At 65.7% G+C, this 229,319-nt stretch carries 210 protein-coding genes, 2 tRNA genes, 1 other RNA gene and 2 pseudogenes (2 of these 215 running past the window's edge); 112 read left to right on the top strand and 103 right to left on the bottom strand.

All coding sequences use genetic code 11. The features are described from left to right. On the bottom strand, positions 1 to 9 hold the start of the coding sequence (locus G7Y85_RS11675) for a DNA-3-methyladenine glycosylase family protein (protein WP_166256885.1). Its footprint begins 630 nt before the window's first position; 9 of the gene's 639 nt are visible here — the first part of the coding sequence; the start codon lies at positions 7 to 9; its stop codon lies off the left edge, out of view. Between the two features lie 108 nt (positions 10 to 117). On the opposite strand from G7Y85_RS11675, the gene G7Y85_RS20285 reads away from it, so the two are divergent. The 3 genes from G7Y85_RS20285 to G7Y85_RS11660 all read left to right on the top strand — a co-directional run bounded on the left by G7Y85_RS20285 (position 118) and on the right by G7Y85_RS11660 (position 2,460). After that, complete coding sequence (locus tag G7Y85_RS20285; protein ID WP_166256882.1) at positions 118 to 1,296, top strand: vWA domain-containing protein; 1,179 nt, start codon at positions 118 to 120, stop codon at positions 1,294 to 1,296. 88 nt (positions 1,297 to 1,384) lie between these two features. After that, positions 1,385 to 1,786, top strand: a complete 402-nt coding sequence (locus tag G7Y85_RS11665; RefSeq protein WP_166256878.1) for an MAPEG family protein — start codon at positions 1,385 to 1,387, stop codon at positions 1,784 to 1,786. After that, positions 1,783 to 2,460 (top strand): SanA/YdcF family protein, encoded by a 678-nt coding sequence (locus G7Y85_RS11660; protein WP_166256875.1) that lies wholly within the window; start codon positions 1,783 to 1,785, stop codon positions 2,458 to 2,460. The genes G7Y85_RS11665 and G7Y85_RS11660 overlap by 4 nt, the downstream gene beginning before the upstream one ends. A 23-nt stretch (positions 2,461 to 2,483) precedes the next feature. Here the strand turns inward: G7Y85_RS11660 and G7Y85_RS11655 are convergent, their stop codons facing one another. The 16 genes and pseudogenes from G7Y85_RS11655 to G7Y85_RS11580 form a co-directional block, all read right to left on the bottom strand. Continuing rightward, positions 2,484 to 3,512: a helix-turn-helix transcriptional regulator gene (locus G7Y85_RS11655; RefSeq protein ID WP_166256872.1), complete on the bottom strand. Its 1,029-nt coding sequence runs from the start codon at positions 3,510 to 3,512 to the stop codon at positions 2,484 to 2,486. Between the two features lie 171 nt (positions 3,513 to 3,683). After that, positions 3,684 to 4,898, bottom strand: coding sequence for a 2-oxoglutarate dehydrogenase complex dihydrolipoyllysine-residue succinyltransferase (odhB, locus tag G7Y85_RS11650; RefSeq protein WP_166256869.1), 1,215 nt, complete (start codon positions 4,896 to 4,898; stop codon positions 3,684 to 3,686). A gap of 72 nt (positions 4,899 to 4,970) precedes the next feature. Beyond that, complete coding sequence (locus G7Y85_RS11645) at positions 4,971 to 7,823, bottom strand: 2-oxoglutarate dehydrogenase E1 component (RefSeq protein WP_166256866.1); 2,853 nt, start codon at positions 7,821 to 7,823, stop codon at positions 4,971 to 4,973. 74 nt (positions 7,824 to 7,897) lie between these two features. Continuing rightward, entirely contained in the window at positions 7,898 to 8,800 is a 903-nt protein-coding gene (gene galU / locus G7Y85_RS11640) for a UTP--glucose-1-phosphate uridylyltransferase GalU (protein WP_166256861.1), read from the bottom strand. Positions 8,801 to 8,825: 25 nt separating this feature from the next. After that, positions 8,826 to 9,695, bottom strand: coding sequence for a MaoC family dehydratase (locus tag G7Y85_RS11635; protein WP_166256858.1), 870 nt, complete (start codon positions 9,693 to 9,695; stop codon positions 8,826 to 8,828). A 67-nt stretch (positions 9,696 to 9,762) separates the two neighbouring features. Next, positions 9,763 to 11,010 (bottom strand): c-type cytochrome biogenesis protein CcmI, encoded by a 1,248-nt coding sequence (gene ccmI / locus G7Y85_RS11630; protein WP_166256855.1) that lies wholly within the window; start codon positions 11,008 to 11,010, stop codon positions 9,763 to 9,765. Continuing rightward, positions 11,007 to 11,483, bottom strand: a complete 477-nt coding sequence (locus G7Y85_RS11625; RefSeq protein WP_166257079.1) for a cytochrome c-type biogenesis protein — start codon at positions 11,481 to 11,483, stop codon at positions 11,007 to 11,009. Before G7Y85_RS11625 ends, ccmI begins: the two co-directional genes overlap by 4 nt. Positions 11,484 to 11,521: 38 nt before the next feature. Then, complete coding sequence (locus G7Y85_RS11620) at positions 11,522 to 12,043, bottom strand: DsbE family thiol:disulfide interchange protein (RefSeq protein WP_166256852.1); 522 nt, start codon at positions 12,041 to 12,043, stop codon at positions 11,522 to 11,524. Beyond that, positions 12,043 to 14,025 (bottom strand): heme lyase CcmF/NrfE family subunit, encoded by a 1,983-nt coding sequence (locus G7Y85_RS11615; RefSeq protein WP_166256849.1) that lies wholly within the window; start codon positions 14,023 to 14,025, stop codon positions 12,043 to 12,045. Before G7Y85_RS11615 ends, G7Y85_RS11620 begins: the two co-directional genes overlap by 1 nt. Positions 14,026 to 14,204: 179 nt before the next feature. Further along, positions 14,205 to 14,624, bottom strand: a pseudogene (ccmE, locus tag G7Y85_RS11610) (cytochrome c maturation protein CcmE); the annotation flags it as partial. 58 nt (positions 14,625 to 14,682) lie between these two features. Further along, positions 14,683 to 14,832 (bottom strand): heme exporter protein CcmD, encoded by a 150-nt coding sequence (ccmD, locus tag G7Y85_RS11605; protein WP_241696127.1) that lies wholly within the window; start codon positions 14,830 to 14,832, stop codon positions 14,683 to 14,685. Next, positions 14,822 to 15,583 (bottom strand): heme ABC transporter permease, encoded by a 762-nt coding sequence (locus G7Y85_RS11600; protein WP_166256843.1) that lies wholly within the window; start codon positions 15,581 to 15,583, stop codon positions 14,822 to 14,824. Before G7Y85_RS11600 ends, ccmD begins: the two co-directional genes overlap by 11 nt. 24 nt (positions 15,584 to 15,607) lie before the next feature. After that, positions 15,608 to 16,273, bottom strand: coding sequence for a heme exporter protein CcmB (gene ccmB, locus G7Y85_RS11595; RefSeq protein WP_166256840.1), 666 nt, complete (start codon positions 16,271 to 16,273; stop codon positions 15,608 to 15,610). Next, positions 16,270 to 16,854: a heme ABC exporter ATP-binding protein CcmA gene (gene ccmA / locus G7Y85_RS11590; protein WP_166256837.1), complete on the bottom strand. Its 585-nt coding sequence runs from the start codon at positions 16,852 to 16,854 to the stop codon at positions 16,270 to 16,272. The genes ccmB and ccmA overlap by 4 nt, the downstream gene beginning before the upstream one ends. Before the next feature lie 49 nt (positions 16,855 to 16,903). Continuing rightward, the gene (locus G7Y85_RS11585) at positions 16,904 to 17,740 is read right to left on the bottom strand and encodes an HDOD domain-containing protein (RefSeq protein ID WP_166256834.1); all 837 of its coding nucleotides are present in this window, start codon (positions 17,738 to 17,740) and stop codon (positions 16,904 to 16,906) included. Positions 17,741 to 17,804: 64 nt separating this feature from the next. Next, positions 17,805 to 18,134 carry a winged helix-turn-helix transcriptional regulator gene (locus tag G7Y85_RS11580; protein WP_166256830.1) on the bottom strand — a complete coding sequence of 110 codons (330 nt, stop codon included), beginning with the start codon at positions 18,132 to 18,134 and terminating at the stop codon, positions 17,805 to 17,807. A gap of 60 nt (positions 18,135 to 18,194) precedes the next feature. Between G7Y85_RS11580 and G7Y85_RS11575 the strand changes: the two genes are divergently transcribed. Then, positions 18,195 to 18,740 (top strand): carboxymuconolactone decarboxylase family protein, encoded by a 546-nt coding sequence (locus tag G7Y85_RS11575; RefSeq protein ID WP_166256827.1) that lies wholly within the window; start codon positions 18,195 to 18,197, stop codon positions 18,738 to 18,740. On the opposite strand, the gene hldE is transcribed toward G7Y85_RS11575, so the two are convergent. Further along, positions 18,737 to 20,107 (bottom strand): bifunctional D-glycero-beta-D-manno-heptose-7-phosphate kinase/D-glycero-beta-D-manno-heptose 1-phosphate adenylyltransferase HldE, encoded by a 1,371-nt coding sequence (gene hldE / locus G7Y85_RS11570; protein ID WP_241696146.1) that lies wholly within the window; start codon positions 20,105 to 20,107, stop codon positions 18,737 to 18,739. The genes G7Y85_RS11575 and hldE overlap by 4 nt on opposite strands. Before the next feature lie 67 nt (positions 20,108 to 20,174). Further along, the gene (locus G7Y85_RS11565; protein WP_166256821.1) at positions 20,175 to 21,098 is read right to left on the bottom strand and encodes a branched-chain amino acid transaminase; all 924 of its coding nucleotides are present in this window, start codon (positions 21,096 to 21,098) and stop codon (positions 20,175 to 20,177) included. 180 nt (positions 21,099 to 21,278) lie between these two features. Here G7Y85_RS11565 and G7Y85_RS11560 point away from each other — a divergent pair, with 180 nt between their 5' ends. Then, a complete protein-coding gene (locus tag G7Y85_RS11560) occupies positions 21,279 to 22,319 on the top strand; it encodes a glycosyltransferase family 9 protein (protein WP_366514952.1) in 1,041 nt (346 codons plus the stop codon). 53 nt (positions 22,320 to 22,372) lie between these two features. After that, positions 22,373 to 23,857 (top strand): alanine/glycine:cation symporter family protein, encoded by a 1,485-nt coding sequence (locus tag G7Y85_RS11555; RefSeq protein WP_494546248.1) that lies wholly within the window; start codon positions 22,373 to 22,375, stop codon positions 23,855 to 23,857. Between the two features lie 50 nt (positions 23,858 to 23,907). On the opposite strand, the gene kdoO is transcribed toward G7Y85_RS11555, so the two are convergent. Continuing rightward, the gene (gene kdoO, locus G7Y85_RS11550; protein WP_166256815.1) at positions 23,908 to 24,786 is read right to left on the bottom strand and encodes a Kdo hydroxylase KdoO; all 879 of its coding nucleotides are present in this window, start codon (positions 24,784 to 24,786) and stop codon (positions 23,908 to 23,910) included. Positions 24,787 to 24,855: 69 nt separating this feature from the next. Here kdoO and G7Y85_RS11545 point away from each other — a divergent pair, with 69 nt between their 5' ends. From G7Y85_RS11545 to G7Y85_RS11525, 5 genes are all read left to right on the top strand, one after another. Further along, a complete protein-coding gene (locus G7Y85_RS11545) occupies positions 24,856 to 25,947 on the top strand; it encodes a glycosyltransferase (protein WP_166256812.1) in 1,092 nt (363 codons plus the stop codon). 18 nt (positions 25,948 to 25,965) lie between these two features. Continuing rightward, a complete protein-coding gene (locus G7Y85_RS11540) occupies positions 25,966 to 26,727 on the top strand; it encodes a polysaccharide deacetylase family protein (protein WP_166256809.1) in 762 nt (253 codons plus the stop codon). A 49-nt stretch (positions 26,728 to 26,776) separates the two neighbouring features. Then, positions 26,777 to 28,066: a nucleotide sugar dehydrogenase gene (locus G7Y85_RS11535; protein WP_166256806.1), complete on the top strand. Its 1,290-nt coding sequence runs from the start codon at positions 26,777 to 26,779 to the stop codon at positions 28,064 to 28,066. A gap of 10 nt (positions 28,067 to 28,076) precedes the next feature. Then, positions 28,077 to 29,084, top strand: coding sequence for an NAD-dependent epimerase (locus G7Y85_RS11530; protein WP_166256803.1), 1,008 nt, complete (start codon positions 28,077 to 28,079; stop codon positions 29,082 to 29,084). Between the two features lie 81 nt (positions 29,085 to 29,165). Beyond that, on the top strand, positions 29,166 to 30,245 hold the full coding sequence (locus G7Y85_RS11525; protein WP_166256800.1) for a glycosyltransferase: 1,080 nt from the start codon (positions 29,166 to 29,168) through the stop codon (positions 30,243 to 30,245). On the opposite strand, the gene G7Y85_RS11520 is transcribed toward G7Y85_RS11525, so the two are convergent. The 4 genes from G7Y85_RS11520 to G7Y85_RS11505 form a co-directional block, all read right to left on the bottom strand. After that, on the bottom strand, positions 30,203 to 31,306 hold the full coding sequence (locus G7Y85_RS11520) for a glycosyltransferase (protein WP_166256797.1): 1,104 nt from the start codon (positions 31,304 to 31,306) through the stop codon (positions 30,203 to 30,205). The two genes, G7Y85_RS11525 and G7Y85_RS11520, sit on opposite strands and share 43 nt — an antisense overlap. 86 nt (positions 31,307 to 31,392) lie before the next feature. Then, positions 31,393 to 32,055 (bottom strand): sulfotransferase family 2 domain-containing protein, encoded by a 663-nt coding sequence (locus tag G7Y85_RS11515; RefSeq protein ID WP_166256794.1) that lies wholly within the window; start codon positions 32,053 to 32,055, stop codon positions 31,393 to 31,395. Positions 32,056 to 32,153: 98 nt separating this feature from the next. After that, on the bottom strand, positions 32,154 to 34,994 hold the full coding sequence (glnE, locus tag G7Y85_RS11510; protein WP_241696125.1) for a bifunctional [glutamate--ammonia ligase]-adenylyl-L-tyrosine phosphorylase/[glutamate--ammonia-ligase] adenylyltransferase: 2,841 nt from the start codon (positions 34,992 to 34,994) through the stop codon (positions 32,154 to 32,156). 23 nt (positions 34,995 to 35,017) lie between these two features. Then, positions 35,018 to 36,523 carry an amidase gene (locus tag G7Y85_RS11505; protein WP_194241160.1) on the bottom strand — a complete coding sequence of 502 codons (1,506 nt, stop codon included), beginning with the start codon at positions 36,521 to 36,523 and terminating at the stop codon, positions 35,018 to 35,020. 64 nt (positions 36,524 to 36,587) lie between these two features. On the opposite strand from G7Y85_RS11505, the gene G7Y85_RS11500 reads away from it, so the two are divergent. Both G7Y85_RS11500 and G7Y85_RS11495 read left to right on the top strand, forming a co-directional pair. Continuing rightward, positions 36,588 to 37,022 carry a hypothetical protein gene (locus G7Y85_RS11500; protein ID WP_166256788.1) on the top strand — a complete coding sequence of 145 codons (435 nt, stop codon included), beginning with the start codon at positions 36,588 to 36,590 and terminating at the stop codon, positions 37,020 to 37,022. A 6-nt stretch (positions 37,023 to 37,028) separates the two neighbouring features. Next, positions 37,029 to 37,352 carry a methyltransferase family protein gene (locus G7Y85_RS11495; protein WP_366514959.1) on the top strand — a complete coding sequence of 108 codons (324 nt, stop codon included), beginning with the start codon at positions 37,029 to 37,031 and terminating at the stop codon, positions 37,350 to 37,352. A gap of 20 nt (positions 37,353 to 37,372) precedes the next feature. On the opposite strand, the gene G7Y85_RS11490 is transcribed toward G7Y85_RS11495, so the two are convergent. From G7Y85_RS11490 to G7Y85_RS11470, 5 genes are all read right to left on the bottom strand, one after another. Next, positions 37,373 to 37,726, bottom strand: coding sequence for a DMT family protein (locus G7Y85_RS11490; protein WP_166256783.1), 354 nt, complete (start codon positions 37,724 to 37,726; stop codon positions 37,373 to 37,375). 81 nt (positions 37,727 to 37,807) lie between these two features. Then, positions 37,808 to 38,452: a DUF1134 domain-containing protein gene (locus G7Y85_RS11485; RefSeq protein ID WP_166256780.1), complete on the bottom strand. Its 645-nt coding sequence runs from the start codon at positions 38,450 to 38,452 to the stop codon at positions 37,808 to 37,810. 75 nt (positions 38,453 to 38,527) lie between these two features. Next, positions 38,528 to 38,962: a tellurite resistance TerB family protein gene (locus G7Y85_RS11480; RefSeq protein WP_166256777.1), complete on the bottom strand. Its 435-nt coding sequence runs from the start codon at positions 38,960 to 38,962 to the stop codon at positions 38,528 to 38,530. A 15-nt stretch (positions 38,963 to 38,977) separates the two neighbouring features. Further along, positions 38,978 to 39,715 (bottom strand): DUF6588 family protein, encoded by a 738-nt coding sequence (locus G7Y85_RS11475; RefSeq protein WP_166256774.1) that lies wholly within the window; start codon positions 39,713 to 39,715, stop codon positions 38,978 to 38,980. A gap of 61 nt (positions 39,716 to 39,776) precedes the next feature. Next, the gene (locus G7Y85_RS11470) at positions 39,777 to 40,442 is read right to left on the bottom strand and encodes an alpha/beta hydrolase (RefSeq protein WP_166256771.1); all 666 of its coding nucleotides are present in this window, start codon (positions 40,440 to 40,442) and stop codon (positions 39,777 to 39,779) included. A 92-nt stretch (positions 40,443 to 40,534) separates the two neighbouring features. On the opposite strand from G7Y85_RS11470, the gene G7Y85_RS11465 reads away from it, so the two are divergent. The 4 genes from G7Y85_RS11465 (at position 40,535) to G7Y85_RS11450 (ending at position 44,854) form a co-directional block, all read left to right on the top strand. Then, complete coding sequence (locus G7Y85_RS11465) at positions 40,535 to 42,382, top strand: DCC1-like thiol-disulfide oxidoreductase family protein (RefSeq protein ID WP_166256768.1); 1,848 nt, start codon at positions 40,535 to 40,537, stop codon at positions 42,380 to 42,382. Then, positions 42,379 to 43,209, top strand: coding sequence for a TatD family hydrolase (locus G7Y85_RS20280; protein ID WP_366514951.1), 831 nt, complete (start codon positions 42,379 to 42,381; stop codon positions 43,207 to 43,209). Before G7Y85_RS11465 ends, G7Y85_RS20280 begins: the two co-directional genes overlap by 4 nt. 181 nt (positions 43,210 to 43,390) lie before the next feature. Further along, entirely contained in the window at positions 43,391 to 43,795 is a 405-nt protein-coding gene (locus G7Y85_RS11455) for a DUF2946 family protein (protein WP_166256764.1), read from the top strand. A gap of 78 nt (positions 43,796 to 43,873) precedes the next feature. Continuing rightward, a complete protein-coding gene (locus tag G7Y85_RS11450; RefSeq protein WP_166256761.1) occupies positions 43,874 to 44,854 on the top strand; it encodes a transporter in 981 nt (326 codons plus the stop codon). A gap of 48 nt (positions 44,855 to 44,902) precedes the next feature. Here the strand turns inward: G7Y85_RS11450 and G7Y85_RS11445 are convergent, their stop codons facing one another. The 4 genes from G7Y85_RS11445 to G7Y85_RS11430 form a co-directional block, all read right to left on the bottom strand. Further along, a complete protein-coding gene (locus G7Y85_RS11445; protein WP_166256758.1) occupies positions 44,903 to 45,370 on the bottom strand; it encodes a peroxiredoxin family protein in 468 nt (155 codons plus the stop codon). Positions 45,371 to 45,522: 152 nt separating this feature from the next. Continuing rightward, positions 45,523 to 46,041 carry a hypothetical protein gene (locus G7Y85_RS11440; RefSeq protein WP_166256755.1) on the bottom strand — a complete coding sequence of 173 codons (519 nt, stop codon included), beginning with the start codon at positions 46,039 to 46,041 and terminating at the stop codon, positions 45,523 to 45,525. Beyond that, complete coding sequence (locus tag G7Y85_RS11435; protein ID WP_166256752.1) at positions 46,038 to 46,670, bottom strand: peroxiredoxin; 633 nt, start codon at positions 46,668 to 46,670, stop codon at positions 46,038 to 46,040. The genes G7Y85_RS11440 and G7Y85_RS11435 overlap by 4 nt, the downstream gene beginning before the upstream one ends. 99 nt (positions 46,671 to 46,769) lie before the next feature. Further along, positions 46,770 to 48,131, bottom strand: a complete 1,362-nt coding sequence (locus G7Y85_RS11430; RefSeq protein WP_166256749.1) for an MATE family efflux transporter — start codon at positions 48,129 to 48,131, stop codon at positions 46,770 to 46,772. Between the two features lie 205 nt (positions 48,132 to 48,336). Between G7Y85_RS11430 and cutA the strand changes: the two genes are divergently transcribed. From cutA to hemH, 9 genes are all read left to right on the top strand, one after another. Further along, entirely contained in the window at positions 48,337 to 48,642 is a 306-nt protein-coding gene (cutA, locus tag G7Y85_RS11425; RefSeq protein WP_166256746.1) for a divalent-cation tolerance protein CutA, read from the top strand. Next, positions 48,633 to 49,076: a protein-disulfide reductase DsbD N-terminal domain-containing protein gene (locus G7Y85_RS11420; protein ID WP_166256743.1), complete on the top strand. Its 444-nt coding sequence runs from the start codon at positions 48,633 to 48,635 to the stop codon at positions 49,074 to 49,076. The genes cutA and G7Y85_RS11420 overlap by 10 nt, the downstream gene beginning before the upstream one ends. After that, positions 49,073 to 49,609: a TlpA family protein disulfide reductase gene (locus tag G7Y85_RS11415; RefSeq protein ID WP_166256740.1), complete on the top strand. Its 537-nt coding sequence runs from the start codon at positions 49,073 to 49,075 to the stop codon at positions 49,607 to 49,609. The genes G7Y85_RS11420 and G7Y85_RS11415 overlap by 4 nt, the downstream gene beginning before the upstream one ends. Positions 49,610 to 49,739: 130 nt before the next feature. Continuing rightward, a complete protein-coding gene (gene aroQ / locus G7Y85_RS11410) occupies positions 49,740 to 50,183 on the top strand; it encodes a type II 3-dehydroquinate dehydratase (protein ID WP_166256737.1) in 444 nt (147 codons plus the stop codon). A gap of 24 nt (positions 50,184 to 50,207) precedes the next feature. Then, positions 50,208 to 50,672 carry an acetyl-CoA carboxylase biotin carboxyl carrier protein gene (accB, locus tag G7Y85_RS11405; protein ID WP_166256734.1) on the top strand — a complete coding sequence of 155 codons (465 nt, stop codon included), beginning with the start codon at positions 50,208 to 50,210 and terminating at the stop codon, positions 50,670 to 50,672. 46 nt (positions 50,673 to 50,718) lie between these two features. Next, positions 50,719 to 52,080: an acetyl-CoA carboxylase biotin carboxylase subunit gene (gene accC, locus G7Y85_RS11400; protein ID WP_166256731.1), complete on the top strand. Its 1,362-nt coding sequence runs from the start codon at positions 50,719 to 50,721 to the stop codon at positions 52,078 to 52,080. 174 nt (positions 52,081 to 52,254) lie between these two features. Then, positions 52,255 to 53,544: an acetyl-CoA C-acetyltransferase gene (locus G7Y85_RS11395; RefSeq protein WP_166256728.1), complete on the top strand. Its 1,290-nt coding sequence runs from the start codon at positions 52,255 to 52,257 to the stop codon at positions 53,542 to 53,544. A 127-nt stretch (positions 53,545 to 53,671) separates the two neighbouring features. After that, the gene (locus G7Y85_RS11390) at positions 53,672 to 55,162 is read left to right on the top strand and encodes an APC family permease (RefSeq protein WP_166256725.1); all 1,491 of its coding nucleotides are present in this window, start codon (positions 53,672 to 53,674) and stop codon (positions 55,160 to 55,162) included. 58 nt (positions 55,163 to 55,220) lie between these two features. Continuing rightward, entirely contained in the window at positions 55,221 to 56,300 is a 1,080-nt protein-coding gene (gene hemH, locus G7Y85_RS11385) for a ferrochelatase (RefSeq protein WP_166256722.1), read from the top strand. A gap of 121 nt (positions 56,301 to 56,421) precedes the next feature. Here hemH and G7Y85_RS11380 read toward each other — a convergent pair whose 3' ends face one another. Further along, positions 56,422 to 57,582, bottom strand: coding sequence for an OmpA family protein (locus G7Y85_RS11380; protein WP_166256719.1), 1,161 nt, complete (start codon positions 57,580 to 57,582; stop codon positions 56,422 to 56,424). A gap of 202 nt (positions 57,583 to 57,784) precedes the next feature. Between G7Y85_RS11380 and sohB the strand changes: the two genes are divergently transcribed. The 8 genes from sohB to G7Y85_RS11340 all read left to right on the top strand — a co-directional run bounded on the left by sohB (position 57,785) and on the right by G7Y85_RS11340 (position 62,866). Continuing rightward, complete coding sequence (gene sohB / locus G7Y85_RS11375; protein ID WP_166256716.1) at positions 57,785 to 58,828, top strand: protease SohB; 1,044 nt, start codon at positions 57,785 to 57,787, stop codon at positions 58,826 to 58,828. Between the two features lie 28 nt (positions 58,829 to 58,856). Further along, positions 58,857 to 59,489, top strand: a complete 633-nt coding sequence (locus G7Y85_RS11370; protein WP_166256713.1) for a YbhB/YbcL family Raf kinase inhibitor-like protein — start codon at positions 58,857 to 58,859, stop codon at positions 59,487 to 59,489. 82 nt (positions 59,490 to 59,571) lie between these two features. After that, entirely contained in the window at positions 59,572 to 60,996 is a 1,425-nt protein-coding gene (locus G7Y85_RS11365; RefSeq protein WP_166256710.1) for a DegQ family serine endoprotease, read from the top strand. A gap of 86 nt (positions 60,997 to 61,082) precedes the next feature. Further along, complete coding sequence (locus G7Y85_RS11360) at positions 61,083 to 61,277, top strand: hypothetical protein (RefSeq protein ID WP_166256707.1); 195 nt, start codon at positions 61,083 to 61,085, stop codon at positions 61,275 to 61,277. Further along, on the top strand, positions 61,274 to 61,594 hold the full coding sequence (locus tag G7Y85_RS11355; RefSeq protein WP_166256704.1) for a cell division protein ZapA: 321 nt from the start codon (positions 61,274 to 61,276) through the stop codon (positions 61,592 to 61,594). Before G7Y85_RS11360 ends, G7Y85_RS11355 begins: the two co-directional genes overlap by 4 nt. Positions 61,595 to 61,639: 45 nt before the next feature. Continuing rightward, a non-coding RNA gene (gene ssrS, locus G7Y85_RS11350) (6S RNA) lies at positions 61,640 to 61,822 on the top strand. A 55-nt stretch (positions 61,823 to 61,877) separates the two neighbouring features. Beyond that, positions 61,878 to 62,411, top strand: a complete 534-nt coding sequence (locus G7Y85_RS11345) for a 5-formyltetrahydrofolate cyclo-ligase (protein WP_436286635.1) — start codon at positions 61,878 to 61,880, stop codon at positions 62,409 to 62,411. Further along, positions 62,396 to 62,866, top strand: coding sequence for an EVE domain-containing protein (locus G7Y85_RS11340; RefSeq protein ID WP_166256700.1), 471 nt, complete (start codon positions 62,396 to 62,398; stop codon positions 62,864 to 62,866). The genes G7Y85_RS11345 and G7Y85_RS11340 overlap by 16 nt, the downstream gene beginning before the upstream one ends. A gap of 55 nt (positions 62,867 to 62,921) precedes the next feature. Here the strand turns inward: G7Y85_RS11340 and ilvA are convergent, their stop codons facing one another. Then, a complete protein-coding gene (gene ilvA / locus G7Y85_RS11335; protein WP_166257061.1) occupies positions 62,922 to 64,439 on the bottom strand; it encodes a threonine ammonia-lyase, biosynthetic in 1,518 nt (505 codons plus the stop codon). Positions 64,440 to 64,556: 117 nt separating this feature from the next. Between ilvA and proC the strand changes: the two genes are divergently transcribed. The 4 genes from proC to metW are packed head-to-tail and all read left to right on the top strand — an operon-like array spanning position 64,557 to position 67,730. Next, positions 64,557 to 65,387 carry a pyrroline-5-carboxylate reductase gene (gene proC / locus G7Y85_RS11330; protein WP_366514958.1) on the top strand — a complete coding sequence of 277 codons (831 nt, stop codon included), beginning with the start codon at positions 64,557 to 64,559 and terminating at the stop codon, positions 65,385 to 65,387. Further along, entirely contained in the window at positions 65,387 to 65,944 is a 558-nt protein-coding gene (locus G7Y85_RS11325; RefSeq protein WP_166256694.1) for a YggT family protein, read from the top strand. The genes proC and G7Y85_RS11325 overlap by 1 nt, the downstream gene beginning before the upstream one ends. Before the next feature lie 8 nt (positions 65,945 to 65,952). Next, positions 65,953 to 67,116: a homoserine O-succinyltransferase MetX gene (metX, locus tag G7Y85_RS11320; protein ID WP_166256691.1), complete on the top strand. Its 1,164-nt coding sequence runs from the start codon at positions 65,953 to 65,955 to the stop codon at positions 67,114 to 67,116. Between the two features lie 2 nt (positions 67,117 to 67,118). Continuing rightward, positions 67,119 to 67,730, top strand: coding sequence for a methionine biosynthesis protein MetW (gene metW, locus G7Y85_RS11315; protein ID WP_206675565.1), 612 nt, complete (start codon positions 67,119 to 67,121; stop codon positions 67,728 to 67,730). 2 nt (positions 67,731 to 67,732) lie between these two features. Here metW and yihG read toward each other — a convergent pair whose 3' ends face one another. From yihG to G7Y85_RS11300, 3 genes are read right to left on the bottom strand one after another with little or no spacing between them, the layout of a single operon-like run. Beyond that, positions 67,733 to 68,638, bottom strand: a complete 906-nt coding sequence (gene yihG, locus G7Y85_RS11310; protein WP_166256685.1) for a 1-acylglycerol-3-phosphate O-acyltransferase, YihG family — start codon at positions 68,636 to 68,638, stop codon at positions 67,733 to 67,735. A 58-nt stretch (positions 68,639 to 68,696) separates the two neighbouring features. Further along, a complete protein-coding gene (locus G7Y85_RS11305) occupies positions 68,697 to 69,242 on the bottom strand; it encodes a YybH family protein (protein WP_166256682.1) in 546 nt (181 codons plus the stop codon). Beyond that, positions 69,242 to 69,889, bottom strand: a complete 648-nt coding sequence (locus tag G7Y85_RS11300; protein WP_166256679.1) for a protease complex subunit PrcB family protein — start codon at positions 69,887 to 69,889, stop codon at positions 69,242 to 69,244. The genes G7Y85_RS11305 and G7Y85_RS11300 overlap by 1 nt, the downstream gene beginning before the upstream one ends. A 47-nt stretch (positions 69,890 to 69,936) precedes the next feature. Between G7Y85_RS11300 and G7Y85_RS11295 the strand changes: the two genes are divergently transcribed. Continuing rightward, a complete protein-coding gene (locus G7Y85_RS11295) occupies positions 69,937 to 70,818 on the top strand; it encodes a DnaJ C-terminal domain-containing protein (protein ID WP_166256676.1) in 882 nt (293 codons plus the stop codon). Positions 70,819 to 70,877: 59 nt separating this feature from the next. Here G7Y85_RS11295 and G7Y85_RS11290 read toward each other — a convergent pair whose 3' ends face one another. Next, complete coding sequence (locus G7Y85_RS11290; RefSeq protein ID WP_166256673.1) at positions 70,878 to 71,897, bottom strand: class 1 fructose-bisphosphatase; 1,020 nt, start codon at positions 71,895 to 71,897, stop codon at positions 70,878 to 70,880. A gap of 497 nt (positions 71,898 to 72,394) precedes the next feature. On the opposite strand from G7Y85_RS11290, the gene G7Y85_RS11285 reads away from it, so the two are divergent. From G7Y85_RS11285 to G7Y85_RS11270, 4 genes and pseudogenes are all read left to right on the top strand, one after another. Next, a complete protein-coding gene (locus G7Y85_RS11285) occupies positions 72,395 to 72,754 on the top strand; it encodes a hypothetical protein (RefSeq protein ID WP_166256670.1) in 360 nt (119 codons plus the stop codon). A 384-nt stretch (positions 72,755 to 73,138) separates the two neighbouring features. After that, on the top strand, positions 73,139 to 74,191 hold the full coding sequence (locus tag G7Y85_RS11280; RefSeq protein WP_166256667.1) for a replication initiation factor domain-containing protein: 1,053 nt from the start codon (positions 73,139 to 73,141) through the stop codon (positions 74,189 to 74,191). Beyond that, positions 74,188 to 74,328, top strand: a pseudogene (locus tag G7Y85_RS20650) (helix-turn-helix domain-containing protein); the annotation flags it as partial. The gene G7Y85_RS11280 and the pseudogene G7Y85_RS20650, both read left to right, overlap by 4 nt. 59 nt (positions 74,329 to 74,387) lie before the next feature. Further along, entirely contained in the window at positions 74,388 to 75,449 is a 1,062-nt protein-coding gene (locus G7Y85_RS11270; RefSeq protein ID WP_166256661.1) for a tyrosine-type recombinase/integrase, read from the top strand. A 6-nt stretch (positions 75,450 to 75,455) separates the two neighbouring features. On the opposite strand, the gene G7Y85_RS11265 is transcribed toward G7Y85_RS11270, so the two are convergent. From G7Y85_RS11265 to alaS, 5 genes are all read right to left on the bottom strand, one after another. Beyond that, positions 75,456 to 75,532: transfer RNA gene (locus G7Y85_RS11265), tRNA-Arg, on the bottom strand. A 52-nt stretch (positions 75,533 to 75,584) separates the two neighbouring features. Then, positions 75,585 to 75,676, bottom strand: a tRNA-Ser gene (locus G7Y85_RS11260). Between the two features lie 149 nt (positions 75,677 to 75,825). Next, positions 75,826 to 76,020 carry a carbon storage regulator CsrA gene (csrA, locus tag G7Y85_RS11255; RefSeq protein ID WP_166256658.1) on the bottom strand — a complete coding sequence of 65 codons (195 nt, stop codon included), beginning with the start codon at positions 76,018 to 76,020 and terminating at the stop codon, positions 75,826 to 75,828. Between the two features lie 87 nt (positions 76,021 to 76,107). Continuing rightward, positions 76,108 to 77,340 carry an aspartate kinase gene (locus tag G7Y85_RS11250; RefSeq protein ID WP_166256655.1) on the bottom strand — a complete coding sequence of 411 codons (1,233 nt, stop codon included), beginning with the start codon at positions 77,338 to 77,340 and terminating at the stop codon, positions 76,108 to 76,110. Between the two features lie 81 nt (positions 77,341 to 77,421). After that, on the bottom strand, positions 77,422 to 80,043 hold the full coding sequence (alaS, locus tag G7Y85_RS11245; protein WP_166256652.1) for an alanine--tRNA ligase: 2,622 nt from the start codon (positions 80,041 to 80,043) through the stop codon (positions 77,422 to 77,424). A gap of 132 nt (positions 80,044 to 80,175) precedes the next feature. On the opposite strand from alaS, the gene G7Y85_RS11240 reads away from it, so the two are divergent. After that, positions 80,176 to 81,147, top strand: coding sequence for a patatin-like phospholipase family protein (locus G7Y85_RS11240; protein ID WP_166257058.1), 972 nt, complete (start codon positions 80,176 to 80,178; stop codon positions 81,145 to 81,147). On the opposite strand, the gene G7Y85_RS11235 is transcribed toward G7Y85_RS11240, so the two are convergent. Both G7Y85_RS11235 and recA read right to left on the bottom strand, forming a co-directional pair. Beyond that, entirely contained in the window at positions 81,101 to 81,625 is a 525-nt protein-coding gene (locus G7Y85_RS11235) for a regulatory protein RecX (protein ID WP_166256649.1), read from the bottom strand. The genes G7Y85_RS11240 and G7Y85_RS11235 overlap by 47 nt on opposite strands. Then, complete coding sequence (recA, locus tag G7Y85_RS11230) at positions 81,600 to 82,637, bottom strand: recombinase RecA (RefSeq protein ID WP_166256645.1); 1,038 nt, start codon at positions 82,635 to 82,637, stop codon at positions 81,600 to 81,602. The genes G7Y85_RS11235 and recA overlap by 26 nt, the downstream gene beginning before the upstream one ends. 223 nt (positions 82,638 to 82,860) lie before the next feature. Here recA and G7Y85_RS11225 point away from each other — a divergent pair, with 223 nt between their 5' ends. Beyond that, a complete protein-coding gene (locus G7Y85_RS11225) occupies positions 82,861 to 83,874 on the top strand; it encodes a CE1 family esterase (RefSeq protein ID WP_166256642.1) in 1,014 nt (337 codons plus the stop codon). A 24-nt stretch (positions 83,875 to 83,898) separates the two neighbouring features. Here the strand turns inward: G7Y85_RS11225 and thpR are convergent, their stop codons facing one another. The 3 genes from thpR to G7Y85_RS11210 form a co-directional block, all read right to left on the bottom strand. Further along, entirely contained in the window at positions 83,899 to 84,486 is a 588-nt protein-coding gene (thpR, locus tag G7Y85_RS11220; RefSeq protein WP_166256639.1) for an RNA 2',3'-cyclic phosphodiesterase, read from the bottom strand. A gap of 82 nt (positions 84,487 to 84,568) precedes the next feature. Beyond that, positions 84,569 to 85,054, bottom strand: coding sequence for a CinA family protein (locus G7Y85_RS11215; protein ID WP_166256636.1), 486 nt, complete (start codon positions 85,052 to 85,054; stop codon positions 84,569 to 84,571). Between the two features lie 45 nt (positions 85,055 to 85,099). After that, the gene (locus G7Y85_RS11210) at positions 85,100 to 86,155 is read right to left on the bottom strand and encodes a Glu/Leu/Phe/Val dehydrogenase (protein WP_166256633.1); all 1,056 of its coding nucleotides are present in this window, start codon (positions 86,153 to 86,155) and stop codon (positions 85,100 to 85,102) included. A gap of 162 nt (positions 86,156 to 86,317) precedes the next feature. On the opposite strand from G7Y85_RS11210, the gene G7Y85_RS11205 reads away from it, so the two are divergent. After that, the gene (locus G7Y85_RS11205) at positions 86,318 to 87,502 is read left to right on the top strand and encodes an acetyl-CoA C-acyltransferase (protein WP_166256630.1); all 1,185 of its coding nucleotides are present in this window, start codon (positions 86,318 to 86,320) and stop codon (positions 87,500 to 87,502) included. 49 nt (positions 87,503 to 87,551) lie between these two features. Further along, positions 87,552 to 88,547 carry an SMP-30/gluconolactonase/LRE family protein gene (locus tag G7Y85_RS11200; protein WP_166256627.1) on the top strand — a complete coding sequence of 332 codons (996 nt, stop codon included), beginning with the start codon at positions 87,552 to 87,554 and terminating at the stop codon, positions 88,545 to 88,547. A gap of 16 nt (positions 88,548 to 88,563) precedes the next feature. Here G7Y85_RS11200 and G7Y85_RS11195 read toward each other — a convergent pair whose 3' ends face one another. After that, the gene (locus tag G7Y85_RS11195) at positions 88,564 to 89,406 is read right to left on the bottom strand and encodes an SDR family NAD(P)-dependent oxidoreductase (protein ID WP_166256624.1); all 843 of its coding nucleotides are present in this window, start codon (positions 89,404 to 89,406) and stop codon (positions 88,564 to 88,566) included. Between the two features lie 113 nt (positions 89,407 to 89,519). Here G7Y85_RS11195 and G7Y85_RS11190 point away from each other — a divergent pair, with 113 nt between their 5' ends. Further along, positions 89,520 to 89,963, top strand: coding sequence for an acyl-CoA thioesterase (locus G7Y85_RS11190; protein WP_166256621.1), 444 nt, complete (start codon positions 89,520 to 89,522; stop codon positions 89,961 to 89,963). Positions 89,964 to 89,981: 18 nt separating this feature from the next. On the opposite strand, the gene G7Y85_RS11185 is transcribed toward G7Y85_RS11190, so the two are convergent. Further along, positions 89,982 to 91,232, bottom strand: a complete 1,251-nt coding sequence (locus G7Y85_RS11185) for a TCR/Tet family MFS transporter (protein ID WP_166256618.1) — start codon at positions 91,230 to 91,232, stop codon at positions 89,982 to 89,984. 134 nt (positions 91,233 to 91,366) lie between these two features. Between G7Y85_RS11185 and G7Y85_RS11180 the strand changes: the two genes are divergently transcribed. The 3 genes from G7Y85_RS11180 to G7Y85_RS11170 all read left to right on the top strand — a co-directional run bounded on the left by G7Y85_RS11180 (position 91,367) and on the right by G7Y85_RS11170 (position 95,426). Next, positions 91,367 to 91,915: a thioesterase family protein gene (locus G7Y85_RS11180; RefSeq protein WP_166256615.1), complete on the top strand. Its 549-nt coding sequence runs from the start codon at positions 91,367 to 91,369 to the stop codon at positions 91,913 to 91,915. A gap of 39 nt (positions 91,916 to 91,954) precedes the next feature. Continuing rightward, positions 91,955 to 94,006, top strand: coding sequence for an NADPH-dependent 2,4-dienoyl-CoA reductase (locus G7Y85_RS11175; RefSeq protein ID WP_166256612.1), 2,052 nt, complete (start codon positions 91,955 to 91,957; stop codon positions 94,004 to 94,006). A gap of 82 nt (positions 94,007 to 94,088) precedes the next feature. After that, complete coding sequence (locus tag G7Y85_RS11170; protein ID WP_166256568.1) at positions 94,089 to 95,426, top strand: hypothetical protein; 1,338 nt, start codon at positions 94,089 to 94,091, stop codon at positions 95,424 to 95,426. A gap of 138 nt (positions 95,427 to 95,564) precedes the next feature. Here G7Y85_RS11170 and G7Y85_RS11165 read toward each other — a convergent pair whose 3' ends face one another. After that, positions 95,565 to 97,382 carry an acyl-CoA dehydrogenase C-terminal domain-containing protein gene (locus G7Y85_RS11165; RefSeq protein ID WP_166256565.1) on the bottom strand — a complete coding sequence of 606 codons (1,818 nt, stop codon included), beginning with the start codon at positions 97,380 to 97,382 and terminating at the stop codon, positions 95,565 to 95,567. A gap of 167 nt (positions 97,383 to 97,549) precedes the next feature. Here G7Y85_RS11165 and G7Y85_RS11160 point away from each other — a divergent pair, with 167 nt between their 5' ends. Then, entirely contained in the window at positions 97,550 to 98,377 is an 828-nt protein-coding gene (locus tag G7Y85_RS11160; RefSeq protein WP_166256562.1) for a D-hexose-6-phosphate mutarotase, read from the top strand. Further along, positions 98,374 to 98,964, top strand: a complete 591-nt coding sequence (locus G7Y85_RS11155) for a 2-hydroxychromene-2-carboxylate isomerase (protein ID WP_166256559.1) — start codon at positions 98,374 to 98,376, stop codon at positions 98,962 to 98,964. Before G7Y85_RS11160 ends, G7Y85_RS11155 begins: the two co-directional genes overlap by 4 nt. 69 nt (positions 98,965 to 99,033) lie before the next feature. On the opposite strand, the gene G7Y85_RS11150 is transcribed toward G7Y85_RS11155, so the two are convergent. After that, positions 99,034 to 99,507, bottom strand: a complete 474-nt coding sequence (locus G7Y85_RS11150) for an Mpo1 family 2-hydroxy fatty acid dioxygenase (protein ID WP_166256556.1) — start codon at positions 99,505 to 99,507, stop codon at positions 99,034 to 99,036. A gap of 126 nt (positions 99,508 to 99,633) precedes the next feature. On the opposite strand from G7Y85_RS11150, the gene G7Y85_RS11145 reads away from it, so the two are divergent. The 11 genes from G7Y85_RS11145 (at position 99,634) to G7Y85_RS11095 (ending at position 109,733) form a co-directional block, all read left to right on the top strand. Continuing rightward, on the top strand, positions 99,634 to 100,620 hold the full coding sequence (locus G7Y85_RS11145) for a helix-turn-helix transcriptional regulator (protein ID WP_166256553.1): 987 nt from the start codon (positions 99,634 to 99,636) through the stop codon (positions 100,618 to 100,620). Continuing rightward, positions 100,613 to 101,623 (top strand): DUF5924 family protein, encoded by a 1,011-nt coding sequence (locus G7Y85_RS11140; RefSeq protein ID WP_166256550.1) that lies wholly within the window; start codon positions 100,613 to 100,615, stop codon positions 101,621 to 101,623. Before G7Y85_RS11145 ends, G7Y85_RS11140 begins: the two co-directional genes overlap by 8 nt. A 164-nt stretch (positions 101,624 to 101,787) precedes the next feature. Then, the gene (locus G7Y85_RS11135) at positions 101,788 to 103,128 is read left to right on the top strand and encodes an OprO/OprP family phosphate-selective porin (RefSeq protein WP_166256547.1); all 1,341 of its coding nucleotides are present in this window, start codon (positions 101,788 to 101,790) and stop codon (positions 103,126 to 103,128) included. A 34-nt stretch (positions 103,129 to 103,162) separates the two neighbouring features. Next, positions 103,163 to 104,158, top strand: coding sequence for a sulfate ABC transporter substrate-binding protein (locus G7Y85_RS11130; protein WP_166256544.1), 996 nt, complete (start codon positions 103,163 to 103,165; stop codon positions 104,156 to 104,158). A gap of 100 nt (positions 104,159 to 104,258) precedes the next feature. After that, complete coding sequence (locus G7Y85_RS11125; protein ID WP_166256541.1) at positions 104,259 to 104,477, top strand: TOBE domain-containing protein; 219 nt, start codon at positions 104,259 to 104,261, stop codon at positions 104,475 to 104,477. Positions 104,478 to 104,487: 10 nt separating this feature from the next. After that, on the top strand, positions 104,488 to 105,111 hold the full coding sequence (locus tag G7Y85_RS11120; protein WP_166256538.1) for a class II glutamine amidotransferase: 624 nt from the start codon (positions 104,488 to 104,490) through the stop codon (positions 105,109 to 105,111). Between the two features lie 34 nt (positions 105,112 to 105,145). Next, the gene (gene cysT / locus G7Y85_RS11115; RefSeq protein WP_166256535.1) at positions 105,146 to 105,994 is read left to right on the top strand and encodes a sulfate ABC transporter permease subunit CysT; all 849 of its coding nucleotides are present in this window, start codon (positions 105,146 to 105,148) and stop codon (positions 105,992 to 105,994) included. 132 nt (positions 105,995 to 106,126) lie between these two features. Beyond that, positions 106,127 to 107,047, top strand: a complete 921-nt coding sequence (gene cysW / locus G7Y85_RS11110) for a sulfate ABC transporter permease subunit CysW (RefSeq protein ID WP_166256532.1) — start codon at positions 106,127 to 106,129, stop codon at positions 107,045 to 107,047. Positions 107,048 to 107,108: 61 nt separating this feature from the next. Next, positions 107,109 to 108,239 (top strand): sulfate/molybdate ABC transporter ATP-binding protein, encoded by a 1,131-nt coding sequence (locus tag G7Y85_RS11105; RefSeq protein ID WP_166256529.1) that lies wholly within the window; start codon positions 107,109 to 107,111, stop codon positions 108,237 to 108,239. Positions 108,240 to 108,308: 69 nt separating this feature from the next. Next, positions 108,309 to 108,623, top strand: a complete 315-nt coding sequence (locus tag G7Y85_RS11100; protein ID WP_166256526.1) for a rhodanese-like domain-containing protein — start codon at positions 108,309 to 108,311, stop codon at positions 108,621 to 108,623. Between the two features lie 168 nt (positions 108,624 to 108,791). Then, complete coding sequence (locus G7Y85_RS11095; protein WP_166256523.1) at positions 108,792 to 109,733, top strand: lysophospholipid acyltransferase family protein; 942 nt, start codon at positions 108,792 to 108,794, stop codon at positions 109,731 to 109,733. 324 nt (positions 109,734 to 110,057) lie between these two features. Here G7Y85_RS11095 and lysS read toward each other — a convergent pair whose 3' ends face one another. The 3 genes from lysS to G7Y85_RS20065 all read right to left on the bottom strand — a co-directional run bounded on the left by lysS (position 110,058) and on the right by G7Y85_RS20065 (position 112,950). After that, a complete protein-coding gene (gene lysS, locus G7Y85_RS11090) occupies positions 110,058 to 111,575 on the bottom strand; it encodes a lysine--tRNA ligase (protein WP_166256520.1) in 1,518 nt (505 codons plus the stop codon). A 3-nt stretch (positions 111,576 to 111,578) separates the two neighbouring features. Further along, positions 111,579 to 112,674, bottom strand: a protein-coding gene (gene prfB, locus G7Y85_RS11085) for a peptide chain release factor 2 (protein WP_166256517.1) whose coding sequence is annotated in 2 segments (ribosomal slippage) — positions 111,579 to 112,601 and positions 112,603 to 112,674 — 1,095 coding nt in all. Because the reading frame shifts where the segments join, the coding sequence is not laid out codon by codon here. Further along, positions 112,600 to 112,950, bottom strand: a complete 351-nt coding sequence (locus G7Y85_RS20065) for a hypothetical protein (RefSeq protein WP_174839761.1) — start codon at positions 112,948 to 112,950, stop codon at positions 112,600 to 112,602. The genes prfB and G7Y85_RS20065 overlap by 75 nt, the downstream gene beginning before the upstream one ends. A 39-nt stretch (positions 112,951 to 112,989) precedes the next feature. Here G7Y85_RS20065 and G7Y85_RS11080 point away from each other — a divergent pair, with 39 nt between their 5' ends. After that, entirely contained in the window at positions 112,990 to 113,916 is a 927-nt protein-coding gene (locus G7Y85_RS11080) for a hypothetical protein (RefSeq protein WP_166256032.1), read from the top strand. Between the two features lie 62 nt (positions 113,917 to 113,978). Here the strand turns inward: G7Y85_RS11080 and G7Y85_RS11075 are convergent, their stop codons facing one another. Then, on the bottom strand, positions 113,979 to 115,601 hold the full coding sequence (locus G7Y85_RS11075; RefSeq protein WP_166256514.1) for a 3-(methylthio)propionyl-CoA ligase: 1,623 nt from the start codon (positions 115,599 to 115,601) through the stop codon (positions 113,979 to 113,981). A gap of 142 nt (positions 115,602 to 115,743) precedes the next feature. Between G7Y85_RS11075 and G7Y85_RS11070 the strand changes: the two genes are divergently transcribed. From G7Y85_RS11070 to G7Y85_RS11055, 4 genes are all read left to right on the top strand, one after another. Further along, a complete protein-coding gene (locus tag G7Y85_RS11070; RefSeq protein ID WP_166256511.1) occupies positions 115,744 to 116,202 on the top strand; it encodes an acyl-CoA thioesterase in 459 nt (152 codons plus the stop codon). Continuing rightward, the gene (locus G7Y85_RS11065) at positions 116,199 to 117,341 is read left to right on the top strand and encodes a zinc-dependent alcohol dehydrogenase family protein (protein ID WP_166256508.1); all 1,143 of its coding nucleotides are present in this window, start codon (positions 116,199 to 116,201) and stop codon (positions 117,339 to 117,341) included. The genes G7Y85_RS11070 and G7Y85_RS11065 overlap by 4 nt, the downstream gene beginning before the upstream one ends. Positions 117,342 to 117,649: 308 nt before the next feature. Further along, positions 117,650 to 118,153, top strand: coding sequence for a nuclear transport factor 2 family protein (locus G7Y85_RS11060; protein ID WP_241696124.1), 504 nt, complete (start codon positions 117,650 to 117,652; stop codon positions 118,151 to 118,153). 63 nt (positions 118,154 to 118,216) lie between these two features. Further along, the gene (locus G7Y85_RS11055) at positions 118,217 to 119,080 is read left to right on the top strand and encodes an alpha/beta fold hydrolase (protein WP_366514949.1); all 864 of its coding nucleotides are present in this window, start codon (positions 118,217 to 118,219) and stop codon (positions 119,078 to 119,080) included. Here G7Y85_RS11055 and G7Y85_RS11050 read toward each other — a convergent pair. Further along, the gene (locus G7Y85_RS11050) at positions 119,058 to 119,618 is read right to left on the bottom strand and encodes a phosphoadenosine phosphosulfate reductase domain-containing protein (protein WP_366514948.1); all 561 of its coding nucleotides are present in this window, start codon (positions 119,616 to 119,618) and stop codon (positions 119,058 to 119,060) included. The two genes, G7Y85_RS11055 and G7Y85_RS11050, sit on opposite strands and share 23 nt — an antisense overlap. Positions 119,619 to 119,934: 316 nt before the next feature. Here G7Y85_RS11050 and G7Y85_RS11045 point away from each other — a divergent pair, with 316 nt between their 5' ends. The 6 genes from G7Y85_RS11045 to G7Y85_RS11020 all read left to right on the top strand — a co-directional run bounded on the left by G7Y85_RS11045 (position 119,935) and on the right by G7Y85_RS11020 (position 127,952). Further along, complete coding sequence (locus G7Y85_RS11045) at positions 119,935 to 120,822, top strand: alpha/beta fold hydrolase (RefSeq protein ID WP_166256505.1); 888 nt, start codon at positions 119,935 to 119,937, stop codon at positions 120,820 to 120,822. A gap of 147 nt (positions 120,823 to 120,969) precedes the next feature. Then, positions 120,970 to 123,534 (top strand): DUF1302 domain-containing protein, encoded by a 2,565-nt coding sequence (locus tag G7Y85_RS11040; protein WP_166256501.1) that lies wholly within the window; start codon positions 120,970 to 120,972, stop codon positions 123,532 to 123,534. Between the two features lie 346 nt (positions 123,535 to 123,880). Continuing rightward, complete coding sequence (locus tag G7Y85_RS11035) at positions 123,881 to 125,188, top strand: OmpA family protein (RefSeq protein ID WP_166256498.1); 1,308 nt, start codon at positions 123,881 to 123,883, stop codon at positions 125,186 to 125,188. Positions 125,189 to 125,197: 9 nt separating this feature from the next. After that, positions 125,198 to 126,022, top strand: coding sequence for a hypothetical protein (locus G7Y85_RS11030; RefSeq protein WP_166256495.1), 825 nt, complete (start codon positions 125,198 to 125,200; stop codon positions 126,020 to 126,022). 126 nt (positions 126,023 to 126,148) lie between these two features. Then, a complete protein-coding gene (locus G7Y85_RS11025; RefSeq protein WP_166256492.1) occupies positions 126,149 to 126,997 on the top strand; it encodes a UDP-2,3-diacylglucosamine diphosphatase in 849 nt (282 codons plus the stop codon). A gap of 127 nt (positions 126,998 to 127,124) precedes the next feature. Beyond that, on the top strand, positions 127,125 to 127,952 hold the full coding sequence (locus tag G7Y85_RS11020) for a UDP-2,3-diacylglucosamine diphosphatase (RefSeq protein WP_166256489.1): 828 nt from the start codon (positions 127,125 to 127,127) through the stop codon (positions 127,950 to 127,952). A gap of 12 nt (positions 127,953 to 127,964) precedes the next feature. On the opposite strand, the gene pmbA is transcribed toward G7Y85_RS11020, so the two are convergent. From pmbA to G7Y85_RS20110, 3 genes are read right to left on the bottom strand one after another with little or no spacing between them, the layout of a single operon-like run. After that, entirely contained in the window at positions 127,965 to 129,326 is a 1,362-nt protein-coding gene (gene pmbA / locus G7Y85_RS11015; protein WP_166256486.1) for a metalloprotease PmbA, read from the bottom strand. Continuing rightward, positions 129,323 to 130,033: an N-acetylmuramate alpha-1-phosphate uridylyltransferase MurU gene (gene murU / locus G7Y85_RS11010; RefSeq protein WP_366514947.1), complete on the bottom strand. Its 711-nt coding sequence runs from the start codon at positions 130,031 to 130,033 to the stop codon at positions 129,323 to 129,325. The genes pmbA and murU overlap by 4 nt, the downstream gene beginning before the upstream one ends. Next, positions 130,030 to 131,019 carry an aminoglycoside phosphotransferase family protein gene (locus G7Y85_RS20110; protein WP_194241158.1) on the bottom strand — a complete coding sequence of 330 codons (990 nt, stop codon included), beginning with the start codon at positions 131,017 to 131,019 and terminating at the stop codon, positions 130,030 to 130,032. The genes murU and G7Y85_RS20110 overlap by 4 nt, the downstream gene beginning before the upstream one ends. A 125-nt stretch (positions 131,020 to 131,144) precedes the next feature. Here G7Y85_RS20110 and G7Y85_RS11000 point away from each other — a divergent pair, with 125 nt between their 5' ends. The 5 genes from G7Y85_RS11000 to G7Y85_RS10980 all read left to right on the top strand — a co-directional run bounded on the left by G7Y85_RS11000 (position 131,145) and on the right by G7Y85_RS10980 (position 137,079). Next, the gene (locus tag G7Y85_RS11000; protein WP_241696123.1) at positions 131,145 to 133,367 is read left to right on the top strand and encodes an LPS-assembly protein LptD; all 2,223 of its coding nucleotides are present in this window, start codon (positions 131,145 to 131,147) and stop codon (positions 133,365 to 133,367) included. A gap of 87 nt (positions 133,368 to 133,454) precedes the next feature. Then, positions 133,455 to 134,792 (top strand): peptidylprolyl isomerase, encoded by a 1,338-nt coding sequence (locus G7Y85_RS10995; protein ID WP_166256480.1) that lies wholly within the window; start codon positions 133,455 to 133,457, stop codon positions 134,790 to 134,792. Between the two features lie 30 nt (positions 134,793 to 134,822). Next, positions 134,823 to 135,806 carry a 4-hydroxythreonine-4-phosphate dehydrogenase PdxA gene (gene pdxA, locus G7Y85_RS10990; RefSeq protein WP_166256477.1) on the top strand — a complete coding sequence of 328 codons (984 nt, stop codon included), beginning with the start codon at positions 134,823 to 134,825 and terminating at the stop codon, positions 135,804 to 135,806. Next, positions 135,803 to 136,594: a 16S rRNA (adenine(1518)-N(6)/adenine(1519)-N(6))-dimethyltransferase RsmA gene (gene rsmA, locus G7Y85_RS10985; RefSeq protein ID WP_166256474.1), complete on the top strand. Its 792-nt coding sequence runs from the start codon at positions 135,803 to 135,805 to the stop codon at positions 136,592 to 136,594. The genes pdxA and rsmA overlap by 4 nt, the downstream gene beginning before the upstream one ends. Before the next feature lie 53 nt (positions 136,595 to 136,647). After that, positions 136,648 to 137,079: a universal stress protein gene (locus tag G7Y85_RS10980; RefSeq protein ID WP_166256471.1), complete on the top strand. Its 432-nt coding sequence runs from the start codon at positions 136,648 to 136,650 to the stop codon at positions 137,077 to 137,079. 69 nt (positions 137,080 to 137,148) lie between these two features. Here the strand turns inward: G7Y85_RS10980 and G7Y85_RS10975 are convergent, their stop codons facing one another. The 14 genes from G7Y85_RS10975 to G7Y85_RS10910 form a co-directional block, all read right to left on the bottom strand. Next, entirely contained in the window at positions 137,149 to 138,099 is a 951-nt protein-coding gene (locus G7Y85_RS10975) for a fatty acid desaturase family protein (RefSeq protein ID WP_166256468.1), read from the bottom strand. A gap of 248 nt (positions 138,100 to 138,347) precedes the next feature. Further along, the gene (locus G7Y85_RS10970; protein WP_166256466.1) at positions 138,348 to 141,398 is read right to left on the bottom strand and encodes a sensor domain-containing protein; all 3,051 of its coding nucleotides are present in this window, start codon (positions 141,396 to 141,398) and stop codon (positions 138,348 to 138,350) included. A gap of 46 nt (positions 141,399 to 141,444) precedes the next feature. Beyond that, entirely contained in the window at positions 141,445 to 141,741 is a 297-nt protein-coding gene (locus G7Y85_RS10965; protein ID WP_166256441.1) for a DUF3613 domain-containing protein, read from the bottom strand. After that, positions 141,738 to 142,439: a tetratricopeptide repeat protein gene (locus G7Y85_RS10960; protein WP_166256438.1), complete on the bottom strand. Its 702-nt coding sequence runs from the start codon at positions 142,437 to 142,439 to the stop codon at positions 141,738 to 141,740. The genes G7Y85_RS10965 and G7Y85_RS10960 overlap by 4 nt, the downstream gene beginning before the upstream one ends. Continuing rightward, positions 142,432 to 143,370: a type II secretion system F family protein gene (locus G7Y85_RS10955; RefSeq protein WP_166256435.1), complete on the bottom strand. Its 939-nt coding sequence runs from the start codon at positions 143,368 to 143,370 to the stop codon at positions 142,432 to 142,434. The genes G7Y85_RS10960 and G7Y85_RS10955 overlap by 8 nt, the downstream gene beginning before the upstream one ends. Further along, on the bottom strand, positions 143,370 to 144,302 hold the full coding sequence (locus G7Y85_RS10950) for a type II secretion system F family protein (protein ID WP_166256432.1): 933 nt from the start codon (positions 144,300 to 144,302) through the stop codon (positions 143,370 to 143,372). Before G7Y85_RS10950 ends, G7Y85_RS10955 begins: the two co-directional genes overlap by 1 nt. Continuing rightward, the gene (locus G7Y85_RS10945) at positions 144,299 to 145,525 is read right to left on the bottom strand and encodes a TadA family conjugal transfer-associated ATPase (RefSeq protein ID WP_166256430.1); all 1,227 of its coding nucleotides are present in this window, start codon (positions 145,523 to 145,525) and stop codon (positions 144,299 to 144,301) included. The genes G7Y85_RS10950 and G7Y85_RS10945 overlap by 4 nt, the downstream gene beginning before the upstream one ends. Positions 145,526 to 145,561: 36 nt before the next feature. After that, positions 145,562 to 146,749: a CpaE/TadZ family protein gene (locus tag G7Y85_RS10940; RefSeq protein WP_166256427.1), complete on the bottom strand. Its 1,188-nt coding sequence runs from the start codon at positions 146,747 to 146,749 to the stop codon at positions 145,562 to 145,564. A 52-nt stretch (positions 146,750 to 146,801) separates the two neighbouring features. Continuing rightward, positions 146,802 to 148,157, bottom strand: coding sequence for a type II and III secretion system protein family protein (locus G7Y85_RS10935; RefSeq protein WP_166256424.1), 1,356 nt, complete (start codon positions 148,155 to 148,157; stop codon positions 146,802 to 146,804). A gap of 13 nt (positions 148,158 to 148,170) precedes the next feature. Next, positions 148,171 to 149,067, bottom strand: coding sequence for a Flp pilus assembly protein CpaB (gene cpaB / locus G7Y85_RS10930; RefSeq protein ID WP_166256421.1), 897 nt, complete (start codon positions 149,065 to 149,067; stop codon positions 148,171 to 148,173). Between the two features lie 90 nt (positions 149,068 to 149,157). Continuing rightward, entirely contained in the window at positions 149,158 to 149,634 is a 477-nt protein-coding gene (locus G7Y85_RS10925; RefSeq protein ID WP_166256418.1) for a TadE/TadG family type IV pilus assembly protein, read from the bottom strand. A 23-nt stretch (positions 149,635 to 149,657) separates the two neighbouring features. Further along, a complete protein-coding gene (locus tag G7Y85_RS10920; RefSeq protein ID WP_166256415.1) occupies positions 149,658 to 150,107 on the bottom strand; it encodes a prepilin peptidase in 450 nt (149 codons plus the stop codon). A 21-nt stretch (positions 150,108 to 150,128) separates the two neighbouring features. After that, positions 150,129 to 150,305: a Flp family type IVb pilin gene (locus G7Y85_RS20460; RefSeq protein ID WP_166256412.1), complete on the bottom strand. Its 177-nt coding sequence runs from the start codon at positions 150,303 to 150,305 to the stop codon at positions 150,129 to 150,131. Positions 150,306 to 150,629: 324 nt separating this feature from the next. Then, a complete protein-coding gene (locus tag G7Y85_RS10910; protein WP_166256409.1) occupies positions 150,630 to 152,423 on the bottom strand; it encodes a phosphoethanolamine transferase in 1,794 nt (597 codons plus the stop codon). A gap of 110 nt (positions 152,424 to 152,533) precedes the next feature. Between G7Y85_RS10910 and G7Y85_RS10905 the strand changes: the two genes are divergently transcribed. The 10 genes from G7Y85_RS10905 (at position 152,534) to G7Y85_RS10860 (ending at position 175,915) form a co-directional block, all read left to right on the top strand. Then, positions 152,534 to 153,382, top strand: coding sequence for a symmetrical bis(5'-nucleosyl)-tetraphosphatase (locus G7Y85_RS10905; RefSeq protein ID WP_166256406.1), 849 nt, complete (start codon positions 152,534 to 152,536; stop codon positions 153,380 to 153,382). A gap of 504 nt (positions 153,383 to 153,886) precedes the next feature. Continuing rightward, on the top strand, positions 153,887 to 154,702 hold the full coding sequence (locus G7Y85_RS10900; protein WP_166256403.1) for an alkaline phosphatase family protein: 816 nt from the start codon (positions 153,887 to 153,889) through the stop codon (positions 154,700 to 154,702). A 41-nt stretch (positions 154,703 to 154,743) separates the two neighbouring features. Next, positions 154,744 to 164,007, top strand: a complete 9,264-nt coding sequence (locus tag G7Y85_RS10895) for a type I polyketide synthase (protein WP_166256400.1) — start codon at positions 154,744 to 154,746, stop codon at positions 164,005 to 164,007. 55 nt (positions 164,008 to 164,062) lie between these two features. Continuing rightward, positions 164,063 to 168,964 carry a type I polyketide synthase gene (locus G7Y85_RS10890; RefSeq protein ID WP_166256397.1) on the top strand — a complete coding sequence of 1,634 codons (4,902 nt, stop codon included), beginning with the start codon at positions 164,063 to 164,065 and terminating at the stop codon, positions 168,962 to 168,964. A 7-nt stretch (positions 168,965 to 168,971) separates the two neighbouring features. After that, a complete protein-coding gene (locus G7Y85_RS10885) occupies positions 168,972 to 170,573 on the top strand; it encodes an alkaline phosphatase family protein (protein WP_166256394.1) in 1,602 nt (533 codons plus the stop codon). A gap of 7 nt (positions 170,574 to 170,580) precedes the next feature. Beyond that, complete coding sequence (locus tag G7Y85_RS20455; RefSeq protein ID WP_166256391.1) at positions 170,581 to 171,405, top strand: CatB-related O-acetyltransferase; 825 nt, start codon at positions 170,581 to 170,583, stop codon at positions 171,403 to 171,405. Between the two features lie 6 nt (positions 171,406 to 171,411). Then, entirely contained in the window at positions 171,412 to 171,702 is a 291-nt protein-coding gene (locus G7Y85_RS10875; protein WP_166256388.1) for an acyl carrier protein, read from the top strand. Positions 171,703 to 171,775: 73 nt separating this feature from the next. Then, complete coding sequence (locus G7Y85_RS10870) at positions 171,776 to 172,600, top strand: alpha/beta fold hydrolase (protein ID WP_166256385.1); 825 nt, start codon at positions 171,776 to 171,778, stop codon at positions 172,598 to 172,600. 66 nt (positions 172,601 to 172,666) lie between these two features. Then, complete coding sequence (locus G7Y85_RS10865; RefSeq protein ID WP_166256382.1) at positions 172,667 to 174,949, top strand: CaiB/BaiF CoA transferase family protein; 2,283 nt, start codon at positions 172,667 to 172,669, stop codon at positions 174,947 to 174,949. 69 nt (positions 174,950 to 175,018) lie between these two features. Next, positions 175,019 to 175,915 (top strand): extracellular catalytic domain type 1 short-chain-length polyhydroxyalkanoate depolymerase, encoded by an 897-nt coding sequence (locus G7Y85_RS10860; RefSeq protein WP_166256379.1) that lies wholly within the window; start codon positions 175,019 to 175,021, stop codon positions 175,913 to 175,915. 138 nt (positions 175,916 to 176,053) lie between these two features. Here G7Y85_RS10860 and G7Y85_RS10855 read toward each other — a convergent pair whose 3' ends face one another. The 9 genes from G7Y85_RS10855 to rluD form a co-directional block, all read right to left on the bottom strand. Then, positions 176,054 to 176,959: a sulfotransferase gene (locus G7Y85_RS10855; protein ID WP_166256376.1), complete on the bottom strand. Its 906-nt coding sequence runs from the start codon at positions 176,957 to 176,959 to the stop codon at positions 176,054 to 176,056. Beyond that, positions 176,956 to 178,434, bottom strand: a complete 1,479-nt coding sequence (locus G7Y85_RS10850; RefSeq protein WP_166256373.1) for a hypothetical protein — start codon at positions 178,432 to 178,434, stop codon at positions 176,956 to 176,958. The genes G7Y85_RS10855 and G7Y85_RS10850 overlap by 4 nt, the downstream gene beginning before the upstream one ends. Then, positions 178,431 to 180,758, bottom strand: a complete 2,328-nt coding sequence (locus tag G7Y85_RS10845) for an HlyD family secretion protein (RefSeq protein ID WP_166256370.1) — start codon at positions 180,756 to 180,758, stop codon at positions 178,431 to 178,433. Before G7Y85_RS10845 ends, G7Y85_RS10850 begins: the two co-directional genes overlap by 4 nt. Before the next feature lie 21 nt (positions 180,759 to 180,779). Continuing rightward, positions 180,780 to 182,207, bottom strand: coding sequence for a TolC family outer membrane protein (locus G7Y85_RS10840; protein WP_166256367.1), 1,428 nt, complete (start codon positions 182,205 to 182,207; stop codon positions 180,780 to 180,782). A gap of 194 nt (positions 182,208 to 182,401) precedes the next feature. After that, positions 182,402 to 185,227, bottom strand: coding sequence for an efflux RND transporter permease subunit (locus G7Y85_RS10835; protein WP_166256330.1), 2,826 nt, complete (start codon positions 185,225 to 185,227; stop codon positions 182,402 to 182,404). Between the two features lie 12 nt (positions 185,228 to 185,239). Continuing rightward, entirely contained in the window at positions 185,240 to 186,244 is a 1,005-nt protein-coding gene (locus tag G7Y85_RS10830) for a WD40/YVTN/BNR-like repeat-containing protein (RefSeq protein ID WP_166256327.1), read from the bottom strand. Positions 186,245 to 186,316: 72 nt separating this feature from the next. Further along, complete coding sequence (locus G7Y85_RS10825; protein ID WP_166256324.1) at positions 186,317 to 187,756, bottom strand: DUF1329 domain-containing protein; 1,440 nt, start codon at positions 187,754 to 187,756, stop codon at positions 186,317 to 186,319. Positions 187,757 to 187,815: 59 nt separating this feature from the next. Further along, positions 187,816 to 188,562 (bottom strand): peptidoglycan editing factor PgeF, encoded by a 747-nt coding sequence (gene pgeF / locus G7Y85_RS10820; RefSeq protein WP_166256321.1) that lies wholly within the window; start codon positions 188,560 to 188,562, stop codon positions 187,816 to 187,818. Further along, positions 188,559 to 189,539: a 23S rRNA pseudouridine(1911/1915/1917) synthase RluD gene (gene rluD, locus G7Y85_RS10815; RefSeq protein WP_166256318.1), complete on the bottom strand. Its 981-nt coding sequence runs from the start codon at positions 189,537 to 189,539 to the stop codon at positions 188,559 to 188,561. The genes pgeF and rluD overlap by 4 nt, the downstream gene beginning before the upstream one ends. A 38-nt stretch (positions 189,540 to 189,577) precedes the next feature. Here rluD and G7Y85_RS10810 point away from each other — a divergent pair, with 38 nt between their 5' ends. Next, positions 189,578 to 190,507: an outer membrane protein assembly factor BamD gene (locus tag G7Y85_RS10810; RefSeq protein ID WP_166256315.1), complete on the top strand. Its 930-nt coding sequence runs from the start codon at positions 189,578 to 189,580 to the stop codon at positions 190,505 to 190,507. A gap of 106 nt (positions 190,508 to 190,613) precedes the next feature. On the opposite strand, the gene G7Y85_RS10805 is transcribed toward G7Y85_RS10810, so the two are convergent. The 3 genes from G7Y85_RS10805 to sucC all read right to left on the bottom strand — a co-directional run bounded on the left by G7Y85_RS10805 (position 190,614) and on the right by sucC (position 194,482). Beyond that, positions 190,614 to 192,266, bottom strand: a complete 1,653-nt coding sequence (locus G7Y85_RS10805; RefSeq protein ID WP_166256312.1) for an NAD+ synthase — start codon at positions 192,264 to 192,266, stop codon at positions 190,614 to 190,616. Positions 192,267 to 192,436: 170 nt separating this feature from the next. Next, a complete protein-coding gene (gene sucD, locus G7Y85_RS10800) occupies positions 192,437 to 193,312 on the bottom strand; it encodes a succinate--CoA ligase subunit alpha (protein WP_166256309.1) in 876 nt (291 codons plus the stop codon). Between the two features lie 3 nt (positions 193,313 to 193,315). Then, positions 193,316 to 194,482: an ADP-forming succinate--CoA ligase subunit beta gene (gene sucC / locus G7Y85_RS10795; protein ID WP_166256306.1), complete on the bottom strand. Its 1,167-nt coding sequence runs from the start codon at positions 194,480 to 194,482 to the stop codon at positions 193,316 to 193,318. 153 nt (positions 194,483 to 194,635) lie between these two features. On the opposite strand from sucC, the gene G7Y85_RS10790 reads away from it, so the two are divergent. The 11 genes from G7Y85_RS10790 to G7Y85_RS10740 all read left to right on the top strand — a co-directional run bounded on the left by G7Y85_RS10790 (position 194,636) and on the right by G7Y85_RS10740 (position 204,076). Then, positions 194,636 to 194,839, top strand: coding sequence for a hypothetical protein (locus G7Y85_RS10790; protein ID WP_166256303.1), 204 nt, complete (start codon positions 194,636 to 194,638; stop codon positions 194,837 to 194,839). A gap of 11 nt (positions 194,840 to 194,850) precedes the next feature. Further along, positions 194,851 to 196,458 (top strand): two-component system sensor histidine kinase NtrB, encoded by a 1,608-nt coding sequence (locus G7Y85_RS10785; RefSeq protein WP_166256300.1) that lies wholly within the window; start codon positions 194,851 to 194,853, stop codon positions 196,456 to 196,458. Beyond that, positions 196,455 to 197,783, top strand: coding sequence for a sigma-54-dependent transcriptional regulator (locus tag G7Y85_RS10780; RefSeq protein WP_166256297.1), 1,329 nt, complete (start codon positions 196,455 to 196,457; stop codon positions 197,781 to 197,783). The genes G7Y85_RS10785 and G7Y85_RS10780 overlap by 4 nt, the downstream gene beginning before the upstream one ends. Positions 197,784 to 197,997: 214 nt before the next feature. Continuing rightward, entirely contained in the window at positions 197,998 to 198,609 is a 612-nt protein-coding gene (locus tag G7Y85_RS10775; RefSeq protein ID WP_166256293.1) for a GAF domain-containing protein, read from the top strand. 8 nt (positions 198,610 to 198,617) lie between these two features. Further along, positions 198,618 to 199,463: a sensor histidine kinase gene (locus G7Y85_RS10770; RefSeq protein WP_366514946.1), complete on the top strand. Its 846-nt coding sequence runs from the start codon at positions 198,618 to 198,620 to the stop codon at positions 199,461 to 199,463. Continuing rightward, on the top strand, positions 199,460 to 200,104 hold the full coding sequence (locus tag G7Y85_RS10765) for a response regulator (RefSeq protein WP_166256290.1): 645 nt from the start codon (positions 199,460 to 199,462) through the stop codon (positions 200,102 to 200,104). Before G7Y85_RS10770 ends, G7Y85_RS10765 begins: the two co-directional genes overlap by 4 nt. A 166-nt stretch (positions 200,105 to 200,270) precedes the next feature. After that, positions 200,271 to 200,867, top strand: coding sequence for a ubiquinol-cytochrome c reductase iron-sulfur subunit (petA, locus tag G7Y85_RS10760; protein ID WP_166256286.1), 597 nt, complete (start codon positions 200,271 to 200,273; stop codon positions 200,865 to 200,867). Next, the gene (locus tag G7Y85_RS10755) at positions 200,867 to 202,129 is read left to right on the top strand and encodes a cytochrome b (protein ID WP_166256283.1); all 1,263 of its coding nucleotides are present in this window, start codon (positions 200,867 to 200,869) and stop codon (positions 202,127 to 202,129) included. Before petA ends, G7Y85_RS10755 begins: the two co-directional genes overlap by 1 nt. Next, positions 202,116 to 202,874 carry a cytochrome c1 gene (locus G7Y85_RS10750; protein ID WP_166256280.1) on the top strand — a complete coding sequence of 253 codons (759 nt, stop codon included), beginning with the start codon at positions 202,116 to 202,118 and terminating at the stop codon, positions 202,872 to 202,874. Before G7Y85_RS10755 ends, G7Y85_RS10750 begins: the two co-directional genes overlap by 14 nt. A gap of 126 nt (positions 202,875 to 203,000) precedes the next feature. Next, complete coding sequence (locus tag G7Y85_RS10745) at positions 203,001 to 203,636, top strand: glutathione S-transferase N-terminal domain-containing protein (RefSeq protein ID WP_166256277.1); 636 nt, start codon at positions 203,001 to 203,003, stop codon at positions 203,634 to 203,636. 14 nt (positions 203,637 to 203,650) lie between these two features. Continuing rightward, positions 203,651 to 204,076 (top strand): ClpXP protease specificity-enhancing factor, encoded by a 426-nt coding sequence (locus G7Y85_RS10740; RefSeq protein WP_166256274.1) that lies wholly within the window; start codon positions 203,651 to 203,653, stop codon positions 204,074 to 204,076. Positions 204,077 to 204,090: 14 nt separating this feature from the next. Here the strand turns inward: G7Y85_RS10740 and G7Y85_RS10735 are convergent, their stop codons facing one another. The 4 genes from G7Y85_RS10735 to G7Y85_RS10720 all read right to left on the bottom strand — a co-directional run bounded on the left by G7Y85_RS10735 (position 204,091) and on the right by G7Y85_RS10720 (position 207,707). After that, positions 204,091 to 205,482, bottom strand: a complete 1,392-nt coding sequence (locus tag G7Y85_RS10735) for an FAD-binding oxidoreductase (protein ID WP_166256271.1) — start codon at positions 205,480 to 205,482, stop codon at positions 204,091 to 204,093. Then, positions 205,479 to 206,063 (bottom strand): phosphoheptose isomerase, encoded by a 585-nt coding sequence (locus G7Y85_RS10730; protein ID WP_436286636.1) that lies wholly within the window; start codon positions 206,061 to 206,063, stop codon positions 205,479 to 205,481. The genes G7Y85_RS10735 and G7Y85_RS10730 overlap by 4 nt, the downstream gene beginning before the upstream one ends. An 85-nt stretch (positions 206,064 to 206,148) precedes the next feature. Continuing rightward, positions 206,149 to 206,487 (bottom strand): YraN family protein, encoded by a 339-nt coding sequence (locus G7Y85_RS10725; RefSeq protein WP_166256265.1) that lies wholly within the window; start codon positions 206,485 to 206,487, stop codon positions 206,149 to 206,151. Further along, positions 206,484 to 207,707 carry a penicillin-binding protein activator gene (locus G7Y85_RS10720; protein WP_166256262.1) on the bottom strand — a complete coding sequence of 408 codons (1,224 nt, stop codon included), beginning with the start codon at positions 207,705 to 207,707 and terminating at the stop codon, positions 206,484 to 206,486. The genes G7Y85_RS10725 and G7Y85_RS10720 overlap by 4 nt, the downstream gene beginning before the upstream one ends. Positions 207,708 to 207,743: 36 nt before the next feature. On the opposite strand from G7Y85_RS10720, the gene rsmI reads away from it, so the two are divergent. Further along, entirely contained in the window at positions 207,744 to 208,607 is an 864-nt protein-coding gene (gene rsmI, locus G7Y85_RS10715; protein ID WP_206675563.1) for a 16S rRNA (cytidine(1402)-2'-O)-methyltransferase, read from the top strand. A 67-nt stretch (positions 208,608 to 208,674) separates the two neighbouring features. On the opposite strand, the gene G7Y85_RS10710 is transcribed toward rsmI, so the two are convergent. From G7Y85_RS10710 to G7Y85_RS10700, 3 genes are read right to left on the bottom strand one after another with little or no spacing between them, the layout of a single operon-like run. Then, positions 208,675 to 209,244, bottom strand: coding sequence for a GDYXXLXY domain-containing protein (locus G7Y85_RS10710; protein ID WP_166256256.1), 570 nt, complete (start codon positions 209,242 to 209,244; stop codon positions 208,675 to 208,677). After that, complete coding sequence (locus G7Y85_RS10705; RefSeq protein WP_166256253.1) at positions 209,241 to 210,515, bottom strand: DUF2157 domain-containing protein; 1,275 nt, start codon at positions 210,513 to 210,515, stop codon at positions 209,241 to 209,243. Before G7Y85_RS10705 ends, G7Y85_RS10710 begins: the two co-directional genes overlap by 4 nt. 56 nt (positions 210,516 to 210,571) lie before the next feature. Then, a complete protein-coding gene (locus G7Y85_RS10700) occupies positions 210,572 to 213,574 on the bottom strand; it encodes a tetratricopeptide repeat protein (protein ID WP_166256250.1) in 3,003 nt (1,000 codons plus the stop codon). Between the two features lie 373 nt (positions 213,575 to 213,947). On the opposite strand from G7Y85_RS10700, the gene G7Y85_RS10695 reads away from it, so the two are divergent. The 7 genes from G7Y85_RS10695 to G7Y85_RS10665 all read left to right on the top strand — a co-directional run bounded on the left by G7Y85_RS10695 (position 213,948) and on the right by G7Y85_RS10665 (position 221,200). After that, complete coding sequence (locus tag G7Y85_RS10695) at positions 213,948 to 214,550, top strand: Yip1 family protein (protein ID WP_166256247.1); 603 nt, start codon at positions 213,948 to 213,950, stop codon at positions 214,548 to 214,550. A gap of 21 nt (positions 214,551 to 214,571) precedes the next feature. Next, a complete protein-coding gene (locus G7Y85_RS10690; protein ID WP_166256244.1) occupies positions 214,572 to 216,065 on the top strand; it encodes a hypothetical protein in 1,494 nt (497 codons plus the stop codon). 43 nt (positions 216,066 to 216,108) lie between these two features. Further along, positions 216,109 to 217,317: an OmpA family protein gene (locus G7Y85_RS10685; protein WP_166256241.1), complete on the top strand. Its 1,209-nt coding sequence runs from the start codon at positions 216,109 to 216,111 to the stop codon at positions 217,315 to 217,317. A 26-nt stretch (positions 217,318 to 217,343) separates the two neighbouring features. Next, positions 217,344 to 217,730, top strand: coding sequence for a DUF805 domain-containing protein (locus G7Y85_RS10680; RefSeq protein WP_166256238.1), 387 nt, complete (start codon positions 217,344 to 217,346; stop codon positions 217,728 to 217,730). A 265-nt stretch (positions 217,731 to 217,995) separates the two neighbouring features. Next, complete coding sequence (locus tag G7Y85_RS10675) at positions 217,996 to 218,817, top strand: D-alanyl-D-alanine carboxypeptidase family protein (RefSeq protein ID WP_166256235.1); 822 nt, start codon at positions 217,996 to 217,998, stop codon at positions 218,815 to 218,817. Continuing rightward, positions 218,814 to 220,259, top strand: coding sequence for an ArnT family glycosyltransferase (locus G7Y85_RS10670; protein WP_166256232.1), 1,446 nt, complete (start codon positions 218,814 to 218,816; stop codon positions 220,257 to 220,259). The genes G7Y85_RS10675 and G7Y85_RS10670 overlap by 4 nt, the downstream gene beginning before the upstream one ends. Further along, complete coding sequence (locus tag G7Y85_RS10665; protein WP_166256229.1) at positions 220,256 to 221,200, top strand: hypothetical protein; 945 nt, start codon at positions 220,256 to 220,258, stop codon at positions 221,198 to 221,200. Before G7Y85_RS10670 ends, G7Y85_RS10665 begins: the two co-directional genes overlap by 4 nt. 65 nt (positions 221,201 to 221,265) lie before the next feature. Here G7Y85_RS10665 and rlmH read toward each other — a convergent pair whose 3' ends face one another. The 5 genes from rlmH to holA are packed head-to-tail and all read right to left on the bottom strand — an operon-like array spanning position 221,266 to position 225,351. Next, positions 221,266 to 221,736, bottom strand: a complete 471-nt coding sequence (rlmH, locus tag G7Y85_RS10660; RefSeq protein WP_166256225.1) for a 23S rRNA (pseudouridine(1915)-N(3))-methyltransferase RlmH — start codon at positions 221,734 to 221,736, stop codon at positions 221,266 to 221,268. 24 nt (positions 221,737 to 221,760) lie between these two features. Then, on the bottom strand, positions 221,761 to 222,342 hold the full coding sequence (gene rsfS, locus G7Y85_RS20265) for a ribosome silencing factor (protein WP_166256222.1): 582 nt from the start codon (positions 222,340 to 222,342) through the stop codon (positions 221,761 to 221,763). Beyond that, the gene (nadD, locus tag G7Y85_RS10650) at positions 222,326 to 222,988 is read right to left on the bottom strand and encodes a nicotinate-nucleotide adenylyltransferase (protein WP_166256219.1); all 663 of its coding nucleotides are present in this window, start codon (positions 222,986 to 222,988) and stop codon (positions 222,326 to 222,328) included. Before nadD ends, rsfS begins: the two co-directional genes overlap by 17 nt. Positions 222,989 to 223,012: 24 nt before the next feature. Then, entirely contained in the window at positions 223,013 to 224,302 is a 1,290-nt protein-coding gene (locus G7Y85_RS10645; RefSeq protein WP_166256216.1) for a glutamate-5-semialdehyde dehydrogenase, read from the bottom strand. Further along, complete coding sequence (gene holA, locus G7Y85_RS10640) at positions 224,299 to 225,351, bottom strand: DNA polymerase III subunit delta (RefSeq protein ID WP_194241156.1); 1,053 nt, start codon at positions 225,349 to 225,351, stop codon at positions 224,299 to 224,301. Before holA ends, G7Y85_RS10645 begins: the two co-directional genes overlap by 4 nt. A gap of 33 nt (positions 225,352 to 225,384) precedes the next feature. Here holA and coq7 point away from each other — a divergent pair, with 33 nt between their 5' ends. Then, entirely contained in the window at positions 225,385 to 226,065 is a 681-nt protein-coding gene (coq7, locus tag G7Y85_RS10635) for a 2-polyprenyl-3-methyl-6-methoxy-1,4-benzoquinone monooxygenase (RefSeq protein ID WP_166256213.1), read from the top strand. A gap of 89 nt (positions 226,066 to 226,154) precedes the next feature. Here coq7 and speD read toward each other — a convergent pair whose 3' ends face one another. After that, entirely contained in the window at positions 226,155 to 226,973 is an 819-nt protein-coding gene (gene speD, locus G7Y85_RS10630; RefSeq protein ID WP_166256210.1) for an adenosylmethionine decarboxylase, read from the bottom strand. Positions 226,974 to 227,134: 161 nt separating this feature from the next. Then, positions 227,135 to 227,557, bottom strand: coding sequence for an OsmC family protein (locus G7Y85_RS10625; protein ID WP_166256207.1), 423 nt, complete (start codon positions 227,555 to 227,557; stop codon positions 227,135 to 227,137). Between the two features lie 82 nt (positions 227,558 to 227,639). On the opposite strand from G7Y85_RS10625, the gene G7Y85_RS10620 reads away from it, so the two are divergent. Further along, complete coding sequence (locus tag G7Y85_RS10620; protein WP_166256204.1) at positions 227,640 to 228,278, top strand: cyclic nucleotide-binding domain-containing protein; 639 nt, start codon at positions 227,640 to 227,642, stop codon at positions 228,276 to 228,278. A gap of 24 nt (positions 228,279 to 228,302) precedes the next feature. On the opposite strand, the gene trpC is transcribed toward G7Y85_RS10620, so the two are convergent. Both trpC and trpD read right to left on the bottom strand, forming a co-directional pair. Next, positions 228,303 to 229,103, bottom strand: coding sequence for an indole-3-glycerol phosphate synthase TrpC (gene trpC / locus G7Y85_RS10615; protein WP_166256201.1), 801 nt, complete (start codon positions 229,101 to 229,103; stop codon positions 228,303 to 228,305). A 17-nt stretch (positions 229,104 to 229,120) separates the two neighbouring features. Continuing rightward, a protein-coding gene (gene trpD / locus G7Y85_RS10610) for an anthranilate phosphoribosyltransferase (protein ID WP_166256198.1) crosses the window boundary here: on the bottom strand, positions 229,121 to 229,319 show its 3' portion. It continues 839 nt past the right edge of the window; the window shows 199 of its 1,038 coding nt (coding positions 840–1,038); the start codon falls outside the window, past its right edge; it ends in the stop codon at positions 229,121 to 229,123.

Below are 229,319 nucleotides of genomic sequence, written 5' to 3'. Positions count from 1 at the left end.
GCGCGGCATGGCGGGCGGGCCTGTCCTGGATGTCGGGGCCGGCAGCGCGCCGGGCCTGCGCGGGATGCGCGTGGTACGGCGTTACAATGCCATAAATCCAGCCGGACCCGAGACGCCGTGCTCTTCACCTTCTTCTTCACTGTCCGCGCCGCCGGCGTGAAAGCCAGCCTCAGCGAATTCCTGATGCTGCTCGAAGCGCTGTCGAAGCACGTCGCAATCTTCTCGCTCGACGACTTCTACCATCTGTCACGCGCGGCGATGGTCAAGGACGAGTCGCAATACGACCGCTTCGATCGCGCCTTTGCCGCCTACTTCAAGGGTGTCGAGGCGATCACCGGCGAGCTGTTCGGCTCGATCCCCGAAGACTGGCTGCGCCTGCAGGCACAGAAGCACCTGAGCCCAGAGGAAATGGAAAAAATCCAGGCACTCGGCGGCCTCGACAAGCTGATGGAAACGCTCAAGCAAAGGCTGGAAGAACAGAAGGAACGCCACGAAGGCGGCAGTAAATGGGTCGGCACCGGCGGCACCAGTCCGTTCGGCCACGGCGGCTACAACCCGGAAGGCGTGCGCATCGGCGGACCGGGCGGCCAGAAGAAGGCGGTGAAAGTCTGGGAGAAACGCGAGTTCCGCAATCTCGACGACACCATCGAACTCGGCACCCGCAACATCAAGATCGCCCTGCGCCGCCTGCGCCGCTTCGCACGCGAAGGCGCGCCCGACGTGCTCGACATCGACGACACCATCAGCTCGACCGCGCGCAACGCCGGATATCTCGATCTGAAGATGGTGCCGGAACGTCGCAATGCGGTGAAAGTCCTGCTGTTCCTCGATGTCGGCGGCTCGATGGACCCCTACGTGAAGGTCTGCGAGGAGCTGTTCAGCGCCGCCAAGACCGAGTTCAAGCACCTCGAGTACTTCTACTTCCACAACTTCATCTACGAAACCGTGTGGAAAGACAATGCGCGTCGTCACGGCGAGCGCATCCCGGTGTTCGATGTGCTGCACAAGTACACGGCCGACTACAAGGTGTTGTTCGTCGGCGATGCGACGATGAGTCCCTACGAGATCGTCCACGCCGGCGGCAGCGTCGAGCACTGGAACGAGGAGGCCGGCGCGGTCTGGTTCAAACGCCTGCAGGCGCAGTTCCCGCATCTGGTCTGGCTCAATCCGGAAGCCGAGGACCGCTGGGACTACACGCCGTCGATCCAGGTCACCAATGAGTTGCTGGGTGTCGGACGCATGTTTCCGATGACGCTGTCCGGTCTCGAACAGGCGATGAAGCGGCTGACGCATTGAACCCGCCATCGCGACGCCGGGCGCCCCGATGCGGCGCGATTGCCGCAGAGGCTAGAATCGGACTCCTACAACAAAGGGGGAGCGCGACATGAATGCAATGACGGCCTTGATCGGTTTCACCGCCTGGACGCTGGCGCTGGTGATGTTCATCGTGTTGTGGCGCGGCATCGAAATCCTGCGCGGCAAGCCCGCCAACAGCTGGGGACGCGACACGGCGATCCCGGTACCGGGCCTGGTCCGGCGCGCCGAGCATGCACACCTCAATGCGCTCGAGAACCTGCCGATTTTCGCGGTGATCGTGCTGGCGGCCGCGGCCCTCGGCAAGACCGCGGCCGTGGAGGCGACCGCCTGCTGGGTGCTGTACACCCGCATCGCGCAAAGCCTGATCCACCTGATCGGTGTCAGTCCGCTGCTGGTGCTCGGCCGCGCGACTTTCTACTTCGTGCAGCTCGGCCTGTTCATCTACATGCTCTGGAGCCTGCTCGCTTGAAGCCCTGGACGCGTCGTTTCCTGCAGCGCTGGCTGATCACCGGATTCTTCGCGCTTGCGCTGATCATCCTGCTCGGCAATCGCTGGGTCATCAACAGCACCGACGCGTACATCTACAAGGATTGGGCGCTGATGCCGGACAACGACGTCGGCGTCGTGCTCGGCACCAGCAAGTATCTGGAAAACGGCAAACCCAGTCCGGAATTCCGCGGCCGCATCGAAGCGGCCGCGGAGCTGTACCAGAACGGCAAGATCAAGCACATCATCGTCAGTGGCGCGAACCCGGATGAAACCTACAACGAGCCGCGGGCGATGCGTCGCGAACTCGTCAAACTCAACGTGCCGGACAGTGCGATCACCATGGATTTCGCGGGCTTTCGCACGCTCGACTCTATCGTCCGCGCGCAGGCGGTGTTCGGTCTCCGGCAGTTCACCGTCATCACGCAGCGCTATCACAGCTACCGCGCCGTGTTCCTCGGCCGCAAGCTCGGCCTCAAGGTCGTCGTCTACATCGCCAGGGCCACGGCCGACGGCGGCTACGGATCACGCAATCCGCCGCGCGAAATCCTCGCGCGCGTCAAGGCGATCCTCGATATCTTCCTGCTCAATACCGAACCGAAGTTTCTCGGCGAGCCGGAAAAGATCCAGCTGACACCGGACGCAACCGACACCTGAAACCATCGTGTCGCCGCGCCGCACTATCCCCGGCCGCTGCGATACTGGCTCGGGCTGACACCGGACCAGCGCGCGAACGCGCGCGTGAAGCTGCGACGATCGGAAAATCCGAGGCGTTCGCTGATCGTTTCCAGATCCAGCTGGCGATTGTCGAGGTCGCGCAGTGCCAGACGATAACGGACGCGCGCCTGCAGCTCGGCATAGGCCTCGCCTTCGTCGCGCAGGCGCCGCTGCAGGGTGCGCGCGTGCAGGCCGAGGCGCTTGGCCATTTGCGCGATGCCGAGCCCGAGCAGCAGCGGCTCCCGTTCGAACTGGCTTTCGACCGCGGCGATCAGGCCGCTCTTGCGTGACAGGCGGGCAAGGCGCTGCTCGACGCGCTGTACGGCCTGAAGATGCAGCGCCGGAAAGTCACCACCCAAAGGGGCGTCGAGCTGTGCACTCGGCAGCTCGACGGCGTTGACCGGCTGGCGGAACGCGGCCGGAATCCGGAAATAGCTTTCGTAGCGCGCCGCGTGCGGCGGCGCCGGATAGCGGAACAGCAGGCGGCTGAAGCGCTCGATGTCGCCGCTCAGCATGCGCCCGAACTTCACGATCGCCGCGAAGATCGATTCGATGAAGTAGATATCGACCTCACCACCGCTCGCCGAACCGGTGCCGTGCAGCGTCAGTCGCGCCTGCGCGCCATTCTCTTCGAGATGCACGTCGATCAGCGGGTTGATCAACGTTCGCACCCATTCGAATACGCGCGCGGCATCGCGCAAGGTCGGACTCGTCGCCAGGAAGGTGCCGATATCCGGCAGATAGTCGAACGCGAAGGTTTCGCCGAGCACGAACGGAAAATGCGGCCCCGGCGAGCGTTCGACGCAGGCCACCATCACCTGCTCGAGCAGCGGTCGCTGGATCGTCGCCTCTTCGAGGTGGATCAGGTCGGTTTCGATGCCGAGTTCATCGAAGATCGGCTGGATGTTGAAGCCGCACAGCGCCGCTGCCTTCACCCAGTTCGGCAAGGTGATGAACGGAATCGGATCTTCGTGCAAGGGCGTCCGCGGCATGCGGCCGAGTATGCCGGAGCGTCGGCATCTCGCGTATGGGCCGCGGCGTCAGCCGGCTGCGACAGAAACGAATCGGGCCCGCAGAGCGGGCCCGATGGCGTTACGGCAAGCCTTGCGAAAAGCGCCGCGAGTACCGACCGCGGCGGTGATCCGGAACGCAGCCGCCCCGCATCACAGCTGCAGCAGCAGCTTGGCCGGATCTTCCAGGCATTCCTTGATCGTGCGCAGCGCCAGCACCGCTTCGCGGCCGTCGATGATGCGGTGATCGTAGGACATCGCCAGATACATCATCGGCCGGATCACGATCTGGCCGTCGACGACGACCGGACGCTCGGTGATGCCGTGCATGCCGAGAATCGCCGACTGCGGCGGATTGAGGATCGGCGTCGACATCATCGAGCCGAAGATGCCGCCATTGGTGATCGAGAACGTGCCGCCGGTGAGATCTTCCATCGTCAGCTTGTTGGCCTTGGCACGCGTACCGAAGTCGACGATCGCCTTCTCGATGCCGGCCAGCGACTGCTGGTCGGCATCGCGCAGGATCGGCACGACCAGACCGCGCTCGGACGACACGGCGATGCCGATGTCGTAGTAGCCGTGATAGATGATGTCGTTGCCGTCGATCGACGCATTGACGGCCGGGAACTTCTTCAGCGCCTCGACCGCTGCCCGCACGAAGAAGCTCATGAAGCCGAGCTTGACGCCGTGCGCCTTCTCGAACTCGGTCTTGTACTTGGCGCGCAGTTCCATCACCGCCTTGAGATCGACCTCGTTGAAGGTCGTCAGCATCGCCGTGGTGTTCTTGGCCTCGAGCAGACGCTCGGCGATGCGCGCGCGAATGCGCGTCATCGGCACGCGCTGCTCTTCGCGGGCACCCAGCGCCCGCGGCGCGGCCGGTGCCGGCGCAGCCGCTTTCGGTGCGGCAGCCTTCGGCTTGTCGGCAAAGGCCTTTACGTCCTCGACCGTGAGTCGCCCCCCCTTGCCGCTGCCGCTGATCTGGCTGGCCGACAGGCCGAGCTCCGAGAGCAGCTTGCGCACGGCCGGGCTCTGGCCGTCTTCCGACGACATCACCGGGCTCGCACTCGCCGTCGCCGGCTTCACGGCTTCGTTGGTGGCCGCTTCGCTCTTGCTCGCCGCCTTCGGCGCGGCGCCTTCTTCGAGGATGCCGAGAATGTCACCGGCCTGCACGGTGGCACCGGCCTGGACGCGGATTTCCTTGAGCACGCCATCGGCGGTGGCCGGCACTTCGAGCATGACCTTGTCGGTCTCGAGGTCCATCAGATTCTGCTCGCGAGACACCGCGTCGCCAGCCTTGACGTGCCAGGTGGCAACGGTCGCCGACGACACCGACTCCGGCAGGTTGGGGACTTTGATTTCGATGGCCATCTTCGGGGATTCCTTTTCTTGTCTCGTTTTTCTTGCTGTCGATTGAAACGGGGCCGCTGCGCAGTCCCGACGCTACATGCGCTTGCCGCCGGTCAGCGCTTCCTGCACAACGTCGGCCTGTTCCTTCTGGTGCACCTTGAGATAGCCGACCGCCGTGGTCGGCGCGCCCTTGCGCGTCGAATACATCATCACGTGCTGCGGCTGCAGGTAGACGGCGAGGCGATGCTTGATCTGGTACCAGGCGCCCTGGTTCTCCGGCTCCTCCTGACACCAGAGCACTTCCTTGGCATTCGGATACCTGGCCAGCTCCGCTTCGTAGCCTTCACGCGGGAACGGATACAGCTGCTCGATGCGCACCAGCGCCACGTTTTCGAGTTTGTCCTTCTGCCGTGCCTGGACGAGATCGAAGTAGACCTTGCCGGAGCAGAACACGATGCGCGTGACTTTCTTTGCGTCCAGCTTTTCGACTTCCGGAATCACCGGCTGGAAGCCGCCCTTGGTGAGATCCTTGAGCGACGACACCGACAGCGGATGCCGCAGCAGCGACTTCGGCGTCATCACGATCAGCGGCAGACGCGTCGAGCGCTTCATCTGGCGACGCAGCATGTGGAACATCTGCGCCGGCGTCGACGGCACGCAGACCTGCTGGTTGTTCTCGGCGCACAGTTGCAGGAAACGCTCGATGCGCGCCGACGAATGCTCCGGCCCCTGCCCTTCGTAGCCGTGCGGCAGAAACACCGTCAGACCGCAGAGCCGACCCCATTTGGCCTGACCGGCGGCGATGAACTGGTCGAACAGCACCTGCGCGCCGTTGGCGAAGTCACCGAACTGCGCCTCCCAGATCACCAGCGAATCCGGATCGGTCGTCGAATAGCCGTACTCGAAGCCGAGGACACCTTCCTCGGACAGCAGCGTATCGTTGACGACGAAGCCGTACTTGTCCTTCACCAGATGACGCAACGGCGTGTAGCGCGCGCCGTTCTTGTAATCATGAATCGTCGCATGACGATGGAAAAAGGTACCGCGACGCGCGTCCTGGCCGGACAGGCGCACATGGAAACCTTCCTTGGCCAGTGAGCCGTAGGCCATGGTCTCGGCAAAACCCCAGTCCATCGGCAGCTCGCCGGCGCCCATCTTCGCGCGGTCTTCCCAGATCTTCTGCACGCGCGGATGCAGCGTGAAGCCGTCCGGCAGCTGCAGCAGCTGTTCGCTGATCGTCTTCAGTGCGCCTGCCGACACCGTCGTGTCGACCGGCGTGTCCCAGCTTCCGTCACGGTACTTTGACCAGTTGACCGTGTGCTTGTTGCCGACCAGACCGAGCGTGATGCGCGCGGTGTTCTCGCCCTTGTCGAGACCGTCGCGGTATTCCTTGACCAGCGTGTCGGCGGCGCCCCTGGCCAGGGTACCTTCCTCTTCGAGCTTCTTGGCGTACAGCGTCAGCGTCGTCGGCTGCTTCTTGATGACGTCGTACATCACCGGGCTGGTCACGCTCGGCTCGTCGGCCTCGTTGTGGCCGTGGCGGCGATAGCAGCAGATGTCGACGATCACGTCCTTGTGGAATTCGTTGCGGAAATCCATCGCCAGGCGCGTGACGAAGGTCACCGCTTCCGGATCGTCGCCGTTGACATGAAACACCGGCGCTTCGAGCATCTTCGCGAGGTCGGTGCAGTAGCGCGAGGTCCGCGCTTCCTTGCCGGTTTCGATCTCGATCGGATTCGGCGTCGTGAAGCCGATCTGGTTGTTGACGATGATGTGCAGCGTGCCGCCGGTCGCATAACCCTTCGAGTGCGAGAGCTGCAGCGTCTCCATCACCACGCCCTGGCCGGCGAACGCGGCGTCGCCGTGGATCAGGATCGGCACGATCTTCTGCCCGGCTTCATCCTCGCGACGAACCTGACGCGCCTTGACCGAGCCCTCGACGACCGGGTTGACGATTTCCAGATGCGAAGGATTGAACGCGAGCACCAGATGCAGGCGCTTGCCGTCGACTTCGACGTCGGTCGAGAAGCCGAGGTGGTATTTGACGTCGCCGTGCCGCGACAGCGCATCGACGCTGTACTTGCCCTCGAACTCGGCGAACAGCTCCTTCGGCGACTTGCCGAGCACGTTGACGAGCACGTTGAGACGGCCACGATGCGCCATGCCGACGACGATCTCGTCGACATCGCGCGCCGCACAGCCGCGCAGGATCTCGTCCATCGCCGGAATCAGCGAATCACCGCCTTCCAGCGAGAAGCGCTTCTGGCCAACGTACTTGTTGTGCAGATAACGCTCGAGCCCTTCGGCGGCGACCAGCTGGGTCAGCACGGCGTGCTTGCGCTCGACCGTCAGCTTGGGCTGGAACACGACCGATTCGAGGCGCTGCTGGACCCAGCGCTTCTCGCGGGTCTCGGTCAGGTACATGTACTCGGCGCCGATGGTGTCGGTGTACACGCTCTTGAGGATGCGGATGATCTCGCGCAGCGGCAGTCGGTCGGCGCCGGCTGCCAGCGTACCGGTGTTGAATACCGTTTCGAAATCTTCCGGCCCGAGGCCGTGATGTGCCGGATCGAGATCGTCGAGATTTTCGATCGGCGCGAGTCCGAGCGGATCAAGCTTGGCGGCCTGGTGGCCGCGCATGCGGTAGTAGTTGATCAGGCGCAGCACGCCGGCCTGCTTCTCGGCCGCCTTGGCATCGAAACCGGCTTCGGCGGCAACGACCCGGCGCGGCTCGCGCGCGAGCCGCTCGAAACGCGCGATCACTTCGCTGTGCGGCGTTTCGCGCGGCGCACTCTGATCCTGGATCAGGCGGAAATAGGCTCGCCAGCTCGGATCAACGGATTCCGGGTCTTCGAGAAACTGCTCGTAGTACGCCTCGATGTACGGCGCATTGGCACCGTTGATCGAAGACGATTCGATGAAGCTCTGATACTTGCTGGTCGCCATGTCTGTCGTGCTGCACTCTTTCCGTGTTGTACCTGCGATCCCGGCGTCCCCAGCGTCGTTGATGGCGGGCGGGTTTAGGCTTTGCGTTTCTTGTCCTGATCGTGCCAGCCGGCCGTCATCTCGTGCAGATACGCGCGGAAGTCGTCCGCGAGTTCCGGATGTTTGAGACCGAACTCGACGTTCGCGCGCAGATAGCCGAGCTTCGAACCGCAGTCGTGGCGCACGCCTTCGAATTCGTAGGCCAGCACGGTCTGCTCGTTGAGCATCAGGCTGATTGCGTCGGTCAGCTGGATTTCACCGCCGGCACCGCGCTGCGTGCGCTCCAGCAGCTTGAAGATGCGCGGCGTCAGAATGTAGCGGCCGACCACCGCGAGATTGCTCGGCGCATTCTCCGGCTTCGGCTTTTCGACCATCTTCTTGATTTCCGACAGGCCCGGACCGATCGGCTGTGCATCGACGATGCCGTAGCTGCCGGTTTCTTCCTGCGGCACGCGCTGCGTGGCGAGCACGCTGGTACCGTACTGCTGGTAGACGCGATGCATCTGGGAGAGGCAGGGCTGCAGGCGGCCGTCGATGAGGTCGTCGGCGAGGATCACGTAGAAATCCTCGTCGCCGACCGCCGGCCAGGCCTGCAGCACGGCATGCCCGAGGCCGAGCGCTTCGGCCTGGCGGATGAAGATGCAGGTGACGCCCGGCGGCACGATGTCCTGCACGGTTTCGAGCAGCTTGCTCTTGCCGCGCGCGGCGAGCTCGGCTTCCAGCTCATAGGCCTTGTCGAAGTGATCCATGATGGAATTCTTCGACCGGCCGGTAATGAAGATCAGTTCCTGGGCGCCGGCGCTGATCGCCTCCTGCACGGCGTACTGGATCAGGGGCTTGTCGACGACCGGCAGCATTTCCTTGGCGCTCGCCTTGGTGGCCGGCAAAAAGCGCGTGCCGAGACCGGCAACCGGGAAGACCGCTTTGCGAATACGCATGAAATCTCCTTTCAGGGCGGCGATTTTAGCGCAGCACGCCGGTCAAATGGACCTTGTCGCTGCGGCTCGCCAGCAAGGCGAAATCGATGCCCCTGCCTTTGGTTCCGGCACCGGCACCGTGATCGAACTTCAGCGCCGCCCTGCCCGGCAGGAACAGCGGCTGGCGGAACTGCACGTCGAGCACGGCCGGTTCGCCTTCGATACGATCCGCCAGCAGCGCCGCGCAGTACGCCGCCGACCACATGCCATGCGCGATGTGGCGCTTGAAGCCGAACAGCCGGGCGGTGAACGGCGCAAGGTGGATGGGGTTGAAATCCTTGCCGACCTTCGCGTAACGCCGGCCGGTATCGGCGGACGCGCTGACCGCGATGTAGTCGGACAGGCTCGCAACTGCCGCCTGCGGCGCCGGCCGCGCGCCCTGCTTCGGCGCCGGCATGCGGAACAGGGTCGTCATCACCTCGCTCCAGACTTCCTCGCCGTCGACGGTGACGCTGGTGTTGATGTCGAATTCCAGACCCTGCCGGACCTCGCGTGCGTCGCCGAGCCGCACATCGAAGTCATAGCTCTCGCCACTGCCCAGGCCACGCTGCTGACGGATGTGGTTGCGCACATGCACGAGGCCGAGCAGCGGCAGCGGAAATTTCGGATCGGTCATCAGCTGCAGGTGCAGCGCCGCCGCCATCACGTGCGGGAAGGTGATCGGCAGATGATGGCTGTCGGCGAAACCGCAGACCTTGCGGTACTCGGCCAGCTGCTCGCCGGAGACGCGCACATTTTTCACCTCGATGCCGAGCTGCGGCAGCTTCGGCTTGCCTTTCGGCTTGCGCAGGATCGTGGTCGCGGCTTTCAGGTACAGGCCTTCGGCGGAAGGCATGCGGGCGAGCGTGGTGTTCATCAGGGTCCCTGGTTCAGATGGAGTCGATGGTCGCGCACATGCGGTGAACTGCGGCTGACGTATCGGATCAGGGCAGCTGCCGATCGATCACCAGATCGAGCGGCTGGCCGGCATCGGCGCGGGCGACAGGATGGCTGCCTTCGAGGTCGCCCGACAGCGCCTGCGCGCCACCGCTGGCCGTCAAACGGGCCGTGATCACCCAATTCGCGAAGCCGGACATCTTCATCGCCGGCATCATCGCTTCGCTGTCATCGAGCGTCACCGTCAACGGCAGCGTCGGCGTGTCGATGCGCTGCACGGCCAGCGGCATCGGCGGGCCAGTCGCGGCCTTGGCAAACACCAGCAGGGTCATGCCTGGCTTGATCTGCGCCTTCAGCGCATCACTGATGCGGACATGGACGATCAGGCTGACGCCGTTGGCCGCGGCGGCCGGCGCAGCGGCAGCCAATGCCGTCGCCGGCGGCAGGGTCTGGCCAGCCTTGGCGGCCAATTCCGGCAGATGCTGCTCCAGCACCTCGCGAATGTCGTCCGGCAGATCCTGGCCGCGCAGCTTCAGCCACTCGGCATAGGCAGCGCCGTAGTCGCCACTCTGCAGGGCGGCGAGGCCGCCGTACCAAAGCGCCTCGGCATTGCCCGGCTCCAGTGTCAGCGCCTGTTCGAACAGCGCTCGTCCCGGCTTCAGATCGTGCCCGTCGCTGGCCATGCCCAGCGAGGCACCGGCGGCGACCAGCCAGTCGGCATGCGGTTGCTCGACGGTCAGGGCATTGGCGCGCGCATAAGCCTTGGCCGCGTCAGCAAAGCGCTGCAGCACGACATACGAACGGCCCAGCATGGCCCAGCCCTCGGCGTCGGCCGGTTCGGCGTGCAGATGCGTTTCCAGTTTGGCGACCATGCCGTCGATCATCTGCCGCTGCGCGGCTGCCGGATCGCTCTGCGCGAGCGCGATCAGATCCCGCGTGCGCCAGGAATCGCTGCGCCAGTAGAACAGTCCGCTGGCAAGTGCCAGCAGCACGATCACCGCCAGCGTCCAGCGCAGATGACGCGGTGGCGCAGCGGCGGCGGCATCGACGGCGGCGACGGTGTCGGCGTCATGCAGCAGGCGCGCGCCCGCTTCGTCGCGCAGCTGCCTGGCCGATTCGACATCGAGCACCGCAGCCGCCAGATCGGCCTCGATCTCGGCGACCCGCGTCTGGTAGGCCACGACGTTGGCGCGCTTGCGCGCCTGCGTGCGCGGCGCCGCACGGCGCCACAAGGGACGCGTCAGCCAGAGTCCGGCGAGCACGAGCACCAGTGCCATCCACAGCCCCAGGATCATGCCGGCGGTCCTTGCGGTCGGTCTTCGGATTCGCTTTGCCGTTCGCTGCCAATCAGGCGCAGCAAGGCTTCGTTGTCGACCAGCACCGGCGTCTCGTGGTGCCGCCGGGCGCGGGCATAGCGCAGCGCCACGACCAACGCGATCAGCAGGACCAGGAACGGACCGGCCCACAGCAGCCAAGTCTTGGCCTTGAACGGCGGTCGGTACAGCACGAAATCACCGTAGCGATCGGTCAGATAACGCTTGATCTCGACATCGCTCCTGCCGGCGGCAAGCTGTGCATGCACCTGATTGCGCAAGTCGGCGGCTAGTGGCGCCTGCGAGTCGCCGATGGTCTCGTTCTGGCAGACCAGACAGCGCAACTCGTGGATCAGGCTGTCGTAGCGCTGCTGTTCGTCCGCCGTCAGATGTGCCGGGTCCGGCGGCGGCGCGCGATCCTGCGCACGCACGACGGCCGGCGCCAGCAGCAGCATCGCCAGCAGCAGCCGCAAACCCCGCCGCAGGCCGACGCTCACGAACCGCGCTCCATCAGCGGCGCGATGCGGGTGCGCCAGACGGCGTCGTCGAGCGGCCCGATCTGCTTGTAGACGATGGTGCCGGCCGCATTCAGCACGAAGGTTTCCGGCGCCCCGTAGACGCCCCAGTCCAGCCCGGCCGCACCCTGCGGATCGGTGATCACGCTGCGATAGGGATTGCCGTGCCGTGCCAGCCAGCGGCTGGCATCCTCGTCGCTGTCCTTGTAGTCGACGCCGACGATCTCGACACCCTGCGCGGCGAGCTGCATCAGGTAGTCCTGCTCGACCTCGCAGGCCGCGCACCAGCTGGCAAAGAAATTGACGAGCACCGGCCGACCCTTCAGGTCGTCGGCGGTGTAGCGCTTTGCCGGCTCACCGAGCAGGCCGAGCGAGAACGCCGGTGCCGGCTTGCCGATCAGCGGACTCGGCACCTCGTGCGGATCGTGATGCAGGCCGGCCGCGAACAGCACGACCAGCCCGACCAGCGCTGCCGCCGGCAGCAGATAGCGCAGACGCATCAGGCCGCGACCTCGCTGCTCAGCGCCGCTCGCTCGGCGGCGCGCGCGAGCCGGTAACGACGATCGGTCGCGGCCAGCAGGCCGCCGAGCGCCATCAGCACGCCGCCACCCCAGACCAGCCGCATCATCGGCTTGTAGTACAGACGCACGGCCCAGTCGCCGTTGGCGTTGTTGCGGTCGATCGGCTCGCCGAGCGCGACATACAGATCGCGCAGCGGCGTATGGTCGACGGCCGACTCGGTCATGATCTGGCCGCTGGCATCGTACAGACGCTTTTCCGGCGCCAGTTGTGCGATCACACGCCCCTGATACTCGACTTCGACATCGCCGTGATCGGCGCGATAGTTCGGACCCTGTCGCGGTTCGACGCCTTTCAGCGCGAAGGTATAGCCGGCCAGCGTCGCCGATTCGCCCGGACCGAGGCGGACATTCTGCTCGATGCTGTACAGGCTCGTGAAGGTAATGCCGAGCACCCAGACGCCGAGCCCGCAATGCGCCAGCGTCATGCCCCAGACCGCACGCGGAATCTGCGTGATGCCGGCCAGGCGGTCGCGCTTGGCACGCACGCGGCGGACGATTTCATGCAGAGAGCTGACGATGACCCAGACCGCCAATGCACCGCCGCCGATCGCCGCCAGCAGCGTCCTGTGTCCGAGCAGCCACGGCAGCGTGCAGCCGGCCAGCACCGCGATCGCCGCCGGTACACGCAGCCGCTTGAACACGTCGGCCGCGCGTGCGCGCTTCCAGCCGACCGCCGACGCGAAGCCGATCAGCACGGCGAGCGGAATCGTCAGCGGCAGGAAGATCGAATTGAAGTACGGCGGACCGACCGAGACCTTGCCCAGATCAAGCGCTTCGATCACCAGCGGGTAGAGCGTGCCCAGCAGCACCGCGGCCGCCGCCGACACCAGGAAGACATTGTTGAGCAGCAGCAGGCCTTCGCGCGAGAACAGTTCGAAATCGGCTTCCGAGACGAACTTCGGCGCGCGCCAGGCATACAGCGTGAACGCGATGCCAAGCACGATCGCGAGGAACGTCAGGATGAAAATGCCGCGCGCCGGATCGGTGGCGAACGCATGCACCGACACCAGGATGCCGGAGCGCACGAGGAATGTGCCGAGCAGCGACAGCGCGAACGCGAGGATGGCCAGCAGCACGGTCCAGGCCTTGAGCTGGCCGCGCTTTTCGGTGACCGCCAGCGAGTGGATCAGTGCAGTACCGACCAGCCAGGGCATGAACGAGGCGTTCTCGACCGGATCCCAGAACCACCAGCCGCCCCAGCCGAGTTCGTTGTAGGCCCACCACGAACCGAGCGTGATGCCGATCGTCAGGAACAGCCAGGCGGTTGTCGTCCACGGTCGCGTCCAGCGCGCCCAGGCGGCGTCGAGCCGTCCCGAGATCAGCGCCGCGATCGCGAACGCGAATGCCACCGAGAAGCCGACATAGCCCATGTAGAGCATGGGTGGATGGATCACGAAGCCCGGGTCCTGCAGCAAGGGATTGAGATCGCGACCGTTGTCGGGCACCGGGAAGTTCAGCGTGAACGGGTTCGAGGTCAGCAGGATGAACAACAGGAAGCCGACCGCCAGCGCCCCGAGCACGGCCAGCGCGGTCGCCGTCAGATCGACCGGCAGACGCCGATTGAATACCGACACCGCCGCGCTCCAGCCGGTCAGCATCAGCATCCACAGCAGCATCGAGCCTTCATGCGCACCCCACACCGCGGTCAGCCGATACATCAGCGGCAGGCTCGCTTCGCTGTTGGCGGCGACGTAGGCGACCGACCAGTCGCGGGTGACGAAGGCCCAGGTCAGGCAGCCGTACGCGAACAGAATCAGCAGGAACTGGGTCTGCGCCGAGGAACTGGCGACCGCCATCAGGCGCCGGTCCCGCCGCCAGACGCCGTAAGCCGGCACCAGCGCCTGCAGGACCGCGACGAACAGCGCCGCGATCAGCGCGAAGTGTCCAAGCTCCGGAATCATGACGGCACGACCGCGTCGCGGCCCACGATCACGCCACCCTTCACATCGCCGTCGGCGCGACCAACGGTTCCCTCCCGTGCCCGCAGCGCGGAGCGAGGGGCCGAAGACGAAGACACGGCCTGCGACCGTGGCGCCGGGCTCACGCCCGTCGCGGATTTGAAGGGCGCGCAGGAATGCTTGCCGTCGGCGGTCTTCAGCGATTTCGCGAGTTCCGGCGGCATGTAGTTCTCGTCGTGCTTGGCAAGCACCTCGTCGGCGACGAACACCCCGTTCTGCATCGTCCCGGTGGCGACGATGCCCTGCCCTTCCTTGAACAGGTCGGGCAGGATGCCGTCATAGCGCACCGGCAGCGATTTTTCGCAGTCGGAGAGCGTGAAGTCGACCTGCAGGCCATCACCGCGCTTGACGCTGCCGACCATCACCAGTCCGCCGAGACGCAGGCGCGCGTCGTCGGCAACCTGATGATCGAGGATGTCGGTCGGCGTGTAGAAATACATCATGTTCTTGCGGAACGCGGTGAAGCCGAACACCGCGGTCAGCGCAAGGCCGACCACCAGTGCCGCGACCGCGGCCATGCGTTTCTGTCGTTTCGACATCATTTCAGGACCTGCTGCACCCGGCAGCTTGCGCACGCGTCATTGCCGCAGGGATCGCCGCTCATTCGTCGGTCTCGAGCAGGCTGCCGAGAATGGCGCGACGACGCCGTCGCGGTGCGACGACGTTCCACACGTAGATGATCAGGGCGGCAGCGAAACTGCCCCAGACATAAACCGCGTAGCCGCCCATTTCCCAGAACTCAGCAGACATCGGCTGTCCCCGCGAGTTCCGTGCCCATTTCACGAACCCAGCGCGTACCGCGTTCGCGCAGCAGCAGTTCGTTCTGGGCGCGGCGCAGTACCGCGTAGCCGCACCACAGATAAGTGCCGAGCAGCCCCGCATACAGCGGCCAGGCCATGCTCGCGCTGATGTTGGGCTTGCCGAACTTCAGGATCGTCGAACCCTGGTGCAGGCTGTTCCACCAGACTACCGAGTAGTGCACGATCGGCACGTTGACGGCGCCGACGATCGCCAGCAGCCCGCAGGCACGTGCCGCCGTGCGCGGATCGTCGAATGCACCGTTCAGGCCGACCACGCCGAGATACAGGAACAGCAGCACCAGTTCGGCCGTCAGCCGCGCATCCCAGACCCAGTAAGCGCCCCACATCGGCTTGCCCCAGAGCATGCCGGTCAGCAGGGCCAGCGCCGTGAAGCTGGCACCGACCGGCGCGATCGCAACCAGCACGCACTCGGCGAGTTTCATGCGCCAGATCAGGGTGATCGCACCGCAGACCGCCATGGCGATGTACAGCGACAGCGACACCGCCGCGGCCGGCACATGCACGTAGATGATGCGGAAGGCGTCCTTCTGCTGGTAATCGGCCGGCGCCAGCACCAGCCCGCCGTACCAGGCGACCAGCAACAGCAACAGACCCAGCCCACCGAACCAGGGCGCGAAGCGCTCGGCGAATCGGAAAAAGCTGGGCGGCGAGGCCAGGCGATGGAACCAGGTCCAGTTCATCGGACGAAGAGGCAAATCCAGGGGCTATTCGAAGGCGTTGCGCAATGCGGCGGCGGCAAGCCACGGCAGAACGGTCAGCGTGAACATCAAAATGGCGGCGAGAAAGTATAGCGGAGCACTGGCGTCGAGGCCCTGCCCCGAGGCACGCACCGCACCGGCCCCGAAGATCACGACCGGCACGATCAGCGGCAACACCAGCACCGGCAGCAAGGCCCCGCCACGCGGCAGACCGACGGTCAGCGCGGCAACGAAGCCGCCGATGAAGCTCAGGCACGGCGTGCCGAGCGCCAGCCCGACCACCAGCGGCGTCAGCAGCGCGGACGGAAAGCCGAGCATGGCCGCCAGCGGCGCGGCCAGCAGCACCAGCGGCAGGCCGCTGAGCAGCCAGTGCGCAAGGCTCTTGATGAAGACCGCGAACGTCAACGAGGTCGGACTGACCAGCAGCTGCTCCAGCGTGCCGTCTTCCTGGTCGCTGCGATACAGGCGCTCCAGACTCAGCAATGCGGCGAGCAGGGCCCCCACCCAGAGGATCGCCGGCGCGAAGGCCGCGAGTTGCGGATCGTTCGGCCGCACGCCGAACCCGAACAGGGTAACGACGATGACGAAGAACAGCGGCGGCATCAGCCACTCGGTGCGCGCACGCGCGGCCAGCTTCAGCTCGCGCGCGAACAGGGCGACGAGCGCACTCACAACAGCCGCTCGCTGGCGAACAGCGGTGCCGGCAGCGGCTGGTGGCTGGTCATCAGCACCGCCCCGCCGGCTTGCAGGTGCTCGCCGACCAGTTCGGCAAACAGCGCGAGACCGTCGACATCGAGCCCATCCAGCGGTTCATCGAGCAGCCAGACAGCACGCGGCTGCAACAGCAGGCGCGCCAACGCCGTGCGCCGCTTCTGCCCCGCCGACAGCAGCCGGCAGCTGCGCAGGCGCGCCCGCGGTGGCAGTTTCATGCGCGCCAGCGCGGCATCGATGCCCGCCGCCGGCACGCCGTTGATGCCGCACCAGAAGCGCAGGTTCTCGACGGCGCTGAGCTGCAGGTTCAGGCCGTTGCGATGCCCGAGCCAGTGCGGCAGTGCGTCGTCCGATGCCCAGCGCAGCCGGCCGCCGCCGGCGCGGCGCAAACCCGCCAGGGTTTCCAGCAGCGAGGTCTTGCCGACACCGTTGGCGCCGCGCAGGTGCAGCAGCTCACCGGGCGCCAGCTGCAGATCGAAATCACGCAGCAGCGCGCGGTCACCGCGCAGCACGGTCAATTGTTCGGCAATCAGTAGCGGCACGCGCGCAACCCGGAAATTCGGCGGCGCACAGTGTAAGGGACAGCGACGCTCAGGCGGCGGCGGAGTGCCCGGCGTCGAACAGGGAGGCGTAGCCCTTCATCTGCAGGACATCGATGTCCGGGCTGACGTCGAGCTTGCGATAGGCCGGCACCGCGGCACGATCGACCTTGTCGTAAGGCGCCTGCCGGCCCGCCGAACTCTGCAGCACGGCAACCCGGACGACGTCGGCATAGGTCGGCGCGCCGTCGTGCTGTTCGCCGAACACGCGCCATTGCCGCGGCACCTCGACCAGTTCCGCCGGGAAGTGCCAGGCCTGCAGCACCATGCAGCCGATCCGCGGCGCCAGTACCTCGAGCACGTTGTCGAGTTCGGCCGGATCATCGAGCACGGCCTGGTGCGATTCGGCGAGCCGCAGGATCGCCAGCACGCCGATGTCATGAACCAGACCGGCGAGCATCGCCATCTCCGGATTGAGCAGGGTGCAATGTGCCGCCAGGACCTGGGCGGCTGCCGCGACATCGACGCTCTGCTGCCAGCTCTTGCGCAGACGCGATTCGATCTGCGGCGCGCCGCGCGCGAACATCTGTTCGATCGCAAGGCCGGAAACCAGCAGCCGGGTGTAGTCGAAGCCCAATCGGGTCACGGCCTGGCGGACGTTGTCGACGCGGTGCCCGCCGCGCTGCGCGGCACTGTTGGCGACCCGGATCAGGCGGACCGACAAGGCTGCGTCTTTCTGCAACTCGACGGCGAGCGCCCCGGCCGAAACGTCTTCGCGCTGCGCGAGCTGACGCACGTGCAGGGCGATCTCCGGCAGCGTCGGCAGCACCAGTTTGTCCCTGGCAAGGGCATCGATGACAACGCGGTGGAAGCGATCTTCAAGGACCATGGCAATAACCGGCGGACTCCATGGCTGTTAGCGGCCGCGGCGCGGCGGACTTGAGCGGGTGCCCCTACGACGCCACGCGCTGTGCCTGCGCCCAGCTTTCGGCCCAGCGATCGAGCGGCGCGAACTGTTCGAGCAGCGATCGGCCCAGCGCGCTCAGCCCGTAACCCTGCTCGCCGGCTTCGATCAGCAGCGCCTCGCGCAGCTCGGCCAGCCGCTGGTTCAGCACCGACGGCGACATGTCGGCGCAGGCCGACTGCAGGGCGCGAAACGACAGCGGCCCGTCGCGCAATTCCCAGATCACGCGCAGCGTCCAGCGCCGCCCCAGCAGATCGAGCAGGGCCATGATCGGCCGGCCGGATCGGGACCCCCGTACAGGCTTGTCGACCATGGTCATCGTTTCGCTACTTTTTCCGAAGCGATATGCTTCGGTAATCGTAGCACCCGGAGTCCCGCCATGTCCGCCAGCCGCATAGCCCCGCTCGATCCTCCCTACAGCACCGACCTGCAAACCGCTTTCGACACCGTCATGCGCGGCGCGCCACCGCTGACGCTGTTTCGCTGCGTCGCACGCAATCCGCGCATGCTGCAGCGGATGATGGCCGGCGGCCTGCTTGATCGCGGCACGCTCGACGTCCGTCAGCGCGAGCTGATGATCCTGCGCACCACCGCACGCTGCGGCGCCGAATACGAATGGGGCGTGCACGTCGCGGTCTACGCTGACAAGGCCGGCTGGCAGGCGGACGAGATCGCCGCGAGCGTGCATAGCGATGCGGCCGCGGCTTGCTGGTCGCCGCAGGAACAGCTGCTGCTGGCGCTGGCCGACGCCCTGCACGAACGCAGCACGGTGGACGACGAACTCTGGCAGGCCCTGAGTGCGCACTTCGACGATGCGCAGCTGATCGAACTGATCATGCTCGCCGGCCTGTATCACGCAGTGTCGTTCATGGCCAACGCCCTGCGCCTGCTGCGGGAGGGCTTCGCGCCGGCGTTTCCGGTCTAGCGCTGCGCCTTGTCGATCAGCGAGGTCGTCGAGTAGCCGTCGTGGAACGGCAGCACCAGCACGCGGCCGCCGTGCGCCGTGACCGCGTCGTGGCCGGCGATCTGCTCCGGCCGGTAGTCGCCGCCCTTGACCAGCAGATCGGGCAGCACGTGACCGATCAGGCGTGCCGGCGTGTCTTCGGAAAACGAAACGACATGGTCGACGCAACGCAGCGAAGCCAGCAGCGCCATGCGATCGGCGCAGGGATTCAGCGGCCGGCTCGGCCCTTTCAGGCGGCGCACCGAATCATCGTCGTTGACGGCGACGATCAGCAGATCGCCGAGACGGCGCGCGTCTTCTAGATAGCGCGCATGGCCGACATGCAGCACGTCGAACACGCCATTGGTCATGACGATGCGCCGGCCGGCAGCGCGGGCGGCGGCGACGGCCGCCAGCAGCGCGGGTTCGTCGACCACACCGCCGGTCGCGGACTGGCCGCTGATGGCCTGCCGCAATTCAGCGAGCGAGACGGTCGCGGTGCCAAGCTTGCCGACGACGACGCCGGCCGCGGCGTTCGCCAGCAGGCAGGCACGGGCGAGCGGCACGCCGGCCGCAAGCGCCGCTGCCAGCGTCGCGATCACGGTATCGCCGGCGCCGGTCACGTCGAACACTTCGCGGGCAGCGGTCGGCACGTGCAGCGGCGGCCGCTCCGGCGTCACCAGCGTCATGCCGTGTTCGCTGCGCGTGATCAGCAAGGCTTCGAGTTCGAGTTCGGCGCGCAGGGCCTCGGCGCGCGCCACCAGTTCGTCCTCGTCGCGGCAGACGCCGACGATCGCCTCGAATTCGGACAGATTCGGCGTCAACAGGCTCGCACCACGATAGCGCTGCCAGTCGCTGCCCTTGGGATCGACCAGCACGGCCTTGCCCTGTGCACGCGCGGCACGAATCAGTGCCGCGACATCGCGCAAGGTACCCTTGCCGTAGTCCGACAGCACCACGACGCTGCAGCGGCTCAGCGCCTGCGCATAATGCGAGGCCAGCGCTTCGCCGTCGAAACTGCCGACCTCGTCGAGCGCTTCCTCGAAGTCGAGACGGATCAGCTGCTGGTTGCGCGAGAGCACGCGCAGTTTGCTGATGGTCGGCGCGCTCGCGGCGATGATGAAATCGGCCGCGATGTGACGCGCCTGCAGCTGTTCGCCGAGCATGCGCGCCGCTTCGTCGGCACCGACCACACCGAGCACCGCCGCCGACGCGCCGAGGCTGGCGACATTGAGCGCCACGTTGGCGGCGCCGCCGGGTCGGGTCTCGTCCCTGCGGATACGAACCACCGGCACCGGCGCTTCCGGTGAAATCCGCGAGGTCGGCCCGATCCAGTAGCGATCGAGCATCAGATCGCCGACGACCAGGACACGCGCCGGCGCGAAGTCCGGGAGGTCGGCGTTCGTCACCGGATGCTCAGATGTGCGAGAGCCACTCGGGGTAGCTGCCGCTCTCGCCGTTGACGAGCGCGAGATACGCAGCCTGCAGCTTCTCGGTGATCGGCCCGCGGCGGCCTTCGCCGATCGGGCGATTGTCGATCTCGCGGATCGGCGTGACTTCGGCGGCGGTGCCGGTGAAGAACGCTTCGTCGGCGATATAAACCTCGTCGCGCGTGATGCGCCGTTCGACGACCTTGTAGCCGAAGTCATGAGCAAGCTGCATGACCGTGCGGCGGGTGATGCCGTCGAGCGCGCTGGTCACGTCCGGCGTGCTGATCACGCCGTTGCTGATGACGAAGATGTTTTCGGCGCTGCCTTCGGCGACGAAACCTTCGGGATCGAGCATCAGAGCCTCGTCGTAACCGTCGCGCAGCACTTCGTTGAGCGCCATCGACGAGCCCAGATAGTTGGCATTGGCCTTGGCCCGGCACAGCGACGCGTTGACATACTGGCGCTGGAACGAGCTGGTCTTGATGCGGATGCCGCGCTCCATGTTGTCGGCGCCCAGATACGCACCCCAGGTCCAGGCACCGACGATCACGTGCGTCTTCAGACCGGAAGCGCGCAGGCCCATGCCTTCCGAACCGTAGAAGACCATCGGCCGCAGGTAGGCGGATTCGAGCTTGTTGACGCGCAGCACTTCCTTCTGCGCCTCGTTGAGTTGCTCCTGCGACCACGGCATGTTCATGCCGAGAATCTTGGCCGAGTTGAACAGGCGCCGGGTGTGTTCTTCGAGGCGGAAGATCGCGGTGCCCTTCGGCGTCTTGTACGCGCGCACACCTTCGAAGCAGCCGACACCGTAATGCAGCGTGTAGGTCAGCACATGCGTGGTGCACTCGCGCCAGGGCTTGAGCTCACCGTCGTACCAGATAAAACCGTCGCGTTCGGCAAAAGAAGTCATTGCAGCATTCCGCCCTTGGACTGTGGGAATGACGACGCGCCGCGCGCATCGCCGATCAGGAGGGCGCAATTATAGGGAATCGCCCGGCCATGCCTATCACGGCAAACCCCTGCGGCCGAGACTTGCGCGGGTGGCATGCAGACCGCAGCATTGTCCGCTCGACTCGTTCGCCACGCACCCGTGTCCCAGACCCCTTTCGCCCTGCCGGCCCCGGCCGATGCCGATGCGCCAAGCATCCTGATCGTGCGCCTGTCGGCGCTCGGCGACATCGTCTTCGCCAGCTCAATGCTCGACGCCTTGCGCAAGCGCTGGCCAGGTGCGCGAATCAGCTGGCTGGCACTGGCCGGCTTCGCCGGCATCCTCGATGGCGATCCGCGCATCGACGAGGTGATCCGCGTGCCGGCCACACTGTTCAAGTCGCCGGCCGCCCTGCTGCGCCTGCGTCGCGAGCTGCGTCTGCGGTATTTCGACTGGGTCTTCGAAGTGCAGGGCCTGTTCAAGTCGCGCCTGCTCGCACGGCTGGCCGGCGGTTTTCGTGTCGGTTTCCGATCGAAGGAGCCGGCACAGTTCTGGATGCATCGCCTGCTCGACAAGGGCGGCATGGCGGACGACATCGCATCCGAATACCGCCATTTCGCCGAAACCGTCAGCGGCGAGCACGCCGGTCCGCCCCGGCTGCCGATCGACGACGCGATGCGGGCCACGATCGCCGGCAAACGCGCGGCGCTGGGTCTGGATCGCTTCATCGCGATCTGCCCGTTCACGACACGGCCGCAGAAACACTGGCCCGAAGCGTATTGGCCGGAACTGGTCCGGCGCCTAGCCGAACTCGGCCTCGGACCTTGCGTCATGTTCGGCGGTCCGGGCGATCGCGAAGCCGCCGCACGCATCGCCGCGGCCACAGCGGCGCCGCTGGTCAATCTGGTCGGTGAAACCAGACTGACGGAACTGCCGGCCTGGCTGGCCGCCGCCGACCTCGGCATCGGCGTCGATACCGGCCTCACGCATATCGGCATCGCCGTGCGCACGCCGATGATTGCGCTGTTCGGCTCGACCTGCCCCTACCGTCAGGGCGCCGACTCGCCCTTGCGCGTCATGTACGACGCGCTGCCCTGCGCACCCTGCCGTCGTCACCCGACTTGCGACGGCCGTTTCGACTGCATGCGGGGCCTTGTGCCGGCGCGCGTCGCGACGGCCGCGAAACAGCTGCTGGGCCGCTGAGATCGGGATCGGGCGGGACGACTGCCACGAATCTTGCTACACCACAGCGGACCATCAGCCGCAGCGCGCCATACAAGGGGAGTTTTCTGGACACCTTCATCAATTCGATCGACAACCTGATCTGGAGCCGCGCGCTGGTCGCTCTGTGCCTCGGCGCCGGCTTGTACTTCTCGATCCGCACCCGCTTCATGCAGGTGCGCGGCCTTGCGGAAATGATCCGCCTGATGCGCGACGGCAGGAAATCGGACGCCGGCGTCTCGGCATTCCAGGCCCTGACCATGTCGCTGTCCGGCCGCGTCGGCACCGGCAACATCGCCGGCGTCGCCACCGCGATCGCCTTCGGCGGACCGGGTGCGGTGTTCTGGATGTGGATGGTCGCGTTTCTCGGTGCCTCCACCGCGTACGTGGAATCGACGCTCGCACAGATCTACAAGGAAAGGGACGATCAGGGCCAGTATCGCGGCGGCCCGGCGTACTACATCGAGAAGGCCATGGGCCAGCGCTGGTACGCCTGGCTGTTCGCCGGCGCCACCGTGCTCGCGACCGGCTTCCTGCTGCCGGGCGTGCAGGCCAACAGCATCGCTACCTCGATGCAGACCGCCTGGGGACTGACACCGATGGTCACCGCCATCGCCATCAGCCTGGCACTGGCGTTCATCATTTTCGGCGGCGTACGCCGCATCGCACAGTTCGCCGAATTCGTCGTGCCATTCATGGCAGCCGCCTACGTGCTGGTCGCGCTGCTGATCATGTTCATGAACATCGGGCGGCTGCCGGGCATGATCGCGCTGATCTTCGGCAGCGCGTTCGGCGCCAAGGCCGCATTCGGTGCGGTGCTCGGTCTGGCGGTCGAATGGGGCGTCAAGCGCGGCATCTACTCCAACGAAGCCGGTCAGGGTACCGGCCCGCACCCCGCGGCGGCGGCCGAGGTTTCGCACCCGGCCAAGCAGGGTTACGTGCAGGCGTTCTCGGTCTACGTCGATACGCTGCTGGTCTGTTCGGCGACCGCGTTCATGATCCTGTCGACCGGCATGTACAACGTCGTCAACCCGGCCGGCGGCACGCTCGTCGAACAGCTGCCGGGTGTCGAGGCCGGACCCGGCTTCGCGCAGCACGCCGTCGAATCGGTGCTGCCGGGTTATGGCGCCGGCTTCGTCGCCATCGCGCTGCTGTTCTTCGCGTTCACGACCATCGTCGCGTACTACTACATGGCGGAAACCAACATCGCGTATCTGAATCGCGGCGGCCATCGTCCGTGGACCATTCTCGTGCTGCGCATCGGCATCGTCGCCGCGGTGGTCTACGGCTGCGTGCGCAGCGCCAGCGTCGCCTGGGCACTGGGCGACATCGGTGTCGGTCTGATGGCCTGGCTCAACGTCATCGCGATCCTGATCCTGCAGAAGCCGGCGCTGCTCGCACTCAAGGACTACGAAGCGCAGAAGAAAGCCGGCAAGGACCCACAATTCGATCCCGATGCGCTCGGCATCACACACGCCGAGCTGTGGCGCGAACGCGCGGCGCACCAAACCCGGCCCTGACTGCATTTGCGGAAATGGCGCCGGCACCAGCAACGCGGCTCGCGCCGCGCCTACAACAGCGCCCGCCCCGTCAATTTCTCGAGCACGCGCAACGGCGAGCGCTCGGGATATTGCAGCGCCGCGACCGGCACGTAGAACGTCTGCTCGAGCATGTAACGGCCGGCCAGCACCGCATGCGACACCTGATCGGAATAGACGATCCAGGTCTCGCCCGGTGCAAATTCGGCCGCGGTCTTGTGCACCTGGGCTTGATAGCCGAGGTCGGCCTTCATGCCGTCGTGCAGTTGCAGCATGTAGTGATCGTAGGGGCTGCGCAGCGACTTCGTGATGCGCGTGGCCGCCATCAGCTGCGCCTGCAGCGCGTTCGGCTTCGGTGCGCGCGGCACGAAGCGCGCCGCCACTGCCGCGAACGGCTCGCCGACCTGCCAGCGCCGCGGCTCGCCATGCGGATTGATGTTGTTGAACACGCGCAGCAGCCGCCGGCCATGTACCGGCGTCGCCGGAAAGGCATCGACATGCACACGCGTGTCGTCGTGGCGCCAGGACTTCGGCACACGGCCGGCGATCTCGGCCGGGCGATAACTGGCGCGACCATCGATCAGCGCATCGCGGTAGGGCGCGAACAGATGTTCGACGAGCGCGCGCGCCGATGCGTGATAGCGCGCCAGGAATCCGCGGAGCCTCGTTTCGAGCACGGCGTCACCGTCGGCCCCCTGCAGGCGGCCGCTGGCCGGGTTGTAGCTGATGTTCTTGCGCGTACCGCTGAGCAGCTGCGGCGACAGCAGCGTGCGCTCCTCCGCCCGCAGGGTGAACGGCAGCGGCAGGCGCAGCACGCTGCCGGCCTCCAGCGCATCGAGCGCCTGTGCCGCCAGTTGCGCCGCGATCGGTGCTTGCCAGTCGTGAACGGCGATGGATTCGATCGGCTTCATGTAAGGGCCGTGATTGCCGGGGCCGCCAGTATAATGGCCGCCATCCCCCGCTCTGCCCGCGACCCCGCCATGCTCAAAGTGATGCACGTCGAAGCCGGCGAGAACTTCTACGGCGGCGCCCGTCAGGTCGCGTTCCTGATCGACGGTCTCGCGCGACGTGGCGTCGACAATGTGGTGGTCTGCCCGCGACAGTCGCTGACAGCGCGACGCATGGCCGAACTGCCGGCGAAGCTGCATGCGATCACCATGGCCGGTGATCTCGACCTGCCGCTGATCCCGCGCCTGCGGCGCCTGCTGCGCGTCGAGCAGCCCGACCTGCTGCACCTGCACAGTCGCCGCGGACCGGAAATCCTCGGCGCGATCGCCGGCCGCCTGCATGGCCTGCCGATCGTCTATTCACGGCGCAACGACCATCGCGAATCGCCGCTGGTCACGCGCTTCAAATACCGGCTCTACGATCGCGTCGTTGCGATTTCGGCCGCGATCGGCAAGGTGCTGGAAGACAGCGGTGTGCCGCCAGCCAAGGTCCGCATCGTGCGCAGCGCCTTCACGCCAGAGCCGGTGACGCCGCTGTCGCGCGACGCCTTGCGTGCCGAGTTCGGCCTGCCCGCCGACGCGTTCGTGATCGCGATCGTCGCGCAGCTGATCCGCCGCAAGGGCCACGCCGTGCTGCTCGATGCGATGCCGCGACTGCTCGCGGAAATTCCGACGCTGCAGCTGCTGTTCTTCGGCAAGGGCAGCCTGCACGACGAGCTGCAGGCCCGTGCATCGAGTACTGCCTTGGCGGGTCGCGTGCATCTGGCCGGCTATCGCGAAGACCTGCCGAAGCTGCTCGAAGGCCTGGACCTGCTGGTGCATCCGGCGTTTGCCGAAGGTCTGGGCGTGTCCCTGCTGCAGGCGTCGGCGAACGGCGTGGCGATTGTCGCCTCCGATGCCGGCGGCATTCCCGAAGCCGTGCGCGATGGAGTCAACGGCGTGCTGGTGCCGCCGCACGAGGTCGCGCCGCTGGCCGACGCCATCATCGCCCTCGCACGCGACGACACGCGACGCCATGCACTAGGCGCCGCCGGCCGCCGCCTGATCGCCGACGAGTTTTCGGTTGACGCGATGGTCGATGGCAATCTCGCGGTCTACCGCGAACTGCTCGGCGCCGACCGGTAGAGCCGCTACAATTTGCGCATGGCCGGCATCAGCATCTTGATGTATCACCAAGTCGGTCGCTTCGCACCGATGACGAAGCACCGCGCCAACTACTGCGATGTCGATCGCTTCCGTGCGCAGATGCGCTATCTGAAACAGATCGGCGCCAGCGTGCTGTCGATGAGCGATGCGCTCGACGCACTGGCCGGGCACAGGCCTTTGCCGGCGCGCGCCGTGGTGCTGACGTTCGACGACGGCTGCGACAATTTCTACGAAAACGCGCTGCCGATTCTCGAGGACTTCGCCTACCCGGCGATCGTCTACGTGATCGCCGGCATGGCCGGCGGCACGGCGGCGTGGATGGGCGACGTGCCGGGGCACGGGACGCCACCGCTGATGAGCTTTGCCCGCATTCGCGAACTGCCGGCGCGCGGCATTGAAGTCGGCAGCCACGGCTACCAGCACATCCGCCTCGCCGGCACACCGGCCGCTACGTTGCTGCACGAAGTCACTGACAGCAAACGCCGCATCGAAGACGAAACCGGCCGCGCGGTGCCGCACTTCTGCTATCCCTATGGCTCGCACGATCTCGCCACCGTCGAGGCGGTGGCCGCGGCCGGCTACCGCACCGGCGTCACCTGCCAGCGCGGCGCGGCCACCGCCGCGTTCGATCCGCTGGCACTGCCGCGCAAAGGCATCTCGTTCGGCGACAACGTGCTGGGCTATGCCTGGAAACTGCACATGAAGGACAAGCCGAAAGGCGAAGCCGTGCGTCGCGCAGAGCCGGCGACAGCCTCCTGAACCGGGCCTGCAAAGCACGGTTCAACGCCGTACGGACATCACGATATCCATGAACAGCGAGAAGATCGTCGTCGTCGGCCTGGGTTATGTCGGTCTGCCCGTCGCATTGGCATTTGCGGATGCATTTGCCGGCACGCTCGGTTTCGACATTTCGGCACAGCGGGTTCATGGCCTGCAATCCGGCCGCGACACCACCGGCGAGGTCGACGCACAGACCCTGCGTGCCAGTCCGCTGCGCTGCACGCTGGACGAAGCCGATCTCGTCGGCGCCAGTCTGTATGTCGTCACGGTGCCGACGCCGATCGACGCCGCTCGCCAGCCGGATCTCGGCCCCTTGCGACGCGCCTGCGAGACCGTCGGCCGCGCGCTGCGCGCCGGCAGCGATGCGATCGTCTGCTTCGAAAGCACCGTCTACCCGGGCGTCACCGAAGACGTCTGCGGCCCCCTGCTGGAACAGGTATCCGGACTCAGGCGCGGCACCGACTTCCGGCTGGCCTATTCACCGGAGCGCATCAATCCGGGTGATCGCCAACGCACGCTGGGCAAGATCGTCAAGGTGGTGTCCGGCGAAGACGAGGCGACGCTGACACGCGTTGCCTCGGCCTACGGCGCGATCATCGAGGCGGGCATCCATCGCGCGCCGTCGATCAAGGTCGCCGAGGCGGCGAAGGTAATCGAGAACACCCAGCGCGACCTCAACATCGCGCTGATGAACGAACTGGCACTGATCTTCGAGCGCATCGGCATCCGCACCAGCGATGTGCTCGCCGCGGCTGGCACCAAGTGGAACTTCCTGCGTTTCACGCCGGGTCTGGTCGGTGGCCACTGCATCGGCGTCGATCCCTACTATCTGACGCACAAGGCCGAAGCGCTTGGCCTGCACCCGCAGGTGATCCTTGCCGGCCGCCACATCAACGACGGCATGGGCGCCTACTGTGCGCAGCGGCTGGTGAAGACCATGATCGCGCAGGGCATGCCGATCAAGGGCGCGCGCGTCGGCGTCCTCGGCCTGACGTTCAAGGAAAACGTGCCGGACCTGCGCAATTCGCGCGTGCCGGACATCGTCAACGAGCTGCGCAGTTTCGGCATCGAGCCACTGATTCACGATCCGCTCGCCGACTCCGTCGAAGCGCAGCACGAATATGGTTTGACGCTGTCGTCGCTCGACACGTTCAGCGGCCTGCACGGCCTGGTACTGGCGGTGCCGCACGCCGACTACCTGCGTTGCCCGGTCGCCGAGTGGGAAGCGCGCCTGCTCGAAGGCGGCGTATTCGCCGATCTGAAGTCGGCCTGCGATCGGCTGGCGCTTTCGCCTTCACGCCCGTACTGGAGCCTGTGAGAGTCCCGACATGAAAATTCTGGTCACCGGCTGCGCCGGCTTCATCGGCTTCCATACGGCACAGCGGCTGCTCGCGCGCGGCGACGAGGTGGTTGGTCTCGACATCGTCAACGACTACTACGACGTGCGTCTCAAGGAAGCGCGCCTCGCACAGTTCGAAGGCAAGCCCGGCTTCCGTTTCGTCAAGCTCGACCTCGCCGATCGCGAAGGCATGGCGGCACTGTTCGCGCGTGAGCGCTTCGAGCGGGTCGTGCATCTCGCGGCGCAGGCCGGCGTACGCTATTCGCTGCTCAACCCGCACGCGTACGTCGACAGCAATCTGGTCGGCTTCACCAATATCCTCGAAGGCTGTCGCCATCACGGCGTCGAACATCTGACCTACGCTTCTTCGAGTTCGGTCTACGGCCTGAACTCGGAAATGCCGTTCTCGGTGCATCACAACGTCGACCACCCGATCAGCCTGTACGCAGCCAGCAAGAAAGCCAACGAGCTGATGGCACACACCTACAGCCATCTCTATCGGCTGCCGACCACCGGCCTGCGCTTCTTCACCGTCTACGGCCCCTGGGGCCGGCCGGACATGGCGATGTTCATCTTCGCCAAGGCGATCCTCGAAGGCCGCCCGATTCCGATCTTCAACAACGGCCGGATGGAACGCGATTTCACCTACATCGACGATATCGTCGAGGGTGTCGTGCGCGTCAGCGACCGGATCGCGCAGCCGAATCCGGACTGGTCAGCGGCCAGGCCCGATCCCGGCACCTCGTCGGCACCGTTCCGGCTCTACAACATCGGCAACAACAATCCGGTGCAGCTGCTGCGCATGATCGAGATCCTCGAACAGGCACTCGGCCGCACGGCGATCCGCGAACTGCAGCCGATGCAGCCTGGCGACGTGGCGCGCACCTTCGCCGACATCGACGCGCTCAGCGCCGCGGTCGGCTTCGCACCCAGTACCCCGCTGGCGACCGGCATCGGGCGTTTCGTCGAGTGGTACCGCGGACATTACGGTGTCTGACAAGCGGGCACGACATCGGGACCGGGGCCGACCCGGTCGCCGGCGCTTCGCCGATCGGCGTCCGCTGTCCTGGCTGTCGCCGTGAAGATCATCCTCGTCGAACACAGCCACGTCCTCGGCGGCGTCGAACGCCATGTCCTGCAGCTGTTGCGCGGTCTGAATGCCGCCGGGCATGTGGCCTGCTTCGCCGGCCCGGGCGACAGCTGGCTCGGCGAACAGTGCCGGTCGCAGGGCATCGAGTTGATGCATCTGCCGATGCGCGGCATGTTCGATCCGTATTCAGCCTGGCGTCTGGCACGCTTCGCCCGGCGGTGGCGTGCCGATCTGCTGCACGGGCACACGCAGCGCGGCGCGCGCTATGCGGGCTGGAGCGCTCGCCGGAGCGAACGACCGGCCGTGGCGACCGCCCATTCGACGCACTCCTATCGCTACTTCGACGGCGTGCAGCGGCTGCTTTGCGTATCGGACGCCGTGCGCCAGGCGCTGATCGCCCACGGTTATCCAGGCGAACGCACGCGCCTGGCCTACCCGGGCTTCGACGACCCGGCCACGAGCGCGCCGCCACGCCCCGAGGCGCGTCGCCGCCTGGGGCTCGACGACCGAGATGTGGTGCTGCTGATGGTCGCGCGCCTGATTCACGACAAGGGTCACGATGTCGCGATCGAGGCCGTCAAACGCCTGGCGCGACCGGACATCAAGCTGCTGCTGGCCGGCGATGACGGCAATGCCTGCGGCGAACAGTTGCGCCGGCAGATCGAATCATCCGGGCTCGCGGCACAGGTGCGTTTTCTCGGGCAGCGTGATGATGTCGGAGCATTGCTGTCGGCGGCCGATATCGTGCTCGGCCCGTCGCGGCGGGAGGCGCTGTCGCTGTCGCTGGTCGAAGCCGCGGCGATGCAGGTGCCGGTGATCGCCAGCCGCATCGGCGGCATTCCGGAAGCGGTCGCCGAAAACGGCAGCGGCCTGCTCGTTCCCGCAGAGGACAGCCATGCGCTCGCCGACGCCATCGCGACGCTGGCCGACGATCCACCGCGACGAGCGGCGATGGGCGGCGTCGGCCGCGCACTCTATCTGGAACGTTTCAGCACCCGGGCGATGCTCGAGTCCGTGCTGGCGGTCTACGCCGAAGTGCTCGATGCCAGGCCGAGCAGTGCCAGATAGCGCGCTGCACTGACCTCGACACGGAAGTCGCTCGCCGCGCTTCGCAATCGTTCGGCGTCGACAGGCCGCGTGAGGGTTTCCTGCATCGCGATTGCCAGCCGCTCGACATCGGCGACCGGAACAAGCTCACCGAATCGGCCGCCGTCGAGAATTTCGCTCGGGCCACTCGGGCAGTCGGTCGACACGCAGGGGACGCCGAGCGCGAGCGCTTCGGCCAGCACGTTGCCGAAGCCTTCCCAGCGAGACGACAGCACGAACAGGCGCGCACGCGCCAGCCATGCGTAAGGGTTTTTCCGGAACCCGGCAAACAGCACCCGCTCGGCGACGCCGAGTTCATCGGCCAGCCGCTGCAAGGCGGCGCGCTGCTCACCGTCTCCGAGGAGAATCAGGCGCACCGGCGACGGCAGGCGCGCAAAGCCCGCGAGCAGGGTCCGGAAATCCTTCTGTTCGGTCAGGCGCCCCATGCCGATGATCACCGGCCGCTCCGGATCGGCAAGCCAGGGATGGGGAACGGGCGCTTGCGCCAACTGCTCGATATCGCGCGGAATCGCCGGATTGTGAATGACGTGGACACGTTCCGGCTGCAAGCGGCACTCCCGGATCAGGTCGTCGCGCACGCCGCGCGAGACGGCAACGATGCCATCCGCGAGCGGATAGATGCGGCGCATCGCCGCCAGCCGCCACGCTCGCGAAATCCGGCCCGAACCCGCCAGTGACTGCGTCATGTTGGTATGGATCTGCAACCACAGCCGGCTGGGCGAATCGACGCGTCGCTGCGCGCGCAGCGCGGCTCTGCCGGCGCGATCCTTGGCGACCAGCAACACATCGGGTCGCTCGCTCGACAGATAGGCGGCTATTTCACTGCTCGCCGTCCAGGCGTGCCGTGCCGTCAGCGGGATCAGTCGCACATTGCGCGGAATGCCGTCGACATGAGGGCCCTGCTGCTTGATCGTCAGCAGATCGACCCTGACTTTCTGCGCCAGCTCGCCTGCGAGCAGATTGATCACGCGTTCGACGCCGCCGGCACCGGAGTATGAAACCAGAATGGCAAGATGCGGCATGCGGGCGCTCACCTATTCGCGGACCATCGCCGAAGGACGGCGGGCCTTGGCGGGCGCGGCGATGTCGCGGATCGCCGGCATGGTCTTCACTGCGGATCGAAGCGGTAGCCCAGCAGTTCGATGTCGCGGGCGAAGTGCCGGGCCACCAGCTCGGCAAGGTCATCCCGGTAGTAGCTGCGATAGTCCTTGCTGCGATCGGTCGCCTGACGCTTGTGCGGCAGCTCGGGGGTCGGCACGCCGATGCGCCGGCAGATCGCGGAAAAATCGTCGTGCAGGTTTTCATAGCGGCCGAGAACATCGGTCAGCATCCTGCCGTGCAGGTCGATCAGGTAGTCCGACTGCGGCGTGATCGAAGTATCGAGGTGGTACTGATACGGCCGTGCCGGATCGAGCTTGAAGCGCGTGAAGGCCTCGAAGGATTCATGTCCTTCGAGCAGATGCGGACGCTCGCGCTTGAGGTGATGGTAGGAACTCACCTGCAGATCCCAGGGATTGCGCACGAACGCGAACTTGAACAGACCGTCGAAGAATTCCTGCGGCAGCATCTCCTGCGCGGCGATGATCTTGGCGTGACGCGGCAGCTTGGCGGCGATGCGATGGCCGCTCAGGTGCGACAGGCGCGAGCAGATGAACTGGGCGAGATAGTACGGGTCCTTCCATTGCAGCGACTTGAGCGCCGCGCGCACGCTCGTGCCGCCGGTCTTGGCAATGTGCACGTACAGGAAGTTGTAGCGGTTCGAGAGAATCATCGCGGCAGTTGCGGTCGGCGCTGTGGATTATGCCTGAGGCTGCCCGGACGTCGGCGCCGTGCTTGCCGGTCTTGCAAGGCAGTCGACCCGGTGAATCTTCAGCGAAGCCGCGCGGCGAACAGTCGCTCGAACAGTCCGCTGACGAATCGACGCTCGTCGGCGAACTGGTCGGCGGCGATCCGCACCTGCTCCTCCTGCAGCGAACGCTCGTGCGCCCAGGCACGGTAGCGTCGATAACAGCAGATCAGGGCATCGCGATCCTCGCCGTCGATGCTGCCGGCGGCCGCGAGCGCGTCCAGCTGACGCCAGTTGTCGCTGTAGTTCACCAGCGCCGGCGCACGCTGCGCGTCGCGCAGCACGAGGTATTGCGTGATGAATTCGATGTCGATCAAGCCGCCACGCCCCTGCTTGATGTCCCACAAGGCGTCGGTCGAGCGATCGAGTTCGGCGCGCATCTTTGCCCGCATGTCGGCGATGTCGGCGCGCAGCTGTCCCGCATCGCGGGCGCGCGTCAGCACTTCGCGGCGGACACACTCGAACGCGTCGCGGATCGCCGGGTCGCCCGCGACCGCGCGGGCGCGCGTCAGTGCCTGATGCTCCCAGGTCCATGCCGACTCGCGCTGATAGCCTGCAAAGCTCTGCAGGCTGCTGACCAGCAGTCCGGACTTTCCGTTCGGCCGCAACTCCATGTCGATTTCGTACACGCGCCCGGCCGGAGTCTGCGTTGCCAGCCAGTTGATCAACCGCTGCGCGAGCCGCGCGTAGAACACGCCGTTGTTGATCGCGCGTGCGCCGCCCACGGTATCGGCGTCGAGCTGATCGCAGTCATGCAGGAACACCAGGTCGAGATCCGAGCCGTAGCCGAGTTCGATGCCGCCGAACTTGCCGTAGGCGACGACCGCGAACCCCGCGCGTTCGCCGTCGCCGCGCAGGGGCTCGCCGTACGAACTGCGCATCTCGTCCCAGGCGCGCGCCAGCGCCGCATCGACCAGCGACTCGGCGAGCCAGGTCAGGCGATCGCTGACCTGCACCAGCGGCAGGGCACCCGACAGATCGGCAGCAGCGATGCGCAGCGTCACTTCCTTCTGATAGCGACGCAGCAGATCCATGCCGGCTTCGGTGTCACCCGGAGCGAGCTCGCCAAGCCGCTGCAGCAATTCGTCGCGCAGCTCGTCGCGGCCGGGCAGTGCATACAGCGTGCGCGTATCGAACAGCGCGTCGAGCAACACCGGCGACTGCGCGATCAAGGCGCTCAGCCACGGACTGGCCGCACACAGGCGTACGAGCTGCGCACGCGGCTCGGCGTTGTCATGCAGCAGGCTCAGATACGTCGAGCGGCCGGCTATCGCCTGCACCACCCGCAGCGTCCGGCACAAGGCGGTCTCGGGTCGGGTCTGCTCTCGCGCCGCCTCGAACAGCGTCGCCAGCAGGGCGATCATTTTCTGCACGTCGCCGTCCGGCATCGCACGCACCAGCCGTGCATTGCGCAGATCTTCGAGCGCGGCGACGATCTTCTGCGGCTCCTGCGCAAAACCGGCAGCGCGCAGATCGGCGAGCGCGGTGTCGCCACTGCTCATCGCGAACCACAACGCGCGCACCAGCTTGCGTTCGGCACTTGACGCGTCGGCGTCGGCGGCACCGCGCTCGTTGAAGATGGCGTCGAACTGCTGCTGGACGAATCCGCGCACGAACTCGACCTGCGCCGACAGCGCCGTCCAGTCGGCGGCACCGAGCGCCGCGCACAGTGCCCGCCGGGCGTCGTCCTGAACGGGCAGCGTGTGGGTCTGCTGATCGCCGTACATCTGGATCGCGTTCTCGAGCCGGCGCAGGAACACGTAGCAGGTGTCGAGCTGCCTGGCGACGGCGCTGTCGAGATGACCGGCACCGCCGAGATAACGCAACACCGGCCGCAGCCGCGCATCGCGCAAGGCGCTCTCGGCGCCGCCGCGCACCAGCTGGAAGGACTGCACGATGAATTCGAGTTCGCGGATGCCGCCGCGCCCGAGCTTGACGTTGTCCTCTTCGCCGCGCCGCGCGACATCCTCGGCGATCAGCACTTTGAGGTTGCGCAGATTGCCTATCGCGTTGTAGTCGAGATAGCGTCGATAGACGAACGGCCGCAACACCTTGAGCAGGACGCGGCCGGCGTCGATGTCGCCGGCGACCGGTCGCGCCTTGATCAGTGCGTAGCGCTCCCACTCGCGGCCGTGTGCCTGGTAGTACTCTTCGAGCGCGGCATACGACACCGACAGCGTGCCGGCCGACCCGAACGGCCGCAGCATCAGGTCGACACGAAACACGAAACCGTCCTCGGTCTGGCTGGCCAGCAGACGCTGCACGTCCTGTGCAAGCCGCACGAAATATTCCTCGTTGCTGAGCCCGCGCGCACCGTCGCCCCCTCGACCGGGCTCTGGACAGGTTTCGCCGGAATCGCCGTGGCAGAAGATCAGGTCGATGTCGGACGAAAAATTGAGCTCGCGTCCACCGAGCTTGCCCATGCCGAGCACCAGCGGCCCGACTTCGTCGCCGGCCGCGTCGCGCGGCACGCCATGCCGCTGACGCAGGCGCTTGCCGGCGTTGCGCAAAGCGGCCTCGATGCAGGCATCGGCGAGTGCGGACAGATCGCCCAGGGTCTCGTCGAGTTCCGCGATGCCGGCAATGTCGCGCACCGCAATACGCGCCATTTCGGCACGCCGCAAACGGCGCAGACGACGCATCAACGCCGGCTCGTCATCGTCGGCACAGGCGGCAAGCAGCGCGACGGCAAGTTCGCCGTCGGCGCGCGAACGCATCAGCGCATCGAACTCCGCGCTGTCGTCATCGAAAAGACGCGCAAACGCGTCGGCAACGAACGGACTGGCCGCAAACAGGCGCGGCGCGACCGCCGCGAGCGCCGGCGCGCGCGCGACGAAGCGCTGCCGCCACTGCTCCTCGGTCAAGGCGCCATACATCGCCGGCGGGACTAGGAATTCGCGAGATGAATGGCGGGTCGACGCTGCGCCCAGGGCTGCGCCTGTTCGATCTGCGCCGCGAGACGCAACAGCAGGCCCTCGCCGCCCGGCGCGGCAACGAACTGCACGCCGAGCGGCAAGCCGGCGGCGGTCCAGTGCGTCGGCACCGACATGGCCGGTACGCCGGTGAGATTTGCGAGCTGCGTGAACGGCACCCACTTGAGATTTTCGTGCACCATCTGATCGACGATGTCGGACTTCAGCAGCAGGCCTTCGAGACCGAGCGCCAGCAGGATGCGAAGCGCGCGCTGCTGCCAGTCCGGTGTGCGGATCTCGCCGATGCGGGCCGGCGGCAGCGCCAGCGACGGTGTCAGGAACAGATCATGGCGGCGATGGAAATCGCCGAGCTGGCGCGCGTATTCATTCCAGCGCAGATAGCCTTCCACGTACAGATTCGCGCGCAGCGCGCGGCCGAAGCCTGCCATCGCCCTCGTGTCGAGTTCGAAGTCGCTTTCCCGGCAGCCGGTGCCGCGACGCACGTCGTCCATGTTCGCGGCGCAGGTCGCGAACCACATCGTGATGAAGTCCTTGCCGAGTTGCGGACCATCGATCTGCGGCTCCGCTTCCTCGACATGATGCCCAAGCGATTCGAGCAGCTTCGCGGCATCGCGCACCGCCTGCACCGCTTCCGGATCGACCGCGGTACCGATCGGCGAGCGCGCGGTGAACCCGATCTTCAGCCGTCCGGGATCGCGACCGACTTCGTCGATGTAAGGCCGCTCCGGCGGGGCGACATGAAACAGCGCGCCGTGTTCGGGGCCGTGGGTCGCGTCGAGCATCGCCGCGCTGTCGCGCACGCTGCGCGTCAGCACATGATCGATCACCGCGCCGTGCATGCGCTCGACATAGCGCGGCCCCTGCGGGGTACGACCGCGTCCGGGCTTGAGCCCGAACAGTCCGCAATGCGCCGCCGGCAGGCGGATGGAACCACCACCGTCGTTGGCGCCCGCAACCGGCACGATGCCGGCCGCCACCGCCGCTGCCGAGCCGCCGCTGGAGCCGCCCGGCGTGTGCGCCGGATTCCATGGATTGCGACACGGCCCCCAGGCTTCCGGTTCGGTGATGCCCTTGGCCCCGAACTCCGGCGTGTTGGTCCGTCCGAACACGACCAGTCCGGCACGCAGCCAGCGCTGCACCATCTCGGCGTGCTCGCTCGCAGCGTAGCGCTCGTCCTTGAGCACGCGGGTACCGTACGACGTCGGCACGCCGGCGTATTCCTGACAGAGATCCTTGACCAGGAACGGCACACCGGCGAATGGTCCGGACAGCGGCGCCGCGGCGCGCGCGCGCGCGATCTCGTGCATCGGCCGCACGATCGCATTGAGCTGCGGATTGAGTTTCTGCGCCGCGGCGATCGCGGTCTCCAGCAGCTCCTGCGGCGCCAGCTCGCCGCGTTGCAACAGTTCAGCCAGACCGAGCGCGTCGTGGCGCGCGTATTCGGCTGCGGAAATCGTCATTTCTGTCCCCAGGCGTCGTCGTTCGCCATAGAGTAGCGTCCAAACAGCGTCACCGGAGTCCGTCATGAATCACTCGACCGCTGCACCATTGACCGCAACGCCAGGCTCGGCACCGGCCTGGGCGCGAACCCTGCGCCGCTTCAACGACTGGTGGCTGACCGACATCGGCGGCGGCCCGCGCGTGCTCAAGTTCGCGTGGATCATCAACACCCAGAAGGCCGGCACGTTCTTCTTTCTCGGCGCGCTGATGCTGTACTACGCCGACCGCACGGCGGCGGCCACCTCCACTGCCGCGTGGATCTATCTCGCCCTGCACGGCAGCTACGGACTGGTGTGGCTGACCAAGGATCTCGCGTTCCCCGATCCGGGCTGGCAGAAGCGCGTGACCTGGGGCGCCGCACTGTGCGGCATGTTCGGTCTGGCGATGTACTGGAGCTTCGGCTGGCTGCTGATCTCCGGCACGGCACAGCCGCACTATCCGCTGCCGGATGCAGCGTGATTCTGCCTGTGCATCAGCCTGTGCATGCTCGGCAGCGTGATCATGATCGCCGCCGACGCACAGAAATACTTCACGCTGCGCATGCAGCGCGGCCTGATCACAGACGGCATGCACCGCTACATACGCCATCCGAATTATCTCGGCGAGATGATGATCTACGGCGGCTTCGCGCTGATGGTGGGCCACTGGCTGCCGTGGGTCTGGCTGGCCATCATCTGGAGCACGCTGTTCGCCACCAACATGGCGATGAAGGAGGCCAGCATGTCGCGCTATCCGCAATGGGCTGCCTATCGCAAGCACAGCTGGTGGCTGCTGCCGGGCGTGTTCTGAACGCCGTGCCGATGCCGGCTTCAGGATCGGAAGATGAAGTAGACCGCGCCGCACATGCACAGCGCCGCCCAGAGATAGTCGAGCTTGATCGGCTGCTTCATGTAGATCACGACGAACGGCACGAACACCGTCAGCGTGATCACCTCCTGCATGATCTTCAGTTGCGGCAGCGTCAGCGTCGTGTAGCCGATGCGGTTGGCCGGCACCTGGAACAGGTATTCGAAGAACGCGATCGACCAGGAAATCGCCGCCGCCACATACCAGGCGCGATTCTCCAGATTCTTCAGGTGGGCGTACCACGCGAACGTCATGAACACGTTCGACAGCACCAGCAGTCCAGCGGTCTGGGCAATCACCGGCAAGGCAAAGGGCATGGTCGTGAATCCGTCGGAGACGATGCAGTCTGCCGCGCATGAAAAAGGCCGGCAATCATGCCGGCCTTTGCGATCCTCGCGTCAGAGCGGAATGACGGACGCTTCGCGCGTGTAGTGCACGTAGCCGAGGCTGGCACCGGCGCGCAGGCCGACGCCGGCGCGGATCGGCGCGAGCACGATATCGCCACTCTTCTGGTAGTTGATGCCGACACCGGCGACGACATACAGGCTGCCGTCGACCGCCGGGAACCGCTGGAACAGCTGGCTCGAGGAGCGCAGGTTGTAGACCAGCGTGAACACCTTCGATGCGTTGCCGCCGAAATCCCAGCCGATCGATGGGCCCTGCCAGTAGACCTTCTGGCTGTCGCCGCCCTTGTATTGCAGGACGCCCTTGCCGTAGCGCAGGCCGACGACGATCGCGCCGCCGCCTTCGGTGCCGGCAATGTAGGCATTGGGCCGGCCGTGATCGGCGAACGCCTTCTCGATCGCCTTGGCCAGACCTTCGCTCGACGAACCGAAGAACTTGGTCGCCGCATCGCGGACTTCGTCGGCACTGTAGGTATCGGTGTTCGCCGGTGCACCGTTGTCCGCAGTGTGCGGAGCCTGGATATCACCGTTGGCCGGCTGGTCGCCTTCGGCGAAGCTGGTCGACGTCGATGCCATGCCCATCAACAGGGCGAGCCCGACACCAAGTCCCACCTGACGGATTTTGCGGAAAGCATTCATGGCTGGTTCCTCGGGAGCGTTGACGGGAAATCGTGAACGACGGCTCTTAATCGAGCCTGAACTGTACGCCAATTGCTAGCCACCGGCCGCGATGCGCGTGCGCACGAAGTCGGCGTGCGGCACGAACAGCAGGTCGGCAAGCTGACGGATCAACGCTTCTTCACGCGGCTCGATGTGACCGTCCGCCAGGGCGACCTGCCACAACCAGACCAGCAGCTCGCGCTTGCCGTCGGCGTCGAGTTCGTGATTGAGCGCGGCCACGAATTCATGCAGCGATACGGCGGTGCCGGCACTGTCGGCCGCGCGCTCGATCAGCGCATCAGTCTGCACGGCATCGAGTTGCAGGCCACGCGCCAGCTGCTGGCGAATCAGCTCCAGCTCTTCCGGGCTGCGCTCGAAATCGGCACGCGCCGTTTCCAGCAGCAGCACCGCCATCGCCAGATGCCGATCAACGGCCGCCTTGGGCGGGGGCGTTGCAAAAGCAGCCGACAATTTGCGAAGAAAACTCATGACAAGACATGCGTATCAGAACGAAAGCCCGAGTCGGACGTTATAGACATTGTTGCTGCCGAAACGTTCGTATTCGGGCGTCAGCTCGAGGAAACCCAGTGCGATGCGCGAACCGATGAAGAGGCGGCTCTGCTTGACGTTCTCCTTCATCAAACCGTAGGTCTGCGAGACATCCTTGTGCGGATCGACGCTCGCCGAGACATAGCCAATGCCGAGATACGGGGTCAGGAACGCAAAGCCTTTCGACAAGATCGCGTCGCCCCCCCAGGCGTCGTAATCGAAATCATCGATGCCGGTGCCTTTGGTGTAGTTCGCTTCTACGGCGAGCGCGGGCTCGGCCACGCCGCCTTCGAGAATTGCATAACGCAGCTGGAAACCGTAGGCACCGGCCCCGCCGGCAGTCGGCACGCTCGCGTAGAAGGCGCCGGCATCGAACCCGAACGGCAGCCCCTTGTTGACCACCGCCCCGACCATGCCCAGCTGATCGACGCTGTCGCCGGTCAGCGTGCGCCAGTCGCTGCGATGCTCGGTCGGCGCGTAGCTGGCGATCGCCGCGATGCCGAAGCCGAGCACGCCGGTCGCTTCGGCCGGCGCTACGATTTTGTAGTTGAAGGCCGCAGCGATGTCCTTGGCGGCACCTTGGAAAGCCGTGTTGCACTCGAGCAAGGACCCGCAGCTGATCTGAAGGTCGTTGGCAAACGCGCTCGGCGCGGCACCGAGCAAAAGTACGACGGAAAGAAGACGGCGGATCATGGGCTCTCCCGGTGGAACGTTTGCGATGGCAGTCAGTCAGCGCCTGCAGGATACCAGCGGCTCAGCTCGCAAGCTGGGTTTGCAGGAACGGCAACACGGTGTCGCTCAGATCGTTGAGGCGCCCGTGGAAGAAATGCCCCGCGCCTTCGAAGCTCACCAGCTGCGGCGGTGGATCGTAGCTGTCCAGCATGGTCCGCGTCGCCTCGTATTCGACGACATCGTCGTCCGTGCTGTGCACGACCAGCCACGGGCACGGCGGTCGCGCCGGCTTCGGCAGATGGTCGAAATATTTCGCGAACGGCGGGGCGATGCTGACCTGCGCGTGCGGCGCGAGACGCACCGCGGCGTTGGTGCTGACCCAGGCACCGAACGAAAAGCCCATCAGCACCAGAGGTCCGGCCGGCAGACGCTCGCGCAGCCATTCGGCGAGAAACACCACGTCGTCGGTTTCACCCCGCCCTTCGTCGTGGACACCTTCGCTGCGGCCGACACCGCGGAAGTTGAAGCGCAGGGCGTACAGCCCGGCTTTCTGTGCGCAGGACGCCAGCGTGTAGACGACCTTGTTGCTGAGCGCGCCGCCGAGCAACGGATGCGGGTGACAGATCAGCGCGTAGCCTGGGTTGGCGAGCGGCAGGCGCGGACCGGCAATGCTGGCCTCGATCAGGCCGGCAGGGCCGCGGATCAATTCGGTGCGGCTTTCGCCGGCGGCGGGCAGCGAATCGGACATGAGGTCTCGAACGAACAAATGGAACGGGCATTTTGCCCGATCGGCAGAATCTGCTTGCCAGCCGCCACGCGGAAAGGTCAGCATCCGCGCTCATGAACGCCGCGCCACGCTCCTCGCCCGCTCCGCTGACCCAGCGCTACCCGCGGCTCGCCGAAATGATCGGCATCGACCTGCGCACGCTGGCCTTGTTCCGCGTCGTGCTCGGCCTCGTGCTGCTGTGGTGCGTGCTGAGCTGCTTCCGCGATCTGAACGCGTTCTGGACCGACGCCGGCGTGATGCCGCGGATCTGGATGATCGAAAGCGACAGCCATTGGCGCCTGTCGCTGTATCTGGTCAACGGCCAGGCCTGGTTCGTCGCCAGCCTGCTGATCGTGCAGGCCGGCTTCGCGCTGATGTTCGCGCTCGGCTGGCGCATGCGTTTTGCCGCGATCGCGTCGTTCGTGCTGTGGGCCTCGCTGATCAATCGCGATCCCATGGTGCTGATCGGCGGCGATCTGCTGCTCTGCTGCCTGCTGTTCTGGGCGATGTTCCTGCCGCTGGCGGCGCGCTATTCGGTTGATGCCGCGCTCAGCACCACACCGCCGCCGCAGGACAATCTGCACGTGTCCTGGGCTTCGCTGGGCCTGCTGCTGCAGGCGATGTCGGTGTACTTCTTCAGCGCCATGCTGAAGACCGGGCACGAGTGGTATCCGGATTTCACGGCGGTGTACTACGCGCTGATGCTCGACCGCCATGCGCTGCCGTTCGGCCACTGGCTGCTGAATTTTCCCCATCTGCTGAAGCTGCTGTCGGCCTACGTCTATTTCCTGGAAATGCTGGCGCCGATCCTGATCTTCACGCCGTATTTCCTGCGTCCGGTGCGGCTGCTGCTGATGCTGTGCCTGATGGCGATGCACTTCGGCTTCCTGCTGTGCCTGCAGCTCGGTCACTTTCCGTTCGTCAGCTTCGCGTCGTTGACCATCTTCACCGGCGGCTGGTTGTGGGACGCCGCGGCACGGCGACGCAGCACCAGGCTGGCGGCCGCGCCGCGACTCTATTACGACCGCGACTGCGGCTTTTGCGTGAAGTCCTGCCTTCTGCTGCGCCAGCTGCTGATCATCCCGGAGCTGCAGATCGCCCCGGCGCAGGACACGCCGCGCGCGAAGACCCTCCTGGAGGCGAACTACTCCTGGGTGCTGATCGACAGCGACGAACAGGCCTATCTGAAGTGGTCCGTGTTCACGGTGCTGCTGCGACACTCGCCGCTGTTCGGCTGGCTGTCGCCACTGCTGCGGATCGGTGCGCTGACCGCACCCGGGAACGCCGCCTACGACTTCGTCGGACGCCGACGCGAATGGCTCGGGCGCCTCAGTGCCGCGCTGCTGCCCTTGCGCGACACGCGCTTCGAGGTCTCGCGCAACTGGTACCGGATCGCCGGCGTGTTCGTGGTGCTGGTGTTCGTCTGGAACCTGCACACGATCCGCGTACTGCCGGCGCGCAGCTATCACGCCATGACGCCGCTGTTCCGCGTGCTGCGCATCGATCAGCTGTGGAACATGTTTGCGCCGTATCCGCTCAAGGAAGACGGCTGGTGGGTCTTCCCGGCGCGGCTCGCGGACGGCTCGGAGATCGACCTGCTGCACCCGCAGCGTGCTGCGCCGGACTACAGCAAGCCGGAGAACTACGCTACCGAGCAGGAAAACATCCGCTGGCTGACCTATCGCGGCCGGCTCTGGGAGAAGCAGTACGCGGCGCACCGCGGCTGGTACGGACGCTATCTGTGCCGGCAGTGGAATGCCGACAAGAACGGCAGTCCCGCCGCGCAGAGCAAGCGCCTGATGAGCTTCCAGATGATCTACATGCTGGAACGCACGCCCCCACCCGGCGAGGCCGCGCACGTCGAGCAGGTCATCACCTGGCGCCAGGACTGCTATCCGGACACGGCGCGCAGCACGCCGTGAGCCGGGAAGCCGCGGACCCGCCGCTCGATCTGATCGACATCGGCGCCAATCTCGCACACGACAGTTTCGATGCCGACCTCGACGCGGTGCTCGGTCGTGCGCGCGACGCCGGCGTCGCGCAGATCGTCGTCACCGGCAGCTCGCTCGACAGCAGCGCCCGCGCCATCGAGCTGGCAAACCGACATCGCGGCCAGCTGTTCGCGACCGCCGGCCTGCATCCGCATCACGCATCGGAATGGAACGAAGCGCTCGCGGCACGGATTCGCGAACTGGCGATGGCACCGGAAGTGGTTGCGCTCGGCGAATGCGGACTCGATTACAACCGCAACTACTCGCCGCACGCCGACCAGCGCCGGGCTTTTGCCGCGCAACTGCGCATGGCGATCGAACTGCGCAAGCCGCTGTTCCTGCACCAGCGCGATGCGCACGACGATTTCCTGGCGATACTGCGCGAGCATCGTCCGCAACTCGGCGCCGTCGTCGTGCACTGCTTCACCGACACACGCGACGCGCTCGCCGACTACCTCGCGCTCGACTGCCACATTGGCATCACCGGCTGGATCTGCGATGAGCGCCGCGGCCGGCATCTGCTCGACGCCGTTGCCGACATCGGCGATCAACGCCTGTTGCTGGAGACCGATGCGCCCTATCTGCTGCCGCGCACGGCGCCCAAGGCTGTCGTCGGCGCCAATCGCCGCAACGAGCCGGCGCTGTTGCCCTGGGTGCTGCGCGCCGTTGCGACCGCGCGCGGGCAGCATGCAGCCGAACTGGCGCGGCTGACCAGCAACAACGCGCGGCGCTTTTTTGCTCTGCCCCTGCCCCGCTGACCTGCGCCGCACTGTCGGCAACGGCTGCGGTTGTTGACGGCTGACCGACTCGGCCGGAACGGCGATCGCCCTGCCGTGATGCACGCCGGAAGCCGACCGTCGACAAGGCGCCCGTCTACCCGCGGTCGGGGACCGGCGCGCGGTAACGGCGCCGCCTTCTCCGCTGCTATGATCGCGGCCGATGTCGAGCGTCCGCCGCCACCGTCACACCATCCTGCTCTGGCTTGCACTGCTGGGCGTGCTGTATCGCGCGCTGATTCCGCCGGGCTTCATGCCGGTCATGACGCACACCGCTCGGGGCACGGTGCTCGGCCTCGCGATGTGCTACGGCCAGGGCCCGGTCACGATCGGTCAGAACCCGGCAAGATCGGGCGACGCCGGCCACACCGGGCACGGCGCCGATCGACAGGAGCCGCAATGCCCGTTTGCGGCGGCTGCGACTCCGGCTCTGCCATACGTTGCCAGCCTGTCGCCGGCGCCGGCAGCCGCGCCGGCACGGCAACAGGAACCCGTCGTCGAGAGCGCGGCGAACGACACGGCGAATTACCTGCGGCCGCCAAGCCGGGCGCCACCCGAGCAGTCCTGAATTCCGACGCTGGTTTGCGGTTCCGCGACGCGCGGAACCTTTGCGTGCACCCGCACGCCCGTCAATTCCGGACACCTCATGATTCACTCACACTCCAACGCCCCCCTGCGCGCGCTTGTTCTGTCGCTGATTGCCGCCGGCACGTCGTCGCTGCCGTTGCGGGCCTCGGCCTGCTCCAGTTGCGGCTGCAACATCGGCGTCGAATGGGCCGACTCCGGCTATTCCACTGCCGCCGGCCTGCGCCTCGATCTGCGCTATGACTTCATCAACCAGGACCAGTTGCGCTACGGCGCGCATGCGGTACGACGCCGCGACGTCGAAATTCCCAACGAGGAGGAAATCCAGCAAGGCACGCTGACGCGCTTCTACACGCTGGGTCTCGACTACAGCATCGATCACGACTGGGGGCTCAGCGTGCAACTGCCGACGCTGCAGCGCGAGCACCAGACCATCGACGAAGGCGATACCGGGATCACAGGCTCGTCGACCAGCGGCATCGGCGACTTGCGCGTCATCGGCCGCTACCAGGGCTTCTTCGCCGATCACAGCTGGGGCTTGCAGTTCGGCCTGCAACTGCCGACCGGCAAAATCGATGATCGCTTCGATCGCGGCGCGGAGGCGGGCGAGACCCTCGATCGCGGACTGCAGAATGGCACCGGCACGACCGACCTCATCGTCGGCGTGTACCACTACGCCGCGTTGAGCCGCGACTGGGATCGCTTCGAGCAGCTGCAGCTGAAGCAGGCGCTCGATACGCGGGACGGTTTCCGGCCGGGAACGCAGATCAGCCTCAATGCCGGACTGCGCTACGTGGGCTTCACGGGCTTCATCCCGCAATTGCAGATCAACAGCCGGATCGAAGGCCACGAGACCGGAGCAGAGGCGGATTACCAGAACAGCGGCAGCCAGGTGATCGCGCTGAGTCCGGGCGTCAGCGCCGGCATCGGCGGGCAGGTTTCGTTGTCCGGCTTCCTGCAGCTGCCGGTGTACCAGCACTACACGGGCTACCAACTGGCGCCGCACTACATCGCCAGCGTCAACCTCGGCTATCGCTTCTGAGACCGCCGCAAGTCTCCTGAAGCGACAGCCGGAGCCGGCCGGACTGCTTCAGCGTTCGCGCAGCAGCGGTCCGACCTGCTTTTCCAGCGACGACAGGTCCCAGGTGACGCGCGCACCGACACCACCGTCGATGCGCAGCACACCGGCGCGATCGATCACGAAGGTGATCGGCAGACGCCAGATGCGCCCGTAGCCACCGGCCTGCACGTCGGCGCCGAGCGCGACCGGAAAATCGAAATCCTGAGCGAGCGCACGTACACGCGCTGTCTGGTCGGCATCGTCGACGCTGATGGCCAGTACACTCAGGCCGTCGTCGTGGTGCGCCTGATAGAACGCTTCGAATGCCGGCAGCTCGACGCGACAGGGACCACACCAGGTCGCCCAGAAATTGACGATCACGACTTCGCCGCGATGCTGCTGCAAGCTGTACTTCAGGCCGTCGAGTGTGGTCGCGGTCAGCGGCGGCGCCGGCTTGCCGGCAAGGCTGGCCGCCCAGCCCGGTGACGCCAGCAGCATGGCGGCAAACAGAAAGGCCCGGCCGCCGACCGCGACGCCGCGACGGCAAGCCGATCGCTTCGCGCGCTCAGCGGCGCGGACGCTACCGGCAACCGTCGCCGGCCGGATTGCAGAGGAAGCAGGGTCGAGCACCCCCGCTTCCGGCGCATGGCTCACGGACTCGCACCGGAGGTTTCCGCCCGGCGCCGGTAGTAGCCATCGAAGCTGATCGTCGCAGGCTTTCCGGCCGGAATCGTTTCCCAGCGCTGGTTGACGCGACCGTCCGGCAGCGGCGTCCAGGTGATGCGTTCGGTGACGCGCGCAGCCGCCGGGCCATGCACGTTTTCGAGCACCATCGCCTTGCCGACCAGACCGCCATCGAGTTGCAACAGGGCGCCACTGTTGTCGACCCAGGTCTGGTGCCAGTGCCCGCTGGCAGCATCGTAGATGTTGAGACTCTCGCCTTCCGCGCCCTTGCTGCCGTGCCAGTGCTCGTGCAGCGCACAACCGCCTGCAACCGCTTCGACTTCGCTGGCACCGAGTGTGGTCCTGCCATCCGCGCTGCTGACCTGCCAGCGCCCGGCCCAGAAGTCGAACTGGTGCATTTCGGCAGCGGCGCACGGCGCCGGAGACGCCGGGCCGCCGTGGGCGGCGCCGGTGACGAGCAGCAAGGCCGCGGCGACCCGCTTCACGGCGACGGCTTGACGATGCGCAGATAAGGCTTGAGCGTCTTCCAGCCCTGCGGAAACAGCTTCTTCGCCTCTTCGTCCTTGAGCGCAGGAACGATGATCGCGTCATCGCCCGGCTTCCAGTTCACCGGCGTCGCGAGCTTCTGCCGGTCGGTCAGTTGCAGCGAATCGATCACGCGCAGGATCTCCTCGAAATTGCGGCCGGTCGAGGCCGGATAGGTCAGCGTCAGGCGGATCTTCTTGTTCGGATCGATGATGAACACGCTGCGCACGGTGAAGGTGTCGCTGGCGTTCGGATGGATCATATCGTAGAGATCAGCGACCTTGCGGTCGGGGTCGGCGATCAGCGGAAAATTCAGCGCAGCGCCCTGCGTCTCCTCGATGTCCTTGCTCCAGCCATGATGGTCTTCGAGCTTGTCAACCGACAGGCCGATCGCCTTGACGTGGCGCTTGTCGAATTCCGGCTTGAGCCTGGCGGTGTAGCCCAGTTCGGTCGTGCACACCGGCGTGTAGTTCTTCGGGTGCGAAAACAGTACACCCCAGGAATCGCCGAGCCAGTCGTGGAAGCGGATGCGCCCTTCGGTCGTTTCGGTCTCGAAATCTGGTGCGGTATCGCCGAGTCTGAGGCTCATGTCTGGTTCTCCGTCCGGGGGAAGGCGCCTATTAAGGACCTTCAGCCGAGCGAGTTCAAGGCATAAGCAAAGACAGCTTTGGCGGTCTTTGCTTGGCTGTCACGCGGCGCGCCAGGCTGCGCGCGTCTGGCGCAGAAAGCGCGTCGACAGACCGACTGCGGCGATGCTGAGGCCGCCGATGAATCCGCACCAGACACCGGATGGACCGAGCGCCGTCCTGAACGTCAGCGTCGTCGCGAGCGGCAGGCCGACCACCCAGTACGCGGCGACGGTGATCATCATCGGCACGCGTGTGTCCTTGATGCCGCGCAGCGCACCGCCCGACGTCGCCTGGATGCAGTCGACGATCTGGAACAGCGCGGCATAGGCGAGGAAGCCGACGGCGATATGCGCGACCGCATCGACGTTGGTGTACAGCGCAACGATCGCGCGCGGCGCCAGCAGCATCAGGCTCGCCGAGAACAGCGCGAAGCAGACGCCGATCAACATGCCGGCGCGACCGCGCAGTGCGATCGCCGCTGCATTGCCGGCACCGACCGCGTGACCGACACGCACGGTCGCCGCCATGCCGATCGACAGCGGAATCATGAACATCAGCGACGCCCAGTTGATCGCGATCTGGTGCGCCGCCATGGTCTCGGCACCGAAACGCGCGATCAGCAGCGCGCCGATCTGGAACAGGCTGGCCTCGGCCGTCAGGATCGCGGCGATCGGCAGACCGAGGCGCAAGACCTGCGCCGCCGCAACGCGCCACGACCACGGTCCGCCGCCCAGTACCCGCAGTGCATGCAGACGCGGCGTACGCCGATACTGGGCCGCATAGACGAACACCATCGCGCAACTGGCGATCGACAGCGCGTAGCCGGCGCCGCGCGGACCAAGGTTCGGCAAACCGAAATGGCCATACATGAATCCGTACCCGAGCGTGCCGTTGACCAGCAGGCCGACCAGGCCTGCGACCAGCGACAATCGCGTGAGTCCGTGCGCGTCGGCGGCGTTGCGCTGCGCGAAGTTGATGCAGGTCGGAACCGGAGCCCAGACCAGCGCGCGCAGGTAGCCATCCGCATAGACGCGCGTATCGGTGGTGAGCGACAGCAGATCGAGTACCGGCTCGCGGACCAGATGCAGCAGCAAGACCCACACACCGCCCATCAGCAGTGCCAGCACCAGCGCACCCCGCACGAAGCGCCCGATCGCCTGCGCGTCCTCATCCGCACCGACCTTCTGCGCAACGATCGGCGAAACGGCCATGAACAGGCCGGAGAAGAACACGAACATCAGGAAGAAGACGTTGGCGCCGACCGCGACCGCAGCCAGCTGCGGCGCGCCGAGACGTCCGGCGAGTATGGTATCGACCGTGCCCATGCTGACGAACGACAGCTGCGCGGCAACGATCGGCCAGGCCAGACGGAAATACTCGCGCAATTCGCGGCGCAGAGCAGAGGGTTCGAGGTGCTGCATGACGATGGACCGCAGGTGATCTCCCGCCGTCGGCGGGAACGAAAACGACCGCCAGGAGCGACGGGGCGCGTAGTCTGGGCATTTTCGCTCAGGGATGCCAGCGCGCGGATGGCGGCTCCGCTCGGACCGACGCGGACGGCGACGCGCCCGCAGCGAACGATTTAAGCTGCGCGGCATGCGTCACTCCCCGGTCGCCTGATCCATGATGTCCATCACGCTCGTCAGCTGTCCGCCCGAGCACGCGGACTGTCTCGCGCGGTCGCTGGTCGATGCACGAGTCGCCGCCTGCGTCAGCGTGCTGCCGCGGCTTCGCTCGGTCTATCGCTGGCAGAACGCGGTCGAACACGCTGACGAAGCCCTGCTGGTGATCAAGCATCCAAGCGCGGCGTTCGAGGCCGTGCGCAGCGCGGTGCTGCAGGCACATCCCTACGAACTTCCCGAGATCGTCGCGGTCAGTGTCGACAAGGTTCATCCCCCCTATCTCGACTGGATACTCGCTTCGTGCTCCTGATCCGCTGGCTCGGCACCGCTGCGCTTGGCATCGTGCTGAGCGCGTCGGCGCGACCGTTCGAAAGACTGTCGTCGACCGACGATCTGCTGCCGGCGGCGCAGGCGTTCTCGCTGCTGCCGGTCGAATACCATGACCACCATCTGCATCTGAGCTGGAACATTGCCCCTGGCTACTACCTGTATCGCCAGCGCATTCGCGTTGAAGTGCTGGCGCCGAGTCGCGTCGGACTGCAAGCCATCCGTCTGCCGCAGGGCATTGCTCACGTCGACGAGCATTTCGGTTCGGTGCAGATTTATCGCGAGCTGCTCGACGCCGATGTGCCGACCATCGGCCCCCTGAACGCGCCATTGCGCCTGCGCGTCAGCTATCAGGGCTGCGCCGATGCCGGCGTCTGCTATCCCCCGCAAACCGTCGTCCAGACCATTCGCCGATGAACATGCGCAAGTCCGTACCCGTCGCCATCGTGCTGTCGCTCGCCGCCCTGGCCGGCGGCGCTCTGCTGTATCGCCATCTCGCGGCCAACACGACCTCGGAACCGGTATCGGCAGCGGCACCGGCGGTGAACTTCATCACGCTCGACGGCCGCACGCTGAGCCTGGCGTCGCTGCACGGGCACTGGGTATTGATCAATTTCTGGGCATCCTGGTGTGCGCCCTGCATCGACGAGTTGCCGAACTTCGTGCGTGCGCAGGACCAGTACAGCGGCTTGGGTCTGAAAGTCATCGGCCCCGCACTCGACGAAGCCGACGCGGTGCGTCCGATGCTGGCGCGCTTCAAGATCAATTATCCGGTGACCGCAGACTTCGCCAGCGGCGATCTGGCGATGCGCGCCTTCGGCAACGACAAGGGTGCCTTGCCGTTTACCGTGCTGATCGATCCCGACGGCTTTATCGTCGAACGCAATCTCGGCGGATTGAGCAGCGACGAGTTGGACGGACTGCTGCAACGCCACCTCGGCAAATCCTGAACGATCGTTCGTCTAAAACGTACGAAAAAGCCTCGATCTTGTCGGCAACTTCCTGCAAATCGATCTTGAGCTTGTATTCGCAGGAGCGTCCCTGCAGAATCGGTGACTCCCGCGAACGAGACCGACGCGCTTGAGCCAGCTGCTGCTGATCAACGGCCCCAATCTGAACCTGCTGGGCAGCCGTGAACCCGAGGTTTATGGACGCCGGACGCTGGCGGACATCGAATCTGCGCTGAGTTCGGCCGCTGCGCGACTGGGCCACCAGCTGAGCTGCTTCCAGAGCAACCACGAAGGCGCACTGGTCGATCGCGTGCAGCAGGCCAGGTCGGAGGCGGTTGCGTTCATCCTGATCAATCCGGGCGCCTACACCCATACCAGCGTTGCCCTGCGCGATGCGCTGCTGGCGGTGGCAATCCCGTTCATCGAAATTCACCTGTCGAACGTCCACGCCCGTGAGACGTTCCGCAAGCATTCCTATCTTTCCGACATCGCCTTGGGCGTGATTGCCGGCTGCGGTGCGCTGGGTTACCAGCTCGCCTTGCAGGCTGCGCATGAGCGCCTCTCGCAAACCTGAAAACGCATCCCCAGGGAGGGAGCAATGGATTTACGCAAGATCAAGACGCTGATCGATCTCGTCGAGCAGTCGGGCATTTCCGAGCTCGAAGTGCGCGAAGGCGAAGAGTCGGTTCGCATCAGCCGCCAGATCGCGCAGGCGCCGGTCACGTACATGCAGGCGCCGCAAGTCGCCGCGCCGCAGACCGCTGCCGTCACGGCACCGGCGGCTGCGGCACCGGCCGCAGCCGCAGTTGCCGCGCCGGCAGCCGACAACCGCCACATCGTCAAGGCGCCGATGGTCGGCACGTTCTATCGTTCGCCGTCGCCGGGTGCCAAGTCGTTCGTCGAAGTCGGACAGACGGTCAAGGCCGGTCAGGTGCTGTGCATCATCGAGGCAATGAAGATGCTCAACCAGATCGAGTCGGACAAGGCCGGCGTCGTCGTCGAAGTCTTCGCCGACAACGAGAAGCCGGTGGAATTCGATCAGCCGCTGTTCGCCATTGAGTGATGCGCGATGAACCAGCTCCCCCGACAGATGGCCTGAAGCCGCGGCCATGAAAGAAATCAAGAAAATCCTGATCGCCAATCGTGGCGAAATCGCCCTCCGCATCCTGCGCTGCTGCCGGGAACTCGGCATCAAGACCGTCGCCGTCTATTCGACCGCCGACCGTGAGCAGAAGCACGTCGCGCTGGCCGACGAGGCCGTCTGCATCGGACCGCCGCAGGCCGGCCGCTCGTACCTGAACATGGCCGCGATCATCTCGGCCGCCGAGGTCACGCAGGCCGACGCGATTCATCCGGGCTACGGCTTCCTGTCCGAGAACGCGGACTTTGCGGAATCCGTCGAAAAGTCCGGCTTCATCTTCATCGGCCCCAAGGCCGAGACGATACGTCTGATGGGCTCGAAGACCAACGCCAAGGCGGAGATGATTGCCGCCGGCGTGCCCTGCGTACCCGGCAGCAACGGCGTCCTGCCGGACGACGATGACGAGTGCGTCCGCATTGCCGAGCAGGTCGGGTATCCGGTACTGATCAAGGCCGCCTGCGGTGGCGGCGGCCGCGGCATGCACGTCGTGCGCAGCGAAGTCGACCTGGTGCAGAAAGTCCATCTCGCACGCAGCGAGGCGCTCGCCGCGTTCAAGGACGGCTCGGTGTTCATGGAGAAATACCTGGAGACGCCCCGCCATATCGAGTTTCAGGTGCTGTCCGACGGCCAGGGCAACGCCATCCATCTCGGCGAGCGCGATTGCTCGATGCAGCGCCGCAACCAGAAGGTGGTCGAGGAATCCCCGGCGCCCGGCATCACCGACGAGCAGCGCGCCGAGATCGGCCATCTCTGCGTCGAGGCCTGCAAGCGCATCGGCTACCGTGGTGCCGGCACCTTCGAGTTCCTCTACGAAGAAGGGCACTTCTACTTCATCGAAATGAACACGCGCATCCAGGTCGAACATCCGGTTACTGAGATGGTGACGGGCGTCGACCTGATCAAGGAAATGATACGCATCGCCGACGGCAAGCCGCTGAAGAAGAAGCAGAGCAACATCCGCTTCCGCGGTCACGCGATCGAATGCCGTATCAATGCCGAGAACGCGCGCAGCTTCATCCCCTCGCCCGGCGAGATCAAGAAGTACCACCAACCCGGTGGCCCCGGCATCCGTCTCGATTCTCATTGCTACGCGGGCTACAAGGTGCCGCCACACTACGATTCGATGATCGGCAAGCTGGTCGCTTATGGGTCCGATCGCAAGTCGGCAATCGCTCGCATGCGCCAGGCCCTTGCCGAGATGGTCATCGAAGGCATCCAGACCAACATCCCGCTGCAGAGCCGCATCATGCGCGATCCGGTCTTCAAGGAAGGCACGCACCACATCCACTACCTGGAGAAGATGCTGGAGCAGTGGGCGTCGGAGTCCTGAGACCACTCAAGCAGCAGTTTCCGGAACGCGTACGAAAAGCCCCGCCCTGCGGGGCTTTTCGTCTATGGCAGGCAACACTTGATGACCACACTTCGTGGCGGCGCAGCAATAGCCAGCCCGACGAGCCGGGACTAAGCTCGCCGACGATTTCTTTTCCATTGCAGGAGATTTGACATGAAACCCTACGGCCGCAAGGTGGCGATTCTCGGTGGCTCGCGTATTCCGTTCGCGCGCTCAAACACCGCGTACGCGACGAAGTCGAATCAGGACATGCTGACCGCGGCCCTGAAGGGCGTGGTCGACAAGTTCCAGCTGCATGGCGAACGCCTTGGCGAGGTCGCTGCCGGCGCCGTGCTCAAGCATTCGCGCGATTTCAATTTGTGCCGCGAGTCCGTGCTGTCGTCCGGGCTGGCGCCGGAAACGGCCGCGTATGACTTGCAGATGGCCTGCGGCACGGGTCTGCAGGCGGCGATCAACGTTGCCAACAAGATCGCACTCGGCCAGATCGAGTCCGGCATCGGCGGCGGCGTCGACACGACCTCGGATGCACCGATCGCAGTCGGCGAGAAGCTGCGCAAGATCCTGCTCGAAGTGAACCGCGCCAAGACCACGGGCCAGCGCCTGGCCGCGCTGGCCAAGTTCCGGCCGGCGATGCTTGCCCCGCAGATTCCGACCAATGGCGAGCCGCGCACAAGAATGAGCATGGGCCAGCACACGGAAGTGATGGTCAAGGAATGGAAGATTCCGCGCGAGGCGCAGGACCTGCTGGCCTATGAATCGCACAAGAAAGCGGCGGCGGCCTACGACGCCGGCTTCTATGACGACCTAATCGTGCCGTTTGCGGGCCTGGAGCGCGACAACAACCTGCGTCCGGACATCACGCTCGAAAAGCTGGCGTCGTTGAGCCCGGCGTTCGATCGCAAGTCGGGCCAGGGCACGCTGACCGCCGGCAACTCCACGCCGCTGACCGACGGTGCATCGGCGGTATTGCTCGCCTCGGAAGACTGGGCCAAGGCACATGGCTTCAAGCCGCTCGCCTACATCACGCATGCGGAAACCGCGGCCGTCGATTTTGCCGGCAGCAAGCATGAAGGCCTGTTGATGGCACCGGCCTATGCAGTCGCCCGCATGCTCGAACGCGCGGGCCTGAGCCTCCAGGATTTCGATTTCTACGAGATTCACGAAGCCTTCGCCGGCCAGGTGCTGTGCACGCTGAAGGCCTGGGAAGACCCGAAATTCTGCAAGGAAAAACTCGGCCTGTCCGCGCCGCTCGGCTCCATCGATCGCGCCAAGATGAACGTCAAGGGTGGCAGTCTGGCAGCGGGCCATCCGTTTGCCGCCACCGGTGGGCGCATCCTCGCGACGCTGGCCAAGATCATCGACGAGAACAAGGGTGGTCGCGGCCTGATCTCGATCTGCGCGGCTGGCGGACTCGGCGTGACGGCGATCGTCGAGCGCGCCTGATCGATGTTCTGACGCAAGAGCCCGGTCCTCGCGCCGGGCTTTTGCGTTTCCGGGGCTTTTCCTCTTCAGACGCTGCGCAGGCTTTGTGCATAATCGAACGCTACTGCGATCTGGGGGATTTGCACCGATGAGCCTGCTGCGCACCAAGCCGGTACTGCCGGACGCCAACGACCGCGGCCTCAAACGCGTGCTGGGCGCCTGGGATCTGACTCTGCTGGGCGTCGGTGCGGTGATCGGCGCCGGCATCTTCGTGCTCACCGGCATCACCGCCGCCACGCAGGCCGGACCGGCCGTCGTGCTGTCGTTCCTGATTGCCGGTTTCGCCTGTGCCTGTGCTGCGCTGTCGTACGCCGAGCTCGCCAGTTCGATCGGCGGCGCCGGATCGGCCTACGGTTACGGCTACGCCAGCCTCGGTGAACTGCCGGCCTGGATCATCGGCTGGATGCTGCTCTGCGAATACATGGTTGCGATCCCGGCGGTAGCGACCGGCTGGTCGGGCTACGTCGTCAACTTCCTGCAGTCCATGGGCTCGGGGCTGCCGGATTTCCTGACACACGGACCGATCGACAAACTCACACCGGGCCTGATCAATCTGCCGGCGTTTCTGGTCGTGCTGGCAATCGGCCTGTTGCTGGCCTCCGGCGCCAAGATGAGCGCACTGTTCAATGCCGTGATGGTGGCGGTCAAGGTGGCAGCGATCCTGCTGTTCATCGGTGTCGCGGCATTTCATATCCATGCCGAGAACTGGACACCGTTCATTCCGCCGCTGGAAACCACCAGTGGCGCAGCCAGCGGTTTCAGCTGGGAAATGCGCCTGCTCGATGCAATCCAGCTGGGTCTGGGCTTCGGTGTCGGCGGCGAAACGCATTTCGGCGGCGTCGGCATCATGACCGGCGCGGCAACGATCTTCTTCGCTTATCTCGGCTTCGACGCGGTGTCGACCGCCGCCGAGGAAACCCGCAATCCGCAGCGCGATCTGCCGATCGGCATCCTCGGCTCGCTGGCGATCTGCACGGCGCTGTACATCATCGTCTCGCTGCTGCTGACCGGCATGGTCAGCTACCGAGAACTCAATGTTCCGTCGCCGGTCGCGCATGCGCTGCTGCAGATCGGCCAGACCACGGTCGCCGGCATCATCTCGATCGGCGCCATCGCCGGCCTCACGACCGTGATCCTCGTCATGTATTTCGGCCTCACGCGCGTGCTGTTCGCGATCGCCCACGATGGGCTGCTGCCAAAGTTCTTTGCCTACGTGAACCCGAAGACCGGAACACCGGTCGGCTCGATCGCCGCCGCCGGCGTGATCATGCTCGCGTTCTCCGGCTTCGTGCCCCTGGGTCGGCTGGCCGAGCTGGCCAACATCGGCACGCTGGGCGCATTCGTGGTGGTCTGCGCAGGCGTCATCGTCATGCGCCGTACCCACCCCGGCCTGCCGCGCCCGTTCAAGACGCCGGCCTCGCCGCTCGTGCCGTTGCTCGGCGTCCTGTCCTGCGGCTACCTGATGCTCAATCTCGCGACGTTCACGTGGACCGCGTTCGGCGCCTGGATGCTGATCGGCCTGCTCGTCTACTTCGCGTATTCGCGATCACACAGCGCGCTGGCGACGGCAAAGCATTGACCGATGTCCAGAGGATCATCGGCGTCGTCCGGCACGGCAGCTGCGTAAAATCCAGGCGATGAACACCGCCCCATCCGATCCCGTCCGCGCACACGATCAGGCGCAGCGCTGTGGCGTCCTGCTGGCCAATCTCGGCACGCCCGACGCACCGACGCCTGCCGCAATCCGCCGCTACCTCGCCGAGTTCCTCGGCGATCCGCGCGTCGTCGAAATTCCGCGCGCGCTGTGGTGGCCGATCCTGTACGGCTTCATCCTGCCATTTCGCCCGCGGCGTCTGGCGCACGCCTATCAGTCGATCTGGACAGCAGAAGGTTCGCCGCTGCTCGCGATCAGTCGCGCACAGCAGCGCGGCCTGCAATCCCGGCTCGGAGATGCCGTACCGGTTGCGCTCGGCATGCGCTACGGCACACCGTCGATCGGCGCAGCGCTGGACGAACTGCTGGAGCGCGGCGCGCGGCGCATCGCGGTGCTGCCCCTGTATCCGCAGTATTCGGCCACCACCACCGCCACGGTCTTCGAGGCCGTGGTCGATCGCGTGCGGCCGATGCGCTGGTGGCCGGAACTGCGCTTCGTCAATGGCTATCACGACGAGAGTGCATATATCGATGCGCTCGCCGAGTCGGTACGCGCGCATTGGGCACGAAACGGGCGCGGCGAACATCTGTTGATGTCGTTTCACTCGATCCCGGTGCGCTGCCTGCAAGCTGGCGATCCGTACTATTGCTTCAGTCAGAAAACCGCAAGACTGCTCGCCGCCGCGCTGGATCTGCCACCCGACGCCTGGACCTTGTCTTTCCAGTCCCGCATCGGGCGCGCGAAGTGGCTGTCACCCTACACCGATCTGGTCATCACACGACTCGCCCGCAGCGGCATCAAGACCGTCGACACGATCTGTCCTGGATTTTCGGCAGACTGTCTCGAAACGCTCGAAGAAGTGGCGCAGCGCTACAATGAGCAGTTCCGCGACGCCGGCGGCAGCGCGCTGCGTTACATCCCGGCGCTCAATGCCGACGATGCCCACCTGGATTTTCTCGCCGATCTGGTACACAGGCAGTTCGGCGGCCGGCTCACTGCGCAAGTTGCCGACCCGCATGCAAGTGCGGCCGAGCGCGTTGCGATGTTGCAACGCGGTTTCTGATTCGCGATCGCGGCGCCCAGCGACGCACCCCGCTTGCCGCACGCTGCAGAGCCGTAACGACGAGACAAAGAAAACCCCCGCTGCTCACGCAGCGGGGGCCTTGATCTACGGCAGTGCGAACTTACTCGCCGCGGGTGCGGGTTTCGGCACGACGGTTCTGTGCGCGTCCCTCTTCCGTGTCGTTGGTCGCGACCGGCTTGGACTCGCCGTAGGCGTAAGTGCTCAGGCGACCAGCCTCGACGCCTTTGCGCAGCAGATATTCCTTGACTGCATTGGCACGACGCTCGGACAGACCCTGGTTGTAGCCTTCGGTACCGACCGAGTCGGTATGACCGGAGATGTCGACCTTCAGGCTCGGATACTGCTCGGAAACCTTGTTGATGACATTGGCAGCGTCATCGAGCATCTGCTTCGAGTAGTCGGTCAGATCCGACTTGTCGAACGCGAAGTGCACGTCTTCGAAGCGCAGGTCCGCACCGGTGCCGGTGATCTTGAAGCGACCGGAACCCAGCGTGGTCGGGCAGCCCTTGTCGTCAACCGCAACGCCGGGCGGCGTTCCCGGGCACTGATCGATGCCGTCCGGCACGCCATCGCCGTCGGAATCCATCGGGCAACCCTTGGCATCGACCTTGACGCCCTTCGGGGTACCCGGGCAGAGATCGGCGTCGTCCGGCACACCGTCGCCGTCCGAATCCTTGACCGTTTCGGCTGCGCTGACCGGCTTCGGTCCGAGTGCCGCGACCAGACCGATCTTGACGACAGGTTCGCCGAAGCTGTTCGAGCCCGGCACGTCATTGGCATCGAGCCAGCGATAGCGGACATCGGCGCGCAGGCCGTAATTGCTGTCGCCGAAATACTTGAAGAAGCCGACGCCGGCGTCGACGAACGGGTCGGTCGACTTGTCGCCGGTGTTCTTCAGCTCGCTGCGCATGCCGCCGACGCCGATACCGACGTAGGGCGAGAACTTGCGATCACGCGAATAGAAGAACATGCCGTCGAGCTTGGCACCGTACTGGCGCCAGTTGTTCGGATTGGCAGCGCCGTCCTTGTCGAACTGGTCCCAGGAGCCGCTCAGTTCCCAGCCCCAGTACTGGTTGATCGCCTTGCCGACACCGACGAACCAGCCATTCCCGTTGTCCGAATTGCGGTCACTGTCTTCGAACGTGTACGTATAACCGCCACTGACATACGGCCGCATCTCCTGCTCGGATTCCTGCGCAAGCGCCGGCATGGCACAGGCAGCGAGCACGAGTGCCAGACCGGCACGGTGCATTGTTTTCATCGCCGAATCTCCCAACCTCTTGATTGTCCAGACAGCCCGAAAAGCGCTACGAAAGCCCTATTAGTATACGCAAGCCATTTTGCACTGCAGCGTAAATTGAAAATTTCGCTCACGGTCGCACTTGCCTTCCTTGGCTTCAGCAACGATTCTGCCGCGCGAATCCGAAGTTTTCCAGCTTCTACCCCCCGCTCAAAACCGCTAAATGACCGAATTCCTGATTCCTTACGCATTGTTTCTCGCCAAAACCGTGACCTGGGTCACGGCCCTGATCGTGCTGGCCGCCACGCTGGCCGGTCTGGCCCGCGGCGCGCGCAGCGCCGGCGGCCCGGAACGTCTGGATGTCCGCAATCTCAATCGGCGCTACGAAGGCCTCGCCGACTCCGTTCGCGACGAGGTCCTCGACCAGGCGCAACTCAAGGCGCTCGACAAGACGCGCAAGGGCGAATCCAAATCACGCAATAAGCTGGCCAAAAAGGGCAAGGCGCCGGACCGGCCGCGGGTTTACGCGCTGCGATTCCATGGCGACCTTCAGGCCTCGGCAGTCGACTCCCTGCGCGAGGAGATCAGTGCGGTGCTGCAGGTTGCCCGCGCCGGACAGGACGAGGTCCTGCTGCAGCTCGACAGCGAGGGCGGCATGGTGCACGGCTACGGACTTGCCGCCTCGCAGCTGGCCCGCCTGCGCAGTGCCGGCATCAAGCTGACCGTTGCCGTCGACAAGGTTGCGGCCAGCGGCGGGTATCTGATGGCCTGCGTTGCCGATCAGGTACTGGCCGCGCCATTCGCGATCGTCGGCTCGATCGGCGTCGTCGCGCAGCTGCCGAATTTCCATCGCCTGCTGAAACGCCTCGATGTCGATTACGAACTGCATACGGCCGGCGATTACAAGCGCACTCTGACCCTGTTCGGCGAAAACACCGACGCCGGCCGCGAGAAATTCCGCGTCGAGATCGAGGAAACCCACGCCCTGTTCAAGCGCTTCGTGCGCGAATATCGCCCGCAACTCGACATCGAACGCGTCGCCACCGGCGAACACTGGTTCGGTACCCAGGCGCTGGAACTCAAGCTCGTCGATCAGCTGCAGACCAGTGACGACTATCTGTTGCAGCGGGTCAAGGACGCCGAGCTGTTCTCGCTCAGCTTCCGACGCCGTCAGCGCCTCGCGCAACGGCTTGCCGAGGGTCTGGTCAAACTCGGTGTCGGCTTGCGTCGCAGCGTCCAGGAAACCACCATGCCGCGCTGGCACTGAAACCGCTGTCATTCGTCAAGGAGATTGCATGAAACTGTCCAGTCGCAGCCTGACATCGAGTGGCCGCATCGCCGGGCGCTGCGCGTTTGCGGTCCAGGCACCGTTCGGCCATGTCCGCCTCGGCCACAATCGCAATCCGCATCTGGCCTGGGCCGGAGCGCCGGCGACAACGCGAAGCTTTGCATTGACGATGATCGATGGTGACGCACCGACGCGTCCGGACGATGTCAATCGCGAAGGCCGTGTCGTGCCTGCTGCACTGCCGCGCGCCGAATTCGTGCACTGGCTGCTCGCCGACATGCCCGCCGCCGTGACCGAGATTGCCGAAGGCAGCTGCTGCGATTGCGTCACCGCGCACGGCAAGGCGCAGCCGCGCGGCCCGGAGGGCACCGTGCAGGGCGTCAACGACTACAGCGGCTGGTTCAAGGGCGACGCGGCCATGGAAGGCACATATCTCGGCTACGATGGCCCGTGCCCGCCCTGGAACGATGCGCTGACGCACCGCTACCGCTTCGAGGTGCTGGCGCTGGATCTCGACAGCTGCGGCCTGAAGAGCGGTTTTTCGGTCTCGGAACTGCGGCAGGTCGTCGACGGACATGTGCTGGCGCGCGGCTCGCTGGTCGGGCGTTACAGCCTGAATCCGGCCATACAGCTGCGCTGAGTCCGGCGCCACGCTGAAACTATTGCGTCCACCCGCGGTCTATCCGCCGCTGCCTGTTGCAGCGTGATCCGAGATTTTTTCGATGTCCAAAGAATTCACCGTCAAGCTCATTGCGCCGCTCGCGGTCTCTGCGTCCATCCTCGCTGCCGCCTTCATGATGTCGTCGGCGCCGCCACCGGCACACGCTGACATTCCCGCCACGCCAACCAACCAGCAGCTGCCGGTACAAGGGGGCGTGCCGTCGCTTGCGCCGATGCTGAAGCCGGTGATGCCGGCAATCGTCAACATTTCCGTGACGGGCGAAGTCGAAGTCCACAACCCGCTGATGGACGATCCGTTCTTCCGTCGCTTCTTCAACGCACCGGATCAGCCGCAGGAACGCGAATTCCAGTCGGTCGGCTCGGGCGTGATCGTCGACGCCGGCAAAGGCTACGTGATCACCAACAACCACGTCGTCAAGGATGCCAAGGAGATCAAGGTCCGCCTCAACGACGATCGCGAATTCGATGCAAAGCTGGTCGGCCGTGACGAAGGTACCGATGTCGCCGTGCTGCAGATCAAGGCGGACAATCTCACAGCGCTGCCGTTGGGCGATTCCGACAGCCTGCAGGTCGGCGACTTCGTGGTCGCGATCGGCTCGCCATACAACCTGCGCCAGACCGTCACCAGCGGCATCGTCTCGGCGCTCGGCCGCACCGGCATCAGCGACGGGCTCGGCGATTTCATCCAGACCGACGCTTCGATCAATCCCGGCAATTCCGGCGGCGCGCTCGTCAATCTGAAGGGCGAGCTGGTCGGCGTGCCGTCGATGATCTACTCGCAGTCCGGCGGCAACGTCGGCATCGGCTTCGCGATCCCGGTCAATCTCGTACACACGATCATGACGCAGCTGATCGACCACGGCTCGGTCGAGCGCGGCCACATCGGCATCGTCGGCGGCCAGGAAGTCACGCCCGAACTCGCCAAGGCGCTCAATCTGCCAAGCAACCGCGGTGCGCTGGTCGGTCGCGTCCTGCCGAAATCGCCGGCCGACAAGGCCGGGATCAAGGCCGGCGACCTGATCGTCGAGGCCAATGGCAAGCCGATCATCGACTTCGGCCAGTTGCGCAGTCTGGTCGGCCTGATGCGGGTCGGCGACAAGGTCGACCTCAAGCTCTACCGCGACGGCAAGCCGAAGGACGTCTCGGTCAAGATCGGCAAGGACGACAAGACCGAGACCGCCTCGATCAGCAAGGATGTCTCGCCGCGTCTGGCAGGTGCCACGTTCGCGCCGCTCGACGAGGAAACGGCCAATGCGGCCGATGTCGACAGCGGTGTGGTCGTCAAGGACGTGCAGCCGAATTCGGCCGCCGCCAATGTCGGCCTGCGTCCGGGCGACATCATCATCGCCATCAACCGCCAGCCGATCGAGTCGCTTGAGCAGTTCAACAAGCTGGTGGCCGGCAAGGGCCAGTTGCTGCTGCAGCTGCGCCGCGGTCCGGGCGCCCTGTTCCTGATCCTGCAGTAAGCGTGACGTAAGCCGGTATTCCGGCAGGCGGCGGTCCCGGTAGACGTTCTATACTGGGCCGCCGCCTTTTTTTGTTGTCGACCGCAATGATCGAAGCCGAACTCCAGCAGCTCGAAGATCGCGTGCAGCGCCTGATGGCAGCGTATCGCCAGTCGCGCCTTGAAGAGAAACGTGCCCTGCAGGAACGCGATCGTCTGCTGGCGCTGAATGCCGAGCTGCGGCGGCGCATCGAAGGCATCGTCGAGCGCGTGCGCTCGCTCGAATCGGAGCAGGAATCATGATCGCGAGCAAGGATCCGGGCGAATCGCTGAGTATCACCGTGCGCATCATGGGCAAGGAATACAATGTTGCCTGCCCGACCGAGGAGCACGAGGCGCTCGTCAAATCGGCCGATTACCTCAACGAGCGCATGGTCAGCATCCGCAAACGCGGCAAGGCGCTGGGCGCGGAGCGCATCGCCGTGATGGCCGCGCTCAACATTGCACGCGAGCTGCTCGAACTGAAGGGAGTCGAAGGCGTCGCCCAGCCGAACCCGGAAACCGTGCAGCGTCTGCGCCAGCTGGCACTCGACATCGACTCGACGATGTCGCTCGAATGACGAGCGGTCGAAGGACGCCGCGCGCCGCGTGATATTCTTTGGCCGTGTCTCCTGCGGTGTTCGAGAATCGGTTTGGTACCCTTGAGCCTATTTAAAAAACCCCGGGAACCGTAACCATGCCGGGCGTGCAGGCCCACCTCGCAGTGGGAAGCCCGAAGGCGTGGCGTGGTGCCCACTTGAGACTATGTCTCAAGGTCGAAAATCGATGACGGCACAGGCGGGAGACATCTACCAAATCAAGCAGGCGCTGCGTCGCGAACTCCGCACGCGGCGCCTTTGCGTTGTGCCGGCACAAAGACGGCGTGCCGCTGATCGTGCCGCCCGCCACGCCCTGCGTCTGCTCGGCGCGATGCGCGCGAGGCGGGTCGCGGTTTATCTGGCCTGCGGCAGCGAACTTGCGACCGCACCGCTGATCACCGGCATGGTCGCGCGCGGCCTGCGTATCGCGATCCCGTGTATCGACGGACCCGGCAGCATGCACTTCGAATGGCTGCGGCCTTGCGCCGCACTGCGACGCAATCGCCACGGCATCGCCGAGCCGGCAGGCCGCGGCCGGCGTGTGCGCCGCGCCGAGTTCGATGCCGTCATCCTGCCGCTGCTCGGCTTCGACCGGCACGGCACCCGCCTCGGCGCCGGTGGTGGTTACTATGATCGCTGGCTGGCGCGCCCGCGCATCGCGCAAAGGCCGCGCTATCTCGGCTACGCTTACGCGCTCCAGCAGCTCGAACAACTGCCGCGCGAAGCCTGGGACATCCGGCTCGACGCGGTCATCACGGAAAATGGAATTACCTGGGGCGTGACATGGCCTACTGGCTGATGAAATCGGAGCCGGACTGCTTTTCCATCGACGACCTCGCGTCGCGACCGAGGCAGACCGAAAAATGGGACGGTGTGCGCAACTATCAGGTGCGCAACATGTTCCGTGATCAGATGAAACAGGGCGACCAGGCGTTCTTCTACCATTCGAGCTGCGCCGAGCCCGGCATCTACGGCTTGATGACGATCGCGTCGAACGCCTATCCGGACCCGACTCAGTTCGATGCCAAGGCCGATCACTACGATCCGAAATCGAAGCCCGAAGAACCGCGCTGGCTGCTGGTCGACGTGCGCTTCGAACGCAAGCTGAAAACGCCGGTCACACTCGCCGAACTGCGCAAGCACGACAAGCAGCTGCAGGGCCTCTTGCTACTGGCGCCGGGCAGCCGCCTGTCGGTCACGCCGGTCAAGCCGGCGCACTGGAACTACATTCTCAAGCTCGAAGGGCGCAGCTGAGACTGGCGCCGCAGCGGCGCGGCTCTGGTGCGAGCGCCGTGATCGAACGGCTGTCTCAGTCCGTGCCCAGGAACAGCCGATACGCCGGATTGTCGGTTTCCTCGGCATATTCGTAGCCCAGAGCATCGAGCGAACGGCGGCACTCCGCCCACTCCTTCTTCGGAATCTGCAAACCGCAGAGCACACGGCCGTAGGCCGCGCCATGATTGCGGTAATGGAACAGCGAGATGTTCCAGCGCGAGCCGATCGCATGCAGGAAGTCCGCACAGGCGCCAGGCCGCTCCGGAAATTCGAAGCGGAACAGGCGCTCGTTCGGCAGTCCCGGACAACGGCCGCCAACCATGAAGCGCACGTGGTCCTTGGCCATCTCGTTGCCGTGCATGTCGACCACCTCGTAACCCTGCACGCGCAGTGCGGTCGTCAGTGTCTCCAGCTCATCGGCGCCGCCCGCCAGACGCAGTCCGAGGAAGACGTGAGCCTTGCCGCCATCGGCATAGCGGTAGTTGAACTCGGTGATGACCCGCTTGCCGAGCTGTCGAAGGAACTGCTTGTAGGCACCCGGCCGCTCCGGCAGGGTCACCGCAAGCAATGCTTCGGCGTCGTCGCCCAGCTCGGCGCGTTCGGCGATATGGCGCAGGCGATCGAAGTTGACGTTGGCCCCGGAGATGATCGCCGCCAGCGTCTGGCCATGCACGCCGTTTTCATGCACCCAGCGCTTGAGCCCGGCGACGGCCACGGCGCCGGCCGGCTCCGGCAATGCGCGCTTGTCGTAGAAGATGTCGCGCGTCGCCGCGCAGATCTCGTCGACGCTGACCAGCACCGTGCCGTCCACCAGATGCCGGGCGACGCGAAAGGTCTCTTCACCGATCTGCCGCACGGCAACACCGTCGGCGAACAGTCCGACCTGCGGCAGCACGACGCGCCGGCCAGCCTGCATTGCCGCGGCGAAGCAGTTCGAGTCGTCGGGCTCGACGGCAATGATTCTGACCCCGGGGTTCACCGCCTTGATCGCAGCCGCCACACCGGCAAGCAGGCCGCCGCCGCCGACCGGCACGAACACCGCGTCCAGCGTAGCGCACTGCTGCAACAGTTCCAGACCGATCGTGCCCTGGCCGGCGATCACGTCCGGATCGTCGTACGGATGGATCATCGTCCAGCCCTTGTCGCGCACCAGCTGTTCGGCGTGCTCGCGGGCATCGTCGTAGGCATCGCCGTGCAGGATCGCCTTGCCGCCCATCGCCCGTACCGCTTCCACCTTCAGCGCGGGCGTCGTGCGCGGCATGACGATGTGCGCGCTCATGCCAAGATGCTGGGCCGCCAGCGCCACGCCCTGGGCATGGTTGCCGGCTGATGCCGTCACCACGCCGCGCGCGCGCTGCGCGGCCGTCAGCTGCGCAATCTTGTTGTACGCGCCGCGCAGCTTGAACGAGTACACGGATTGCTGATCCTCTCGCTTGAACAGCACCCGGTTGTCGAGGCGTTGCGAAAGCCGGCTGGCGTGCTCCAGGCCCGAAATGCAGGCGACATCGTAGACGCGCGCATTCTCGATGCGGGCACGGTACTGCTGCAGCAGCTTGCGGACGGTCGCACTGCCGTAGGGGTTGGCTCGGGAACTCACGTTGGCGTCGTGTCGGGAAACGGTATCGCCTATGATACTGCGCACTTCGCTTCGACCTTTTCCCGATTCGTTCTGATGGCAGCAAAAATCGCGTTCATCGGTGGCGGCAACATGGCGGCCAGCCTCATTGGCGGCCTGCTGCAGGCCGGCCATCCCCGTGCGCGGATTTCGGTCGCCGAACCCTCCGCCGAGCGCGCGGCGTGGCTGCGTCGCAGCTTCGAGCTGCAAGTGGCCGACAGCGCCGCTCCGGCCTGCGCCGGCGCCGAGCTGGTGGTACTGGCCGTCAAGCCGCAGCAGATGCGCGAAGCGCTGGCCGGACTGCGGCTCGAAGCCGGCTGCGTCGTGGTCTCGATCGCTGCCGGCATCCAGCTGGCATCGCTGGCACGCTGGCTCGGCGAGAATGTGCATCTGGTCCGCAGCATGCCGAATACCCCGGCGCTGCTCGGCGCCGGCATCTCCGGTCTGTACGCCGACGCGACCGTGCCGGTCGCCGCCCGCGATCTCGCGAGCTACGTACTCGGGGCCGCCGGTACCTGCGTGTGGCTCGAATCGGAGGCACAGATCGACGCGGTCACGGCCGTGTCCGGCTCCGGGCCCGCCTACTTCTTCCTGGTCACCGAAGCGATGCGCGAGGCGGGCGTGAAACTCGGACTGTCGCCGGACGTGGCCGGTCAGCTGGCACTGCAGACCTTCATCGGTGCCGCGAAGATGGCGGAGGATGGCATCGCCAGGTCGATCGACATCGCCCAGCTGCGCGCCAATGTCATGTCCAGGGGCGGCACCACCGAAGCCGCCGTGCGTCATCTTGAAATCGCCGGCCTGCGTACCATCTTCGATGCGGCGCTGCAGGCTGCGGCCGACCGCGGCCGCGAGCTCGGCGCCTCACTGGCAAAGGAAACCTGATGGGCGCCAACGCCGCCAACGCGATGCTGTTCCTCGTCACCACACTGTTCGATCTGGCATTGTGGATCTATCTGCTGCGCCTGCTGCTGCAGTGGTCGCGCGCCGATTTCTACAATCCGATCTCGCAGGCGATCTGGAAGGCGACGCGCTTTCCCGGCGACTGGCTGCGCCCGCATCTGCCGAACTGGCGCAATCTCAATCTGGCGGCGGCGCTGATGCTCGCGGTGCTGGCCGTGCTCTACGTCTATGTCGTCACCGGCCTGCTCGGATTTTCGATCGATCTGCCGTCGGCACTCTGGTACGCCGCGCTCAAGCTGCTGGTGCTGGCGGTGAACCTGTTCACGTTCACGATCTTCGTGCAGGCCATCATGTCCTGGCTCGGACCCGGCGTGAACAATCCGGCGAGCAACATCCTGTGGAGCCTCAACGAGCCGATCCTGCGGCCGGTGCGGCGCTACATCCCGCCGATGTCCGGACTCGACCTGTCACCGCTGGTCGTGATCCTGGTGCTGCAGGTCCTGAACCGTCTGCTGCCGCTGCCGGGCGCGTTCCGCTGACGGACTCGATGAGCGACGCGGCGGAAGGCTCGGTCGGCATCGTCGCCGCACAGCGCGTCGTCATCGACACGCCGTTGCTGCTGGATTGCGGGCGCAGCCTGTCGCGCCATGAACTGATGATCGAGACCTACGGCACGCTCAACGCCGAACGTTCGAACGCCGTCCTGATCTGTCATGCGCTGTCCGGCGATCATCACGCTGCCGGTTTTCACGAAGCCGCCGATCGCAAACCGGGCTGGTGGGACAACTGCATCGGTCCGGGCAAGCCGATCGACACGAATCGCTTCTTCGTCGTTGCGCTCAACAACCTCGGCGGCTGTCGCGGCTCGACCGGCCCGAGCACGGTCGATCCGCAGAGCGGCAAACCCTATGGTCCGGACTTCCCGCTGCTGACCGTGCGCGACTGGGTGCGTTCGCAGGCGATGCTCGCCGACAGGCTCGGCATCGCGCGCTGGGCGGCCGTGGTCGGCGGTTCGCTGGGCGGCATGCAGGTCATGCAATGGGCGATCGATCTTCCCGAGCGCATCGCCAATGCCATCGTCATCGCCGCCGCGCCGCAGCTGTCGGCGCAGAACATCGCGTTCAACGAAATCGCCCGCCAGGCGATCCTGTCCGATCCGGAGTTCCACGGCGGCCATTTCTACGATCATGGTGTGGTGCCATCGCGCGGGCTGATGCTGGCGCGGATGATCGGCCACATCACGTATCTGTCGGATGCGGCGATGCGCGCCAAGTTCGGCAACGAATTGAAGGTCGCGGTGCCAAGCTTCAATTTCGATATCGAGTTCGAGGTCGAAAGCTATCTGCGTTATCAGGGCCAGGCGTTCGTCGACCGCTTCGATGCCAACACTTACCTGCTGATGACCAAGGCGCTCGATTACTTCGATCCGGCTCGCGATTTCGGCGACCGCCTCGAACTCGCATTTGCGCGCACGCGCGCACGTTTTCTGGTGGTCGCATTCTCCAGCGACTGGCGCTTCTCGCCGGCACGCTCGCGCGAAATCGTCAAGGCGCTGGTCGATGCCGGCCGCGATGTCTCGTACGCGGTAGTCGACTCGCAGCTCGGCCACGACGACTTCCTGATGCCGATTCCGCAATACCACGCCGTGCTGCGCAACTACCTGCTGCGCGTCAGCGACGAGGTCGGCGCCACGATCGGAGTGCCGGCATGAAGCTGCGCGCCGATCTCGAACCGATCGTCGACTGGATCAAGCCCGGCTCGCGCATTCTCGATCTGGGCTGCGGCGACGGCATGCTGCTCGCGCACCTGCGCGACGCCCATGGCGTGCGCGGCTACGGCATGGACATCGATCCGCAGAATGTCGCGAGCTGCATAGCCGCCGGCGTCAACGTGATCCAGGGCGACATCGACGAAGGCCTGCACGACTTCGAAACCGCGTCGTTCGATCACGTGCTGATGACGCAGGCGCTGCAGGCACTGCAGCGGCCCGACGAGGCGATCGCGGAAATCCTGCGCGTCGGCAGGACCGGCATCGTCACTTTTCCGAACTTCGGGCACTGGCGCGTGCGGATGGCGCTGCTGCGCGGCCGCATGCCGGTCACGCCGGCATTGCCGTCACGCTGGTTCGACACGCCGAATATCCACCTGTGCACGGTCAGCGACTTCGAGGCCCTGTGCGCACAGCGACGCTGGAAGATTCTCGACCGCCGGCTGCTCAATCACGCCCATCGCAGCGGGCCGGCAAACCGGATAGCACCGAACCTGTTCAGCGAGCTGGCGATGTATCTGCTGCAGGCCCCGGCGACGGCCGGCGCGGCAGACTGAAATCAGGCGGGCCTGCCCTCGGCGAGCAATTCGCCGATGCGCTGGTCCTTGGCCTTCCACAGCTCGGCGATCCAGGCATGGAAGCGCGCCCGGAAATCCGGGTCGTTCTCGTAGCTGCCGTGAAACAGTTCGTGCGGCACTTCCAGCTGACGGATCTCGACGATGACGTGGCGCATGCGGCCACAGAGAAAGTCCCAGAACCCGTTGGCGCCTTCGGGGTAGACGATCGTCACGTCCAGCAATGAATGCAGACGTTCGCCGAGCGCCGACAAGGTGAAGGCGAACCCACCCGATTTCGGCCGCAGCAGATGGCGATATGGCGATTTCTGACGCTCGCGCTTGATCTCGTTGAAGCGAGTGCCTTCGAGGAAATTCAGGATCAGTGCCGGCTGGTCGCGGAACGCTTCGCAGGCCTTGCGGGTCGCCTCGATGTCCTTGCCTTTCAGCGTCGGGTTCTTCGCGATCTGTTCCTTGGTGTGTCGCGCCATGAACGGATAATCGAGCCCCCACCAGGCCAGACCGAGCAACGGTACCCAGATCAGTTCACGTTTCAGGAAGAACTTGAAGAAGGGTGCACGTCGGCCGAATGCCCGCATCAGTACCAGAATGTCGTTCCAGGTCTGGTGATTGGCGCAGACCAGATACTGCCCCTGCGGATCGACCTGGGCGTTCATGCGAATGTCCCAGCGGACTCGCATCAGGCTGTCCGTCAGCCAGATATCGACCAAGGCCCAGCGCTGGGCGCTCCAGGCGATCGCACGCGACAGTGCGCTGCGCGCCCGCCCTTTCGGCGTGATCAGCTTGACGAGGATCAGGCTGTACACGGGCACGCACCAGATCAGGGTGTTGATCAGCAGGGCCAGCGCGCTCAGCACGCCAAGCAAGGGAGCCGGTAACCAGTGGAACATGGCAGTTCAGGTCTTGTTGTTGTAGCGACAGCTTAGCGGCGCCGCGCGGCAGGGCAAGTCAGCTGTCGTGCGGGTGCGCCGACCAGTGAATGTGGACGATCTGCCAGTGTCCCTCACGGCGCTTCAGGATCATGGTCTCGGTGTTGTCGATATCGACCTTCTGGTCCGCGAAACTGCCGGTGGTGCGCGCCTGCGTAATTACCCAGGCGGTGTCGCCGCTGGCATAGCTCTCGCGGTGCACGACGTCGTACTTGGTAGCCTGGGCGAACGCCAGATCGCCGTCGAGATGCCCGTCGGCGTAGGCATCTCGCGAGCTTTCCGTGAAACCCTGCTCGAAGATCGCGACATCGGGCGCCAACAGATCCAGGACGCCCTGCCGCCAGTTGTCGCGCAGATCGGCGTGAAAGGCGCCGACGATCGCGGCGACTGCCTGCGCATCAGCAGCGGCAGCCGAAGCAGGCACCACTTCGATCGGGGTCTCGGCGGCCGGCACCGGCGCCGACGCCGCCGGCGGGGCTGTCGTGCCATCCGTCGGAGCCTGTGCCGCAGCGGCCGCGCTCAGCGCCAGCAGACACGCCGCCCACAGGCCATGCCTGCCCGACATCACGGCGCCGCCGTCCGCGCGCGCCGCTTGCCGGACTGATCGTAGAGATCGACTCCCTGCCAATTGCCCGCAGGCAGGCGGATCAGCACGCAGGGGCTGTTCATGACCTGGCTCGCCATCGCATTCACGTCCGGCTCGAAGAACGTGCCGAGCAGCCCCAGGCGTTTGTCGTCGACCTGAGCCTCCGGGCCGATCACGATCCCGTAGCCACCGGTCGTCCGCTGTCCGAGTTCGACCAGTACATACATGCCGGGCAACATCGCCTGATCGCCGATCAATTCGAGGCCGTTGCCGCGCTGCCAATCACGCACGGCATCAGCGCTGGCGAACATCTGCAGGCTTGTGTCGGCGGTCGGTGCGGCGCAGTTCATCGCGCGCCCCACTTCACTGACCTTGACCACCTCGTCCGATCCGAACAGATTGCCCAGCGAACTGCAGCCACCGAGTCCCAGCGCCGCAACCATCAGGATTGCCGATTTTCTTGCCTTGCTCATGACCCGGATAGTACCGGTTGTGCGGCCTTGAAACACGTCATGAAAAACCTCATTTCCTGAATGTTGCAGGCTTGCGACAGGATCGTGTCGACCGGGATCGCTCCCGATCGCGACGGTCCCGGCCAATCCGGCAGCGCATCCGGGCGCGCTCATGCCCTGCTTTGGTTTAGATTGACGGCCGTTTCCGCCTCGACAGCACGATGGAATACAAGGACTACTACAAGATACTGGGTGTCTCCCGCTCGGCCTCGGCCGAAGAGATCAAGCGCGCCTATCGCAAACTTGCGCGCGAATTCCATCCGGACAAGAACAAGGCCATGGGCGCCGAAGATCGCTTCAAGGAAATCAACGAAGCCAACGAAGTGCTGGGCGATGCCGACAAGCGCAAGGCCTACGATGAGCTTGGCGCGAACTGGAAGGCCGGCCAGCAGTTCACGCCGCCGCCGGGTTGGGGTGGCGGCTTTGGTCGCGCCCGAGGCCGCGGCGCGGGAGGCTTCAGCGGCGGCGGCGCCGATTTTTCCGATTTTTTCTCGCAAATGTTCGGCGGCGGCATGGGTGGCGGCTTCCAGGATTTCGGCGAACCGTCGGCGCCGGATACCCGCGCGCGCCTGACGATCGCGCTTGAAGACTCCTATGCCGGCGCCGAGCGGCAGATCAGCCTTGGTGGCCGCTCGCTGAAGGTCCGTATCCCGCAGGGCGTCACCTCGGGTCAGACGATACGCCTCGCAGGACAGGGCTCGCAGGGTGGCGATCTGTTGCTGGAACTCGAATTCGCGGCACATCCGCAATTCAAGCTCGAAGGCCGCGACATCACCGCGACCGTCAACGTTGCGCCCTGGGAGGCCGCGCTGGGCGGCAAGATCGAAGTGCCGACGCTCGGCGGCACCGTCGAGATCAGCTTGCCGGCGAACAGCCGCAGCGGCCAGAAGTTGCGACTGAAGAATCGCGGCCTGCCCGGCAAATCCCCGGGCGATCAGTTCGTCGCACTGCAGATCGTCGTGCCGCCGGTCGGCAACGACGCCGATCGCCAGGTCTTCGAAGACATGGCGAAGCACTTCGCCGAGTTCAAGCCGCGCAGCTGAGCGGCAGCCCTTGCAGGAATGCCCCGCATGGCGGGGCATTCTTGTTTTCGCTTGCCGGCCTACTGTCCGGCGTCGAGGTGATACTTCGTCACCAGCTCGACCTCGTTCTTCGAGCCGAGAAATACCGGCACGCGCTGGTGCAGCGCGGACGGCTGCACGTCCATGATCCGCTCGTAGCCGGTGGTCGACGCACCGCCGGCCTGCTCGACGATGAAACTCATCGGGTTGGCTTCGTAAAGCAGGCGCAGCTTGCCCGGCTTGTCGAGGTCCTTCTTGTCGCGCGGATAGATGAAGATGCCGCCGCGCGTGAGAATGCGATGCACGTCGCCGACCATCGACGCCACCCAGCGCATGTTGAAGTCCTTGCCGCGCGGTCCGGTCTTGCCGGCCAGCAGTTCGTCGATGTACTTCTGCATCGGCGGATACCAGTGCCGCTGGTTCGACATGTTGATCGCGAACTCCTTGGTGTCCGCTGGAATCTTCATGTCGCGCGCCGTCAGCAGGAACGACCCCATTTCGCGATCGAGCGTGAAGGCGTGCACGCCGCTGCCGACCGTCAGCACCAGCATCGTGCTCGGACCATAAACGGTGTAGCCCGCGGCGACCTGCTGCGAACCGGACTGCAGGAAATGCCTGGTTTCGAGTTCGTCGATGCCTTCCGGGCAACGCAGCACCGAGAAGATCGTGCCGACGCTGATGTTGACATCGATATTGCTGGAGCCGTCGAGCGGATCGAACAGCAGCAGGTAATGGCCCTTCGGGTAGGCGTTCGGAATCTTGCTGAAGTCGTCCATTTCCTCGGACGCGCAGCCGGCCAGATGGCCACCCCACTCATTGGCCTCGAGCAGGATCTCGTTCGACAGCACATCGAGCTTTTTCTGTGCCTCGCCCTGGATATTGCCGGTGCCGGCATCCCCGAGCACACCGCCCAGCGCACCCTTGTTGACCGCATGCGAAATCGACTTGCAGGCCCGCGCGACGACTTCGATCAGCAGGCGCAAATCGGCGTTGATATGGCCGGCGCGCTGCTCCTCGATCAGAAAACGCGTCAGGGCTATCGGTTTGTTGGCAGGCGTCATGGCCGGATCTGTCTGTCTGCGGGGGCGCTATTGTCCCGGCTGGCGCCCGCTTTGCAAAGCGGCAGCGACGCTTCACCTGCCACAAGCGAGTGACGACAACGGAGCACGGTGCCCAGCAAAAAACCCCGCGATGCGGGGCTTGCTGTTCGAAAAAATGGTGCGCCCGGAAGGATCGTTCGACGCCTTCGGCGCCTCGCCCTGCGGGACGCCGACGCGTTCGATCCGGCGAGCCGGATCGTCGAACCCCGTCAATTGTCGGCGCTTCGAATCCTTCCGGGACAGAGCTCGGCACCAAACAAAAAACCCCGCGATGCGGGGCTTTCTGTTTGAAAAAATGGTGCGCCCGGAAGGATTCGAACCTCCGACCCCTTAGTTCGTAGGCGGTTTCAGAACTGCAAGACTCCACATCCTGCAACGTTCGCACACAGTCTGAGACCGTCGAACATAAGGGTTTTAAGTCGAGGTCGGCTACGTTCTGGCTACGCGAGGAATTGCAAATGAATGAACTTGAACGGATGGACGAGACAACCCGCGCTCAGTTCGAGGCAGAGGCCGATGAACTGGACGCGGTGATGTCGGAGCTTGAAGGTTGGTGGGATGGCTTTAACGCCGCTCTGGTCAAAATGACGGGCCGCGACCCTGAGGCCATCGGCACGTTCCTATGGCTCAAGCTCGCGACGGAAGCCGTCTACGCTCAAATGGGCGCCTTGCACGGACGAAATGGCGTGTCGCATCCGATGCTCAGCTCAAACTTTCGAGAGCTAAACCGCGATCGAGAACATGCGATTGAGATGGCGCGCAAACTCTTGGGTGGACCGAACACCAGTGGATCGTTTGCGTACGGGAAAACTCACTGAGCGTTATCCCCGTAGTCCATAGCCCGAAGCCTGCGCGGCGGTGAGGCGTAAGCCGAACCGAACCGCCGCGCAGGTCGCATCGTGGAGCGATGCGAGGCTGTGGACCCACGGGGAGAACGCGGACTTGACACACCATATAGCTGTTGTCAGCCTACGCAGGCACAAGTTGTTCCACTTTGAAACGTAGCGCGGTCAATAGCGCATTGAAGAAGCACCAGCGGATTCGTAAAGGGCCATCGAGCCGCCGCTGAGAAGTGCCAATGCGAGGTGCCTCACGCGCAGGCAAGGTAACCGAAGACCCCGGTGGCTTGTGATTCCACGCAACTACGCGTTGGAGTCAGGGCTTCTATCCGTGACTCCATGCGTCATCCGGAGTCACGTGACATGGCATCACATCATCATCGCAACAAGAAAGCGGCACGCTCGCAGCGTGCTGAGCATAGCGAAGCACGCGGCGAGCATGCCGCGCGCGAGCATGAGCACGGCACGTACAGCCGCGAGTTAGAGCCCCGTCGAGTAACACGGGGCAAAACCTCTATCGACCCCATCGAAGTACCCAGCACGGGCAAAGCCGACGTTGCACACGTCGATTGGTTCGCATGCACCTTCCGCGCGCCGACCACTGAGTTTTACGATGTGCTCGCCTCCATGTTCCTTATCCCTCGTTCGACCTGGCTCAATCGCGAGGGCGGATGGAACGGCTACAAGCATCGTGTCGATCTCGGCGGTTTCGGTCTGCTCGCTTACGGCGGCGATGCGCAACGGGGCACAGAACACCTTGAGCTGAACGGCCACGGCTGTGCTCGCATTCAGGACTGGAACGCGATTCGCGTGTGGTGCGAAACCTACGGCGCACGCGTCACTCGCGTCGATCTTGCACACGATGATTTCGACGCCGAAGCCGTCAGCATCATCACGGCCCTCGCATGGCTGCAGGACGGTCAGTTCACGACGGGTGGTCGTCCCCCATCCGCACGCCTGATCGACGATCTCGGATCGAACAACGGCAAGACGCTGTATGTCGGCAAGCGTCAGAACGGCAAGCTCTGCCGTGTCTACGAAAAAGGCAAGGAACAGGGCGATCCGCAAAGCCCGTGGTGCCGTGTTGAGGTCGAGTTCCGGGGGAAGTCCCGCCTGATCCCCAACGATGTCGTGACGCGGCCGGGTGACTATCTGGCCGGCGCGTATCCGTGCCTCAGCTTCCTGACAAAACGGCAGGACAAGGTCAAGACCCTGTCCAAGTCCTTCGAGGTCAGCTACGAACACCTCGTCCGCTGTCTGCGAACGCAGTACGGCCCTGCATTGACGGTTATGGCTAAGGTCGAAGGCGGCGATGCCTTCGCGGTGCTTGAACAAGTCATGCGGCCGGGCACGCCACGACGGCTAACTAACCTCCCCCTACCACGGGGGGAAAGCAGCGCAGGGGACACGGCGTGAACACGCTCACCCTGCAAGAAGCCGCCAGCCTGCTCAAGCTCCATCCAGTGACGCTTGCGTCATGGGCGAGTCAGGGGCGCATCCCCGGTGCCAAGCTCGGCAAACGGTGGGTGTTCGTCGCAGACGATCTGCTCGGCTACGTTCGGGCACACTACAGCCGGCGAGCGTTGCAGGGTGACAGCTCGGAGATTCATGAATGTCACTCTACAAGCGCAAGGACTCACCGTTCTGGTGGGTCAAAATCTCACGCCAAGGACATTGTCCGTTGCAGGAAAGCACTGGGACTGCCAACAAGCGGCAAGCTCGGGAATACCACGACAGGCGACGTGCTGAAGTGTGGGAGCAACACCGGCTCGGCGTAAAGCCGCGCCGGAAGTGGGAGGAAGCGGTGCTGAGGTATCTGGAAGAAAGCGCCGACAAACCGGGGATCGTCACGTTCCGGTTTCATCTCCGCTGGATGCAGCCGCATCTGGAGGGCATGGACCTGACGGAGATCGACCGCGATGTCGTCGAGCGAATCATTCAGACAGGTCTGCGGGAGGGCGTTACGAACACAACCGTCAATCGACGGGTTCAGGTGTTGCGGGCCATCCTTCGCAGAGCTGCGCATGAGTGGGAATGGCTCGACAAGGTGCCGCGCTTTCGGATGCTAAATGAACCACAAGGACGCGTGCGCTTCCTGACGCGACAGGAGGCGATGCGGTTACTGACTGAGCTGCCGGAGCACTTGCGAGCGATGGCGCGATTCTCGTTGGCAACGGGATTGCGACAGGGCAACGTCAAGCGGCTGCGGTGGGCGCAGGTTGATCGGGAACGACGGAGGGCTTGGATACTCGCGGAAGAAGCCAAGGCACGGCGGGCTATTTCAGTCCCGCTTAACGCCGAAGCGATGCAGGTAATCGAGGAACAGATAGGGCGACACCCGGAGTTCGTGTTCACATTTCAGGGCGAACCGGTTACGCAAATCAGCACGAAGGCATGGCGCTCTGCAGTCAAGCGGGCGGGAATTGAAAATTTCCGCTGGCACGATCTGCGGCACACATGGGCGAGCTGGCACGCACAGAACGGTACACCGATGAACGTGCTTCAGGAACTCGGCGGCTGGCGAACTTCAGAGATGGTCCAGCGCTACGCGCACTTGAGCATGGAGCATCTCGAACGGTATGCCGAGCAAGCGCGGTTGTCGGAACTCGCTATCGGTTACGATTTAGCTACGCTGGAAAAGGAAACGGCCCCGAAGGGCCGTCTAACTCACTGATATAAATGGTGCGCCCGGAAGGATTCGAACCTCCGACCCCTTAGTTCGTAGCCAAGTGCTCTATCCAGCTGAGCTACGGGCGCACACTAAAACGATTTACAGCTAGAGCTGGCGACGAGCCAACTGCAAAAAATCTGGCGGAGTGAGAGGGATTCGAACCCTCGATACGGGATAAACCATATACGCCCTTAGCAGGGGCGCGCCTTCGTCCACTCGGCCATCACTCCGGGACTGCAAGGCCGAGCGACCGCCCGGCTCACTCTCCATACCGGTCGGCTGCCCCGGCAAGGGGCGCAATTCTAACGAGGCGGATGACGAAAGGAAAGCAGAAAATCGAGCGGCCGCGAGCGCGGCACCCGCGCACGGTAAACGCCGCTCAGGCTGCGACGGAAACCTCGCCCTCGTCGCCTTCGCGCTTGATGCGCTCGAAGATTTCCTCGCGGTGCACGGCAACCTCGCGCGGCGCCTTGACGCCGATCCGTACCTGATTGCCCTTGACTCCGAGCACCGTGACGACGATGTCCTCGCCGATCACCACGGTTTCACCAACACGTCTCGTCAAAATAAGCATGGGATTGCCCTCCATGGACTCCCGCACAGTTTCTGCCCTGCCCCTGCACGAAACCATCCTGACAGGTAGACCATGGGCCTGTGGATATCAGGCGACGGACGGTGCAGCTTCCAGGCCGAACGCCTTGTGCAGCGTGCGCACCGCCAGTTCCATGTAGATTTCCTCGATCACGACCGAGATCTTGATCTCCGACGTCGAGATCATGCGGATATTGATGCCGGCGGCGGCCAGCGCCGTGAACATCTTCGAGGCAATGCCGGCATGGCTGCGCATGCCGACGCCGACCAGCGAAACCTTGACGATGTCGGTCGCGCTGTTCACGCCCTTGGCGCCCAATTCGGTGGCCAGCCGACGCCCGATTTCAAGCGCGCGCTCGTAGTCGTTGCGATGGACGGTGAACGTGAAATCCGTGGTGCCGTCGGCGCCGACGTTCTGCACGATCATGTCGATTTCGATGTTGGCCTCGCCGATCGGCCCCAGGATCGCCGCCGCGATACCGGGACGATCCGGCACACCGGCCACCGTCAGCTGGGCCTCGTCGCGATTGAACGCGATACCGGAGATAAGCGGTTCTTCCATCATCGTGCTGTCCTCAAGCGTGATCAGGGTGCCGGGGCCGTCGACGAAGGTCGACACCACGCGCAGCGGGACCTTGTACTTGCCCGCGAATTCAACGGAACGGATCTGCAGGACCTTGGAGCCGAGGCTCGCCAGTTCCAGCATCTCCTCGAACGTGATCTTGTCGAGCCGCCTCGCTTTGGGTTCTACGCGCGGATCGGTCGTATAGACGCCATCGACGTCGGTATAGATCTGACATTCGTCGGCTTTCAGCGCCGCCGCCAGCGCCACGCCGGTGGTGTCCGAACCGCCGCGCCCCAGCGTCGTGATCGCGCCGTTCTCGTCGATGCCCTGGAACCCGGCCACGACCGGCACCAGGCCGGCGTCACAGTCGGCACGCAGCTTTTCGGCGTCGATGCTCTCGATGCGCGCCTTCATATGCGCACTGTCGGTACGGATCGGTACCTGCCAGCCGGTATACGACTTCGCCGGCACGCCCATCTTCTCGAGCGCGAGCGCCAGCAGGCCAATCGTCACCTGTTCGCCGGTCGCCGCGATCTGGTCGAACTCGCGCTGATTGCCGCGCGGCGCAATCGATTTCGCCAGCTTCAGCAGGCGATCGGTCTCGCCCGACATCGCCGAGACCACCACCACGACCTGGTGCCCCTGCTGGCGGAAGCCCGCAACCTTGCGCGCGACGTGCTCGATACGCTCGACCGAGCCCATCGACGTGCCGCCGTATTTGTGAACGATGAGTGCCATGTTTCCAGTTTCTTTCGTAGGGCGGGAGCATCCCGCCATTCATGCTGTGCGGGAGGCGGGATTCGCTTCGCTACTCCCGCCCTACAGTTTTGCCTCGATCCAGCCGGCCACCGAGGCAATCGCCGCCGGCAAGGCATCCGGCTGCGTACCCCCTGCCTGCGCCATGTCCGGCCGCCCGCCGCCCTTGCCGCCAACCTGCTGGGCAACGAAGTTGACGAGCTCACCGGCCTTCACCTTCGCCGTCAGGTCGGCGGTGACACCGGCGATCAGGCTGACCTTGCCGTCGCTGGCGCTGCCCAGCAGGACGATGCCGGAGCCGAGCTTGTTCTTGAGCTGATCCATCAGCGTGCGCAGATCATTGCCGGCCATGCCATCGAGCCTGGCGGCAAGCAGTTTCACACCCTTGATGTCCTGCGCCTGCGAGGCCAGATCGGTGCCGGCGCTGGACGCCAGCTTGTTCTTCAGCGCCGCGATTTCCTTGTCGAGCTGCTTGCCGCGTTCGAGCAACTGCTCGACCTTGGCGTAGACCTCGTCGGCACCGCCGCGCACCAGTTCACCGACCTTCTTCAGCTTGTTTTCGGTCGCGCGTAGATAGGCCAGCGCATTCTCGCCGGTGATCGCTTCGATACGGCGCACGCCGGCCGCAACGCCGCCTTCGGAAATGATCTTGAACAGGCCGATATCGCCGGTGCGCGATACATGCGTGCCGCCGCACAGTTCAGTCGAAAACTCCCCCATCGCCAACACACGGACTTCGTCGCCGTACTTCTCACCGAACAGCGCCATCGCACCGGCCTTGATCGCCTCGTCGTAGCTCATCAAGTCAGTGCTGACTGGTACGTTGGCCAGCACGGCACGATTGACGCGATCCTCGATCTCGGCGATCTCGTCGGCCGTCAGCGGCGCGTTATGCGCGAAGTCGAAGCGCGTGCGCTGCTCGTCGACCAGCGATCCCTTCTGCGCGACATGCGTCCCCAGCACATCGCGCAGCGCGCGATGCAGCAGATGCGTCGCCGAATGATTGCGCATCGTCGCGCGGCGGATGCTCTCGGTAACGACCGCGTGGACGGTGTCGCCGATTTTCAGCGTGCCTTGCGTCTGCACGCCGTGATGGCCGAACACGCTGCCCTTGAGCTTCAAGGTGTCCTGCACATCGAAACCGCCGATCGTGCCGCGATCGCCGACCTGTCCGCCGGACTCGGCATAGAACGGCGTGTTGCTCAACACGACGACGCCGGCATCGCCCGCGCTCAACGCGTCGACGGCCTGGCCGTCGCGATACAGCGCCAGCACCTTGCCATCGCCGCTCAGGCTTTCGTAGCCGACGAAACAGGTGTCGGCACCTTCATAGGCGAGCGTGCCGGCCGTCTTGAAGCTGCTCGCGGCGCGCGCGCGCTCACGCTGCGCACCCATCTCGCGCTCATAGCCGGCCTCGTCGAGTGACAGACCGCGCTCACGCGCGATATCCGCCGTCAGGTCGAACGGAAAGCCGTAGGTGTCGTAGAGCTTGAACACGACATCGCCGGGGATCGTCTTGTCCTGCAGCCTGGCGATCGCGTCTTCCAGCAGCTTCATGCCCTTGTCGAGCGTGATCGCAAAGCTGTCTTCCTCGGCACGAATCGTCTTCTCGATCAGCGCACGCTTCTCGTTCAGCTCCGGATAGGCGCCGCCCATGATCTCGGCCAGCGGCGCCACCAGCTTGTAGAAGAACGCGTCGTTGAGGCCCAGCTTGTAGCCGTGACGGATCGCGCGGCGCATGATGCGGCGCAGGACGTAACCGCGACCTTCGTTCGACGGCATCACGCCGTCGCTGATCAGAAAGCTGGTGGCGCGGATGTGATCGGCGATCACTTTCTGCGAGGCGTTCGCGTACGGCGCCTGCCCCGCCAGTTTCGCAACAGCGCCGATCAGGTGCGCGAACGTGTCGGTGCGGTAGTTGTCGTTGTAGCCCTGCAGCAACGCGGCGATGCGCTCGAGGCCCATGCCGGTATCGACGCTCGGCGCCGGCAGTGGTGCCATCGTGCCATCGCTGCCACGCTCGAACTGCATGAAGACGACGTTCCAGATCTCGATCCAGCGATCGCCGTCTTCCTCGGCCGATCCCGGCGGGCCGCCCCAGATGCCCTTGGAGCCGTCCGGATCGTGGTCGTAGAAGATCTCGGTGCACGGGCCGCAGGGCCCGGTGTCGCCCATCGCCCAGAAATTGTCCGACGCGTACTTGGCGCCCTTGTTGTCGCCGATGCGCACGATGCGTTCGGCCGGCACGCCGACCGTGTCGCGCCAGATGCTGTAGGCCTCGTCGTCGTCGTGATAGACGGTGACGAGCAGGCGGTTCTTGTCGATGCCGAGCCAGTCCTGCGAGGTGATGAACTCCCAGGCGTAGGCGATCGCGTCCTGCTTGAAGTAGTCGCCGAAGCTGAAATTGCCGAGCATCTCGAAGAAGGTGTGATGCCGCGCCGTATAGCCGACATTTTCGAGATCGTTGTGCTTGCCGCCTGCGCGCACGCATTTCTGCGAACTTGCTGCACGGGTGTACGGCCGCTTTTCCTGGCCGGTGAAGACGTCCTTGAACTGCACCATGCCGGCATTGGTGAACAGCAGCGTCGGATCATTGCCGGGCACGAGCGGCGACGAGGGCACGATCGTGTGCCCCTTGCTCCGGAAGAACTCCAGGAACTTTGCGCGCAAATCGTTGCTGGACATGGGCTTGCTGCTCATCGGCTCTGCAATCCGCGGGGAAAGGGTCGGCAAAAGGGGCGATATGGTAAACAAGTGGCCACGCCATCGCCATCGACCGGCCCGTCAACCGGCCGCTTATCCGTAGAATCCCAGCGCATGAAGCCGATTCGTATTTTCGCCTGTGTCCTGCTCGCCCTCTGCCCGGCCTGCGCAACGCCCCCGCCGGCCCCTGTCGTCGAAGCGCCGCCGCCGCTCCCACCGCCGCCCAAGGTGGCGCTTGTGCTCGGCGGCGGCGGCGCACGCGGCTTCGCGCACGTCGGCGTGCTCAAGCTGCTCGACACGCAGGGCCTCAAGCCGGACCTGATCGTCGGCACCAGCGCCGGCAGCGTGGCCGGCGCGCTCTATGCAGCCGGCTACAGCGGCTTCGACCTGCAGGAGATGGCGTTCGCGCTCGATCGCGCGACGATCGCCGACTGGTCGATGTTCGGCAAAGGCCTGATCCGCGGCGAGGCGCTGCAGAATTTCGTCAACCAGGCGGTCAAGAACCGGCCGATCGAGGCTCTCGACGTCCCGTTCGCCTGCGTCGCCACGCGGGTCGACACCGGCCAGGCCGTGCTGTTCCAGCGCGGCAATGTCGGCCAGGCGGTGCGCGCATCATCGTCGGTGCCGGGCGTGTTCGAGCCGGTCGTGATCGGCGGCAACGAATATGTCGACGGGGGCCTCGTCAGTCCGTTGCCGATCCGCTACGCACGACAGCTTGGCGCCGATTTCGTGATCGCGGTCGACGTTTCGACGCCGCCGGCGAGCACGGCGAGCACCGGCAAGCTGGATCTGCTGATGCGCAGTTTCGAGATCATGGGCCAGTCGATCCGCGACGCCGAACTCCCGCAGGCCGACGTCGTGATCCGCCCGGACCTGACCGGCATCAGTTCCAGCAATTTCGAGTCGAAACAGCAGGCAATCCTGCAGGGCGAGCGGGCGGCGCTCGCGGCGATGCCGCAGATCCGCGCCAAACTGGCGGCGCGCATGAGCCCGCCACTGCCAACCCGGATTCCGTTTCAGCCGGGCCTGCCGGCGACGGCTACCCCTCGAACGGCTCCGTCCAATCCTCCTCCGGCATTGGACTAGTTTTCAGCACCGCGCGGATGGTGTCGGCGGTATAGCCGTGACTGGCGAGATACCGGTATTGCTTCTGCCACTCGGCGGCGCCTTTCGGGGCCGTGCGAAACTTGCGCCGACGCAGCTCGGCGCAGCGCGCGCCCCAGTCACAGCCGGCCGCCGTCAGTGCGTCACGCGCCACCGACTCGGCGATACCGGCCGCCGCCAGCTCGGCGCGGATGCGCAGCGGCCCGTAACCCTGTTCGATGCGGTTGCGGACCAGCATTTCCGCGTAGCGGGCATCGGACTGCAGCCCGGCATCCTGAACCTTCGCGACCGCCGCCAGCGCGATCCCGGCTTCGGCGCCGCGACGCTGCAGCTTGAACGCCAGTTCGGCGGCGGAATGCTCGCGCCGTGACAGCAGCTTCAGCGCGCGCTCGCGCGCCGCCCCGGCATCGAGCGGCGTGCGTTCCGCCGTCCGCTTACTTGGCGGCCGCGGCTTCCGCACGCGCGGCGGCCCGCTCGGCGCGCTCCGGATTGAGCTTGGCACGGATCGCCGCCTCGATCTCGTCGGCAACGGCCGGGTTTTCGCGCAGATAATTGCGCGCGTTCTCCTTGCCCTGACCGATCTTGTCGCCCTTGTAGGCGAACCAGGCGCCGGACTTGTCGACGACGCCGTTGTCGACACCCAGATCGATCAGTTCGCCGAGCTTGGAGATGCCTTCGTTGTAGAGGATCTCGAAATGCGCTTCCTTGAACGGCGGCGCCATCTTGTTCTTGACGACCTTGACGCGGGTTTCGTTGCCGATCACCTCATCGCCTTTCTTGATGGCGCCGGTACGGCGGATGTCGAGGCGTACGGACGCGTAGAACTTCAGGGCGTTGCCGCCGGTCGTCGTTTCCGGCGAGCCGTACATGACGCCGATCTTCATGCGGATCTGGTTGATGAACACGACCATGCACTTCGAGCGCGAAATGTTGCCGGTCAGCTTGCGCAGGGCCTGGCTCATCAGGCGCGCCTGCACGCCGACGCTGGAATCGCCCATCTCGCCTTCGATTTCCGCCTTCGGCACCAGCGCCGCGACCGAATCGATGACGACGATGTCGACGCTGTTCGAGCGCACCAGCATGTCGCAGATTTCCAGCGCCTGTTCGCCGGTATCCGGCTGCGAGATCACCAGATCCTCGACCTTCACGCCGAGCTTCTGCGCATAGCCGACATCGAGCGCATGCTCGGCGTCGATGAACGCGGCGACGCCGCCGGCCTTCTGGCATTCGGCGACGGCATGCAAGGTCAGCGTGGTCTTGCCCGACGACTCCGGGCCGTAGATCTCGACGACGCGGCCGCGCGGCAGGCCGCCGATGCCCAGCGCCGTGTCGAGCGTCAACGAGCCGGTCGAAATCACTTCAACGTCGGGGACCTGCATCCCTGGCGTCATCTTCATGATGGCGCCCTTGCCGAACTGCTTTTCGATCTGAGAGAGCGCGGCTTCGAGGGCTTTCTTGCGGTTATCGTCCATGGGTTCTCTGCAATTCGTATGGAAAGTTCGCGCGCATGATGCACCGACCCGGGCTCAAAAACTGAGACTTCCGGCAGCTTCGCGCACCCTTTTCGGGGCACGCGCGTCGGCGATGCGGCGGCGGCGCGGCATTGTCCCACAAACGGTCGTGCCGACGGCTGGCGACCGCAGACCCGGCAGCCGCTACACTTGCACCGTTGCTTCGAGCTTACCGGGGGTATCGATGTCGTCTCGTTTCCTGCGCCGGGCGCTGACCGCGTCACTGGCGTTGCTGTTGCCGCTGTCCGCCCACGCCGCGTTCGGCGACGGCCTGAAGACGCTTGCGGGCGGGCTGGGCACGACGCTCGGTACGCTCGGCGGCGGCCTGCAGCTGACCTTCCAGCACCTGAGCCAGAAATATCTCGAACCGACCGACGGTACCAGCAGCTTCGAGGAAGATTTCGTCTATCAGGGCGTCACGCGCGAAGTGCTGTACATCATGCCGAACGTGCAGACCGCGCCGCTGGCGCCGGCCGTCGTGCTGCTGCACTACCACTACGGCACGCCCGAAGTGATGGCCAATCTGGTCGAAGCCGGCCGCCTGGCGGCCGAGCATGGCGCCTGGGTCATCATCCCCAAGGCCGACGGCGAATGGCAGGAAGACCCGAGCAAGACCTCCGGCACCGATGATGTCGGCTTTCTGTCGGCACTGATCGCGCACGCGATCGCGGTGCGCCCGCTCGACGCCAAGCGCATCTACATGGCCGGCATGTCGAACGGCGGCTTCATGGCCGAACGCTTTGCCTGCGAACGCTCTGACCTGGTTGCCGGCACCGCGATCGTCGCTGCCACCCTGCGCAAGTCGGAAAACGCGGTCTGCGCGCCGCTGCGCGTGGTGCCGATGACGATCATGCTGGGCAGCCGCGATTCACGCATCAATCTCGAGGCCAATCTGAACCTCGGCCTGCTGACCGGTCAGGGGACTTTCGATCGCTTCGTCGCCCTCAATGGCTGCAATCCGGCGCAGACCATCAGCAGCCAGCTGCCCGACATCGCCAACGACGGCACGGTGACGACGCTGGAGGAGGCCGGCGGCTGCGCGTCCGGCGGCGCGGTGCGCTATTACGCGATCGAAAACGGGGGGCACACCTGGCCGCAGGGCAACTACACCGGCGTCTCGCTGCTCGGCAAGGTCGCGCAGGATTTCAACGCGACCGACGCGATCTGGGACTTCTTCGAACCTCTGCACCTGCCCTGAAGCAGGCGCAGCGCGGCCGCGGAGTCAGAAGTCGAGATCGAGCTGCGTACGCGCCGGCGGCGGCGCCTCGTCGTCGTCCCCGTCCAGCGGCCAGCGCGCGACGATCTCGTAGGCGATCGGCTGCAGGTCCAGGCGGCTGCGGATCAGCACGAATTCCTCGACGCGCCATTCGATCGGCGCGATCGGCGTCGGCGGCAGCGGCCGGTCGGCGCGCAGTACCGTCAGATGCGGCGTGAAACGCATGCGCTCGATCGGCGTGTCGGTGCGCAGCATCGCGTCGCGCAGGCGATCGTGCAGCAGGTTCAGTTGCGGCGGCGTTCGGCGTGGCCCCAGCCACCAAGGCACATTGCGGCTGTTGCGAAACGAGCCGGCGTGATCGAGTGTCAGCGTGAACGGCGCCATCCGCACCAGCCGCGCCGCCTGCACGGCCGACGCTTCGTGTGCCGCCGACACCTGATCGCCGAGAAACAGCATCGTCATGTGGTAGCGATCGGACGCCGTCGCGTACCCGGATGGCTGCAATTTGACCTTCAGCTCGCGGGTGGCCTCGAAGCAGGCCTTGCGCGCCACTTCGTCGGGCCACAGGGCAAAGAACAGTCGGTTGAGCTGCATGGATCCGGTCTGCAGAGTCGTGAGTGATCGCCGCCGGCATGACGGCCGTGAACGACGGGCAGCGGAATTCTAGCGGCTGAGTTCAGCCGGCTTCGCGAACCCGGTACAGCAGGCCTTCGAGCGCGGATTGTGCGGCCTGACGCCGCACGTTCTCGCGGCTGCCTTCGAAGAAGAAGCGATGTGTTTCCGGGCCATGGCCGCGACGGATCCACGCGATCCACACCGTGCCGACCGGCTTGTCCTCGCTGCCGCCGCCCGGACCGGCAATGCCCGTCACCGCCAACCCCCAATCGACCGGGCAGGCGCGCAACACGCCGCGCGCCATTGCCGCCGCACACTCACCGCTGACCGCGCCATGCTGTGCAATCACGGTGTCGGGCACCGCGAGCATTTCCATCTTCGCGAGATTCGAATACGTCACCAGGCCGCGCTCGAACCAGCCTGAGGAACCGGCCAGATCGGTGATCTGCGTGGCGATCAGGCCGCCGGTGCAGGACTCGGCAGTCGCCAGCCATTCGCCGCGGGCCAGCAGCACCTGTGCCAGACGCTCGATCAGACGGTCACTCATGGGCTCGATCCGTGAACCGGGTGGCCCGACAGTCTACGCGGCGCATCAGTCGCGGCGGAAAATTTCCTCGGCCATGCGGTCGGCGACCACATGCGTGGGCAGCGCCTCGCGCGCGGCGCGCTCGAAGATCTGCGTCAGCGTCAGGCCGATGCGCTGCAGATGCGCCTCGACCACCGGCGCGTGATATGCCGGGCCCTCGTAGTGAATGTCGATGATGCCGCCGGCATTGATGCAGTAGTCCGGCGCGTAGAGAATCTCGCGCGCCGACAGCGCTGCGCCGTGCGTGGCCGGCACCGCGAGCTGATTGTTGGCAGCGCCCGCGATCACCTTCGCGCGCAATTGCGGAATCGTCGCATCGTTGAGGATCGCGCCGAGCGCGCACGGCGCGAACACGTCGACATCGAGCGCGTGGATGTCTTCCATCGTCACCGCCGTCGCGCCGAAATCCTGCACGCAGCGTTCGACCGCCGGCGCGTAGATGTCCGTGACCCACAGCTGTGCGCCGGCCTCGTGCAAATGCTTCGCCAGCCGGTAGCCGACATTGCCGACACCCTGGATCGCCACGCACAGCCCCTTCAGCTCATTGCGTCCGAGCCGATGCCGCACCGCCGCCTGCAGGCCGATGAACACGCCCAGCGCGGTTGCCGGCGACGGATCGCCGGTACGCCCGGCGGCCACCGACTTGGCATCCGCCAGACCCCCGACATGCCGCGTCTGTTCGGCCATCAGGCGGATGTCGGCGACGCTCGTGCCCGAATCCTCGGCGACCACGTAGGCACCGTTGAGACGCTCCACCGCGCGTCCCATCGCACGCATCAGCGCCGGCGTCTTGTCGCGGCGCGGATCGCCGATGATCACCGACTTGCCGCCGCCCTGCGGCAGACCGGCGAGCGCCGCCTTGTAGGTCATGCCGCGCGACAGGCGCAGCACGTCGGTCAGCGCCTCGTCTTCGCTGGCGTACGGCCACATGCGACAACCGCCGAGCCCCTTGCCGAGATGGGTGTTGTGCACGGCAATGATCGCGCGCAGGCCCGTCGCGGCGTCGTGGCAGAAACTGACGGTTTCGTGCTGGTCGAACTCGGGATGCGTGAACGGCGTCATCGGAAAATCCGCGCGGTCGAAATCGGGAGTGAATTGTAGCCAGCACCCGCCGCACGACCAGTCGGTGGATTCCTCAGTCCGCAAGCGGCGCGCGGCTTGCTAAAATAGCGAACTTCCATTCATTTATTCGCCACATCGCCGCCGCGCGAGGAGCTTCCCCCAATGTCGTCCGACCCGATCGTCATCACCGGTATCGCCCGTACTCCGATGGGTGGCCTGCTGGGCATGCTGTCCGGCTTCACGGCCAGCCAGCTCGGCGCGCAGGCGATCAAGGCCGCCGTCGAACGCTCCGGCCTTGCCGCCGGCGACGTGCAGGAAGTGCTGATGGGCTGCGTGCTGCCGGCCGGCCAGGGCCAGGCGCCGGCGCGCCAGGCTTCGCGCGGTGCCGGTCTGCCCGACAGCGTGGTCTGCGCAACCGTCAACAAGGTCTGCGGCTCCGGCATGAAGACCATGATGATGGCGCACGACGCGATCGCGGCCGGCAGCGCCGACATCGTCGTGGCCGGCGGCATGGAGAGCATGAGCAATGCGCCCTACCTGCTCGGCAAGGCGCGTGGCGGCTACCGATTCGGTCACGGCGAGATCCTCGATCACATGGCGCTCGACGGTCTCGAAGACGCCTATGAGAAACGCACGCCGATGGGCGCGTTCGCCGAGCGCACCGCAGAGAAGTACGGCTTCACGCGCGAGCAGCAGGATGCGTTCGCGATCGAATCGCTGAGCCGTGCGAAGCGTGCCAACGAGGACGGCAGCTTCGACTTCGAGATGGTCGGCATCGAAGTCAGCAGCAAGAAGGGCACCGAGACGATCACGCGCGACGAGCAGCCGTTCAAGGCGATGCCGGACAAGATTCCGACCCTGAAGCCGGCGTTCAAGAAAGACGGCACGATCACCGCTGCCAACGCCAGTTCGATCTCCGACGGCGCGGCGGCGACCGTGCTGATGCGCCAGTCCGAGGCCGTGAAGCGCGGCATCACGCCGATCGCCAGAATCGTCGCGCACGCCGGCGCCGCGCGCCTGCCGGCCGAGTTCACGATCGCACCGGTCCCGGCGATCACGACGCTGCTCAAGAAGGCCGGCTGGAGCGTAGCCGATGTCGATCTCTGGGAGATCAACGAAGCGTTCGCGATCGTGACAATGGCAGCGATGCAGGAACACAAGCTGCCTCATGACAAGGTCAATGTGCACGGCGGGGCCTGTGCGCTCGGCCACCCGATCGGCGCGTCGGGCACGCGCATCGTCACCACGCTGATCGGCGCGCTCAAGAAGCGCGGTCTGAAGCGCGGTGTCGCGACGCTGTGCATCGGCGGCGGCGAGGCGACGGCGCTGGCGATCGAGATGCTGTAAAACGGGTCGACGGCGCCGCAGGGGCGCCCGGAGATCGGGGGGTCTCTGCATGAACAAAGATCGGAGGAACATCGCGATCCGCACGTGGTTCACGTGCGGATTTCTTTTTGTCGCAGCGTGTTCGAGCGACCGGCACACGGAGCCCGGCGGCAGCGGCGCGACGATCGACCCGGCGTCGCTGTGCGTTGCCAGCGACTGTGGCGAGAAGACCGTCCTGCTGACCATTCCCAGTGCCGAGAATCTGCTGTTCGCCGACGACGGCCGGCTGTTCGTATCCGGCGGCACCAATGTCTTCGAGATCAGCCGCACCGGCGACGGCTATGCGGCGACCCCGCTGTACGATGGCAGCTGCAATTTCACCGGCCTCGCCATCGTCGGCGACGTTCTCTACGCGAACTGCTTCGACGGACGGCTCTATGCTGCGCAGCTCGGCGCGCACCCGGCGCTGCAGCCGATCCACGATCTCGGCCTCGGCGCGCCAAACGGCCTGGCAGCGGACGCCGACGGCGCACTGTATCTGGTCAACGGCCCGCTCAGCACCAGCTCGCTGCCGGCACCGAAGATCGTCCGCCTGCTTCTCGACCCGCAGGACCCGTTTCACGTCATCGATCAGAGCGACTGGACCAGCGCCGGTCTGCTCGGACCGAACGGCCTGCAGATTCACGACGGCGCCGTCTACGTCAGCAATACCGGTCTTGGCGGCCTCGGCGAGATTCGTCGCTACCCGATCGAGGCCGATGGCAGCGCCGGAACCGGCACGCAGTTCGCGAGCCTGCCGAGCGTGCCGGACGACTTCAGCTTCGTCGGCGATGAGGTGCTGGTGGCGTACTACGGGACCGGCCAGATCGCGTTGCTCGATGCCGACGGCCAGCCGCAATCGAGCACCGCCGTCTTCAGCTTCAGCTTTCCGTCGCAGGTCAAGGTCGGGAAGCCGCCGCTGTTTTCAGCGGACGATCTGCTCGTCACCGAAAAAGGCATTCTCGGCGACAACAGCTCACCGATCGGCAATCGCCTGTCATTGTTTCGCCGCAAGCCCGGCGCTTGAGCCGGCGCGCGGCGACTCATTGCGGGTCGGCAGCCCGCTTCTTTGCGACACCGCGGAAGAACGCGGCGATATCAAGCTTCGCCATCAGCCACTCGAAGAAACGCGGCGCGACGATGCTGGTCGCGGCGTTGAGCCGCGCCGGGCCCGGCATCAGATACAGATCCGGCAAATCCGCTTCGATCACGCGAAGCACCGCGTCGCCGAGGGCTTTGGCATCCATGGTGCCGGCGAAAGCCGGTGCGCTGCCGCCGAACGCATTGCGCGCGTTCTCGTACATGCCGGTGCCGGTCATGAATCCGGGCAGGATCACCGACGCGCTGACCGGCCACTTCATGTCCTGCGCACTGAGGCGCAGTGCGCGCGTGAAACTCATCAGCCCGGCCTTGGAGCCCGAATAGACCTCCTCGTAGGCGGTCGGCACCACGCCCGCCGCCGAGGAAATGTTGACGAAGTGCCCGCGGCCGCGCTCCAACATGCGCGGCAGCAGCAGTCGGCTCAGCAGCAGCGGGCCGGTGAGGTTGATGGCGATCATGCTGTCGATGTCGTCGAGACTGCGCTGATCGAAGCGCAGCGCCGATTCGACGCCGGCATTGTTGACCAGGATGTCGATGCCGCCGTATGCCGCGAGCGCGCGCTCCGCCAGCTCGGTCACCGAATCGCGGCTGCCCATGTCGGCCTGCACGATCGCCACGTCGCAGCCGAGATCGCGCAGCTCGTTCGCCGTTTCGTCCAGTTCCGTCATCGAACGCGCGGCGATCACGAAGCGCAGTCCGCGTCCGGCAAGCGTCCGCACGATGTGCCGGCCCATGCCCTTGGATGCGCCGGTCACCAGCGCCGTGTCGCCCTTGCGGATTTCCATCGTCTGCTCCCTTGCGGATGCGGACGATATTGACATATCACGAGGCCGGAACGGCCGGCGAACGACGCGGTGAAGCCCTACAATCGCGCGCCCAGCATTGCCGAGCCCCCGCGATGGCCCGCCTGATCCTGCAGTTCGCCGAAGACCAGTACTGCTACAAGACCACGTTGACGGTGCGTATCACCGACATCAACGCGGCGAACCATCTCAGCAACGACGCGATGATCTCGATGATCTCCGAGGCGCGTGCGCGTTTTCTGTATGACTTCGGCATCACCGAACCGGCGACCGGCGACGCCAGCGTGATCGTCACCGACCTGGCGACGACCTACCGCGCCGAGGCCCACGCCCGCGACCAGCTGCAGTTCGAGATCGGCATCACCGACATGAACCGTTACGGCGCCGACATCATCTTCCGCATCACGCGGCCGGCCGACGGCACGCTGATCGCGATCGCCAAATCCGGCTTCGTGTTCTTCGACTACCGGGCGTCGAAGGTCGTGCCGATGCCGGCGAGCTTTCGCGCACTGTTCCCGAACGCCACCAGCGTCGCGTGACGCACGCGCGACATCGCTTCAGCCCGCCGTCGCCAGCGAAGCATGGTCGGCACGACGCAGCGCGCGGCCGACCAGGACGCCGGCCAGCGCGGTAATCGTCGCCGCCAGCAGCATCGGTGCGCCCGGCAGATGCGGCGCGCTGCCACTGATGAACGTCGCGAAGACCTGGGTGAATGCGATCGGCGCCAGCATGCCGGTGATGCCCATCATGCTGGCATTGGCGCCCTGCAACTGACCCTGCTCCTGCTTGCCGACGCGCGCTGTCATCAAGGCCTGCAGGCTGGGGTTGACCAGGCCGAACAGCGAAAATACCGGCACCGCGGCGAGGAACCAGGTGCCGCTGGGCGCGAGGCCGAATCCGGCAAAGCCGAGCGTCGCGAAAACCAGTCCGGTCAGCAGCGTGCGGCGTTCGCCAAGCCTCGCGACGATCGGCCTGACCAGCACGGATTGCACGACGATGCTGCAGACGCCGGTGGCCGCCATCATCAGGCCGAGGGCGCGCGCGTCCCAGCCATATCGATAGCTCGCGTAGAGAATGCAGGTGCTCGGCAGCACGTAGTGCGCGAATTGATAGAGAAAGTACACGATCGCCAGCCCCGACAGCTCCGGATGCGAGCGCAGCAGTTTCAATGCGCCGACCGGGTTGGCGCGCGTCCAGGAAATCCGCGTCGTGCGCCGCTCGCGCGGCAGCGACTCCGGCAGCACGAAAAAGCCGTATAGCGCATTCATCACCGCCAGCGCACCGGCGATCATGAACGGCAGGCGTGGATCGTTGTGGCCGAGCACGCCGCCCAGTGCCGGCCCGAAGATGAAACCGATGCCGAACGCCGCACCGAGCAAGCCGTAGGCACCGGCGCGTTTCTCGGGCACGGTGACGTCGGCGATGTAGGCACTGGCCATCGAAAAACTCGACGCGGTGATGCCGCTGACGACGCGGCCGACAAACAGCCAGATCAGGGTCGGCGCATAGGCCATGAACAGGAAATCGACCCCCAGGCCGAAGCACGACAGCAGGATCAGCGGCCGGCGGCCGTAGCGATCGGACATCGCGCCGAGCAGCGGCGAGAACGCGAACTGCATCGCCGCCCAGGCCATGGTGAACAGGCCGTAGACCTGTGCCGCGCGCGCGGTGTCGCCATTGAGGAACTGCTCGACCAGCTTCGGCAGCACCGGAATGATGATGCCGAACGCCAGCATGTCGAGCACGACGGTGACGAAGATGAAGATCAAGGCACCGCGCCGCGCGGCGTGCTGGGTCTCGGCATTCATGTACAGCCCCCGGAATGTGACGCGCAGTTTGCCGCGTCCCGTCGTCGGCGTCTCGCGTGATTGTCGCTACCGCCATTGGCAGCGCAATGACGCATGCGCTAGCGTCGCCTGCCGATTCGGGGAACCCGCTTGCCATGATGATGCTCTGCCGCAGCCTGTGGATCTGGCTGTCGTTTCGCCTGCGCGGGCCGCTGGGCGCGCTCGATACGGGCCACCTGCGCCTGCATGTCTGGCCGGGCGACATCGACATGAACCTGCACATGAACAATGGCCGCTATTTCTCGGTGGCCGATCTCGGCCGCCTTGATCTGGGCCTGCGCAACCGCGTCTGGCTGCGCGCGTTCCGGCGTGGCTGGCGGCCGATGGCCGGCGATTCGAATGCGCGCTTTTCGAGTTCGCTGCAACCGTTCCGTCGCTACGAGCTGCAAACCCGCACGCTGGGCTGGAACCAGAAATGGATTTTCTGCGAACACCGTTTCGTCCGCGATGAACGCGTCTGCGCAATGGTCGTCGTGCGCTACCTGTTCGTCAGCAAGCGCGGGCCGGTGCCGCCGTCGAAAGTGATGGCATTGTCCGGCAGCGAGCCGCAGACGCCGACGCTGCCCGACTGGGTGCTGCGCTGGAGCGACACGCAGGACCGCATCACCAGTGTGCTGAAGGCCGAATACGCCGCACGCCACTGACCGCATTTTCCATTTCGCATTGCCTGCAAGGGGAACACCTTGGCCAGCCCGACCTCCTATCCGCATCTGCTGAAACCCCTGAACCTCGGCTTCACGCAGCTGAAGAACCGCGTGCTGATGGGGTCGATGCACACCGGTCTCGAAGACCGCAGGAAGAACTTTCCGCGTCTCGCCGCCTACTTCGCCGAACGCGCACGCGGCGATGTCGGCCTGATCGTCACCGGCGGCTTCGCACCGAACATCGAAGGTTGGCTGCTGCCGTTCGCGTCGAAGCTGAGCACGACTTCGTCGGCACACGCGCACCGACCGATCACCAAGGCCGTGCACGACGAAGGCGGCAAGATCGCCCTGCAAATCCTGCACGCCGGCCGCTACGGTTACTCGCCACTGTCGGTTTCGGCATCGCGCATCAAGTCGCCGATCACGCCGACCACGCCGCGCGAGCTGTCGGCGCGCGGCATCGAGCGCCAGATCAAGGCCTATGTGCGCTGCGCCCTGCTCGCCCGCGAGGCCGGTTATGACGGCGTCGAGGTGATGGGCTCGGAGGGCTATTTCATCAACCAGTTCCTCGTCAGCCACACCAACAAGCGCAAGGACGACTGGGGCGGCTCGTGGCCGAACCGCATGCGCCTGCCGGTCGAGATCGTCACGCGCATGCGCGAAGCGGTCGGCAAGGATTTCATCATCGTCTACCGCCTGTCGATGCTCGACCTGATTCCCGAAGGCCAGAGCTGGGAGCAGGTCGTGGAACTGGCGAAGGCGGTCGAGAAGGCCGGCGCGACCATCATCAACACCGGCATCGGCTGGCACGAGGCGCGGGTTCCGACCATCGCGACCTCGGTGCCGCGCGGCGCGTTCGCCTGGGTCACGCAGAAGATGCGCGGCGAGATCGGCATCCCGCTGTGCACGACCAACCGCATCAATGATCCGGCGGTCGCCGAGCGGATTCTCGCCGATGGTCAGGCCGACATGGTGTCGATGGCGCGACCGCTGCTCGCCGATCCGGACTTCGTGAAGAAGGCTGCGCAGGGCCGTGCCGACGAGATCAATACCTGCATCGCCTGCAACCAGGCCTGCCTCGATCATGCGTTCCAGCTGAAGACCGCGAGCTGTCTGGTGAACCCGCGTGCCTGTCACGAAACCGAACTGAACTACACGCCGACCGCGACCAGGAAGCGCATCGCCGTGGTCGGCGCCGGCCCGGCCGGACTCGCAGCCTCCACCGTGCTCGCAGAACGCGGTCATGCCGTCACGCTGTTCGATTCGGCCGGCGAGATCGGTGGCCAGTTCAACATGGCCAAGCGCGTGCCCGGCAAGGAAGAGTTTCACGAAACACTGCGCTATTTCCGCCGCAAGCTCGACACCGCCGGCGTCACGGTCAAGCTCGGCACGCGCGTGTCCGCGCAGGATCTGCTCGCGGGAAACTATGACGAGATCGTGCTCGCCACCGGCGTCTCGCCGCGCGATCCGAAGATCCCCGGTCAGACCGAACAACAACGGACCGGCAAGGTGCTGAGCTACATCGACGTGCTGCTGCACAACAAGCCGGTCGGCCCGCGCGTCGCCGTGATCGGCGCAGGCGGCATCGGCTTCGACATCTCCGAATTCCTCGTCGAGTCCGGCCATTCACCGACACTGGATCTCGCGGCCTGGAATCGCGAATGGGGCATCGCCGATCCGGCGACGGCGATCGGTGGCCTCGGCAAACCCGAGATCGCGCCACCGGCGCGACAGGTCACGCTGCTGCAGCGCAAGTCCGAGTCACTTGGCAAGCACCTCGGCAAAACCACCGGCTGGATTCACCGCGCGACGTTGAAGAAGAAACACGTCGAGATGATCGGCGGCGTCAACTATGAAGCGATCGACGAACGCGGTCTGCTGATCAGCTACGGCGAGAAGCGCGAAAAGGCGACGCTGCTGGAAGTCGACACCATCGTCCTTTGCACCGGCCAGGAACCGCTGCGCGAACTCGCCGAACCACTGCGCGCCGCGGGCGCGAAGGTCCACATCGTCGGTGGCGCCGATGTTGCCGCGGAACTCGACGCCAAGCGCGCCATCGATCAGGGCTCGCGACTGGCGGCGACGCTGTAGAGCCGCGGGGACCGAGGGCGCCTCCTTCATGAGTTGGTCGATTGATCCGGTTAACATCGGGCCACCAATCAGGGGGGGACTCATGAAATTCGCAAATTACAGCGGCGCTTGGCTGGGCGCTGGACTGACGGTCGTGCTGGCACTGGCGGCTTGCGGCGGAAGCAACGACCAATTCGCTGGCTTCGGTGGCGAAGGGACACCGCCAAACCTGACACTGACCGCCGAGCCGACGACGGTCGCGCCCGGCGCATCGTCGACTCTGACCTGGAGCAGTACCGATGCAACGAGCTGTACCGCATCCGACGGCTTGACCGGGGCGCAAGCGACCAGCGGCAGTGTTGACGTACAGCCGTCAAGTACCACGAGCTACACGCTTGTTTGTATTGGCCCCGGCGGCAGTGCCAGTTCGACGGTGACGATCGGCATTGCCGCAGCGGCAGCGAACGCGCTCGATACACCCGAGAAAGTACTTTCCCGCGCCATGCTCGGCGATCTGCATGATCTGGCGGTCGCGTTTGCGACTGGCAACGCGTCGACCAAGGCTGCGCGCAGATCGAAAGCAGCCGCCGTGTCGGTGCCGGCCAAATCGACAACCTACGATTGCGATAGCGGCACCGAGACCGATGACGATCCGACGCTGATCGACGTGAACTCACCCTACACGACCGAGTCATTCGTCGGAACCTATATTCACTTCGATCACTGCAAGAGCAAGCAGCGCGATGGCAGCCTCCTCATGTACGACGGCTTACAACTCTATGCTTGTCCGCAAAGTACGACCACGGACGGCCTCTCATGCCGCTACAAGGACGATGGCGATGAGCAGACGCTGGTCAAATACAGCGAATCCGGCGCGTCCGGCGTGCCGCTCATCATCACCGAAAGCACGGTCGACAATGGCGTCGAAAGCATTCAGCGCGAGACCCAGTATCTCGGCGGCCCGAGCAATCGCCTCTACACGGCAAGCGTTGACGGTGTCTTCGGTCGCTTTCGCTACGAAATACTGCATTTCGTCCATAACATCACCCGCCTTCCGATCGACGGCGTGCTGCAACTGCAGGCGGACTATTCAGATGGCACGCGCGATTCACCGTCCCGCGTACTCGAGACCAGCTACGAGGACGGCACGGACACGTATGAGCACGATGGCGTCGAATCGTTCAGAGCCGTTGACTGTGATCTGGGTAGCTACACCGTCCACATGATCGAACCGGTTCACTACACAACAGACCCCGCAACCGCGACGCCACTTCATATCGTTGGCGGCGTCGTCGAAATACAGCAGGATGACCAGACCGCGCGCTTGAGCTTCAACGAAGACGGCTCGCTGACCGTCGTCGACAGCACATCGAAGACAACGAACTATTCGACACCAGAGTCCCTGCAGGCAGCGCTCGGTGAGTGTGCAAAGTATTTCTGAGTGTGCGGTGAGTCCGGAGAACGACAAGGTCATTGGCCGATCGCATGTACTCTCGGAGTCCGGTCACGCTGGTTGCACAAGCTGAGAACAACAAAGGCGCCCTGCGGCGCCTTTGTTGTTCCTGCCATCAACCGATACTCACTCGAACGCAAAATGTTCGACGGGCAGCTTGGTCAACGAACGGCTGGGCTTGAGCATCGAGCTCGCATGACCCTTGGCGCGCGGCAGCAGGTGATCGAAGTAGAAGCGCGCGGTGGCCAGCTTGGCCTTGTAGAACTCCGCTGATTCCTTGCCGCCATTGGCGAGCTTGTCGCTGGCGACGGCTGCCTGCAGGCCCCAGAAGTACGCCATGGTGACGTAGCCCGAGTACATCAGGAAGTGATGGCTGGCGGCGCTGACCTGATCGCGATCCTTGCGCGCCATCAGCATGAGACGCATCGTCAGCACATTCCACTCGGCGGCGTAGCGCGCCAGCGGCGTCGCGTAACGGCGCATCTTGGCATTGGCCATGTGCTCGACGGCAAACTTGGCAATCATGCCGGTGAATTCACGCACCGCGCCGCCGCGCGTCATCACCAGCACCTTGCGACCGAGCAGGTCGAGCGCCTGGATGCCGGTGGTGCCTTCATAGAGCGTGGCGATGCGCGCGTCGCGCGCGATCTGCTCCATTCCGTGTTCCTTGATGTAGCCGTGACCGCCGAACACCTGAATGCCCTGGTTCGCGGATTCGAGACCCATCTCGGTGAGAAAGCCCTTCATGATCGGCGTCAGAAAGCCGAGCTTGTCGTCCCAGTGCTTGTACTTCCTGGCGTCGTTCTCGACGATGCCATTGGTCATGTGGTCGGCATACTGCGCGGCGAAGTAGATCATCGCGCGACCGCCTTCGGCGACGGCCTTCTGCGTCAGCAGCATGCGCCGCACGTCGGCGTGATGGATGATCGCGTCGGCGACCTTGTCCGGTTCCTTCTTGCCACCGAGCGCACGCATCGAACGGCGATCCTTGGCGTACGCCAGCGCGCCCTGGAACGACAGCTCGGCGTGGCAGACACCCTGGATCGCGGTGCCGATGCGCGCGGTGTTCATGAACGTGAACATCGCCTCCAGGCCCTTGTTCTCCTCGGCGATCATCCAGCCGACCGAGTCCTCGAAGTTGATGACGGCGGTGGCCGACGCCTTGATGCCCATCTTGTGTTCGAGGGCGCTGCAGACGACGTTGTTGAACTCGCCGACCGCGCCATCGGCCGCCGGGCGGTGCTTGGGAATGATGAACAGTGAAATGCCGCGGGTGCCGGCCGGCGCGTCCGGCAGGCGCGCGAGCACGACGTGGACGATGTTCTCGGCCAGGTCATGTTCGCCGGCCGAGATGAAGATCTTGGTGCCGGTGATCCGGTAGGTGCCGTCGGCCTGCGGTTCGGCGCGGGTCTTGACCTGGCCGAGATCGGTACCGCATTGCGGCTCCGTCAGGCACATCGTGCCGGTCCAGCGACCTTCGGTCAGCGGCGGCATGTAGATGTTCTTCAGCTCGTCCGAGGCGTGCTGCATGATCGTGTTCATGGCGCCGAGCGACAGACCCGGATACATGTTGAACGACCAGTTGGCCGTACCCATCATTTCGGTCTTGAACAGACCCATCGACATCGGCAGCCCCTGGCCGCCGTATTCGGCAGGATGCGAGAGGCCCTGCCAGCCGCCGGCGACGTACTGCTCGTAGGCGTCCTTGAAACCCTTGGGCGTGGTGACGGCGCCGTTTTCGATGCGGCAGCCTTCCTCGTCGCCGGAGAGGTTGATCGGCGCCAGCACTTCTTCGCAGAACTTCGCGCATTCGTCGAGGATGGCGTCGACCGTGTCGGGATCGGCGTCCTTGCCGTTCGGCATGCCGGCGTAGTGCGCGGGATAGTCGAAAACTTCGTTGAGCAGAAAACGCACGTCGCGCAGGGGCGCTTTGTAGGTAGGCATTGGGGGTAACCACGATAGTTGAACAGGGGGATTGTGCCTCTGCCGCACGGCGCCGCCATTGGCCTGAGTGACCCGCCGGGCAGGCAATTCCGCAGGCATGCGAACCACTGTACCGCGTACAGACAGGCGGCGATCATCATGCTGGCGGTTTATGCTCCGGAGCCGAAATGAACACCATCGACGCCCATCGGGCCTGGCCCACACTTGAGCTCGTTTCCGCCGACGGCGCTCGCGCCGAGATCAGTGCGCACGGCGCGCAGGTAGTCTCGTGGAGGCCCCGACGCGGCGGCGAACGTCTCTACCTGAGCGGCAAGGCGCAGGCCGGTCCCGGCCAGACCATCCGCGGCGGCGTGCCGGTGGTGTTTCCGCAGTTCGCGTTCGAAGGCGAGCTGCCGAAGCACGGATTCGTGCGCAATGTACCGTGGTCGCTGCTGGCGCACGGCGACGGTCATGTTCGCTACGGCCTGCATGAAGACGCGCGGACGCTGGCGCTGTGGCCGCATGCTTTCGCCGCCGAGCTGTCGGTGGAGGTACACGGCGACACGCTCCGCATCGGCCTGAAGATCCGCAATACCGGCGATCGCGCGTTCCGCTTCACGGCTGCCCTGCACAGCTATCTGCGGGTCGAGGACATCGGCCGCGCGCGCATCGCCGGCCTGCAAGGGCTGCGCTATCGCGACAAGGTTCGCGGCGATTCTGACCACGTCGAATCACGGGCAGAACTCGGCATCGACGGTGAGGTCGATCGCATCTACTTCGATGCGACGTCGCCCTTGACGATGCGCGACGGCATGCACGGACTCGACATTCGCCATGAGGGCTTCGCCGACACCGTGGTCTGGAATCCGGGCGTGGACAAGGCAGCCGAACTGCACGACCTCGACGACGGCGGCTGGCAACGGATGCTCTGCATCGAAGCCGCCGCCATCGGCGAACCGGTCGAGCTGCAGCCCGGACAGGCATGGAGCGGCACGCAAACCCTGGAGGCACGATGAAGACGATGGAATTCTGGTTCGAGTTCGCCAGCACCTATTCCTATCCGGCGGCGATGCGCGTCGAAGCGGCGGCCCGCGCGGTCGGTGTGACGGTGCAGTGGAAGGCCTTCCTGCTCGGACCGATCTTCAAGGCGCAGGGCTACGAGAGCTCGCCGTTCGTCGCATTTCCGGTCAAGGGCCGTTACATGTGGCGCGACATCGAACGCCTCAGTGCGAAGTACGGTCTCGACTGGCGGCAGCCGACCCGCTTCCCGCGCACCAGCGTCACGGCCGCACGCATCGCCTGCAGTTACGGCGACGCGGCCTGGCTGCCGGCCTTCGTGCGCGCGATCTATCACGCCAACTTCGCGCAGGATCGCGACATCGGCGACGACGCCGTCGTTCGCGATTGCCTGATCGCGCTCGGACTCGACGCGGATGCGGTGCTCGCCCATGTCACGAGCGCGGCCGAGAAGCCCCGTCTGCGCGAACAGGGCGAGCAGGCAGCGCAGCGTGGCCTGTTCGGCGCACCGAGCTTCGTCGTCGACGGCGAGCTGTTCTGGGGCAACGACCGCCTGGAAGACGCGCTGGACTACGCGCAGCGCTGAATGGAAAGCACACGTATCGCCCACAAAAAAGGCCCGCGATCCGCGGGCCTTTTTTGTGCTTGCGCCGCCTCAGTGCGCTGCGACGCTGCGCCCGGTGGGTATCGACATGCTGCGATAGGCCGCGTCGAGCAACCACAGCGGACCGATCAGCAGGAACTGCAGGTCTTTGAAGAACGACGGGCGTGCGCGCTCGAGATGATGGCCGATGAACTGGCCGACCCAGGCGAGCACGAACACGGCGACCGACAGCCACAGGAGTTCCACACCCAGAGCAGCATGCAACGCTGCGATCAGCCAGTACGCGAGCAGGAAGATCACCGTCATGCCCAGCGCGAGGCGCCAGGACAGGCGGAAGTAGTACAACAGTGCGCACGCGCCGACGATCGTCGCGAGATTGATGTGCCCATAGCCGATCGGCGCGACCTTCAAGGCTGCCCCGATCGAAAACGCGATCAGCGGCACGCAGATCCAGTGCAGCAGCTTGTTGGTGGGATTGCGATGGCTGGCGCTGTATTCGTCCAGCCACTGTGAGAGGTTTGTCATCGGCGTCTCCTTGCCGGTCATTCAGCCCATGCTGATAGTATGAGTCAGCCATCGCGTCCGCCCGATAGTAAAAACCGCCCCGGCATCCGGGCGGCGCCCGTCGCCACAGGAGCTCGCGCCAGCGGCATGTCCACAGCCTCTCCCGCCGATGCAGTCGACCCCGTCGATCGCCTGATCGCCTATCTTTATCGCTCCGGCCTGCAGGTCGGCGCTTCGCAGTTCCGCGGCTGGGCACTGGCGGAACTGGCACGCGTCGTGCGCTGCGACGGCGTGCTGTGGGGCAGCGGCCTGGCATCCGAGCTTCGCTTTCACACCGTCACCGTGCATGGTCTTCCGGCGAGTTACCCGGCACAGCTGCAGGCCACATCGGCGACCAATCCGATCCTGCCGTACATCCTCGGCAACCTCGACAAGCCGGTCGACATGCGCGACGTCTTCCCGGATGAAACCTTCTTCGCGTCGGAGCTGTACCGCAGCACGTTCGCGCCGTTCGGCATCAGTCGCATTCTGTCGACCGGCCATCTCGATCGTCGCAGCGGCCTGTATTCGCTGTTGAGCCTTTATCGCAAGGACCGCACCGCGGTTTTCACGGAGAGCGACAAGCAGCGCCAGCAACGCGCCAGCTATCACTTGTTCAACGCTGCCTCGCATTCGTTCTTCCTGCATCTGGCGCGCACCTATGCCGACCGGCCGCCGGATGCGGCTGGTGCAGTTGTCGACGCCGAGGGCCTGTTCCATGAAGCACAGCCGCGCTTCCTCGACATGCTCGATCAACAGATGCCGGATCGCGAAGTGCAACGCCTGCCCTTCCCGATTCCGGCACCGGGCACGATCGTCACGCATGGCGAACTGATGGTGCGCTGCGAACAGCTCGGCGAGCTGTACCTGATCATCGTCTGGCCAAGCGGTCCGCTCGATCGCCTGACCGTCCGCGAGCGCGAGATCGTCTACTGCGTCGCGCAGGGCCTGTCGTTCAAGCAAGCGGCCAAGAAGATCGGCGTCGCGCCATCGACGGTCGCCAATCACCTGTATCGCGTCTACCGCAAGCTGGGCGTCTACAGTCGCACGGAACTCGCCGGTCTGGTCCATCCGCAGACGGTCAACAATGACTGAAGCGGCAGCGTCGCCCGGGCGACTGCTGCAGCTCTGGGCCCGCTACAAGCATCTGGTTGCGCTGTGCAGTTTCATCGCCGGCGCAGCGAGTCTGGTGCTGATCCAGCGTCAGGAAAAAGTCGCCCAGACGCTGGTCGTCCTGCTGCCGCTGTCGTGGCTGATCGCGGCCTTCGAGCCGCAGTGGCTGAAGCTTGCCGAGCGTGCCCGCTGGCTGCGCCACTCGCCACTGCTGGTGCGTTATCTGATGCAGGCCCTGCATCAGGAATCCTTCTTTTTCACGCTGCCGTTCTTTCTGGCGACGACCACCTGGAGCAGTGCCCAGCCACTGTTCCTGTTTGCAATGGGCATCTTCGCGCTGGTGTCGATGATCGATCCGCTGTATTTCGATCATGTCGTCGTGCATCGCGGCCGCTTGTGGAGCTTCCATGCGGCCGCAGGTTTTGCCACCGTGCTCGCGGCGGCGCCGATGCTCTGGCAGATCACCACTGCAACAAGTCTGTGGCTGTCGATCGCGGCCGGCGCCGTGCTCGCCGTGCCGGCCTTTGCCGCGGCCCTGCCCGGTCGGCGCTGGCTGCGCTGGCCGGCGGCCATCACGGCCAGCCTGCTGCTGGCCGCCACGCTCAGCCTGCTGCGCTTTGCCATTCCGCCGGCCACCCTGCGCGTCCACAACGCACACGCCGTCGAACAGATCGACGCCGAGCAGCGTACGCCGGGCCCCAGCGTGTCGAGCGTGAGCGTCGACGAACTGAACGCGCACGGCCTCTATGCCTGGACGCCGATCCATGCCCCGCGCGGGCTGTCGGAGCAGATCGTTCATCAGTGGTGGCATGACGGCCAGCTGGTCGACAGCATCCCGATCGAAATTCGCGGCAGTCGCGAAGCGGGCTATCGGACCTGGACACACAAGAGCAGCTTCCCGGCCGATCCGCGCGGCGACTGGCAGGTGCGCGTCGTCACGCAGAGCGATCAGCTGATCGGCATCGTCCGCTTCACCGTCCGCTAGAACCGGCTTCCCGTCCGGCTCACCCGAAACGCCGCATGAGTGGAAGCGCATGCCTCGATATAAAACTAAAAGGAATATTAAAATCTCTTATTATTCTTTTACATGAGATCTGCCGATCCGCAGGATAGCCCGACTTTCAACGTCAGCCGGGGGGAATCCTGTTCATGTCGTCGCAACTCATCAAGTCGCTGTGGCTGCTGCCACTGCTCGCCGTCGCAGGCACCGCCGTCGCCGAGGACGCACCGACCGTAGACCAGCTCGACCAACGCATCCGCGTGCTCGAACGCCAGCTCGAGCTTCAGCAGGAAGATGCCGACACCAACGCCAGGAAGACCGCAACCGTCTCGGCATCGGACAAGGGCTTCACGATCCAGTCGGCCGACAATGCCTTCCAGTTCCGCTTTCGCGGCCTCATGCAGGCCGATGGTCGCTGGTTCCTCGACGACAAGGCGCCGCGCACCAACGACGGCTTCCTGCTGCGTCGCGTCGAACCGACCTTCGAACTGACGTTCAGCAGGATTCTGTTCCTGCGCATCCAGCCGAACTTCGCACCGGACAGCGCCACGGTCTCCGACGTCTACGGCGAATTGCGCCTCGACCCGGCGTTCTACCTGCGCGCCGGCAAATTCAAGGAGCCGATCGTGCTCGAGAACCTGCAGGCGAGCGCCGGCATCAAGTTCAACGAACGCGGCCTGCCCAACGAGATCGGGCCGAATCGGGACTATGGCGTGCAGGTTGGCGGCGATCTGCTCGGCAGCACGCTGAGCTACGCGATCGGCGTCTTCAACGGCGCCCCGGACGGACGCGACGGCAAGCAGCAGCCGGACACCGACAACCGCAAGGAAGTCGCCGGCCGCCTGTTCGTCGAACCGTTCAAGAACGATCCGGGCCTGTTGCAGGGACTCGGCTTCGGCGTCGGTGGCTCCTGCGGAGACAAGAACGGCAGCGGCGATTCATCACAGGTCAAGTACCGCACGCCCGGCCAGAACACCTTCTTCAGCTATCTCGCCGGCAGCGGCGGGACCGTCGCCTATGACGGCGCCGAGACACGCATCAGCCCGCAGGCGTACTTCTACCGCAACCGCTACGGATTGTTCGGCGAATACATCGTTTCGCGGCAGAAAGTCAGCCTCGCCAGCGACAGTGCAACGCTCAGCAACAAGGCCTGGCAGGTGCTCGGCAACGTGGTGCTGACCGGCGAGGACGCGAGCTATGCCGGCATCGTCAAGCCGAAGCGCGCGCTCGGCAAGGACGGCTACGGCGCAGTCGAGCTGATCGCCCGCTACGGCGAACTCGAGATCGACAAGGACGCGTTCCCGATCTATGCCAGTCCGACCGCCTCGGCAAACAAGGCCAGGAATTGGGCGGCGGGCATCAACTGGTATCCGCTCGCCAATCTCAAGATCGGCCTCGATTACTCGCAGACCGGCTTCGACGGCGGCGCCGCGAGCGGCGATCGCGAGGACGAAAAACTGCTGTTCACCCGTTTTCAGGTTGCGTTCTGACGCGCCTCCACATCTGCTCGAAGAGACTTCCGTCATGATCAAGAAAACGCTGTCCGTGCTGCTCGGCGCCCTCGCCCTGCCGCTCGCCGCCCACGCGGCGTCCTACCAGCTGCTCAACGTCTCCTACGACCCGACGCGCGAGCTGTATCGCGCGATCAACGAGAAATTCGCCGCCGAGTACAAGGCCAGGACCGGCGACAGCGTGACGATCCAGCAGTCGCACGGCGGCTCCGGCAAGCAGGCACGCGCGGTCTTCGACGGCCTCGACGCCGACGTCGTGACGCTGGCGCTGGGTGGCGACATCCTGCCGCTGGTCGATCCCGGCCACCTGATCAGGAAGGACTGGGAGACGCGGCTGCCGGACCACGCGTCCCCGTACCTGTCGACGATCGTGTTTCTCGTCCGCAAGGGCAATCCCAGGCACATCAGGGACTGGAACGATCTGGTCAAACCGGGCGTCGGCGTCATCACGCCGAACCCGAAGACCTCGGGTGGCGCACGCTGGAATTTCCTTGCCGCCTACGCGTATGCGTTGAAGGCCAACAATAACGACAAGGACAAAGCACTGGCCTTCATGAGCACGCTGTTCAGGAACGTGCCGGTGCTCGACACCGGCGCGCGCGGCTCGACGACGACGTTCGTGCAGCGCGGTCTCGGCGATGTGCTGCTGGCCTGGGAAAACGAGGCCTTCCTCGCCCGCGAGGAGTTCGGCAACGACCAGTTCGAGATCGTCGTGCCGTCGATCTCGATCCTTGCCGAACCGCAGGTCGCCGTGGTCGACAAGGTGGTCGACCGCAAGGGCACGCGCAAGGTGGCGGAAGCCTATCTGAACTACCTGTACACCGACGAGGCGCAGAACATCATTGCGCAGAACCACTACCGCCCTTCGAACCCACAGATCGCGGCGAAGTACGCCGATCAGTTCCCGAAGCTCGATCTCGTCACGATCCGCGACTTCGGCGGCTGGGCCAAGGCACAGCCGGAGTACTTCGGCGACGGCGGCGTGTTCGATCAGATCTACCGAAAGTAAACGCCCCCCCGTGAATGGCGGGCGTCGGCATCCACTGTCGTTGCCGCCCCTCTTTCATCAACGCAAGCCCGTCCCGCTTCCCCATGCCGTCGAGAATCTCATGAGCATCGCAGCCATCAATTCGCGCAACCAGTTCAAGGGCAGCATCGTCGCGATCCATCGCGCACCGGTGGTATCCGAGATCGAAGTCGAGACACCAGCCGGCATCGTCAGTGCGGTCGTCACCACCAGCTCGGTCGAACGACTGCCGCTGCGTCTCGGCGACGAGGTGCTGGCGGTGTTCAAGGCGACCGAAGTGCTGGTCGCCAAGCTCGGTTGAGACCGGCGCCATGTGCCTGATCATCCACAAGCCGGCCGGCGTCGAGATCGCCGAGGAAATGCTGGCGGCCGCAGCGGCGCACAACCCGGACGGCTGGGGCCTGATGGGTTTCGACCCGGACGGCCGGCTGCTGATCCAGCGCCGTGCGACCGTCGACGTGGCCGAGCTGATCGATGTCGAACATGCCCTGCGCGACAGCGAGTACGTCCTGCACCTGCGCCGCCAGACCAGGGGCGGCAGCGGGCTCGACAACGTGCACCCGTTCAAGGTCATCGACGGCATCTGGCTGATGCACAACGGCACCCTGAAGCTCAAGCTGCGTGTTCCGGGAAAATCGGACACTTGGCACTTCGTCACCGATGTGCTGCGTCCGCTTGCGCAACGGCACCGCGGCCTGCTCAGCGACCGTGCCTTCGTGCAGATCGTCGAATTCGGACTGCGCGCCGACAACAAACTCGCACTCGTCGATCAGCGCCTGGGGCGCATCGTCATCGTCAATCGCGCCTGCGGTGCCGAAGTCGACGGTCTATGGCTCAGCAACACGCGCTGGCTCGATCGCGAGCTGTATCCGCTCGCCCACACCCTGCAGCCGCAGGAACGCCGCGTCGGCGTTCGCGAGCTGCGCTTCGTCTGAGCTGACGCTCGGACATCGCTTCACGGAACGCTCCATGGCCCGCTCCATCAAACGCCGATCGCCCCACTCGGTCATTCCCGGCTTTGGCCTGTCGCTCGGCTTCAGCATCCTGTACCTCAGTCTGATCGTCCTGATCCCGCTGTCCGGCGTGTTCTTCAAGTCCGCGCAACTCGGCTGGCATGGACTGCTCGATGTGATCTTCGCGCCGCGTGTACTGGCCGCACTGCGGCTGAGCTTCGGCGCGGCGCTGGTCGGCGCGCTGATCAATGCCGTGTTCGGCACGCTGGTGGCGTGGGTGTTCGTGCGCTATCGCTTTCCCGGCAAGCGCCTGTTTGATGCCCTGATCGATCTGCCGTTCGCGCTGCCGACCGCCGTCGCCGGCATCGCGCTGACCGCGCTGTATTCGACCAATGGCTGGATCGGCCAATACCTCGATGCGCTCGGCGTCAAGGTCGCGTATACGCCGCTGGGCGTGATCGTCGCATGCACCTTCATCGGCCTGCCGTTCGTGGTGCGCACGGTACAACCGGTGCTCGAAGACGCCGAGAAAGAACTCGAAGAAGCGGCCGCCTCGCTGGGCGCCAGCCGCCTGCAGACGGTCACGCGCGTGATCCTGCCCGCGGTACTGCCGGCAGTCCTCACCGGCTTTGCCCTCGCATTCGCACGTGCTGCCGGCGAATACGGTTCGATCATCTTCATCGCCGGCAACATGCCGATGGTGAGCGAGATCGCGCCGCTGCTGATCATCATCAAGCTCGAGGAATTCGATTACGCGGGGGCCAGCGCCGTGGCGATGGCCATGCTGAGCCTGTCGCTGGCGCTGCTGCTGCTCATCAACGGCCTGCAGGTCTGGGCCCGGCGGAGGACTGCGAATGTCCGCTGAAAATCCGGGGCACCGCGCATCGGCATCGCAAGGCACCCGTTCGCCGGGCGGCATCGGGCCACGGCCCGCGCGCCGGACGTCGCGGCCGGCCTCGTCACGCGGCCAAACCCTTCACGCGCAGGGAGCGCTGACATGAGCACGCTGTCCACCGTACCGTTACAGGACCCGCCGTCGCTGCCGCCGGAATTCCGCCCGCAAGGGCCGCTGATCCGCCGCAACAGCGCCGTCACGGAATCGGCCTGGGTGCAGTGGCTGCTGGTCGCCACGGCGCTGCTGTTCCTGCTCGGCTTTCTCCTGCTGCCGCTGGTGTCCGTGTTCACCGAAGCGCTGCGCCACGGCTGGAAAGTCTATCTCGACGCCATCAGCGAACCGGATGCGCGCTCGGCGATCGGCATGACCTTGCTGACCGCGGCGATCGCGGTACCGTTCAACGTGGCTTTCGGGCTTGCGGCAGCGTGGGCGATCACCAAGTTCGAATTCCGCGGCAAGACCCTGCTGGTGTCGCTGATCGATCTGCCGTTCTCGGTGTCGCCGGTCGTCGCGGGCCTGATCTATATCCTGGTCTTCGGACGCAACGGCTGGTTCGGCCCGTGGCTGTTCGATCACGACATCCGGATCGTGTTCGCAATCCCCGGCATCGTCATCGCGACGATGTTCGTGACCTTCCCGTTCATCGCGCGCGAGCTGATTCCGTTGATGCAGGAACAGGGCACCGATCACGAACAGGCGGCGCTGTCGCTGGGGGCGTCGGGCTGGCAGACCTTCAGGCGGGTCACGCTGCCGAACATCAAATGGGCGCTGCTGTACGGCGTGCTGCTGTGCACTGCGCGGGCGATGGGCGAGTTCGGCGCGGTCAGCGTGGTGTCCGGACACATCCGCGGCCAGACCGACACCATGCCGCTGCACGTCGAGATTCTCTACAACGAATACCAGTTCGCCGGCGCGTTCGCGGTCGCCTCGCTGCTGGCGATCTTCGCGCTCGTGACCCTGGCGCTGAAGAGCTATCTCGAATGGCGACACGGCGACGAACTCGCGGCGACACGCCGACATTGACGAACCCGGCAGGCATCGCACCGCTCCCGGTGCGGTCAACGAATACCAACAGGCGTTTCACATGGACATCAGGATTCGCGGCATCCACAAGTCGTTCGGCAGTTTCGCTGCACTCGCCGGCGTCGATCTCGACATCCACTCGGGGGAACTGATTGCCTTGCTCGGACCTTCGGGTTCCGGAAAGACCACCTTGCTGCGCAGCATCGCCGGCCTCGAATTTCCGGACGCCGGCGCGATCTTCTTCGGAGAGGAAAACATCGCCGGCCGGCCGATCCGCGAACGGCGTGTCGGCTTCGTGTTCCAGCATTACGCCCTGTTCAAGCACATGAACGTGCTCGACAACGTCGCTTTCGGCCTGCGGGTGCGGGAACGCGGCGAGCGCCCGCCGGAGCCGCTGATTCGCGAACGCGCACGCGAGCTGATCGATCTGGTGCAGCTCGGCGGCCTCGAAACACGCTATCCCTCGCAATTGTCCGGCGGCCAGCGCCAGCGTGTCGCACTGGCTCGCGCCCTGGCGATCGAGCCGCGCGTGCTGTTGCTCGACGAGCCGTTCGGCGCACTCGACGCCAAGGTTCGCAAGGACCTGCGCCGCTGGCTGCGACAGCTGCACGACAAGACTGGTTACACGACGATCTTCGTCACGCACGATCAGGAAGAGGCGCTGGAGCTGGCCGATCGGGTGGTCGTCATGAACCGCGGGCGCATCGAACAGTTCGGCACCACCGACGAAGTCTACGAGCAGCCGGCGACGCCATTCGTCTTCGACTTTCTCGGCAACACCAATGTCCTGTCCGGTGAAGTTCGCGGTCGCGAGCTGTTCGTCGATGGTCAGACGGTGCCGATCGTGACCGACACGATTCACGCTGCCGGTCCGGTCGACGTCTATGTCCGTCCCGGTGATCTGCGCATCGCCGACGCCGCGACGCCGGGCTTCGACGCGACCATTCATGGCACGCAGCGGACCGGACCGATCCTGCGCTGCACGGCAGTCACGGCCGGCACCGGTCGGGCAATCGAAATCGAGGTTCCGCATCTGCACTACGACACGCAGGCACTGCGCGCCGGCCAGTCCGTGCGCCTGCGGCTCGGCCAGTTCAGCGTGTTTGCGCGCAGCGACGCGGTGGCCGGCGCCACACCTCGCGACGCGCCGCTGCTGATCGGCAGCGAGCGACAGCGCAGCCGGCTCGGGTGAAGCGGCGACGCGTTCGCCGGACCGTGTCACGGCTGCCGAACCGGGGGTCGGCCGCGTACACTGCCGCGCATGAAAACTCTCACGGTTACCCAGCTGCGCGATCTGCTGGCCGATGGCGCCATCACGCTGATCGACGTTCGTGGCGACGACGAACTCGCGCTGGCCAGCATCGACGGTGCCCTGCATCTGCCGATGCATGAATTGCCGAATCGGCTGGCGGAGCTGGACCGCGCGGGGGCAATCGCCGTCCTCTGTCATCACGGTGTCCGCTCGGAAATGGCCGCGCGCTTTCTCGAGAAGCACGGCTTTGGTGATGTCGCCAGTGTCGCCGGCGGCATCGAGGCCTGGTCGTCCGAGATCGACGCCGGCGTACCGCGTTACTGAAATCCGCCGCGGGTCGCGCGAACGTTCATCGCCTGACCGCAAGCAGCGGAAGCCGTGGTTTGCGAGGACAGAAGGGCTCGTCCAAACTTGCCGTCTTCCCGGCGCCAGGCGCGACCATTTCCAGCTTGCAGGGGCCCGGGTCCAGTCGAGGGTATTCGTCCATTGATCGTGCGTCTGCTTTTCGCGCTCGGCCGGCATCTGCCGCTGCGCGTGCTCCACTTCCTCGGTGATCTGATTGGCGGCCTGGCCTGGTGCTTCGATGCACGACGGCGCCGGCTCGCGCTGCGCAACATCGAACTGTGCTTCCCCGAACGGACGCCGAGGGAGCAGCGGCGGATGGCGTATCGCGCCTCGCAGCACTACTACAAATCGCTGCTCGAATATCCGCTGATCTGGACCGGCGACGCCGGGCGCGTGCACGCTCTGGCAGTCGAAACCCATGGCCGCGAACTGATCGATCATGCACTCGCGCAAGGCAAGGGCCTGATCATCGCGGCGCTGCATCTGGGCTCGTTCGAGGCGGCCATCATTCCGCTGTCGGCACACTATCCGATCACCGGCATGTACAAGCCGGTCACCAATCCGGAACTCGACCGCCTGTCGCGCGAAGGCCGGATGCGCTTCGGCGCCAAGCTGGTGGCGATCGTCAAGCGTCACGGCAAACGCGCCGTCGGCAGCGAACTGCTGCGCGCGCTCAAGCGCGGCGAAATCGTCTACGCCCTTCCGGACCGCGACCCGCCACGTGGCCAGGGCGTGTTCGCACCGTACTTCGGGATCAACGCCCACTCGCCGATCCTGAGCGCGCGCCTGATCCAGGCGACCGGTGCCCGCATGCTGATCTGTACCGGCGAGCGACTGCCCAAGGGCCGCGGCTTCATCATCCGCCTGTCCGAACCGCCGGCCGGTTACGACAGCGATGATCTGGGCATTGCCGCCGAAGCGCTCAATCGCGGTATCGAAGCCTGCGTGCGTGCCTGTCCGGAACAGAACTGGTGGGCCTACGAGCGCTTCAAGCGCCGCCCCTTCGGCGAGTATTGCTTTTACAAGGGTACGCAGCAGTTGCCCAAACCGGACCCGCGGCCCGACACCAGCGTCCCGTCGGCGAGCTGATTCGCTGCGCGCCGCGGGATCGCGAGTCGCCTCGTCCGCGTCCGGCACCCGTGCTGCCGCACGCATCGGCCGCCCGGGCTTCGGGACGCATCTGCGGAAGCGAGTCCGGGCTTTCAGATCGTGCCGGGTGGCAAGTCCTGCGGGACGAACCGGCGGGGCTGGGGCCCTGCCGACATTTTCCGCTGCCGAGAATCGAGGCTCCAGGATTCAGGCCGCATCTGCGGAAGTGAGACCGGGCTTTCAGGCCTTGCCGGCGGCAAGGCTTGCCGGACGAACCGGCGGGGCTGGGGCCCCGCCGACTTTTTCCGCCGTCGATTCGATACTTTAGGCTTCGGGGCGCATCTGCGGAAAAAGCAGCACGTCGCGAATGCTGGGCGAGTCGGTCAGGAACATCACCAGCCGGTCGATGCCGATGCCGACACCGGCGGTCGGTGGCAGTCCGTACTCGAGTGCGCGAATGTAGTCGGCGTCGTAGACCATCGCTTCGTCGTCGCCGGCATCCTTGGCGGCAACCTGCGCCTTGAAACGGCTGGCCTGATCGTCGGCGTCGTTGAGCTCCGAGAAGCCGTTGGCGACTTCGCGACCGCCGATGAAGAACTCGAAACGGTCGGTGACCTCGGGATTGGCGTCGCTGCGACGTGCAAGCGGCGACACCTCGGTCGGATATTCGGTGATGAAGGTCGGATCGAGCAGATTGGCCTCGACCGTCTTCTCGAAGATTTCGGTCAGCAGTTTGCCGGCGCCGTAACCGGCCTTCGCCTCCGCACCCACCTTGTTCGCGAACGCGGCGAGATACTCGCGATCGGCGGTCTTGCCGGTATCGAAGTCCGGATTGAAACGCGCGACGGCGTCGCGCATCGACCAGCGATGGAACGGCTGCTCCAGATCGTATTCACGCTCCTGATAGACGAGTTTGCCGCCGCCGTTGACGCTCAGCGCCAGATCGCGAATCAGGGTTTCGACCAGATTCATCGCGTCCTGATAGTCCGCGTAGGCCTGATAGAACTCGAGCATCGTGAACTCGGGATTGTGGCGCGTGCTCAGCCCTTCGTTGCGGAAGTTGCGATTGATCTCGTAGACCTTCTCGAAGCCACCGACCACGAGGCGCTTTAGAAACAGCTCCGGCGCGATGCGCAGGTACAGGTCGCGATCGAGCGCATTGTGGTGCGTGACGAACGGCCGCGCCGTCGCGCCGCCGGCGATCGGCTGCAGCATCGGCGTCTCGACTTCGATGAAGCCGAGCGCATCGAGGAAGTTGCGAATGAAGCGCACGCTCTGGCCGCGCTTCTCGAACGCCAGCTTGACCTCGGGATTGACGATCAGATCGACATAGCGCTGGCGATAGCGGATTTCGGTATCGGTCAGGCCGGCCCACTTCTCCGGCAACGGTCGGATGCCCTTGACGAGCAGTTCCAGCGTCTGCGCCTTGACCGACAGTTCGCCGGTTCGCGTCTTGAACACCGTACCGCGCACGCCAACGATGTCGCCGACATCCCAGGTCTTGAAGGCGTCGTAGACCTCCGCGCCGAGCGTGTTCTGCTGGACGAAGACCTGGATACGGCCCGACATGTCCTGGATCTGCGCGAAGCTGGCCTTGCCCATCACGCGCTTGGCCATCATGCGCCCGGCCAGCGCGAACACCTGGGTCTCGCCTTCCAGCGCCGCCGCCTCGTGCGCGCCGTACATGCCATGCAGGAAGTCGGCGAGCGTGTCGCGTCTGAAGCTGTTCGGATAGGCGTTGCCGGCCGCGCGCAGCTTGTCGAGCTTTTCGCGCCGCGTCGCGATCACGTGGTTCTCGTCGACGCGCTCGTCGCTGCCGGGTGCGTTGGCTTCTTCGGTCATTCCTTACAGTCCCTGCTTGAGGCTGGCTTCGATGAACGGATCGAGATGACCGTCCAGCACCTTTTGCGTGTCGGCGATCTCGACGCCCGTGCGCAGATCCTTGATCCGCGACTGGTCGAGCACGTAGGAGCGGATCTGGTTGCCCCACTCGATGTCGCTCTTGGAATCCTCGATCGCCTGCTTGGCACTGTTGCGACGTTTCATTTCGGCCTCGTACAAACGGGCCTTCAGCATCTTCATCGCACGGTCGCGGTTGGCATGCTGCGAGCGCTCGGTCTGGCAGGCGACGACGATGCCGCTCGGCACATGCTTGATGCGGATTGCCGACTCGGTCTTGTTGACGTGCTGGCCGCCGGCACCGGACGAGCGATAGGTCGCCACTTCCAGGTCGGCCGGATTGATCTCGATCTCGACGTTGTCGTCGACTTCCGGCGCCGCGAATACGCCGGCGAACGAGGTATGCCGGCGGTTGCCGGAATCGAACGGCGACTTGCGCACCAGGCGATGCACACCCGTTTCGGTGCGCAGCCAGCCGTAGGCGTAAGGTCCCTGCACGTAGATCGTCGCCGATTTGATGCCGGCGACTTCGCCGTCCGAGGCTTCCATCAGTTCGACCTTGAAGCCGCGGCCTTCCGCCCAGCGCAGATACATGCGCAGCAGCATCTCGGTCCAGTCCTGGGCTTCGGTGCCGCCGGAGCCGGCCTGCAGATCGACGTAGGCGTTGTTCTCGTCGAGCTCGCCGCTGAACATGCGGCGGAACTCCATGTCCGAGGCCATCTTCTCGAAACGCGCGACATCGCGCTCGACTTCGTCAACGGTCGCCTGATCGTTCTCGGATTCCGCCAGCTCGAGCAGATCGAGCGCATCCTTGAGCCCGGTCGTAGCCTGGTCGATCGGCTGGATCACGTCCTCGAGCTTGGCGCGCTCGCGGCCGAGATTCTGCGCCAGCTCCGGGTTGTTCCAGATTTCGCCGCGTTCCAGCTCGGCGTTGACCTCGACCAGACGATCCCACTTGGTTTCGTAGTCAAAGATAGCCCCGCAGCGCGTCGAAACGCGCCTGCAGGGCTGTCACCTCATTGCGTAACTGATGCGCTTCCATTGCGAAAGGCGGCTTGTCCTGAAAAAGGTCGGCGATTATACGTTGCCGCCGGGACAATGGCGTGATCCGCTCGGGCCGCACCATGCGCGCAATCGCACTGCTATATTCGTCCGCGGCCAGCCAGAGAGGCGACACCATGAACTTGAACGGAGCGCGGCGCGTTCCGACATGGGCGCCCGCTGCCAGGTACGGGAACGCCACCGGAAGCACCACAGAACACGGGTTTTGCGACGAATGCAATCGCCCGGCCGTGGTCGACATGGCGTTCAAGGTCATGATGGCCGGATCGACGACAACGGACACAGGGGAGACGCAATGAAGCACGGGCTCAAGGTTGTGGGATTGCTGTGTGCGATGTTTGCCACCGGCGCGGTGTGGGCGCAGGACGACGGCGACGAGGCCGGGGCTGCCGACGTCACGCACGCGCTCAGCGGCCGGCCGTGGTACGTGTCGGGCATGTTTTCGTATGTCGATTCCGACAGCGATCGCGGCACCAAGGGTGGCCTGGGCGGCATCGTCTCGGTCGGCAAGAAAGTCACCTGGGGGCTGACCCTGGAATTGACCGGCTACTATTCGGTCGCCGACGCCAAGCACGACGGCGGCAGTGCCGACCTGTACGCATATGGCGCGAGCGCGCTGTTCTTCCCGTCGAAGACCATTCCGAACGCCTACGGCGTCGTCTCGCTGATGAAGGGCCATACCAGCAACCTGCCCGGACCGCGCGACAGCTTCGCCTCGACGGTGTTCGACGTCGGCGTCGGCTATCTGCAGCCGATCACCACGCACATGCTCCTGCGCGCCGAAGCGCGTTATCGCACCGACGACAAGGGCGCCACGCCGACCGGCGCAAAGAGCACCACCAGCAACTTTGCCGAAGGTGTTTACAGCGTCGGCCTGCTGTTTCCGTTCGGCGGCGGCGCCACGCAGGCGGGATCAGCCGACGAAGCCGCGACCGCGGTTGTCGACACCGAATCGGCTGACGACGACAACGACGGCGTGAGCAACGACAAGGACCAGTGCCCGGGTTCGCCGGCAGGTGCCGTTGACGAAAACGGCTGCCCGACCGGCGACAGCAGCGCGGCCACCGATGGTGATTCAGCAGCACCGGCGGCCGACGACGGCGCCGCGCCGACCGACAGCAGCGGCGACAGCGGCAGCGCGACCCCTTGCCGTACGCCGGACGCGGGCGAACAGGTCGACGAGAACGGTTGCGCCGTCGATGGCGCGGCGCCGCCCCAGTAATTCGAACCAGGCTGACAAAAAACCCGCCGCGACAACGCGGCGGGTTTTTTGTGGTCCGTCGTTCAGCCCGGCAGGCGGTGCTGGCGAAACTGTTCGCGCAGTTGCAGCTTGGAGATCTTGCCGGTTGCGGTAAGCGGCAGCTGCTCGACGAACACCACGTCGTCCGGCGTCCACCACTTTGCGATCTTGCCTTCATACCAGGCCAGCAGATCTTCGCGACCCGCCTGCGTGCCGGGCTTTCGCACGACGATCAGCAGGGGCCGCTCATCCCACTTCGGATGCGCGATCCCGATCACCGCCGCCTGCGCCACGTCCGGATGCGCGCAGGCGAGATTCTCCAGTTCGATGGAACCGATCCATTCGCCGCCGGACTTGATGACGTCCTTTGCGCGATCGGTGATCAGCAGATAGCCGTCGGCGTCGATGCTGCCGACGTCGCCGGTCGGAAACCAGCCATCACGCAGGGTCGGCTTGTCGACATGAAAATACTGGCTGACGACCCAGGGGCCACGGACCAGCAACTCACCGACCGCGAGACCATCGTGCGGCAGGGCGCGACCGTCGGCGTCGACAATCTTCATCTCGACCCCGAAAGGCGGTCGCCCCTGCTTCATCGCCACCGCGCGCCGGCCCTCGACCGACCAGCTCAGATGCTTGCCCTTCGGCCGGTTGTAGGTGCCGAGCGGCGAGATCTCGGTCATGCCCCAGGCGTGATCGATCATCACGCCGTAGTCGTTGGCGAACGCCTCGATCAAGGCCATCGGCGCGGCCGAGCCGCCCATCACGCCGCGCTTGAGCGTCGTCAGTTTCAGCTTGCCGGCCCGCAGATGCTGCAGCAGTGCCTGCCAGACGGTCGGCACACCGCCCGAGAACGTCACACCTTCGCGTTCGAACAGCTCGTAGAGGCTGGCGCCATCCAGCGCAGAGCCCGGCAGCACCAGCTTGGCGCCGACCATCGGCGCCGAATACGGAATCGTCCACGCGTTGACGTGAAACATCGGCACCACCGGCAGGATGCAGTCGCGCGCCGAGAAGTTGAACACGTCGGGCAGACAGCTCGCGTAGCAGTGCAGCATCATCGATCGGTGTGAGTACAGCACGCCCTTGGGATTGCCGGTCGTGCCGGAGGTGTAGCAGAGGGCGCAGGCCGCGCGCTCATCGAACACCGGCCATGCAAAGTCGTCGCGCTCGGCTTCCAGCAGCGTCTCGTAACACAGCAGGTTCCCGACCTTGATGTCGGGCATGTGCGCCGGGTCGGTCATCGCCACCCAATGCCTGACCGTCGGACATTGCGCGGCGAGTTTCTCGACCAGCGGCGCGAACGTCAGATCGAAGAACATCAGCTGATCTTCGGCATCGTTGATGATCCACGCGATCTGTTCGGCGAACAGACGCGGATTGACCGTGTGCAGGACCGCGCCGCTGCCGGAGATCGCGTAGTACAACTCGAAATGGCGATAACCGTTCCAGGCCAGCGTTGCCACCCGCTCACCCGGCTGGACACCGAGCCGCGACAAGGCGTTTGCCGCCTGCCGCGAACGGCGCGCAGCGTCGGCGTAGCCATAGCGATGAAAGCCGCCTTCGATCGTCCGCGAGACGATTTCCGTGTCGCCGTGATAACGCTCGGCGTGCTGCAGCAGCGATGACAACAACAGCGGCTGCTCCATCATCTGGCCCTTCAGCATAGGTGCGCTCTCCTGCGTGCGGCCGGCGGCCCGCTTGTCGTTGTGGATGGCGATTCTTGACCATTTGCCCGAATCTGGGAACCGTGCGCGCGGATGAAATCGTAAACTCGGCAATCCGGCACCGCGTCTTCAGGAGCAGCACGTGAACAGCAGCGCCCCGGCCGCCAGCGGCCGTGAACACTATCCGCACTTCGCGCGCATCAGCACGCGCTGGAAAGATAACGACGTCTATGGTCACGTCAATAACGTCGAGTACTACAGCTACTTCGACACCGTCATCAACAGTTATCTGATTCGCAGCGGCGGACTCGATATTCATGGCGGCGAGCAGATCGGCCTGTGCGCCGAATCGCATTGCCGCTTCGCCGATTCGCTGGCATTTCCGGACGCGGTCGATGCGGGGCTGCGCGTCGCGCATCTGGGGCGCTCGAGCGTGCGCTACGAAATCGCGCTGTTTCGCGAGAACTGCGCGACACCTGCCGCCGAGGGCTGGTTCGTGCATGTGTTCGTTGATCGTGCGTCGCGCCGTCCGTCGGCACTGCGCGGCAGCTTGCGCGATGCGCTTGAAGCGCTGGTCGTCAGCGAGCGGACGCCGTCATGAAAGTCCGCGCCGCCGTGCTGCGCGAAATGGGCCGCAGCGCACCGTTCGCGCAATCCAGACCGCTCGTGATCGAGACCGTGCAGCTTGATCCACCCGGACCCGACGAACTGCTGGTCAAGCTGCGCGCCGCCGGTCTCTGCCATTCCGACCTGTCGGTAATCGATGGTTCGCGGCCGCGCGTGATGCCGATGGTGCTGGGCCACGAAGCAGCCGGCGAAGTACTGGCGATCGGCCGCGACGTGCACGACTTCGCGGTCGGCGATCAGGTGGTGTTCGCCTTTGTGCCGGCCTGCGGTCACTGCGCATACTGCGCGGAAGGGCGCGCGGCGCTGTGCGAACCCGGCGCGCGCGCCAATACCGCCGGCACCCTGCTGTCCGGCGCCAGGCGCTGGCGGGGCGATGCCCCGGAATTGCACCATCATCTCGGAGTTTCCGCCTTCGCCGAAGCCACCGTCGTGTCGGCGCGCTCGGCCGTACGCATCGCGCCGTCGGACGACGGTCGCCCGCTGGACTGGACGATCGCCGCCCTGTTCGGCTGTGCGGTACTGACCGGCGTCGGCGCGGTCGTCAACACCGCCCGCGTCGCGCCCGGCGACAGCGTCGCCATTTTCGGTCTTGGCGGCGTCGGTCTGGCAGCGCTGCTCGGCGCACTGGCCTCGGGCGCCGATCCGGTCGTCGCAGTCGATGTGCTGCCGGCCAAGCTCGAGCTCGCCCGCCAACTCGGCGCCACCCATACCGTCCTGGCGACCGAAGCCGATGCGGTCGCCCGGATTCGCGACGCGACCGGCGGCGGTGCGCAGCACAGCATCGAGACCGCCGGCTCCGAGCTGGCGCTGGCCGCGGCCTATGCGGCAACCCGTCGTGGCGGCACGACGATCACCGCCGGCCTGCCGCACCCGGACAGGCGTTTCAGCGTGCCGGCCGTGAGCCTCGTCGCCGAAGAACGGACGGTCAAGGGTTCATACATGGGTTCCGCGGTTCCGGCGCGCGACCTGCCGCGCTTCGTCGCCCTTTATCGTGCCGGCAAGCTGCCGGTCGACAGGCTGCTGACCCATCGGTTGAAACTGGACGAGATCAATCTCGGCTTCGATCGGCTGGCACGCGGCGAAGCGGTTCGCCAGGTGATCGTGTTCGAGTGAGGGAACGGCGCCGAACATGGCCCGGCGACCGCAGGACAAAAAAAAGGCTACCGGTGAGGGTAGCCTTAAGAGATCCCATGTGGGGATCTGGAGGAGATCGTTTGCAACGCTGGCCGGACAGACCGTTGGCGTTGCGACAGGTGTATTAAAGCCGATCTTGTTGCGCCGCAGCAATTGATCTTTTCTCGGGCTTTTGCTTAGAAAAACTAATTTATGAAGCTTGCTCAGCTTTCATCCGTTCGGACTTGGCCGCCGAGCACCCGGGTCATTAAGGTCAATGGCAAATCCACCCCGGGGAGAATCTGCTCATGAGCGATACCAACGCCGATCTGCTGCGCCGCGTCGCGCGACTTGAAGCGATCAACGCGATCGAACAACTCAAGTACCGCTACTGGCGTGCCTGTGACCGCAAGGATCCGGAGACGTTCCGCGACTGCTTCGTCAAACAGGGCGCCGATATCGACTACGGCGTCGTCGGCAAGTTCGACGATCGCGAACCGCTGGTCCAGGTCTTCATGCAGATCGCGCTCGCCAAGGAGGGGGGCAATTGGCTCGTGCACGACGTCCACCACGGCAAGCATCCTTCGATCACGTTTGTCGACGACCGCACCGCCACCGGCGAGTGGACGCTGTGGTTCATGCAGGTCAACAACAAGGACAAGACCGTGACGCAGGTGTCGATGGAATACCGCGATACCTATGTCATCGAGGACGGTGTCTGGAAGATCGCCAAGTCCCACGTCACGCCGATGACGGCGCTCGGCTTTCCCATGCCGCACGGCGCTTTCACGAGCTCGCTGCCGGTCGCCTGACAGCGTCGCCGAGCGATATCGGCGCGGCTTTATACTGCGGGCTCATCCCCGTTCCTGCCGCTCGTGACGACCAGCCGCTCCGAATTCATCCGCGTTCGCGGCCTGCGTTATCACGTCCGCCGCTGGGGACGTCCGGACCAGCCGCTGCTGGTGCTCGGCCACGGCTTCCTCGACGCCTCCGCGACCTTCGAGGACATCGCACAGGAGCTGCTGACAAGTTGCCAGATCGTGGCGCCGGACTGGCGCGGGCTCGGTTATACGGAGTGGCCGGCCGACGGCTACTGGTTTGCCGATTACGTCGCCGATCTCGACGCACTGGTACGCCACTACGCCGGCGACACGTCGCCGATCTGGCTCGCCGGCCACAGCATGGGCGCCCAGGTCGCCAGTCTCTACGCCGGTCTGTGCCCGAGCCGCGTTTCCAGGCTGATCCTGCTGGACGGGCTGTTCACGCCCGATACGCGCCCGGACCAGGCGGTAAGCCGCTATCGTCGCTGGCTGGCACAGCTGCGCATGCCGATGCGCGCCAAGACCTACGCGTCGTTTTCCGCGCTTGCCGAACGCATACGCGTCCAGCATCCGCAGCTCGGCGAGCAACGCGCGATGTTCGTCGCGCGCGGCTGGGGCGCCGAAGACGGCAAAGGCCGCGTGCGCCTGCTCGCCGATCCCCGCCACCGCCTCAACATGCCGGGCCTGTATCGCGTCGAGGAATCGATGGCGATCTGGCGCGAAGTCAGCGCCGCGACACTGTTTGTCGATGCCGAGCGCTCGTTCGGCGCCAGCGCGGTCGGCGCACACGAAATGCCGGCGAGGCGCGCCTGCTTCCGCGATCATCGACACGTCGTGATCGCCGGCGCCGGTCACATGCTGCATTTCGATGCGCCGCAGGCCACCGCTGCGGCGATCAGGGCGTTTCTGCGCGACTGACGGCCGCGTCGACGGGCGTCAGGTGCAGCCCGCACTCCTGGTTCGCGACCGGCTTGCTCGGATCGACGTACTCCCAGTTGTTCGGCAAGTCGTAGCGCTGCAGATACTGATGCAGATCGCGCGAAGTCCAGGCCAGCAGCGGCGCGATCTTCAGTACCCCGCGCGCGTCCTGCGAGATCGCGCTCATCTGCGCGCGCTCGGCACTGTCCTGCGCGCGCACCCCGGTGAACCAGCGTTTCGGCCTGAGCGCCGCCAGCGCGCGATCGAACGGCTCCAGCTTGATCTCGCGCACGAAGTCTTCGAAGCGTGGGCTGTCGCGGCCCGGCGGCGGCCCGTCCAGCGCTTCGCGCTGCGCCCGCGTGCGCCGCGGCGTGTAGACCTGCAGATTGAGCGACAGACGCTGGCGCAACTGCTCGGCGTAACGATAGGTTTCGGCCGTGTTGTAGCCGCTGTCCATCCACACCACCGGGATGTCGGCCTGTTCGCGCGTCATCAGATGCAGCATCACCGCTGCGAACGGCCGGAAGTTGCTGGTCACGATCGACGTCCCAGTCGAAGCAAGCTCTTGCCGGATGAAGGCGCGGGCCTGTTGCTCCAGTAACGGGACTTCAGACATCATTTCCATTCTCCGATTGCCGGACCGCCATCGATATGGGGACGACGCCGGCTTTTCCCATGATGGCGCGTCCCATGATGGCGTGCAGATCGTGAACAGCAGCCGGTGATGACGCCGGCACGGCGGCCGGCGGCACGTTTGCCCCGATCCGTCGCTCGGGCGGCGCGAGACGGGTACGGCCGCTGGAATCTGGTCGCGACGCTGGGCTAGGCTTCCTTCCTTTTTGCCGGCAACGCCCATGCTCTCGACCGCCTCCGCCTATCGCGATCTGACCTCGCCGTGGACCTCATCCGCCGGCGCCGGCCCGACCCTGCGCGGCCGGCGTCACGACGGCCACGCGACCTGCCTGCATTTCGTGCACGGCAACGGTTTCTGCGGAGGCGTCTACTGGCCGCTGCTGCAGCAGCTCATGCCCTGCTACGGGCTGTTCTGCCATGACATCGAGGGGCACGGCGACAGTGATCGCCCGGACCACTTCGCCGGCTCCGTCGCCATTGCCCGTCGCATTGCGCCGGTAATCGCCGAGCAGAAACCGGGCGGACAGACGCTGGTCGGCATGGGGCACAGCTACGGCGCGGCGCTGACCGTGCGCGCCGCGGCAGAAAATCCGCAGTTGTTCGGCGCGCTCGTGCTGCTCGACCCGATCCTGATGCCGACACCGGTATTCCTGGCGACGCGCCTGCTCGCCGCGGTCGGCCGCAATCCGATCGCGCGCGGCGCACTGCGGCGGCGCGATCGCTGGCCGACGCGCGCACAGGCCTGGGCTCGCCTTCATGATCGCGGCATCTACCGCGGCTGGCGCGACGAGGCATTCAACTGCTTCATCGAACATGCTACCCGTGACGACGATGGCGAACGCACCTTGGCCTGTCCGACCTGGCTGGAAGCGGCGATCTTCGATCATCCCTTGTATCCGTGGCAGGCCTTGCGACAACTGCGGTGTCCGGTGCTGTTCGTCTACGGCACGCAGACCTATCCGTTCATCGCGCCGGCCGCACGCAAGGCCGGCAGGCTGGTGGCGGGCATCGACGTCCGCACACAGCCGGGAGGTCACTGTTTCATGCAGGAAGACCCGCAACGGACGGCGGCAACGATCCGCGAGTTCCTGACGACGCATGGGCTTTGAGCGCGACTTCGCGGCAGGTGCCGGCAACACGATCGGTACAGCCATTTTTTTTGCGTCGCGTCCGTGATAGGTTTCCGCGCATCAATCGTGGTGCAGTCCCGCTACGCCACGGTGCACGCAGAATCTGGGACATCGGGGAGACACAAGATGAAGGTATGGAAAGCGGCGGTCGGTGCATCCGGCGTGTTGCTCGCTTGCGCGAGCACGTCGGCGTTCGCGCTCGGCTTCGATCTGTTCGACGGTGACGTCACCGGCAATCTGAACACCACCGCCAGCTTCGGTGCGGCGATGCGCATGGAGTCGCAGTCGAAGAACCTGATCGGCAAGGCGGACCTGTCGCCGACCGGTTGCAGCGGCGCCTACCAGACCTGCCAGGGCCTGTTTCGCGATCAGGTCTACCCGTCCCAGCGGCTCGCCAGCCTGCCCGGCGCCTATGCGATGCGTGGCGACGACGGCGATCTCAACTACAACAAGAACGATCTGACGCAGGCCGTCGCCAAGGTCACGCAGGATCTGACCGTGAACTGGGGCGATTACGGCCTCTACGCGAAGTGGCTGTACTTCTACGATTTCGTCAACAACGATTTCAACGAAACCCATCCCAACATCATCACGCCGCAGAACGTCGACCAGGTCGGCATCACCAACGACCCGATCTCGAACCGCTACTTCACGCACGTCTACGGTCCGGGCGCGCGCGAAAGGATCAAGCGCAACGACGGCTCGTCATTGCGCTCGATCGGCACGGCGTTCCAGATGCTCGACGCCAACATCTTCGGCCACGTCGCGCTGCCGTTCTGGGACGGTCATGACCTGACCTTCAAGCTCGGCCGCCAGACCGTGAACTGGGGCGAATCCACGCTGCTGGCGATCAACAGCATCAACCAGGCGAACCCGGTCAACGCCAACAATCTGTACCGTGTCGGCACCCAGGTGGAGGAAGTGTTCACGCCGGTCGGCATGGCCTTCGCCAGCGTCGAACCGTTCGACAATGCCACCGTTGAAGCTTTCTACCAGTTCGAGTGGCAGCCGCTGGATGCGCCGCCGCCGGGCAGCTATTTCGCCACCAACGATCTGGGCACCAACAACGCCGGCAAGAGCGTCAATTTCAGCTTCGGCTCGGCAGCCGACGATCCTGAACGCGCCTTCGACGGCGACACTGCCAATACCCGCAAGGGCTATCTCGACAATCCGCTGACGCTGATCACGCCGACGACCGGCACGATCCTGCGCGAAAAGGACTGGGATGCCAGCAATCAGGGGCAATACGGCATCGCCATGAAGTACTACGCCGAAGACCTCGGCGCCGGCACCGAGTTCGGCGCCTACTTCATGAACTATCACTCGAAGCTGCCGTACATCAGCTTCTTCTCTGCCCCGACCTCGTGCAGCCACAATCCGAAGGTCAAGGACACGGTCACCTTCTTCCAGGCTTGCGGCAACATTCCCGCAGTCGCCGACCCGAACGCGCGCGCCGCGTTGCAGAAGGACTCGACGGCGCTGATCGCCCGCGAGTTGCTGACCAACCCGCTGGCGCTGGCCAACGACACCGGCGCGCTGAACCTCGCCGAGCTGCCGGCAACGCTGGCGACCCTGAACGGCCTGCTGATTTCCGGTGGCGATCCGAACGCGCCGCTCAACGATTCGGCGGAACTCGACAACCCGCGCATCGTCTTCGAATACCCCGAAAACATCCACATGTTCGGGCTCAGCTTCAACACCACCATTGGCGACTATTCGTTCCAGGGCGAAGTTGCATACCGTCCGAACCTGCCTCTGCAGATTTCGATCGCCGATCTCGGCTTCGCGGCTCTCGGCCCGACGCTGCAGAGCTGCGGCAATTCGCCGAACGGCGGTTGCGCGGGCACGCACTTCGGCGCCGGTTATGTCGATGGCGACGGAACCCGCGGCACCTACGGCAGCAGCGACTTCCAGGACATCAACGGCAACAACCCTTATCCGGACACCGTCAACCTGCTGGTCGGCCATCTGCCCGGCTCGGCCCGCGCCTACCCGAGCTTCGTGATTCCGTATCGCGGCGGTGTCGTCGGCGAGAATCCGGGGACCGACTACAGCATGCCGCTGGACAAGCACAATCCGGGCTACATCCGCGGCTACGAGCGCTTCGACGTCTACCAGTTCAATCTGGGCTTCACGCGCGTGCTCGGCGCGACCGACAACTTCATCGGCGCGGACCAGATCCAGCTGGTCGGCGAGTTCGGAGCGACCTGGATTCCGGGCCTGCCGCCGCTCGATCAGCTGCAGATCGACGCCCCCGGCGTCTACCTGCATGCCTCTGCCGGCGCTGATGGCAGCGGTGCGGACGGCTCGAAGCAGGCCTGCTCCACCAACCCGGCGTGCAATGTCGGCGCTGACGGTCTGCGCTTCAATCCGCATCAGGCCAATCTCAGCGAGTTCGTCGACAAATTCTCGTGGGGCTATCGCCTGATCAGCATCATCAAGTACGAAAGCGTGCTGCCGGCCATCAGCATCGAGCCATTCCTGGTCTGGTCGCAGGATGTGGCAGGCACCTCACCCGGCCCGGCCGAGAACTTCGTCGCCGGCCGCAAGTCGGTCGTCGCGAATTTCGAAACGCGCTACAAGAGCTTCCTGTCGCTGACGCTGGGTTATACCTGGTACTTCGGCGGCGGCGAAAACAACCTGCTGCGCGATCGCGATTTCGCACAGGCCTTCGTCCGCGTTCAGTTCTAGCCGAAACGGCTGATCGAACAGACGCGCCACCCGTTCGGGTGGCGCGTTTTTTTTGGGGCACAGCCGAACTGATTCAGTCGCTTGAAACAGCCGCAACGCTGTCAGCATTTACCTACTTTCTTTTTCCGGGCTTTTAATTAGATTCATCGTACGGGCAACGAGTCATCGTAAACCGCTGGCATTGTGTGGCACTCCCATGGAATAACAGCGGGCTGTTCTGTACCCGGCGAACGTGCAAGAAATCGCCGGACAAGGCCCTGTGGTCGCGGCAATGGACGTGATGCGCCGGTGCGAAACGCCCTGATAAAAACGTCGAACCGGCACCCCTAGGAACATTGGAGTTCTCATGAAAACTGCATTTGGCATCTTCGGCGCAGCAATGATGCTCGCCGCCGCCACCAGCTACGCACAGGACGCGACCACGGATCAATCGGCGGCACCGGCTGATGCGAGCACCGCACCGGCCGACGACACCGCAGCGGCGCCCGCTGGCGACAGTGCGGCCCCCACGGACGACAACGCCGCAGCCGCACCGACCGACGACAGCGCTGCGGCGCCCGCCGACTCGAGCGCCGCTGCCTCGGACTCGTCTTCCAGCGAAAGCGCCAGCGATACCGCGACCGACACTTCCGGCAGTGAGTCGACGACGACCGAAAGCACGACGCTCGCCGCGCCGAGTTACATCGGCATCCAGGGCTTCTACCTGCGGCCCGACAAGGACCGCGGCTTCGGTCTGGCCGACACCAAGAACGGCGGCGGCTTCGATGTGCTGTTCGGCCATCAGGGTGAGAACCGTTTCGGCTACGAACTGCATGGCTCCGTCGAAACCATCGAGACCGGCAAGCAGCTGCGTACCGACTTCTACAACTACGCACTGGGCGGCGACCTGTTCTACGCCTTCGGCGACCGTACGCATCTGACGCCGTACGTGCTCGTCGGCGGCGGCGGCGACTACAACGACATCTACCCGAATGGCGCCCAGGACGACGGCTTCAGCGGCTTCGTCAATGGCGGCGTCGGCATCGTCACCGGTCCGATTACCAAGGTCGGTCAGATCCGCCTGCGTGCCGACGTACGCTACGTGTACGACTTCTTCGGCGACAAGTACGGCGACATTCGCGCCGCACTCGGCATCGAAATTCCGCTGTTCGAGGAAAAGAAAGTCGAGGTGGCAGCGGCGGCCGACAACACCAAGATCGTCGAAGTGCCGACCGGCCTGACCGACAGCGACGGTGACGGTGTCGTCGACAGCGCCGACAAGTGCCCGGATACGCCGGCCGGTTCGCGCGTCGATGGCGACGGCTGCCCGTTCGACAAGGTCATCAATCTCAAGGGCGTGACCTTCGAGTTCAACAAGACGCGCCTGCGTCCGGACGCACAGACCATCCTGGATTGGGCGGTCGGCGTGCTGAAGAAGTATCCGGACATGAAGGTCGAGATCGCCGGCCACACCGACAGCATCGGTTCGGATGCCTACAACCAGAAGCTGTCTGAAGGCCGTGCCCAGGCGGTGATGCAGTACTTCGTCGATCACGGTGTTCCGGCCGATCAGCTGACCGCCAAGGGCTATGGCGAAACCCAGCCGATTGCCGACAACAAGACCGCCGACGGCCGCGAGCTCAACCGCCGCGTCGAGCTGCGCATCCTGAACTAAGGAATCCTCATGAAAACCAAAACTCTCAGTAGCTTCAACAAGGCGCTGATCGCCGGCATGGTGGTTGCGGCTTTCGGTCTCGCAGGCTGTCAGGCCAATGGCGACGGTCTCGAAAGCGGCGACATTGTCAGCGACGGCGGCAACACCACACCACCGCTCAACAACGACGGCTCGACACCGACCACTGTCAACGAGGACGACAACGGTGACGGAACCGCCGAGACGCCGGTCGATGGCGGCAAGGGTTTTGTCTGCACCAAGGGAGCCAATGCTTTCGGCGGTGCCACGACCGAAGTCGTCGCAAATGGTCTGGTTGGTGGCGCCCTCAGCAACCTGCTCAATAGCTTGGGCGGCGCCCCCGTCACCACGCTGACGAACAGCGTCAGCGAACCGGACAACGTTATCGACGGGAAGCTGAGCACGTTCGCCACGTTCACGCTGCCGGTCGGCTTGCTCGGCCCGCTCAATCTGGTTGATTCCGTCGGCGAAGCGGTTGTGTTTCCATCGGCGGTGCCGGCTGGAAACTACGCCGTCTTTGGCGTCACCTTCCCGGCCGCGACCGTAAATCTTGGCCTGACCCGCACGGTGACGGTCACGACCTACCTCGGAGATACCCAACAGGAAACGATCTCGGTGGACGAAGCCCAGATTCAGCTGCTTGGGCTCAATGCGGTCGGCGACGAAGCTGGCTTCATCGGTCTGAAAGCTCGGAAAAAGTACGACTCGGCCGTGATCAGCATCTCGGCGCTACTGGTTGCAGCAGACGTCGGCGACGCAATGCGCGTGCACGAGCTCTGCACGGACGGCAAATTCGTCACGCCGCCGACGCCGTAAGCTTCGTCGCAGTCGCTGTTGAGGGCGCGGTGACAACACCGCGCCCTTTTTCTTGCCCCGGCTTCACAAAAACGTCATCGCAGCGTCACCTGCGGATCACCGTCCCTGACGATCATCGGACACGTCATGAAAGCGACGAATCCGCCCAAGAAAGCCCGCCCGCGCAGCAGCACCGGCAAGCCGCGTTACCGCACGATCTGGATTTCCGACGTCCATCTCGGCACGCCGGACTGCAAGGCCAGCCACCTGGTCGATTTCCTCAAGCAGAACGACTGCGAAACCCTGTATCTGGTCGGCGACATCATCGACGGCTGGCGTCTGCGCAGCGGCTGGTTCTGGCCGCAGGAACACACCAATGTCGTCCGCAAGATCCTGACCAAGGCGAAGCGCGACACGCAGGTGCTGTACGTCACCGGCAACCACGACGAGTTCCTGCGCAAATTCGTCGGCTACGAACTGGAGATCGGCAACATCCGGCTGGTCAACGAACACATTCACGAAACCGCGGACGGTCGCCGGCTGCTGGTCGTGCATGGCGATTTCTTCGACGTGATCACTCGTTACCACAAGTGGATTGCGCTGGCCGGCGATGCGATCTACGGCGGCACGATGCGCTTCAACCACTGGTTCAATCGTGGCCGCGCCCTGCTCGGCATGCGCTACTGGTCGCTGTCGGCGTTTGCCAAGCAGCACGTCAAGACCGCCGTCAACATCGTCTCGACATTCGAGGAGTCGCTGGCGCGCGAATGCCAGCGGCGTGAACTTGATGGCGTGGTCTGTGGTCACATCCATCATGCGGATGCGCGCGACATCGACGGCGTCACCTACTACAACTGCGGCGACTGGGTCGAGAGCTGCACCGCGCTGGCCGAAGACTTCGACGGCAGGATTCACGTCATTCGCTGGGTCGAACTCGATCATCTCAACCAGTCGAGCGCCGCGATCGCGATCCCGAAACTACGCAAGGCCGCCTGAGACCGGCCGATGCGGCTCCTTCCGCTTCGTTCCCTCCCCGCCCATCGCCTCGCGATGCTGGCAGGAAACTTGCTGATCAGAATTTGATCGCGGCATCCCCCTCCCGCCGCGGTCGAGCGGAGAGAAGATGCGCTACCGCACACTCTGGATTTCCGACGTCCACCTCGGTCGCCCCGGCTGTCAGGCCGAATTGCTGGCGGACTTCCTGCGCCGTCACGACTGCGAGCGCCTGTATCTGGTGGGCGACATCATCGACGGCTGGAAACTGCGACAGCACTGGTACTGGCCGCAAGCGCACGCCAACGTCGTCCGCGAAATCCTGAGCAAGGCCGAACAGGGCACGGCGGTTCACTACATCACCGGCAATCACGACGAATTCCTGCGTCGCTACGTCGATCACGCCCTACACTTCGGCAACATCTCGATCGCCAACGAGGCCGTCCACCACACCGCCGACGGCCGCCGCCTGCTGGTGCTGCACGGCGATGCCTTCGACATGATCACCCGCTACTTCCGGCGCATCGCGATCGCCGGCGACAGCGCCTATCAGACCCTGCTGCGCGCCAACGTCGTCATCAACCAGGTCCGTGCACGCTTCGACAAGCCGCAATGGTCGCTGTCGGCGTATGCCAAGCACCAGGTCAAGCGTGCGGTCAACTTCGTGTCGGCGTTCGAAGATGCGGTGGCGCGCGACTGCCGCCGGCGCGGGCTCGATGGCGTGGTCTGCGGACATATCCATCACGCCGAAATCCGCGACGTTCATGGCGTGACCTACTACAACTGCGGCGACTGGATGGAAAGCTGCACCTCGCTCGCCGAGGACATGAACGGTCGCTTCGAAATCCTGCGCTGGGCGGAACTGCACGAGGGCGAGCAGAATTCTCCGAAGGTCACGCCGATGCGGACCCGTCGGGCCGGAGGCGCGCCGGCCACCGACGTCGAAAGATCCGCCTAGCGGGATGCCGGCTCAGTGGCCGGCGATGGTCATGCCGTCGATCAGCAGCGAGCCGGTATGGGTGTTGGCATGGATGTCGACGTCGCTGCCGACGGCGACGATTGCCTTGAACATCTCGGCGAGATTGCCGGCGATCGTCAGCTCGTCGACCGGATAGGCGATCTCGCCGTTTTCCACCCAGAACCCGGCGGCGCCGCGTGAATAATCGCCGGTCACGGCATTGACGCCGTGACCCAGCAGCTCGGTCACCAGCAAACCTCGTCCCATCTGGCGCAGCAATGCTTCGAAATCGAACGGGCCCGGTTCGACCACAAGATTGAACACACCGCCGGCATTGCCGGTCGTCACCAGCCCGAGCTTGCGCGCCGAATAGCTGCCGAGCAGCCAACCGTCCAGGCGGCCACGATCGACCAGGACACGATCCTGCGTCGCCACGCCTTCACTGTCGTGAAAAGCGCTGCCGGAAGCGCGCAGCAGATGCGGCGACTGGCGCAGGCTGACCGCACTGGAGAACACGTCCTTGCCGAGCTGATCGAGCAGGAACGTGGCCTTGCGGTACAGGGCGCTGCCGGAAATCGCGCCGACGAAATGACCCCAGATGCCGCGCGCCAGCTCCGGCGGAAACAGTACCGGCGCGCGGCGCGTGTCGAGCTTGCGGGCACCGAGGCGCGCTGCCGCACGATGCCCGGCCATCCGCCCGATCTCATCCGGGGCCATCAGCTCGGCCGGCACGCGCGAATTGCTGTACCAGTAATCGCGCTGCATGTCGTCGCCGGCACTGGCGACTACCGCGCAACTGAGGCTGTGCCGCGTGCCGAGACGGGCCGAAAAGAAGCCATGCGTATTCGCGTAGGCGGAAATGCCACGATGGCTGGACACCCCCGCGCCTTCGCTGCCGGTAATCCGTGAATCGGCTGCAAACGCCGCCGCTTCGCAGGTGCGCGCAAGGTCGACGGCGGCATCGGCGTCGAGATGCCAGGGATGGTCCAGATCGAGGTCCGGCGCGGGCAACGCCATCAGCGCAGCGTCGGCGAGACCGTTGCACGGGTCCTCGCCGGTCGCAGCGGCGATCGCCAGGGCCGCGTCGACCGCTTCGGCGATGCCGGCATCGCTCCAGTCGCCCGTCGTCGCGTGGCCCTTGCGCTGCCGCAGATAAACGGTTAGGCCGAGCTCCCGGTCCTGCTGGAACTCCAGGCTTTCGATCGCGTCCTGGCGGACATTGACGCTGAGGCCGCGGCTCGCCGACACGCTGGCTTCCGCAGCAGACGCGCCATGACGCTGCGCATGTCGAAAGACCAGATCAAGCCGGTCCTTCAGTGCCTCGGCGCTTGGCAATTCGGCGGCGGTCGGGGAGCGGCTGGCAGGCAAGGTCATGGCGAAGCACTGGGGACGGAAGAGGACGAATGCAAGTGCGCCTGCAACTGCAGCAAGCGCTCCGGGGTTCCGACGTCGGACCACAGGCCGGCGTGCCGCTCTGCCGTGAGGCGCCCCTGACGCGCGGCGGCACGCAGCAGCGGCACGACCGAGAAGGTCCCGCCCGGGGCATTGTCGAGCAGGCGTGGATCGATGATCGACAGACCCGCGAAGGTCAGCCGCAGCGACGACGGTGGCTCGATGACATGCTGATCGCGCAACGTGAAATCGCCCTGCGGGTGATGCGGCGGATTGTCGACCAGCACCAGATGTGCAAGCGTGTCGACCGGCCAGTTGTGCGCTCGCGTCACGAGCTTTGAAAACGGATAGTCGGTGTAGACGTCGGCATTGACCAGCAGGAACGGCGCCTCGCCGAGCAGGGGCAGCGCACGCTGCAGCGCGCCGCCGGTCTCGAGCGCCGGCCAGCCTTCATCTGAATACGCGATGCTCAGACCGTAGCGTTCGCCATCGCCCAGCCGCTCACGCAGGCGCGGACCGAGCCAGCCGAGATTGACGATCACCGCCTCGACACCGGCCGCCTGCAGGCCCAGAAGATGATGCTCGATCAGCGGCCGGCCGCCGACCTCGATCAGCGGCTTGGGAGTGTGGTCGGTCAGCGGCCGCATGCGGTCGCCGCGGCCGGCGGCGAGAATGAAGGCCTTGTTCACGCCACCATGCCGAGTTCGTCGAACAGCCGCAGCAGGGGCGTCAGTTCGCGGTAGCAGGATACGACCTCGCGCACGTAGCCGATGAAACGGGGCACGTCGCCGAGATAGTGCGGTTTGCCGTCGCGATAGTTGATGCGGGCGAAGATGCCGATAACCTTGAGATGGCGCTGCACGCCCATCCAGTCGAACTGGCGGACAAACGTCGCCTCGTCGGGCAGCGGCAGACCGGCACGCCGCGCACGATCGGCATACTGCCGCCGCCAGACCTCGATACGCTCGCTCGGCCAGCTGAGAAACGCATCCTTGAACAGCGAAACGACGTCATAGGCCAGGGGGCCTTCGACCGCGTCCTGAAAGTCGAGAATGCCGGGGTTGGGCGTCGACAGCATCAGGTTGCGCGGCATGTAGTCGCGATGCACGTAGACGCGCGGCTGCTCCAGCGCCGAGGCGATCAGCGTCGCGTCGATCGCCGATAGCGTGGCGGCCTGCGTCGCGCTCAGTGCGCGCTCGAGATGACGGCCGACGTACCAGTCCGGAAACAGCGCCAGCTCGCGCTGCAGCAGCGCCTCGTCATAGCGCGGCAGCACGCCGGGCCGGCTGGCCAGCTGCCAGCGGATGAGCGCATCGATCGCATCGGACATCAGCGCATCGGCATTCGCATCGTTGATGACGTGCAGGTAGGTGTGCCGGCCAAGATCGCCGAGCAGCAGGAAACCGCACGCCAGATCCTGCGCAATGACGCGCGGCGCATGCAGGCCCGCATCATGCAAGAGCTGCGCGACCTGCAGGAACGGCCGGCAATCCTCGCGTTCCGGTGGCGCATCCATCAGCACCCAGCTGCGCTGCCCGTCCTCGATGCGGAAGTAGCGACGGAAACTGGCGTCGGCCGAAGCCGGCGCGAAAGCGGCGGCGGCAAGATCGAGCTGCCGCAGGGCCCAGTCGCGCGCAGCGACGGCGCGGGCGTCGAGATCGTCGGTGGATTTCAAGATGTGGGATGCGGATCGGACCTGGCCCGCGCAGCTTACCCGAAGCCGGCAGGCGCTTCGATCATTGCACCGGGCGGGAGCTCCCGCCGATACTTGCCGCCCGTCCGTCCCGGAATCGCGCGACCTTGCCCCGCTTTCGCCGTCCGTTTCCCCTGCTGTTCGGTCTGAGCCTGTGCGCGGCGGCGCCGTCGTTCGCCCAGAGCACGCTGCCGACCGAGCGCGAGTACGACAAACACTCGCAGATCTACAACGGCTCGTCGTGCGCGCAGATCACCGATACGCTGCCGCCGATCGAAGCGGCGCCCGATGACAAGGTCCGCGTCAGGGCCGATCATGCCGATCTGCTCCACAACGGCCTGTCGACGCTGTCCGGTTCGGTCAAGCTCAAGCGCGACGACCAGGAAATCACCGCCGAGCAGCTCGACTACGACGAACTGCAGCAGCGGATCACCATAGACCACGAGTCCTTGTTCCGCAGCAGCAAGATCGTGGTCGACTCGCAAAGCTCGCAGTTCGATCTCGACGACAAATCCGGCCTGTTCAATGACGACAGCTTCGTCGTGCTGATGCGCGGTGCGCGCGGCCACGCCGATCAGCTGCAGGTCAATGCCGACAAGACGGCAACCCTCAAGGGCGCGGACTACACGACCTGTGCGCCGGGCAACAACAGCTGGTATCTGGAAGCCAGCAAGATCGACCTCGATTACGACGCCGGCATCGGTACCGCGCGCAATGCACGCCTGCGCTTCCTCGACGTGCCGATCTTCTATTCGCCGTGGATCCAGTTTCCGATCGACGACCGTCGCCGCACTGGCCTGCTGTATCCGCTGCTCGCCAATACCAACAAGACCGGCTTTGATCTCCGCGAACCGCTTTACATCAATCTCGCGCCGAACTACGACATGACATTCACGCCGCGCTACATGTCGGAGCGCGGCACCCAGCTGGAACTGAGCGGCCGCTACCTGCTGTCGCAGTCGGAAGGCGATCTCGGCTACCAGTATCTGAATCGCGATCGCGTTACGGACCAGGAACGCAGTTACCTGTACTACAACGACCGCAGCCTGCTGACGCCGCGCCTGTCGATGGACCTGCACTACGCCGACGTCAGCGATCCGGGCTACTTCGAGGATCTCGGCAACAACGGCATCGATCTGAGCGCGAATTCGTTCCTCGATCGCAGCGCCCGCTTCATGTACCAGTCGCCGGCATCGTATTCGGTGCAGATGCTGGTGCAGGACTACCAGGAAATCACCAGCAATCTCACCCAGGTCGAGCAGCCGTACAAGCGTCTGCCGCAGATCCTGTTCAACACGCAGACGCGCAACAGCTTCCTCTACAGCCGGCTTGGCCTGAACGGCGAATACAGCAACTTCGTGCGTGCCGATTCGGTCGAGGGCCAGCGCATCGACGTCGACCCGTACATCAAGGTCGAGCGCGACACGATTGCCTGGTATTCGAAGGCGCTGCTCGACTATCGCTACACCGATTACCGCCTCACCGGCACCGCGCCTGGTGACGCCAGCAACCCGAGCCGCGGGCTGCCGATGCTCAGCACCGAATACGGCCTGCGCTTTGAACGACTGCTCGACGACGGCACGCCGCAGCTGCTCGAGCCACGGCTGTTCTATCTGTACGTGCCGTACCGGAATCAGGACGATCTGCCGGTGTTCGACAGCGGCGAGCCGGACTTCGATTTCACGCAGCTGTTCGCACGCAACCGTTTCTCGGGGATCGACCGCATTTCCGATGCCAACGAGCTGACGCTGGCATTGACCGGCCGCCAGCTCGATCCCGATACCGGCGCCGTGAAGGCCTCCGCATCGATCGGCCAGCTGTACCGGCTGGAAGCGCCACGCGTCGCACTGCCCGGCGAAACGCCGCCGGACAGCGGCGTCACCGATCTGATCGGCGAATTCGAGTACAACCTGTCGACCCACTGGGGCACACGGCTGCTCGCGCAGTGGTCGCCGGCGGAGTCGGAAATCAGCCGCGCCGGCGTCGCCGTGCGCTATCGGGACGACAACCGGCATCTGTTCGAGACCGCCTATCGCTATCGCCGCGGCCTGCTCGAACAGACCGATCTGACCGCGATGACGCCGATCTATCACGCCATCAGCCTCGCCGGCCGCTGGCGCTACTCCGTGCGCGACAAGCAGTCACTCGATACCTATGTCGGTCTGCGCTACGACACCTGCTGCTGGGCCGCCGATGCCGCGTTCCGCCGCTATATCTCGGACTCGAAAGGCACGATGAACAACGGCATCTACTTCCAGCTCGAACTCAAGGGCCTCGGCCAGATCGGCTCCGGATTCCCGAACCTTCACGTCGACGACGATGTCTACTGAGCGGTCGCGAACCGCCTGAGCCCCGTTTACCGGCGGCCTGAGCGATAATCCGCCACTGCATTCCCTACATTTCTTCCGGTTTCCGCCATGTCGCTGCGTCCGCATCTGCTGCGCCCCGTGTTTTCATTCATGCTCGCGCTGAGCGCCGGCCTCGGTCTGGCGCAGAGCGCGCAGGCCGAGCCGCAGACGCTCGATCGCATCATCGTCGTGGTCAACGACGGCACCATCCTGCAGAGCGAACTCGAACAGGCGATGGACGACGCACGCTCGCAAATCGCCAAACGCCAGCTTGCCGCGCCGCCGGAAGACGTGCTGCGTGCACAGGTACTGGAGCGGCTGATCCTGACTCGCGTGCAGACCCAGCGCGCCGAGCAGGAAGGCATCCGCGTCGACGACCGCGAGCTCAATGACGTCATGACCAACATCGCCAAGCAGAACGGCATGACGCTGTCGGCGTTTGCCGAAGCAGTGCGCGGCGACGGTCTCGACTACCTGGCACTGCGCGAACAGATCCGCAACGAAGTCACGATCCAGCGCCTGCGCAACAAGGAAGTCGACAGCCGCGTCGTCGTCACCGAACCGGACATCGACGCCTTCCTGAGCAGCGCCGGCGCCAACAGCGACAAGGAATACCGTCTTTCCGACATCCTCATCATCGTCCCCGACGGCGCCAGTCAGAAAGTCCGTGACCAGGCACGCAGCAAGGCCGACGAGCTGCTCAAGCGCATCAAGAACGGCGAGGACTTCGCGCAGCTGGCGATCGCCAATTCGAACGGCCAGCAGGCCCTGCAGGGTGGTGATCTCGACTGGCGCAAGGGCGCCGATCTGCCGGCGGTGTTCGCCAACATCGCCGCCAAGCTCGACAAGGGTCAGGTCAGCGACGTCTTCGAGACCGGCAGTGGCTATCACATCATCAAGCTCACCGATGTACGCGGCGGCGACGAGCGCAAGACCGTCACCGAGACCCATGCCCGCCACATCCTGATCCAGACCAACGCGATCCGCGATGACGATCAGGCGCGGGCGCAGGCGCGCGACATCTACAACCGCCTCAAGGCGGGCGAAGACTTCGCCAAACTGGCGAAGGAGTTTTCCGACGATCCGGGCTCCAAGAACAGCGGTGGCGACCTCGGCTTCCAGCCGCCGGGCGTGTTCGTGCCGGAATTCCAGTCGCGCCTCGACCAGCTGCAGCCGAACGAGATTTCCGAGCCGTTCCGCACGCAGTTCGGCTGGCACGTCGCGCAGCTGCTGGAACGCCGCGAACGTGATGTCACCGACGAGCAGAAGCGTGCCCGCGCACGGACTGCAATCGGCACCCGCAAATCGGCCGAGGAATACGACATCTGGCTGCGTCGCCTGCGCAACGAAGCCTATATCGAATATCGCATTCCGTCGGATGCCGAAGCGGCCAAACAGCTGCAGTAGCCACTCGCCGGTTTGCGTGCGATCCGCGCGGTGAGCACGACCATACGCATCGTCGTCACGCCGGGCGAGCCGGCCGGCGTCGGCCCGGATCTGGTCTGCGCGATGGCGCAGCGGGCCTGGCCGGTCGAGCTGGTGGCGGTCGCCGACGCTGGCCTCCTGCAGGAACGCGCCGCCCGTCTCGGACTGCCGCTGCGCATCCTGCCCGCCGATCTGCAGGCCACCGCGCAGCCCGGCGCGGGCGGCGAGTTGCGCCTGCTGCCGGTACCGCTCGCCGCGCCGGCCAGCGCCGGCAGGCTCGATGTGCGCAACGCCGGCTATGTGCTCGAGACGCTGCGGCAGGCCGCCGACGCCTGTCGGCACGGCCTCGCGCAGGCGCTGGTAACCGGTCCCGTGCAGAAAAGCGTGATCAACGACGCCGGCATCGCGTTCTCCGGTCACACCGAATTCCTGGCCGAGCGTACCGGTGCGGCGCTGCCGGTGATGATGCTGGTGGCGGGCACGCTGCGTGTCGCGCTGCTGACCACGCACCTGCCGTTGCGCGCGGTCGCCGATGCGCTCGACCGCGAGCGGCTGCAGGCCACGCTGGCGATCCTCGATACCGATCTGCGTCGCCGCTTCGGCATCGCGAGGCCACGCATTCTGGTCTGCGGACTCAATCCGCATGCCGGCGAATCCGGCCACCTCGGCCGCGAGGAAATCGACATCATGCAACCGGCGCTGGCGGCGGCGCGGGCGGCCGGAATCGATGCGATCGGCCCGTTGCCCGCCGACACCCTGTTCACCGCCAGGCATCTCGCGCATGCCGATGCCGTGCTGGCGATGTACCACGATCAGGGCCTGCCGGTGCTCAAGTACGCCGGTTTCGGCGAAGCCGTCAACGTCACGCTCGGTCTGCCGATCATCCGTACGTCGGTCGATCACGGCACCGCACTCGATCTCGCCGGGAGCGGCAAGGCCGACGCCGGCAGCCTGCATGCCGCGCTGCTGCTGGCGATCGAGCTGGCATCGCCATGAGCGAATCCGCGCATCAGGCCAAGAAGCGCTTCGGCCAGAATTTCCTGCATGATCCGCAGGTCATCGCCCGCATCATTCGGGCGATCCATCCGCAGGGCGGCGAAACCGTGGTCGAGATCGGCCCCGGCCTCGGCGCACTGACCGTGCCCCTGCTGGAAAAGCTCGGGCAGCTGCACGTTGTCGAAATCGACCGGGACGTGATTCCGCGACTGCTCGCGATCTGCGGCAACGCACCGGGCCTGATGATCACCCAGGCCGACGCGCTCGGCGTCGATTACCGCCAGTTCGCGGTCGCGGGCCACAAGCTGCGGCTGGTCGGCAACCTGCCGTACAACATCTCGACGCCACTGCTGTTCCATCTGCTGGCGCAGAGCGAAGCGGTGACCGACATGCACTTCATGCTGCAGAAGGAAGTCGTCGAGCGCATGTCGGCGAGCGCTGGCGAGGAAGCCTACGGCCGGCTCAGCGTCGCGCTTGCAGCGCGCTGCGAAGTCGCGCATCTGTTCAATGTCGGCCCCGGTGCCTTCAGCCCGGCACCGAAGGTCGATTCGGCGATCGTCCGCCTGAAGCCGCGCGCACCTGACTTCGCGATCGACGATCTGACGCTGTTCGACCGGGTCGTCGCACAGGCGTTTTCGCAACGCCGCAAGACTCTGTCGAACGCGCTCAAGGGGCTCTGCAGCGTCGAGCAGATCCGCGCCGCCGACATCGATCCGGGGCTGCGTGCCGAGCGCCTGCAGGCCCGCGATTTCGCACGTCTCGCCAACCGCCTGGGTGCCGCCGGTTGACGTTCGGCGGCAGCAGCCGACAATGAGCCCAGGGCTCAGGCGGGAGGCAGCGGATGGCGACCTACAACCATATTCTCGTCGCATTGGCGTTGGACCAGAGCGGACGCCTGGTCTTGAAGCGCGCCTGTGCGCTTGCCGAACTGTTCGGCGCGCGATTGTCGGTGCTGCACGTGGTCGAGTACATCCCGATCGAAAGCGGTGAACTGCTGATGACCGCGCCGGTCGATCTGACCCAGCAACTCGAACAGCAGTCGCGCCAGCAGCTGGAGGCGATCTGTGCCGAATGCTCGATCGCCGCCGAAAACGTGCACACCGCAACCGGCCCTGTGACGCCGCAGATCCAGCAACTGGCCGAAGCCCTGCAGATCGACCTCATCGTGCTGGGCCATCAGCCGCGTCACGGCCTCGCCGCGTGGTTCAACCACACCGAGGAAAACGTCATCACCCGGGCACGCTGCGACGTGCTCGCGGTACACGTCGGCTAGGCCGCTGTCGGCATCGACCGGCGCGCCGGCATAGCCTGCGTGCTGTCGCGTTACGGCTTCCCGGCAGTCTCAGGTACTCGACACCCTCGGCAGCCGTGCCAGCACCTCGGCACGCTTGCGCACACGCCCGCGCTGCTGCAGGAAGTGCGCGAGTCGCGGCTCCGATTCGGGACCACGCCAGAGCGCACTGAGAAACACGGCGATATAGCTCTTGTCGACCAGCGCGCCAAGGCCGTCGATGTCGGGTTCGATCAGCTTGTGCAGTTCCACCAGGTTGTAATACGGCACGCGCGGAAACACGTGATGGCCGATATGCCAGTTGATGTTGTTCCAGAACCACGAGTGCACCGGGTTGGAAATGACCGTGCGAGTGCCGGTCAGCTTGCCCTCGTTCCACGGCGTCTCGTAGTGCTCGGAAATGAAGCGCATCGCGTTGAAGAACGAGAAGAACAGGATCGGATACAGCACCAGTCCGAGGGTCTTGTCGAGCACACCATTGTGCGCGGCCCAGGTCAGGAGGATGGCGTAGACGACGACCTTGAACAGCGTCTCGCCGATGTGGATCGCCCAGTTGCGGCGGTCGAACTTGCCGATCGGGTACAGCAGATTGAAATGCAGGAAGCTGAGCAGCGCGCTGGCTGCGATGTATCCGTAGAACAGCAGGAAATCGAGCGGACCCCGCTTGCCCATCGTGAACGCGTCCGGATCCTGATACGAGCGGTTGTAACGGTGATGTTCGAGATGATCTTCCTTGAAGGCCACGAACGAGGCCAGCAGCGGTGTCATCGCGATGATGCCGAACGCCCAGTTCTCCCAGCGTGGCTCGAACAGCACGTTGTGCGTGGCGTCATGCATGAACGTCACCATGCTCATCTGCATGTAGCCCAGACCGACATACGCGGTCCAGCGCAGCCAGGTGGAGTCGGTGGTCCAGACGATGTAGCCGAGCATTACCATGATCGCGATGAACAGCAGGATCTTGGCGTGCGTATAGACCGGCCGGAACTGCATCAGGCGCATCAAATCTTCGCGGGGAACCTGAGGGCGGAGTCTGGTCATGTTCTGAAACGCCTATGCAATGGCCGGAGACACCGCGCCCGGCTGCGCGACAACGGACTGACAGTCGCGGAACACCCTGTCCATGGCGCAAACGGCGGCAATACGCCTCGCGTCGAGTCGGGGATTTCCTCTACGGTCGCCAATATACGGCAATTCGCCGTCAAAACCATGTGCGGGGCCGCTGCGACCCCACGGCGCAGAGGCAGGACCTACAAAGGCCGCAGTTCGCGTCCAACCAGCCAGTCGATCATGCCGTGGGCCTCGATCGCCGCGGTCGGCGCGATCGCGTACTGACCGCCGGCGGCCTGCCAGCTTTGCAGCGCCGTCTCGTCATCCGGCGCAGCAACGAGCGCCGCACCACACGCGGCAGCGGCGGCCAGCAGTTCCGCCATCCCGTTCCGGTCGGCAAGCAGCTCGGCTGACGCGAGCAGCAACTGCAGCGGCTTGTCGCCGGCGTCGGGCAGCGGCAGATTGAAATCGCGCAATGCCAGACGCACACCCTGCGCCAGCAGCCCGACGCTGGCGGCGTGCAGCGGCTCGGTTTCGCTCAGTCCGTCCGGGCTGAGCGCGAGTATCAGACGATCGCCCGGCACCTCGTAGCGCCGCAGCAGTTCCTCCACATGCCGACCGAATTCGCCGCTGCGCAGCTGCCAGCCGGAAATCTCGATGATGAACGGCAGCACCGGCAAGCCGCGTTGCCGGGCACTCAGATGATGCTCGCACACGTGCGTGATCTGCCACAGCTCGAGATCGCCGATCAGCCCGGCGCGGGCACCGGCGCGCAGCAGTTCGTCCTCGTCGATGCGACCGAAGCGGGGATGTTCCCAGTACAGGCAGGCGCGAATCGCGCGGACCGCACCACCGCCGAGATCGACGATCGGCGCCATCAGCAGGTGAAACTGGTTGAGTGCGACGGCCGCGTGGATCTCGCGTTCGAGATCGAAGCGCCGGCGGCGGTCGGCGTCGATCTCGGTCGTGAAGATCCGGTAGCAGCCGCGGCCGGCCTGCTTGGCGTCGTACATGGCCATGTCGGCGTGTCGCAGCAGCGTCTCGCCGTCGCTTTCGTCGAGCGGATACAGGGTCACACCGACGCTGAGACGGGACACGATATGCAGCCCCGGAATCGCGAGCGGATGCGCGAAGCGGTCGATGAGCTTCTGCGCCAGCTGTGCCGCGTCCTCGAGCGATCGCAGTCCGGGCGCGAGAATCACGAACTCGTCGCCGGCCAGGCGCGCGACCGTGTCGGATTCGCGCATCACCGACTTCAGGCGCTCGGCGGTCGCCTTCAAGACCAGATCGCCAACCTCGTGTCCGTGCCGGTCGTTGATGTCCTTGAAACGATCCAGATCGAGGAACAGCACGCCGAGCAGACGGCCACCCCGCTGCTGCGCGAGCCAGGCCTGCTGCAGGCGGTCCTGCAGCATCACGCGATTCGGCAGGCCGGTCAGGGCGTCGTAGTGCGCCAGCTGTTCCAGGCGCGCCTCGCCTTCAAGGCGTTCGCTGATGTCGACGGCGATCGCCATGAACACCGGCGGCACCTCGTCGCGCGAGAAGTTCAGGCGCACTTCGACCGGATAGCTGCTGCCGTCGCCGCGGCGGTGCCGGCAACGGTACATGACGCTGTCCTGCTCGCCGGCACGCAGCTGCTGCAGGTACTGCCGGAACACGCTCTCCTCGAGATCGCCACTGATGTCGAGCGGCGTCATCCGCAGCAGGGCTTCGGCGCGGAATCCGAGATTGCGGCGTGCACCGCGATTGACTTCGAGCAGCGCGAGATTCTGCGCATCGAAGATGTAGACCTCTTCTGCCGATGCATCGAGCAGGCGACCGAGTCGACTGGCCAGGTTTTCACCACGCAGGCGCTCGGTGATGTCGCGGACGATCACGACCAGTCCGGTCGATTGATCGAAGTTGAGGGTCTGCACCCACAGCTCCACCGGAAACGTCGTGGCATCGCGGCGCCAGCCGACCACTTTCGGCAGCGACATGGCGCCGCGATCGGCGACCGTGCCGACGTAGTCCGCGAGACGGACCCCGGGCGTATTGAGAAACGGCACCGGCATCAGCTTGGTGACCGTGAAGCCCTGCAGTTCGTCGCGCACGTAGCCGAACATGTGCGTCGCGCGCGCGTTGGCAAAACGCACGACGCCCGACGCATCGGTCATCAGCACACCTTCTTCCAGGTGATTGACGATCGCCTGCGACAAGCGCGCCTCGCGCTTCAGACCATCGAGTTCCGCGTTGTACCGCGTGATGTCGCGACACAGCATCGCGGCGCCGTCGACGGCGCCGGCCGCGTCGCGCAGCAGGCAGGCCTGCAGTTCGACCGGCCGCCGGCTGCCGTCGCGTGCGCGCAACCAGGCACTCTGCACCGGGACTTCGCCGTGCTTCTCCAAGGCAAGCTCGAGCGCACTCTGCATCGGCGCGCCCTGGGCATCACCGAGATGCACCACCGAATACGCCATGCGACCACGCGCGGCCGCCAACGGCCAGCCGGTCAAACGCTCGGCAGTGGCGTTGAGATAGCGAACGCGGCCATCGCGATCGGCGCTGACGATGCCGGTCTCCAGCGCGTCCATGAAACCACCGGCACGCTCGCGGAAAAACAGTTCGCTGAGATCGGGGGCCGATTCGGGACGCGAAGCCGGCGCGGCCGGGTCGGCACGCTGCCGCCAGTCGGCGGGTCGCGTCGTGCGGCGCAACAGCCAGGCAGCGGCAACGACCGCCAGCAAGGCCAGGATCAGCAGCGCAAAACCGGTGATGCGCAGTTGCGCAAGCGCACGATCATGGATATCGGCAATCGCCACCGTATTCACGTCGACCGCGGCGCGACCCAATACACGCCCATCCGGCGCACGGATCAGCGTGGACAACCTGACGCTGTCGAGCGCATACAGGGCGTTCTCGATGATCTGACCCGGACCGCTGCCACTCAAACCGAGGCCATCGTAGTCGCCGGCACGCGCCAGCAGCAGCCCGTCGGTATCGGTCAGCACGACGCGGCGCAGGCCCCAGGGCCGCTGCAGGAGCGCGCGCGCGGTCGCTGCGATTTCGGGGACCAGCAGGGGGCGCCGCAATGCCGGCGCCAGGACCGGCCCCAACTGTTGCTCGACAAAGCCTTGAGCGGCACGCCTCTGCAGGTTGCTGGCGCCGAGCAGGCTCGCGATACCCAGCCCCAGCAACAGCACCGCCTGCAAGCCGAGCAGTCCGACCGCCAGTCGCGACCGGTTCCAACGCGTCCTTGCGCTGGCCGCAGACATTGCTCAGATCAGCATGCGCACCGCGGCCGGTCGCCAGGGCACCTGCTTACTGGCCGCCGCCGCTACCGCTGCCGCCATTCTGGACGAAGCTGTCGCGCTTGAAGGTTTCCGGAATCGGATACTTGAAGCTGTTGATGTAGCGCTGGTAGACCTGCTCGGCAACCTCGCCGGGCACCGGGCGCACGTCGGCGGCCTGCGCTGCGGGGCTGGTCTGCAGATCGAGCCAGGCGCGCGTGTCGCCACCAAGCAGCGGCAAGGGATCGGCTGCACCCTGCGCCTGTGCCAGAGCCAGCAGCGGCGACGACGCCAACAGGCACGCAACAACCACGACGAGCTTTTTCATTTCTTCACTCCTGAGCCCGCGTTGCGGGCCTGCAAATTTCGGGCGTCGCTGCGCATGCGGGCGACCACGTCCGGGGTGATGCCCGCCTCGTCGACGACACGCTTCACACCGGCCTCGTCACCGGTGAGCATCAACAGCAGCAACAGATTGTTGCGCGACTTGTCGTCATTCGGTTCGAGTTCGACCGCCGTCGACAATTCCGGCATGGCTTCCGCATAGCGTCCCGCACGCAACAGCGCGTATCCGAGATCGTTGCGGGCACCGGCGTCGGTCGGATCGCGCCGTGTCGCCTCGCGCAGATACTGCACGGACGTATTGAGATTGCGGCTCGCGTACAACAGGCCCAGGCCGTGATAGGCGTCACCGGCCAGACGACCATTGAGCAGCCCCCGATAAAGCGCTTCGGCGGCAGCCGACTGGCCGAGATCACGACGCGCCTCCGCTTCGAGATAGCGCAGGTCATCGCTGTTGCCCGTCAGCCGCTGCTGCTGCTGGATGTGCGCGAGCGCCGCGTAGTACTGCTGCTGATCGAGCATCTTGCGAATCAGATCGACGTGAACCGACTCGTCGGTCGCGGCAAGATCCGCCGGCGAGACGGAGCCGTCACCACGACCACCGCTGCCGGCGCAGCCGGCCAGAAGCGCGACCGTGATCAGCACGGCGCCGCTACGGTGCAGGCTTTGTCGTTTGTTATCCACTCATTCCCTTCAGCGCGGTGATGATGGCGAGAAACGCCGGCCCGGCAACGAAGATCAGCAGCCCCGGAAAGAAGAACATGACCATCACGACCGTCATGCGCCCCGACAACTGATTGACCTTCTCGCGCAGCTCAAAGCCGCGCCGTTCCTCGATGACCTGCAGCGTCTCCAGCAGGGGTTCACGCAGTTCGCCGCCGTAGCGTTCGACCTGACGCAGCACGCCGAGCACGGTCGTCAGGTCTTCGACTTCGAGCATGTCGGCCATGGTTTTCAGGGCTTCGCCCAGTTCGCCACCGGCGTCGACCTGACGCAGCACGATATCGAACTCGTGACCGAGTTCCGGCAGCACGCCGCCGCTTTCACGCACGATGCTCGCCAGCGCCTGACGTGTCGACAGGCCGGACTCGAACAGCAGCACCAGCAGGTGAATGAAAAGCGGCACCTCGTGTTGCGCCCGCAGACGACGCCGTGACGCCGCGGCGCGCAACACCCAGCGCGGTGCCAGAAAGCTGAGGATGGCCGCGATGATCAGCAACAGCAGCCCCAGGATGCCGCGCTTCGGCGACTCGCTGAACGTCCAGAACGCCGCGACGCCGGCAAACAGCAGGACCGGCATAACCGCCTGGAAGGCATACCAGAACAGGCGCGCCTTGGCGGTGCGCCAGCCCGCCTGGACCATCAATCGGCCGCTCTCGCCCTCCGTGTCGATCATCTTCTCGATGGCCTTGCCGCTGCGCGCCATCGTTTCGATGACCGGGGCCGTACCGACGACGCCGAAATCGCGGGCCACGGTGCTGGCCTGCGGATCGACACGCCGCTGCAGCAGGCTCTCGTGACGGACTCGCAGCAGCAAATAGACCAGCGTCAGGATCGCCAGCACGCAAACGATGATGGCGGCCGCAACGATCGACGCGAACAGGGTCGGACTCATCAATCTGCCTCCGTCGATTTCATCATCCGCCAGATCACCAGCATGCCGGCGACCTGCAGACCCAGTGCGCCGCACAACAGGATGCGGCCCTTGTGATCGGCCCACATCTGCGTGTAGTAGCCTGGGTTCTGCCAGACGATGTAGACCATGAGCAGGATTGGAATGATCGCCAGCACCAGGGCCGAAAAGCGGGTTTCCGCGGTGAGTGCGCGCAGTTCGCGCGCGGCGCTCTCACGCGAGCGGATGCCGCTGATCAGGCTGCGCAGCACATTGCGCAGGGAGCCACCGAACTTGCGATTGATCGCGGCCGCCAGCGCCATGACCTTGAGATCGCGCAGCTGGTGGATCTCGGCCATCTGCATCAGTACCGCCTCCAGCGGCGCGCCGAGGCGAACCTGGCGGCCGACACTGACGAACAGCGGTTTGATCGGGTCCGGCGCCTCGCGGCTGGCGGACAACAAGGCCTCGTCGAGGGTATTGCCGGCGGCCAGCACACGGATCGTGCTTTCCAGGAACGACGGAAACTGCTCGATGATCTTCATGCGGCGGCGGGCCGCGCGCTGAGACAGCACGAACCAGCCGATGATGATCGCGAACACGGCCAGCGCGAGACCCGCGAACGCCCCGAATACAAGCAGCAGCACGGGAATGATCAGGGCCGCGACAACGACGATGCGCAATACGGTGGTCGGCTGCAGTTCGACGCCGGTACGCCAGATCAGATGACAGAGCCAGCGCAGCACCGGATTGCGGATCTGGCGATCGTTGTCGAGACTCAGCAGCGCCGCCGCGGCCTCCTCGTTGCTGCCGCCGAGAACACGCAGACGCAGACCCACTTCCTCCTGCCGTTCGCGAGCGGCCGCGCGCAGGATCAGCGCGACGGCGGAACCGAGCAGCAGCAGAGCCACGAGCATGACGGCCAGCAAGGTCATGGTGCCGCCTCCCTCAGATCGAGATGCTCGCCACGCTGAATGTCGTAGCGGAAGCTGTCACGCAGGACCAACTCGCCGCCGGCCAGGCCCGCGACTTCGGTGATCGACATCACACGCCGCTGCCCGCCCTTCAGCCGGCTGACGTGCACGAGCATCTGGATCGCTGCCGCGACCTGGCCTCGGAACGTGCTTTCGCTGCCGGTGTAGCCCGCGAAGCCGGCCAGCAGTTCGAGTCGATGAATCGCGTCGCGCGTGGAATTGGCATGCAAGGTGGTCATGGAACCGTCGTGCCCGGTGTTCATTGCCTGCAGCATGTCGAGCACTTCGTCGCCGCGCACTTCGCCGACGATGATGCGGTCCGGTCGCATGCGCAGCGCGTTGCGGACCAGATCGCGCGCGGTGACAGCGCGCTCGCCCTCAAGATTCGGCGGTCGCGACTCGAGACGCACGACGTGGCCATGATCGAAGCGAAGTTCCGCCGCATCTTCCACCGTTACCAGTCGCTCGCTGGACGGTATCCACTGCGACAGCAGATTGAGAAACGTGGTCTTGCCCGAGCCCGTGCCGCCCACCACGATCAGGTTGGTGCGATTGGTCACGCGCTCCTGCAGATAATCGAGCGCCGGACGGCTGATGGTCCCGAAACGCAAGAGGTCGTCGGACGTCAGTGCATGCTTGCGAAACTTGCGGATCGACAGGCAGGGACCGTCCAACGCAATCGGCGGCACGATCGCATTGACGCGCGAGCCGTCCGGCAGCCGGGCGTCGACCATCGGCGTCGACTCGTCGACACGCCGGCCGATCGGCGCCAGGATGCGCTGGATCACGCGCAGCACATGAGCGTTGTTGAAGAAACGGATCGGCACGCTGGAAAGGCGCCCTTCGCGCTCGACAAACACGCGATCCGGACCGTTGACGACGATATCGTTGACAGTATCGTCGTCGATCAGCATCTGGATCGGGCCGTAGCCCATCAGCTCGTCCTTGGCATCGCGTGCCAGTGCTTCGGACTCGCGCTGATTGATCGGCAGCCGCTGGTCGACGACATAGCGACGGATCTGGTCGAGCACGAACCGATCGGTCTGCTCGTTGTCCCAGCGATCGATATCGAGATTGCGTTCGTCGATCTGCTGGATCAGGTGCCGGTGAAAGCTGTTCTTCAGCTGCAGGTACTGATCGGACAGCCGGAAGCGGGCGAGCTGCGCGTCCGGGGCGGTACTCATGCTGGTACGGTCCGATTGGCCCATTTCATCAGTCCGTCAACCGAACAGGCGGGAAAGCCCGCCCTTGCTGACGTCCATCTGCGTCTGACCGGCCAGCAGTGCGCTGGCGAGCGCCCGGATGTCGGCGCAGAACGGTTCCTTGGGCGCGATGCTGAACATCGGCTCGCCGGCGTTCATTGCCTGGATGCGGCCGTGATTGGTGCTGCTCGACAGACGCCCGAACAGCGGCAGGTCGAGAATCTCGGCGAGATTCTCGGGCTCCAGACCGATACGCTTGCGGTAACCGTCGACCAGCAGCGAGGTACGGTCGAGCGGACAGTCGTCGAGACGCAGCGCGCGCAGCAGGTATTTGCTGTGGCGCGACTTGATGATCGACTGGTCGCTGAGCAGCAGCGCCCGTTCCGCCTGCGCCAGCACGGCCGAGATGCAGTCCACCGGCCAGTGCGCGTCGAACGCCACGACGACGCAGCCGAACAGCCCGCGCACCACCTGCAGCAGCTTGACGAAATCATCGAAGACGAATTGCGGCCGACCGATCAGGTCTTCCGGCAGGCTCAGCAGGTACAAGCCGCTCGCGTGCCGTGAAAACGCGGTGTCGACCAGCGTCTGGTCGCAGCGGTACACGTCGTTGATCGCATCGAGCACGCTGTAGGTCTGGCTGATGTTCAGGAACACCGCAGCCGCGCCAGGCGGCGTTGCGACATCGATCAGCAGCGTCGGCTCCGACTTCGGCAATTGCTCGACGCAGGACAGTGCCAGGTGGCCGGCGACAAAGGCGATGGCATCGAGCGGTTGGCTGGCAAACACCCCGTAAAGATGGCCCTGCCGCTGCTGCGGGCGCGGCACGGTCTGACTGCGCCGCAAGAGTTTGGACAGCAGCGCCGCCACGTCGGCCTCGTCACGCCGCAGCACGAAGAAGTCGCGGGCGCCGGCCCGCATTGCGGCGAGCACCACGTCCGGATTGCTGTCGGCGCCCAGACCGGCCACCGCAATGTCCGGAGCTCGTTCGACGAGACGTTCCATCATCGACAGGCGGACGTCGAGATTGGCACGCTCGAACTGGAAGAAAACGGCGTCGACGCGGCCCATCATCTGCACGCGCTCGATCAGATCCTCGGCGTCCAGCGGCCGGATCAGCGAGAAGTCGGCATTGCTGCCAGCCGCATTCTCCAGCCAGCTCAGATACACCGGATCATCAGCAACGACGACTGCCTGCGTTTTCATGAATGCTTCCGTGGCAAGTTCTGGACCGGCAATTCTAGCGGCCGTCCCCGCATCAGCGACTGAAACCCGAATCGAACTTGCCGCGTTCGAGGAACACGTTGTAGGCCGCATTCGGCGTCTTGTTGTTGAACTGATCGCCCGGCAGTTTCGGCAGCGCGACACCCTTGGCTACCGGCCGCACCAGGTGCGGCGTGACGACCATGATCAATTCCTTGTCGTTGCGATCCAGCGTCGTCGACTTGAAGAACGCACCGAGCACCGGCACATCTCCGAGCCACGGCAGCTTGTTGACACTGTCGTTGAGGCTGGTGCTGACGAGGCCCGAAATCACGAAGGTCTCACCATCGCCGAGTTCGATCGAGGTGTCCGTGCGGCGCACCGTCAGCGACGGGACGGCGACACCGCCGATCTGGATGCCGTTGGAGAAATCGAGATCGCTGACTTCGGGCGCGACTTTCAAGGCGATGCGATCGCGCGACAGGACCGTCGGCGTCAATGACAGCCGCACGCCGAATTCCTTGTACTCGACCGTGATGCTGCCGTTGCTCGTGCCACCTTGACTGACCGGCACCGGAAATTCGCCGCCGGCAAGATAGGTGGCGGTCTGACCGCTGGTCGCCAACAGGCTGGGCTCGGCAAGCGTGTGCGACAGGCCGTTGCCCTCCAGCATGCTCAGCAGTGCGGTGACGTGGCTGCTGGCGTCCGACACCACAATGCCGAATGCGTCGGCCAGCGTGCTGGTCAGCACGCCGCCGGACACCGTCGCGGTGCTGGTCTGTCCGGGCCCGAGAATGCCACCCGAGGTCTGCGACGAGCCGGGATTGTTGAGAATGAAGTTGAAGCCGTAGCGCTGCATGGTCTTGCGCGAGACCTCGGCGATCTTCACGTCGGTCAGCACCTGCGACTCGAGATCGATGGAGCTGCGATCACTGATTTCGCCCTGCTTCTGCGCTGCCGCCGCCAGCGTCGCGCGACGATGGGCCAGCAGGTTCGGCAACCTGCCTTCGACGCCGCGGCCCGGATCGACGACTGCATTGTCGAGTTCGGGATCCGGCACGCTGGTCTTCAGCGGATCCTTCGGCAACTGCACGCGAACGATGTACTGGCGCGGTGTGCCGGAACCCTTGACCCAGACGATCAGGCTGGTGATGCCCAGCGACTTGCCGGCGAGCAGCAGATCGCGACGATTGACAACCGACACGTCGGCCGTCGCCGGATTTCCGACCGCGACGCGCGTGACATCGGCATTCGACCGCATCAGCTTGTGTTCCCCCTGCTCGACGATGAGTACCGGACGTTCGGCGGCGGGCGTGTCCGCCGCGACCGGGCCGGCACCGAGCACGGCGACGCCCGTCAGCAAAGCCCCGAGCAGCACGTTCAGCACCTGCGACTTGATCTTGATAGGCATGGCGCGATCGTCCTTACTTGGTGGTCACGGTACTGCGGTCGCTGCCGCGGATGATTTCGATGCGCGCGCGTGGCGGCGGTGGATGCAATGGCTTGATCCGTCCCAGTTCTTCGGACGTGATCGGCTTGTCGGGCTGTACGCCGTCGGCGGCAGGCTTGCCCTCGGGAGCAGCCGCATCCGCACTGGCGAGCGTGCCGTTGGCAGCTGCATCTTCCTCAGCCTGGCCATGCAGGGCGAGACGCAGATCGCCGAGGCTGGCGCCGAGCATCAATTTGGTGGTGTCCTTGTCGGCAATTGCCAGCACCGCCGTGCGTTGCGACTGTTGCTGCTGGCGCTGGTCGTTCTTGTCGTCGACACCCTGTGGCCGATCGACGACCTGTTCCAGGTAGGCCAGCACGCGCACATTCTCGAGCAGAACGCGCGCCTGCGGCTTGTCGATCCCTTCGGCGCCGCGCAGATAGATGAGAACGTCGACGATATCCCCGGGCCGCAGGAAACCGCCGACGGCCAGCACATCGGTGACCGAAATCGACACCGCCTGATAGCCGACCGGAATCGCACGGGCGAGCAGATTGCCTTCGCGGAAATAGCGACGCGTCACCGGCGCACCGGCATCGATGTCAACCAGCGGCTGCTTGCCGACCACTTCATCGATGGTCGTGAACGGATCGGTCGGCTTGACCGAAACGGGTACCAGCGCGACCGCGTCGCGAGCGATCGCCTGATAGGCGGCGAGCGGCTTCACCGCGACCACCGCCAGCGTCTGCTCCGCCTCCTTCTGCTTGACCTGCTGCTGCGCCGTCTCGGACTTCTGCGCGTAGTCGCGACTCATCCTGTAGCCGACTGCGGCCAGAATGATCGCCGCGAGTACCGAGACCGCGGCAAATATCTTCAAAGCGGTGCTGCTCATAGCTATCCCCTTTCCCGAACGGCGTGGTGATCATCACCGAACGCTTTGAACGACACGGCTGCCCGGTGGCAGCGCGTGCAAATCCGATCTTCAGCTCACACGCGCGATGGCGGTTGCCACCATGGTTTCCGGCATCGGCGGAATCGTGCCGACAAACGGCAGACCGATGAGCTTGGGGAACACCCAGGTTCCGCCATTCAGCACATAGTAGGTGACGCTGACTTTTCCGTAGCCTGTCGGACAGGCCGAGGTCCCCGACCCCGTGCACGGCGTGTACTGCGGCACGACACGACTGCTGGCCGCGATCGTCGACGTGCAGACGCCGGTCAACCATTTCAGGGCACAGTTGGCGGCGGCGACCGCCTGCGTCTGCCGCTGGGTATCGGCATTGCTCGCCCCCGAGTCAACGGCGATCGCCGCTTCGACACCCTTGTGTGCCGCGAACTCAATCGATTCCCGGACGACGAACAGATAGCCGTAGACGAAGATCGCGTAAACAATGAACAGCAGCAGCGGCAGGACGAACGCGAATTCGACCGCCGCGGCGCCGCTCTGCCTTTTTTGCAAGATCCTTCTCGTGCGATTCATTGCTATCTCCGCCACACCGGCAACAGCGGCCCTGCCAACATCTCGGTCACGAACGCCAGCGCCAGCATCGGTGCCGCCGGGAAGCGCGTCTGCCGGGGCAGTCGCCTCGACAGCATGATCACGGCGAGCGCGCCCATCAGCAAGGACGCCCCCAGCATCATTTCGCACGCACGCGACACTCCCAGCAGCAGACCCGCTACGGCCGCGAACTTCACGTCACCCGCACCGAGACTGCGCAGCAGATAACCGGGAAAAGTCAGCGCGAAGCCGATCAGCATGCCGCCGGCGCTGCCCAGCCTCGACTCCCCCAGCAAACCCTGGCCCTGAATCATCAGGGCCAGGACTGCGGGAACGATCATCAGGAGCAAGGCCGCATTCGGAACCCGTCTGGATATCCAGTCCGAGGTTGAGATCGCCGCCGCCCACACCGCCAGCAGTGCGACGACGACCATGATCGCGGCGAAGCCCGGCGATCAGGTGGAGCTGGTGGTCAGTTTGTTCGCGATGTTGCCGAAGACCGTCGTGAAACCACCATTGAGGACCGTGATCGCGGCCACCAGGACAACGGCAATCAAACCGGCAATCAGCGCGTACTCAACCGCGCTCGCACCTTCTTCATCACGCAGGAAATTCATCACTTTGTTCAACATGGCATCACTCCTTAAAGAATACCGCCCCGCATTGAAGCCCAGCGGAAACAGCCTCCTGGCTGATCCGTCCGATCACCCTGACCGTGGGACGTACTATGGGTTTGCTGCCTTGCCACCGTCAAAGCTGGCCAAAGCCTTGATCTGTACCGTTTATCGGCCTGCAACCATCCATCGCCCACGACCGGCCGCCCGTCCGCCTGCAGGTATTCCTGTCAGGTGATTGCCGATGAAAGCAGTTTGCAGTCGGACAAACCCCGACATCAAGCTCGCGTTTCTTCCGACCACCGACCGGGCGTGACGCGCGGCCGAAGACATGAAGGGCTTTCAGTTCCGGCACATGGAGGCTTTGAAGTCGCGGTCGTAGTCCATGCGCTCGCTGCCGTCAATGGTGACGATACGCGGTCCCGCGCGGTAGTCGGCTCGCATGAAACTCCGCTGCAATTGTTCGGCCGGCAGCTCGAAGCCGAAGGAGTCGAGCAGGCTGAATGCAAAGTCCGCCATGTAGACCGGTCGCTGCACGTTGGTCGCTGCCGCGCGCAGTCTGTCTCCGAACAGCTTGTCGTATCGGGTGGAATGCCAGAACAACAGGGGCACATGAAAGTTGTAAGCGGAAAAGAAACCGTTACCACTGTTCTTGCAGCCATCCATCGGCAATGTCTGTCCGTGATCGGAGACGTACCAGAGCGCGCTCACGGCGGCCGTCCTGTTCAGGCGCGTGATTACCGAATCGAGTACGTGATCGCTGTAACGCAGGCTGTTGTCGTAGGCATTGTCGATCCTGTCGCCTTCGTCCCTGTCATTGATGCCGACATCGTCGTGCGTGCCGGGCGCCGGCTTGAATACCTCGTAGGCCGGCGGATACCGATGCTGATACGGAGCATGGCTGCCAAGCATATGCAGGATGATGAGCTTCTTCGGCTGCGGCGCACGGAGACGGCGATCGAGCGCGGCAAGCAGCACATCGTCATAGCTGCCACGACTCTCGTAACTGCCGGGATTGAGGAATTCGATGTCATCGGCGAGCTGCGCGTAGATGCCGACCGTGGTGTCGTGCAGGCCGACAGGCAGTTGTGCTGACAGCCAGGACACCGTGAAACCTGCCGCCTTGAATGCGTTGATCCAGGACGGCTTGAAGCGGAACGCGTCGACATCTTCGACGCTCGCGCCGCTCAGCAGGATCGGCACGGCAGTGCGCGTCGCTGGCGTTACCGAAACCGCGTCCCCGAACGCCAGCAGATGATCTCGATGGTCGAGCAGCGGCGTGGTCGGGCGGCCATATCCGAACAAGCTCCAGTGATCCGCTCGCGCCGACTCGCCGATGACGACGACATAGGTCTCGGCTTGTGCGGCGAGCGCCTGATCGCGACCGAGGCCAAGGCTGGCATCCTTCAGCACCGCTGCGTAGTGCGCCAGCATGCGCCGCTGCGTGACGTAATCGTAGAGCCGGACCGGCAACCCGAACGGATAGCTATCGACAAAGACATAGAAGAACGGCGACAAAGCCGTGTACGCACAGAATTCGCCGGTACAGCTGCCTGCCGATTCTTGCGTCGCGGCGGCAGCGGCGTCACTGGCGCGCTTGTAAACCAGCAGGGTCATCGCCAGGCTCGAACCGAGCGCCAGCGCGGTCCACAGCCGCGTGCGGTGTCGCCATGGTGCGAGCCTGAAAAAGAAGTACAGGACCGCCAGCAGTGCCAGTGTCCACAAAGCAAGACCGAGCAGGCACAACCAGACGACGCTACCGAGCATGCCCGTGACTTCATCGCGATTGGTCTCGCCGATGATTGCGAAAACGTGCGCCGAGGTCGGCGTGCCGTAGCGCCAGAGATAGGAAAGCTCACCCGGCAACCAGATCAGGAAGGGAAGATTCAGCAGCAGCCAGAGCCAGGGCCGCCCGAGCAGCGCCAGTACAAGCAGCTCGGCCAGCAGCACCGCAGGAAACGGTGAAGCGCGCGCCAGCGCCAGCAGCAAGGCGCTCAGGGGATTGTGCGTTTCGGCGAGAGACAGACCAGCTGCCCGAAAAAGATATGCATTGGGCAGCAATTCCACGATCAGCAACAGCAGGCACAGCAGCCAGCCGGCAACGGTGACTGCCTTCTTGTTCCGGAACGTCGACAAGCCTCGCATGGATCCGGAGCATAGCCGGTCGTCACCGGCGACCGCCCGTCTCACTTCACTTTAGACTCGGCAAACCACCGAACGGACAAGGGACGAGGGAATCTCCGGGTATGGCCAGCTATGTGATCGGCGATCTGCAAGGTTGCTTCGAGGGCCTGCTCGCCTTGCTGAGCAAGCTCGGATTCCGCAAGGGCCGCGACCGCCTCCTGTTCTGCGGCGACCTGGTTGCGCGTGGCCCCGATTCTCTGGAGACCCTGCGCTTCGTGTCCGGGCTCGGCCCGGCCGTCGTCAGCGTGCTCGGCAATCACGACCTGCATCTGCTGTCGCTCGCCGAGCGCGGCGAGCGCGGCGACCCCGACGATCATCTCGACGCCGTGCTGCAGGCGCCGGACGCCGATCGCCTGTTGCACTGGCTACGCCGGCAGAGACTCGCCTATCGCGATCCACGGCATTCCGTGCTGCTGATCCACGCCGGCCTGGCACCGCAATGGACGCAACGACAGACGCTGCAGCTGGCTGCCGAAGTGCAGCACGAATTGCGCGAGCCGCGTCGCTTCAGCCGCTTCATGAGCCGGATGTACGGCAACGAGCCGAATCGCTGGTCGGACCGGCTGCGCGGCGCCGAGCGCATGCGCTGCATCGTCAACATCCTCACGCGCGCACGCTACTGCGACATCGACGGTCATTTCGACTACCGCTACAAGGGCCCGATCGATACCGCGCCGGCCGGGCTCCTGCCGTGGTTTGCCGCGCCGGACCGGCGCTCGGCGCGCAGTACAGTGATCTTCGGACACTGGTCGGCGCTGGGTCGCGTGCACTGGCCGGCAAACCGGGTCTACGGGCTCGACACCGGCTATCTCTGGGGTGGGCATCTGACCGCACTGCGGCTGGATGACCGGCGTCTGTTCAGCGTCGCGGCGACGACGGCGACGCGATCGATCCCGAGGCAGCCCGCCTGATCGCCCGGCCCGTTTACCACTGTCCCCACGGCCAATCCGGAGCCCGGACGGCGACGTAATTCTGTCACTCATTGACATATTTTTAACGCGAACCAGCCACTTAGCGTCAGCATCTGCAGCAAAGTCCGGAAAATGTGCAACGCAGCGGAATTCTCTTACAGCCGGACCGCGGTGCATGTGATACCTAGTAGTCATTGAATTTGTTGCGGTACCGAATAACGACAGGAAGGCGCCGGCTGAGGCCGTCAGTCCTCCGGGTTTTACTGTCCTCCGGACAGCGCAGAAAGGGAGAGGGGTTTTGGTCAAGCGTCGCGCGTGGAACCGTTTGCCCGGCAGACGGCAACCTCGATCACCGGCTGCCGTGCGCAGCCGGTCGGCAATGCCATCGTATCGGCACGAGCGACGCTGCACCCCCTTCTTCTGAAGCTTTTTCCCGTCGGGCGAATGTCTGTCGCCCGACGATCCCCCAACCACACAGACAACGATGCACCACTGCCCAAATCAATGAGCAACGATCTCGTCTTCATCATCATGGACAGCTGTCGTTTCGACAGCTATCGCGCCGCCAAGACCCCGACCATGGACCGTATCGGTGAGGGAGCGCGTCGCTATGCGTACGCGTCCTGGACCAGTCCGTCGCACTACACCTATCTGATGGGCATGATTCCGCATGAAAGCCCTCGGAACGTGTTCGCCTCCGAGGTCTACAAGAAGGATTTCACGAAGTGGGTCGACCGGCTCGGCGTCGACGGCCTGTCGTTCAAGAGCTTCATTCCGCAGCTGTCTCTGCCCAAGGTCCTGCAGGACCAGGGCTATCGCACGGTCGCCCGCGTGTCGATGCCGGTGCTCAATCCGCTCAGCCATCTGAATCGTCATTTCGACGATTACAAGCTGATGGCGAACCACAATGATTTCGCCGGCATGGTCAAGGAGATCGAGTTCGACGAAGACGAGCCGAGCTTCCACTTCCTCAATCTCGGCGAAACCCACTACCCGTACATGCTCGATCCGGGCTCGCTGCCGCATATCTCGGGCGTACATGGCGTGTTCAAGCGCATGGACGACTCGATGGGGCAGGAAACCGAAGATCAGTTCTTCGACGACAAGCAGATGAAGGACCTGCACCTGCAGCAGATCAAGACCGTCGAATACGTCGACGGCGTACTCGATGCCCTCGTGTCGAAAGCGCCGGTCGGCACGCATTTCGTCATCACCGCCGATCACGGCGAGTGCTTCGGCGAGGACGGCTATTTCGGGCACGGTCCGATCGTCCACGACAAGGTGCTCGAAGTGCCGTTCCTCGAAGGCAAGAAGAAATAGGTCCCGGCGCGGATCTTGCGTTGAAGCTGGAGTACTCCCCCATGAAAATCAGTCATTCCTCGCCGTCGTTCGATGTCATCGGCCTGCAGGCCGCCGACCTCCCGCATGCCGGCCTCGTTGCCGCGCTGGCGCGCAGCGGCGGGCTCGGCCTGCTGGACCTCGAATTCGTTGCCGACGCCGAACTGGCCGCTCGCAACTTTGCCCAGCTGTGCACGAATGCCGATGCGCGATTGGGCCTGCGCGTCACACCGGGCAGCACCAAGCTCGGCAAGCAACTGCTGGCCGCAGCGGGTGCACGAGAACTGACGGTCGTGCTCGCCGGCACCGACAACTACAAGAAGCTGCGCAAGGATGTCGGCCTGCGCGCCGGCGACAGCGCCTGGGCCGAGATCACCGATCCGGCACAGCTGACGGCAGCTGCCAGCTGCGACGGACTCGTCGCCCGTGGCCACGAGTCCGGTGGCTGGGTCGGCGAATACACCAGCTATATCCTGCTGCAGAAACTCAGCGGGCGGACCGAGCTGCCGATCGTCGTGCAGGGCGGCGTCGGCGTGCATTCGACCGCCGCCTGCCGCGTCGCCGGCGCCGCCGGCGTGATGCTCGACGATCAGATGCTGCTGCTCGCCGAGTCGCCGCTGCCGCTCGCGCTGCAGAACGAATTCGCACGCCTCAACGGTTCCGAAACACGCCTGTTCGGCGAACTGCTGGACCACAGCTGCCGGGTCTACAACCGGCCGGGCAGCGCGGCGCTGAAGACCGCCGAAGAAGACAACCGTCAGGCCGAAGGCGGCCTGCTGGCGCTGGACGACTGGCAGGCCAAAGTGGCCGGCATGATGAGCTGGGCGGGCGGCAGCGAGCGCCTGTTCCCGCTCGGTCAGGGCATCGGTCTGGCCGCGGCGTTCCGCAAGCGCTACGGCAGCGTCGCCAGGCTTGTGCAGGCGATCCGCCGCGCCAGCCGCCAGCAGATCGAACAGGCCGCGAGCCTGCGCTTCATCGACGAGAACGGCGCTCTCGCCGCTTCGCACGGCACGCGCTTCCCGCTTGCGCAGGGGCCGATGACGCGTGTGTCCGACTCGCCGGATTTCGCGGTCGAAGTCGCCAAGGGGGGCGCCCTGCCGTTCCTGGCGCTGGCGCTGATGCGCGGGCCGCAGGTCCGCGAGATGCTCGAACAGACGCGCGACCGCATCGGCGACCGCCCCTGGGGCGTCGGCATGCTCGGTTTCATCCCGCATTCGCTGCGAGAGGAACAGTGCGCCGAGATCTGGAAGTGCCAGCCGCCGTTCGCGCTGATCGCCGGCGGCCGGCCGGACCAGGCCGCGGAATTCGAGAAGCGCGGCATCAAGACCTATATCCACGCGCCGGCGCCGGCGCTGCTGAAGATGTATCTCGAACAGGGTGCGCGCCGCTTCGTGTTCGAAGGCCGGGAGTGCGGCGGCCACATCGGGCCACTGGCGAGCTTCACGCTGTGGGAAGAAATGATCGACGTGCTGCTCGAGCACGTGAAGCCGGGCGACGAAAAGGACATCCACGTGCTGTTCGCCGGCGGCGTCCATGACGCCCGCTCCGGTGCGATGGTCGCGGCGATGACGGCACCGCTGGCCGCGCGCGGCATGAAGGTCGGCGCGCTGATGGGTACGGCCTATCTGTTCACCGAAGAGATCGTGTCGACGGGCGCGATCGTCAATGGCTTTCAGGAGCAGGCCATCGCCTGCGCACGCACCAAGAATCTGGAAACCGGTCCCGGCCACGCGACGCGCTGTGCCGACACCGGCTTTGCCGCCGAGTTCTTCGACAAGCGCCGCGAGTTGATACGCGCCGGCCGCAGCGCCGAGGAAATCCGCGACGAGCTGGAAGATCTCAATCTGGGCCGCCTGCGTGTCGCGTCGAAGGGCGTCAACCGCGACGGCGAAGGCAAGATCGTCGAGATCGACGCCAGGACCCAGCTCAGCGACGGCATGTACATGATCGGCCAGGTCGCGACCCTGCGCGACGCGCGCGTCTCGATCGAAACGCTGCACGGCGATGTCTGCCACGGCGCGCAGCAGATGCTCGCCCCGGCCACGGTCGAACCGCGCGCGGAAACGCCGAGCGATGTGGCGATCGTCGGCATCGGCGTGGTGCTGCCGAAGGCGGATACCGCCGAGGACTACTGGAACAACCTGCTCAACAAGGTCAGCGTGATCCGCGAAGTGCCGGAATCGCGCTGGGACTGGAAGCTGTTCTTCGACCAGAACCGCAAGGTGCGCGACAAGGTGTATTCGCGCTGGGGCGGCTTCCTCGAAGAGATTCATTTCGATCCGACGCGCTTCGGCATTCCGCCGAAGTCGATGAAATCGATCGACCCGATGCAGTTGCTGGCGCTGGAGGGCGCGAGCCGCGCCCTCGACGATGCCGGCTACGCCAAGGGCGGATTCGATCGCGAGACGACCTCCGTGATCCTCGGCGCCAGCGGCGGCGCCGGCGAACTGGGCCTGCAATACGGCCTGCGCGCCGAACTGCCGCGCTTCGTCGAAAACATCAACGAGGAAGTCTGGGAGCGCCTGCCGGAGTGGACCGAGGAATCGTTCGCCGGCGTGCTGCCCAATGTCGCCGCCGGACGCATTTCCAACCGTCTCGATTTCGGCGGCATCAATCTGACGATCGATGCCGCCTGTGCCTCGTCGCTGGCCGCGATCAGCATGGCCGTCAACGAGCTGGAGTCCGGGCGCAGTTCGATGGTGCTGGCCGGCGGCTTCGACACCACGCAGTCGATCTACGGCTTCACGACATTCGCCAAGACCCAGGCATTGTCGCCGAGCGGCAAGCCCAAGACCTTCGATCAGGGCGCCGACGGTATCGCGATTTCCGAGGGCACGGCGATCGTCGTGCTCAAACGGCTGGCCGATGCCGAACGCGACGGTGATCGCATCTATGCGGTGATCAAGTCCGCCGCCGGTTCCAGTGACGGCAAGGCCCTGGGCCTCACCGCGCCGCGCAGCGAAGGCCAGGTGCGCGCACTGAACCGCGCCTACGGAAAGGCCGGCTTCTCGCCGGCGACGCTGGGCCTGGTCGAAGCGCATGGCACCGGTACCGCGGTCGGCGATCGTGCCGAGGCGCAGACCATCACGCGTGCACTGGCCGCCGAGAACGCCGAACCCGCCAGCGTTGCGCTCGGCTCGGTCAAGACGCTGCTCGGCCACACCAAGGCCGCGGCCGGTGTTGCCGGCATGGCCAAAGTCGCGCTCGCGCTCTATCACCGCGTGCTGCCGGCGCACGCCGGCGTCGAAAAGCCGATCGACACGCTCGCCGACCCGAAGTCCGCCGCATATCTGTTGAAGGAACCGCGTCCGTGGCTGGCGCACCCGCAGTATCCGCGCCGCGCCGGCGCTTCGGCGTTCGGCTTTGGCGGCACCAATTTCCATGTCGTGCTCGAAGAGCACGCTGCCAGCAATGGCGCGTCCGGTGCGCAGCGCTGGCCACACGAGTTGTGCCTGTTCCGCGCCGCCGACAAGGCGGCGCTCGGCCGCGAGTTGCAGGCACTGCGCGGCAAGCTCGGCGACGGCCATCGTGTGCCCCTCGCGGAGCTGGCCTGCGCGCTCGCGCGCAAGGCTGAAGCCCAGGTCGGCAAGCCGGTGGCGCTGGCGATCGTCTGCAGCGATACCAAGGCCCTGGCGCGCGATCTCGATGCCGCGCTGGCGCATCTGCAGGCCGGTGGTGACAAGCCCTTGCCGCCGCATGTCCGCCTGTCGACTGCCGTGCCGGCAACGGCGCCGGCGATTGCCTTCCTGTTCCCCGGCCAGGGCGCACAGCACCTGAACATGGGTCGTGAAGTCGGCCTGTTCATCGACGAAGTGCGCGAGGCCCTGGAATTCGCCGACCGTCAGCTCGGCGATGCCCTGCCGCGGCGCCTGTCGACCCTGATGATGCCCGCTGCCGCCTTCGACGACGCAAGCGAAACCGCGCAGACCCATGCCCTGACCAATACCCGCGTCGCCCAGCCGGCGATCGGTGCGCTGTCGATGGGCTACCTGCAGTTCGCGCGGCGGCTCGGACTCGAACCGGTGGCGACCGCCGGGCACAGCTATGGCGAATACACCGCCCTGCTCGCCGCCGGCGTGATCGATGCCGAAACCTTCATGCAGCTGTCCGCCGTGCGCGGCGCGGCGATGGCGGACGCCTCGCAGACCAGCGAAGCCGGCGCGATGGTCGCCGTGCAGGCGCGTCGCGAGGTCGTCGCCGCGCAGATCGCCGGCTTTGCCGGCATCAGCATCGCCAATCACAACGCGCCCGAACAATGCGTGGTGTCCGGGCCGAAGGCGCAGATCGAACAGGCTGCACAGAAGCTGTCGGCGGCCGGCATGCGCACCGTCATGCTGCCGGTGTCCGGCGCCTTCCATACGCAGCTGGTTGCGCCGGCCAAGGCCGCGCTGACGACCGCGATCAAGGCCGCACAGTTCGGCGAGGGCCGTTGCGCCGTCTACTCCAACCAGACCGCGCAGCGCTATCCCGCCACGGCCACGGCCATCCGTTCGCTGCTCGATCAGCACATGCTGAGCCCCGTCGAATTCGTCGCCGAAATCGAGGCGATGCATGCGTCCGGCAGCCGCCTGTTCCTCGAACTCGGCCCCAAGGGCATCGTCTCGAACATGGCGCGCCAGACCCTGGCCGGCAAGGAGGCGACGGCGATTTCGCTGGACGCCAACGGCGGTGGCATGCGCGGCCTGCTGATGGGCCTGGCGGAACTGTTCGTCGCCGGTGCCGCGTGGCAGCCGTCGGCCCTGTTTGCGCGACGCGATCTGGCGCTGCTCGATGACGCCCAGTTCGATGAGCTGTCCAAGCCGCTGGTCGTCCCCAAGCACATGTGGCTGCTCAGCGGTGGCTGCGCACGGCCGATTGCCGACCCGCTGCTGCGCAGCGGCAGCCTGCCGCCGCTGACGGCGGCCAGCGCCGAGCGCGCGCGCGCCGCCCTCTCCGCACGCACACCGGTTTCCGGGGTCGCCGCAGCGGCGCCTGCCGCAGCCGGCCAGGTGATACCGTCGCCGGCCATGCCCGCTGCGATGCCCGCCCTGCCGGCGATGGCCGGCGATGCGCTGGTCGCCTATCAGCAGACGATGCGGCAGTTCCTCTCGCTGCAGGAACGCGTGCTCCAGCAGTACCTCGGCGGCGGCAGTACCGCATCCGCGTCAATGCCGGCCATGCCGGCGGTACACGCATTCACGCCGCCGGCAGCGGTTGTCGCGGCGCCCGCGCCGACGCCGACGCCGGTGGCTGCGGTCGCCGTCGCGGCCGTGCCGGCGTTCGATGCGCAGCAGACGCTGCTCGGCATCGTCGCCGAACGCACCGGCTATCCCGGCGAGATGCTCGGCCTCGACGCCGATCTCGAAGCGGATCTGGGGATCGATTCGATCAAGCGCGTCGAAATTCTCGGCGCCTTCCAGAAAGCCCTGCCGGCTGCTGCCGCGACGCAGATGCAGGCGCAGATGGAGGGATTCACCAAGGCCAAGTCGCTGAACGCGATCCTCGCGCAGACCCGCACCCTGCCGCTGGGATCGGCGCCGGCAGCGGCCGCGATGCCGGCGATGGCGCCGGCCGCCGCACCCGCCGTCGACCTGCAGGCGCTGCTGATCGGCATCGTCGCCGAGCGCACCGGCTATCCGAGTGACATGCTCGGTCTCGAAGCGGATCTGGAAGCCGACCTGGGGATCGATTCGATCAAGCGGGTCGAAATCCTCGGCGCGTTCCAGAAAGCCCTGCCGGCGGATGCCGCGGCGCAGATGCAGGCCGGCATGGAGCGCTTCACCAAGGCCAAGTCGCTGAGCGCGATCCTGGCGCAATCGTCCGGCTTCCAGGCCGCGATGCCGGCCGCCGCGCCGGCTGCGAGCGCCGTCGCGCTCGCGGGCAGCGCCCCGGCCGTCGATCATCAGGCGCTGCTGACCGGCATCGTCGCCGAGCGCACCGGCTATCCGCCGGAAATGCTCGGCCTCGACGCCGATCTCGAAGCCGATCTCGGCATCGATTCGATCAAACGGGTCGAAATCCTCGGCGCGGTGCAGAAGGCAATGCCGGCCACTGCCGCTGCGCAGATGCAGGCCGGCATGGAACGTTTCACCAAGGCCAGGTCGCTGAGCGCGATCCTTGCCGAATTGCGGCACATCGCACCGGCGGCCGCGCCGGCTGCCACCGCAGCGCCGGCCGCAGCCGTGGCGGTTGCCGCCGTCGCGATCGATTACGCCGGCACGCTGACGACGCTGGTCGCCGAGCGCACCGGTTATCCGGTCGAGATGCTCGGGTTCGAGGCCGACCTTGAAGCCGATCTCGGCATCGACTCGATCAAGCGCGTCGAAATCCTCGGTGCGTTCCAGAAGGCCCTGCCCGGCGAGCTCGCCGCGCAGATGCAGGCCGGCATGGAGCGCTTCACCAAAGCCAAGTCGCTGGGCGCGATCGTCGCCGAGCTGCAGAAGCTGGCGCCGGCCGCAACGCCCACGACCAGCGTCGCCGCATCAGCGCCGAGCGCGGCCGTCGTCGTCGCTGCACCGGTCGATTTCGCGGCAACCCTGATCGGCATCGTCGCCGAGCGCACCGGCTATCCGCCGGAAATGCTGGCCATGGATGCCGACCTCGAGGCCGATCTCGGCATCGACTCGATCAAGCGCGTCGAAATTCTCGGCGCCCTGCAGAAGCTGCTGCCTGCCGCGCAGGGGGCACAGATGCAGGTTGGCATGGAACGCTTCACCAAGGCCAAGTCGCTGCAGGCCATCGTGCAGGCGCTCGCCGCCCTCGATGCCGTCGCGCCGGCCGCGGCTGCTCCCGTCACGAGCACGGCGACGCAGCCCGGCAGCGCGCCGTCTGCAACCGTCTTCGCAGCGACACCACGCTATGTCATCCGATCGCGTCCGGCGCCCCTGCCGGAAGCGCGCGCAAGCCTGAGCGGACTGATGCTGCTGCTCGGCGGCCCGGCACCGATCGCCAAGGCCTTGAGCGAGAAACTGAAGGCGCAGAGGCTGATCCCGGTGCACATTGCCGAACACGAGGGCGACGCCCTGCGCGCGGCAATTGCCGCAGCCCGTGCCAGGCACGGCCGGATCGGCGGCGTCATGCATCTGCACGGCCTGAGTGCCGGCGAGATCGGCGATCTGGCGGCCTGGCGTGCGCGCTGCGCGAGCGAGGCCCTGAGTCTGTTCCACGGTCTGCAGGGCAGTGGCGAGGACCTGGCAACGGCACGCGTGCTGGTCGCCAGCCGCTTCGGCGGCACCTTCGGTCGCGACTCGTTCAGCAATGGGGCGGCGCCCGCCGGCGCCGGCAACGGCTTGCTGAATTGCCTGCGTCAGGAATATCCGCAGGCGACAATGCGCGCCGTCGATTTCGATGGCCAGAGCGATGTCGAAATCGCCGAACTGCTGGCCGGCGAGCTGTACGCCGAATGCGCCGAGCCGGAAGTCGGCTACGTGGGCACGGTCCGTCATGGCAGCAGCACGGTCAGCCGGCCACTGACACCGAGTCCGTTCCCGGCTGCAGTGACACCGGAAGGCGATTGGGTGGTGCTGGTCACCGGCGGCGCGCGCGGCATCACCGCCGAGATCGTCGAAGAGCTGGTACGCCCGGGCATGCGTCTGGTGCTGCTGGGCCGCACGGCGGCGCCGGGCGCCGAGGCAGCAGACACGCAGGCCTTCGCGGACGCTGCGCAACTGAAGAGCGGCCTGCTCAGGCAGGCGCTGGCGCGCGGTGAAAAACCGAAACCGGTCGAGATCGAACGGGCGGTCACGCGCGTGCTCACCGATCGCGAAATTCGCGGCAATCTTGCGCGCCTCGGCGCCGCGGGCGCCCAGGTCGAGTATCTGGCCTGCGATGTGCGCGACGAAGCGGCACTGTCGGCGATCGTCGATCGGCTGTACGCGGACTACGGCCGCATCGATGCCGTGCTGCACGGCGCCGGCGTCATCGAAGACAAGCTGTTCACCGACAAGACCGCCGAATCGTTCGAGCGCGTTCTCGGCACCAAGCTCGACGCCGCCTTCGTGCTCTCGCGCAAGCTGAAGCCTGAATCGCTCAAGCTGCTCGCGTTCTTCACCTCGGTCGCCGGACGTTACGGCAACCGCGGCCAGGGCGACTACGCCGCCGCCAATGAAACCCTGAACCGTCTCGCCTGGCAGCTGCATCGCGAATGGCCGCAGGCGCGCGTGCTCGCGATCAACTGGGGCCCCTGGGATGCGGGCATGGCCAGCGAAGGCGTGCGTCGTGCGTTCAAGGAGCGCGGCATCGAGGCGATCCCGGTGCCGTCGGGCCGGCGCTTCTTCGTCGACGAAATCCTCTACGGCACACGCCACGATGTCGAAATCGTCGCCGGTGCCGGCCCCTGGTACGTCGGGGCCAGCGAAGCGGCGAGCGCGCCGGCCGGCAGTGACACCGATCCAGTGCTGCCGCTGGTTCGCTCGGTACCGCGCATGGGACCTGGCGGCAACATGATGCTGGATCACCAGTTCAGCCTCGCCACCGATCCGTATCTGCTCGATCACCGCATCGACGGCCGCGGCGTGCTGCCGGCAGCAGGCGCGGTCGAGTGGATGGCGCAGTTCGTCACCGCCGCCTGGCCGGGCTGGCATGTCGTCGAAATGCGGGACGTTCGCCAGATGGGCGGCATCACGATCGACCCCGCCATCAATGACGGCAAGCGCAGCGTGCAGCTGCGCGCACGCGCATCCTCGCACGCCGATCACACCGGTCAGAACATCACGGTCGAAATCATCGATCCCGCGAAGAAGCTGCCGCTGTACCGTGCCACCGCCGTGCTGCAGCAGCAGATGCCGGATGCCCCGCCGGCGCCGGCCGAGACGCTGGATGGCGGCAAGCCGTTCGCGGCCGGCGATGCCTATGCCCACCTCCTGTTCCACGGACCGCGCTTCCAGCTGGTGACGTCGATCCCGGCCGTCGCGGCCGGCGGCATCGACGCACTGGTCAAACCCTGCCAGCCGCAGGACTGGCTGGTCGCCGCGCCCGGCAGCTGGCTGTTCGATCCGGGCCTGGTCGATGTCGCGCCGCAGATGGCGATCGTCTGGTCGCGACTGAACCGCAACATGACGGCGCTGCCGTCGAGCTTCGGCGCCGTGCTGCGTTACGGTGTCGGGGCGTTGCCGCCGTCGCTGCGGCTGGTGCTGCGCATGCGCGAGGCGCCGCATGACGCCGGTGTGCTCTACGACGCGCTGTTCGTCGACGATCAGGATCGCGTGCGTCTGGAGATGCGCCGCTGCGAGGGCACGATGAGCGCAGCACTGAACCGTCTCGGCGGTCAGGCCGCGAACACCAAGAGCCAGCCGAACGAGAGCGCATGAAACAGCATGCCTTCCTTCAGCCCGGCCCCACGCAGCGGCACGGTCGCGTGAGCTCATGAGCCAGCAGCCGCTCGACATCGCGATCATCGGCGTCGCCGGGATTTATCCCGGCGCCGGCAATGCCCGCCAGTACTGGCAGAACATCCTCGACAAGGTCGACGCCGTGCGCGAGGCCGATCCGGAATGGGTCGGTCCGTACTTCGAGGAAAACGCCACCGACGACGATCGCATCTACACGACGCGCGGCGGCTTTCTCGGCGAACACGCGCGCGTCAATCCGCAGCTGTACGGTGTCATGCCGACGGTCGCGGCGGGTGCCGATCCCGATCATCTGCTGTCGCTGAAATGCGCGCACGACGCGCTCGACGACGCCGGCTACCTGCACAAGCCGTTCGACCGCGAACGTGCCGGCGTGGTCGTCGGTCGCGGGACCTACGGCAATCGCGGCATGGCCGGCACGATGTCGCGCACCCTGTTCCTCGATCAGGCGATGGACCTGATCCGCGGCCTGCGTCCGGATTTCAGCGCCCAGGATGTGCGCCGCCTGCAGACCATGCTGAAAGATCAGCTGCCGCCGTTCATGGGCGAGCACATCGGCGTGCTGACGCCGAACGTGATCGCCGGCTTGATCGCCAACCGCCTCAACCTGATGGGCCCGAGCTACATCGTCGATGCCGCCTGCGCGACGACCATGATCGCGCTCGAATCGGCGGTCCGCGAGCTCAACAGCGGCCGCTGCGACCTGATGCTGGTCGGCGGCTCGCACGCACACACGCCGCCGCAGATCTTCATGCAGTTCTGCCGCATCAATGCGCTGTCGCGCGACCGCATCCGGCCGTTCCAGAAGGGTTCGGAAGGCACGCTGCTCGGCGAGGGCGTCGGCATGCTGGTGCTCAAGCGCCGCGCCGACGCCGAGCGCGACGGCGACCGCATCTATGCCGTCGTGCGTGGTATCGGCACGGCATCGGACGGCCGCGCCAAGGGCCTGCTCGCACCGCGTCTCGAAGGCGAGATCCTTGCGGTGCGCCGCGCCTACCAGAGCAGCGGCATCGACCCGATGTCGATCGACCTGATCGAGGCACATGGCACCGGCACCAGCGTCGGCGACAAGACCGAGATCGAATCGCTGCGCGCCGTGTTCGGCGAGCGCGGGCACGACCAGCAGATCGGCATCACCGCGGTCAAATCGATGATCGGCCACTGCATGCCGGCAAGCGGCGGCGCATCGCTGATCAAGATGGCACTGGCGCTGCATCACAAGGTCTTGCCGCCGATGCTGTGCGACGAGGTCGACCCGACGCTGCAGCTGGAAACTTCGCCGTTCTACCTGAACACCGAAACGCGGCCGTGGATCCACGGCCGCAAGCATCCGCGCCGCGCCGGGGTCAACGCCTTCGGCTTCGGCGGCATCAATTCGCACGTGATCCTCGAAGAGTATCGCGGTCCGAAAGTGACGCAGGTGCAGGTCCTGCATGCACCCAGCCACTCCGAACTGCTCGTGCTCGCCGCCGAGTCGCGCGAGGAACTGCTGCTGCGCGCGCGCACGGCGATGGCGCATCTGCAGTCGGCATCGCTGGCTGAAGTCGCCAAGGCCTGCAGCGCCTACGCGCGCGGCCCGCACCGTCTGGCGCTGATCTGCAGCGGCGGCGACGACCTGCACAAGAAGCTCGAACACGCGATCGAGAAGATCGAGCGCGTCGACGCCAAACCGTTCAAGACCCGCGGCGGCATTCACTACGGCGTCGGCGATCCACCCGGCAAGCTGTGCTTCCTGTTTCCCGGCGAAGGCTCGCAGTACCCGGACATGCTGTCCGAGCTGTGCGTACAGTTCCCGCAGGTGCGCGACTGGTTCGACTTCATCGAACGCAACGCCGTTCGCCGCGGCAGCGATTCGCGCGCGCCGATGCTGTTTCCGCCGCCGACCGTGCTCGGCGAGAACGGCCGCAAGGCGCTCGAAAGCCGTTTGTTCGAAATGGATGTCGCTGCTGAAAGCGTGTTCGCTGCCAGCCTCGGCCTGCACGCACTGTTCGAGGATCTCGGCATCAAGGCCGATGCGATGCTCGGCCACAGCACCGGCGAGAACACCGTACTGACCGCCGCCGGTGTCGGTCGCGTCCGTCATCGCGAGGAAACCGCCGACGCCGCCCAGCAGTTCCACCGCATCTATCGCGAACTCGAAGCGGCCGGCCAGATCGCCGAGGGTTCCTTGCTGACGATCGGCGGCCTGACGCCGGCCTTGCGCAGCGAGTTGCTCGCCAATCTCGGGCCGATGCATCTGGCAATGGACAACTGTCCGAACCAGCTGGTGCTGTTCGGACCACATGAACAGGCCGCCAAACTGCACGAGCGGCTGCGCAGCGAAGGTGCAATCTGCCAGGAGCTGCCGTTTGGCCGCGCCTATCACACCGCGCTGTTCAAGCCGCTGGCCGATGCGTTCCGCGCGTATTTCCAGACCCTGGACTTCGGCCCCGGCACGACCATCGTCTACAGCGCCTCGACCTGCGCTCCGTTCCCGGACGATGCGCCGGGCATACGCGAACTCGCGGCGCGGCAATGGGAACATCCGGTGCGGTTCACCGAAACCGTGCAGCGCCTCTACGAGGACGGCTACCGCGTGTTTCTCGAAGTCGGCCCCAGCGGCAATCTGAGCTCGTTCGTCGGCGACATACTGCGCGGCAAGGACGATGTGCTGGCGGTGTCGAGCAACAGCCGCCGCAAGTCCGGGCTCGCGCATCTGCATCAGACCCTGGCGCAACTGTTTGCCGCCGGCGTCGATTTCGAGCCGGCGCGCCTGTTCGCGCATCGCAGCATCGCCGAGATCGACCTGCTGACGACACCGAAGGCGGCGGCCAAGCCGCTGCCACAACTCAAGCTCATCAATCCGGTCTGGAAGCTGCCGGAGGAATTCCGCCGCCCGCTACCGTCGACGACCAGCGCCGCAAAAGCGGTGAACCCGGAAGCGGCCAGGCCTTCAGCCAGCGCGACGCCGCCACCAGCGGCCCCGGCAGCGAAGGCGCCGAGCGTCAGCGATCCGCGTCTCGACATGCTCAACGCGCACTTCGCCTTGATGCAGGACTTCCTCGACAGTCAGGCGCGCGTGCTCGGTCTGGCCGCCGGTGTCCCCGGCGGCGTCATGATGCCGTCGGCGACAGCAGGCCAGCACCCGCTCAGTGTCGCGCCGGCCGCAGCGCCCGCAACAGCGCCTGTTGCCGGCACCGATATCGATCCGCTGTTTCCGATGCTCGGCACGATCACCGAGCAGGCGCCCGGTCGCATGGTGATGGAGCGCCGCTACGATCTTGATCGCGATCTGTTCCTGCGCGACCACACCCTGGGCAACGCGCCGAGCGCGCAGGACCCGTCACTGACCGGCCTCGCCGTCATTCCGTTCACCTTCAGCATGGAAATGATTGCGCAAGCCGCGATGCGTCTCGCCGGCCGCAGCGATCGCGTCGTGGTCGCCATCGAGCATTCGCGTGGCAGCCGCTGGCTGTCGCTGGACGATGGCGGCGTCACGCTGCGCATCGTCGCCGAGGCGACGCCCGACAATGCCGACGAAATTGCCTGCCGCGTGTTCCTGCTCGGCGACGGCACTCCAGCCGGCGGCATGCTGGTGTTCGAAGGCCAGGTACGGCTCGCCGCCGCCTATCCGCCCGCACCGGCGGTGCAGCCACTGGGCGCGGGACTGCAGGCGCCGCACATCCACCTGCCCGGCCAGTTGTATGCGCACGGCATGTTCCACGGCCCGCGGCTGCAGGGCTGCACGCGGATCGACGGGCACAACGGCGATGGCATGGTGGCCGAACTGACGACCCTGCCGACCCACGATTACTTCGCCGGCATCGCCACACCACGGCTGCAGTTCGATGCCGCCCTGCTCGATGCGGCCGGTCAGCTCGCCGGCTTCTGGCTGCGGGAACGCAATACCGGCGTACCGAACTGTTTCCCGTTCCGCGTCCGCAGCCTGACCCTGTATGCGCCGCCACCGGCCGCCGGTCTGCGCCTGCGCTGCGATGGCGCGATCGTCATGCGCGGCGACAAGCAACTCGACGCGCGCTGGGATATCAGCAACGGCACCGGGCAACTGCTGATGCGCGCCGAAGGCTGGGAAGATCGCGTGTTCACCGCGGCCGATCGTTTCTTCGCGTTCCGCCTCGACCCGGCGCGTGCGCGGCTGTCGACGCCGGCGCTCGAAGGTCAGCTGCCGGCCGAACTCTGCGTACGCAAGCTCGAACCACTGCCGGAAGGCATGCTCGACGAAGGCGGCACGATCTGGAAGCGCATGTTCGCGCACATGGTGCTGAGCCGCGCCGAACGCCGGCAGTTCTACGCACTGCCCGCGCAGGGCCCACGCCGCGAGGAATGGCTGATGGGCCGGCTGGCTGCCAAGGACGCCGCGCGCGACTGGTACCGGCTCAACGCCGGTGTCGAACTGGCACCCGCCGACGTCGAGATCGACACCGACGCACGGGGCAAGCCGTTCCTGCGCTGTCCCGTCGTGCCGCAGCTGACGCCACCATCGGTGTCGATCGCCCACAGCCGGCGCTGGGCCTATGCCGTTGCCAGCGCGAGCAGTGTCGATCTCGGGCTCGACTATCAGCGACCCGATCACGTCAACACGGAAGACCTGATCACCGGCGGCTTCGCACCGTCCGAGCATGTCTGGCTGCAGACCACGCACGGCGTCGATCGCAGCCGCATTGCCCTCGCGTTGTGGGCCGCCAAGGAAGCGGCGGCCAAGGCCGCCGGCAGCGGCCTGCTGGGCCGGCCACGCGACTGGCAGGTGATCGCCGCGCAACTCGACCGCCGCAGCAGCAGCCCGACCGTCGCGCGCGTGCGCCACGGCGAGCACGACTACGATATCGCCCTGCACTTCGAAAACAGTGGCGCAGTGCTGGCACTATGCGTCACGACCGCAACACATCCGCCGATTCAAAATCCCCCATCGTTAGCCTGAAAACTCCATGACCACGACTCTCTTTATCGGCCTCGACGGCTGCACCTTCACCGTGCTGGATCAGATGATCAGCGATCTGCCCGGCGAGGGCGTGACGATGCCGTTCATCAAATCGCTGATGGAAAAAGGTGTGCGCGCCAAGCTGCGCTCGACACCGAATCCGCTGACACCGCCAGCCTGGACCAGCATCATGACCGGCAAGGGCCCGGGCGAGCATGGCGTCTTCGAATTCATCCGCGCCGAAGACCGTGGCGACGAGGTCTACTGGACACTGTATGACGCGCGCGACGTCGATACCGAGACGATCTGGTCGATCGCCTCGCGCAAGAAGAAGACCATCGCCGCGCTGAATTTCCCGCTGACCGCGCCGGCGCCGGAGGGCATCAACGGCGCGATCGTGCCGGGTTTCGTGCCGGCCAAGCACTTGCGCCGCAACACGCATCCGCGCGAACTGTTCGAGCGCATCAAGAACGAGATTCCGGGATTCGATCCGAAGGAGCTGGCCTGGGACTTCGACAAGGAAAAGCAGGCGATGGAATCGCTGTCGGCCGACGAAACCGCGAAGTGGGTGCGCTATCACCTGCCGCGCGAGGAGCAGTGGTTCCGCGTTGCCGAGTACATTCTCGAAAACGACAAGCCGGATCTGATGGCGGTGATGTTCGACGGCACCGACAAGATCCAGCACCAGGCCTGGCCGTGGCTCGACAAGACGCTGCTGCCGAAGAACCCGCAGGGCCACGACAAGGAAATGCGCGAGGTCTGCCTCGAGTACTTCCACAAGCTCGACGGCTACATCGAGAAGCTCGTGAAAATGGTCGGCCCGGACGCGCAGGTGTTCTTCGCCAGCGATCACGGCTTCACCGCCTCGACCTTCGTGCTGCGCATCAACACGCTGCTCGAGGAAAAGGGCTATCTCGCCTGGGCCGACAATGACGGCAGCGAGATGGCCAAGCGGCGCGAAGCATCGGACTTCGCGAACCTCGACTGGAGCAAGACCACGGCCTGCTGCCTGACGCCGTCGTCGAATGGAATCAACATCCGCGTCGCCGAAAAGCCCGGCGATCCCGGCATCGATCCGAAAGACTACGAGGCGTTCCGCGCCAAGCTCACGGAAGACCTGCTGTCGTTCCGCGATCCGGAAACCGGCGAACCGGTGATCGTCGATGTGCTCAAGCGCGAGGACTGGTTCCAGGGCCGCCACATGAACCGTGCGCCGGATCTGACGCTGGTGCTGCGCGACAACGGTTTCGTGTCGATCCGCAACTTCAAGCCGTCGCTGGTGAAGCGCCCGGCCGCGATCGGCACCCACCACCCGGACGGCATCTTCATGGCCGCCGGCCCGGGCATTCCGGCCGCCGGCGAAGTCGGCCTGCGCAAGATCGTCGATGTCGCGCCCACCCTGTTGTACAGCGCCGGCGTCTCGGTGCCTTCCGACTTCGAAGGTGAAGTCCCGAGCACGTTCTTCACGCCGGAATGGATGGAAGCCAGGCCGGTCAAGAAAGGTGCGCGCACGCAGGCGATCAAGCGTGACGAGGACGCGCAGGAAATGGACAGCGGCGAGAAGCAGCAGATCATCGAACAGCTGCAGATGCTGGGCTACATGGAATAAGCCGCGCATGACTGCAGAGAGGCCCGCCCCCGGGGCACCGTTCTACCCCGCCGCCGAGCAGCAGCCCGGCGGCCTGAAACCCGCCGACCTGCTTGAGCAGGGTCTGTGCGTCATCGAAGGCAAAGGCATCACCGGCCAGCTCGTCTATGAGCGGCCGGCCTATGTCTTCGACCCGCGCCGGATCAAGAACTGCACGCTTGGCGCGTTCAGCTACATCAACGGCCACTACACCTCGAGCCTGTACGGCACGAAGATGGGACGGTACTGCTCGATCGCCGAGTCGGTGATCGTCGGCGCGCCCGAACATCCGGTCGATCAGTTCACCACGCATCCGTTTTCGTTCACGCGTCGCGAACATCTGCCGCACTTCTACCAGCTCGAGGAGTTCACGCGACTGGCGCCGGACGAAGACGCGCCGGAAACCTATCGCATGCCCGGCCAGACGACGATCGGACACGATGTCTGGATCGGCGCCGGCGCTTTCGTCAAGCGCGGCCTGACGATCGGCGACGGCGCGATCATTGCCGCCCACGCGGTCGTCACGCGTGACGTGCCGCCGTATGCGATCGTCGTCGGAGCACCGGCCAAGGTGCTGCGGCTGCGTACCAGCGAAGCCCTCGTCGAGCGCCTGTCGAAGCTGCAGTGGTGGCGCTACGATCTGGCACCGCACAAGCGCAGCATCGATTTCCGCGACATGGAAACGGCGGTCGCGACGCTCGAAGCGCTACTCGCGGCCGGCAAGCTGCAGACCCTGCTGCCGCCGACCTATCGCCTCACGCGCGAACGCGGCCGTTTCAGCAGCGAACTCCTTCCTCGTCCGCTTTACACTTGATGCCCTATGACCACCGCCAGCAATGAGCTGTTGCAGCAACTGATCGCCCTGCTCGACGAATTCACGCAGGACTGGGACCGCGAAGACGAAGGTGCGATGACGCGCGAGACCAAGCTGCTCGCCGATCTGGGTTTCGAATCGATCGACATCATCCAGCTCGTGGTCGCGATCGAGGAAGACATCACGCATCGCAAGGTTGCGTTCGATCAGCTGCTGATGAACAACGGCCGCTACGTCGACGACCTGTCGATCGGTCAGATCGCCGACTTCCTCGTGCCGTACATGTCCGCAAGCTGAGCATGCGCGTGTCGCGCTGCCCGGATCTTGCGCACCGCGGGCGCGTCGCGTCGCAGACGCCGCGGGCGCGAACGTGAGCGTGAAGCTGGCCTCGCAGCAGTTCGGCAGCGGCCCGGACGTCGTGATGATTCACGGCCTCGGCGCCAACCGCGCGTTCTGGTATCCGCGCCTGGCGTCGGCACTGGCGCAAACCTGCCGCGTCACGATCTACGATCTGCGCGGCCACGGTTACAGCGACACGCCACCGTCCGGCTACAGCACGACGGTGATGGCGCAGGACCTGCTCGAACTGATGGACGAGCGTGGTATCGCGCAAGCGGCATTGGTCGGCCACAGCTACGGCGGCGCGGTCGCGCTCGAGGCGGTTGCCGCGCAAGCCGCACGCTTCACGCATCTGTGCCTGATGGACACGCGCATCCAGCGCCTGCAGCCGCAGCTGCGCCTGCATGACATCGATGCCCTGACCGCTTTCGAGCGCGCGGTCGCCGCACAGGATGGCGGCGACTGGCAGAACGACCCGGAAATCGGCTTCCGCTTTCTCGAAGCGGCCGCACGCTGCGTGGTGGACGGCATTGATCTCGAAGTGCGTGATGCCTTCACGCCCTTCGGCGAAGGGCGCGGCGCAAAGCGCGCGGCGCGCGCCTGGCTGCGACTGCTCGACGAAACCTCGGCACGCAGAGAATTCGTGACGCCGGGTGCGACGACCGACGCGCTGCGCGGCCTGAACCTGCCCTGCCTGCTGATGTACGCCGAACACTCGCGAGCCCTGCGTTCGGGCGAACAACTGACGGCGCTGTTGCCGAATACGCAGTGGCGCCGGGTGGCAGGCGGCGGGCATTTCTTTCCGGTCAGCCATGTCGCCGAGACACTGACCGAACTGCAGGCTTTCCTGCGCTGAGCGCCCGAAGGCGGCGGCCGGACAAGCGTCATCACATACAAGATCAGGACAATCGGGGAGATCGCCGTGCAGGGACTGGAAGGAATCAGGGTCGTTGAACTGGTCGGCCACATCGCCGGCGCCTACTGCTGCAAGCTGCTGGCCGGCTTCGGCGCCGAGGTGCTGCGAGTCGAAACGCAGCGTGGCGCAACGCGCAGCGACGAAGAACGCGCGTGGCTGGACACCGGCAAGCGCGACTGGCAGGCAAACGGCTCGGCCGCCGCCGACCCGCAACTGCGCGAGCTGCTCGACGGCGCCGACATCGTCGTCGACGGCTGGCCGCCGGCGGCGCTGGAGGCCCGCGGCATCGATGTTGCCGGCCTCGCCGAACGGGTGATCGTCTGCCGGATTTCGCCGTTCGGCCAGGACGGGCCGCATCGCGACTGGCAGGCGGAAGACATCACGCTGTACGCCATGTCGGGTCTCATGCACTGCACCGGCGACGGCACGCGCGAACCGCTGAATGCCGGCGTGCGGATCACGCAGCTGTCGGCCGGCTTCAACGCGTACATCGCCTGCCTCATGGCCTTGCTGCGCCGCGCACGCGATGGTGGTGGCGACTGCATCGACCTGTCGATGCAGGAATCGGCGATCGAGAACGGCGAGATCGCGATCACCGAATATCTCGCGATCGGCAAGCTCGCACGGCGCAGCGGCGACAATCATCCGATGGTGCCGTGGCGCACCTATCCCTGCGCAGACGGCGAAGCGGCGATCGTCGGCGGCCCGATCCGGCACTGGCTGCGCGCCGCCGAGATGTTCGGCGAGCCCGAGCTGCTGGAAGGCAGGCTCGCCGACATGGGCGGGCGCATGCAGAACCGCGAACAGCTCGAAGCGCTGATCAAACCCTGGCTCGCGACCCAGCCCAAGCGCGAACTCTTCCATCGCGGTCAGCAGGCTGGCCTCGCCTGGTCGTACCTCGCCAGCATCGCCGAGGCGATCGCCGATCCGCAGTTTGCGGCACGCGGCTTCTTCGTCGAGCTCGAGGACGCACGGCTCGGGCGCGTCCGCATGCCGGGCGCACCGTTTCGCGGCTCCGCCCTGCGCTGGCGGACCGAACCGGCGCCCGCCAGCGCAGCGGCAGCGGGCTTCACCGGCGATCGATCGCCACGCCAAGTTGCGAGCACCAGTGCGCCGCCGCTGGCAGGGCTGCGCGTGCTCGACCTCACGCACGACTGGGCCGGTCCGCATTGCGCGCGCGTGCTCGCCGACTACGGCGCCGAAGTGATCAAGATCGAGTACCCGCAACGGCTCGACGGCATGCGCGGCGGCATGCCAGCCAGGGTCAACGAACATCCACGCCTCTGGCAACTGCATCGCAACAAGCGTTCGCTGACCCTGGACCTGCGCGACGACGCGCATCGCCAGGTGTTCTCGGCCCTCGTCCGGCAGGCCGATGTCGTGGTCGAGAATTCGCGGCCCGGCGTGATGGCCAAGCTCGGTTATGACTACGCGGCGCTGCGCAAACTCAAGTCCGACATCATTCTCGTTTCGATGTCGGCGTTCGGCAGCGACGGCCCGTACGCGCAGTACGCCGGCTACGGCGGCACGCTCGAAGCGATCTGCGGCATTCAGGATCTGACCGCGTACAGCGCTGACGGCCGGCGCTTCCGGGTGCGGGAAATGGATGTCACCAACGGCATGGCCGGAGCCTGCGCGGTGATGACCGCGCTCTGGCACCGGGCGCACAACGGCGACGGCCAGTGGATCGATCTCGCCGAATCGGAAACCGCGGCCTGGCTGATGGGCGAGCAGCTGATTGCGGCGGCGCGAGCGCCGGGCAGTGTCGCACCGCGCGGCAACCGTCATGCGCAGTTCGCGCCGCAGGGCTGTTATCGCTGCAGCGGCGACGATCGCTGGCTGGTGCTGTCGGTGCGCAGCGACACCGAGTGGTCAAAGCTCGCAGCTCGCATCGGCGGCGCTGCGCTCGACCCGGCCTATGCGGGCGTCGAAGGCCGGCGCGCGGCCCATGACGCGATCGATGACCTGATCAACAACTGGACCGCCGGCCAGGACGCGGAGACGCTGGTCCAGGCGCTGCAGCACGACGGCCTGGCCGCCGGCAGGGTCTACAACGCCGCCGACATCGCGGTCGACCCGCATCTGCAGGCCCGTGACTGGCTGCAGCAGGTCGACGGCGGACGACGGCTGCCGGGCCTGCCGTTCCACTTCGCGCGTGGTGGCGGCCGTGTCCGCCACAGCGGGCCGGATCTCGGCGAAGCCAACGCGACCTTCTTCACGCCGCTCGGTCTGGCGCTGCCCGACATCAGCCCGTCGAAGCTGCGTACCGCCTACGAACTTCGTCCCTGAGATTACGGTCTCATGCTGCGTTAAGGAAACTGCCATAAGGTTCACCGTACTGCTGCCGGAGTTCTGATCATGACGACGTCCCCCTTGTCCGTCCGTAACGTGCTGCTCGGCCTGCTGGCGAGCGGCAGCCTGTTCGCTTCCCTCACAGCTTGTGCGGCAACCACTGAAACCGACATCAGCTTCGGTGGCAACGAGCGCCACTACGTGGTCCACACGCCGGACGGCATCGGCAATCGCCCGGCGCCGCTGGTCGTCGCGCTGCATGGCGGGGCCGGCACCGGCGCGATCATGGAATCGCAGACCGGCCTGGATTCCGTCGCCGACCAGAACGGCTTCATCGTCGTCTACCCGGACGGCATCGGTCGCGCCTGGAATGCCGGCAGCTGCTGCGCGACGCCGATGAAGGACAATGTCGACGACGTCGGTTTCGTGCGCGCGGTGATCGCCGACGTGAAGCATCACTATGCAGTCGACACCTCGCGCGTCTATGGCACCGGCTTTTCGAACGGCGCGATGCTGCTGCACCGCATTGCCTGCGACGCGCCGGACACCTTCGTGGCGATCGCGCCGGTATCGGGCGGGCCGATGGTGAGCAACTGCAATGAGCGCCAGCCGATCCCCACCCTGCTGATCCAGGGTCGCGCCGATCCGCGCATTCCCTGGGACGGTGGCGTCTTCCAGGGCAGCTACCGGCCATCGATCAAGGACATCGTCAGCCGCTTCGGCAAGCGCAACGAATGCTCGACGCAGGAACAACAGACTTATGACGCCGATGGCGTGCAGTGCCTGACGCTGGGCGGCTGCCGCAGCGGCGACGAGGTGTCGTGGTGCGGTCTGGCCGGCGCGGGCCATCAGTGGCCGGGCGGCAAGACCTATCTGAAGTTCCTGCTCGGCGCGAACAACGAGCGCTTCAACGCCAGCCAGAAAATCTGGAGCTTCTTCTCGAAGTACCAGAAGAAGAACTGAGCCTCACACACGGTTCGCTGCCGCGCGCAGCAGGCAGCAGGAAGCGGGAACGGTCGCGCGTCACGTCCGTGACTGCGGCGCGTGACCGGAACCGCAGCAACGCAAGAACCGCTCTGTGCCCGTAGTGGCGGCAATGCCTCAACGGTAGGCGTAGCGCCGTGCGAGCGCGACGACGGCAGGATCGAAGCCCAGACCATCGGGCCGCCACGGCAGCGCGGCATCGAGTTGCGGCACCTGCGCAAGGCGCTCGACTTCGTCCGACCACGGCGCCCAGACCTCGGCCTCCAGACCACCGGGTGCCGCACGCGGCCCTCGTGCTGCGTAAATCCAGTCCGACGCGTCGCGCAGCGAGGCCCAGGCCGCGGCGTCGCCACCGAGTTGCAGAAAATCGGCGAGCCGCGTCAGGGCGGCACGAAAGTCCTCATCGAAGGCTTCGCTCGCAATCCGCAGGACGCTCACGTCCGGCAGCGTCGCGAAGAAACGGTCGAGCGTCTCGTTGGCGCGCAGCCACGGAATCTGCGGGTCCGGCAGCGGCGGATAACGACTGTAGTCGCGGTAGTCGATCGGTACGAACAGGCGATCCTGCAGCCACGCTGCAAAACGGCAGCCCTGACTCCAGGGATGACGATGAAGATGGATGAACTGCGTGTCGGCGCGCCATTGCCGCAGACGGCGCAGCTGGATCGGCCGCAGCGGCGCTTCGGTTTCGGGAATCACCAGACGCCGCGGCGCCACCTTGGCAGCCAACTCGTCGAGCAGTTCGCCGACCAACCGACCGCGACGCTCGACCAGCCAGCCACGCGCCGCCTGCAGCTGCTCGTCCTGCTGGCCGCCGAAATACAGCTCGGCAACCGTGCGATGCAGACCGTCGCCATGCTCGTCCTGGCTGAGCGCGAAGATCTGCAGCAGCTCGTCGACGCGATCGGCCATGAACGCGCACAGTTGCGGCACGGCGTACAAGCCCGGCTGCGTGCCGAGCACACCGGCCAGCCACGAACTGCCGGAGAACGGCGCCGCGACGATGACGATCGGTGCCGGCGTCACGGATGGGTCGCCGGTTCGTGGTGCTGCTTGCTGCCCAGCCAGACCTCGCAGCCGCCACGCGGATTGAACGCGTACTCCCATCCGCCATTGCGACGCATCGCCAGCCGCGGCCCGTAGGGATTCGCGGTACCGATGAACAGCCCCTGCGGCGTCGACGCGAACGTGCGGCCGCCCCAGTTGTACTTGTTGCCGAAGCCGTCGCGCGTGACCGGCTCCCAGTGGATACCGTCCTCGGTGCGCCACAGCGAGAAGCCGCCGGTTTCGGCAAGCCGCTCCGGTGTCCAGCGGCGCAGCACCGCGGCAATATCCGGCGGCCAGGCGTAGGTTGGCAGATAGGGCAGCAGGCTCGCCCAGCTCATGGTGCTGGCATAGAGCCAGCCCTCGTGGACCTGCATGCGCCAGACGTAGCCGTTGAACAGATTGTCGAAGCCCGGCGTGATGCCGGACAGCGGATACTTGAGACCCTGTTCGGTCATGCGCGCCTCGCCCATGATCAGGTCCCAGCTGTCGTCGGGCCAGAAGCGCATGATCTCGGCCGCCGCCGGGCCGATGCGGAACGCGCGGTGATAGCCGCCGTTGATGACGCCGCTGGCGACATACAGCGCACCCTTGAACTCGCACAGCGTGCCGGCGACTTCGTTGTGCAGGCCACGGCCGGCACCGCGATCGAAGACCTTGGTCCACCGATACGGCAACTCGCCGCCGCGCGTCTTCCACAGCTCGCCGCCGGTAATCGGATTGGCGGTACCGGCGTACAGATGACCGTCGTATTCGGTCATTTCGAACACGGTGGTGTTGTCGGCGTTGCCGAAGCCCTCGACGTTGGCCGGCGTCCAGGGCGCGCCGGCGACATCGTCGCTGGCGTAGATCACCGCCTCCGAAGCGAAATCCTGGTTGAAGCCCTTGGCGGTGCCGGTCGCGGTGGCGCTCAGATGCACGCGTCCGCCGAACGGCTGCACGGTACGGAATGCACGCACCGTCGGCCCGAACGGCGGTCGCTGCACCGGCGCGAAATGCACGCCGTCTTCGCTGCGCAGCAGGTCCGGCGAATGCGCCAGATGCGGCGACCAGGTTGCCACGTACAGGCAGGGCTCGCGGTCGTGGCGGGCCTGGAATACCGTCATGCCGCGATAGCCGATGTAGCTCGGCACACCGGCGCGCCCGTTGACGCCGGTGACCGTGGGCGAACGGAAGGCCAGCCGCCAGTCGGCCGTTTCCGGCGTGTATTCCCAGATCTCGGCGCGCCGATCGACCGCGTACAGATCGTTCGGGCTCTCGACCGGCCACGGCTTGAGATCCGGTGCCGGATTGGTCAGCTTGAGGCCGGCGAAACTGCCGCGCGTGGTGCCGACATACACCTTGCCACGAAACGCCGCCATGCTGTGCGCGTAGTGGTTCCAGCCGTCGCCGAAACCACTGCGGCAGGTCAGCCGGAAATCCTCCGCGTCGAGCGGAATGCCCGCCGTCTGGATCATGGAATCCAGGACCAGACCTCGACGAACAGGAAGCGCAGCAGCGCGCGGCTGAACACGAAGATCGCCGGATACCAGTGACCGGCGACCTTGGCGTTGCCGGTCATGCCGGGCAGTAGCTGATGATCCGGATCCTGGAGTTCGAGCTGCACGCGCACGATCTTGCCGTAGGGCCCGACTTCCGCGCTCGGCGCGATCGAACGAACCTTGCCGTCGAACGTGCCATTCGGAAATGCCCAGACCTTGCCCCAGGCATGACTGCCGTCGCGAACCTGATCGATGGACGATTCCGGCAGCTTGACCTCGGCGAGCCGCAACTGCGCGTCCTCGATGACGGCAAGCTGGTCACCGCGATTCAGGTACGAGCCGCGCGCGAACAGCAGGGTTCCCGAGACCACGCGGCCGGCGATCGGCGCCTTGATCTCGGTGTAGGTGAGCTGCTGGCGGGCGTAGGCCAGTGTCGCCGCCGCTTCGTGCATCTGTGCCTCGAGCGCATCGAGGCGTTCGGCGTCGGCACCGCTGCGCACCAGATCGAGCTTGCTCTGGGTCTCCACCAGTGTCTTCTGATCGACCTCGGCCTGACCGCGCGCGCGCTCGTATTCCTGCGCCGTCACCGAGTTGTGCCTGTAGGCCGTGGCCAGACGCTGTGCCTGTTGCGCCGACACCTCGGCACGCTGCCTGGCCGTGTCGACCGCGCTTTCGGCGACCTGGATTTCCTCGGCCTTGCTGCCCTTCTTGGCCAGCGCCAGATCGGCCTTGGCCTGGGCCAGTTTGGCCTGGGCAACCGCCACCTGCGCGCGTTCCTCGTCGTCGGAGATCTTCGCCAGTACGTCGCCGGCCTTGACCAGATCGCCCTCCTTGACGAGCACCTCGCGCACATCGCCGGCGATCAGCGCGCGCACGTCGGCACGATCGCCGGGCAGCACGAGCAGATCGCCGCTCGGGTCATAGCGGTACGGGATCACGGAGATCACCGCCACGGCCACCAGCAGGGCCGCCCAGCGCACGTACCAAGACTTGCCGGGCAGCTTGCCCAGGTCGAGATTGGTTCCCTCGCGGGAATTGCGGAACGTCTGACTCACGATGACCCCCATGACCACTAGCAGAATGACAAAACCCGGACCGCGATAGCGGTCCAGCAACAAGGCCGCGACCCGCGAAAACAGGAACAGCACCAGCACGATGAAAGCGATGACCAGCGCCCAGTAGGTGAGCAGCGTCGATGACGACAGCACCCGCTGCTGACCGACCCAGCCGCGCCGGAAATAATTGAACCAGGACGCGCCGGCCTGCTCGCGCAGATCCGGTATGCCGAAGTGCTGGGCGAGCAGGAAGTAGCCGTCGCGGCGCACCAGGGGATTGGCGCGCAGCAGCAGCGCGATCGTCGCGATCAGGGACACGACGATGCTCAGCCCCGCCAGCAGCGGCCGGACACGCCAGCTCATCATCCAGATCAGCGCAGCACCGATGGCCAGCGCCGCCATCGACGTCAAGCCGGCACCAACGATGCGCATGCGTTGCGGTCGCGGTGCGCGTTCCGCCGCACCGCCGGTGTCGACGTGCAGCAACGGAATCCCCAGCGGTCCGCGAATGAAGCCGATCACCGGCTCGACACCCGCCTGCTGCCGTATCGCCGCAGCGCGCGCGGCCGTTCCGAAGACCTGCACGGCCACGAAACTGAACAGCACCAGCAAGGGCCAGCGCGCCGGTTGCAACATCAGCAGCAGGCTGTCTCCGGCATCGAGATAATGATGGACGACGCCGTACACGGCCGCGGCCGCCAGCAGGACGAAGGCCGTCAGACTCGCGGCGTTGCGCAAGGGCCAGTTCAGCACGGAGCCGATGGCCAGCCATGGCGCGGCGCCCAGCGCATGCAACAGCGGCCGCTGCCGCCCGCGCTCGTCGACGACGATGCCGAGCAGTCCGTCCATCAGGCCGGGTCCGGCCAGCGAACCGGGCAAGGTCGACGCCAGCAGGGGTCCGCTGTCGAAACGGGCGCCGGCGATATCGATCTGCGGTTCGGTCACCGTCGGCGACGGCAGCGCTTCGGCATAACCCGGTTCCAGAAGACCGTGCACGGCCAGTTCGGCCGCGTAGGCCTCGATCTGCGCGGCGTTGGGCACCGGCGTGAACTGCTTCGCCGCCTCGGCATTGACCGCCGCCGCCGAACGGGCACCGTCGAACAACTGCGCCAGACGGTACTCGTCGGCGTTCAGGATCAGCGGCGGCTCGCCCTCGATTCCGCCGATCAGCTCGATGCGTCCGCCGTCAAGCTCGCGACTGCGACTGACGCTCAAACGCCGATAGCGACTCCCGAACATGGCCATGACGAAGTGCCGGGCGCGCCCTTACGGTGAAGCAGGCTGCGGCGGCTGCAGCAGACGGTTGATCTGCGCCAGATCGGCGGTCAGCAGATTGCCGGACAGCTGCTTGAGACGCAGCGAATTGACGAGCAGGCGATATCGCGCGGCGGCGTAGTCGCGTTCGGCGCCGTAGCGTTTCTCGACCGCATCGAGCACATCGGTATTGCTGCGCGTGCCGGCGTCGAAACCCGAGCGGGCAGCGTCTTCCGCGTCGCTGGCCGCCTCGACTGCACGCTTCAACGCGGCAATGCGCTGCAGCCCCGTGGAGGTATTCAGGAACGCCAGTCGCGTGTTGCGGATCGTCGTTGCCTGCGTGTCGCGCACATCGGCGTCGGCCTTTTTCTCCAGCTCTTCGGACTGACGGATCGCCGAGCTGACCTGACCGCCGCTGTAGATCGGCATCGTCAGCCGCACGCCGATGCTTTCGTCATCGCCGTCGACCTCGCCGCTGACGCCGCCGGTGTTGTCGATCGCCGATGCGGTGCCGACCAGATCGACCTGCGGATAGCGTGCGCGCTCGCTCGCGCGACGATTGATGCGGGCGATCTCGAGACCGGCCTTCTGCGCGAGGATCGCCGGATTGTCGGTCTGCGCGCGTGCCACCCACGCGTCCTCGTCCATCGGCTGCGGCGCCGACAGACCGACGTTTGGCGGCAACACCTTGAGGCTCGGATAACTGCGTCCGGTCAGCGCCTCCAGTGCCATCTGCGCAGCCAGCAGTGTATTCCGGGCATCGGCCTCGTCCACCGATGCGATCGCATACGAGGCCTCGGCCGCCTTGACGTCCGCCAGTGTCGCCAGACCGGCATCGCTGCGCGAGCTCGCATGCTGGAACTGCTCGTGCAGGGCCTCGGTTTCAGCGTGCGCAAAAGCCGCGGCGTCGCGCGCCGCGAGCACCGCGAAATAACTGTCGGCCACATTGATCAGCAGCTCGTCCTGTGCGGCGGTCAATGCCAGCTCGGCCTGCTCGCCCTTGAGCTTGGCGGCGCTCAGGCCGAGAAACAACTGCGGCCGGTACAGCGCTTGCGTCAGCTGCGCGCCGTACAGGCCGCGCGTGAACGTATCGCTGCCGTTGACGATGAAACGCGTGTCGTAGCTGCGGTTGGCGATTTCGAAATCACCATGATAGGTCGCGTCCTGATGCTGACGCAGCCAGTCGTATTCGCCGAGCAGGCCCACCTGCGGCAACAGCTTGCCGCGCGCCTGCGGGACCAGCTCCTTGGCCGCGTAATAGCTTGCGCGCGCCGATTCATAGGCCGGATTGAACTGCAGGGCATCGTTGCAGATCGTCAGCAGATCGCTCGCCGCAGCCTGGCTGCCGGTGGCGCCCTGTGCCGACGCCGATGAACCGAGACAGGCGCCGAGCAGCATGGCCGTGCAGCACGACCACAGTGACTTGCTTGTAAGCGACATCCACGCTCCCCGTTTGTAATCGCGCAGCACGGCCGTTGGCCGTCACTCCCGATGCCGTGCCGTCGTATGACACGACACTCATGTCGTGCGACGCATTATGGCCAAGCAGCGCGCCGCTTGTCTTGTAAATATGTGTGTCCAATGAAATGGCCCGCAGAAGGCGGGCCATTTCATCAACTCGACAGGGCAGCCCGTCAGTGGCGCGGCTTGAACACCGGCTCCTCGCCGGGCGCCAGTTCCCTGGGCTTGAGCAGGAACGAGGCGATCGCCGGCAGCAGCAGGATCGCACCGAACATGTTGGCCGTGAACATGAAGACCAGCAGCTTGCCCATGTCGCGCTGGAACTGCAGGCCGGACCAGAGCCAGGTCGCCACGCCGATACCCAGCGTGATACCGGTGAACACCACCGCCTTGCCGGTCATCTTCAGGGTCTTGAAATAGGCATCGCGCAGCTTGTATCCGCCAGCCGTCGCGTCTGCCAGCGTCGCGTAGACGTAAATGCCGTAGTCGACACCGATGCCGGCGGCCAGCGCGACGACCGGCAGGGTCGCCACCTTCATGCCGATGCCAAGAATCGTCATCACCGCGTAGGCCATGAACGACACCAGCGCCAGCGGCAGCATGATCGACACGATCGACTGCCATTCGAAGAACGACAGGAACACGCAGACGATGATGCCGGCGTAGACGATGTAGAGGATCGGCCGCTCGAGGCGATGCACTTCCTCGTTGGTCGCCGCCATCACGCCGACGTTGCCGGACGCCAGCGCGAAGTTGACCGGACAGGCCTTGTCCATGCCCTTGAGCTTTTCCTTGGCTTCGTCGTTCTTCTTGGTCAACGCGACAACAGTGCCGTTGCCGTTGATCGCGTCGTAGCCGATGCCCGGATGGCTCTTGCGCAGTCCTTCGATGAACTTCTCGAGCTTGACCTTGGTGTCGCCGACCTCACGTCGCGCATCCATCTTGTCGCCGCAGTACTTGGCGTCGACATCCTTGTGCGTCTCGTAGAACTCGGCGGCATTGCTCTTGTTGAACGCCTTGGTCTTGTCGACGATGCGTTCGAGCGTTGCCGCGGTGTGGTCCTTGGTGAAGACGAAGACGGCCAGCGCCGAGCAATCGGGATTGAGCAGGCCGGACGAGGTCGGGATCGGCGTGATCGCCTGCACGATCGCGTACTGGTTGCGCGGCAGCACGCGGAACTTCGGTGCCGCCTCGGAGAACGCCGAATTGACCTGCTTGGCCGCCCATGGCAGCGACAGGATACTCTGCACGCCGACCGTGTTCTCCATGTGTGCGTCGAAACGATCGACCTGTTCGATCATGTCGTAGCGCACGCAGGATTCAGGATCCATCTCGGCGATCACCTTGAAGATGTCGGTGCCGATCGTGAAGTTGGCGTTGATCGCCGCCATGTCGTTGTTGAAGCGCGAGTGCGGCAGCAGCTCCGGCACGCCGGCCTGGCTGTCGCCGACCTGCAGACCCTCGCCCTTCCACAGGCTCCAGCCGAACAGCGCGGACGCGAGCAGGATCGCGATCACCGCCGGCGCCGGCCGCACCATGTTCGAAATCAGGCGCCAGAGCGGATCGAAGATGCCGTCGCGGCTGTCCTGCTTGTCCTGGAACGCCACCGGATCGCCGATGTCCACCCAGGTCAGCATGATCGGCATCATCACCTTGTTGGTGACGATGATCGCCGCCATGCCGAGTGTGGCGTTGAGTGCCATCTCGCGAATGATGTCGATCGGGATCAGACCGATCAGCGCGAAGCCGACGACGTCGGTCATGATCGCCATCGTCCCGTAGATCGCCAGGCGCCGCCAGGTTTCAAGTGAGGCATCGAAACTGTTGCGGCGGTTCATGGTGATCTCGCCGACCCAGGCATTGACGTATTGCACGCCGTGGCTGACGGAAACCGCGAGTATCAGGAACGGCACGAGGATCGCGAACGGATCGAGGCCCTTGCCCATCAGGCGCAGCAGGCCGAATTCCCAGATCACGGCGGTGATCGAGCAGATCAGCGGCAATACCGCCAGCTTGAAGCTGCCGACGTAGAGCCACAGCAGGATCATCGTCATGACCAGCGTCATCAGGAAGAACAGCACGACCTGCATGGTCGCGTCGATGACGTCGCCGACGACCTTGGCGAAACCGACGATGTGAACGGTGATGTTCGGGTTGTACTGCGGATTCGGCACGGTCTGGGTCTTCACTTCGTAGCCGTGCACGACAATCGGCTTGAGCCCTTCACCGGCCGGATTGGCAACCTCGAAGTCCTGCAGCATCAGCTTCCAGCCGTAGTCGACGAAACCTTCGGCGACCTTGCTGCCGGCCTTCAGCGGACCGTGATCCTTCTTCAGCGTGTAGATGATCTTGTTCGGATTCATGAAGCGGCCGCGCAGCTTCTCTTCGAGCCCCTTCGCGACCTTTTCGTAGTCGAGCTTCTCGCCGGTCACCGGATCGACTTCGAGCAGCTCGGAGTAGATCATCGCGCCGTCCTGATCCTTGGCGACATAGCGGCCGACATGGCCACCCTTGCCGACGTTGGCGCGCACCAGATCGAAGTACTTCTGCGTCGGCTGGTAATCGGCCGGAATGACGTTGCCGCCCGAGAAGCCGCCTTCGACGACTTCGATGTAGCGTACGTCCGGCGTGAAGATCGACGACACGCGCGAGCGGTCGACGCCGGGCAGGAAGAACAGCTCGTCGGTCGCGGTCTTCAGCGAGGTCAGGAACTGTGCGTTGTAGATGTCACCGTGCCCCGGCTTCTGCATCAAGGCCACCAGCACCGTGTTGGCGCCGCCGAAGTCGGCCATGTACTGCTTGAGCACCTTCATGTACGGATGCTCGAGCGGGATCGACTTGTCGAAGCCGGCGTCACGCTTGATCTGCACCATCTGCCAGGCAAGCAGCACGGTGGCGACGACAAGTATCGTCATCGTCAGCCAGCGCTTGGCGTAGATGACCGGTTCGATCGTGCGCAGGAGGCGTTGCGTGCGGGTCAGTTCGTTGTTGGAGTTCATGGTCGTGCCCGCTTATTGGCTCAGCGCCTTGACGGAGATCGGCTGCACGCCGGATTCACCGACGGCGAGGAAGACGTTGTCGCCGTAAGGCACGACGTCCGACAGGGGGGTTCCATCCGGCGAGCGCAACAGCTGCACGTCGTCGTTCTTCGAAATCACCATGATCACGCCATTGAGGCCGACCAGCACGTCGCCGTCACCCGGCACGGCGGCGCCGCCGAACATCGACGCGACCGTGTTGGTCTGCAGCGCCGTCCATTTCCCGGCACGCGCGTCGTCGCTCACATAGACGTTGCCACGCAGGCCGTAGATCAGCGCACCCTTGTCGCCGCGCGGCAGCACGCCGAAATACGAACCCTCGTACGGCGACGCCTGCTTGGTCCAGGTCGCGCCGCCATCGGTGGAGATCGCGAGCAAGCCCTGCTCGCCGGCGATCAGCAGATCGCCATTGGCAAGCCTGTTGATCGAATTCAGATGCAGCTCGTCTTCATCGAAGCCGTGGCTGTCGACCGAATTCCAGGTCTGGCCGCCATCCTGGGTCTCCAGCAGCAGGCCGTAGGCACCGGTCGCGATGCAGTGCTGCGCGTCGAGCGCGAGCAGGCCGAGTACCGGCTTCTCGAGTTCCGGCTGGAAGTTCTGCAACTTCCAGGTCTTGCCGCCGTCATCGGTATGGACGATCGCGGCATCGTGTCCGGCCGCCCAGCCATGCTGCCCGTCGGCGAAAGCCACCGTGGTCAGCGTCGAGCGCACCGGCACATTCACCTGCGTCCAGTTCTTGCCGTCGTTCGAGGCGAGAATCGCGCCACGGTCGCCGACCGCGATCAGGTGCTCGCCGGTATTCTCGACACCGAGCAACAGCGACTTCGGCGACAACGGCATGATTTCCGCAGGCATCGGCTTGACCGCCACTGCCGGCGCCTTGGCCGACCCGTCGCCATCATCGTCCTGGGCCCAGGCCCCCGAGCTGACGAGCACACCCAGCAGGGCCGCTCCGGCAATTGTCCACGCTTTTTTCACGTTCAGAACTCCCCAACGCTCACGGCAGCATGCCGTTTGAAATCGTAATTTTTCTCGCGTCCGCGGCTGCGCTCATGGTTGCGCGGCCAGCCTCAGCTTGCGGCCCCGCCGCGCCAGATCATTCGCACCGAAGTCGTCGGCCGCCATCTCCGGGTACGCGACTTCGGGTTCTTCATTGTTCAGCCCCTGTACAAGATAACGGCTGCCCGGAAGATCGTACACCGTCTCGGCGACCGGCAATTCGAAGCCCCGGTCATAGGCCATCACCGTATGCGCTTCCTGTACGCGCCAGAGCTCGCCGCGGTTGTCATAGTTGTCGACCACGCGAATCTGCCAGCCGTCCTCGTCGAGATAGAAACGCCGGTGCCGACAGGCGTGCACGGAACCGCGTTTGAGCGTGGCATCGACGACCCAGACCCGACGCAATTCATAACGGGCGAAGTCCGGATTCAGATGATGCCGGCCGATCAGTTCGCGATACGGCAGATCGGCGCTGTGCAAGGCATAGCTGTTGGCGGGCACCAGCATTTCCTGCTTGCCGAGCAGCTTCAGGTCATAGCGGTCCAGCGGCCCGAAGAACATGTCGATCTGGTCATTGCTGCGCAGATCGTCGGTGCCGATGCCCGGCGTGTCGTAACCAAGATTCGGCGCATGTTTGGCCTGCTCGTCGCCGGTTCCGAACTGCCAGGCACGACGCGCAAAGTCGCCGGGGTCGGCGACATCATCGATCAGGATGCCGACGCCGGCCTGTCGCGCCGGCTGCTCCAGCCACTGCAGGCGCCGCGACAGAATGCCGCGTGCGGCCTGCAGGTCGTAGTCCGTCGCGCCATAGTCGAAGCGCACGAATTCGCGCTCCTGGGTCTGCGCGAAATCGCCGCTCTCGGCAACCGCGAACTGCGCCGAGACCCGCTCGGTGACCAGCGGTCGCCAGCGCAGGCGGTGATTCCACAAGGCCTCCGCACCGTTGGCCGGCAACGGGAACGGCAGACCGGTCGCGGCCTTCTTCAGCACGCCATCGGCCAGCACCGCGCGTGCCATGTTGGCCTGCGTCGCTGCGTAAACCGCGGGTGGATTGGCGAAGCTGCGTCGCGTCGGAAACACCCGCATCCGATAGCTGTCCGGGAATTTCGCGAACAGCGCGCGCTGGCCGGGGCTCAGCACCGCGGCATGGTCGTCGACGTTTTCAGCGGTCACCGTATAGAGCGGCTGGTCATCGGCAAACGGGTCGCAATAGCGGCCGTGGGAAGACGCAAAGCAGGGCGGCGGCCCGGCAAGGCCGCCGTTCCACGCCGGAATGCTGCCGCTGGCGTTGCCGGCGACTTCCGCCCCGAACGGCGTCAGATTCGCCGGAATCGAAGGCGGCGGCGTGGTGCTTGCGGCATCGGTCTGCGCCTGCGCGCGCGCGCTCAGCAGCGCGCCACAGATGATGGCGGCCGCGACGGCACATGATGAGCGCAGCGCCTTCTTTATCGTTCTAGGCGCCCGCTGGTCCTCTCCTCGAACAGAACCCATCGCCGGAGTGTAGGCGGGGTGCCCGGCGCTCGCCATCGCCGGAGCGCAGGGCGCGGCGGTCAGTCCGGCAAAGCGCTGCGCCAGATCAGCGTCGCCATGCGGCCGGTATCCGGCGTCCGCCGATAAGAATAGAAGCGCGCGGAATCGGCGTACGTGCAAAGGCCGCCGCCATGAATGCGCTGCACGCCGGCCTGCTGCAGACGCAGGCGCGCCAGCGCGTAGAGATCCGCGTACCAGCGATCGCCACGGCCTGCGCGGAACGCGAGGGCCGCCGACGCCTGCGCGCGCACGAAAGTCTCGCGCACTTCGGGTCCGACCTCGAAGTGTGCCGGGCCGATCGCCGCACCAAACCAGGCCATCAGCCGCGGCGGCGGCAAGCCGGCTCGCGCGACCAGGGCCTCCAGCACGCCGGCCGCGAGGCCGCGCCAACCGGCATGTGCAGCACCGATCCAGCTGCCGTCGTCGGCACACATCAGCACCGGCAGGCAGTCGGCGGTCAATACGGCGCAGACCACGTTGCTGGCCGTCGTGTCGCTGGCATCGGCAACCGGCTCGCCTGCCCCGCAACGAGCAGCATCGACTACCGCCGTGCCGTGTACCTGCCGCAGCCACAGCGGCTCACCGGGAAGCCGCAGCTCATCGCGCAGGCGTTGGCGATTGGCTTGCACGGCTGCCGAATCGTCGTCGGTGTAGCTGCGCAGATTGAGGCTGTCATAGGGCTCGCGCGAAACACCGCCGCGCCGCGTGGTCTGCACGGCATGAATCTGCGGCGGTGCCGGCCAGTCGGCCGCAACCACTTCGATCATTTCAGCTCGCCGCGCGCGTGTGCACGCAGCAGCCGCAGCAGTTCCTGGATATCGGCTGGCGGCTCCGCAACGACACCGATGCGCTTGCGGCTGACGGGATGCGTGACTTCAAGCTCGCGTGCGTGCAGCGCCTGACGCGGAAACGCCTTCAGCGCTTCACGCAGGACGACCGGCAATCCGGCACCGCGCATCGGTCCGCCGTAGAGAAAGTCGCCGACGATCGGCTTGCGGATATGGGCCATGTGCACGCGGATCTGGTGCGTGCGGCCGGTTTCCAGACGCACACGCAGATGCGTGTGCTGCTCGAAACGCTCCTGCACGCGGTAGTGCGTCACGGCCGGACGACCGTTGTCGACCACTGCCATTTTCAGGCGCTCGCGCGGATGGCGGCCGATCGGCTCGTCGATGGTGGCACCGGCAATCATCTCGCCCTGGATGATCGCGTCGTATTCGCGCGTGAATTCGCGCCGCGACAGCTCGGCGACCAGACGCGAATGTGCGGTCAGCGTCAGCGCGATCACCAGCAGGCCGGACGTATCCTTGTCGAGCCTGTGAACGATACCGGCACGCGGCACGGCCGCGGTCTGCGGGAAATGATGCAGCAGCGCGTTCTGCAAGGTTCCGGCGCGCTGGCCGGCGCCCGGGTGCACGGTCAGGCCCGGTGGCTTGTTGATGATGGCGATCGCCTTGTCGACATGCACGACCTCCAGCGGCATGTCCTGCGGCTCGATCGTGTCGCTCTGCTCGGGCTCCGCGTCGATCTCGATGCGATCGCCGGCGACGACCGGATGACGACTGCGCGTCTGCGGCACATCGTTCAACAACAGACGTCCGGCTTCGATCCAGCCCTGCAGACGACCGCGTGAATACTGGTCGAACAGCTTCGCGCAGGCGACATCGAGGCGCGCGCCGTTCAGGGCCTCCGGAACCTCGGCCTGCAATCTGATGTCTTCTTCGTCCGAACTGGCAGTGCTCAAGTTATACTCGGCGGACAGCGCTCAAGATGTTGCAATCAATGAAACTCAGAATTATCGCCGCGACGCTCGTCGTTGCCGGTCTGGCAGCCTGCAGTTCCAATCCGGACAAGGCGCCTTCGCGCAATCCGTTGCACCCCGAGGAGATCTCGCAGCGCGAACAGCGTCTGCAGGCCGGCGCATTGTACGCCGCCGCCCGCGAATCGCTCGATTCGGCGGACTACGACACCGCCATCCAGCGCTACAACACGCTGGCGACCCGCTTCCCGTTCACCGACTACGCGATTCAGGGCGAGATGGAGAAGGTCTACGCCGAATACCGCGCATTCAAGTCGGACGAGGCACTGACCGACGCCGATCACTTCCTGCGCGACTACCCGCGCAATCCCGGTGTCGACTACGTGCAGTACCTGAAGGGTCTGGTGAATTTCGATCGCGACCGCGGCCTCGAGGCCATGCTCGGATTTGATGTCTCGAAGCGCGACATCACCAATCTGCGCCGCTCGTTCGACGACTTCCAGTTGCTGGTCCAGAAATATCCGGACAGCCGCTATATCGCCGATGCGCGCCTGCGCATGATCGATCTGCGCAACCGCATGGCCGATCACGAGATGACCGTGGTGCGCTACTACATGCGTCGCGGTGCCTATATCGCCGCCGCCAAGCGCGCCGAGCAGATCGTCGCCGAGTATCCGGGCTCGCCGATCACGGTCGAAGCGCTGGCTGCTCTGGAGAAGGCCTACAACAGTGTCGGCATGAAGGATCAGGCCGCCGATGCGCACAAGCTGCACGAAGCGTATCTGCATCCGGACACGGTGCCGGCCGTTCCGGCCGAAGCCGTGGCCAAGCCCGCGCCGGTCGCACCGCCCCCGGCCCTGCCGCCTTCGGCACCGCTGCCGGAACCCGCTGCGGACGCGCCACAGGCACCGACCTCGCAGACCCTGCCGGATACCCCGCCACCGGCGCAGTAGAAAGCCGCTGCATCCAGCAAAAAACCGCGCGCAGCGGGTTTTTTTGCCGGATCGCGGAACTGCCAAGGTCGCTGGCGAAAGCGCGGTCCCCGGACCGGGCAACAGCTCAGATGTCGCCGTACACCGCCGTCAGCGGGTATCGTCGCTCGCGACCGAATGCGCGATTCGTCACCTTCGGGCCCGGCGGCGCCTGGCGGCGCTTGTATTCGGAGCGCCGTACCAGCATCGCCACGCGCTTGACGGTCGCCTCGTCGAATCCGCGGGCGACGATCTCGGGAATCGACAACTGCTGTTCGACGTAGAGTTCCAGCAGCGGATCGAGTACCTCGTACGGCGGCAGCGAGTCCGAGTCCTTCTGCTCGTGTCGCAGCTCGGCGCTGGGCGGCCGGGTGATGACGCGTTCCGGTATGACCGGCTGCGCGGCCGGCGCGAGGCTGTTGCGATAGACGGCGAGCCGGTACACCAAGGTCTTGTAGACATCCTTGATCGGCGCAAAACCGCCGCACATGTCGCCGTACAGCGTCGAGTAGCCGACCGCCATTTCCGACTTGTTGCCGGTCGTCAGCACGACATGGCCGAACTTGTTCGACAGCGCCATCAACAGCACGCCGCGACTGCGCGACTGGATGTTTTCCTCGGTCAGGTCCGGTGCCCGGCCTTCGAACAGCGGCGCCAGCGTCGCGCTGAAGGTCTCGAACGCCGGCTCGATCGGCAGCACCGAATAGCGGATGCCGAGTGCCTCGGCTTCCAGCCGTGCGTCGTCATTCGACATGTCGGCGGTGTAGCGCGACGGCAGCGACACGCCCCAGACCCGCTCCGGGCCGAGTGCATCGGCGGCAATGGCGGCGACCAGTGCCGAATCGATGCCGCCGGACAGGCCCAGCACGGCACCGGGAAAGCCGTTGCGGTTCACGTAGTCGCGCACCGACTGCACAAGGCCCCGATAGACTGCGGCTTCGATCGGCAGCGCCTCGCGAACTTCCGCATGCTGCCAGCGGCCGTCGACGAAACTCAGCCCGAACACACCCTCTTCGAACAGGGGCGCGGCGAACGCGATGTGGCCGGTGCCGTCGACCGCCGTCGAATCACCATCGAACAGCACATCGTCCTGGCCGCCGACGCTGTTGACGTAGGCGATCGGCAGACCGGTTTCGGCGACGCGCGCGGCGAACACCCGACGGCGATCGGCAGTCTTGCCGATATCGAACGGCGAAGCATTGATGTTGAGCAGCAATTCGGCGCCGGCCGCCCTGGCGGCAGCCGCCGGATTTGGCCCCCAGATGTCTTCGCAGATGCACAGGCCGACGCGCACGCCGCCCTGTTCGAACACCAGCGTCGGCTGATGGCCGGCACGAAAATGACGGCGTTCGTCGAACACGCCGTAGTTCGGCAGCAATTGCTTGCGTGTGCGCGCGATGACGCGGCCGTCGCGGATCACGTAGGCGGCGTTGTAGATCGTGCGCCCTTCACCGTCGTCGACGTACTCGGGCAGGCCGACGATCAGCGTGATGCCCTGCACTTCGTCGATCAGGCGCTGCACGCCTTCGCCGATCACGCGCGGCATCGCCGAGCGCAGCAACAGATCGTCCGGCGGATAGCCGATCAGGGACAACTCCGGCGTCGCCAGCAGGTCGGCATGCAGCTCATCGCGCGCCTGCACGGCGGCATCGATGATCTTCTGCACATTGCCTTCGACATCACCGACCCAGAGATTGAGCTGGGCGAGAGCAAGCTTCAGTGATTTTGGAGTCGGGGCCATAGGGTGACGAGCGTAGCGCGAATCCGGGGGGACAAAACCTTGATGGCGAGCGGAAAAGAAACGGCGGCCCTTGGGCCGCCGTCGTTTACGAGTGCACCGCGAGCAGCGCGCAGATTCGCGACGCCAGGATCCCCGTGCCACGCATGGGGCCCTCCACGCTGCCCACTGCGCTACTTCAACAGCGACAGCATCGCTGCGCCGAGATCGGCGGGTGAACGCACCGTCTTGACGCCCGCGGCTTCGAGCGCCGCGAACTTCTCGTCGGCCGTGCCCTTGCCACCGGCGATGATCGCGCCGGCATGACCCATGCGCTTGCCGGCCGGTGCCGTGACGCCGGCGATGTAGGCAACCACCGGCTTCTTGACGTTGGCCTTGATGTAGGCAGCCGCTTCTTCTTCCGAAGAGCCGCCGATTTCGCCGACCATGATGATGCCTTCGGTGGCCGGATCCTTCTCGAACAGCGAGATCACGTCGATGAAGCCCATGCCGCGCACCGGGTCGCCGCCGATGCCGACGCAGGTCGACTGGCCGAGACCGTTCTGCGTGGTCTGGTAGACGGTTTCGTAGGTCAGCGTGCCCGAGCGCGAGACCACGCCGATCTTGCCCGGCTTGTGGATGTGGCCCGGCATGATGCCGATCTTGCATTCACCCGGCGTGATCACGCCCGGGCAGTTCGGACCGACCAGCACGGCGTCCGGATACTGCGCACGCAGCGTGGCCTTGACCTTGATCATGTCGTTGACCGGGATGCCCTCGGTGATGCAGATGATCACCTTGACGCCGGCATCGGCCGCTTCGAGGATCGCGTCCGCAGCGCCCGGCGCCGGCACGTAGATCATCGTCGCTTCGGCGCCGGTTTGCCTGACGGCGTCGTGTGCGGTGTTGAACACCGGCAGGTTCAGATGCGTGTTGCCGCCCTTGCCCGGCGACACGCCGCCGACCATCTTGGTGCCATAGGCGATCGCCTGTTCGGAATGGAAGGTGCCCTGCTTGCCGGTGAAGCCCTGGCAGATGACCTTGGTGTTCTTGTTGATGAGGATGGACATGGATTACTTACCTTGCGCGAGCTTGACGACGGTCTGGGCCGCCTCGGTGAGATCGGAAACCGGCGTGATCGCGAAACCCGATTCGCGCAACAGCGCCTGACCCTTCTCCATGTTGGTGCCCTGCAGGCGTGCCACCACCGGCAGCTTCAGGCCGGTCTGCTTGACGGCGGCGATGATGCCTTCGGCGATCAGATCGCAACGCACGATGCCGCCGAAGATGTTGATGAAGATCGCCTTGACGCTCGGGCTCGAGGTGATCAGCTTGAACGCTTCGGTCACCTTCTCGGCCGTCGTGCCACCGCCGACGTCGAGGAAGTTCGCCGGCTGGCCGCCGTGCAGCTTGACAATGTCCATGGTCGCCATGGCCAGACCGGCGCCATTGACCATGCAGCCGATGTTGCCTTCCAGCGTCACGTAATTGAGGTCGTACTTGGCGGCAGCGCGTTCGACTTCGTCTTCCTGCGTCGGATCGCGCTGCGCGGCGATTTCCTTCTGACGGAACAGCGCGTTGTCGTCGAAGTTGAGCTTGCCGTCGAGCGCCATGATGTTGCCTTCGGCGGTGACGATCAGCGGATTGATCTCGACGAGGCTGGCGTCGCACTCGGTGAAGATGCGGTACAGGCCGGTCAGGGTCTTCGTGAACTGGTCGACCTGATCTTTGTTGAGGCCGAGGAAGAAGCCCAGCTCGCGCGCCTGATAGGGCTGCAGGCCGGCGGTCGGCGAGACGAACACGTGCTTGATGCGTTCCGGCGTCTCGTGGGCGACTTTCTCGATATCCATGCCGCCATCCGGCGAGGCCATGAACACGATCTTTTCCTGCGTGCGGTCGACGAGCGCCGACAGGTACAGCTCGCGCGCGATGTTCGACGGCTTCTCGACGTAGACCGAGTTCACCGGCAGACCCTTGGCATCGGTCTGGATGGTGACCAGATGCTTGCCGAGCATGCCCTTGGCCGCTTCTTCGGCCTCGTCCGGGCCGTTGACCAGCTTGACGCCGCCGGCCTTGCCGCGGGCACCCGCGTGAATCTGCGCCTTGACGACGACTTTCTCGGTGCCGAGTTGCTTGGCGGCCGCACGGGCAGCCTCGGGGCTCGATGCGAGCTGGCCCTGCGGCACGGCGATGCCGTAGCGCGCAAAGAGGTCTTTTGCTTGGTATTCGTGGAGGTTCATGGCCTTCTTTAAGCGATGGGGGCGTATTGAAGCGCGCGGCATTCTCGCCTAGTGGGCGACCGGACGCAAAAATCATTGACCGCAAGCCGCCGGTTTCCGGGCCGCACGGCCGTCCCGGCGATAGAATGCGGGGCCACTGCCTTGCGCCCCTCCATGAATTTCGCCCGTCTGCTGCTGTTCGGCGCCATCGCCTACCTGGTCTGGCGCATGCTCAATCCGCCGCTACGCCGATCCGACGACCGTCAGCGTCGCGCGGCGCCGCCCGACTACGAGCCGATGGCGCGCTGCGTGCAGTGCGGCACCCACATGCCGGTCGCCAGCCTCTCGGCCGGCGGTCGCTGCCGACGCTGCAGCTGAGTCGACGGCGGATGACCGAGCAGGCGACGAAGCCGCCGACAAACGCGCGCAGCGACGACTGGCGCATCCTCGCGATCCTCGGACCGTACCGGCTGCTGCTGGTTGCGGCGCTGCTGTTCCTGTTCCGCTTCAACCTCGCGCCGGATTACTTCCGCGAGGTGTCGGCGCACCTGTTGATGTTCTCGTGCTTCGCGTACGCCGGCCTCGCACTGACCCTGCAGTTTCTCGCGCTCAACCAGCGCTTCTCGCTGACCGCCCAGGCGCTGTTGCATTTCGCGGTCGATCTGACCGCGCTCGGCCTGCTGGTCTACACCACCGGCGGCGTTGGCGGCGGCCTTGGCATCCTGCTGGTACCGCCGCTGGTGGGCTGCAGCCTGGTGCTGACGCCGCGCCTCGGTCTGGTGTTCGCGGCGGCGGCGACGCTGACCGTGTTCGGTGAGGAGGCCGCGCGCCAATTGCATGCGCCGCAGCTGGACAGCGGCGATTTCTCGCAGGCGGGCTTGCTTGGCCTCATGTTCTTCGCGACCAGCCTGACGGCGGCCATGGTCGGTCTGCGCGCAAGGCGCAGCGAGGCGGTCGCCGCCCGGGTCGGCAGTGAATTCATCAATCTCACGCGTCTGAACGACAACATCATCGCCGCGATGCAGGCCGGTGTACTGGTCGTCGATGTCGACGGCCGCGTGCGCACCGCCAACGCCGCCGCGCTCAGGCTGACCGGCGACCAGGCCAGCGTCGACAGCCGGCTCGATACCGCGCTGCCGAGCCTGCACGCAGCCCTGCTCGACTGGCGCAATGGCGTGAGCCCCGCCAGCAATGCGGCGATCGCCGGGCCATCGGGCCGCGAGCTGCTGCCGCGCTTCACGCGGCTCGGCTGGGGCGACCAGGCGCCCACGCTGATCATGCTCGAGGACGCCGGCACGCTGCGCATGCAGGCGCAGCAGATGAAGCTGGCGGCACTCGGTCGCCTGTCCGCCAACATCGCGCACGAAATCCGCAACCCGCTGTCGGCCATCACGCAGGCCGGTCAGCTGCTCGCCGAACAGTCGGATTTCGAGCCGGGCAATCGCCGCCTGCTCGACATGATCCAGCGTCACGCCGTGCGCATCGAACACATCGTCCGCAGCGTGCTCGACATCAGCCGCCGCGAACCGGCCGCGCGCGAACCGCTGAACCTGCGCGATCATCTGCGCCGCAGCGCCGCGCTCTATCACGAGAGCTATGCCCAGCAGATTCGCCCGATCGAACTGGCCGACGTGCCGTCCGATCTGGACGTGCTGTTCGCCCCCGACCAGCTGCAGCAGGTGCTGTTCAATCTCTGGGACAACAGTTTCGAACATGGCGGTGCCGATGGCCGCACGATCACGGTACTGCTGCAGTCCGGCATCGAAGCCGACAGCGGACTGCCGTGGCTGGAACTCGGCGACAACGGCGTCGGCCTGCCGGCCGAGCTGCTCGATCGCGTGTTCGAGCCGTTCTTCACCACCCACGCCGCCGGCACCGGGCTGGGGCTTTATCTGTCGCGCGAACTCTGCGAATACAATCAGGCGCGATTGAGCTGCGTACCGAGTCAGCACGGTGCGTGTTTCCGCATCGTCTTCTCCACTCCCGTGCCGCCATGACCGCCGCCAAAGCCAGTGTCCTGATCGTCGATGATGAAGCGGACATCCGCGAACTCGTCGAGATCGCGCTTGGCCGCATGAACCTGGCAACCGCTGCCGCCGGCACGCTGGCCGAGGCGCGTGCCCTGCTCGCGCGCCAGCATTTCGACCTGTGCATCACCGACATGCGCCTGCCGGATGGCAACGGCATCGAGCTGGTCGGCGAAATCCAGAGTCGCCATCCGCAAACCCCGGTGGCCGTCATCACGGCCTACGGCAACACCGAAGCCGCGGTCGAGAGTCTCAAGGCCGGCGCGTTCGATTTCGTCTCGAAACCGGTCGATATCGAGATCCTGCGCAAGCTGGTCGACACCGCGCTGCGACTGCGCGTGGAAGTCCCGGGTGGCGGCCCGGCACTGCTCGGCGAGCACGAGAGCATCCGTCAGCTGCGCGGACTGATCGAACGCCTCGCACGCAGCCAGGCCCCGGTGCACATTGCCGGCGAATCCGGTACCGGCAAGGAGCTGGTCGCCAAGCTCATTCACCAGAAGGGCCCGCGCGCGACCGGTCCGTTCGTGCCGGTCAATTGCGGCGCGATTCCGTCCGAGCTGATGGAAAGCGAATTCTTCGGCCATCTCAAGGGCAGCTTCACCGGCGCACATCGGGACAAGACCGGCCTGTTCCAGGCTGCCGAGAACGGCACGCTGTTTCTCGACGAGGTCGCCGATCTGCCAGCGCACATGCAGGTCAAGCTGCTGCGCGCACTGCAGGAGCGAGCGGTACGACCGGTCGGCGCCGAAAGCGAGACCGTCGTCAACGTGCGCGTGATCTCGGCAACGCACAAGAACCTCGGAGATCTGGTCGCCGGCGGCCATTTCCGTCAGGACCTCTACTACCGTCTGAATGTCATCGAGGTGCACGCACCGCCGTTGCGCGCACGCGTCAGCGACATTCCGGCACTTGCCCAGTTCGTGCTCACCAAGCTGGCGCGCGATCTGGGCCTGCCGCGCCTGCCGGCGCTCGATCCGGCGGCGCTGGCCGCGCTGCAGAACTACGCCTTCCCCGGCAACGTCCGCGAACTCGAGAACATCCTCGAACGGGCCGCGACGTTGTCCGATGGCGAACACATCACGATCGCCGACCTGCAGTTGCGTCCGCATTCGGCGATGCCGTCGACGCAGAGCGCATCGGCGCTGGGCGAACAGATGGAAGAGATCGAGAAGCAGGCGATCCGCGAGGCGCTGCAGAAGACGCGCTACAACAAGACCCGCGCCGCCGAATTGCTCGGCATGTCGTTCCGCGCCTTGCGCTACCGCATCAAGAAGCTCGGCATCGACAACGAATAGCGCGGGACTGCAGTGGCGCGGCCACATCGGCGTCGGCGTTTCGCCCGGGCGGCAGCATGCGCCACACCATGGTCAGGGTCGGCAGGACAGACCGGATCGGTCTGTTACACTCCGGGCCAGATCGGCGGTCCCAACCCCGGCAATAGAGGTTGCAGTCAGGAGACGCATGCCGCTGGCACAGAGCTTGCGATACGGCAGCCTTCAGGAGAGTTCATTGTCCAATCGACACCGCTCGTTCGCGCTGCCGCGCGGCGCTCGCAGCTTTCCGCGCATGGCCTTGCGCCGGCGCCGGATCGCCCCTTCGGAAAACGCCCCGGCCGGCATCGCCTGGGCCGCGGCAGCGGCCGACGACACGGCCATGCAGGTTCTCAACAACACGCTGCGATCTGCCTGCGACGTGGTCGGCGCACGCGGCGGCTTCGTCGTGCAGCTGCGTGACGACACGGTGCTCGAAATCGCCTGCACACATGCCCTGCCGGGGCAGGACGTGCTCGATGCGGTACTCGGCAATGCTGCACGCGCGCTGCATCGAACCTTGCTCGAATCGCGCCGCGGGCTGGCCTGTGCGCAGGGCGAACTGCTGGTCGAGCCGGCACACGTGGCGGCACCCGCCGTCGTCAGCCTGCCGCTTGAACTCGGGCCGCGCCGTCAGGGCGCATTCTGTCTGCTGCGCAGCAACACCGAACGCCAGCTGCGCGAACTCGACTTCGAAATTCTCGATGCCCTCGCCGATCAGGCGGCGTTGGCGCTCGCTGCATCGTGCCAGCGCACTGCCCTGAGTCGCCTCGAAGCCAGCCTCAACGCGATCGGGCCGCTGACGTCCTGAGCGTGGACGTGTTGCGGCATCCGCCAGCGAGTCCGGACGCCCCCCCCAATCCGGGCAGCGGACCACGCATCGACGATCCGGAGGCCTTCCGTCAGGCGGTCCTGCGTCAGGTCCAGGAACTGACAGCCGACAATCAGCGCCTGCTGCAGTCGGTGGTGCGCAGCGAGAAGCGCTTCCGCACGCTGGCGAAATCGGTCTGGCATGTACAGGAAGAGGAACGTCGCCGCCTGGCGCGCGACCTTCACGACGGCATCGGCCAGACCCTGACCGCGCTCGTCAATCAACTGCAGCGCATCTACGACGACGCCCTGGGCGTCGGCAATCTCGGCCTCAAGCATCGCCTCGACGGCGCCCTCGACATCACCCGCAGCGCGCTGCACGACACGCGCGAGCTGTCGCGCCTGCTGCGGCCGACCTTGCTCGACGATCTCGGCCTCGACGCTGCACTGGCGTGGCTCGCGCGCACCCTTTCGGAGCGCACCGGTCTGGTCATCGCCTTCCATTCCGAGCTCGACGAACAGCGCCTGCATCCGGACGTCGAGACCCTGCTGTTCCGGATCACGCAGGAAGCGCTGACCAATGTCATCCGCCACAGCGCCGCGCGGACCGCGCGCGTGCAGATCAGGCACACACCGATGCTGCTCATCCTGCGCGTCGAGGACGACGGCCACGGCTTCGACACCGCCAAGGTCGCCCACGCCGAACGCAGCGCGTCGAGTTCCGGACTGCGTGGCATGCGTGACCGCGCCGAGCTGTTCGGCGGTCGCGTCGAAATCCGCTCGGCGCCCGCACAGGGTACAGTCGTGCAACTGACACTCACCCTCGACGGTCCGGATACGGACGCCCCCACATGAACCCGATCCGCCTGCTCGTCGCCGACGATCACACCATCGTCCGCCAGGGCCTCGTCTCCATGCTCGAAGAGACCGGCGAATGCCAGGTCGTCGCACAGGCTGCCGATGGCTTCGAAGCCTTTTCGCTCGCCGAGAAGACCAAACCCGATGTCGTCGTCACCGACATCTCGATGCCGCGCATGTCCGGCCTCGAAGTGGTCAAGCGCGTGCGCGCAGAACTGCCGAACACGCGCACGCTGGTGCTGACCGTGCACGAGGAGGACGAATACATCCTGCCGATCCTGCGCGCCGGCGCCAACGGTTTTCTCAACAAGGACACCTCGGTGTCCGAGCTGATGATGGCGATCAAGTCGATCCACGCCGGCAAGCCGTATTTCGGGCCGCGCGCCACCAAGGCGCTGGCCGAGCGCCAGCACCGCTCGCGCGACCACGGCGACGATCCGTACGCGAGCCTGACGGCGCGCGAGCGCGAAGCCTTCCATCTGGTGATCCAGGGCAAGACCACCAAGGAGATCGCGCAGATTCTCGACATCGGCGTGAAGACCGCCGAGAACCATCGCGCCCGCATGATGGAGAAACTCGGCCTGCGCAACACCGCCGAGGTCGTGCGCTTTGCCGCGCTGCGCGGTCTGCTGACCTGAGCGCAGGGAGCGGCATCGGCCGACACCGGGATTCGGCACGCAAGGGTTTACGCTGACCGCCAGCTGACCGTTATACTTGTCGGGTTTCATGGGCGCAGTACCTCGTGCCGGTCCGGCAGACGCCCGCGACTGTGGTCTAAGACATCCCGTAAAGAGGCCTTTTTTAATGAGCAATCAAGGCGTGGATCCCGGCCGGCGCCGGTTCCTGACGCTGACCACGACAGTGGTCGGTGGCGCAGGCATCGTGGCAGCCGCGGTGCCATTTCTCGCATCCTGGAAACCGAGCGAACGCGCCAAGGCGCTGGGCGCTCCGGTCGAAGTGGACATCAGCAACATCGAGCCCGGCCAGCGCCTTGTCGTCGCCTGGCGCGGCAAGCCGACCTGGGTGCTCAAGCGCACGCCGGAGATGCTGGCAAGCCTGCCGAAAGTCGACCCCAACCTGCTCGACCCGGAATGCAAGCAGGATCAGCAGCCCGACTACATCAAGGGCGAGGCGCGCGCGATCAAGCCGGAAATCCTGGTGCTGGTCGGCGTCTGCACCCACCTCGGCTGCTCGCCGGGCTTTCGTCCGGACCATCCGGCTCCGGACATCGACCCGAACTGGCAGGGCGGCTTCTACTGCCCCTGCCACGGCTCGAAGTTCGACCTCTCGGGCCGCGTCTACAAGGGCGTGCCGGCACCGCTGAACCTGGTCGTACCGCCCTACCACTTCGACGGCGACACCAAGGTCGTCATCGGTGAAGATCCGAAGGGAGCCGCGTAATGGGCATCACGCCGAATCCGTACAAGACGACCGGCTTCCTCGGCTGGATCGACGATCGCTTCCCGCTGACCAAGCTGTGGAAGGATCATCTCGCCGAATACTACGCACCGAAGAACTTCAACTTCTGGTACTTCTTCGGTTCGCTGGCCTTGCTGGTGCTGGTCAACCAGCTGCTGACCGGCATCTGGCTGGTGATGCACTACAAGCCCGATGCCACGCAGGCCTGGGACAGCGTCGAATACATCATGCGCGACGTCCCCTGGGGCGACACGCTGCGCTATCTGCACTCGACCGGCGCGTCGGCGTTCTTCATCGTCGTCTACCTGCACATGTATCGCGGCATCCTGTACGGCTCGCACCGCAAGCCGCGCGAACTGATCTGGCTGTTCGGCTGCCTGATCTTCCTGTGCCTGATGGCCGAAGCCTTCTGCGGTTACGTGCTGCCGTGGGGCAACATGAGCTACTGGGGCGCGAAGGTCATCATCAATCTGTTCGGCACGATTCCGTTCGTCGGCCCCGACCTCGTGGTCTGGATCCAGGGCGACTACGTGCCGTCGGACGCGACCCTCAACCGTCTGTTCTCGCTGCACGTCATCGCACTGCCGTTCGTGCTCGTCGGCCTGGTCGTCGCGCACATCATCGCGCTGCATGAAGTCGGCTCGAACAATCCGGACGGCATCGAGATCAAGAAGCACAAGGACCCGAAGACCGGCATTCCGCTCGACGGCATTCCCTTCCATCCGTATTACACGGTGAAGGACATCGTCGGCGTCAGCGTGTTCCTGATCATCTTCCTCGGCATCGTGTTCCTGGCACCGGACGGCGGCGGCTACTTCCTCGAGCAGCCGAACTTCACGCCGGCCAATCCGCTGTCGACGCCGCCGCACATCACGCCGGCCTGGTACTTCGGTTCGTTCTACGCGATGTTGCGCGCGACGCCGTCGTTCGCCGGTACGCAGATCTGGGGCGTCATCGTCATGTTCGGTGCCGTGATCCTGCTGTTCCTGATGCCGTGGCTGGACCGCTCGCCGGTCAAGTCGATCCGCTACAAGGGCCCGATCTTCAAGATCGCGCTGGCGATCTTCACGGTGTCGTTCGTGCTGCTGAACTACTACGGCATGCAGCCGCCGAGCCCGATGGGCAAGCTGATCTCGCAGGTCGGCACCATCCTGTACTACTTGTTCTTCCTGCTGATGCCGTTCTACACGAAGATGGAAAAGACCAAGCCCGTTCCGGAGCGCGTGACCCATGAAGCGCATTAAGTCCAGCATCCAGATTCTGCTGGCCGCGGCCACGCTGTTGGTCGCCGGTCAGGCATTTGCGTCCGAAGGCGTGGATCTGCCCTACCGCTTCAAGCCCGATCCCGACAATCAGGCATCGGTGCAGCGCGGCGCACGCAATTTCATGAACTACTGCTCCGCCTGCCATTCGATGCGCAACCTGCGCTACAACCGGCTCGGTCAGGATCTCGGCATTCCCGATGACATGCTGAAAGCCGATCTGATGTTCACCAGCGACAAGATCAGCGATCACATCATTTCGGCGATGCCGGGCGACGAAGCCGATGCCTGGTTCGGCAAGGCGCCGCCGGATCTGACCGTCGAGTCGCGCTACCGTGGTCCGGACTGGATCTACAACTACCTGCTGACGTTCTACGTCGACCCGAAGCGCCCGCTCGGCACCAACAACATCGTGCTGCCGAACGCATCGATGCCGGACGTGCTGTGGGAACTGCAGGGTCTGCAGGTCTTGAAGGAAAGCGCGGCCGAAGGCGAAGACAAGGAAGCCGAGCACGGCGAGCCGCAGTTCGAACTCGCCACCAAGGGCAAGCTGTCGCCCGAGGAGTACAAGCAGTTCGTCGCCGACACGACCAATTTCATGGTCTACGCCGGCGAGCCGGGCCGCGCGCATCGCCTTGCCGTCGGCAAGAAAGTGCTGCTGTTCCTGCTCGTGTTCACGGTGCTGGCGTATCTGATGAAGCGTGAATGGTGGAAGGACGTCCACTAGGGCCGTCTCGCTTTTTGCAGTTCTGCGGCGCCGTTCGGTTCTGAACGGCGCCGTTTTCATTTGGGGCCGGCCCCGGTTAGCGGTTAATCTTTGGCCGTGATGCTTTTTCGACCGGACTGAAGCCCCATGCCGTTGCCAGGCAAAAGCCGTTACGTGATGGACGCGCGCCCGGCACCGCGCGCCGGCGTCTCGCTGTTCTGTGCGCGTGGCGAACTGCCGAGCAGCTGGGTGCGCATCGTGCTGGCGGAGAAGGACGTCGATGGCGCCCGCGTCGAACAGCTGACGCCCGGCAAGCCGCATCAGGATCTGCTGGTATTGAACCCGTCCGGCGAGCTGCCGACGCTGGTCGACCGCGACACCGTGCTCTATCCGGCCACGATCGTCGCCGAGTATCTCGACGAGCGCTATCCGCATCCGGCACTGCTTCCTGCCGATCCGGCGGCGCGCGCACGCGTGCGCATGGTGCTGATGCGCTTCGACCACGAACTGTTTCCGGCGGCTGCCGTCATTCGCGACGCGCCGAAATCGCCGGATGCCAAGGCCGCGCGCAAGCAGCTGCAGGAAGCACTGGTCGGCAGCACCCGTCTGTTTCCCGCGCGCGGCTGGTGTCTGGGGCTCGACTACAACCTCGCCGACTGCGCCTGGGCCGCACTGTTCGGTGCGATGCCGGCGCTCGGCCTCAAGCTGCCGGCCGACGCCGCCCTCGGCCGCTACGCCGAACGCGTCCTGTCACGCCCCGCCGTACAATCGGCGCTTCGCTGAAAACTCCGAACACGATGTCCAGATCCCGCCGTCCCTATCTGATCCGCGCCATCCACGAATGGGCCTGCGAGAACGGTCACACGCCGCACATGCTGGTGTCGGCCGACTATCCCGGCGTGATCGTGCCGATGCAATACGTGCAGGACGGTCGCATCACGCTCAACGTCAGCCCGGTCGCGGTGCAGAGCCTCGACCTGCAAAGCGAGCCGATGTGGTTCTCGGCCCGCTTCGGCGGCAAACCGTTCGACGTGCAGATTCCCAGCGGCGCCGTGCTGGGCATCTTTGCGCGGGAGAATGGCGAGGGCGTGATCTTCGGCGAGACCGAACCGGTCGATCCGAACAAGGCCGCGGCCGCTCCGGCGTCGACACCGCCGGTCGATCCCGATCCGCCGAAACCGCCGACGAAGCCGGGCCGTTCGCACCTGCGCGTCATCAAGTAGCGCCAGGCCGGCTGTCAGTCCGGCAGGGCCTTGCCCGGATTGAGGATGCCTACGGGGTCCAGCGTCTTCTTCAGGCCGTGCATGACGGCGAGCGTATCGGCGGCGATCTCCCAGCCGACGAAATCGCGCTTCTCGATGCCGACCCCGTGTTCGCCGGACAGCGTGCCGTCGAGATCGAGCACCAGCCGGAACACCTCGCGCAGGCAGGCATGCACCGCCTGCATCTGCGCCGGATCGTCCGGATCGGCGAGCAGGTTGGTGTGCATGTTGCCGTTGCCGGCGTGGCCGAAGTTGACGATGCGGATGCCGTGCTTCGCCGACAGCGCCGCGAGTCCGGCAACCAGCTCCGGAATCCTCGTGACCGGCACCACCACGTCCTCGTTGACCTTCTTCGGTGCGATCTTGCGCAGGCTCGGCGACAGCGCCTTGCGGCAGGCCCACAGCGCCTCGGTCTCGGCTTCGCTGTTCGCGGTCTTCAGCTCGACCAGACCGGGCCCCTGCGCCGCCGCGACCACGGCGCGCAGCGCTGCATCGATCGACTCGCGGTTGCCGTCGACTTCCATCAGCAGCATGGCCCCGACACCGGCCGGCACGCCGGTCGGCTGCCAGGCCTCGGCGAGCTGCACCGCCTCGCCATCCATGAACTCCAGCGCGCTCGGCGTCTCCGGCTGGTTCATCACACGCGCCACGGCTTCAGCGGCCGATTTCACGTCGACGTAGCAGGCACGCAGCGTCTTCGTCGTCTGCGCTTTCGGCAGCAACTTCAGCGTCGCCTCGGTGATGATCGCCAGCGTGCCTTCACTGCCGACGATCAGACGCGTGAGGTCGTACCCGACGACGCCCTTGGTGGTCGTGCAGCCGGTCTTGATCGAGGTGCCGGCGCCGGTCACCGCGCGCAGGCCGAGCACGTTGTCGCGCGCCGTGCCGTACTTGACGGCGCGCGGACCACCCGCGCAGCAGCCGAGATTGCCGCCGACCGTCGAATACGCGAGGCTGGTCGGGTCCGGCGCCCAGAACAGGCCGTGCTCCGCCGCCGCCGCCTGCACCTCGCCGTTCAACGCACCGGCCTCGCACTCGAGCAGACGGTCGCCGGGCGAGATGCGCAGGATGCGGTTCATGCGCTCCAGCGACAGCACGATGCCGCCGGCGATCGGCACGGTCGCGCCGGTGGTGTTGGTGCCGCGGCCGCGGACCACCAGCGGCACGGCAAATTCGTTGCAGAGCTGCACGACGGCGACGACTTCGTCATGGCTCAGCGCGAACACCACCGCCTGCGGCACGGCGACGCGCTTGGAGTTGTCGTAGCCGTAGGCGATGCAATCGGCCGGATCGAGCAGCACGCGATCGCGCGGCAGGACCGCGTGCAGGCGCGCGACGATCGTGGACGACAGGGCAGCCGGATTCATGGCGCCGGATACAGCAACTCGTCGATCGCGTCGCACAGGCAGTGCAGGAACAGGATGTGCACTTCCTGGATGCGGGCCGTGACCTCGCTGACCGCGCGCAGCTCGATGTCCGTGGTCCGCAGCAGCTTCGCGATCGCGCCGCCGCTCTTGCCGGTCAACGCGATCACGTGCAGACCGCGGGCCTGCGCCGCCTCGATCGCCTTGATGACGTTCGTCGAATTGCCGGAGGTCGAAATCGCCAGCAGCCAGTCGCCGGAGCGACCCAGTGCGTCCACCTGCTTGGCGAACACGCGGTCGAAGCCGTAATCGTTGCCGATCGCGGTCAGCGCCGAGGTATCGACCGACAGCGCGATGCCCGGCAGCCCCGGTCGCTCGCGCTCGTAGCGGCCGGTCAGCTCTGCGGCGAAATGCTGGGCGTCGGCTGCGGAACCGCCGTTGCCGCAGGCCAGTACCTTGTAGCCATCGGCCAAGGCACTCGCGAGCGCCTGCGCGGCGCGCGCCAGCGCCGGCAGCGCCTGTGCCTGCGTCGCCTGCTTGGCGGCGATGCTGGCCGCGAACTGCGCCTGCAGTCGTTGTTCGATCATGGCCCGCTCGTGAGGGTTCGGAATCCGGATTCAGCCGTCATTGTCGCGCGCTTCACGGCGCGCACCAATCCGTGAACATGCTTCAGTTGCTGTCGAACGCATTTTCGATCCACTGCACCTGCTCGCCATCGTAGGCGACGACGTCGAAACGCAGTGCGCGCTCGGCGTGTTCCGGGTGTGCCGCGACGAACATCTGCGCTGCCAGCATGACCTTCCGGCGCTTGCGCGCATCCACCGACTCCACCGCCGTGGCGAAACGGCTGGCGCTGCGCGCGCGGACCTCGACGATCACCAGCACCGCACCGTCGCGCATCACCAGATCGAGTTCGCCGCCGCGAAAACGTGCATTGCGCGCCACCAGCTTCAGCCCGCGACGCTGAAGCAGCCGCAACGCGGCGTCCTCGGCGTCGGCACCGTTCACGGCGTCAGCGGCTGCAGTCCGTCACTGCCGATCTGCACGCAGGACAGTTTGCGGCCGATGACATTGCCCGAACGCCACAGCAGATGACCGCTGGCGCCATCGAACTCCTCGCCCGGCCGCAGACGGCCCTGCGCCAGGCCAGCCGAGAGCGTGTACGCATCGCGACCGAGTGCGAACAGGCGCGGGTTGATGATCGTCAGTCCGGCCGTGGCACCACGCTGCTGCTGCAGCTGCTCGGACTGGCCGATGATCCACGGCGCGTCGCAGAAGCGCACGCCGTTGATGTCCGGCGTCGGCGTGCCGTCATAGACCAGTGCCGTCGCGTAGATCGGCAGTCCGCCGGCGCGATTGAACAGCAGCTGCGGAATCAGCGCGCGCGCGTCCTGTTCGCGGGCGCCGATGAAGACCATGTCGAGATCGTTGCGGCGCTGCGGTTCGAATTCGCTTTTCTCGCCGAGCGCGGTGGTCAGGGCGCGATGGCGGTCCTGGCTGGCACCGACTCCCATCAAATCGGCGATCGCCTTGGTCTGGTCGAACTGGCTCTGCTGGTAGCGCTGCGCGCTGACCACCGCGCCGCCGTTGGCGCGCAGGCCTTCGTCGAACGCCGTCAACGCGCGGCCGCCCCAGTCGGCATCCGGCACGAGCGCCGCCGCGCGATGCAGGCCGGCCGCACTCGCCTGTTCGGCCGCCGATCGTGCCTCGTCGGCGGGCGCCAGACCGAACTGCAGGAAGTTGGCGGGAGTGACCGCGCCATTGTCGAGATAGTTGAGGCTGAGCACCGGCACCGGCGGCGCGAACGCCGCCAGCTGTGCGACATATTCCTTGCGCAGCGGACCGACGATGAAATTCGCGCCTTCGCGCAGGGCGGTCTGGTAGGCGACGCGCAGCGTCTCGGCCGATGAGCCGACGTCATAGACGCGAACCGCCGGATGCCCGGCATCGGCAAAATACGCACTGAAGAAGCCGTCGCGCACCGATTCGGCGGTCGACGAGAAGGTGCCGCTGAGCGGCAACAGCAGGGCGATACTGCCCTGGGTGCGCGGCACCATCATCGGCGGCGCAGCCGGATACGCGTTGCCGTACGCAGGTGGCGGATTCGGCATTGGCGCCGGCCCACCGGTCGGCACCGGCTCGGGACGTGGCGGCGGCGTCGCGCAGGCGTACAGCAGCACCGGCAACAGGAGCAGCAGGGTTTTGGGCAGCGACGGTTTCAGCACCATAATGCCAAGTATGACATGCCCGTTTTGCCTTTCCCCTTGAGCAGCCCGACCAAACTGGTGGCCGGCCATCTGTACGTGGTCGCCACGCCGATCGGCAACCTCGGCGATCTGACGCCGCGCGCACAGGACGTACTCGAAGGGGTCGCCGCGATCTGCGCCGAGGACACGCGCACGACCGCCAACCTGCTGACGCGTTTCGGCATCCACAAGGCCCTGATCGCGGTACACGAACACAACGAGGACGAGATCTGCGCCAGGCTGGTCGAGCGTCTGCGCGGCGGCGATGCGCTGGCACTGGTGTCGGACGCCGGCACGCCGCTGGTTTCCGATCCCGGTTTTGCGCTGGTGCGTGCGGCACGCGCGGCGAACGTGCCGGTCGTGACGATCCCCGGCCCGTGCGCGGCGATCGCGGCGCTGTCGATCTCGGGACTGCCGAGCGATCGCTTCGTGTTCGAAGGCTTTCTGCCGTCCCGGACCTCGGCGCGCCGCGAGCGGCTGACGGCGCTGGCGCCGGAGTCGCGCACCCTGATCCTGTACGAATCCAGTCATCGCATCGCCGACTGCGTTGCCGACATCGTCACGGTGCTCGGCGCCGAACGGCCGCTGTGTCTGGCGCGCGAACTGACCAAGCTCTACGAAGAAAGTCACAGCGCCAGCGCAGCGGAGGTGGCCGCGTGGTTGCAAGCCGATGACAACCGTCGCCGCGGCGAGTTCGTGCTGATCGTCGGCGGCGCGCCCGATGCCGTCGATCAACGCCAGGCCGAAGGTGAACGCATCCTGCGCATCCTGCTCGGCAGCCTGCCGGCATCGAGTGCCGCGCGGCTCGCCGCGGAAATCAGCGGCGCCCGCAAGAAGGAGCTTTACGCGCTGGCCGTGCAGGAAGGCGGCAGCAGCGACTGAGCACAGGCCCGTCGATCCGCAGTGCGGTCGCGCTGCGCCAATTCATTCGCGATTTCGCTGCGCGAATTCAATGCGGCAGCGAGCCGGCCAGATAGCGCTGGATCGGCAGGTTGTCGATGAACAGCGCCTCCAGCACCGCGTCGCCGTTGCGCACGCGGATCGTCACATAGGCATCGGCGGACGTCTTGCCGGCGTTCGCGGCGCGATAGGCGCGCTCTGCAGCCGGCGCCGCGCGTTCGTCCAGATAGTAGCGATCGAACGGCAAGTCCAGGCTCGCCACGCCGTCGGCGTCGACGTTGCGCAGCGTCGCCATCAGGTAATCGCCCTGTGCCGGCGGCGTCGGCGACGGGGTGCCGAACCGGGCGAAGTGATCGGGTCCGACGTGCAGCGGCACGGCGACGCGCATGTCCGCGCGCCACGGCAGCCCTGCCGGCAGGCGAACGCTGGCGTCGGCGAAACGCAGCGCGACGTAGCGGCCGCGAAACGCGTCGAGCGGATCCACAGGCGCCGTGTGCAGGTAGTAGCGCGTGCCGCTCCGCAGGATCGCTTCGCTGTGCAGCGCGACGCCCGCCGGCAGTGCCCACTGCAACAGCATTGCGAGCGCGAGCAGCAGCCAGGTCGGTTTCAGGCGTGTCATGAGCGCACCTTGCGCCGCAGCCAGAGATTGGCGGCGAGAAACGCGAGCCCGACCACGACGAAGGCGACGCCGCGCAGGACAAACGACCACTCGCTGCCGAAGAAGCGCAGCAGCACCAGCACCGCAATCAGGGTCAGGCCGCTGCTGACGGCGCGCAGCCGTTGTGCGCGCAGGCCTTCGCTGATCAGCGCGATGCCGATCGCCAGCACGTAGGCGTTGAACAGCAGTGCCAGCAGCGATGCCGGCGGCGCGCCGAAGCCCGCCTGCGTGCTCGCCGTCACCAGCATCGGCAGCGAGAGGGCGGCGAGCAGCCACCGCCGGCGCCACAGTGCATGAACGGTGCACAACAGCCCGAGCGCGAGCAGCAGGATCGCGACCAGGCCGGTTTGCCAGAGCGTGGTGGCGCCGCCCTGGCCGAACCAGGACTCGCGCCAGAAATCGGGGAAGGTTGCCGCCAGCGCGACCAGCGCCCAGCCCAGCTCGCCGTAGGCGCGCAGCGGCCGGCGGATCAGCGACGCCTCGCCGCCGATCGCACTGTCGAGCTGAATCAGCAGCAGCGCCCAGGCGCTCAGCCAGAACGCCGCGAACTGGCGCATCGCCGGCATGGTCAGGCTCAGCGCGGCAAACACCAGCGGCACCAGCCAGCCAATCAGCCAGGTACTGCGCATCGAGTGCGGAGCACGTCGCCAGACGCTCACCACATGCGGCAGCAGGGTAGCGAACGCCAGCAGCACCAGCAGCGGCTGCCGCATACGCTCGTCCTGCGCACCGACCCAGCCGAGCAGGGCCGCACCGATCAGAACGGCGAGCACGCTGGAATCGAGCGCATAGAGCAGCGGCAGACCGACCAGCGCGCAGCCCAGCAGATAGCGATCGAGGGCGCCGCCGAGCTGGAATATCTGTGACACCAGCGCCAGCGCCGCCGCGAACGCGAGCGCCGCGAACGTGGCGCTGCATTCGCGCCAGCCCCGCGAATCCGGATGACGGAACAGCGTCCATGCGCAGGCCGCCTGCCCCGCCGCCAGCGGCAACGCGACGACCAGCAGGCGCAGCGCGCGACCCCATTGGTCCCAGTTGTGCGCAACCAGCAGGATCACGCCGAGGCCGAGCAGCAGCGCGCCCAGCGTCGCCGACAAGCCGGGCGCGACCGTGTCGCTGCCCGCCTCGGCGTAGTGCGCACGCAGGCGCGCGGCACTGGCTGCGTCGAGCACGCCGGCGCGCTCCAGTTCCGGCAGCTCGGACAACAACCACGCGGCCACTTGCTTGCTCATCGACGGGAGATCATCGCGACGGATGGCGGGCAGCGTAGCAGAGCGGCATCTCGCGCTCAGCCGTGCCGCAGTGTGCCAGCCGATGTGCCGAGTATCCGTTCGAGCGCAAGGCGTGCCGGATGGATCGGCGCGAGTTCGCGCTCGACATCGCCGCGAATGCCGGCGAGCAGCTTCACCGCTTCCTCGCGACGCTTCAGGCCGAGCAGTGCCTGCGCCTCGCCGACCTCGTCGTACAGCGTGCCCGGCGACACGCTCTTTTCGCCGGCGTGATCGGTGTCGACGAGCTGTTGCAGCATGACCAGTGCCTGACCATAGCGATGCTCATGCAGCGCCAGGCGCGCGCGACCGGACAGCACCGCGATCTTCGCCATCGCGAATTCCGGCATCGTCTTGCGAAAATGGGTTTCGGCGGCATCGTAGGTCTGTGCCGCGAGCTGCGGGCGGCCGAGATCGCGATAGCAGGCCGCGAGTTCCAGCAGACGACGACCGCGCTCGAGATCGGCGATCTGGCCGTTCAGGTTGCCGGCGAGTTCCGGCTGCAGCAGCGGCAGGGCCTCGCGCGCGCGGCCCATCCTCGTCAGCACGCGCGCCAGACTGACACGCATCGTCAGCACCTGAACCGAATCCTCCCGGTCGTGGCGCCGCGCGATCTCATAGGCGCCGCGCAGATGTTCAAGCGCCGACGGATAATCGCCCCAGGTTTCCTCCAGCTCGCCGAGATTGACGAGTTCGGTCGCGTACTCGGAGTCGCCGGTGCGACCCAGCCGCCTGCTGGCATCAACGATCGCGCGCATCCATTTCAGCGACTCGGCGTCCTTGTTCTCGCCATCGAGTATGACCGCGAGATTGCCCTCGACGTCGAGCACCTGGCGACTGTCGGCGCTGTAGACCTTCAGGTAGCCGTCAAGCACCGCACGTTCGATCGGTTCGGCTTCGGCATAACGCTCGGCGTCCATCAGCACGATGGCCTGATCGGACTGCGCATCGTAGTAGCGCAGATCGTCGGCGCCGACCTGCGTCCGCACCAGGGCGCTGCGCTGCGCCGCCAGTGCGATCGCATCGTCGGTCCGCCCGGCCAGCACGTAGCTCTGTGCGAGCAGGCCGAGAACATCCGCCGATTCGAGCCGGTCCTTGCCATCGGCACCGCGCGCCAGCTTGCGCGCGCGTTCGAGCACCTCGATGCTCTCGGTTGTCTTCTGTTCGGATTGCAGGGCATCGCCCAGCGCGGCCAGACGTTCCGCGATGCGCGGGTCATGGGTGTCGTTCAGGCGCGCTTCGTAAATCGCCAGCGCCTGTCGCTGCATCCGCTCGTCGTCCGCCCACCGTGCCTCGCCGGCATACGCCCGCCCGAGTTTGCCCAGCAGTTCGGCCGTCTGCAGCGGATCAGCCTCGGGATCGCCCTTCTGCAACGCAAGCGCCTGTTCGAGATCGGCCTGACAGCGATCCGGCACCCCGAGGCTGCAATACAGTGCGCCGACGGTACCGAGCATCCGCGCCCGCAACTGCGGTCGGTCGCGGAAGCGGCTTTCGATCTGCGACTGACCGAGATCAACGAGCTTGCGCGGCTCGAGCAGCCGGCCACCACTCTTCTCGGGACTTGCGGCATCGAACAGCGAGACCACGTAGTCGGTCACCTGGTGCGAGATGTCGGCTTCGTCGCGCGCTTTGCCAAGCGCAGCCAGGCGCTGTTGCTGGCTGCCGAGCAGTTGCACGTACAGCGCCAGCACGGCGGCGATGCCGAGCACCAGCACGGCCGCCAAGGCCAGGGCCCAGCGCCGCCGCAATTCGGCACGCTCCAGGCGGCGCTGAAACTCCTCCTGTTCGGCGGCCGCGTGCTTTCGGGCCTCTCGTTCGTTGCGTCGCTCGTCGAGCCGCCGCAGGCGACGTGCAAGCTCGCCGGCATCGGCAAGGCGACGTGCCGGATCGCCGTCAACGGCGGCGGCGATGTCCTCGCGCAGGGTCTCGTCGTCGACCTGCCGTTCCCAGCCTGGTGCCAGCGGTCGGCTCCAGTCGCCGACCACGGCCTGATAGAGCATGACACCGAGCGCATAAATGTCCGATTGCAGCGTCGACGGCTGTCCGCTCAGCACTTCCGGCGCCAGATACAGCGGGGTGCCGCTGGTGTCGAAGGCGGCGACCGTCTGCGTGAAGCCGAGACGGGTGATGCCGAGCGCGTGCAGGCGCTGCGCATCGAGCATGCCACCGCTGCCGAAGTCGCCGAGCCTGATCTGCCAGTCCGGCGCCTGCCCCGAGACCAGCACGTTCGACGGCTTCAGATCCTTGTGCAGCACGCCGACGCGATGGGCCGAAGCGAGCAGTTCGGCGCACTGCGCGATCATTTTCAGGCGCTGCACTCGCGGTACTTCCAGGAGTCCGCCCTGCGCCTGCGACCACTGCAGCAGACTGCCGAGTGCTTCGTATTCGGTTTCAATGAAGAACGGCGCGCGCTCCAGATTCCAGTCGAGCACCTTCAGCAGATGCGCATGGTCGCCGAGACTGTCGTGCAGCACCCGATACAGCGTGACCTCGCGTTTGAGTCCGCGCAGCGCCGCGCCGTCGACCGCGAACTTGAACACGCGTTGCTCGCCGGTGCGGTCCTGGCAGACGCGCCAGACTTCGCCGCTGCCACCGCCGCCGATCCGCTCGACAAGCGACCAGGTCGGCCGCAACGGCGGATGATCGCCGGGCGCCAGCGCCAGGCGCGGCGGTGCTTCAGCTGCCAGCAGTTCGACCGACACCGGCGCCACGAAGCGATAGCCGAAGCCGTGTACCGTCTTGATGATCTGCTGGCCGTCGTCGCCGAGCACTGCGCGCAGACGCTTGATCGTGGTACTCAGCACGGTATCGGACAGGATGCGACCCGGCCAGCAGGCCTCGGCCAGTTCGTCCTTGGTCACGACTTCGTCGGCATGCTGCAGCAGATGCAGCAGCACCTGCAGCGGCTTGCGGTGCATGCGCAGTACCTGACCACGCAGGCTCAGTTCCAGCGTGCGCTCGTCGAGCACCAATTCCCCGAACTGCCAGCGGCGCAGGCCGCCTGACGACTCCGCAGCTTCCACGTCGGCTCCCCTCGGTCGCCGGCCGAGTATGGCAGCGCTGTCTGGCGATGACACCCCTGCAGACCGTGATGCGGTTCACGGAAATGCCGCGCAACCGGCATTTGTCGGCGATTTGTCAGTTTTTTGTCAGGACTCCGGACCGCCAGTCGCGCAGCCTGCGACACGTCGGCAGCGGCGATCCACCAGCCGTCGACCGCCACGCTGAATCGCCACGCATCAATCGGGAGAAATGCCATGTCGAAGCGAATCCGGACCACCCCTGGTGGCCCGTGTCCAGGGAGCGGCTCGAAGCGCCTGCGCGGCGGCCACTTCCCCGCGCCGTTTCCGCACGCGCTCGAAATCGGGCATGACGTCTGAAGCCGGAGCGACCACCATGTCCCAGGCACACAGGCTCTGGCAGTTGCTGATCGCGCCGCGCATCGCCTGGCAGCAGATCGCCTGCGAACCGCAGACGACACGCGAGTTGTACGCGCGTCATGTGCTGCCACTGGCCGCGATCGGGCCGGCCTGTTCCTTCATCGGCATGTCGCTGATCGGCATCGATGTACCGCGGCTCGGCCACTATCGCGTGCCGCTGCCATCCGGTCTCGCACACGCACTGGTCAGCTACGGCCTGACGCTGTTCGCCGTGTTCGTGCTCGCCAAGCTGATCGACGCGTTTTCGGCGCATTTTTCGGCGCGCCCCGACGCGATGCAGGCCATCAAGCTCTCCGCCTATGCCGCGACGCCGGCCTGGCTGGGGGGGCTGTTCCATCTGCTCCCGGCGCTGTCGCTGCTCGCCACAGCCGCCGGCCTGTACAGCCTTTACCTGCTCTATCTCGGACTGCCGCCGCTGATGCAGGCGCCGCCCGGGCAGGCCGGGCGCTATGCGGCGGCCGTGATCATCGCCGCAATCGTTCTCGCACTCGTGGTCGGCGCTGTCGCCGGCTCGCTGCTGCAGCTGCCGAGCGACGCGCTGCACGATCTCCAAGTCTGAACACGCAACGGGGAAATTTTCATGTCGAATACCAGATCTCTCACGATTCGCAGCCGCCTCGCCGCGGCATTGCTGCTCGGACTGCTGCTCGTCGCCTGCGGCGGCGGCAACGGCAGCGGCAGCGGCAGCGGCAGCGGCAATGGTGGCAGCGGTGATGGTGGTGGATCAGGGGACGGCGACGCATTGCCGGCCGTCACCGATGTCGGCGCGCCGGCAGCACCGCCGAGCACTGCCGTGATCGGGCCGGCTGGCGGCAGCCTGACGTCACGCGACGGCGTGTTGACGCTGACGATTCCATCCGGTTCGCTGACGCAGGACACGACGATCGGCATCCAGCCGATCGACAATCAGGCGCCGGGCGGCCTCGGCCTCGCCTATCGGCTCACGCCGGACGGGCAGAGCTTCGCTGCACCGATCACGCTGCGCTACACACCGCCGGACGCCCAGCCGTCCGGCAGCGCCCTGTCGCAGATCGGCGCCGCCTTCCAGACCGGCGACGGCGAATGGCAGATCCTCGACGGCGGCCAGGTCGACACGGCCGCAGGCAGCTTCGCGGTGACGACCACCCATTTCACCGACTACAGCTTCTTCGCCTATCTCGATCTGCTGGTCAGCAAGCCGGCAGCGTTCGTCAATCAGCAGGTCGATCTGCAGGTCGTGCAATACGATCCGGTGCAGGCCGACGACGGCCCGGTCGGTGCGACCTACCTGCCGGATCGCAGCCACCCGCACGACTTCAGCACGCTGACGCCGCAATGGTCGGTCGACGGCATGCCGCAGCCCGGCAGCTCGACGCCGCAAGGCAGCATCGTCACGCTCAGCGCCGGCACCGCGCATTACCTGGCCCCGGCGCACCTGCCGACATCCGGCAACCCGGTTGCGATCGGCGCCACGTTCACGCTGCCCGATGGCGGACCGGCAGTGACCCTGGTCAGGAACCTGCATCTGTTCGCGCACAAGTACCACGTCGACTTCGCGGTGCAGTTCAGCAGCGTCTGCGAGGTCATCGCCGGCTCCAATCCGCCGGCGATCCCCGAACTCGACTACGAACTCGACGACAGCACGAGTTTCGACATCAACCTCGACGACAACTTCCAGATCAGCGCCAGCAACTTCGCGGCGATGGCCCCCGACGGACCGTTCTCGGTGGTGATCCGCCAGGCCTGCACGCCGCCGGGTGGCGACGGCCTCACGCGCACGGTCACCTACCAGCAGGATCGCACGGACGCGATGGTGCTCGACAACGCCAGCGGCGGCTACTCGCCGGCGCTCGACAAGCTGCGCCTGATCGTCAAGGGCGGCGCCGTCACCGACGTTCCGGCTTTCCATCTCGTCTACAGCGCCGCCGGCCAGACGATCAGCGAAGCCGACGTGCCGCAGAGCCGTGGCCCGGTCGATTTCGAATACCTGCTGCTCGACGGCCGCGACGGCGAACGCTCGCCGGACTTTCCGCCGACAGCCGGCAATCCCTACTACGACAACGACGTCGCCGAACTGACCGTGCTTCAGGAATGAACCGGCAGCCGGTCTTCGCACACCGCAACAAGGAAAACGCCCGATGAAAGCCAACCACCTGCTGTATTGCGGCGCCGCCGTGCTGTGCGGCGCAATCCTGACGCCGGCCTTCGCCGCCGGCCGCGACTGCGCGCCACTCGGTTCGCTGCCGAGCTACGTGGCCGACAGCAGCGGCCCGGAACTGCGCGACTACCAGAGCGCCGACTTCGACGTGCAGGCCGGCGACGCCAGCCATACCGTCACCGTCGCCGGCCGCTACTGCAAGCTGGATTACACACCGAAAGACGGCACCGAGCCGCTGTCCGACCTCGAAATCCAGTCCAACTACCGCGAGCAGCTCGGCAAGCTCGGGGCCCAGGTGCTCTTCAGCGACGACCGCAATACGGAAGGCAAGATCGTCAGGAACGGTCAGGAAACCTGGTTCAAGATCTACAGTCAGGAAACCGAGATCGACATCACGGTCGTCGTCAAGCAGCCGCCAAAACAGGTGCTGACGGCGCCGTCCGGCAACGACTACCGCCTGCTCGGCCACATGCCGAACTACACCGCCGGCACGCCCGAGAAGCGCAACTTCGACAAGCTCGAGTTCGATGTGAAAAACAGCGACGAACAGGACACGGTCGAAGTTCAGGGCGCAAGGTACAGCGTCAACTACTCGCCGCGCGACGGCGTGCAAGCGAACAGCGATCTGGATATCCAGGAAAACTACCGAACGGCCCTGAAGGCGCTCGGCGCGCAGCTGCTGTTCACCGACGAGCGCAATACCGATGCGCGGCTCGAACACGACGGCCAGACGATCTGGGTCAGGATCTACAGTCAGGAAACCGAAATCGACATCGGCGTCATCGAGGAGAAGGCGTTCCAGGCGACGATCCAGACCCCGCAGGCCAGTGCCCTGAAAACCGCCCTCGACAAGGACGGACACGTCGCGCTGTACATCAACTTCGACTTCGACAAGGCCACGCTGCGCCCGGACGCCGCCCCGGTGATCGCCCAGGTCGTCGCGCTGCTGAAGGACGCGCCGACACTGAAGCTGTCGATCGAAGGTCACACCGACAACGTCGGCAGCCACGACTACAACCTGAAGCTCTCGCAGGATCGCGCCGCGTCGGTCGTCGCGGCACTGGTCAAGGCTGGCATCGCCGCCGACCGCCTGAGTTCGGCGGGTCACGGACCCGATCAGCCGATCGCCGACAACAAGACCGGCGAAGGCCGGGCCCGAAATCGTCGAGTGGAACTGGTGAAGCGGTAAGCCCGCCGGCCGAGGAGACAAATGTCATGAACTGGAACTGGTATCCCGACGTTCTGCAGAACCGCTACGCGAGGTTCGACGGCCGCGCACATCGCGAGGAATTCTGGACCTTCGCCCTTGTCAGCTTGCTCATCACCTTCGGCCTGTCGATCGTCGGCGGCATCGCGCATCTGCGCATCCTGTCCACGCTCTACAACCTCGCCGTGCTCGTACCGTCGCTCGCGCTCGGCGCACGACGGCTGCACGACACCGGCAAGAGCGGCTGGCTGCAACTGATAGGCCTGATTCCGCTGATCGGCTGGATCGTGCTGATCGTGTTCTTCGCACAGCCCGGGCAGAGCGGTCGCAACGCCTATGGCGACGATCCGAAGACCGCGACGCCGGTGCCGGCGCCCGGACCCGACGCCGCGTGACCGCCGCGCGCCAAGCCCGGCGTGCGCACCGCCGGATCGTCGCCGATCGCCGTCGGTTCACGCCCGCCGCGTACCGGCAAGGCGCACCTCCTCGTCCACGTCCGGTGCCGCAGCGCCGGACGGGCGGTCGACGGGACGGGGAACGGCAGCCCGACTACACTCATCGGACGCCGAAACATCATGGGAAGGGGGGTTCCATGGAGTCGGTTTTCCTCGTCGCCGCGCCAGCATCCGCCGCGGCCTGTCGTGCTCGCAAGCAACATCGATGACGAATCGCCGCCGCGGGTGCGTCGTCGCCGTTGCCGCGCTGATGCTGAGCCTATCGGCCGCGGCGGCCGCTCCCGTGGCGGACCGCTACCCCGGACTTGCCGCTGCCCACCTGCTGATGCGTGACGACGCCGTCGTCTCCGCTCACGCGGCCGACACCCGGCGGCCGATGGCGAGTCTGACGAAGCTGATGACCGCACTGCTCGCTGTCGAAAGCGGTCGCGACGACGGCGAGGCCGTCACCGTCACGGCCGCCGCCGCACGGGAGACCGGCACCCGGCTCGGCCTGTCGGCCGGCCAGCGCCTGCGCTTCGGCGATCTGCTCGCGGCAACCCTGATCGGCTCCGACAATGACGCCTGCCATGCGCTCGCCGATGCGCTGGCCGGCAGCGAAGCAGCGTTTGTCGCGCGCATGAATGCACGGGCACGCGAGCTGGGCCTCGTGCATACGCATTACGAGAATGCCTGTGGACACGACGCGTCGGCGCACGTCAGCACCGCGCGCGAACTGGCCGCGCTCGCGCTGGTCGCGATCCAGCAGCCGCGCATCCTCGTGCGCACTTCACAGCCGGAGGCAGCCATCACCACGCTCGATGCGACGCCGCGGACGTTCCGCTTCGGCAATCACAACGAACTGATCGGCCGCTATCCCGGCGCAATCGGCATCAAGAGCGGCACCACGCCCGCCGCAGGACGCTGCCTGGTCGCCTACGCACAGCGCGACGGACACGCGGCGCTGCTGGTGCTGCTCGACGCGCGCGAACGCTGGTGGACCGCGACGCGGCTGCTCGACGACGCACTCGGCGGGAACGTGCCGTGAGCGAGACCGGCGCCGGTCTCGTCGTCACCGTGCGCAGGCCCGGTCACGGCGGCTTGGTGTTGCTCGCGGCGCTGACCGCCGTCGCCTATGCCAACGTCCTGGGTGCCGGTTTCCAGTTCGACGACTTCAACGTCATTGCCGACAACCCGGACATCCATTCGCGCGCGGCGCTGCTCGCCTATCTGCCGCATGGCATCCGCCCGCTCCTGAAACTGCGCGACGCCCTGCTCTGGTCGCTCGGCGGCGGCCAGCCGCTGGCGTTCCACGCCTGCAGCGTCGTCGTCCACCTGCTGAACACGGGGCTTGTCTGGCATCTCGGCCGGCGCATGTTCGAGCGCTGCGCAACGCCCGCGCCACATGCACAAAGCGCCGCCGTCTTCGGCGCCGCGCTGTTCGCAGTGCTGCCCGTCAACACCGAAGCCGTGACCTATGTCAGTGGCAGTTCGGTCGCGTTCTCCGCGATGTTCATGCTGGCATCGCTGGCCATGTACGACGCCTTTCTCGAACGCGGCGGCGGGTGGCGCTGGCTCGCGTGCTTCGGCTTTTTTCTCGGCGGACTCGCCGCGCGCGAAACCGCGGCGACGCTGCCGGTGCTGCTCCTGCTCTGGGACGCACTGGCGCCGTCGCGGCGCGGCCGGCTCGTACGCCACGCACCGTTCTGGCTGGTGCTGATTGCCGGCCTGGCGCTCGCGGTGCTGCGTACGCGCTACGACGAATTCTTCGCGGTCAGCCTGAGCACGCGCGCGCCCTGGGACAACGCGCTCGCGCAAATCCGCGGCCTCTGCTGGCTGCTCGCGCAGGCGCTGTTGCTGCGTCCGCTCGACATCGACCCGGACCTGCACGTGCCCGACGGCGTCGATGCAACGCTGGTCGCGCAGGCGGCGCTGCTCGCGCTGCTGCTGCTCGCCGGCCTCGTGTCGGGCAGGCGCTGGCCTTGGGCACCGTTCTGCGCGGCCTGGGGCGTGCTGCACTTCCTGCCGACGAATTCACTGCTGCCGCGCCTCGATCTCGCCAACGACCGCCAGTGGTACCTGCCGGGAATCGCCGCGTGCTGGACGCTCGGCTACGCGATCGCGGCCGCGACGGCACACGCACCGCGCAGCGCCGGCATCGCGGCGATCGCGCTGCTGTCGGCGCTCGCGTGGCGTACGCATGAACGCAACCTCGACTACGCCGACGAACCGAGTCTGTGGCGGCAGACCCTGTCCCAGTCGCCGGACAAGCCGCGCGTGCTGAACAACTACGGCGTCGCGCTGCGCCTCGAAGGCCGTGAACTGCAAGCGCGCGCGGCCTTCCTGCGCGCACTTGCAGTCGATCCGACGTTCGAGGCGGCACGGAAGAATCTCGATGCAACAACCGATCATCTCATTGAAGACGAGCCGCGTACCGATGGCGCACGCGCGCGGTTCGAGACTGCTGCGCCGCTCGCGGAGAAACCATGATGCGTGACCATACGACCCTGTTGCGCCTGACAGCACTTGCGTTGGCGTTCGCGGCAGGCGCGCCCCTGCTCAGCGCGTTTGCCGACGCCGATCCTTACGCACAGATCCCGCTGCTGAAGGACGGCACGGATGACGATTGCCAGCGCTACGGCGATATCCGCAACCAACTCGGCCAGGCGCAGACGCACTACGACGAACTCAAGAACCAGTACGACGAGGACCATCAGGCACAGACCGAAGCGCAGGCCCAGGCCATGGCGGCAAAGGTGCAGGCCCAGGTCATGAACGGCAACTACGCGGCGATCCAGCAGCTGCAGCAGCAGGCAATGGCAAGCTCCGCGGGGCTGACTGCAGCCGCGGCACCGCAGTGCCTGAGCGATCTCGAAACCGGCTACGCCAATGGTCTCGACGCAGCACGCGCCGCGTATGCGAAGAAGCTCGCGCCCGACACCGACAAGTACCTGAGCGCCGCCGAAAGCTGCGGCCAGGGAGCACTGAACGCCGTGGACCGCGCTTGCGCGCAGCCTGCCGCGCAGGCTTACCGCACGGCGCTGCGCGCGGCGCTGCCGGGCTACATCGGCAGCGTCAACGCGGTACTCTCGCAGTACAAGTCAAAGGCGCCCGCCTGTCTCGACCAGTCCGACGCGCAGACCCGCAGCGCCTACGCCGACAATCCGATGCTCAAGCCGCAGTTGCAGGGGATCGGCTACCAGCAGAAAGCCGACCGCTACGAGAAGGCCGAAGATTTCGCCGGCCGCGTGCAGCAGGTCTGCGAACGCATCGGCCAGCTCGGCACCGTCGACGACGTGCAGCCGGTCAATGCGGAAAACACCGTCATCGTCTATCGCAGCTATACCAGCGCACCGCGCAAGGCCGAGCAGGCGGCAGCCAAGCTCACCGACTCCGCGAAGAAGGCGCTCGGTTCGCTGTTCGGACACTGACGACCGCAGCTCGAAGCTGCCGGGCGGGCGTGGCGCCGCATCTCCTTTGCAGCGCCCGCCCGCGCTCAGGCACGGTGGTACGGGTGATTGGCATTCAGGCTCCAGGCACGGAACAACTGCTCGGCAACGAACACCCGCACCAGCGCGTGCGGCAAGGTCATTTTCGATAGCGCCCACTTCTGTTCGGCGCGTGCCAGCACTTCGGGTGAGTGTCCGTCCGGGCCGCCGATCAGCAGACAGGTATCGCGCCCTGACTGCATCCAGGCTTTCAGCTCGCCTGCCCATTCGACACTGCCATGCTGACGGCCGTGTTCGTCGAGCGCGATGATCAGCGCATCCCGCGGCAAGGCCTTGAGGATCTTCTCGCCTTCCTGGTGTTTGGCGCGCGCCAGATCGGCGTTCTTGCCGCGCTGCGCCGGCGCGATCTCGACCAGTTCGAGCCGGCATTCATGCGGCAGGCGCGCAGCGTAGTCGCGATACGCGGTTTCCACCCAGTCCGGCATGCGCGTGCCGACGGCGATCAGCCAGATGCGCATGCCCGGATCGCGCGCGACGCGCGGCTACTTGCGGGCAGCCTTGCGCGGTGCCGCCTTCTTCGCGGCAGGCTTGCCGGCGGCGGCGTTCTTCGCGGGCGCCTTGCCGGTGGCGCCGGCCGCCGCTTTGGACGGGGCGCGTTTCTTGACGCCGGCGTTGACCGGCTTGGCCTTGACGCCGGCCGCCTTGGCGGCGGCGCGCCTGGCCTTGGTCGTCGTGCTGCGCTGCGGCTTGGCCGGCTTCTTCACGACCGGCGCGGCCTCGGCCTCTTCGGCGACGGCCCAGAGCTTTTCGAGCTGATAGAACGCACGCGCCTGCGCCTGCATGACGTGCACGACCACCCCGCCGAGATCGACCAGCACCCATTCGCCCTGCTCGGTGCCTTCGATGCCGAGCGGCTGGAAGCCGGCATGCTTGGCGTCTTCGGCGACATTCTGTGCCAGCGACTTGACGTGGCGGTTCGACGTGCCGGTGCAGATGATCATCGTGTCGGTGACCGTCGTCAGTTTCATCACGTCGAGGACGGTGATGTTCTGCGCCTTCATGTCTTCAAGCGCGCCGATCGCGAGCTTGAGCAGCGGGTCCATCGACTTAGTGTTGCGTGGCATCGTTGTCCTGGGTCAGCGCCGCGACGTCCGCAGCGGTCATGGCATTGAGTATCGCATCCGGCACCAGTGCGCGCACGGAACGCTCCTGCTTGAGCAGGCGACGGATACGCGTCGACGAAATGTCGAGCAGCGGCATTTCCAGCGGCAGCCACAGGCCGCCAGCCTGACGATGCAGCGCCGCGGCGTCGGGCGCGCGGCGGCCGGCGAGAATCTCGCGGGTCTCCGCACTCGGCCGCGGTTCGCTGCCGGGCCGCGTGATCACCGCGACATGCGCCAGATCGATGATCTGTTGCCAGCGGCTCCAGGTATGGAAGTGCTCGAAGGCATCGCTGCCCATGATCAGCACCAGTGCCGCACGCGGAAAGTCCTGGCGCAGTTCGCTGAGCGTGTCGACGGTGTAGGAAACACCGGCGCGCTGGATTTCGCGGTCGTCCGGGATCAGGTTCTTTTCGCGACGCACCGCCAGGCGCAGCCATTCGAGACGACGCAGGGGCGAGATGCGCGAATCCGGGCGATGCGCGGCATGCGCGGTGGGAATGAGCCGCACCTGGTTGAGATCGAGCTTGTCGCGCGCCTCGATCGCGACGCGCAGATGTCCGTTGTGGAACGGCGCGAAAGCGCCACCGAAGATGCCGATCGCCTTCACGAATCGCTCATCACAGGCTTGCGCTCAACGAACCGAACCGTCGCCCATCACGACCCACTTCAGCGAGGTCAGGCCTTCCAGTCCGACCGGGCCGCGCGCATGGAACTTGTCGGTGCTGATGCCGATCTCGGCGCCCAACCCGTACTCGTAGCCGTCGGCGAAACGTGTCGAGGCATTGACCATCACCGAGCTCGAATCGACTTCGCGCAGGAAGCGGCGCGCATGCGTGAGGTTCTCGGTGACGATGCTGTCGGTGTGATGCGAGCCGTAGGTCTCGATGTGATCGATCGCCTGGTCGAGGCCGTCGACGATGCGGATCGCCAGGATCGGTGCGAGGTATTCGGTGCGCCAGTCTTCCTCGGTCGCCGCCTTGGCGTCCGGCAGCAGCTTGCGCGTGCGCGCGCAGCCGCGCAGTTCGACGCCGGCCTCGGTATAGATTTCGGCCAGCGTCGGCAGCACGCGTTCGGCGATCGCGGCATCGAGCAGCAAGGTCTCCATCGTGTTGCAGGTGCCGTAACGCTGGGTCTTGGCATTGACCGCGACTGCGACCGCCTTTTCCAGATCGGCCGCCGCGTCGATGTAGACGTGGCAGATGCCGTCGAGATGCTTGATCACCGGCACGCGCGCGGCTTCCGACACCGCAGCGACCAGACCCTTGCCGCCGCGCGGAATGATGACGTCGACGAATTCGGGCATCGCCACGAGTTCGGTGACGGCGCGACGGTCGGTGATGTCGAGGATCTGCACCGCGTCCTTCGGTAGACCGGCGTCGCCGAGCGCGCGTTCGAGGCAACGGGCGATCGCCAGATTCGAGCGCAGTGCTTCCGAGCCGCCGCGCAGGATCGCCGCGTTGCCGGATTTCAGGCACAGCGCCGCGGCGTCGGCCGTCACGTTCGGCCGCGATTCGTAGATGATGCCGACCACGCCCAGCGGCACGCGCATGTGGCCGACCTGGATGCCGGACGGCCGCAGCTTCATGTCGGTGATCTCGCCGACCGGATCGGCCAGCGCCGCGACCTGACGCACGCCGTCGGCCATCGCGTCGACCCGCGCGCGGTTCAGTTCCAGCCGTTCGAGCAGCGCCGCATCGAGCTTCTTGTTGCGGCCTTCGCGCAGGTCCTGCGCGTTGGCGGCAAGGATCGCGTCGGCATCGTCGAGGATCGCCTGCGCCAATGCGAACAGCGCCGCGTTCTTGGTGCCGGTGTCGGCGCGCGCGATCAGCCGCGCCGCGGTCCGCGCACGCTGTCCGCGTTCGTGCATATAGGCGGCGATGTTGTCGGCCTTGGCACGGACCGGTTTTGCAGCAGCATTCATGTTCGGGTGGGACGCGGAGCCGCCCCGCTGGCGGCAAGAATCAATGTTAGCAATTCTTCCCATGCCGCCGCGTCCTGGCCGGTCTTGACCATCTGGTCGACCTGCGCGATGCGGCGCATCCAGTTCATCGCCTCGCCGGGCCGCACGCGGGGCAATGCTTTCAGGTACTTGGCCTGCTGGAAGCGCCGCACACCGGCCATTTCCAGCGCCGTGGCGGCGTCGCGGACCCTGGTGTTGTGGATCGCCGCCTTGCTCAGCGAGCGCAGGCACCAGGACAACGCGCCGAGAATCTCCAGCGGCGACAGCCCCTCCTCGCGCAGGCGCTGCAGGCTGCGCACGGCGCCGACCGCATCGCCGTCGAGCAGGCGGTCATTGAGATCGAAAGCCTCGAAACGGGCACTGTCGGCGACTGCCTGCGCCAGCGCTTCGGCATCGATGCGCTCGCCGGCGAACAGCAGCTTGAGCTTTTCCACGTCCTGCGCGGCAGCCAGCAGATTGCCCTCGGTGCGTTCGGCCAGCAGCTTGACCGCGTCGGCCTCGATCTGCACGCCGGCCGCCTTCAGGCGCGCGTCCAGCCACGGCACGAATTCCTCGGTCTTGACCGGCCAGACGTAGACGCTGGCGCCGGCCGCATCGAGCGCCTTGAACCAGGCCGCCTCGCGCTGGCGCTTGTCGAGCGCGCCACAGACGACGATCAGCAAGGTATCGCGCTGCAGCTGCGGTGCGAGCGCCTGCAGCATCTTGCGGCCCTCGTCGTCCGGGCCGGCTGTCATCCGCACCTCGACGATGCGCTGGCTGGCGAACAGCGACAGGCTCGCGCAGGCGTCGATCACGCGCTGCCATGAAAAGCCGCGTTCGACATCGAGCACCTCGCGTTCGCTGAAGCCGGCCTTGCGGGCGGCCGCGCGGATCGCGTCCAGGGTTTCCTGCATCAACAAGGGCTCTTCGCCGGCCACCAGATACAGCGGCGCGAGACCCTTGGCGAGATGCGTATGGATCTGGTTCGGTCGGAGTTGCACGGTCGGCAGGAAAGCGAAAGGTGCGGGCATTCTACGTAATGCGCCGCCGGCTAGAATGGCACCATGAAACCTTCCGATCCGTCGCCGCGCGCACCGCGCCCGGCCGAACGCGAGCCCGGCCCGGCCGACCCGCTGCTGTCCTTCATCGGCCGCGGCCTGTCGCTGCTGGCCGAACGCCGTCATGGCGCCGGCCGCGCCAATCCCGCCGGCAGCGCGCGCGACGCGAAACTGCCGGCAGACGAACGCCGCCATGTCGCCGGCCTGATGCGCATCAACCACGCCGGCGAGATTTCCGCGCAGGCGCTCTACCACGGCCAGGCCCTGACCGCGCGCGATCCGGACACCCGCCGCCATCTGCTCGAAGCCGCCCGCGAAGAACGCGACCACCTGCGCTGGTGCGAGGAGCGTCTGCGGGAACTCGACGACGCACCCAGCAAGCTGCAGCCGCTGTGGTACGCCGGCTCGTTCGCGATCGGCGCGCTCGCCGGCCTGCGCGGCGACGCCGCCAGCCTCGGTTTCGTCCAGGAAACCGAAAGGCAGGTCTCGGAACATCTCGACGAGCATCTGCAGCAATTGCCGGAAACCGACGAGCGCAGCCGCGCGATCCTCGAAACGATGCGCCGCGACGAACAGCGTCACGGCGACGAGGCGCGCGACGCCGGCGCCGCACCGGTCCCGATGCCGGTGCGCGACCTGATGCGCCAGGTGGCGAAGCTGATGAAGTTCGGCGCCTACCGCCTGTAGGCGCGTTGCAGGAGCGGCGCAAGCCGCGATTGCCTGAACAAGAAGGGCCGCATCAGTGCGGCCCTTTTACGTTCGCGCATCGACGATCTTCAACGCGAGATGTTCATCCCGTAGAAGATTTCGCTGATCTCGTGATTGACGTTGTCGCGAATCTTCCTGGCTTCACGCGGCGGCAGTTCGGTCACGCCTTCACCGAACAGGTAGGTGTCGAGATCGAGCTCCTTCAGGCGCATCTTCGTGTGGAAGATGAACTCCTGATAGACGTTGACGTCGATCATCTGGTAGCGGTTCTTGATGTCGGCGCTGAGGAAGTCCTGAATCGATTCGACCGAGTGATCGATGAAGTGCTTGGCGCCGCGCACGTTGCGCGTGAAACCCCGCACCCGGTAGTCCATGACGACGATATCGGATTCGAACGACTTGATCAGATAGTTCAGGGCCTTCAGCGGCGAAATCTTGCCGCAGGTCGACACGTCGATGTCGGCGCGGAAGGTCGAGATGCCGTTGTCCGGATGGGTTTCCGGATAGGTGTGCACCGTGATATGCGACTTGTCGAGGTGCGCGACGACCGAATCCTTGTCGACGTTCTTCTTCTTGCCCGGCGTCGGCAGACCGTCGAGATGACCTTCCGAAATCAGCATCGTCACCGACGCGCCCTGCGGATCGTAGTCCTGACGGGCGACGTTGAGGATATTGGCGCCGATGATGCGCGCCACTTCGGTCAGGATCGCCGTCAGGCGCTCGGCGTTGTACGCCTCGTCGATGTACTCGATGTATTCCTGCTGATGCTGCTTGGAACGCGCGTAGCAGATGTCGTAGATGTTGAACGACAGCGACTTCGTCAGATTGTTGAAGCCGAGCAGCTTCAGTTTCGGATTGTCGGTCCGTTTCGGCTTGGCCTTGGCCAATGTCGTACTCCAGTCATACAAGGGAAGCCCCGCAAAGCGAGAGCCCCCCAAAACGCCGAACGCGCCGGAACCGGCGCGCACCCTTGGGGCGGCGGATTATGCGTCAAAACCGCGTCACTTGTGTGAATCCGCCGATGGCCGGCCCGCTGCGGAAACCGGCCTCAGTCGGCCTCGCGAATCTCGTAGTCGTGAGTGATCGTCACGCCGGCACGGCCGAGCATGATCGACGCCGAGCAGTACTTCTCGGCCGACAGTTCCACGGCGCGCCTGACGTGATTTTCGGCGAGCCGGGTACCGACGACGACGAAGTGCATGCGGATCGCGGTAAAGACCTTGGGCTCGGTTTCGGCACGCTCGGCTTCGAGCTCCACCCAGCAGTCGCGGACCTGCTGCCGGGATTTCTTGAGAATCAGCGTGACATCGACGGCCGAGCACGCACCGACGCCCATCAACAGCAATTCCATCGGCCGCGGCCCCAGATTGCGGCCGCCGATCTCCGGCGGACCGTCGCAGACGATGGCGTGTCCGCTGCCGCTTTCGGCAATGAATGCGGCGTTTTCGGCCCATTTGACGCGAGCTTTCAAGGCAATCTCCGGAATCCGCCGATATGGCTGTGCTATTTTCGCAGCTGTCGTCCGGACGGCAAACTTTGGGGGAAGTGCGTCGATGTCCATCTTCAGCAAGCCTGCCGTGCAGAATTTCGTGCAGCAGGCGCACAAGCGCAGTTACGCGCCCAAGCATACGCTCATGCTTGCCGGCGACCCGCCGCAGTCGATCTACCTGATCCTCGAAGGCTCGGTCAGCATCCTGCTCGAAGACGAAAACGGCCGCGAAATCGTGCTGGCCTACCTCAATCCGGGCGATTTCTTCGGCGAGCTGTGTCTGTTCCAGGACCAGCTGGCGCGCACCGCGATCGTTCGCACGCGCACGCCGACACTGGCGGCGGAACTGAACTACGAAGCGTTCATGAAGTTCTACCGCGAGAATCCGGACATCATGTTCGAGATCGCCGGCCAGCTCGCCAGCCGCCTGCGCGAAACGACGCGCCGCCTGTTCGATCTGGCGTTCCTCGATGTCGCCGGCCGCATGGCGCGCACGCTGATCGACCTGACCAAGAAGCGCGAATCGGTCGCCAACCCGCGCGGCACGATCATCCGCACCAGCCGTCAGGAGCTCGCCCGCCTGGTCGGCTGCTCGCGCGAAATGTCCGGCCGCGTCCTGAAGAAACTCGAAGAAGACGGCATCGTGCTGACCCAGGGCCGCAGCATTCTGGTGGTCGGCGTCAGCAAGCCGGTCGCGGCCTGAAACGCGGACGCCGCGGCGGCGACTTCAGCCGCCGATCAGCGTCTTCAGCGCCGCCGACGGCCGGTCCTGGCGCATCAGCGATTCGCCGATCAGGAAGCGATGCACGCCGCCGGCACGCATGCGCGCGACATCGGCCGGCATCGCGATACCGCTTTCGGTCACCACCGGCACATCGGCCGGAATCCGCGGCAGCAGATCGAGCGTCGTGTCCAGCGAGGTCGCGAAGCTGCGCAGGTTGCGGTTGTTGATGCCCAGCAACCAGCCGTCGGCGAGATCGGCACCGAGCACCTGATCGAGTTCACCGCGGTCATGCACCTCGACCAGCACGTCGAGTTGCCAGGCCCGCGCCGCCGCGTACAGCGCCTTGAGCTGCAGGGGCGCCAGCGCCGCCGCAATCAGCAACACGCAATCGGCCCCGATCGCGCGCGCTTCGACGATCTGCCAGTCGTCGACGATGAAGTCCTTGCGGATCACCGGCAGTGCGCAGGCGGCGCGCGCCTGCACGAGAAACGCGTTGTGGCCCTGGAAGAATTTCTCGTCGGTGAGCACCGACAGGCAGGCCGCGCCACCGTCCTCGTATTCGCGCGCCAGCCAGGCCGGATCGAAGTCCTCGCGGATCAGCCCCTTGCTCGGCGACGCGCGCTTGATCTCGGCGATCACGCCGGCACCGCCGGCCGCGACCTTCGCCGCCAGCGACGAGATGAAGCCACGCGGCGCGTCGGCCGCGCTGGCCAGCGCCTCGAGTGCGCTGCGCGAATAGCGCTGGCGCAGCCGCGCGATTTCATCGGCCTTGCGGGCCAGGATGGTGTCGAGAATGTCGGACATCGGCAGTCGTTCCGTGCTCAGGCGGCTTTCAGGCGCCGGGTGGCAGCAACGAAGGCATCGAGTCGCCCGCGCGCCGCGCCGCTCGCCAGCGCCGCTTTCGCCGCGTCGATGCCGGCCATCAGCGTGTCGGCGCGCCGCGCCGCGTAGATCGCCGCCCCGGCATTGAAGGCGACGATGTCACGCGCCACGCCGGGCCTGTCGTCCAGCGCCTCGAGC

This window comes from Solimonas terrae (genome assembly GCF_011067135.1).
Taxonomy (GTDB): domain Bacteria; phylum Pseudomonadota; class Gammaproteobacteria; order Nevskiales; family Nevskiaceae; genus Solimonas; species Solimonas terrae.
This window is presented reverse-complemented; position numbering and strand designations above follow the sequence as displayed.

Bases quoted from the DNA above. Each gene is read 5' to 3' on its own strand.
- G7Y85_RS11665 (WP_166256878.1), top strand. From the start codon at position 1,385: ATGAATGCAATGACGGCCTTGATCGGTTTCACCGCCTGGACGCTGGCG.
- G7Y85_RS11655 (WP_166256872.1), bottom strand. From the start codon at position 3,512: ATGCCGCGGACGCCCTTGCACGAAGATCCGATTCCGTTCATCACCTTG.
- odhB (WP_166256869.1), bottom strand. From the start codon at position 4,898: ATGGCCATCGAAATCAAAGTCCCCAACCTGCCGGAGTCGGTGTCGTCG.
- G7Y85_RS11645 (WP_166256866.1), bottom strand. From the start codon at position 7,823: ATGGCGACCAGCAAGTATCAGAGCTTCATCGAATCGTCTTCGATCAAC.
- galU (WP_166256861.1), bottom strand. From the start codon at position 8,800: ATGCGTATTCGCAAAGCGGTCTTCCCGGTTGCCGGTCTCGGCACGCGC.
- G7Y85_RS11635 (WP_166256858.1), bottom strand. From the start codon at position 9,695: ATGAACACCACGCTCGCCCGCATGCCTTCCGCCGAAGGCCTGTACCTG.
- ccmI (WP_166256855.1), bottom strand. From the start codon at position 11,010: ATGATCCTGGGGCTGTGGATGGCACTGGTGCTCGTGCTCGCCGGACTC.
- G7Y85_RS11625 (WP_166257079.1), bottom strand. From the start codon at position 11,483: ATGCTGCTGCTGGCGCCGGCCGTCGTGCGTGCGCAGGATCGCGCGCCG.
- G7Y85_RS11620 (WP_166256852.1), bottom strand. From the start codon at position 12,043: ATGCGTCTGCGCTATCTGCTGCCGGCGGCAGCGCTGGTCGGGCTGGTC.
- G7Y85_RS11615 (WP_166256849.1), bottom strand. From the start codon at position 14,025: ATGATTCCGGAGCTTGGACACTTCGCGCTGATCGCGGCGCTGTTCGTC.
- ccmD (WP_241696127.1), bottom strand. From the start codon at position 14,832: ATGTCTGCTGAGTTCTGGGAAATGGGCGGCTACGCGGTTTATGTCTGG.
- G7Y85_RS11600 (WP_166256843.1), bottom strand. From the start codon at position 15,583: ATGAACTGGACCTGGTTCCATCGCCTGGCCTCGCCGCCCAGCTTTTTC.
- G7Y85_RS11585 (WP_166256834.1), bottom strand. From the start codon at position 17,740: ATGGTCCTTGAAGATCGCTTCCACCGCGTTGTCATCGATGCCCTTGCC.
- G7Y85_RS11580 (WP_166256830.1), bottom strand. From the start codon at position 18,134: ATGACCATGGTCGACAAGCCTGTACGGGGGTCCCGATCCGGCCGGCCG.
- G7Y85_RS11575 (WP_166256827.1), top strand. From the start codon at position 18,195: ATGTCCGCCAGCCGCATAGCCCCGCTCGATCCTCCCTACAGCACCGAC.
- hldE (WP_241696146.1), bottom strand. From the start codon at position 20,107: ATGCTCGATCGCTACTGGATCGGGCCGACCTCGCGGATTTCACCGGAA.
- G7Y85_RS11565 (WP_166256821.1), bottom strand. From the start codon at position 21,098: ATGACTTCTTTTGCCGAACGCGACGGTTTTATCTGGTACGACGGTGAG.
- kdoO (WP_166256815.1), bottom strand. From the start codon at position 24,786: ATGAAGCCGATCGAATCCATCGCCGTTCACGACTGGCAAGCACCGATC.
- G7Y85_RS11545 (WP_166256812.1), top strand. From the start codon at position 24,856: ATGCTCAAAGTGATGCACGTCGAAGCCGGCGAGAACTTCTACGGCGGC.
- G7Y85_RS11540 (WP_166256809.1), top strand. From the start codon at position 25,966: ATGGCCGGCATCAGCATCTTGATGTATCACCAAGTCGGTCGCTTCGCA.
- G7Y85_RS11535 (WP_166256806.1), top strand. From the start codon at position 26,777: ATGAACAGCGAGAAGATCGTCGTCGTCGGCCTGGGTTATGTCGGTCTG.
- G7Y85_RS11530 (WP_166256803.1), top strand. From the start codon at position 28,077: ATGAAAATTCTGGTCACCGGCTGCGCCGGCTTCATCGGCTTCCATACG.
- G7Y85_RS11520 (WP_166256797.1), bottom strand. From the start codon at position 31,306: ATGCCGCATCTTGCCATTCTGGTTTCATACTCCGGTGCCGGCGGCGTC.
- G7Y85_RS11515 (WP_166256794.1), bottom strand. From the start codon at position 32,055: ATGATTCTCTCGAACCGCTACAACTTCCTGTACGTGCACATTGCCAAG.
- G7Y85_RS11505 (WP_194241160.1), bottom strand. From the start codon at position 36,523: ATGACGATTTCCGCAGCCGAATACGCGCGCCACGACGCGCTCGGTCTG.
- G7Y85_RS11500 (WP_166256788.1), top strand. From the start codon at position 36,588: ATGAATCACTCGACCGCTGCACCATTGACCGCAACGCCAGGCTCGGCA.
- G7Y85_RS11490 (WP_166256783.1), bottom strand. From the start codon at position 37,726: ATGCCCTTTGCCTTGCCGGTGATTGCCCAGACCGCTGGACTGCTGGTG.
- G7Y85_RS11485 (WP_166256780.1), bottom strand. From the start codon at position 38,452: ATGAATGCTTTCCGCAAAATCCGTCAGGTGGGACTTGGTGTCGGGCTC.
- G7Y85_RS11480 (WP_166256777.1), bottom strand. From the start codon at position 38,962: ATGAGTTTTCTTCGCAAATTGTCGGCTGCTTTTGCAACGCCCCCGCCC.
- G7Y85_RS11475 (WP_166256774.1), bottom strand. From the start codon at position 39,715: ATGATCCGCCGTCTTCTTTCCGTCGTACTTTTGCTCGGTGCCGCGCCG.
- G7Y85_RS11470 (WP_166256771.1), bottom strand. From the start codon at position 40,442: ATGTCCGATTCGCTGCCCGCCGCCGGCGAAAGCCGCACCGAATTGATC.
- G7Y85_RS11465 (WP_166256768.1), top strand. From the start codon at position 40,535: ATGAACGCCGCGCCACGCTCCTCGCCCGCTCCGCTGACCCAGCGCTAC.
- G7Y85_RS11455 (WP_166256764.1), top strand. From the start codon at position 43,391: ATGTCGAGCGTCCGCCGCCACCGTCACACCATCCTGCTCTGGCTTGCA.
- G7Y85_RS11450 (WP_166256761.1), top strand. From the start codon at position 43,874: ATGATTCACTCACACTCCAACGCCCCCCTGCGCGCGCTTGTTCTGTCG.
- G7Y85_RS11445 (WP_166256758.1), bottom strand. From the start codon at position 45,370: ATGCTGCTGGCGTCACCGGGCTGGGCGGCCAGCCTTGCCGGCAAGCCG.
- G7Y85_RS11435 (WP_166256752.1), bottom strand. From the start codon at position 46,670: ATGAGCCTCAGACTCGGCGATACCGCACCAGATTTCGAGACCGAAACG.
- G7Y85_RS11430 (WP_166256749.1), bottom strand. From the start codon at position 48,131: ATGCAGCACCTCGAACCCTCTGCTCTGCGCCGCGAATTGCGCGAGTAT.
- cutA (WP_166256746.1), top strand. From the start codon at position 48,337: ATGTCCATCACGCTCGTCAGCTGTCCGCCCGAGCACGCGGACTGTCTC.
- G7Y85_RS11415 (WP_166256740.1), top strand. From the start codon at position 49,073: ATGAACATGCGCAAGTCCGTACCCGTCGCCATCGTGCTGTCGCTCGCC.
- accB (WP_166256734.1), top strand. From the start codon at position 50,208: ATGGATTTACGCAAGATCAAGACGCTGATCGATCTCGTCGAGCAGTCG.
- accC (WP_166256731.1), top strand. From the start codon at position 50,719: ATGAAAGAAATCAAGAAAATCCTGATCGCCAATCGTGGCGAAATCGCC.
- G7Y85_RS11395 (WP_166256728.1), top strand. From the start codon at position 52,255: ATGAAACCCTACGGCCGCAAGGTGGCGATTCTCGGTGGCTCGCGTATT.
- G7Y85_RS11390 (WP_166256725.1), top strand. From the start codon at position 53,672: ATGAGCCTGCTGCGCACCAAGCCGGTACTGCCGGACGCCAACGACCGC.
- hemH (WP_166256722.1), top strand. From the start codon at position 55,221: ATGAACACCGCCCCATCCGATCCCGTCCGCGCACACGATCAGGCGCAG.
- G7Y85_RS11380 (WP_166256719.1), bottom strand. From the start codon at position 57,582: ATGAAAACAATGCACCGTGCCGGTCTGGCACTCGTGCTCGCTGCCTGT.
- sohB (WP_166256716.1), top strand. From the start codon at position 57,785: ATGACCGAATTCCTGATTCCTTACGCATTGTTTCTCGCCAAAACCGTG.
- G7Y85_RS11370 (WP_166256713.1), top strand. From the start codon at position 58,857: ATGAAACTGTCCAGTCGCAGCCTGACATCGAGTGGCCGCATCGCCGGG.
- G7Y85_RS11365 (WP_166256710.1), top strand. From the start codon at position 59,572: ATGTCCAAAGAATTCACCGTCAAGCTCATTGCGCCGCTCGCGGTCTCT.
- G7Y85_RS11360 (WP_166256707.1), top strand. From the start codon at position 61,083: ATGATCGAAGCCGAACTCCAGCAGCTCGAAGATCGCGTGCAGCGCCTG.
- G7Y85_RS11355 (WP_166256704.1), top strand. From the start codon at position 61,274: ATGATCGCGAGCAAGGATCCGGGCGAATCGCTGAGTATCACCGTGCGC.
- G7Y85_RS11340 (WP_166256700.1), top strand. From the start codon at position 62,396: ATGGCCTACTGGCTGATGAAATCGGAGCCGGACTGCTTTTCCATCGAC.
- G7Y85_RS11325 (WP_166256694.1), top strand. From the start codon at position 65,387: ATGGGCGCCAACGCCGCCAACGCGATGCTGTTCCTCGTCACCACACTG.
- metX (WP_166256691.1), top strand. From the start codon at position 65,953: ATGAGCGACGCGGCGGAAGGCTCGGTCGGCATCGTCGCCGCACAGCGC.
- yihG (WP_166256685.1), bottom strand. From the start codon at position 68,638: ATGTTCCACTGGTTACCGGCTCCCTTGCTTGGCGTGCTGAGCGCGCTG.
- G7Y85_RS11305 (WP_166256682.1), bottom strand. From the start codon at position 69,242: ATGTCGGGCAGGCATGGCCTGTGGGCGGCGTGTCTGCTGGCGCTGAGC.
- G7Y85_RS11300 (WP_166256679.1), bottom strand. From the start codon at position 69,889: ATGAGCGCGCCCGGATGCGCTGCCGGATTGGCCGGGACCGTCGCGATC.
- G7Y85_RS11295 (WP_166256676.1), top strand. From the start codon at position 69,937: ATGGAATACAAGGACTACTACAAGATACTGGGTGTCTCCCGCTCGGCC.
- G7Y85_RS11290 (WP_166256673.1), bottom strand. From the start codon at position 71,897: ATGACGCCTGCCAACAAACCGATAGCCCTGACGCGTTTTCTGATCGAG.
- G7Y85_RS11285 (WP_166256670.1), top strand. From the start codon at position 72,395: ATGAATGAACTTGAACGGATGGACGAGACAACCCGCGCTCAGTTCGAG.
- G7Y85_RS11280 (WP_166256667.1), top strand. From the start codon at position 73,139: ATGGCATCACATCATCATCGCAACAAGAAAGCGGCACGCTCGCAGCGT.
- G7Y85_RS11270 (WP_166256661.1), top strand. From the start codon at position 74,388: ATGTCACTCTACAAGCGCAAGGACTCACCGTTCTGGTGGGTCAAAATC.
- csrA (WP_166256658.1), bottom strand. From the start codon at position 76,020: ATGCTTATTTTGACGAGACGTGTTGGTGAAACCGTGGTGATCGGCGAG.
- G7Y85_RS11250 (WP_166256655.1), bottom strand. From the start codon at position 77,340: ATGGCACTCATCGTTCACAAATACGGCGGCACGTCGATGGGCTCGGTC.
- alaS (WP_166256652.1), bottom strand. From the start codon at position 80,043: ATGTCCAGCAACGATTTGCGCGCAAAGTTCCTGGAGTTCTTCCGGAGC.
- G7Y85_RS11240 (WP_166257058.1), top strand. From the start codon at position 80,176: ATGAAGCCGATTCGTATTTTCGCCTGTGTCCTGCTCGCCCTCTGCCCG.
- recA (WP_166256645.1), bottom strand. From the start codon at position 82,637: ATGGACGATAACCGCAAGAAAGCCCTCGAAGCCGCGCTCTCTCAGATC.
- G7Y85_RS11225 (WP_166256642.1), top strand. From the start codon at position 82,861: ATGTCGTCTCGTTTCCTGCGCCGGGCGCTGACCGCGTCACTGGCGTTG.
- thpR (WP_166256639.1), bottom strand. From the start codon at position 84,486: ATGCAGCTCAACCGACTGTTCTTTGCCCTGTGGCCCGACGAAGTGGCG.
- G7Y85_RS11215 (WP_166256636.1), bottom strand. From the start codon at position 85,054: ATGAGTGACCGTCTGATCGAGCGTCTGGCACAGGTGCTGCTGGCCCGC.
- G7Y85_RS11210 (WP_166256633.1), bottom strand. From the start codon at position 86,155: ATGACGCCGTTCACGCATCCCGAGTTCGACCAGCACGAAACCGTCAGT.
- G7Y85_RS11205 (WP_166256630.1), top strand. From the start codon at position 86,318: ATGTCGTCCGACCCGATCGTCATCACCGGTATCGCCCGTACTCCGATG.
- G7Y85_RS11200 (WP_166256627.1), top strand. From the start codon at position 87,552: ATGAACAAAGATCGGAGGAACATCGCGATCCGCACGTGGTTCACGTGC.
- G7Y85_RS11195 (WP_166256624.1), bottom strand. From the start codon at position 89,406: ATGGAAATCCGCAAGGGCGACACGGCGCTGGTGACCGGCGCATCCAAG.
- G7Y85_RS11190 (WP_166256621.1), top strand. From the start codon at position 89,520: ATGGCCCGCCTGATCCTGCAGTTCGCCGAAGACCAGTACTGCTACAAG.
- G7Y85_RS11185 (WP_166256618.1), bottom strand. From the start codon at position 91,232: ATGAATGCCGAGACCCAGCACGCCGCGCGGCGCGGTGCCTTGATCTTC.
- G7Y85_RS11180 (WP_166256615.1), top strand. From the start codon at position 91,367: ATGATGATGCTCTGCCGCAGCCTGTGGATCTGGCTGTCGTTTCGCCTG.
- G7Y85_RS11170 (WP_166256568.1), top strand. From the start codon at position 94,089: ATGAAATTCGCAAATTACAGCGGCGCTTGGCTGGGCGCTGGACTGACG.
- G7Y85_RS11165 (WP_166256565.1), bottom strand. From the start codon at position 97,382: ATGCCTACCTACAAAGCGCCCCTGCGCGACGTGCGTTTTCTGCTCAAC.
- G7Y85_RS11160 (WP_166256562.1), top strand. From the start codon at position 97,550: ATGAACACCATCGACGCCCATCGGGCCTGGCCCACACTTGAGCTCGTT.
- G7Y85_RS11155 (WP_166256559.1), top strand. From the start codon at position 98,374: ATGAAGACGATGGAATTCTGGTTCGAGTTCGCCAGCACCTATTCCTAT.
- G7Y85_RS11150 (WP_166256556.1), bottom strand. From the start codon at position 99,507: ATGACAAACCTCTCACAGTGGCTGGACGAATACAGCGCCAGCCATCGC.
- G7Y85_RS11145 (WP_166256553.1), top strand. From the start codon at position 99,634: ATGTCCACAGCCTCTCCCGCCGATGCAGTCGACCCCGTCGATCGCCTG.
- G7Y85_RS11140 (WP_166256550.1), top strand. From the start codon at position 100,613: ATGACTGAAGCGGCAGCGTCGCCCGGGCGACTGCTGCAGCTCTGGGCC.
- G7Y85_RS11135 (WP_166256547.1), top strand. From the start codon at position 101,788: ATGTCGTCGCAACTCATCAAGTCGCTGTGGCTGCTGCCACTGCTCGCC.
- G7Y85_RS11130 (WP_166256544.1), top strand. From the start codon at position 103,163: ATGATCAAGAAAACGCTGTCCGTGCTGCTCGGCGCCCTCGCCCTGCCG.
- G7Y85_RS11125 (WP_166256541.1), top strand. From the start codon at position 104,259: ATGAGCATCGCAGCCATCAATTCGCGCAACCAGTTCAAGGGCAGCATC.
- G7Y85_RS11120 (WP_166256538.1), top strand. From the start codon at position 104,488: ATGTGCCTGATCATCCACAAGCCGGCCGGCGTCGAGATCGCCGAGGAA.
- cysT (WP_166256535.1), top strand. From the start codon at position 105,146: ATGGCCCGCTCCATCAAACGCCGATCGCCCCACTCGGTCATTCCCGGC.
- cysW (WP_166256532.1), top strand. From the start codon at position 106,127: ATGAGCACGCTGTCCACCGTACCGTTACAGGACCCGCCGTCGCTGCCG.
- G7Y85_RS11105 (WP_166256529.1), top strand. From the start codon at position 107,109: ATGGACATCAGGATTCGCGGCATCCACAAGTCGTTCGGCAGTTTCGCT.
- G7Y85_RS11100 (WP_166256526.1), top strand. From the start codon at position 108,309: ATGAAAACTCTCACGGTTACCCAGCTGCGCGATCTGCTGGCCGATGGC.
- lysS (WP_166256520.1), bottom strand. From the start codon at position 111,575: ATGACCGAAGAAGCCAACGCACCCGGCAGCGACGAGCGCGTCGACGAG.
- G7Y85_RS20065 (WP_174839761.1), bottom strand. From the start codon at position 112,950: ATGACCTTGAACGCCATGTCGACCACGGCCGGGCGATTGCATTCGTCG.
- G7Y85_RS11080 (WP_166256032.1), top strand. From the start codon at position 112,990: ATGAAGCACGGGCTCAAGGTTGTGGGATTGCTGTGTGCGATGTTTGCC.
- G7Y85_RS11075 (WP_166256514.1), bottom strand. From the start codon at position 115,601: ATGCTGAAGGGCCAGATGATGGAGCAGCCGCTGTTGTTGTCATCGCTG.
- G7Y85_RS11065 (WP_166256508.1), top strand. From the start codon at position 116,199: ATGAAAGTCCGCGCCGCCGTGCTGCGCGAAATGGGCCGCAGCGCACCG.
- G7Y85_RS11060 (WP_241696124.1), top strand. From the start codon at position 117,650: ATGAGCGATACCAACGCCGATCTGCTGCGCCGCGTCGCGCGACTTGAA.
- G7Y85_RS11045 (WP_166256505.1), top strand. From the start codon at position 119,935: ATGCTCTCGACCGCCTCCGCCTATCGCGATCTGACCTCGCCGTGGACC.
- G7Y85_RS11040 (WP_166256501.1), top strand. From the start codon at position 120,970: ATGAAGGTATGGAAAGCGGCGGTCGGTGCATCCGGCGTGTTGCTCGCT.
- G7Y85_RS11035 (WP_166256498.1), top strand. From the start codon at position 123,881: ATGAAAACTGCATTTGGCATCTTCGGCGCAGCAATGATGCTCGCCGCC.
- G7Y85_RS11030 (WP_166256495.1), top strand. From the start codon at position 125,198: ATGAAAACCAAAACTCTCAGTAGCTTCAACAAGGCGCTGATCGCCGGC.
- G7Y85_RS11025 (WP_166256492.1), top strand. From the start codon at position 126,149: ATGAAAGCGACGAATCCGCCCAAGAAAGCCCGCCCGCGCAGCAGCACC.
- G7Y85_RS11020 (WP_166256489.1), top strand. From the start codon at position 127,125: ATGCGCTACCGCACACTCTGGATTTCCGACGTCCACCTCGGTCGCCCC.
- pmbA (WP_166256486.1), bottom strand. From the start codon at position 129,326: ATGACCTTGCCTGCCAGCCGCTCCCCGACCGCCGCCGAATTGCCAAGC.
- G7Y85_RS10995 (WP_166256480.1), top strand. From the start codon at position 133,455: ATGTCGCTGCGTCCGCATCTGCTGCGCCCCGTGTTTTCATTCATGCTC.
- rsmA (WP_166256474.1), top strand. From the start codon at position 135,803: ATGAGCGAATCCGCGCATCAGGCCAAGAAGCGCTTCGGCCAGAATTTC.
- G7Y85_RS10980 (WP_166256471.1), top strand. From the start codon at position 136,648: ATGGCGACCTACAACCATATTCTCGTCGCATTGGCGTTGGACCAGAGC.
- G7Y85_RS10975 (WP_166256468.1), bottom strand. From the start codon at position 138,099: ATGCGCCTGATGCAGTTCCGGCCGGTCTATACGCACGCCAAGATCCTG.
- G7Y85_RS10970 (WP_166256466.1), bottom strand. From the start codon at position 141,398: ATGTCTGCGGCCAGCGCAAGGACGCGTTGGAACCGGTCGCGACTGGCG.
- G7Y85_RS10965 (WP_166256441.1), bottom strand. From the start codon at position 141,741: ATGAAAAAGCTCGTCGTGGTTGTTGCGTGCCTGTTGGCGTCGTCGCCG.
- G7Y85_RS10955 (WP_166256435.1), bottom strand. From the start codon at position 143,370: ATGAGTCCGACCCTGTTCGCGTCGATCGTTGCGGCCGCCATCATCGTT.
- G7Y85_RS10950 (WP_166256432.1), bottom strand. From the start codon at position 144,302: ATGACCTTGCTGGCCGTCATGCTCGTGGCTCTGCTGCTGCTCGGTTCC.
- G7Y85_RS10945 (WP_166256430.1), bottom strand. From the start codon at position 145,525: ATGAGTACCGCCCCGGACGCGCAGCTCGCCCGCTTCCGGCTGTCCGAT.
- G7Y85_RS10940 (WP_166256427.1), bottom strand. From the start codon at position 146,749: ATGAAAACGCAGGCAGTCGTCGTTGCTGATGATCCGGTGTATCTGAGC.
- G7Y85_RS10935 (WP_166256424.1), bottom strand. From the start codon at position 148,157: ATGCCTATCAAGATCAAGTCGCAGGTGCTGAACGTGCTGCTCGGGGCT.
- cpaB (WP_166256421.1), bottom strand. From the start codon at position 149,067: ATGAGCAGCACCGCTTTGAAGATATTTGCCGCGGTCTCGGTACTCGCG.
- G7Y85_RS10920 (WP_166256415.1), bottom strand. From the start codon at position 150,107: ATGGTCGTCGTCGCACTGCTGGCGGTGTGGGCGGCGGCGATCTCAACC.
- G7Y85_RS20460 (WP_166256412.1), bottom strand. From the start codon at position 150,305: ATGTTGAACAAAGTGATGAATTTCCTGCGTGATGAAGAAGGTGCGAGC.
- G7Y85_RS10905 (WP_166256406.1), top strand. From the start codon at position 152,534: ATGGCCAGCTATGTGATCGGCGATCTGCAAGGTTGCTTCGAGGGCCTG.
- G7Y85_RS10900 (WP_166256403.1), top strand. From the start codon at position 153,887: ATGAGCAACGATCTCGTCTTCATCATCATGGACAGCTGTCGTTTCGAC.
- G7Y85_RS10895 (WP_166256400.1), top strand. From the start codon at position 154,744: ATGAAAATCAGTCATTCCTCGCCGTCGTTCGATGTCATCGGCCTGCAG.
- G7Y85_RS10890 (WP_166256397.1), top strand. From the start codon at position 164,063: ATGAGCCAGCAGCCGCTCGACATCGCGATCATCGGCGTCGCCGGGATT.
- G7Y85_RS10885 (WP_166256394.1), top strand. From the start codon at position 168,972: ATGACCACGACTCTCTTTATCGGCCTCGACGGCTGCACCTTCACCGTG.
- G7Y85_RS20455 (WP_166256391.1), top strand. From the start codon at position 170,581: ATGACTGCAGAGAGGCCCGCCCCCGGGGCACCGTTCTACCCCGCCGCC.
- G7Y85_RS10875 (WP_166256388.1), top strand. From the start codon at position 171,412: ATGACCACCGCCAGCAATGAGCTGTTGCAGCAACTGATCGCCCTGCTC.
- G7Y85_RS10860 (WP_166256379.1), top strand. From the start codon at position 175,019: ATGACGACGTCCCCCTTGTCCGTCCGTAACGTGCTGCTCGGCCTGCTG.
- G7Y85_RS10850 (WP_166256373.1), bottom strand. From the start codon at position 178,434: ATGATCCAGACGGCGGGCATTCCGCTCGACGCGGAGGATTTCCGGCTG.
- G7Y85_RS10845 (WP_166256370.1), bottom strand. From the start codon at position 180,758: ATGGCCATGTTCGGGAGTCGCTATCGGCGTTTGAGCGTCAGTCGCAGT.
- G7Y85_RS10840 (WP_166256367.1), bottom strand. From the start codon at position 182,207: ATGTCGCTTACAAGCAAGTCACTGTGGTCGTGCTGCACGGCCATGCTG.
- G7Y85_RS10835 (WP_166256330.1), bottom strand. From the start codon at position 185,227: ATGAACTCCAACAACGAACTGACCCGCACGCAACGCCTCCTGCGCACG.
- G7Y85_RS10825 (WP_166256324.1), bottom strand. From the start codon at position 187,756: ATGGGTTCTGTTCGAGGAGAGGACCAGCGGGCGCCTAGAACGATAAAG.
- pgeF (WP_166256321.1), bottom strand. From the start codon at position 188,562: ATGATCGAAGTGGTTGCGGCCGACTGGCCGGCACCGCCGCAGATTCAT.
- G7Y85_RS10810 (WP_166256315.1), top strand. From the start codon at position 189,578: ATGAAACTCAGAATTATCGCCGCGACGCTCGTCGTTGCCGGTCTGGCA.
- G7Y85_RS10805 (WP_166256312.1), bottom strand. From the start codon at position 192,266: ATGGCCCCGACTCCAAAATCACTGAAGCTTGCTCTCGCCCAGCTCAAT.
- sucD (WP_166256309.1), bottom strand. From the start codon at position 193,312: ATGTCCATCCTCATCAACAAGAACACCAAGGTCATCTGCCAGGGCTTC.
- sucC (WP_166256306.1), bottom strand. From the start codon at position 194,482: ATGAACCTCCACGAATACCAAGCAAAAGACCTCTTTGCGCGCTACGGC.
- G7Y85_RS10790 (WP_166256303.1), top strand. From the start codon at position 194,636: ATGAATTTCGCCCGTCTGCTGCTGTTCGGCGCCATCGCCTACCTGGTC.
- G7Y85_RS10785 (WP_166256300.1), top strand. From the start codon at position 194,851: ATGACCGAGCAGGCGACGAAGCCGCCGACAAACGCGCGCAGCGACGAC.
- G7Y85_RS10780 (WP_166256297.1), top strand. From the start codon at position 196,455: ATGACCGCCGCCAAAGCCAGTGTCCTGATCGTCGATGATGAAGCGGAC.
- G7Y85_RS10765 (WP_166256290.1), top strand. From the start codon at position 199,460: ATGAACCCGATCCGCCTGCTCGTCGCCGACGATCACACCATCGTCCGC.
- petA (WP_166256286.1), top strand. From the start codon at position 200,271: ATGAGCAATCAAGGCGTGGATCCCGGCCGGCGCCGGTTCCTGACGCTG.
- G7Y85_RS10755 (WP_166256283.1), top strand. From the start codon at position 200,867: ATGGGCATCACGCCGAATCCGTACAAGACGACCGGCTTCCTCGGCTGG.
- G7Y85_RS10750 (WP_166256280.1), top strand. From the start codon at position 202,116: ATGAAGCGCATTAAGTCCAGCATCCAGATTCTGCTGGCCGCGGCCACG.
- G7Y85_RS10745 (WP_166256277.1), top strand. From the start codon at position 203,001: ATGCCGTTGCCAGGCAAAAGCCGTTACGTGATGGACGCGCGCCCGGCA.
- G7Y85_RS10740 (WP_166256274.1), top strand. From the start codon at position 203,651: ATGTCCAGATCCCGCCGTCCCTATCTGATCCGCGCCATCCACGAATGG.
- G7Y85_RS10735 (WP_166256271.1), bottom strand. From the start codon at position 205,482: ATGAATCCGGCTGCCCTGTCGTCCACGATCGTCGCGCGCCTGCACGCG.
- G7Y85_RS10720 (WP_166256262.1), bottom strand. From the start codon at position 207,707: ATGGTGCTGAAACCGTCGCTGCCCAAAACCCTGCTGCTCCTGTTGCCG.
- G7Y85_RS10710 (WP_166256256.1), bottom strand. From the start codon at position 209,244: ATGACACGCCTGAAACCGACCTGGCTGCTGCTCGCGCTCGCAATGCTG.
- G7Y85_RS10705 (WP_166256253.1), bottom strand. From the start codon at position 210,515: ATGAGCAAGCAAGTGGCCGCGTGGTTGTTGTCCGAGCTGCCGGAACTG.
- G7Y85_RS10695 (WP_166256247.1), top strand. From the start codon at position 213,948: ATGTCCCAGGCACACAGGCTCTGGCAGTTGCTGATCGCGCCGCGCATC.
- G7Y85_RS10690 (WP_166256244.1), top strand. From the start codon at position 214,572: ATGTCGAATACCAGATCTCTCACGATTCGCAGCCGCCTCGCCGCGGCA.
- G7Y85_RS10685 (WP_166256241.1), top strand. From the start codon at position 216,109: ATGAAAGCCAACCACCTGCTGTATTGCGGCGCCGCCGTGCTGTGCGGC.
- G7Y85_RS10680 (WP_166256238.1), top strand. From the start codon at position 217,344: ATGAACTGGAACTGGTATCCCGACGTTCTGCAGAACCGCTACGCGAGG.
- G7Y85_RS10675 (WP_166256235.1), top strand. From the start codon at position 217,996: ATGACGAATCGCCGCCGCGGGTGCGTCGTCGCCGTTGCCGCGCTGATG.
- G7Y85_RS10665 (WP_166256229.1), top strand. From the start codon at position 220,256: ATGATGCGTGACCATACGACCCTGTTGCGCCTGACAGCACTTGCGTTG.
- rlmH (WP_166256225.1), bottom strand. From the start codon at position 221,736: ATGCGCATCTGGCTGATCGCCGTCGGCACGCGCATGCCGGACTGGGTG.
- rsfS (WP_166256222.1), bottom strand. From the start codon at position 222,342: ATGCCACGCAACACTAAGTCGATGGACCCGCTGCTCAAGCTCGCGATC.
- G7Y85_RS10645 (WP_166256216.1), bottom strand. From the start codon at position 224,302: ATGAATGCTGCTGCAAAACCGGTCCGTGCCAAGGCCGACAACATCGCC.
- holA (WP_194241156.1), bottom strand. From the start codon at position 225,351: ATGCCCGCACCTTTCGCTTTCCTGCCGACCGTGCAACTCCGACCGAAC.
- coq7 (WP_166256213.1), top strand. From the start codon at position 225,385: ATGAAACCTTCCGATCCGTCGCCGCGCGCACCGCGCCCGGCCGAACGC.
- G7Y85_RS10620 (WP_166256204.1), top strand. From the start codon at position 227,640: ATGTCCATCTTCAGCAAGCCTGCCGTGCAGAATTTCGTGCAGCAGGCG.
- trpC (WP_166256201.1), bottom strand. From the start codon at position 229,103: ATGTCCGACATTCTCGACACCATCCTGGCCCGCAAGGCCGATGAAATC.